This is a genomic window from Peribacillus sp. NPDC094092, from assembly GCF_050279365.1.
Classification (GTDB): Bacteria; Bacillota; Bacilli; order Bacillales; family DSM-1321; genus Peribacillus.
On the sequence record NZ_JBNNUC010000001.1, the window covers coordinates 1,384,117 to 1,614,802 of the forward strand.

Consider the following 230,686-nt stretch of genomic DNA (forward strand, 5'->3'; position numbering starts at 1 on the left):
TGCAGGCCCTGTCACATATATTCCGCGCACAGCATCCGGATAGTCGAATTTCAACCCCGAATCAAAAACAAAACGCGGTACGCTCACAGGCAATTCTTTATTTTCTAATGCCACCTGCCTGGTTTCGTTCATGCCTTGCGCATGAACTGGCTGTTGAATCAGGAATAGGCACATACCTGTCATCAACCATTTACACATTGGTTTCATTTTCTCCACCTCATTCGCCATCAGTCATCAATATTCAACAAATATAATAAACCCCTTTCTTTAATACCACAAACAATTAACTTTACTCCTATATATGATAAATAATTAAAAAAACTGCCTTACAAAGTTTCAGCCTTAAGAATACATTCACAATCCTGTATTCCCTTGTGAGTATCCTTCCCTAAAATGCTCTGCTCATTGTTATATATGTTAAACGGTTGGATTTTCCTCGAACCCTTCATTTCTTCCATGTCAAAAAAAAGAAACGGAAAATCCGTTCTATTGGCTTGATTGCCGTTTCGATTATACATTTAATATGAATAAATGCTAAAATACAGTATAGTGGACATTTCGTATTCTCAGAATGGCATCGATACAGGACAAAACGGCCCTCCACAAGATTTAAATGAGCGTTTTTCCCCATCACAGGAGCACGCACATTTCTTTCAAAGAAAGTGGATTCATTTTCTATTTATCCTTACAATAATGAAGAGCGAATATCCATTTATCAATAAACGCATTTAGAGGAGTGACTAGCAGTTGAAAAGGATTTTCTCCGGCATTCAGCCATCCGGTTCCGTTACTTTAGGAAATTACATCGGAGCCATGAAACAATTCGTTAACTTACAAAATGAATATGAATGTTTCTTTTGTATTGTTGACCAGCATGCAATTACAGTTCCACAAGATCGCATTAAGTTAAGGAAAAACATTAAAACATTGGCCGCTTTATATTTGGCCATTGGTCTGGATCCTGAAAAGAATACCATCTTCATTCAATCAGAAGTACCTGCGCATGCTCAGGCAGGCTGGATTTTACAAAGTATATCCTATATTGGGGAACTTGAGAGAATGACTCAATTTAAGGACAAATCCGCAGGCAAAGAAGGGGTATCCGCAGCACTGCTTACATACCCGCCGCTGATGGCTGCCGATATTCTCCTTTATGGTACAGATGTGGTTCCTGTCGGCGAAGATCAAAGACAGCATCTTGAATTGACACGCGATTTGGCTGAACGGTTCAATAAAAAGCATAATGACATTTTTAAAATCCCGGAAATCAGCCTCCCTACAGAAGGGGCGCGTATCATGTCCCTTCAGGAACCAACCAAGAAAATGAGCAAATCTGATCCTAATAAAAAGGCGACGATTGCATTATTGGATGATCCGAAGCAAATCGAAAAAAACATCAAGAGCGCAGTTACCGATTCTGAAGGAATTGTCCGTTATGATAAGGAAAACAAAGCGGGTGTTTCCAACTTGATGTCCATATACTCTATTTTCAGTGGAAAGTCCTATTCAGAAATTGAAGAGATGTATGAGGGCAAAGGTTATGGTGACTTTAAAAGTGATTTGGCTGAGGTGGTCCTTGGAGAAATCCTGCCAATCCAGGAACGCTATCATGAATTGATCGATTCGCCTGAATTGGATGCAATTCTGGACCGCGGTGCAGAAAAGGCGAATATTGAAGCCAATAAAATGATCAGAAAAATGTATAATGGCATGGGACTTGGCAGAAAGAGATAAAAAAAGACGATCCTCATCGGATCGTCTTTTTTGTTCATAATATTGATGGGCTATCGCCAGCCTCCACTTGCCAAAGCTTTTCAAAAAAAGGCTGCCCCTTCACAAGGTTTTCACAAAGTTGAAGGTGCTTCTCTGACCAGCCTTCCTTCATTTCTTCATATAACTCAAGCCAAGCTATCTGAAAATCCATTTCTTGAATGCTTTCATATTTCTCAGGGGACCATTCTGTATACCAATAGCGGATTTCAGCAGTGTTTTTCGCAGTGAATAATTGATCCATGGCCATGAATAGCAATTGCTTAAGCTGTCTTTCTTTTCTTGTCAAACCGTTCATGAATAAGGGAGACGGCGACAAAATATGATATTCTTTCTCAGATGTAGGTTTTTCAGTAAAGGTGTAATCCATCTCTTCATGGTTCTCTATCATGTCATAAACAATTTGTTCCTGCCGGGGAATTATTCTGCTTTTCCGAATCGGAATATGATAACCAATCGTATCAACAGCTAAAATTCCATTTCCGTCAGTCACGATAAAACAATAGTCAAGCTGAATTCTTTCATGATTTTTCCTTGCATATGCTTTTTGATAAACGTCATTGAGCAATGGCTTAGGTAATTCTGACAAGTCGTTCTCTATGTAGTGGAACAATGTTGATGACACTTTCAACAAAGGAACTTGATCTAGTAGTTCGATCCCGTCATCCTTCCTCCATTCATGAAAATGACAAATATTATAGCCGTTTTCTTCTCCTTCAAACCAGTTAACCCATACATCATGAAGATATAGCATCATTCATCCCTCACTTAAACAAATTTCTGTTTGTCAATCAGTATAGGCAGGAACCATACAATTTATTCCTATTCTAGAAAACAGATTAAGAAAAAAAGAACGTATATATTAACTCTTTTTTGATAAGAATTCTTCAGATTGGATCATAAATGATTTTTTCACAGAGAGTTTTTCAAAATTTTTCACCAGGTAATAGCCACTACAATATCCAAGCATATATGGATACCCTTTCGTCCCAAGGAGGAGTACATCATGAAGGGGATCTGTACGTTTTATCATGTGCTTTTCCTCTAAATGCTTATTCCAAAATTCCCGTAGTTTATCTTCCTGATATAACTTAGTCCATTTCGCTAAAAATTTTGTTCCTAAATATTTTTCCACCGTTCTTTCCGCCAGTCCTTCCATGATCATCGTATCCAGGAGAGTGTATTCTTTTTGGTCCTTTTTCAAATGATGCAGGCGGCATACATGATGATATTCATGAATCAGCAGAGCTTCCATTTCCTTTTCGGCCATCCCCTTGCCATAAAAAAGGAATAGTTTATCTCTAAATGCCAAACCTGACTTCGTTTCAACTTTTTTATTCCATATCCCTGAAGACATGAGCGGAAAAATATATATGGGAACATCAGGCCCTCCCCAAAGCTTCTTATAAGCTGTAAACAAGCTTTCTGTTTTTTCCCATGCATTATTTTCTTTTAAGTCTTCCCATGTGAGTTTTGTTTTTTGATTAGGCGAATACATGCCATGCTTTGATAAATGATGATAAATCATGTCCGCATCAACGATATTGTTGAATGTACTTTTAAGTCTTTCCATCATCTGGATCGGGCGGTTGAAATCCTTCATCATCCATTCATCGGTTGAAATGACTCCCATTTCCCATACACCTCCGCTTCTATTGACTATCGTATGATTTCAAGAAGGCGGTTGACACATTTTTATCCCTTTCATTTGCAGGTTCCCTTCAAAATGAAAAGAGCAGATCCCAAAAGATCTGCCCTTCCTTCATAACTTATTGATACTTCTTGAAAAGAATGGTTGCGTTATGTCCACCGAATCCAAGTGAATTGCTGATGGCTGCATTGATTTCGCCCTTCCTTGCTTGATTCGGAACATAGTCCAAATCACACTCAGGGTCTGGTGTTTCAATATTGATGGTTGGAGGCAAAATGCTGTCCCTTATTGCCTGGATCGTGAATATTGCTTCCACACCGCCAGCTGCCCCTAACATGTGGCCTGTCATCGATTTAGTGGAACTTATTGCAAGTTTATTAGCATGGTCGCCAAAGACTTCTTTGACTGCCATCGTTTCGTATTTGTCATTGTAAGGCGTACTCGTTCCGTGGGCATTCACATATTGGATGTCTTCCGGCTTCATACCGGCATCCTCAATTGCAATTTTCATCGCTCTTGCCCCGCCTTCTCCACCTGGTGCCGGAGCGGTAATATGGAAGGCATCTCCAGTTGATCCATAACCAGCTATTTCAGCATAAATCTTGGCTCCTCTATTCAATGCATGTTCTAGATCTTCCAGAACGATAATTCCAGCTCCTTCGCCAATTACGAAACCATCACGATTAAGATCAAAAGGACGGCTAGCCGTTTGTGGATCAGGGTTGGTCGATAAAGCCGTATTTGCACAGAAACCTGCAACCGACATTTTTGTGATTGGTGCTTCGGCCCCGCCTGTGATCATGACATCGGCATCGCCCCGCTGAATGGCTTTAAACGCATCACCAATTGAATTTGTTCCTGTTGCACAGGCTGTTACCGTACATGAATTGATGCCTTTTGCACCCAGTAAGATAGAAACCTGGCCAGCTGCCATGTCCGGAATCATCATTGGAACGAAAAATGGGCTCACCCGTTTATATCCCCTGTTTAAAAAGTTTTCATGCTGTGTTTCAAGTGTCTCCAGCCCGCCGATTCCCGAACCGATCCAGACCCCGACACGTGCAGCATTTTCATCGGTGATTTCCAGTTTGCTATCATTATATGCCATAACGGAAGCTGCAATTGCATAATGGGTAAAACGGTCCATTTTGCGCGCTTCTTTACGGTTTATATATGTCTCTATATCAAATTCCTTGATTTCAGCAGCCACTTTAACGGGGAATTCTTCAGCATTCAAACGAGTTAAAGGTCCTATTCCCGATTTCCCCTCGATTATATTCTTCCATCCAGTTTCTGCATCATTACCCACTGGAGAGATTGCTCCAATACCTGTTACAACTACACGGCGTTTAGTCATTAAAAATGGCTCCTTCCTATTTTTCAAGCACTTACGTTTTGCTTCTTCTTTTATTTACCCCACCTAAGAGCGATCGCTCCCCATGTAAGGCCACCACCAAAACCGACCATGACGATTAAGTCATTTTCCTTGATTCTTCCCGCTTCCATTTCTTCCACAAGGGCCATTGGAATGGAAGCTGATGAAGTATTTCCATATTTATGAATCGTTTTCGTCATTTTTTCAAGCGGGAGATCCAATCGTTCCCTTGAAGCTTCCATAATGCGTATGTTTGCTTGATGCGGGACAAGCAGATCCACATCTTCTTTTGTCAAACCAGCTTTGTCCAATACACCCAGGCTTGATTCCCCCATCTGACGGACAGCAAATTTAAATACTTCACGTCCATTCATATGAATGAAATCTCCTTCCTGCAATAAGTGCTTCCCACCAGTTCCATCTGCACCTAATTCAAAGGAAAGGACTCCTTTTCCTTCAGATACAGGTCCAAGTACAACCGCACCCGCTCCGTCACCAAAAAGTACAGCCGTGTTACGGTCTTCCCAATTCGTTACTTTCGAAAGTTTTTCAACACCGACAATCAACACATGCTTATATGCACCAGTCTTAATGAATTGCTGTGCCGTGATCATTGCATACATAAAACCGGCACATGCAGCACTTACATCCATTGCAGCTGCCTTCATCGCTCCCAATTTCTCTTGAATCATGCAAGCGACAGAAGGAAACGACTGATCAGGTGTAACAGTGGCTACAAGAATCATATCTATATCTTCAGCAGAAATTTCCGCATTTTTCAATGCAGCTTTTGCGGCTTCATAAGCCATATCCGATGTATCAATATCATCATTTGCAATTCTTCTTTCCTCAATACCTGTCCTGGTCCGGATCCACTCGTCGGAAGTGTCCATCATTTTTTCTAAATCCGCATTTGTAACGATTTTGTCGGGTAAGTAGCGGCCAAGCCCTAGTATTCCAGCATTCATCTTGCCATCCCCTTATATTTTAATGAGTTATTATAATCATCTATTATTACCTGGTACTAATTTTATATAAAAAAAGACATCCTTGCAAGGGTTAACGGTTTGAAAAGCTAAAGAAATCTCTTTCAGACGCCGGTCAAGCGCCTATGCCAAGGGGAATTTAGGACATACATTATAAATAAAAGGAGTATAGGAGGAATTCATTGTGGACATTTTCAATCGCAACCGCGAAAGAAACCCGGATGATCATTTTTCGAATTTGATGTTTGGCAGGAAAGCTGAACCGGAGCAAGAGGAAACGAAGGTTGATTACATGCAATTGATGGCGAGCGTAGAAACATTGATGGGTTTATACAGTCAATACAAACCGACCATTGATAAAATTAACCTGAACCCATTGATTGCCAAGTTCTTGAAAAAAGAATAAATAAATCAAGGCTGCCCTTTAACCGGACAGCCTGCCTTTAATTAACGCTGAGCATCTTGTTTACCAAGCTCATAAGCTTCTTGCATTACGCTTTTAAAGAGCTCCATGAATGGCTCTGCCATCTCCATTGAAAATGGAATCCCGCTTGCTTCAAGCTTCGCTTTAGCCTCTGGGAAGTATTTCATGGCAATTCCCATAAATTCAAGAGTTTTATCTGAACTCATTCGCGTTTCCCCCCTATCTTTTGAATACTCATCCAATTGATCATTGTGATGTCGAATAAAGCTCAATATTATCATAATTCCACAACACCCTTTCGTAAAGGGCGCACATATAAAATCATGAATATCTTTTGATGTGAATTCCTATCCTTGAACATTATAGTACAAGACATATAGATTAGAGGCAAATATACAGTTTTGCCCTTCCCTAATATCGAAAGCTATCGAATTCATATTTTCCCGATCATTCGCTTCGCCTTCATATTTGGTTATCGCTCTCCCGAGTCAGTCTCGCTTTCTCCACTTTTTAAGTAAGTTTAATCGTTTATTATGTTTTCTTTGTAATGCAATGCCTTCTTCAGGTTCCATTTTGCATGGCACTTCAAATATTGATCCTTTATTGATATTGGTTGTTGATTGGGATTGGGAAGTGAATAAATCCATACTTTCACCAAATATCAATTTGGCACATTTATTCCAATGGTCATCTATACTGCTGCACAATTGGATTTCCCTATCGGAAGAGGAAGTAAGCACTGCTTCCAAAGCATTAACAAAGTCTGTGATATAAAGAGCATCCCCGGAATATTCGGCAGCAATTGCCGCTTTGATTTCAGACTGTCCAAGCTGATTGATTCCAGCTTCAAAGCTCATGCCTTCCGATTGCCAAGGTCCATAAATCGTAGGCAAATAAATGATTTTCGCAGAGTCTATTTCACGAATCGAATTTAAAATGGGCTGAAATATACTGACATCTTTTTCAATGGGCATGAAAAGAACGAAATTTGGCATTTCATCCTTGCCATTTTTGAATTTCTCAATGAAGAAAACGATTTCGCCTATCAGAAAATCAATTTTGTCCAATTTTCCGCTTTGAAAATCGTAAAGAGATATGAACACCGTGTCCTGCTGTGAAATATCCAATAATTTAAGTTTATTTATCGGAAAATATATATAATTTGCATTCCTGCCTATTTCAAGTTCCTTTTCTTCCATAATATATTGACTTGCTTCGGAATCATCCCAATCAATTCCGATTACTTCCTTCCCTTGGTTCAAAAAATGTTGAGTCATATAGAATCCCACAAATCGATAAGTGCCAATGACAATGTTCGTTTGCATAAATACAGCCTCCTCGTATGCCATCAAGCCCACTTCACCCGGCACGTCTAGTTTTTTTAGATGCTGTATCGTATGCAAACTATTGTAAAAATATATCACTTCTCATAAAATCTCTTCATTCTCATTGAAAAACTTTTGTATTTGATAGGGGATTTTATAACGTTTTTCGGGCAATATATACGTCAGTTGCAAATCTGCTTTTCTAGCCAGCTGGATTTGCCGATAAAGGGAGGCTTGCTCTTTCCGTAAGCTTCCAAAAACCTGAATCACTTTCACGGGGATATTCTCTGCGATAGCTGAATCCTCATTGTCCAGGATATGCTGTTCACATTTTGCCGGATCGAGCTCATATGCAGCGGCAACCTCTGACAGCCACTTTTTAAAGAAGAACTTGTTTTCCTTTTCTTTCTCCAGTTGTGCTTTCAATGAAAAGACCGGATCAATCAATACGACAGACCGGATTTTATTTCCAAGTTCATTCATTAACTTCAGGGCAAGTAGTGCGCCTGTCCCCTCTGCCAATATATGAACCCTTTGATTGACTATTTCTTTTTTCATGAAAAGAATATATAGGTTTAGGGAAAGTTCCAGTGCTTTAGGACTGCCCCAGTTGGCGCCGTGGAAATTGGAGGAAAATAACGTGTATCCATATTCCTTCAAATATTCCAGTATCTGCATCCTGCCAGGATGCTGCAGCCAAAAGCTGCTGTCTTTTTCGACAAAATGACTACGATCTCCAATTACCATAACGGAAAAACCACTGGGCCGCTCTGGATAATAGATGATATTCCATTGGTCATCAATTTGAAAAGTTCGTTGTTCCATCGTTCAAACTCCTTTAAGGAATATTACTACTACTATATTAATTTATGAAGAAATATAGAAAGGGTCAGTGGAAACGCCTAACTTCTTATCTTAAATTAACCAAGCATGGACGATTCTTGTTATTATTTTCCCCTAAGAGTTCCCAATTGAAGTTTGGTACCAACTTGTCTGCCAGAAAAAGTTCTCTTATGATTTAATGTATTGAATTATTTAAAGGTTATTATTAAAAACTCGTTTTAACTGTATATTAATTATGGTAAGATAAAAATGAATGTAGTGGAATGAGGTGAAATTCGATGCGTTATGCTTGGGCAATTTTTTGGACATTCTTATTAGTGCATATGACTGTATATGTTGTTTCTTCCATGATCGGAGTTTCATACGATGCTGCACAGGGAACGATTTTAGGATTAGCTGCTGCTATCCTGATTCTTATCGTCCCTGCTATCTTGCCTGCCGGGCCAGCTAAAGACTCTCATCAACATTAAGAAGCAAAAGAGGACATCCTTTTTAGGATGTCCTTTTTGTTATACCGTACTTTGCTTACGTGTAAACTATATTTCAACGTTTTTATATGAGGACCAATTCATCATGGTCATGATCAATCGTTATTCCTTCTTTAAGATCAACAGCCCCAGCTATGATTTTACGGGCGATTTTCGTTTCCAGATGCTTTTGGATGAATCGCTTCAGCGGTCTTGCTCCATAAACCGGATCATATCCTTGGTCCGCAATGAATTCCTTAGCCGCTTCTGTGACGTTCAAAACAATATTTTGTTCAGTTAACCTCACCTGTAATTGATGAACCATCTTATCCACGATTTCAACGATTTCTTGTTTCGTCAGCGGTTTGAATAAAACAATGTCATCAACGCGATTTAAAAATTCGGGACGGAAATGGCCTCTTAATTCTTTAAAGACCTGATCTTTTATTTCTTCTTCAATGCCACCATCCTCACGGTTCGCCTGCAATAAGAAATGGGAACCGATATTGGAAGTCATGATGATCACCGTATTTTTACAGTTGATTGTTCTGCCTTGGGAGTCCGTTATTCTTCCATCATCCAACATTTGCAGCAAAATATTGAAGACTTCCGGATGTGCCTTTTCAATTTCGTCTAATAATATGACTGAGTATGGGTTTCTCCTGACTGCCTCCGTAAGTTGGCCTCCTTCCTCAAATCCAACATATCCAGGAGGTGCACCAACAAGGCGGGACACGGAATGTTTCTCCATATATTCCGACATATCGATTCTTATCATATGTTCCTCACTATCGAATAACGTTTCTGCCAAAGCTTTTACCAATTCGGTTTTACCGACACCGGTCGGCCCAAGAAAAATGAATGAACCGATTGGTCTGTTTGGATCTTTAATTCCCGCCCTTGCTCTCAGGACGGCATCGGATACGAGTTCCACCGCTTCTCCTTGACCTATTACGCGTTCATGCAGGATATCAGATAGGCGAAGCAGCTTCTCCCTTTCACTTTCCACGAGCTTGCTGACCGGAATTCCCGTCCACCTTGCAACAATCGAGGCAATTTCCTCTTCCGTCACTTCCTGGCGAAGCAATCGGGATTCCTGTTTTTCCTTTTCCAATTCGTCTTCCATTGTTTCCAATTCTTTTTGGAGCTGCGGAATCCTTCCATGCCGAAGTTCAGCAGCCCGGTTAAGGTCATAATCAGTTTCTGCCTGTTCCAGTTCATGACGCAATTTCTCAAGCTCTTCACGTTTATCCTGCACCTTCTGAAGCGCTGATTTCTCCATTTGCCACTTGGATTTCATGCTATTCGCCTGATCCTGAAGTTCTGATAGTTCTTTTTGAAGCACTTCCAGCCTTGCCTTGCTTTGAGGGTCCTCCTCATTTTTCAGGGCCGCTTCTTCAATTTCAAGTTGCATGACTTTTCTCGTGATTTCATCGAGCTCGGATGGCATTGAATCGATTTCCATTCGGATCATCGCACATGCTTCATCCACAAGATCTATCGCTTTATCCGGTAAAAACCGCTCCGTTATATATCGGTTCGAAAGGACAGAGGCAGCAACGATTGCCCGATCATGTATCCTGACGCCATGGTGAATCTCAAACCGTTCCTTTAATCCCCGCAAAATTGAAATCGTATCTTCCACATCCGGTTCAGGAACCAGAACCTGTTGGAAACGGCGCTCCAGAGCCGGATCCTTTTCAATATATTGCCGATATTCATCTAGGGTCGTTGCACCAATACAATGCAGCTCACCGCGTGCAAGCATCGGCTTTAACATATTCCCGGCATCAAGTGCGCCATCCGTTCTTCCTGCACCGACAATTGTGTGTAATTCATCAATGAATAAAAGAATTTTACCGTCACTCTTCTTGATCTCACTCAACACCGCTTTTAAGCGTTCCTCAAATTCACCGCGGAATTTGGCCCCTGCGACAAGTGCACTCATATCCAGTGAAAAAACGGTCTTATCCTTTAAACCTTCCGGCACATCCTTCCTGACGATCCTTTGTGCCAACCCCTCGACAATCGCTGTTTTACCTACTCCGGGTTCTCCTATTAAAACAGGATTATTTTTTGTTTTACGTGAAAGGATCCTGATGACGTTACGGATTTCCGTATCTCGGCCGATTACTGGATCGACCTTCCCCGACTTAACCTCAGCAACGAGATCCCTGCCGTATTTTTTCAGTACTTCATAAGTGCTTTCAGGATTTTGACTAGTCACTCGCTGATTCCCCCTTATATCGTTTATAACCTGTTTTGCTTTATCATAATCCATCCCATATGATGAAAAAAGCCTGTTTACATTCGTTTTGTTGACTTGTAACGACGCAAGAAGGATATGTTCGACAGATAAATATTCATCCTCCCACATTCGCATTTCCTTTTCGGCAGCCGACAAAATTTGCTGTAGGGATGTTGACATATAAACCTGGGAAACACTCCCGCTCACTTCCGGTAATCGATCGAGTTCCTTATTTAGCTCTATATCAAATAGATTCATCGGTTTACCAGATTCCGATAAAATCCTTATTAATAAACTTTCATCCTGTTCCATTAAGGCCTTTAATAAATGCAACTCCGTCAACTCGGGATTCCCTCTATCTTTGGCTAGTTCCTGGCCGCCAATGAACGCCTGTTGGGTTCTCTCCGTCATATTATTAATATCCATCTTAAACCCTCCCATTCATCTATATCATGAACGAATTACCACTCGATTTGACCAAATTTGACCTTTACATTTTCATTATACTTCTAATTTTCCCCATGTAAAGGAAAGTTATAAAAAATGCAGAAGGCATGGAGGATAAACGGAAAAAAACCTTTCTTCATATAGAAGAAAGGTACAAACTGTAGACAAACTCGTTGGAAATCGAGTTTGTCTACAGTTTGTTTTAGGGTTTATACATTTGAACGTTGAATTCCACTCCAGGCAATCGCTTTCCGCGGGCGGTCCGGGAGCCTCGTACCTTCCGTTCCAATCAACTTTATTTTAGCTTTTAGATAGAACCCTTTTGCCAAAGAATTAATAAAACTTGAGTTGATGAGGGTGTTTTCTAAACATAAATCTATTGAGCGAGATTAACAGGTGCCCGCGAAACCATTTGGTTCGTTAAAATGGCGACTGCCATTGACTTCTCTTTCATTTCTACACATGTGAAAGCCATGAGAATAAGCAGAGATTTGAAAAGAAAATCGTCCGTAGGGAACACGCCCAGTTTCAATGACGCCTTCTAGTTGAAATAAATCAAGATCGTACAAAACAGTTTGCCTATTCATTCCACGCCCCGCAAATGCAGCTTATAAAAAACACAAGCGATAGAAGAAAGGCAGACCCATTTGTAAAATGCATAAAACTCCTGATTTGGATGAAACAAAACGGCTTATGCTTTTACGGCCGTTTTATTATAACCATGAAATTCATCGACGAATTGGAAATCTTTATCCGTGCGAGCTGCAAGGATCGTATCTCTGAGCAGAATGCCCGCATCGGTCGTATTGTGGATGATTTCCCCCCACATTCTTGCACTCGTTTGAACTTGAGCTGTGCGCGGAATGCGTTCCTCTTGATATTCCAAGAATGCCTGTTCAATGTCCTTCCCGTGCTTATGAAGCATATCCGACAAATAAGCTGCATCTTCTAAAGCCTGGCAAGCCCCCTGTGCCAAGTATTGAAGCATCGGATGTGCCGCATCACCCGTAAGTGTAATCCTTCCTTTACTCCAATTATCAATTGGCAACCGGTCATACATCGGCCAGCGGCGTTGCCTTTGAATGAATGAAATCGCATTCTGAACAAGCTCACAAGTTCCGGCAAATACACTGTCCATTTCTTCCGGGGTTCCCCATTGATCTGTTTTTTCGTTTTCTTCCGTGTATTGAGAACTTTTGAACACCACTACTTGGTTGTATAGTTCTCCCCTTCTTACCGGGTATTGAACAAGATGAAGGTTTGGCCCAATCCACATATATACATCATCTAAATCTCCATGGCTCGTAACCTCTTCCATCGGAATCGCTCCCCTGTATGCAACATATTGAGAGCAGATCGGTTGATCTTCCACAAATAGTTTCCGCGCCTTGGACCATAATCCATCGGCTCCAATGACAGCAGTTCCTGAATGTTTAGACCCGTTGGCAGAAGTAACCGTAACCTCACCTTCATTTTCTACAGTTTCAATAATGGTTTGGTTCGTAACCAGTTCAATATACGGGTTATTTTCACAGGCTTCAGCCAGTACTTTATGCAAATCGGAACGATGCAAGACAACATACGGCGCTCCATATCTTTCTTTATAAACATCACCTAAATCCAAAGCGGAAAGCTCTTTGCCGGAAAAGGCATCCATCAGCACCAATCTTTTTGGAAATACTGCAATTTCATTGATTTTATCCATGACGCCTAAACGCTGCAACACGTTTGTGGCATTTGCTGCAAGCTGAATCCCTGCACCAATTTCTCCAAATTCGGGAGCTTGTTCAAGGACCTTTACATACTGTTTAGTTTCCGCGATTCCTAAAGCAGTTGCCAATCCGCCAATTCCCCCACCGATAACTATGAATGGTTTTTTTTCTGTGCTCATCATCAATTCCCCCTATATTAGTTGCTTATAGCCAATGTTGCGGACCAATGCCACGGTAAGCGTTTTCATTCGGCTGGCATTCCTTATATACATTAGGATAAAGCTGAAAGTTCCAAACATATTACTTTTAAACCAAAACAGGCTTGAATTCACTTTCAACCTTTTGGTGACCATTATTTACGTCTAATGCCTGTTGCTGTTCCAAATCGAATCTCTCCATTATTGGTAGGTCGTTTACCGAGAATAAGTAAGAATCCGCTTCTGCAACGTGTTCATGCCAAGCCCAATTCGGGACGACGAAATAATCTCCTTTGGACCAGTCAAAACGCACTCCATTAATAACTGTATAGCCTGATCCTTGGTGCACTTGATAAATTGTGGAATGGGTATGGCGATGTGCTTTCGTATGGAATCCTTTAGGAAGTTTCTGCATCCATGCCCCCATCGTCGGATTGGCCGTTTGGCCATTTGATGGATTGATATATTCCACGGCGAAACCTTCATATGGGTCCGGTTCGAAGTTCATTAATCCTTCTATCGCTGCTTTTGTCCCTTTCCACTTGTAATTGGCAAGCGGTGCCACTTGTGAATAACGGTCGGATACCGGACGAACCATTCCGCCTTGATAACGGAGCTCTGAAAAATTATCCGGACGTTTAGGCGTTTCAATCCGATCTGGATATGGTTCAAAGAAAGTGCCGCCTATGGAATAGATGGTTGGAATATCGAGGGCATCCATCCAAATCATTGGTTTTTCACCAACATGTCCATGACCATGCCATAAGTTTTTAGGCGTGATCAAGAAATCCCCTTCTTCCATGAATATCCTTTCTCCCTGCACGATGGAGTAGGCACCTTCACCATTCGTAATGAAACGAAGTGCACTTTGGGAGTGACGGTGGGAAGGGGCCACTTCACCTGGCAACAATAGCTGTACTGCTGCATAGAGCGTTTGGGTCGTCGAAGCCCATCCCCAAGGCTGGCGATAAGTGAGGCCAGGGTTTTGAAAATAAATGGCCCTGCGCTCCCCTCCCCGGTCAGGTGTGAAGATTTCAGCCGCTTCCATCAATTTTTTTGTCAAAAGCTCTTCTTTCCATAAATAAGCATGTGCATGAGGTTTCGGTTCATGGTCCATCAAAGCGGGAATGGCTTCCCACAGCGGCCCAAGGTTATACTGCTGAATATCCTTTGTAAAATCTTTTACGATTGTACTGTTCATGTATTCCGATTTTTCAGCCATGTTAATCCCTGCTTTCTTTTTTATCTTTCCTCACTGGATTTTAGAAAGGTTTCGCTTAATTTGATCGTAGTGCCCTGAAACATGCTCATCGATGAAGTGATCGACTATATAAGAAACTGGTTTGTTTCCGAATTTAGCGAAATTCCGGTGTGGCGATTCTTTGGATAGTGTTTCTTCATCTAAATTCCCGAGACTGCTCTCCACTTTATATTTAAGCTCCTCCACTTGCTTCATGACACCATCAACCGCAATTTTGTCAGTATCGGTAACCGCTGCCAATCGGGCTGGATCTTGTAATCCACGACCCCATTCGGCTCCTGGCATCGCTATTACGGTTTCCACTTCACCTAACCAATAAGGAATGGCTTCGGCTAAATGGGAAAGTATCTGCATGATTGACCACTCATCATCTGCCGGCTTAAATCTGATTGTTTCTTCCGGCAGGTTTGCCGCTGTCTCAAGAATGTGGTCGATTGATTGTTGAACCGATTGGATTGATGTCCCGATCTCCTGATAAGCCATTTTATTCTCCCTCCCCGACACGTCGCACACGGTTTTCAAGATAACCAATTTTGTCGATTTCGATTTTGACAACATCACCATCTTTTAAGAACACTTGTGGGTCCCGGGCCACCCCTACCCCACCAGGTGTTCCTGTGAGTACGACGTCACCTGGTTCAAGAGTCATTAAATTCGATAAGAATTCAACTAAATATTTCACATCGAATACGAAGTTGGATGTATTCGTTTTTTGGCGTTCTTCACCATTTACCGTTAATCGGACATTTAAGCCAGATGGATCGGAAAGTTCATCGGAAGTGACTAACCAAGGCCCCATCGGAGCACTTCCTTCAACCGTTTTCCCTTGAAGCCACTCAAGTGTACGCCGTTGGATATCGCGGTACGTTACATCATTCGCAATTGTATAACCTGCCACATAATCAAGAGCATCTTCTTTTGATACATTACGCGCCCTTTGTCCGACTACAAAAGCGAATTCAGCTTCATAGTCCAGTTGTTCAGAGATTGGGAAAAACGGTATATCATCCTCTGGACCGATTACTGTGTTGGCGAATTTTGCGAATACCACAGGGAATGGCGGCAGTTCACGACCCATTTCAGCAATGTGCTCGCGGTAGTTATGTCCGACACAAATAATTTTGCCTGGCTTTTGGACAGGTGCCTCAAGCTTTATATTTTCAATTTCATGCACCAATTTATGTTTGAAGGAATCACGATGGTTAATAGCGTAATCTGCTGCCTTTTTCGCGATGGAAAGGCTTTCATTCCCTCCCTGTAAAAACTCTTCCATTGTTGCAGGGACATACGCTTCAGCGATTTGTTCACTGCGAAGTTTCCCTTCGCTTTCAAGTAACGCTTGATAAGCATAGTTCAAGTCAACTATTACATCATTCGGGTAAATTGCACCAATACGTTTAAATCCTTGACTGCTGAAAGTTACTAATTTCATATTTCATTCTCCTTTATTCATCACGATTTTTTAAAACCAATTTTTGATGCGATCATCCTACTTCTTCGGATTCCCTTCACAAACAAGAATTTGAATGGCTATACAATTCATTCTTTTCACTTATAGATAACATTGTTCACTATTTATATAAATAATAACTCAATTTTCGGAATATTGTCAAGAAAGTATTGCAAATTTTTGTGCAAATGTTATCATCTACACCATTATGAGTACTTCGGAATCCATTTTAAAAATTTGCTGAACTTACTTATTTAATAGGAAAGTATATTGATAGCTTCAAGTGGCGGTTTTCGTGCTAAATTCCATTTATATTTTACAGATTCTGATATACTAGACCTAAATTAAAACAGACTAGGGAGATTGACTTATGGAAATCGTAAAATCTGGTTCGACGATTCAATCATTACAAATAGGGATGAGCATCATAGATTTACTTGCTTCCCAAAGGACTCCTTTAAGATTCTCTGATATTCAAGAATTAACGGAAATAACGAAAAGTAACCTCTATAAGTATTTGAATACTTTGACTCAGCTTGAGTTGCTATATCGCGATAAGACAACCGGCATGTATCATCTTGGGAGCAAACTGATTCAATACGGCATGGCAGCGATAGGAAATGAGGATGTTACGAGCAGAATAACTCCTTATTTACAGGAAATCAGTCACCATACTTCTTGCACAGTCCTTTTTTCCGTTTGGACATACGATGGGCCAATCACGGCGAAAATCTGGAATTCCAACCAAAACCTAAACATCGGGGCACAGCTAGGTACGCGTCTTCCTCCATCATCCTCATCAGGAAAGGTATTCACTGTTTTTCAGGATCCTTCCTTGACAGCCGAATGGATTGAAAAAGATCGTAATGTTACAGGCTCGTTCCTAAAGGAAACAGATGAATATCATGAAATTCGGAAATTCAAAATAGCTTTTGCCAAAGAGCCTCTTGTACCTTCTGTTTCCTCCATGTCCATTCCGGTTTTTAATTATAATTCGGAATTATTGGGAGCGATCACTGCCGTTGGGTTCACCGAAAGCATTCCAGATCATTATGAAGATCTCTTAAGCGACTATTTAAGAAAGAGCTGTTTGGAAATCTCGAAAATATTCGGTTATTCCGCTGAATAGAAAAAAGCAGGAAAAGGATGGCGACCATCCCTTTTCCTGCTTTTAGATGTTTCATGGCTTCCGCTTATATGTCCAGATCCGGTTATGATTGGATGTTTCAGGAAAAGAATCCCCTGCATCAAGCTTTACCATTTTCGGATTCACTACCGTGCTGCCCGTTTCACCGATTTCTACGTAGGTCCCATTATTAGGTGCCTTCTGACCTGGCTTAAATTGGCGATTTTGCCCCATAGATTTCACCCCTTTTTACATGCTTTCCCCGTTATTATTACCAGTATCCTTTCATTCATGTCAGAAAAATTAAGAACATACAGGAAAGCGGCTTGAATCAAAAAGCGCCTGCTCAAGGAGCAGGCGCTTTTTTTGTTATGACATTAAGTCCACCAGGACCGCCTTTTGGGCATGCAGACGATTTCCGGCTTGGTGGAAAACGACGGAATTAGGTCCATCGATGACCTCAGCCGTTACCTCTTCTTCCCTGTGGGCAGGCAGGCAATGCATGAATAAATAATCTTCTTTAGCAAGTTTTACAAGTTCACCATTGATTTGATAATCTTTAAAAGCTTCTAAGCGGATACTATTCTCGATTTCCTGCCCCATGGAGGTCCATACATCGGAATAGACGATATCCGCATCTTTTATGGCTTCCGAAGCTGAGGTTGTCACCACAATTTCACTGCCAGTCTCTTCTGCCACTTTTTGGGCATAGGCGACGACCTTTTCATCAGGTTTGTATGCATCAGGACAACCGATGGAAAAATCCATTCCCATTTTCGCACAGCCTACCATCAATGAATTGGCAACATTATTGCCATCACCTATATAACTCATCTTCAAACCTTTTAGCTGCCCTTTTATCTCGATGATCGTCAAGAAGTCAGCAAGCACCTGGCAAGGATGTGCAAGATCTGTTAACCCATTGATGACTGGAATAGAAGCATTTCCTGACAATTCCAGGATTTTTTCATGTTCGAAGGTACGAATCATGATGCCATCAATGTATTCAGAAAGGACTTTTGCCGTATCGGAAATGGTTTCACCACGTCCAATTTGCAAGTCATTGCCACTTAGGAACAATGCGTGTCCACCAAGCTGCATCATGCCGACTTCAAAAGAAACACGGGTACGGGTAGACGATTTTTCAAAAATCATCCCCAGCGTTTTACCTTTTAAAGGCGTATATTCTTCACCAGCTTGCAATTTGCCTTTAATGGTCTGCGCCAGTTTTAACAAATCTGCAATTGCTGTTGGTGTAGACTCTTTCATGGTCAAAAAATCTTTTCCATTTAAAATCTTCGCTTGTATCGGTGCCGTCATTGAACTCATACGTGTGACACTCCTTTCGAATATGGTACAAGCCATTCCTGAAGCGAGGTAACCCCTGGATCAGCATTTTCCACCGATTGTAGATAGGCTTTGAAAGTCTCCTCTTCCGTAAATGCAAGCAGTCGGTATTTGGCTGCAAGTAACCTTAGCTTCTTATCTTCTTCCGTTGTTCCATATGCCAAAACGACTGCCGCATTTCCTTCATTTAACCATTTATCAAAATCTGAATTCCCCAATGCCAAACCAGCTTCTTTGATTTGCATTAACAAACCTTCACTTAATTGTACTGATCCCGATTGATAAACACCTGAAGTATGTTTAGCTTTTTGAGCATGGAATACTTTTGACAATGCTTCATTTACCGTTTCTCCAATGGCGATTCCTTCACCTGTTGATTTCATTTCCGGACCTACCTTCGAATCAAGTCCGCTTAGTGCAAATGTAGAGAATACCGGATATTTCACGACAGCGTATGGAATTTCTTCCATTAAGCCCGTTTTTTCGAACACATTCGACAATGAATATTTCCCGAGCAATATTTTTGTCGCTATTTGCACCAAGGATACATCGGTCACTTTACTGATGATTGGGATTGTCCGGCTGGCGCGTGGATTCACTTCCAATACATATACACTGCTTCCCTTAATCACGAATTGGATATTCATGAGTCCTTTATAACCAAGTTCCCTAACTAGTTTTTTTGCATAAAGGGTCATTTTATCTTTGATATCATCCGTTAAGGATTGAGCTGGCAATAATGCCATGCTATCCCCTGAATGGACGCCTGCTTTCTCTATATGTTCTGCAATGATGGGAATGTAGACATCGTTTCCATCCGCAATCAAGTCGATTTCGGCTTCCTTCCCTGGAATATAGGAATCGATCAATACGGGATATACCAGTGCCGATCCATTTGCGATTCTATTCAATAAGCTTTCCTTGGAGCGGATGATTTCCATTCCCTGGCCGCCAATTACATAGGATGGGCGTAAGAGCACTGGAAAACCTATTGCCTCTGCACTGGCAATTAATTGTTCTTCACCATTAGCCATTGAACCCGGTACATGAGGAATATCCAGTTTTTGAAGAAGCTGATAAAAACGATCACGGTCCTCTAATTGATCAAGTGTATCGAATGAAGTCCCCAATAAATTGACACCGTATTCTTCCAGGCCTTTTGCCAGGTTTATCGCAGTCTGTCCACCGAATTGGACGATAACATCTTCAATATCTTCCGCTTCTATTACATTCAGAACATATTCAAGAGTTAAAGGTTCGAAATATAGACGGTCTGCCGTCGCAAAATCCGTGCTTACCGTTTCCGGGTTATTATTGATCATGATCGTTTCGACGTTTTCATCCTGGAGTGCATAAACACCGTGAACCGAACAGTAATCAAATTCTATTCCCTGTCCGATGCGGATCGGGCCGCTGCCAATCATCAACACTTTCTTTTTAGCCGTTTTCTTCTGTTCGTTCTCACCAAAGTATGTTGAATAATGATAGTTCGTATGTGATTCGAACTCGGCTGCACATGTATCAACTGTTTTGTAGACAGCAGTTATGCCCAGTGATTTCCGGTGTGCTCTCACTTCCATTTCATTTACTTTCCATACGGAAGCAAGATAGCGATCTGAAAAGCCCTTTTCCTTGTAAGACTGAAGTTCTTCCCTTGTCACCTGATCGATTTCCTTCGCTTCAATTTCCAATTCGTTTTGGATCAATGAAGCAAAGGATTTAAGGAAGAAATAATCTATGGCTGTCGCTTCATGGATTTCTTCAATCGTCACACCTTTTCTAAGCATTTCAAAAATGACAAAGATGCGTTCATCAGATTTTTCGGCAAGCTTTCCCCAAAGTTCAGGAACCGTTTTATTTTTAAGCGATGATAGCTGCAGCCCAATCGTTTTCAATTCCAAAGAATCGACGGCCTTTTGGACTCCCCCTTCAAAGCTGCGGTGTAAAGCCATCACTTCACCAGTCGCCTTCATCTGTGTGCCCAATTTGCGGTTGGCGGTGGTGAATTTATCGAATGGCCACCTCGGGAACTTCACAGCTACATAGTCAAGAGCAGGTTCGAAGCTTGAATATGTGCTTTTCGTTACTGGATTGATGAGCTCCGATAAATTGTAGCCGACAGCGAGCTTTGCAGCTATGCGGGCTATGGGATAACCTGTTGCTTTGGAAGCTAGTGCCGATGAACGGCTGACGCGCGGGTTTACTTCTATTAAATAATATTGTTTGCTATTCGGATCAAGTGCAAATTGAATGTTACAGCCGCCAATGATACCTAAAGCAGAAATGATTTTAATGGAAGCGGCACGCAGCATCTGAAACTCATCGTCCGATAAAGTCTGTGATGGTGCCACGACGATCGAATCACCTGTATGAATCCCAACCGGATCGATGTTTTCCATATTACAAATGGTGATGCACGTATTGTTGCCATCTCGCATAACTTCATATTCTACTTCCTTATAACCAGCTATGCTTCTTTCAATCAAGCATTGTGTTATCGGACTTTCTTGCAGTCCGCCCCGTACAAGTTCCTTAAAGGTGTCAAGGGAATCAGCAATCCCACCGCCTGTTCCGCCGAGTGTATAAGCGGGACGAACGATGATGGGGAAACCGATTTTGTCGGCAAATGCCAGCGCTTCTTCAAGTGTATGGACAATTGTACTGTCGGGAACAGGTTCACCTATTTCAAACATCAACTCACGGAACAGTTCACGATCCTCCCCTTTTTTGATGGAGTCGATCGGAGTTCCCAATAATTTGACTTTATATTTTTCAAGTACTCCAGCATCATCCAATTGATAAGCAAGATTCAATCCTGTTTGACCGCCTAATGTAGCGAGCAGGCCATCCGGCTTTTCTTTGGCAATGATCTTTTCCAATACATCAACTGTTAAAGGTTCGAAATAGACAGCATCCGCATTCATATCATCAGTCATGATCGTTGCAGGATTGTTGTTGACCAGTATGACTTTATATCCTTCTTCCTTTAAAGCAAGACAGGCCTGTGTACCTGCATAATCGAATTCGGCGGCCTGCCCAATGACAATCGGCCCCGAACCAATCACTAAAATGGTCTGTATCGTGTTGTCCTTAGGCATAAGCTTTTTCTCTCCCGCTATAATCATTTATCATTTGTAAAAAGTCGTTGAATAGTAATGAACTCTCGATGGGTCCTGGATTTGCCTCTGGGTGGTACTGGGTAGTGAAGATTGGCAAGTCCTCATGCATGAGCCCCTCAACCGTGTTATCATTCACGTTTCTGAATCTCACTTGCAGGGATGTTCCTCGTAAGCTCGGTTCATCAACCTCATAACTATGGTTCTGCGAACTCATATACACCTTTTTCGTTTTCAAATCGACCACGGGCTGATTCGCACCTCGATGCCCAAACAGCATTTTTTTTGTATTTCCACCTAAGGCAAGGGCCGTTAATTGATGACCGAGACAAATGCCCATCGTTGGAAAATTCGTAATGATCTTTTTTATGTTTCCTAAAAGGTATTCAAGCTGTTTTGGATCCCCAGGCCCATTTGAAAGCAAAATACCATCTGGCTTCAAGTCCTTGATTTGTTCGAATTCAGTGTCGAATGGTACGACAGAGACTCGGCAGCCTTGCTCGACCAATGAATCCAATATGGATTTTTTATAGCCGAAATCCATCATTACCACGTGCTTGTCGCCTTCCCCAAAGCACTCGACAACCTTTGTGGATACCTCAGCAACGTGGGCTGATAAGCCATTCAGGGTGGGTGAGACAGTGTATTTTTCTTCCGCTGTGATGACTGCCTGCATGGAACCTTCCTGTCTTATATTCTTAACGACCGCTCTTGTGTCAACATGGCTTAAAAGAGGAATGTTCCACTTGTCTAAATATTCCCCAAGTGAATATTTAGCTTGATAATGAGAATGGCTCATATTTCCTTCATATACAATCACACCGGCAACATGCGGCTTCTTACTTTCAAAATCATGTTCATTGATTCCATAATTTCCGATCAGCGGGTATGTGAAGATGACAATCTGGTCCTTATATGAAGGATCTGTCAACACTTCTTGATATCCGGTCATTCCTGTGAAAAAGACAATCTCTCCAGTGATTGTTTTTTCAGTCAATTTCGTCAGCAGTTCCCCTTCAAAGACGGAACCATTCTCTAAATATAGATAGCTTTTCATGATCTTCACCTCTTTAGATGATGTATATTTATATATACGATAGCATAATTATTCATTTTGTTCCATAAAAAATTCAATAAATTTAGATAGTTTGTTTTATTGCCAATACTTTTTTAATTTTGTTTATCGCCATATCGATCTCCGATTCGGTAACTGTCAGGGATGGGAGTAAACGAATCACTTTAGGACCTGCGCTCAATACAAGTAAACCCTCTTCTTGCAGTTCCATTAAAAACACCTGAACATCCTGTTTACATTCAATTCCGACCATCATCCCCAGACCGCGAATCTCATTCACTTCTTCCATGTCCTTCAATGCTTTTGCCAATTCGCTTTCAAGGTATTCAGCCTTTTTAACGGTTCCTTGTAAAAACCCTGATTGGAAAATTTCCTTTAACACGGCTTCGGCTGCCGAGACACTAACGGGATTACCTCCAAAAGTGGATCCATGACTTCCAGGGTTAAAGAACTCAGAAAGTGCTTCCTTCCCAATCATCGCCCCGATTGGCAGGCCATTTCCCAGCCCCTTTGCTGAAGTGATGATGTCCGGTTGGATATTGAAATGCTGGAATGCAAATGGTTTCCCTGTACGTCCTATTCCAGTCTGGATTTCATCTATGATAAGGAGAGCTCCATGTTCTTGGCATTGTTTTTGAATCGTGTCCAGATATGATTGCTGTACGACATGGATGCCGCCTTCTCCTTGAACTATTTCAATCATTACAGCTGCCGTATTTTCATCGATGGCTGCTGTCATGGCGTCATTATCATTAAATGGAACATAGTCGAACGAAGCTAACATCGGTCCGAAACCAGTCTTGATTTTTTCCTGTCCCGTTGCAGCCATCGTTGCAAACGTGCGGCCATGGAAAGACTGCTGACATGTGACAATTTTACTTTTCCCGGTAGCTTTACGTGCTAGTTTGATAGCTGCCTCATTTGCCTCGGCCCCGCTGTTGGCAAAGAACACCTGACTTAAACCAGAGGCATCAGCCAGCATTTTTGCTGTCCGTTCCTGTATGGAACTTTGAAACATGTTCGATACATGCCAATATTTATCTAGCTGTTCGGTGACAGCCATTTTTACCAACTCATGACAATGCCCAAGATTCAAAACCCCGATTCCGGATGTGAAATCCAGATACTCTTTACCTGCTGCACTCGTAATCTTCAAACCTGACGCTTTTTTTGGCTCAATGTTCCACCTTGCATATGTTGGAAATAAATTACTCACTGAAATACCCCTTCTTCCTGAAGAAATTTCGTACCGATGAATTGTCCGCCTTGATAAAAATGATCTTTCCCACTAACGATCATCACTTCTTCAACCCCTTTATTCAGCACCGACAACGCTGTGGTGACTTTCGGGATCATTCCCCCATGGATGTTTCCATCCTTTATTAAATTCTTCGTTTCCGTTTCATTCAATCTCTCAATGATCTGCCCATTTTTCAAGACCCCTTTAACATCGGTCACAAATAAACACATATCGGCCGATAGTGCCTTCGCTACAGACCCTGCAGCCATATCGGCATTCACATTTAATTTAGTGCCTTCTTCGGTAGTTGAAATGGGCGTCAAAACCGGACAATAACCCTTTTCGAATAAAAGTCCGAATAATTCCGTATTGACTCGTTGTATCTCACCAACAGCTCCAAGTTTCTTTTCATCGATATAATCACCAGTGAGAATTCCACCGTCAGAGCCATTTAAACCGATTGCCTTGATGCCGTGGGATTCCAATTTATGAACGAGGCTGCGGTTCGATTTGCCTGCCAGCATAAGTTCCACAATTTCCAGCACTTCTGTGGTCGTTTTTCTTAAACCATCTTCAAATACTGGTTCAATTTCAAATTTTTCAAGCATTGAATTTATATCAGGGCCGCCTCCATGCACGAAGACAATATGATACCCGCGGTTTTGTAACTCTTTAACACTATTGAAAAACGAATCCGATAACTCATTAATGATGCTGCCGCCGCACTTTATGACTAATATGTCCATACTTTCCACCTCTTACGAACGATAGCTTCCGTTTATTTTCACATAATCATAGGTTAAATCGCAGCCCCATGCCGTTCCTGATTCATTACCATCTTTCAAATAAACATTAATGATGATATTTTCATTTTCCAAGTAGGCTTTGGCCTCTTCCTCAGAAAACATTATCGGCTCACCATCATTAAGTACGACGATATCTCCAAAAACGATCGTTGTTTGATCCGGATTGAATTCCACTCCGCTTCTTCCCATTGCAGCAATGATTCGTCCCCAGTTTGCATCCGCTCCAAAAGCTGCGGTTTTCACTAGATTCGACCCAACGATCGTCTTCGCCATCATCTGTGAATCTTGCTTCGTAGGCATGCCATGAACATTCACTTCTATCAGTTTTGTCGCACCTTCCCCGTCTTTCGCAATTTGTTTGGCGAGATTTTCAGAAGTTTGTTTTAATAATTCCAGGAAATTGGACCATTCGGGATGGTCAGGTGTCAAAGGTTCATTGTTCGCTTCTCCATTCGCGAGCACTAATACCATGTCGTTCGTTGAACAGTCGCCATCAACCGTGATTTGATTGAATGTATCATTTGTAATGGAGGAGAGAGCTTGCTGTAGATCATCCGGTTCAATTACAGCATCCGTCGTAATGAAACCAAGCATTGTGGCCATATTTGGATGAATCATTCCCGAACCCTTCGCAGCACCGCCCATTTTTACGGTCTTTCCGTCAATAATCGTTTCATAACCACAGCTCTTCGTTACAATGTCCGTTGTTAAAATGGCTGTACCAAAAGCTTCAGCAGCTTCAGGTGTATTTTCTGGCTGTAATGACTCTATGCCTTTTTTCACTTTTTCCATTTCCATGAATTCACCTATGACTCCTGTTGAAGCCACTGCAAATGAATGGTCCTCCAAACCGAATTTTTGAGCCGCAAGCTTCCTCATTTCATTTGCATCTTTTAATCCTTGTTCACCTGTACAAGCATTCGCACAAGCACTATTCACTACAATGCCATGAAGTTTTCCATTAACGGCTATGCTATCTTTCGTTACATTGATCGGAGCGGCTTGAACTACATTTTGTGTATAAACAGCCGCAGCTGATGCTGGGACATCGGTAAAAATGATGCCAACGTCCTTTTTAGAATAGCGCAATCCTGCATGGACACCTGACGCTTTGAACCCTTGGGGCATTAGAATGTTTCCATCTTGAATTTGTTTGATTTCTTCAACTGCCTGTAATGTTTTCATTATTTTCCTCCAAAGTTTACGGATATAGCGGACTGTTCCATAGTCCTGCCGTTTCTTCTAGTCCCATTAATATATTTGCATTTTGAATGGCCTGCCCTGCAGCACCCTTCACTAAATTATCAATAACTGAAACCACCGTTACTTTACCTGTTCTTTCATCATAATCAACGCCTATGTCGCAAAAGTTCGATCCATATACTTGTTTCGTGGATGGAAAGCGATCAAGCGGCTGTACGCGGACAAATGGGTGGTTCTCATAAACGGTTTCGTATAAATCGTTTAATTCAACATTTGAGGTTTCCCGATTTACCTTTATATACATCGTTGCCATTATCCCTCTTGTCATTGGAACAAGATGGGTATTGAAGGTAATAGACTGTAAACCTGTTGACCATCTTCCAAGCTGCTGTTCGATTTCCGGTATGTGTTGATGGTGATTTACCTTATATATCTTAAAGTTCTCATTCATTTCACTATAATGGGTGACCGCCGAAAGTGATTTACCCGCCCCTGAAACCCCGGATTTTGCATCGATGATCACATCGGCAGCCGCTCCGGCCAATCCTTCAGTGAATAAAGGGGCAAGACCTAATAATGATGCGGTTGGGTAGCACCCAGGATTTGCAATAATCCTTGCTTTTTTTATTGCTTCGGCATTCCATTCAGACAATCCGTATACGGCTTCTTCAATAATGTGCTGAGGCGCTGCCGGTTTTTTATACCACTGTTCATATTCACCTGGAGTTTGAAGCCTGAGGTCTCCTGATAGGTCGATTACTTTAATGTCAAGATCAGAAAATTCCGAAATCAACTGCGAGGAAACACCAGAAGGAGTTGCAAGAAATACTATATCGGATTTTTTTGCAATCGCTTCAGGGTCAATTTCTTCTAATTTGTCTTTCATATGCATTAAATGTGCATTTTCTTCAGATAAACTTCGGCCAAATTGGGAAGAAGTATGCAATGATTTTATTTTAAATTGCGGATGATTATTCAAAAATCTTATTAGTTCCATTCCTCCATAACCCGTTGCACCTACTATTGATACGTTCATAAAACCATCTCCTATAATTTCAGGTCCCTGTCATTCTTTGATTCTATTATTATAAGACTGAATAAAAATAAAATCAAATGTATTTTTATAAAATTCTAAACTAATATTTTAAATGAAAAATTATCCATCTAAATTCCTAGAATTATCCAAAGTTGTTGACTACTAGTGTTTTTTTCGTTTAAATCAAAGGTAGTGATTGAGTTTTAACGGTATTTGGAAAGGTGGTCATTTGCATGAATGAATTATCGTTATCTAATCGGATGCATTCGATATTAGATAATAAACAGCAAGTTAAACATATGGAAAAAGGGCGCTACCTTTTTCAGGAGAGCACCCCAGCAAGTGATTTGTATTACATTTTAAAAGGAAAAGTAGAAGTGAGTAAGGTTGTTCCTGACGGTCGGGAATTAACTATACGCATTAGTTCGGAGAATGATTTGGTTGGGGAAACAGTCTTATTTTCTCCAAATCCTAAATATATGCTAAATGCAAAGATGATGGAAGATGGATCTGTTGCGGTAATTTCCAAAGAAGCATTAGAAGAGAAAATCGCCTCAGATAGCCATCTTGCAGTCGAGATGATGACATGGTTATCGGCTCAAAACCGTAAAAATCAGGCTAAATTCCGCGATATGCTCCTGCATGGCAAGAAAGGCGCCTTTTACTCCACCCTTATCCGTTTATCAAATAGTTATGGCATTGAAGCAGAAGACGGTAGAGTTATCAATCTTCCCTTTACAAACCAAGAACTCGCCAATTTTTGCGGCACATCCCGCGAGGTAGTCAATAGAATGCTCGCTCAATTAAGGAAAAACAATGTCATCTCCATTAAAAAGGGACGCATTACGATTCTTGACTTTGACTTTTTGAAACAGGAAATCGACTGTGAAAACTGTCCAATAGAAATCTGTACCATCGATTAAACCCACATAAAAAGCAATAAATACATAAACCTTAAAATGATCTTCGTTATTTTCAGGGCTGAATTTTCCCTAGGACCATTTAATTATTTTCATTTCCATGGATTCTTATAAAAAATATAAATATGCATAAAAAAAGCATAAAAATCGATTTTCCATTGATTGGCATCAGAAGTTCCTAATAACTATAAAAAAATGAAGGGATGGCGTAATTGCCGTCCCTTCATTTTTTTATTCATTCGGAGGGAGTATTGGTATATTACCCGCCAATGAATGACATTTCTATTTTTTCCTGTTTCTTGGCCGTTCCCGCTGCCCGCTCATCCGAATAGCGATCGTCTCTAAGATTCCAAAGCGAAATGATGAACCCGGTCAATTCTTCATCCGACATGCCGGAACGGAGCAATGACTTCAAGTCATGTCCCTTTCCATTAAACAGGCATGTATATAAACTTCCATTAGCAGAAAGACGTGCACGTGTACAACTTGAACAAAAAGACTCGGATACCGAGGTTATGAAGCCCACTTCTGCAGTAGTGCCCTTATAACGGAAGCGTTTTGCCACCTCTCCAAAATAATCTTCCTCCACCGGTTCTAGATCGAATTCGGTTTGGAGCATTGCAAGCAGTTCTTTTTTCGTAATGACATTCTTCAGCTGCCAACCATTTGTATGTCCGACATCCATGAATTCTATATAGCGTAATTGAATGCCCTCATCTTTACAAAATCGGGCCATCGGCAGGATTTGAGATTCATTGGTTTCTTTTTTCACTACCATGTTCACTTTAACGCCAAGCCCAGCTTCTTTGGCAGCTGCGATGCCTTCAATAACAGGCTTTATGCCGATATTCCTGCCGTTCATCTTCTTGAAAAGTTCATCATCGAGGCTGTCTAGGCTGATATTCACCCTCTGCAAACCAGCTTCTCTCAAATTCACGGCATGCTTTTTCAAGAAGACACCATTCGTAGTCAGTCCAATATCTTCAATGCCTTCAATTTTAACGAGATTTGAAATCAGAGTGGTGAGATCTCTCCGAAGTAATGGTTCACCGCCTGTCAACCTTAGTTTTTTTACCCCTAAGCTAGCAAATATTTTAGAAAGCCTTACAATTTCCTCATAAGATAATAGTTCACTTTTAGGCAGGAACTGAAAATTCTCATGAAAAATTTCAGCAGGCATGCAATACTGGCAGCGAAAGTTACAGCGATCTATGACTGAAATCCTTAAATCCCTTAGTGGCCTGTCCAATGAATCTTTAATTTGATTGTTCATTTAACCACTCCTAGCCGAAAGTATTAGAAAAAAACCAGACCATAAAAAGTGACTCGATTGAATGGATTCACTGTTTTTTGACTGGCTTTTCATTTCTATATAGAGTTATTATTTGATTCCCAATGCAATTTTAGCATATCTGGACATTTTGTCCTTCGTCCATGGCGGACTCCAGACAATCTTCACATCCGTTTCCTTTACCTCCGGAATATCTTCCAGAACCAATTTTACTTGATCGACAATCGTGCCAGCTAGCGGACAGCCCATGGCAGTCAACGTCATCGTCACGGTAGTCAGACCTTCCTCATCCATATCCACATCATATACCAAGCCTAAATTAACGATATCTATGCCAAGCTCAGGGTCAATGACCTGCTCCAAAGCTCCAAATATAATGTCTTTTGTATCTTGATCCACTTCGATCACTCCTTTTATGGAAAATCTTTTCCTTTTGTCGGTTTCATCATTATGTCCATTTTAGACTTTATTTTATGTCCGTATTAGAATCATAACAGATTTTGAGTGAGTACTTAAGCATTTTGCACAGTTGACAGTAAATGTTTCGCGAACCAATCTGCAGTCATAAGTACCCCTTCCCTACTCACTTTATGTCCCGCCTTAGGGTCAAGGATAAAATCAATTTTTTCATCTGCCTCATTATACCCTGCTTTGACCTCTTCATAAAAACGATATGCATGTTGATAAGGCACAACCGGATCTTTGGCACCATGCCAAAAAAGAAGCGGACGGTTGGATAGTTTATCCCGATTCAGACTCAAATCAAATGGCTTGAGCTGTTCAATCACCTTGGCAACTTCCTCATCAGTAGCTGGGAAATTAACTTTCCTTTTCTTAATCTCCTCCATTTGGAGCTCTGCATACGCGACATATGATGGGTTTCCCATTAAGCTGACTCCGGCGGATATCCAATCATAAGCTGCCATTGCCCCATTGGTCACTATCCCCCCCATAGAGGTACCAGCTACGCCAATTTTGTCAGGATCAATTAATTTTCGGGATAATAAATCATCCTTCAAAAAAGATAAATCCTGGATTGTCTGTAAAACCATTTCCCAAAAACGGGGCATCATTTGAGAATCACTTAAACCAGCCTCCCTTTCACCATGAAGGATCACATCTGGAAGAAGCACACGAAAACCCTTTTCTGCCAATAAATAAGCATAGTGAAGATTGTGTTCTTTTGCACTTTGAAAACCATGTATAAAAATAATAATCGGCAATTCCTGATTGAAAGTGGTTTCTTCCCCAAGGTGCAATACAGGAATATGTCCAATTAGTTCTTTTTTAATTATTATCAAGTTAACCCCTCCGAATAATTTGTTCCGGCTTTTCAATCAATACCATTTAAATGGCATTCATCATTCCACTCTTTAATTCATCATGATCCTGGATATAGTAATATCATACAGGAATGCATAAAGAATGAAAAAGATTTACATTTACTTTAAAATAGGCTTAACAATATTTGCATATAATGAAATCAAAAAGAACAGAAGGTGTGTACATGGCAGAGAAACATTTAATCGTATTGGATCTTGATGGTACTTTACTTACAGATAACAAAACAATTTCTTCAAGGACTAAAAAAACACTCCTGAAATTAAAAGAAGATGGACACGAAGTTATGATCGCTACCGGGCGTCCCTTTCGTTCAAGTGAACTTTATTACCGGGAATTGGGGTTGACTACACCCATCGTTAATTTCAATGGCGCTTTCGTCCATCACCCATTACATACAAGCTGGGGGGTATACCACTCTCCACTGGATATAAGTGTTGCCAAAGATATTGTTGAAGCGTGTGATAATTTTAAATTTCACAACATCATCGCAGAAGTCCGGGATGATGTTTATGTTCATTATCATGATGAAAAGTTGATGAACATGTTCAATGTAGGAAATCCGATCATGAAGACAGGTGACTTGCGCAATTACCTTCAGGATTCCCCAACTTCGATGCTAATTCACACAGATAGTGAATTCGTTGGACAGATCCGTCAGCATTTATCCGATGTTCATGCAGAATTGGTCGATCATCGCCGCTGGGCAGAGCCTTTTCATATCATCGAAATAATAAAAAGCGGGTTAAGTAAAGCCGTAGGTTTAAAACGTGTATCCAACTATCTGGAAATTCCCCAAAACAGGATAATCGCTTTCGGTGATGAAGATAATGATTTGGAAATGCTTGATTACGCGGGAACCGGTGTGGCCATGGGAAATGCGATTTCACCGGTAAAAACGGTAGCAAATACGACTACATTGACGAATGAAGAAGATGGCATAGCGGTCTTCCTCGAAGAAAAATTCAATATAAAAGCCTAATACGTCATTTTTTACCTTCATAATATCTCCCTTTTAAGCCAAACTAATATGGACAACAGCTTCCATTCCGTTGTCGACAACGCTCAGAATCGGAGGAGATAAGAATGGGTAAAAGCAGTAAATCTAAACGATTTGTACAGCAAGGCAAAGAAAGTGTTGCCAGGCATGCCGAAAAAATCCCTTATCACACTACGTTTGAAGAGGCTGAAAAAGACAGGTTAAGAATTATGTCAGAACAAAGCTATGGTGGCTTCTAATGGGAAACAATTTATTCCAGAAGGCAAGGGAATTTGTTGAAGAAGCTCTCCACTCTGAGCATGACGGTGACCAGCATAAGACCGAGGAAATTGCTAAAAATGCTCTTCACTCAGAGCATGGCGGTGACCAGCAAAAGATAGAGGAAATCGCTAAGAATGCTCTTTCGTCAGCCTTTGCCAATACGAGCGAGGCCGAAAAAGAACAACTGCGAGAACTCCAGGAAGAGCTGGAAAACCACTCTAAATAACGTAAAAGCCTCCAGGGATTCCTGGAGGCTTTTACGTTGTTTTCATCCATTGTCATTTCGTGCCTTACCGCCTTTTTCACCAATTTCTTTATAAAAATCTTTACCATGGGAATTAGCAGTGGCTTTTCCACCCTTTTGTCCAATCTCTTGATAGAATTCCTTTTCATGATTATCCGATGTGGCTTCTCCGCCCTTTTGCCCAATTTCCCGGTAAAAATCCTTGTCGTGATTTTTAGAAGTGGCATCCCCGCCTTTACGGCCTGCTTCCTGTCTGCTCATTTTTTCGTCGTTAGCCATTTTTATTACTCCTTCATGATTTTAAATTGGCGCTACTATATAAGAATTAGCCGTTTGATACAGGCAATAAACTTAAAACGCCTAAATACTGACTTTTGTAATAGAAGTGTAATGGCCTTAATCTTTTGTTGACATCATTCCCTGCGGAAAGTTCCAACTATTCCTGAAGTTTCCATGATGTTTGTGAAAGCATGCGGATCGACTTCCTTGATGATCTTTTCAAGGTCATACAGTTCATACCTTGTAATGACAATCAATAACATTTCCTTAGTTTCGTTGGTGAATGCCCCTTTTGCAGGAACCCTTGTAATTCCGCGAACTAACTTAGCATGGATTGCCTGTTTAAGTTCTTCGCTTTTCTTTGTAATGATCATGGCCGTAAGCTTTTCATGACGCGTATGAATCGCGTCAACGACACGGGTCGATGTGTAAAGGGTAACAAGTGTGTACAAAGCTTTTTCCGGTCCATAAACAGCACCTGCCGTTACGATGATCACGCCATTCAGCAGAAATAAATAAGTACCCACTGGTTTGTCTTTCTTCCGCGACAGAAGCATGGCAATAATATCCATTCCACCGGTCGATGCACCGTATTTCAAAGTGATCCCCACACCTACTGCTGCTATGACTCCGCCGAATACCGCATTTAATAATATGTCAGGTGACCAGCGTGTAATCGGAATGATTTCCATAAAGAAGGACATCAAGACAACGCTGAGGAAACTATAAAAAGTGAAAGACTTTCCAACCTTTCGCCAAGCAATGATCGTTACTGGAATGTTCAATATAAACAATAGAATACCTGTCGATACATTAAAAGGAGCAAAAGAGCCAATCATCCTTGATAGTAGCTGGGCCACTCCTGTAAAGCCGCTTGCATATACGTTTGCCGGTATTAGAAAAAAGTTCATTGCGATTGCATTCAGTAATGCTCCGACCACAACTATGATAATTTTCTTCATTTCACCACTGTACATCCTAAAAACCTCCATTTCACCCTTATTCTATTATCTTTTTACCCTTAATTATTTATTCTATTTACGTAGAGATTGAATTTTTACCGTTACGTGCTACACTAAAATGTAGAGTGACCACTCATTTTCTAAAAATTGTAAAAAGAAAGCAGGTGTATTATGGCTATCACAATTCTTGCAGATAGTGCATGTGATTTGCCGTTGTCTTTCTATAAGGAAAACAATGTTTCATTAATTCCTTTACAAGTCCATCTTGACGGGAAAAATTACGAAGACTTACTTACCATTAATTCTCACGAAGTCTATCAGGCGATGATTGAGGGAAAAGCCCCGAAAACATCGCAAGCTTCTCCAGAATGCTTTATAGAACTTTTCACACAGTTTGCCAAAGAGAAAAAACAAGGGATTTATATAGCCTTTTCCTCTGGATTATCAGGAACCTATCAAACGGCAGTGATGATTCTTGATCAGGTAAAGGAAGAGTACCCCGACCTTGACATCGAAATCGTCAATACGAAATGTGCTTCGATGGGCGTCGGTTTAATTGTAAAGAAAGCAGCCGATCTCGCAGCAAACGGTGCCACTAAAGAAGAAATCCTAGCTGACATAGAATTCCAAACCCGGCATATGGAGCATCTATTCACTGTAGATAACCTTGAGTATTTGGCCCGCGGCGGCCGCATCTCCAAGACATCTGCCCTTGTTGGCGGGTTATTAAACATTAAACCGTTATTGCATGTAGAAGATGGTAAGCTTGTTCCGCTTGAAAAGTTACGCGGCAAAAAGAAATTGATCAAACGTGTAATCGAATTGATGCACGAAAGAGGAAAAAATTTAAAAAACCAAACGATTGCCATCAGTCATGGTGATGATGAAGCGACGGCCCTGGAATGGAAGGAAGCCATTCAAAATGAATTCGGGGCAACCGATTTCATGATCCATACAATCGGCTCCGTCATTGGCGCACATGCCGGTCCTGGTACAATTGCCCTCTTCTTCTTAAACGATACCCCTGGGAAATCATAAACATACATACTCCCTTCCATAATTGTGAACAATATATATTGATCAGATAATGGAAGGGAGTTTTCTCTATGTCAAAAACAACCGATGACAACAAAAGGCCAAAAGATAACCAGGCGAGAAATGCTGAAAAAAATGTCGCCTATCAGGAAAACCTTGCTGCAGGTAAGCACTCCTATTCGAAGAAAACAGACCATAAATGACGCGAGGGGCTTGTCCCCTCGCTTTTTTAATATGGTTTAGATAGTTGTCTTCCTATCACACATTCTCTATAATAAAGGAAATAAAACCTGCTGGAGGTAAGTGATGGCAAAGGAAAATTCATTTGATATTGTTTCGAAAGTAGACTTTTCAGAGGTAACGAATGCAGTTACCATGGCTATGAAGGAAATACAAACACGTTATGATTTTAAAGGGAGCATAAGCAGCATCACCATTGAAAAAGAAGACCTGGTTTTAGTGTCTGACGATGAATATAAGCTCGAACAGCTGAAGGATGTCCTCATTAGTAAACTCATTAAACGTGACGTACCAGTCAAGAACCTGGACTATGGCAAATTAGAAGGGGCTTCCGGCGGAACCGTTCGCCAACGCGCCAAGCTGATTCAAGGCATCGATAAGGAACAAGCAAAAAAAATCAATACCATCATTAAAAACAGCGGTCTTAAAGTGAAAAGCCAGATCCAAGATGATCAAATCCGTGTTACCGGTAAGAACCGGGACGATTTGCAAGGGATCATTTCCGCAATCCGGGGCGCTGATCTGTCCATCGATGTACAATTCTTAAATTACCGCTAAGTATGAAGACCTTACCTTTGGGTGGGTCTTTTTTTATTTGCAGCTTTGCCTCGATAGCCGTCACCCCCCTTCTTCTTCAAATGAATCTCCTTCATGTAACATGGAAAGACTAGTCATGTTCCGTTAGTTATATAGATAATTGCCCACGATCAACTTGGTCATTTTTTCCATGTTTTATTTTTCTAAAAAAAGGAATAGAAAAAGCATAGATAATTAAACAGGAGGCGTTTTAATCTTGACTACCCAAAACCAAAATCAGAACAAACAAGGATTTCCACCTCAACATCAACAGCATCAACCTGGATTGGAAACAAAAATGGAGCCGAACCCAGATTCGGTAAAAGCTGCCTACAAAGGAAGCGGCAAACTAAAAGGTAAAACGGCAATCATAACAGGGGGAGACAGCGGAATCGGTAAATCTGTTGCCATTTATTACGCTAAAGAAGGAGCGAATGTGACAGTTGCATACTTGGATGAACACGAGGATGCCAAAGCGACAAAAGAAATGATCGAAAAAGAAGGCCAGAAATGTTTACTCATTTCCGGAGATATCGGTGATGAAGCCTTCTGCCAAGATGTCGTCAAAAAAACGGTTGATGAGTTTGGCGGTTTGGACATTCTAGTCAACAACGCGGGTGAACAGCATGTACAAACAAGTATCCTTGACATTTCAGCTGAACAATTGGAAAAAACGTTCCGCACGAATATTTTCTCGATGTTCCACTTAACCAAGGCTGCATTGAAGCACCTTAAAAAAGGAAGCAGCATCATTAATACAACCTCCATCACAGCCTATCAAGGCAACCCAAAACTAATCGATTACTCTTCAACAAAAGGTGCAATACTGGCATTTACAAGGGCCTTGTCGAACTCCATTTCAAAAGATGGGATCAGGGTGAACGGCGTTGCGCCAGGCCCGATCTGGACACCGTTGATTCCTGCCTCATTCGGGGAAGAAGATGTCGCCAAATTCGGACAGGATACCCCAATGGGCCGCGCCGGACAGCCAGAGGAATTAGCACCGGCTTATGTATATTTGGCTAGTGATGATTCATCCTATGTCAGCGGACAAGTCATCCATGTAAACGGAGGGACCGTGGTAAACGGATAAGCCTTACCCTTTCAAAAGCAGGATATTTCGGTTATAGAGGAGTATATGCGGAGTCATTATATTGCAGATCCATGGTTCACCGTTCGGGAATAGGAAAAGGCATTGCTTTTATGCAATGCCCTTTTTCGTTCAATAAGTCATGGCCATTGCACCCTGCTTGATTGATCTGCAGGAATGCCTCTCCACGAAATGATGTGGAATGATGGTCCCAGCAGGTGCATCTCCAGTCTGCAGCATTTGAATGATGCCCTTAGCGGCCTGATATCCCAAATCAAAAATATTGATATCAACGGAAGTCAGGGCTGGTAATGACAGTTCAGAGAAAAGAACATTATTGAAGCTGACGATTGAAATTTCTTCAGGAGTGCGCACGCCCATCTCGCGAAGTGAATGCACGATGCCAAGTGCCATAAGGTCATCACTGACGACCAAAGCGGTTGGTGGTTCATCGATGGATAGTAACCTTTCTGCAGCTGCTTGTCCCCCTTCATGCAAAAAATCTTCATGCAGGGTATATTCCCTCCTTCGATCGATTCCAGCCCTCTTCAATGCCCGTTCATAACCTGACAAGCGATCAAGGGTCATCATAAGGGTTACGTCACCTCCGATGAATCCAATCCTTTCATGTCCTAGCTGTATGAGGTAATCCGTTGCCTGTTCGGCAGCCAAGACATTATCATTATCGACATATGTTATCTCCTCGATAAAATCATAGGGTTTCCCAATGATCACGAATGGAAAAGACCTCGCTCTCAAATAGGTCAGAATGTGATCGTTCATCCTTGAATACATCAGGATAATTCCATCAACCATCCCCCCCTGCACCATATTCACTACTCCTTCGTAGATTTCTTCTTCTGTTTTTCCCGTGCTTAGCAACAGGGAATAATGATTTTCCTGAGCTCCCTCACTTAGACCCTGAAGGATCGTCGGAAAAAACGGATTTTGATAATAATCATTTGACGAACTTGGCATTACCAAGCCAATGATCCTGGTCGATTGATTGGCAAGACTACGTGCAATGAAGTTTGGATGGTATCCTAATTTACTCATCGCCTTACGTACCCGTATCTTTGTTTTTTCACTTATCCGAGGATTGTTCGCAATCACTCGAGAAACTGTTGAAGGAGCAACATTCGCTAACTGTGCCACATCTTTTATTGTTATGGCCATGCATTTCCCCTCTCCCCTCTTAGCCTTTATTGACTTCATTTAATACAAGGTGAATACCAATAAACACTTCTCTAATATTCATTTTATATTTATACATTTTGTATGTATTCATAATACACTCAGTTCGATAGTTATATCCATACTTTTTTTCATGTTTGTTCAATTTTTCAGAAAATACTCACTTTTCCGTTTTTTTCTTTCTGTTTTAAAATTCAAAAAGAAGCTGATGTATGATCAGCTTCTAAAAAAACGGCATGGCTATTGAAGATCAAGAAGTCAGACGACTAACTACATAGGTTTTAAGCTGATTTCCAATCAGGACCATAGAGGTGATTCACCTATTAAAAACGATAAACCCTCGTTTCATATGGACGTAAATCTATAAGGGATACCTCAGGACAATCCTCATAATTTGCTAGCAAAAGTTCCATTTTACCCCAGTATGAAAGGTCGATTCGGTGGTGATTCATACTAAAATTACATACTACCATAACTGAATTATCATTCATGTTTCTTGTATAAATATAAAGTTCGGGATGATCTTCCCATAATAATTCATATTCCCCATAAACGAGGACCTGATGTTTTTTTCGTAGATCAATCATCTTTTTATAAAAGTGATAAATGGATGATGGGTCATTTTTCTGCTGTTCTACATTAATGGCGCGATAATTGGGATTAACCCTCATCCAAGGTGTTCCATGCGTGAAACCGCCATTTTCAATATCACTCCATTGCATCGGTGTTCGTGAATTATCACGGCCACTATGCCAAATAATGTTCATGATTTCATCATGCGGACGACCTTTGGAGGTCTCTATCCGGTAAAAGTTTTTCATTCCTACATCATCATAATCATCAATCGAATCAAATTGGACATTCGTCATGCCAATTTCCTGACCTTGATAAATAAAAGGTGTACCTTGCATGAAAAAGTATAGGGCCCCAATCATTTTTGCGCTTTCCAACCAGTATTGATGATCATTTCCCCAGGTGGATACACTTCTTGGCTGGTCATGATTTTCAAAAAACAAAGCATTCCATCCTTTGTTTTTCAGCCCCTTTTGCCATTTGGTCATTGTGCGCTTTAACCCCTGAACATCAACGTCGTGATTCTGTCCCCTATTCCAAAGCCCAAGGTGTTCAAATTGAAATATCATATTGAACTTCCCATTCGATTCCCCGACCCATTCTTCCGCCTGCTCAATCCTGACGCCATTGGCCTCACCGACCGTCATGATATCATACTTAGAGAAAGTCTCTTCTTTCAACTCCTGAAGGTAATCCAGAATCCCGTCCTGATTAGTGTGCATTTCAAACGCTGGTACGTACTGATGCCAATAAGGGTTGGGCATATCCGGAAGGCCATCACGCTTATGAATATGCGTGATCGCATCGATCCGGAAGCCATCGATCCCCTTATCGAGCCACCAATTGACCATTTCATATAATGCCTTTCGTACATCAGTATTTTTCCAGTTTAAGTCTGGCTGCTTTTCGGCAAACAAATGTAAATAGTATTGATTGGTCCTTTCATCGAATTTCCAGGCACTTCCGGAAAAGATGCTTTCCCAATTATTAGGCTCACGACCGTCCTGCCCATCCCTCCATATATACCAATCCCGTTTCGGATTATCGCGGGACGAACGTGACTCTACGAACCAGGGATGCTCATCACTTGTATGATTCAAAACAAGATCGAGTATCACCTTCATCCCACGTCCGTGAACATCTTTCAATAACAGATCAATATCTTCGATTGAACCGAATTCATCGGAAACTGCTTGATAATCACTAATATCATAGCCATTATCCGCATTAGGCGATTTATAAAACGGACAAATCCAAATAACATCAATCCCTAATTCCTGCAAATAGTCAAGCTTTGAAATCAAACCTTTTATATCACCGACGCCATCACCATTACTATCCATGAAACTGCGCGGGTATATTTGATAGCAGACCGCTTCTTTCCACCAGGTCTTATTCATGCTGTAACCTCCCGATCCTGTTTTCCACAAAGCCTTAGGGACAATGTTTGGCGGCTACCGACAATCGAGAGGCATATGATTATTTTGGTTGGTTCCGTTTTGAACGCTTAATAACCAAAGCAATGAATATACCAAAAATAAGAAGAACCAATCCTATGACTAACAGGTAAGGAATATTAATAATCGATTTAGGTGACAGCGTGTAGACTTCTGTCGTCTCCCTGTCGATTACGATAGAGTAACTGTTGTCCTTACTGCGGACCAGATCCCCATTCAGCATACCTCTCAACTCTTTATTGCTTTCAAGTTCCTTATCAGTAAGATTTATCGTTTGAGTTTCAGTCGTATTGTTCATGGCGACTACAATCGTTTCATCTCCATATACACGCTTGAATACCGAAGCTCCACCTTTTTCATATAAAAGCTCCATATCCCCCTTTACCAACGCTGGGTACATGTCTCTGAGATCAGAAAGCTTTGTTATATATTCCACCAATTCCTGTTCTGTTTTAAAATTCATCAACTTGTGATTATCGGGGGCAATATTCCCATTCAAGGCAATTTCCGATCCATAAAATACGATTGGCACCCCTGGCATCGTATATAGGTACGACAGCGCCATTCTCCATCTGGAACCTGGATTTTCATTATGGTCGGCAGCATCCTTTGTAAAACGGGGCATTCCCTGTGTATCCATGAATAATGCCTGCTCGGCATTGCCACCTAATTCATCTTCGCTTTTCTCAAATGCATTAAAAACAGGTTTCAATTCTTTATCGGGTGCAGCAAAAGCTTCCCGTAGCTCAGCATTTTGTGGATAAGCCATAAAAGCATCGATACCCGTCTTTTTGTAGCTTGATATCAAATCGGCATCACCTTGTACATCGCCGATTGTATAGAAATTTGATTTTTCAGATTTGACTGCATCCACAAATTCCTTCCAAAAATCTTTTGCTACGTATTGGACTTTATTTATACGGTAACCATCGATATCGGTTTCCGTTATCCACCATTTGGCAGCATCAAGTAAATATTTCCTTGTTTCCATATTATCTTGATTCAAATCGGGAAGATCATCGACCCAGCCTGTTTCCAAATCTTTTTGGCTACTGTCCTGGGAAATCCTTTTTTCTTCATGGAACCAATCTTGTTTTTTTGGATCGGCCAGCCACGTGGAGTCAGGCCCAACATTATTTGCTTGAAAATCAATGATTACCTTCATATCGCGTTTATGTGCCTCATTCACGAGTTTTTTAAACTCTTTCAATGTCCCATAATGTTTATCCGTTTTATAAAAATCTGCCACCCAATCGCCATGATAGCCATTTTCATCATTAGCGAAAATCGGTGAAAGGATGATAGCGGTATAACCCATATCTTTTAAATAATTCAGTTTCTTCGTGACACCTTCGAAATCCCCACCATTAAACGTGGAAGGGTCATTCACGTTCGCATCTCCATTATTTTGAGTATTCCCATCGAAAAATCTGTCGATCAATAATGAATATACGATTTCATCCTTCCAAGTTCGTTGTTCTTTTTCAGCTGCTCCTACTGGAATGGCGTAAAAAAGAAGCAACGGAATTAAAGCGAGTGATAACACTCTTTTTCTCATATCCGCTCTCCTCCTAGCTATCTCTTTACGCCTTTAAGATTAGCCTTTTGCCCCCTTAACGTCAAATCCAATTTATAAAAAACTTTACACTAAAGGAACAAATTGGTGATACTGATTATAGTTACTGAATCGTAAAAAGGCAGAACACGATTAACGTTCTTTTTTTATCGTCTTAACCGCTTTATCCAAGGCCCTTTTTGGTTTTGCGTTTTGAGTGCTTATTTCATCCATGGCTGCATTCATCGGTCCCCATACCCTATTCATTTCCGGTATATTCGGCACTGGTTCAGCGTATTGTAATTGTATGCTCATGGCTTGTGCCCTTTCATTTTCTTTGATTGCGGCATTGTGTTTGATTGATTTATTAGGAGGGATTTCCCCTGTTAAATCATAACGCAGCATTGCATGATCATCATTTGTCAAATATTCAACTAACTTAGTAGACCAATAAGGATGTTTTGTGAATGCTGTTACATGCCAGCCTTTGATTTCCATCAACGTTTTCATTGGCTGGCCATTGGGCAATTCGGGCATGGGCGCGATTCCTGTATCCTTTCTCCCGGTAAATGAATCACCGTCGCTCATGATAGAAGCCAAATTCCCTTGTATGAACAACTCTTCGATCGCTGCTTTGTCGCCTTTAGGAATCAAGCCCGCCTTATACCATTTTTGGATGTATGCAGCCCCTTTTATGGCATCCTTATTATTCAAACCAATGTCGGAAGGCTCCAGTTTTCCATTCTTATCTTTAAAAATATAACCTCCCATCCCAGCGATCACTCCATATGAATCATGGAAATCATTCCATTTGGCATAGTAACCATGCACGTTACCCTTTCTTAATTTCTTCGCCATTTTATAAAGGTCATTCATCGTCTCAGGAGCCTTAGACATCAATTTTTTGTTATAAATGAAAACGGATGTGTTTACTGATTTCGGCAATCCAAATACCTTATCCTGATACATCTCCCCACTAATTGAAGGTTCAATGAAGGCATTCAATACTTCATCTTTCACCTTCACTTCCTGAATTAAGCCTTCCTTCACGATTTGCCCGACTTTTTCATGAGAAAAAGTTACAACATCCGGGGCCTTTCCGTTTCCGATTGGCCCATCACTTCGAAGCCGCTCATACATCTCGGTAGCTAGTTCAAGCTCTTCATGCTCAACTTTGATTCCATATTCTTTTTCAAAAGCTTCAATCACCGGCTTTAGCGCCTCTGCTTTACCCTTTTCCTCCCAAATGATCAATTTTTCCGGCTTCGCTTCATTGCTGGCTTCGTCTTCTTTTTTCTTATTTTCTTTCACTACTTCATTTTCCAAATCTGAACTGGTACCACAGGCACTTATACTAATAATCAAAAACATGGACATGAACAAATGAAAAATCAGCTTCTTCACTTTCATTCTCCTTTTTAAAATGTTTATTCTATCATGTCCAAAAGCACCAAATAATACTGTTTTTCAGTTCATTCATTCAAACAAAGCCACTTAATGAAAACGGTGCCAAAGCTATTGTTATCATTATATGAACGGCTTTGGTTTTTACAACATTTTCCTCAGTGTATTTATTTTCTTGTAGTGATGAACACTTTTTGTTATTTTTTAGTTAATAAGTGCTTCTTTCAATTGTAATCGGGTATATAACCATATTGAAAAACACTTAACCTGGCTTAGTGCAACTTCATGGTGCCCCTCCAACTCATAAACAGCCGGAAAGTTTCCTTTTTCACATCCCCAAATACCTATAGAATTGGAGTGGTTTTGTAATGGAATATTCATCCATCCACCATAGACCTAATGACAATTACGGCTATACCATCAACACCGAAACCCTACATATCCGCCTACGTACGAAAAAACAGGATATCTCCTCAGCTGGATTGATTTTTGGGGATCCATACATTTCTGATCATGATGGGCAGTGGCAGTACGAAGAACTTCCCATGAGTTTATCAGGCAGCGATAACCGTTATGATTATTGGCATATCTATGTCAATCCTCCCTACCGGAGAATTCGGTATGGGTTCAAGGTATCCTCAGAAGATGAAAGTGCCATTTACACGGAAAAGGGATTCTTTACAGACCCCCCCCGAGATCCGGGAAGCTATTTCGCGATACCCTATCTACATCAAAATGAAGTTTTCGGGGCACCGGAATGGGTCAAAGATACAATTTGGTATCAAATTTTCCCTGAACGATTCGCGAACGGAAACCCCGACAATGACCCGGAAGGCGTGCTACCTTGGGGAAGTGAAGATCCGGCCGTGGATAATTTTTTTGGCGGTGACTTCGAAGGTATCATTGAACATTTGGATTACCTTGAAAATCTTGGCATCAACGGAATTTATTTCACTCCAATCTTCCATGCCTACTCCAATCATAAATACGATACGATTGATTATCGGAGTATCGATCCGCAATTCGGAACGAAGGAAACATTGAAAAAACTAATAACCGAATGCCACAAACGGAATATCCGGGTCATGCTGGATGCCGTTTTTAACCATAGCGGCTACTATTTCCCCCCTTTTCAGGATTTACTCGAAAAAGGGGAGAAATCGAAATATAAGGATTGGTTCCACCCACACAGCTTCCCTCTTAAGGGAGGGGACAGGCCCAATTATGAAACATTCGGTTTTTTTGAATCGATGCCAAAATTGAATACTGCGAATCCGGAGGTGAAAGAATACCTGCTTGAGGTGTCGGCTTATTGGATCAAGGAGTTCGATATAGACGCCTGGAGGCTCGATGTGGCAAATGAAGTCGACCAGCCATTCTGGCGTGAATTTCGAACAACGGTGAAAAATATAAAGCCTGACCTATATATTCTTGGAGAAATTTGGCATGACTCGATGCCATGGCTACGCGGCGATCAGTTCGATGCGGTCATGAATTACCCGTTTACCAATCAAGTTTTTCGCTTGGTCGCTTCACAAACCATCAATGCACGCGAGTTCACGGAAGAAATGACAGCCATTTATCACAGTTATCCTGCCAATGTTTTTGACGTGACATTCAATCTTCTTGGAAGCCATGATACACCGCGGATTTTCACGGATTGCGGGGAAGATCTAGCCCGGGCCAAGCTCATCCACGCAATCCTTTTGACATTCAATGGCAGCCCTTGTATTTACTATGGAGATGAAATCGGCTTAACCGGGGGCATGGATCCAGGGTGCCGAAAATGCATGGTCTGGGAAGAAGAAAAACAAAATACCGAGCTTTTCAATGAAATTAAGACATTGATCCTCTTGCGAAAAGAAGAACGATTACTTGCCAATGATGGAAAGTTCAAATTCCTTGATACAGCCGGAAATGAACATATCGTGGCCTACCAAAAGTATAATGGGGAACGTTCTGTCGTGATCCTCATCAATCCGACGGATGTCCAGCAATCCTTTACTCTCCCATTTGACCTGAAAGGACGTACACTAACTGATTTAAGAACAAAAGAAACCACACAGGAAGGTGAATTTGAATTGGCTGGTTATGAATATAAAATTCTCGCATTCAATCATTGAGGCAATGAAAACGGGGCAATGAAAATCATCCGCCCCGTTTTTTTCAATCGATTATTTGGATATCATATTCTTTGAACCATACATGGGTTTGTGCCAGGTGCGCGAGCAACTGTGGACCTGACATCAATTGCCCGAACCAAGGCACTTTAAAAGCGGCACCCTTGGAATCTACTATATCGGTTAGCTTCTGTTTATCGAAAAACTCATGCAGGACCGAACTTTTATCCATAAGTAAGTCTTTCAACCATGCCTGCACACGGTCCGTATATATAGGGTTATGGGTTTTTGGATATGGACTTTTTTTACGATACAATACCTCATCAGGTAACAGCCCCTCCAACGCTTTCCTTAAAATGCCCTTTTCACGGTTGCCTTCCATTTTCATTTCCCAAGGAATGTTCCATGCATATTCAACAAGGCGATGGTCGGCAAATGGCACGCGCACCTCTAAACTTGCACCCATACTCATCCTATCCTTCCGGTCAAGGAGCGTCGTCATGAACCATAATAAGTTCATATAGAAAAGCTCTCTCCGCTTTGCTGCCACACCGCTTTCCCCTTCCAATTTAGGCGTTTCAGCAAGGGTGGCCAAATAAGCTTCCTGCGCATATTCCTCCAGCTTCAATTTCTCGCGCCATTCCGTTTTTAATAAAGATACCCGCTCCCCGGTCGATCTCATCCATGGAAAACCAGCACGATTCAAATCATCCTCACGATGAAACCAAGGGTAACCTCCAAAAATTTCGTCCGCACATTCGCCGGATAGGCCAACGACAAAATCCCGCTTGATTTCCTTACAAAACCAAAGTAAAGAAGAATCGACATCCGCCATGCCCGGGAGGTCCCTTACAAGGACAGCTTCCGTTAAATACTCCGTCAACTGTTCTTGAGTGATGATCGACGAATGGTGAACCGTGTTAAAGGTATCCGACATCTTTTTAATCCAATATCCATCAGAATTAGGCTGAAAATCATTTGCCTTAAAATAGCGCTCATTATCTTCATAATCGATGGAATACGTATGAAGCTGGCCTTTTCCTTCTTTTTGATAGGCGTTTGCCGCAATGGCTGTTATCGCGCTTGAATCAAGCCCTCCCGATAAAAAGGTACAAAGCGGAACATCTGATACAAGTTGCCGTGTGACTGCATCTTCGACAAGGTAGCGAACCTTCTCGGCCGTCTCATCAAGAGTATCCCGGTGTTCTTCACTTTTCACATTCCAATATCTCCAAATCCGGAGGCCTTTCCTTGATAAGGTAAGCGCATGGGCAGGCCTTAATTCCTGGATATTATGAAATACGCCTGAACCTGGCTTTCGGGATGGACCAACACCAAAAACTTCAGACAACCCTTCACGATCAATCTCCGTTTTAACATCCGGATGGGCCAGAATCGCCTTAAGCTCCGATCCGAAAATGAACCCGCCATCCCTTTCCGCGTAAAAGAATGGTTTTACCCCCATACGATCTCTTCCAACGAATAATTTCTGTTCTTTTTCATCCCAAATCGCAAATGCAAAAATCCCATTGAACAAGTCAATGCATTTTTCTTTCCATTCTATATAAGAAGTTAGTAAAACTTCTGTATCAGAATGACCGTTAAAGGAATATCCTTTTAATAATAGCTGTTTACGAATATCCTCGGTGTTATATAGCTCACCATTATAACAAAGTGTATATCTGCCGTTTTCGTGATTTTTCGTCATCGGCTGTTTTCCGCCTTCCGCATCGACAACCGTTAACCGTTTATGACCAAAGGCAACATGGGCTTCGCTCCAAACATTTTCTTCGTCTGGCCCCCGCTTTGCCAACGTTTTTGTCATGTTTTCCAGTGTTTTCGTTTTTGTCCGTAAATCTTTTTGAAAATGCACCCAGCCTGTTATCCCACACATTCACACTTCATCCTTTCTATCCGGACTATCAAAAATATATTGGCTCCCTGTCTTAAAAAAGATTTACATCCCCTAAGTATCGATCAGCAATTCCGTAGGACTGCCCTGCCCACATCGCCCGGCGTTGTTAATGAATTGTTGAGCAAAGCATCCCGTGTTTAAACATAGCCTATGCAAAGACGGAAAGATGGTTATTTGTCCATAATATTTTAAAATATACAGTTATATTTTCATTGGATTTTGACTAAAAAGTAGGTGAGGATTCCACTATTGGAGGTATATGTATGAGTCAGCAACAACGAACCAAGTTAATGAACAGGCAAACAAGAGCTTTTACCGAAGGAACAGTGGAAAATATCAATCAACAATGGATCTTTTTCGATGATGAAACAGATGAGGCCTGCTCCATTGAAGACCACGTTGATAGCATCATTGAAGTGTACAGGGGTGGGCGCTGGCAGCAAGGAGTAGTAGAAGAAGAGGGAAAAATCCTGCTTCATCGGGAAATCACCTTCTTAAGGGAAAATGAGCCCATTCGGATACGCAAAAAACTGCTCTATTCTTTTGAACGCCTATTGGAAGAATTGAACGATGATTCCTTTTTCCAATTTGTAACGACATTGAATTCACTTGATTTTTCTATTTATGATTGTATATATAGTTATAACCAGCTCACCTTTTTAAGGGCCGTCCCTAACCAGTCCGGCGTTAATTTCTTCACCTTTGATAACGAGAGCCAAATATGCCTCGTCCAGCACCACTTTTCTTACGGGAAAAAGGATCATGATCGTTTTGAATTCACCCTGAACACTGGAAAAAGGATCGTCATTGAGAAAGTGAATTCACAATAATGGGTAAAAGAAAACGGGTAAATGAGGTTTCCTCATTTACCCGTCTTCAATTCTGCATTAAAAAAAGTCCATTCCTTGTGGCAGCGAAAGCCCTAAATAAAGGACGAATACAAACGCTACGATGAACAATATCCACATGGCACCCGTGCTTTTCCCTTTTTTCGTACGGACCAGCACCATCTCCATCGCCGCAATCACGATGATTCCAACAATCATTTTTACTGCATAAGCACCAAAATCAGTGATCAGCATACCGCCAGTCAGGAAAATCAATAAATAGAACAACCGTGTTATCATATGTAGCATTTTCGCTTTCGGATTTCCACCTTTAAGCATCGAATATGTAACAAAGAAAAGAATGATTCCGATAACCCAAGCCGTAATATGCATATGTGTCATTTTTATGCCCCCTCGTTCAGTTTCCATTTCATCATATCATAGGCATTTACAAAAAAACAAAACTAAGGATCTAACTGAATGGGTAAAAACCAACAATTTAATGAACTTCATTTACATTTAATCTTAATAGGTCCCTACCTGCGCATAAACGGCTTTTTGCCATATGTAACCCATCGCCACATATATTCAACCGGTCCGTATTTAAACAGCCCCATCCACAATAAGGAAAGCAGAATTTGCAGGCAAAACAGGGCTATTAAATAAACAAATCCCTTCGAGTAAGAGACTGATCCATATAAACCAAGGCCATATGAGTAAAAAATGGCCGTACATACCATCGATTGGAACAAGTAATTGCTCATCGACATCCTTCCGATATACGAAAGCGGATGTAAGAGGCGGAAAGCCCCTGCCTGTTCCGCCAAAAGTACGATAGCCGTAATATAAAAAATCGTAAGTAACGGGCCTCCCAAATAATCCTGCACGAATATCGTACCAAAATGGTAAACCGTCACATATGGCAGAATCTTAAATGATATGCCCAATAGCAAGCTTACAATCGAAAGCATTTTCAATTGTCGTTTATATTGGGCTGGATTTTGGAGAATGCCTTGTTTTGCAACGCCTGCTCCAATTAAAAAAAACGGAAAAATCGATAGAAAAAGGATTATGGCATTAAAAGGGTTGTTCACCATATACCAATCCAGTGCCCTTTGACTCATTATGTCCGTAAATGTACCAGATTGATAAACTTCCAAAGACTGTTTCATCATCGCCGAATCAGTCGTTATTGCCATCCCTTCCCTATCAAAAAAGCCCAATATAAGAAATAGCGAACCCAATATCGCAAAAGGCAGGACATAACAAACCGAGCCTAGCAGGATTAAATTCCTGCCCTTCATTTTATAAAAAAATAAAAACGCAAACCCAAATACAGCATAATTGATGAGGATGTCCCCATGCCAGATGAAAAAAGCATGAATGCACCCAAGTATCAGCAGGAAACTTAGCCTTTTCATATATAGTATAGGAAATGAAATACCCTTTTCTTCAGTCCTTATAGCTAGTATGATTGCCCCGAAACCGAACAGAAAGGCGAATAAAGGATAAAAGCTGGCCTGTGCGACAATATCACTGAATCTGTACAAAATCCTGTCCCATCCACCGGACCACCGCTCGGCACCATCTATGTACAAGAGCGGAGAGTGGAAAGAAGGCATATTCACTAAAAAAATGCCTAAAATGGCGAATCCCCGTAAAACATCGATACTTACGATCCGTTTACTTTCCTGTAATGGTGCTATTGTGCCCTTCATAAGGTCACCCTCTTTCATCCATACAGATTTATAACTCCATTGCATCATCCTTAACTTTTGTGACCGCTTTTTGCTTTTTTATCAGTATGACAAACAAGCTGCCCAATAAGCAAAAGATTCCTGCAAGGAAGAATGCCCATGTATAGGAATTGAATATTTTGAAGATAAGCCCTCCACCGTACGCCGCCACTGCTGCGCCCACCTGATGGGCAGCGAATATCCACCCATATACAATCCCGCTCTTCTCTATGCCAAAGACTTGCCTTGAAATGCTTATGGTCGGAGGAACGGTGGCTATCCAATCCAAGCCATAAAAAATGGAGAAGATGATCAATAGGCCGATTGAGCCTTCATTTAACGCAAAAGGAAGCAATACGAGGGAGGCACCCCTTAGAGCGTAATACCAAAACAACAGCCAGCGGTTATCAAAACGATCTGATAACCACCCGGATACAGTCGTACCGATCAAATCAAAAATTCCCATGAAAGATAACAGTGATGCTGCCGTCACAACCGGTAAGCCAAAACTAATGCAGTAAGAAATGAAATGTGTGCCGATCAACCCGCTCGTTGAAAGTCCGCATATAAAAAAGCTCCCCGCCAATAACCAGAATTCCTTCACTCTCACCGCTTCAATCAATGACTGAAAAGCCATGGCGATTGGGTTCTTCCTTTGGACTATAACAGTCTCCAAATTTTCCTCTTCTAATCCATATGGAAGAGTGCCAACTTCCCTCGGATTGTTTTTCATGAATAATAGGATGATTACCAGCATGATCAAGCTAAGGATCAATATTAATCCAATCGCCCATCTCCATGAAAAATCCTCAATGATGATGGCTAAAACCGGCAGTAAAATGAGCTGGCCTGTGGCTGTACTTGCCGTCAGTATCCCGACCGCCAGCCCTCGCCGCTTCTCGAACCAACGATTTGCCACATATGGGCTCAATACCGTTAAAAACACTCCAGACCCCAATCCAATGATAATTCCCCAAATTAAAATGAGCTGCCACTCATGCTCCATGAAAAAAGTGAGGAAGATCCCTGCCAATAAAGTGGACATGGCCAATACCATCATTTTTTTCAATCCAAGCACTTCAATTAGAGCTGCCATGAATGGACCCGATAATCCATAAAGAAAAAGACTTATGGCGAAAGCTAAAGATATGACGGACCTATCCCACCCGAACTCCCTTTCAAATGGTACGATGAAGACTCCCGATGATGACCTGACGATTCCCGCTACAATAATCGAGAAGAAGGTTATGATTAAGATAACCCAGCTATAATGAATACGTTTCAATGCTCTCCCCCACAATCCAAAACTCTTAGAATCAACAAGACGAAAAAGAAAAATCATAATAATTTGAAATATTTTATAATAGTAACACTTTATCGTTAAACAGGAAGCTTTTTATCGAAACAAATTCCATTGCTCCTAAAATGATCGTCCTTATCCACCAATGGCATGAGTTACTCTTCATAGTTTAATATGAAACCGAATTTAAAGGGAAACAGAAAAAAACGCTGATCATTTCTGAACAGCGTTAGCGAGTCATCAATTAACGAATCTGCCTGTTTTCCCCTTAGATTCCCAGTAATCATTACGGAGATGGATTTTTTGTATTTTTCCTGATGCCGTTTTTGGAAGCTCATCGACGAACGATACACTGGTGACGGATTTGAAGTGAGCTAGTTTTTCGCGTGTGAAGGCTTTTATATCAGACTCCGTTAATTCCACGCCCCTTTTTGGCACAATGAAGGCATGCGGCGTCTCTCCCCACTTTTCATGGGGAACGGCAATGACTGCCGCTTCAAGAATGTCCGGATGTTCGTATAGTACTCCTTCCACTTCTATGGAAGAGATATTTTCTCCGCCGCTAATGATGATATCCTTTTTACGGTCAACGATATCAACATTGCCATTTTCATCGATCGTGGCCATATCCCCTGTATGCAGCCACCCATTTCTCAAAGTCTGGCTTGTCGCTTCATCATTTTTCCAATAACCTAACATCACTCCATGACTGCGGACGATTAGCTCCCCGATATCCATGCCATCATGGGCCACTTCCTCACCATTGTCATGGATGACCTTTACCTCACTGCCAATGATCGGATATCCTGCTTTCGCCTTCATTCTGTATTTTTCTTTTTCCGAAAGATCATCGAATTCAGAACGAATCAGCGATATCAGACTAACCGGTGTTGATTCAGTCATTCCGTAAATTTGAATGAATTCCCAGCCTAACTCTTTTTCCACCCTTGTAACGAATGCAGGAGGCGGTGCGGACCCCGCAACGACGATTCGGATATCCTGCTCAATATTCGGAACATTCCGTTCATGATATTGAAAAAGAGAATTCAGAACCGTTGGTGCCATATGCATAATGGAAACCTTATGTTTTTGCAGGGCATCAAATATCATTTTGGGGCTGGTTTTCCTCAAACAAACTTGAGTGGCACCATTTGCCGTATAATAAAATGGGGCACCCCACCCATTCACATGGAACATCGGCAGTACGTGCAAATATGTATCGCGGTCATTGACCCTGAAATGATGCATCGCACCCAGGGCGTGTAAATAGTTGTTGCGGTGAGTCAGCATCACCCCTTTGGGATTTCCTGTTGTCCCGCTAGTATAAAGGAGGCTGGAAACATCATTTTCATCCACGGACTCCCGGTTGAAGCACTTGTTATCATAACGTTCCAGCCAATGGTTGTAATCGGTTGCATTTATCTCTTCGTTTTTATAATGAACGATTATGTGCTCCACCGATTCAAGTTCATCCTTGACAGGGGAAATTAGATGATACAATTCCTGATCTACGAAAAGGACCTTTGACTCGCTATGGTTCAAAATGAATACATAATCGGCAGGCTTCAAACGGATATTCAATGGAACGATTACTGCCCCAAGCTGAAATACCCCATAAAAGCCTTCAAGCATTTCAATTGAGTTAGGTGCCAGATATGCCACCTTGTCACCCTTTTTGACTCCAAGGTCCCTTAAACCATTGGAAAGCTGGTTTACACGACCGTTCAGCTCTAAATATGTTAAAACCTTGTCATCTCCAATGATGGCTTTCTTATCGCCATATAGTAAGGCTGCTCGATCCAAGAAATGCGATAATACTAATGGTACATTCATTTCCTCACCTCTTATTTTATTTCAATATTCTGAATTAACATTATATTACCATATCTGTTATCAAACTTTCAATAACATTCAACATTGTTATATAACAATATATTGATAGGCAGATGAATCACATCAATCATCAGTCAACATACAATACATTGAAACTCCCTTCAGTGATAGGCTCATGGCCTGAGATTCAGGGGAAAAACCAGAATAAAAAAAGGGTGATTTTCTTGCCGGCCATCGTAGGAGTCGTTCAAGTCATCAACGTCGGTAGCAGTGGGATTGTCCATATCGGTGACGTCTTTAAAATAAGTCCATTCTCCACCTCAAAAACGTTTGCAGGTGCTGGCTCTTTTAATACAGGTGAATCCATATCCCTCTATAATGCCTACAGCACCACAAATACAAATGATACAGATGGTGTCGATCAGCCACTGGTCTTAAATCTCTGATGGTTTTTAGAAAGGAGTCAGCATGATCTTCAATATTCACCAGACCATACAAATCAATATGATAAAAATTGAAAGCATCGCCAATTCATCCGTTTTTCAAATAGGAAGCGCCGGGGTGATTAAACCATATTCCACATTAGCCAATACCGGTGGATTCACTGAGCCTGCTCCGGAAATTGAAACTGATGTAATCCCATTAACCAGTTTCGTCCCGTTTACACCTTCCTAGTTCATAGGCATTCACCTACCTCCGACTTTTTCATATACTGTCTTATATGAAATTAACTTATTGTGAGGGTGGGGTGTTGAATCGTGAATCAGGATCTTTATTCGTATTCCATACAAATGCAGCGTTTTCTTGAAGCCCAGGATAAACGGATCATGAAACTTGAACACGAACTCAAACGCCTGACAGATGAACTAGCCGAGCTGAAAAATAAACCGCCAATCCATGTTGATAAAATTGAATATAAATTCGATCAGTTAAAGGTCGAATCTCTAGATGGAACATTGAATATCGGATTAAATCCAACTGATCTTAACAACATTGATGAATTTGCCGTCAACAACCAGCCCGTTCAACCTGCCCCAAACCTATTTCCAGGCAGGGAGATCGTCGTCCAGGAAATTCACAACGATATACTTTCAGACTTGGAGAATATGATTCACGATGCGGAAAACCAGCTGAAAACATCATTGGAACCCTCTTATCATGACTTCATTAAGCAGGACGTCCAACGCCAGCTGCATCAACGAATCAATATGTATTTCGATAATCTTTCGTACGCGGAACGTGCTCCGCAGCAAAGGGATAATATCAAGGAAAAGATCAGGGAAAGGGTGAAATCCGATATTCAAACCGCACTATTTCAATTCATTACCCATTCACAAGCCGAGACAGGAGGAAATCCAAATGGAGTTTAATGTAACCAATCACCAGCTTTGCGTAGGAGATATTAAAATTACCGGTGTAGCAAGTTCTGCTTTATTTCTCATAGGGGATGTACAAACGGTCCAGCTATCCTCAGCATTCGATACCCCACCGGAGTCCCTTATTATCGGGCCACTCGTGCCGCTTACTCCCGAAGGATAAATAACATGTTTTCTAGAATATCAAAAGTAAAATCTTTAGTATCCGACACGACATCATTCAGCTCCACTCTGCAAATCGGGGATACCTCATATATAGATGGTAATTCCCAGGCTTTAGCCGTCCAAAAGAGAAGTGAAACTTTCCAGTCAGTCGATATTCATTTCGAAGATTATGAAATTTTCAAGAGACCATTTTATATTCCGAGATTGAATGAACCAGTCATTTCAAGTTTTTCAAATCCGAATCCCTTTATACGGGTCGGCAATATCAATATTATCGGGATATCAGCCTCATCTGTAGTTGGTGTGGGGAATGTAGGCCATGCACGTATGGAGTCAAGGGTGAAACATATTCGGGAGGTTCCTAAAAAAAACGAAGAGACGCCAGTCGTGGATTCAACCAACTACACTTAAACTTTTAAAGGAGGTGTTCATATGCCAGCCATTATCGGCCCAGTTCAAGTATTTAATGTCGCGGAAGGAAACCTGCTATTCGGTGATTGCGCCGTCATTTCCCCTAAGTCTTCCTCCAAATCGGTTGCCGGATCCGGTTCAGCGAACACAGCTGCAATCGTGTTTACTGCAAATGGCCTGAACGGCAGCAATGTCCTTGATGTCAATGGGGTCGACCAGCCCATTACAGGGAATAACTAGTCAAAGAAAAAGCCTCCCATCTCCAGGGAGGCTTTTAAATTCGGCCTATTCTTCTAACATGTTAAATACTTGCTCGACATCTTTGTCTCCCCTGCCTGATAAATTGACGATCAGCAGATCATCTCTTGTTAACTCCTTTGCGAGCTTGATGGCGTGAGCTAGGGCATGTGAGCTTTCGAGAGCTGGAATGATCCCCTCTGTTTGGGATAATACCTGAAAAGCCTCAAGAGCTTCTTCCCCTTTAACCGTTACATACTCCGCCCGTCCGCTATCTTTCAAAAAACTGTGCTCGGGTCCTACGCTTGGATAATCCAATCCGGCTGCTATGGAAAATGTCGGTTTAGGTTCCCCTTGTTCGTCCACTAACGTCAAACTTCTGAATCCGTGCAATACTGCCGGGACACCTTGCGAAATACTTGGTGCTTCACTTGGCTCTACACCAATTAAACGGACATTTTCTTCATCGATATAATGGGCAAAGGCACCAATCGCATTACTTCCCCCTCCTGCACAAGCAATGACGGCAGTTGGCAGCTTTCCTTCCTTTTCAAGGATCTGGCGCTTTGATTCTTCACTTATGATTGATTGAAAATGCTTAACGATCGTTGGATATGGGTGTGGTCCCACTGCTGAACCAAGCAAGTAAAAAGTATTTTCATAGTTTTGCACCAAATCATTCAAAGCCTCATCAACGGCATCCTTCAATCGACCCTGTCCCTTTTCGACCGCTACGACCTTTGCCCCCAACAATTCCATCCGAAAAACATTCAATGCCTGCCTCTCCGTATCCAGCTTACCCATATAGATCACACACTCCATGCCAAACATCGCACATGCTGTCGCAGTCGCCACACCATGCTGCCCAGCGCCCGTTTCTGCGATGATGCGTTTAGCACCCATCCGTTTAGCGAGCAGGATTTGTCCGATCGCATTATTAATTTTGTGAGCACCTGTATGATTCAGATCCTCACGCTTCAAATATATTTTTGCCCCGCCAACCTTTTTCGTTAAATTCTTCGCATGTGTTAACGGATTTTCGCGTCCGACATATTCTCTCAGATAATATTGAAACTCCTCAATGAATTCCGGGTCATCCTTATATTTCAGGAATTCCGTTTCCAAAATATCCATAACTTCCTGTAGTTCACCCGGTACGAAGCTTCCACCAAACTCACCAAAGTATCCCTTGCTCTTGATCTCACTCGTCATACTCTTCTCTACTCCTTTAAAAAGGTATTTTTCTCCACTAGTATATAGGAAGCATTTACACATTTTCAAACTATTCTGTTTATTCGACCAAAAAGAAGCGTCCCACATCAATGGGACACTCCTCTCTCTTATACTTCCAATAAATGCGAGCCATCAAAGAAAAACAAGTAACGGCCGGTTACCTTCTTATTCATGATCCCTTCAACAGCCCTCGTATACAGCTGAAGCTGCATCCGGTATCTATCGGCAAGAATCTCTTTAGCCCCTTCATACCCGCTAGCAAAACGGCCGGTTATGGTATCCGTTTTATAATCGAGGAGCACAAGACCTTGTTCATCCTCAAAGATACAATCAATCACACCTTGAATAAGGATTTCTTCATCTCCCGCTGCCCAATCGCTGTAAGCTTCCTTTGCAGGCAACGACATCGTAAATGGCACTTCACGGCGAATGCTTCCGGCCCTCTGCATTCTTTGCCCGATTTCACTGTCAAAGAAATCGAGGATCGTCTCAGGTTCCACAGCTGCTTTCTGTTCCTCCGTCAACAACTCACGTTGAATCAAGTCAACGATCAGTTCCTGAATCGATTGAATGGTAATCTCTTTAGATAGATCGATATGCTGCATGACTAAATGAGTAATCGTACCCCTTTCGGCAGGAGTCAGTGACTTTTCTTGCATGAAAGTCGGCCGCTTCGTGATAGGTCGCTTAAATTTACGCAACAACTCTGTGGAGCTTTGCTCGTCCTTGAGTTCATATTGACGTTTTAGTTCAGAAACGGATTGCTTGGAACGGTACACCGTCGCATCATGCTCTGGGTACTCCCATTCCAGCTGTTCCTTGATATCATCATAAAACTCGGAAACGATACCGACCTTCTCCGATTTCTGGACATGATCAAGCATTTGCTCTTGAACCAGTGCCTCTTCCTCATCAAGAACAGCAAGCTCTTCACTTGGAATGACGGAAATGGACCAATTCGATGGATGCGACTCCATTTCCAAGCCAAGACCAGCATCACCAAGAGAATCCCGATGTCGGACAAGGGATGGACCAATCCAATCAAGATAACTTTTTGCACCTGCCCGTACATAGTCCTTCAATAGCCACTCTCCATGTGCAGCATTACTTTCCCAGTTCTGCTGCGTTTTTTCAGCATCATTGATACTGGCAATCAAATAAAGCTTCTCCTTAGCCCTTGTAAGCGCTACGTAGAGGACACGCATTTCCTCGGCAATTAATTCAAGCTGCTTTTTTTTCTTGAAAGCCATTTGGGGGAGGGATGGATAAGTTATCCGTAATTCGGAATTCACATACTTTGCCGCAAAGCCATAATCCTTATCCAGTAAATAGGGCTTGCGTAAATCCATCATATTGAATTGCTTGGAAAGACCGGCAATGAACACAATCGGGAACTCAAGCCCCTTTGAGGAATGAATCGTCATCAGCCGGACTACATCTTCCTGTTCCCCTAAAGCCCGAGCTGCCCCTAAATCATCCCCACGTTCTTGCATTCTTTCTATAAAACGCAAGAAACGGAACAGTCCGCGGAAAGAACTTGCTTCATATTGCCTTGCCCTGTCATACAGAGCTCTTAAATTGGCCTGACGCTGTTTGCCACCCGGCATCCCACCTGCAAAATCATAAAACTGCGTTTCTCGGTACAGGAGCCAAATCAAATCCGATAATGCTTCCTGCCTGGCAAGCTTCCTCCACTTCACGAGTTTTTTATAAAAAGCAGAGGCTTTTTCATAAAGCCCCGGATGTTCTTCCGGGTCACTCTTTCTGTAAAAATCAGCTAGCGCTTCGTAATAGCTTCCTTTATGGAACAAACGCACCTGTGACATCTCTTCTTCATCCAGACCGACGATAGGTGAACGGAGAACGGATGCCAATGGGATATCCTGTTGCGGGTTATCTATCACCTTCAATAAGGAAATCATGATGGCCACTTCGGTCGCTTCAAAATAACCAGTCGATAAATTAGCATATACTGGAATTCCCTGCTTTTTAAATTCCTCCATGATTTGCGGTGCCCATGGCATCGAACGAAGAAGAATGACCATGTCTCGATAAGTGGCAGATCGGTACTTTTTGGTTTTCGTATCATATATCCGATGCTTTTCACTTATAGCCTTTTTAATGAGCTTGGCCATCTGTCTTGCTTCGAGCTGTGCTTTTTCAAGCTCCTCGGCTTCAAACCCGCCATCCGATCCTTCCGTTTCCGAATGAGCTTCCGGATCAGCTGTTCCATCGATTAAATGGAGTTCGATCGGATTTGGATCTTCTTCGGGATATGGGGCACCTTTTTTCAATTGGGCATCTTCATCATATACAATCTCACCGACTGTAACGCCCATCAACTGTTGAAACAAGAAATTGGTCCCATCGAGAACTTCCTTACGGCTCCGGAAATTGCGGTTTAAATCTATTTTCAGTCCGGAATCGACACCATCATGAGTAAAACGTGTGTATTTCCCAAGGAAGAGATTCGGTTCCGCAAGCCTGAACCGGTAAATGGACTGCTTGACATCGCCAACCATGAAAAGATTCCCATTATATTCGCCGTCAGCCGTCACAAGTTTTAAGATGGATTCCTGAACCAGGTTCGTATCCTGATACTCATCTACGAGTACCTCTTTGAACTGGTTCCTGTATTCTACGGCCGCGGCTGATGGTTTTCGTTCACCGTCCACAGTTTCCCCCGTCAAAATTTGAAGACAATAATGTTCCAAATCGGCGAAATCCACCAAGTTCTTTTCTGCTTTTGCAGCAAAAAATCGATCATCAAACTGCTTAACAAGCATTACAAGTGTATCGACATAGCCCTTGAGCTCCCTTATATCCCGCAGATAGCTTTCCGGTTTACGGGAAAATAACTCTTCCTGTAACGATTTGATGATCTTCTTCGCCTTATCACGACACTTAGTAGCCTCATCCGTAACTTCTTTGATGAAATCTCCACCAGTAAGGCGTTTTGCCGTACCAAATTTCACATTTTGGATTTCTTCATAAAGAGCATTCCAGGATTGATCTTTCACTTCCGATAGTTTAGCAACCAGGGCAAGATCAGCTATATAGTTTTCAGCCCTTGGCGCCGGACCCCCAGGGATTTTCGTCAATGCAAGCGAGCGTTCCAATAAGTCCCTGGCAGTGTCCAATTGCAAGCCAACATCGAACTTCAATGAATCGATAAATGAAAGATCATCAATCCCTTCATCATCTGCCAACTCATACATGCTAGCTGCACCATCGAGCCATCGGGCCGGCTCTGGATTCGATTGCGAAAAATCATGCAGCGATCGAACGATATTCTGAAGCGCATCATCGTTACGATCGCTTGTGAAAGCATCAACCAAATTAAAGAACTCTTCATTATCACTTTGGCCATACTGCTCCTCGAAAAGCTCTTCCATCACTTCATCACGGAGCAGCTGGATCTCCGTAGAATCTGCAATCCGGAAGCCCGGGTCGATATCCGTCAGATAATAATACTTCCTGATCACCTCTAAACAAAAGGAATGAAGTGTGGAAATCGAGGCACGATTAATCAAGCTCAACTGCTTACGCAGATGCTGTGAATGCGGATTATCATTGATCGCTTTTTCCAATGCCTCACTTATCCGATGGCGCATCTCGGCAGCCGAGGCATTGGTGAATGTAACGACGAGCAGTTCATCAACATCGATTGGTTCTTCTTCGGAAATGACTTTTTGAATGATCCGATTGACCAGCACCGCTGTTTTCCCTGAACCTGCGGCGGCCGCAACCAGAATGTCCTGATCTTTAGCCCATATCGCTTTCCATTGATCTTCCGTCCAAGTCACATCTTTTGGCAGTGCAGGAATTTTTGTTTTACTCATCGTTCTCTCCCTCCCCCCTTAATAGCTCAAGAACATCATTTTGTTTCTTCTGTGCCAAATTCCTGAATTGGTTTTCCTCCAGTGATTGGTCGAATTGGCATACAGATTTAAAGGAACAGAAAGTACACGGCGTTTTCTCCTTTAATTTATATGGGGTTATATCCACATCACCATCGACCATTCGATCACCAGCCTCCTGATAAATGCGGCGCACATGATGATTCAGAAGCGAAAACTCTTCCCTACTGGCAACTTTGGAAGCCGCAAGGAGCGATCCGTCCTTTTTAAATCCAGCTGGGATGATATCCGACTTACCCGAATTATCAATATCAAGCGTAGTATCCATCATCTGAATGACATTTGAATGATCCAGTACAAGTCCATTCATTTTAAAACTTTTATAAATTTCTTCCTCAATTTTATCCAAACTGAGCATTCCCTTTGATTTGACAACGGGATTATGCACATGAAAATACAAAACGCCAGCTGGAATCGCTTCTTTTCCTATAAGCGACTTGGAATGGGTGACAACGATATCTAGGTATGTCAACATTTGCAGCGCGAGTCCATAATACACTTCACTCATGTTCAGTTCCTTTTCACTCGACTTATAATCGAGCACACGCAAATAGACACCCTCATCTTCTTCCGCTTTATCCACGCGGTCAATCCGCCCGATCAATTCCATCTTCGTACCGTTTTTCAATGTGAAAGAAAGTGGAGGAAGCTCGCCATTTTTTCCGAATCCAAGTTCTAATCCGACTGGGGCAAAACCGCTTACCTTTGCATGTTCACTCAATACGATCGAGGCCCGGCCAATCACATTTTCCAGTTTCCTGCGTAAATAGTGATGGCGGTTCGTACTTAACAAAATCTGATTTTGGAGTTTAGGAGCAAGTCTCTCCACAGCCATCCTGGCCAGCTCCAAGCATTGTTCCGGGGTCAATGCAGACCAAGGAATATCATGGTCCTTTAAATAATCCGAAATCATTTTCAACGCGCCATGGAACATCTCGCCTATATCCGGGGCATCCAAACGGAAAATTTGCCGTTCCCGCAATTTCAAGCCATGAGCGGCATAATGGGAAAACGGGCAGCTATTGAACATTTCCATCCGGGATACACTCGTAAGAATGCTCTCACCGTATAATTGCTTACTTGTTTCCTCAGATAATTTCTTTGTCCTATTTTGATAAAAAAGGCTCGATAAAACCTTAGTTGCTGAAGGACCGGCCATTTCATCATCCAAAATGGCATTATATACATCCCACCATAGTGAATGGATTGGATAGTTCCTTTTTTTCAGCTGCAATTGGGCAGCCAGGTACGAAAGGGCCACATCATGATTTGCAGCATATTTCACCTGTTCTTCAGCAGGCAAATCGGATGGATCGTTCATATAATGCACATCAGACACGTTGGGCAATACGTCCCTTACCCGTTTCAAATACGATGAGGGTAAAAGTGCCTTTCCTTCCTCATCGGCAAGAGGATATGATAAATAAAGGGCCTCAGCCGGCGTAGTAAATGCTTTGTACGCTGTAAATTCTTCATCCAGGAGGCGCACTTTTGAACTTGGGGCAACATCAAGTCCACCAGCCAGCAGCACCTCACGATCACTATCTGAAAATATCCCGTCAGATACAGCTTTTCCTGGCACGACCCCTTCGTTCAGGCCGATAACAAAAGCTGTCTTCACATCATCCAGGCGTGATAAATCTAGATTGGCAACCAATACTTGGTCAATTGCAGGCGGTACCAAAGAAAATTCAAGAGACTCCAGACCAGCTTCAATGATAACTGCAAACTGTTTCAGGGAAAGCTCTTCCCCGCTCAGCAGTTCGACGAATTGGTCCAATAGGTCGACAACTGCATTCCATGTTTGCTCATGCTCTCTTGCCGATACCAGATCACCTGCTTCTTCTGCCTCTTGTTTCAGCTTTTCCAATTTTTCCGGTACATGCAATTCTTCAAGATATAGATATAGGGCTTCACACAATTCCCTTCCATTAATAGCCTTTTTAACACGTTTTGAAAGCTTCAAGATGGGCTCGGTAAATAATTGCTTCAGCTCATTCAACTCTTGTTCAAGCTGCATTTCCTTATCCGTTTGATTCCGGTCCTCGAGTTCCAGTCCGCGGAAGCGCCGGTATGTCCAACGATCTTTGGACGTCCACCTGCTTCCTTTAATGCCACGGGCCAGCACATAGTTTTCCAGCTTATCCACCTGTTCGCGCATTCTATCAAAGTTATTTTGGAGCGGAAATAGAAGCTCCGTCTTGATTGCACGAAATACCGGCTCATAGCGCCAATAGCCATTGATGATCTCCAAAGTGGAACGAATCAGTTCAATCAGAGGATGATTCAGCATCGTCCTTTTGGAATCGACGAACAAGGGAATTTGATAATCCCGAAAAACGGTTTGTAAAATATCTGCGTACGCTTCTCCATTCCTGACTAAAATCGCAATATCGCTGAAACGGTGCTGTTTCTGCCTGACCAGCGACAAGATGTCCCGGGCAACTCCTTCAATCTCGGCTCTGCGGTTAACTGCCTGGGCGATCGTTACATCAGGCGACTGCCCAAACGCTTTGGCAGGCCGAATGGCAAAATAAGTTTCCAGATGATTCAGTCCCGGGCTCTTTCCAAACCTTTCCGTTCCTTTTAAGATTCGATCTTCTGAAATCGGTATGCCATTCCTCAATCCAGCCTGATAAAGGTGATGATATAGATTTCCCGTTTGCCTGAACAACTGCAAATCATCCGGAGCATATTGTCTGTAGGGCTGATCTAACGTCAGTGAAATCGTTACACTTCTGCACAGCTTGATCATTTCTTCCACAATAAGCAGTTCCTGTGGAGTCAAACTATAAAAACCATCGATATATATATCCGCATCCCTTATATAGAAAGAATCTGCCATTTTCTCGATCAGCAAAGTGAAGTAGTCTTCGGAATCTAAATATTTGTTAACCATTTCATCCTCAAAAGCCTGATAGACCAATTCCAGATCATGCAGTTTATCCTGAATGCCGCTGCCGGCCTGTGAGGTTTTGGCCAAATGGTTTTGAATGTCATCAGGTTGGATGCAATACTGCTTGAACTCAGCCAGCATTAGCTCCATCTGTGCAATGAACCCCTGCTTATCAGCAGAACGACGGAACATCTTTAACTCGTCCTTTTTATCATCCATGATCTTCCGAATCAACATATTAACGCCAACGCTGTCCAAATGCAGCCTGCTCATCCCCCCGGTCTCCTGAAGAACGCGCCAAGCAAGCCTGCTAAAACTAAAAACCTGTGTCCGGATCATTCCGGCAAGGCCTGGTGTTTTAATTAATTTATATTCAGATAGAAACGTCATCTGATCAGGAACGAGGTAGATAATTGGATTTCCTTCGGGATCTTCTGCCAATTTAGATCGAATTTCGTCCAATATATTCGAAGTTTTCCCTGCACCCGATCTTCCCAGTAAAAAACGGAGTGACATCTCTTTTTCCCCCTTACAACATAATATCTAGATTCATCATACCAGAAATACATTAGTCACCATGACTAGGTTTCTGTTTCCAATTAGATTTACTTTCTATTATTTTACCGTTTCACTTTAAAAAACACCAATCGTACGTTCGTGTTTTTCCCCAAAAGAAAAAGCCCACATAATTTGGGGCTTCCACGATCATTCACCTGTAAATTTATAATTGAATTCTTTGACCGGCCAATATCGAACATCCACTTTACCGACAACATTTTCAACCGGTATATAACCAAAGTGACGGCTGTCAGCACTTTCAAGACGATTATCACCCATGACAAAAAGCTTGCCCTCAGGGACTTTGGTCACATCCGTCAATTCTTTTAATGTAAAATCACCTGTAAAGTCCTGTCCCGGGAAACCTTCCTTGAATTTCTCAAGATAAGGCTCATCCACTTTCTCACCATTTACGTAAAGCCAATCATCTTTATAACGAATTTGGTCACCTGCAATCCCTATAACTCGCTTAACATAATCTTCTTGTGAATTCGCATGAAAAACAATAATGTCAAAACGGTTGATATCATGCATCTGGTAATTGATTTTATTCACGACAAGTTTATTTCCATCTTCTAGGGTCGGCTGCATCGACTCCCCTTCAACATCATAGCTTGAAAAGAAAAATGTACGGATTAAGATGTAAATAACAAAAGCTATCATCGCTGGTTTTATCCAATCGGATAAAGAATTCTTGTTTGTTTTTTCCATCCAGTTCAACCCCTACTGCATTTATATACTAATTTATTGTCCTTCTTCCCTCTTCATGCTTTTATTTAACCGGAGTTCAAGTCTTTTCCCCACATACCATAGGATAAAGATGACAATCCCCATAATGATCGTACGCACAGGTTTATGAATTAAGGATACTAAATCGTAGCCTACGAAGCTGATCGTAAAGATCATCACCGCTTTCCCTCCCACTACTGCAAGTCCATATTGCAAGGGACTGACTTTTGAAAGTCCTGCCACGATATTAACGATGGCCGAGGGTGTAAAAGGGAAGCAGAGCAATATGAACAAAGGACCGAATCCATGGCTTTCCACCCATACCATCAACCTCTGCACCTGTTTATGCTTTTGCAAAAATCGGAAAAACCTCATTTGACCATATCTTCTTATAATCCAAAAGAGCAAAAAAGAACCCGCTACCGCACCAATCCAAGAAAATAAAAAGCCCCACCAGAGACCAAAAGCCGTTGCGTTAGCAAGCACGAACACCACCAAAGGCAAAAAGGGCAAAAAAGCTTCCAGCATCGGCAGTAAGATCCCTGGAATTGGACCGAATGAGCGATATTGCTGAATAAGTGCAGATATATGATCAAGTGTAAACCACTCACGTATAGTATCCAAATCCATAATTATCTCCCTCGACATGCTGCTAGCAAAGCAGCATAAACTTATTAAAAACTGTTTATTTTAGATATATCACTTTCCCCTGAAATTGCAAGAATTATTACCCATATACCTTCATACTTTCCCTAACTCCGGAAAACATAATCTTGTTAACGAATATTTCTGGATTTATCAAAACCGCTTGCATATACACTTAAAATACATTAGGATAAAAAACAGAACAAATGTTCTTTTTCTTGCATGATATACATACTAATATTAAAAACCGTGCTAGTAGAAAGGAGCGGTCAAGATGACCCGCATTCCAGAAGATGACCGAAATATGATTGAAAAAGCCATCTACCTCCCTATGGTTATAACAGTCTTAAACCGGGATCTCAAGGTCATCGAAATTAGTCCGTTTAAATTAAAAAGGCCCTATTCTGAGCTAGTCGAACATATTTTAAAAGTGGTTCAAGACGAACTTGCCGAGGTAAGGCGATATTTACGCAAGGAGAATATTAAGGTTAGTGAAATCAAACGCGATGAATCCTTCACGATGTATTGTTTTTTATATAAAGGGTACGAGGAACATCATAATTATTTCAACCCCCGCCTTCGCAACAAAACCGAAGACTTGTTATGTTATTACTTTTTCGAAAAGAAACACCGTTCAAGGAATTAGCGGGTTACAGGCATCCCCACTATAATGTTTGTGAAATATGGGTGTTTGGAGCCTTTCGGGAAGGATGCAGATGCCCTTCGTGTAAAAATGTATGGCCATTAACAACGCATTTCACCTTCCCTGCATCATAAAGATACGGGAGGTCAATTTTGGAAGCTCGATATCGATAAGACTCACTTACCTCCATTCACCTGTCCATAACCATCATATAATTGGCTTTTTCAAACATGGATTTAGCGCAATGAAAAATCACTTTTCGATCAAGGCATAACCTATGTAATCCAGAGTGCATATTGAATATCCTTAACCATTTTAGTTTTGAGATTCTTTAAATCAAGGTTATTTACATGTTCCTTGGCAAAGGTTGGGGTGACACCCGCCCTCACCAAACCAACAGCACCCAGCCCATTGATGAGAAAATCAGAAAACAGTTACCTTGAAAGAGGTGCTTCGACAAATGCTAAAGTAAACCAATGTCATTCCCCGTCGAAGAATGTCTCAACGATTCAAGGACACAGTCGTTAGCGAATGATAGGCCGGGCTCGTATATTCATAATTGGTTTTTAATCACAAATCATCTTTTATAACCATTATCCAACACTATCATTTTAGAATCGGTTTCATGTTTTTGTGAAATATTGTTAATTGCATATCCATACCTACCAAACCATCAATTAATATGAAAAGTATTATCGCGGAACGTTTGTGAAACACTGAACAAAAATATTGATACATCGTGGGTGTCCATAATATTCTGCATTTTGAAGTGACATTAACAAACTTATTCCCTATTATTTGATCAATGAAAAATTTTCCCAATCCTTCTTTCTTATGAAAAACCATGCAAATGTTTTATTTGCATGGTTTTCTTTTTCGAATAATTAATTCAAATGTGCAAGACATTTCCGATATGGTATCAATTGCCTTTGAAAGCTATCTTGTATATATCCATGATAAGTTTTATATCTATTCAGCTCTATTTGCTAATATCATCCGATCGAACTCCATTATATTCATCTATTATTCTTAAGCAGTAAACAAATTCTCTATAGCTGGTAGACCTAACTTTCTATTACCATCTGTACTTTCAACTGCAGATACGTAGCCTGCTCTTTCAATACCAAGTATGTCAACCCCATATTTACTCTTCTGGGAGAAATAGATTTTCTATCGGTTTTCACCTGTAAATTAATAGCTTTGTTAATTAAACATAAATACCCAGGTTTATTTTGCCTAACCACGGTTCAGTTGCTCGGATTCCTTTTTTATCGTAAAGAAAATCATGTCCAAATCCCCATTTTTCCGGTTACACATGGTAAATTATTATTTGGAGGGAAAAAGATGAAGAAAATAAATATTCTACTGGTTGCTGTTCTTGTATTGTCTTTATTCACTGGACTTAAAACAACCGAGGCAGCCTCAAATGTGAAGGTGCATTTCATCAACGTAGGACAAGGAGATTCAATCCTTATTCAAACCGGTAACGAAAACGTTTTGATCGATGGCGGCGGTAAAGGAAAGGGCGATGAAGTTGTAGCCTACCTAAAAAAACAAAAGGTAAAAACACTTAATGCCTTAGTATCCACCCACCCAGATGCGGATCATGTGGGCGGTCTGGCTTATGTGATTAAATCGCTTAATGTGAAATCTGTGTATGCCCCTAAAGTTTCTCATACTACCCAAGCATACAAAGACTTTTTAACGGCTGTTAAGAAGAAGAAGCTTACAATAAAAAAGGCGCAGACTGGCGTGGACATCAACACAAAGGCTAAGGATAATTCCCTTAAATTCATTGCACCTGTTAAAGAATATGCTAAGTCTGACTTAAATAATTGGAGTGCAGTCCTTTTACTTAAACACGGCAAAAAGACATTCTTGTTTACAGGTGACGCTGAAGTAAAAGCAGAGTCAGATATGCTGGCTAAAAAACTGATACCAGCTGTGGATGTACTTAAAGTTGGCCATCATGGTGCAAAAACATCAACAAGTTCAGCTTTCATTAACAAAGCAAAACCGAAATACGCCGTAATCAGTGTAGGGAAAAATGGATATGGGCACCCTACTTCTACTGTTGTAAAACGGTTGAATTCAGTGAAAGCCAAAACTTACCGCACAGATAAATCAGGTAACATTATTTTTACTTCTACAGGTCAGAAAATTACTGTAAAGACGGTGAAATAAATGGTACAAGGAATTATCGATCGCTTCGAGGGAAAGATCGCTGTCGTTGAAATCGAAGGTGGCGACATGAAGGATTTTCCTAAGAGCGCTCTTCCCAAGGGAGCAAAAGTGGGAGATATGCTGATTATCGATGGTGATACCATCACCATTTCCAAAGAAGGCACTGAGACGTTAAGAAAAGAGATTGACGATTTAATGGATGAATTATTTGAGGATTAATTCCGGGGCCCTTCTTTAGTAAGAAGGGCTTGCTTTAATTTTGAATGAATCCCATTTGCTTCCTCGATGATTATCCCTGAATCCCCCCTAACGCGGTATATACTTTGACATAACCTCTGAAGCCTTTGCCCCATTTGCATCGGAAAACAGATAGAAGGATTTTATCTTTGTCTCCTCAATCCTCTGGATCAATTTCGTTTTTAAAAAAGATGTCCGGTGCAGCTGGTTTTCGAAAGAACTGCATGATACTGCTATATCGATGGTTTGTCTATTCCTGAATGTGATGGTTGTATGTTTGGAATCCAGGCGATCATAGGATGCCACATGCTCATGTGATAGCCAGATGCATTGAGGACGCAACGGAGATGTAGTCGGAAAGAAGAAAATCGAACTGGTCGGATCGATCGCGATCGGTGCTTTATGTGTGATATTTATGAGCTGTTTCGTGCCTTGCTTGCGTCCCTCATAACTCGATCCGAAGAACTCGCAGCTTTTCTTTATTATTTCCATGGGTTTAAACGGGGAGATGAACTCGTCCTCCATTTCAACGATACGGGAATATATTTTACTGCCGTAATTGATTGGCGAAACCATTAGTGTATGCGGCGTGATTTCATATTCCTCTATGATTCCCTGATTGTTTTCCTTCATTTTCAATCCACCTCTTCCTCATTGCTAAAACACCGCTTTCACTTTACCGAAGCTTATACTCTTAGATTGCTTGTACTTCGATGTCCAAGAAGAGTGAAGGGGTATAGCAAATGTATGTTAAATTACTCACTATAATAGCACAACCTTTACACATGAAAAGGGAGTTCACAAAAAATTAAGAATTCTTTTATATAGTGGCTTTTTCGTCATCTAAACGACATATTCTCTATTAATATTTAAATTTTTAAAATTTTCAGTTGATTTTATCCACTCAAATCCATATAATAATAAAAAGGGTCAGGGGTGGTAACTTTGAAAAATGAAAAATCTTATTCAGAGTCAGTGAAGTCCTTATCAATGAGCCAAATGAAAAACGATGCCGTGGTTCAGGAAATGTTGATTGATATGATTATTCAGGAAGCCGTCCTTACTACCAAAAAGAATATCCTTGCAAAAAAGATCGATGAAGCCTTGGATATGAAAAACAAACCTTTATTTTTAAAACTAAGTTCTGAAATGAACGTTTTACTAAAACAGTTCGGCAATTAAAATGCATAAAGCCTAATGATCAAAAAAGCCTCCCATAATGTTGGGAGGCTTTTCTAATTATCACTCTTTATGAAACATCCCCATGACCTCGGCTGTTTCGGTTATATTGACAAAAGCATTCGGATCCACTTCTTTTATCATCGTTTTTACATCGGTTAACTGATAACGCGTGATGACTGTCATCATTACTTTACTCTTTTCACCTGAATATGCACCTTCACCATCCATGACTGTAATTCCACGGTAAAAGTTGGTCAGGAGCTTGGTTTTCATTTCGTCACTCTTTTTGGTAACGATCATCAATGTTAATTTAATGTGATTGGAATGGATCGTATCGATCACCTTCCCTGCTGCATAAATGGAAATCAGTGTATATAATGCGGCATCCCAACCAAAGATGAATCCTGAAATAACCACCACAACTGCATTCATCACCGAAAGCAATGTACCAAGTGGAAAGTCGCTCTTCTTAGCCAATAGCATGGCAATGATATCAAAACCGCCTGAAGAACCTGAAGCACGAAAGATGATGCCTATACCGAATCCTGATATGATTCCGCCAAATAAAGAAGACAAGATCGGGTCAGTGGATATTCCGTGAACTGGAATGAGGTATAAACTGACGGATATCACGACAACTGATAATATCGTATAGGTGATAAAGCGTCTCCCTAATTTCAAGTATCCAAGAATCAGCAACGGCAGGTTCAACAGAAAATTCAATATCCCTGTGTTGACCGGGGTGATGATTCCGAACATAATCGCAAGTCCACTAAGTCCGCTGCTTAAAATTAAATGAGGTATCAAAAATAAGTTATAGGCTACTGCAACAAGCACTGAGCCCATAGTGATCAAAAGTACATTATACATATCCGATCTCCTTAAAACGAACTGGGAATTTAATTTATTATAGTTGAGAACCTTAGGTTTTTAAAAATAATAGTTTTTTCTGAAAACAACTTGCAAACATACATATTCCGATATAGAGGAAAAAAGCCAGCTGGTTTTCAGCTGGCTTTCAATCACCCTTTGTATCTGTTTTTTCTACCGTTGAAATCCGCTCGAGCATGGTTGGATGGGAATACCGCAGCCATTTAACCAGGAATGGTGGGTTGACTTGACTCAAACCCGACCTCGTGAGTTCCTGGAACGTCGTGATTGCTGATTCTTTATCCCCGGTCATTTCAATGGCATAACGGTCAGCCCTTGTTTCCTGATACCTGGAAACATAATTGGACAGCGGACTCGAAGCAAAGAGCAGCACAGACGTTATCAAGAGAAATAAAGGAAGAGAAGAAATGCTGTCAATAGAACGAACCTTTAACAGATGGCCCCAGCGTCTAATGATAAAATGCATGATTTTCGATGTCAGCCACAAACCGATTAAAGTCAGTCCTAAATAACCTGCAATCCCTATATAAATATGCTTTTCCACATAATGAGCCATTTCATGTGCCATGATAAAAAGGATTTCATCTTCCTTCAGTTTGTTCAGGGTCGTATCCCAAAGGACTATTCTTGAGTTGGAACCTATGCCGGTGACGTATGCATTCAAGGCATTTGTCTTTTCCGCCATATTTACTTCATACACGTGTTCAGCAGGAATTTCAGCCTGTGAGGCTAGTTCCAATATTTCCGTTTCCAGCTCTTTATTTTTGAGCGGATAGAATTCATTATATAGCGGATCAATCAATACAGGCTGTACAAACATCAGGAACAAGGTAAATGGAATGGACAACATCCAGGCATAGAGCCACCACTTCCTCGCACTTTTCTTCATTAACCAATACAAAACGGACACGATGATGAACATCATCCCGAAATTCACCCAGAATTCAATGACTCCATCCTTCATCCACGAGGTGAAACTTTGTGTACTTATATGGTAACTCCTGCTCATCCGATATCCAATGAAACTGATTGGAAACAGTGCCAGGTAAGAAATGACGGAAAGCCAGAATAAGTAGATGCCCGTTCTGACCGCTTTCCATTTCGAGACAGCCATTGACGACTTTTCAAATGCTTTTGAAAAACCGAATAATAATATGAAGAAATACAGCAGCCATTCATATGGCGTGGATACGAAAAAAATAAAATTCCGCAGTTCTGAATACTCTTCGCTAAGCTTCAGTTCCCTTGCATTCAGGAATGTTGCAGGATCTGCTGCAGTTCCACGCAATGCTTCGGGAATCGAGGTATCAGCTCCATAAAAAAGATACCAATATATCGCCGCTGCATAAAGGATATATAACAGAATCGCTCTTCCAGCCCATTTTCTAACCATGATGCCCCTCCCTTAAACGGAATCTCCCTCTTAATAGTTTAATCCAAAATGGACAGGTTAGAACCGCATTTCCCTTCTATATTATTTATTCCTTTCAAACTCCATCATTTTGTCGATTTTCTTTATTATCAACCTTAAGATTTCAACAGAATGCACCTTCAGTCAAAAATGCACTTCCGGAATAAAATGGGCATACGAGAGATGATATGATGAATATGCAGAAAAGACGGAGGGCTGGGATGATTAAGGCAACGATGGATTTATCCCTTTGCCGCCACCTAATTGCTTTGTTGTAGATCGTTTCATCAAATTTTTTGGAATGTGATTTCGATAAAAAGCCGACCAACCGAACGAAGGTCATGAGTAGTCATCCCTTCATCCCGCTTTGTTGAAAACCATACAAAAGTGCCATAAGCTCCGGCCGAGTATTAACATTCAGTTTTCTGTAAATACGGCTTATATAGTTTTTTACCGTACCGATGGTTAGAAAAAGTTTTTTTGAGATTTACTGATTTGTTTCGCCTTGGGTCAGCAGGATAAGCAGTTCATACTCACCCTTGGAAAAGACCCCCAATTTCTCGATTGCCTTATCCAACGTTACTGGCGATCTTTCAGCGTCCTGCTGCAGCTTCTTCATTAAAATTGATTTAACTGAGGCAGGATGAACTATCTGGCCTTTGGCGCATTGACGGATTGCCGACAGCACTTGTTCCATTCCGCCATCCTGTAAGACATAACCTGCTGCACCATGGCATATCGCTTCGATAAGATAATGATCTTCTGAATTGGCAGGAAAAATAAGGAAAGGAGTGGATGGATGGATTACCTTTAGGAGTGGCATGACTTCCTGTCCATACTTTCCTGATGACCGGGCATCAATAAGGATGACATCCGGCACGACTGATGATGTGTCATTAAAATCACGAAGGACCATTTCTTTTCCAGTCACCCCTATGGCATTAATGTCTTCTGCTTTTTCGATGAATTCCTCAAGCCCTCCCTGACCACCATATATCAATAGCTTAATCGACTTCATAACTTCACCTGTTACTTTCATTATTTGTTATTAATCCGATATTTTTTATAATTGCCCGAGCCGCGAATAGTGCTATTGGTCTATATTTAACATGATTAATTCACCTGATAACAAATTTAAACTGTAAACTGCTAAAAAAGTGTACCTCCTGAAAGTAAAAAGGCTATCACCCGTTTACCTTCAGGATGATAGCCTTTTTCTTTGTTCCTCATCTATGAGCGTATCAAGTTTCATGATGCTCTCCTTTGCCCGGGGAAAATCAATTTTGCGATAATGGTGTTTTCCACCTTCTTCTTCATCTTTTTCATCGGCCCATTTGACGACTTGCTGAAGCGGGGTACGAATAATATCATTTGAAGGTAAGAACGAATCGGTATGAAATAAGATGGCAAGGGAAATGGTCTTTGCCTTTATCGGGTTTTCCCCCAAGCGGATTAACAGTTTATGTGCTCGTTCTGCACCTTTGATGGGGTGAATATCATTTTGTTTGTACATATCATAATCCCATTTACCATTGCGATACCAAGTGAAATGTCCCATATCATGCAAAAGTCCAGCTTTAGCAGCAATATCAGGGTCGACATTATATTCGTTTGCTAAGTGGAACGCATGGTATGCTACTGCAATTGCATGTGCCAGACCTGAACGGTTCAAGTATTTTTGAGCAATGGGATGTGTAAAAATATCCAAAAGCTTTACATCTCTCATCTAATCCCTCCTTACAATTATGTGGAAATTTTTAATGACAATCATAACTCTTTTCGAAACAAGAATCAAGGTTTTAAGATTCTCCCATATATTTTATGCAGTACGATACATTTTGGTTGTACAAAAAAGGACCATGCCTGCTTTAGGCAATGATCCCTGATGATCAATGGATATTCAGTTTTGCAGTACATGGTTTTTCAAGGAGCGACGTAATATTTTACCAGTCGCGTTTTTAGGAAGTTCATCCAAAAACTCGATTTTTGCCGGTACCTTATATTTGGCTAAGTGTTCCATGCAATAGGCAAGCAGTTCTTCTTCCATCAAGGCATTGTTTTTCTTTACCACAAAGCATTTAACCGCTTCTCCTTGATTGGGATCGGGAACGCCGATGGCTGCTGCCTCAACTACTTCAGGATGAGCATACAGAACCTCCTCCACTTCACGTGGATAAACATTATAGCCACCGACGATGATAAGCTCCTTTTTACGATCTACAATGAAAAAATAGCCTTCATCATCCATCCTGGCTAGATCGCCTGTATATAACCAGCCATTTTTCAAGACAGCGGCTGATTCTTCAGGCATTTTATAATAACCCTTCATTACATTCGGACCTCTGACAACCAATTCTCCTACCTCATTGATCGGCACTTCTTCTCCAAGCTCATTGAACACTTTGTTTTCCACCCTAAGGATGGAGGTTCCGATGGAACCCGCCTTCCTTGGACGATCCAAAGGATTGAAGCAGGTAACAGGCGATGCTTCGGATAAGCCATATCCTTCTGAAACCCTGACATTAAATTTTCGCTCGAATGATTCAAGCAGGGACACTGGCATAGCGGATCCGCCGGATATGCATATCCGCAACGAATTCAAAGCATCTTCTTCTGCATCTGGGTATTGGAAGAGAAAGTTATACATCGTAGGCACTCCAGCAAAAACGGTTGCATCATATTTTTTGATTTGCCTGAATATTTCCCTTGGACTGAATTGCGGGACAATTAAAAGCGTACCTCCGCTTATCAATGGGGCATTCACAACTACCGTTAAACTGAAAACATGGAACATTGGCAATGTCGTAATGACACGGTCACTTTCCGAGATTTTTAAATATTCACCAATATCATGTGCATTTGAAAATATATTGGTATGTGTAAGCATGGCCCCCTTTGGTTTCCCTGTTGTTCCGGAAGTATAGAGTATGATTGCCGTATCTTCGGGATTCAGTCCTGGCCCTTTAAAGCTGGCATCCCCCGTTTCGATCATTTTTGTAAACGATTTCATTTTTGGGTAGATGTTAAATTCGCTAATATCCCCATTATCCTGCTGCGTTTCACAAATAACATATTGTTCTACGCTTGAGAGGATTGGATTCATCTTCTCTAGTAAGGGTAAAAGCTTATCTAATGCCACAACCACCTTTACATCGCCATTATTCAGGATATAACCAATCTCGTCAGGTGTGTAAATTGGATTGACGGGAATTACGGTAGCCCCTGCACGCATGGCTCCATACAACGAAATGATGAAATGTGGAGAGTTGCCCAATAACAGCGCAATGTTATCACCTTTTGAAACACCAAGCCTATGTAATTCGTCTGCAAACTTCGTAACGGCTTTATCCAATTCCCCATATGAAGTGGATTGATCCATAAAGTAATAGGCTGGCTTATCCGCCTTTTTTAAAGCCATTTGATGAAGCTGTTCAGATAAATTCATCTTTCTCCCTCCCCTGCAAATAGCATGAATGAATGGTCATTCATTTTTATAGTGAACAAAATACATTTTTATTATATTAAAAGAAAGCTATTACAGCAACAATTTTATCCATATTCAAGCAATTACTGTCATTATTAGCCACAAAAAGCCGTCCTATTAAGTCGGGACGGCTTTTGTGGCTTAATATATTAATGACAATATCTCTTCTTTCGTTACATTGCCAAAATAATGACGAACATCGATCTCATCTAGTACCCTGCTGATCGCTTCCTTTTCATAACGTGTTCCTGTAAGCTTTTGTTCAATATCCGCAACTTCTCCGACCCCGAAGAAATCGCCGTAGATTTTACAATTTTCAATGATTCCCCTGTTCACTTCAAGGCGGATATCAACAGATCCTACAGGGAATCTATGTGAGTTTTGCAAGTTGAATTTAGGCGATTTTCCGTAATTCCATTCCCAGTTTTGATATCTTTCTTCAGAGATTTTGTGAATTTTCTCCCAATCTGTCTCCGTTAAAATATACTCTGTAACCTTTCCGCTTTCTTTGAAAATATTTTGCAGAAGGAATGAACGGAATTCTTCAACAGACATCGGTTCTTTTAAGAAATCAGCGATATTACCGACACGGCTTCTTATTGATTTTATCCCTTTGGACTGGATTTTATCTTTTTTCACTTTTAAAGCGGATACAATGTGATCCATTTCTGATTGAAACAGCAATGTCCCATGACTGAACATTCTGCCCTTCGTTGAAAACATCGCGTTTCCCGAGATTTTCTTTCCTTCAGCCAGAATATCGTTACGACCGCTCAATTCAGCATGTATTCCAAGTTTCTCAAGCGTTTCCACGACAGGCTGAGTGAATTTCTTGAAATTATGGAAACTATCCCCATCATCCCTCGTAATGAAACTGAAATTGAGATTTCCCAGGTCATGATAAACCGCTCCACCCCCGGAAAGGCGTCGAACAACTGTAATGCCATTTCCATCTACATAATCGGCATTGATTTCTTCAATCGTATTTTGATTTCTTCCTATGATGATTGATGGACGATTAATGTAAAAAAGGAGATAGGTTTCATCTATATTTAAATGTTTAAGCGCATATTCTTCGATGGCCAGGTTAATTCTTGGATCTGTAATTCCCTTATTATCAATAAAAAGCACAGTTGTTCCTCCTTGTAGACTTCATATCACTGATGTTTCATTTATAGTTGGAATTCGAGATTGGTTTTCGCTACAGCTATTTCCCTTTTGAATACCTCGGATGCTTCTTTTTTCAGTTGATCAAGATTCCCATAATGAGGGAGATGAGTTAACAGCAAAAGCTGGACGTCGGCCTTTTCCGCTAGTATGCCCGCTTCTCTTGCCGTCATATGCCCCGCCTTTGAACCATCCATATCACTGTAAAAGTTACTTTCACATAATAAAACATTTGCGCCTTTAGCGAAATCTGCAAGCTCATCCATATATGAACTATCCCCTGTGTATACTATCGAATGATTTTCAGCTTCAATCCTCATTGCAAAACAAGGGACTGGATGATTTGTTTTCATGAACGTAAATTTACACGGTCCAATGGTTAAGGGTTGATCAGCAGTGAAGGCTATCCCCTTTGTCACGTCTTTATACGTTAACTTACCAAACTCGACTTCGTCCAAATCATGGCCATAAATGGGAATTGTTCTTTTTTCGCTGCCCAATAACTGCTGAATGAACGCAGCGTGCTGCAGGACACCAATATCCGCTACATGATCCGGATGGTAGTGGGATAATACAACAGCACCCAGATCCTCCGGCTTCATATGGTTTTGCAGCTGTGATAGTACACCGCTGCCACAATCAAGCAGAATGCGAAAATCTTCATATTCAAGCAAATAGCCGGAACTTGCCTCATTTTTAGCTGGATAACCGCCCCAGCAGCCAATTACGGTGATTTTCATGCTTAGGCACTCCTTTTTTTCTCTCAATGACTTCCCCATTAATATAAACTATTCTTGCCCTCATTTCACCTTTTTTACTTATGTTATAAAACATCCATTGACATATCAAATCTGTTATAATACAATAAAGCCATAGAAAAGCGATTAATAAAACAATTCAGGAGATGATGTTCATGATTCAAAGTAGCGTTGAGTTCTTTAAAAACCTGCCTCCGAAACAATGCACGGAATGCGGAAAAAAAATCGAAGAACAGCACGAATGTTATGGAAACCACTGTGATCATTGCCTTTCTGGAGAGTAGTAGTCTCGTGTTTCACCATCCGCTTCCCAAATAGCAGGATGATTTAATATAAGCTTCAGTTTCGCAGTTGAAAAACATCCCCAATAAAAAGAAGAGATACCACTTATCGGTATCTCTTCTTTTTATTGAAATTCATTGCGATTCAGCAAAAAAATAGAATTATCACTTTACGGATAATCCTTTGAACAAATATATTTTAAATAGTTCTGCAATTTCCTCTTTCTCTAATGGGGCATGGTTCCTTTCCCAATCAAAAATCAGGGCAAGGTACATCTTTAGCATCAGGAAAGCTGTTATCTCTGGATCGCAAGGCTGTATATAGCCCTTATCAATCGCTATTTTTAGTTTTTCCTTTATGTAGGATACAATGGCTTCTTCCATTTCATTAACCATTTCCTGAACGGCCGGCGTACCAATTTCCCGCTCTTCCTGGAGAAGTTTTAAAGATAATTGATGTTCCTGCCTGAACTCCAGAATTCGATAAACGGCCCGATGCAGGTTTTCAAAAAAGGAGAGTTGGTCATCCAAAGATTGTTCCGCTTCATATTTCATTTCCTCTATCATCCGCTGAACGATTTCTTTAAACAGCTCTTCTTTATTTTTATAAAAGGTATAAATGGTCCCTTTTCCCACATTGGCAATTTTAGCGACTTGATCCATCGTCGTTGCCTTATATCCAAAAAGTGAAAACGACTTTGTCGCGGCTTCTAAAATTAATTTTTTACGATCAACAGACATTTCCCACCTCAATCCTGACCAAACGGACAAAACAGTCATTGTGTTCAACGATATCATACCAAAAGTATTCAGTCTTTTCAATTAAATTTTCAATCTTTTAGAGAAAAATGGCCATCCTCATTAATGGACAGCCACTTTTTCAAAAGGGTATTTATTTGAATCTATAACTTCATCTGAAAATATGTACCTCTATTAATTGATCACGATTCCTGTAATTTGTTTAAAATGATTGTGGCTAAAGCATCGATGAATTCAGGTTTAACATTGGGCATGTCCGGTCTATAGTAACCTGCACCAATCTCTTCCGTCACAACCTTACATTCATAATCGTTATCATAAAGGACTTCAAGGTGCTCGGCAACAAAGCCAACAGGAATATAAATGAAAGCTTTATACCCTTTTGTTTCATGAAGATCTCTGGTTAAATCCTGTACATCCGGTCCCAACCATGGTTCAGGTGTTTGTCCAGCGCTTTGCCAGCCTACTGCATAATTGGTAACCCCTGCCCCTTCAGCAATCATGTCAGCTGTTTCTTTCAGTTGATTTGGATATGGATCTCCTGATTGCAGGATTTTTTCAGGAAGGCTATGTGCCGACACAATCAAAGCGAAGTTATCGCGTTCTTCCGGGGTCATTTTCCCGATTACTTCTTTTACTTGGTCTACCCAATATTGAATGAATTTCGGCTCATCATACCAGCTTTCAACCGAAGTGATGGTGAGGCCCCCCAATTTAGCGGCTTCATCCTGGGCACGTCCATTATAAGACTTCACGCTGAATGTTGAAAAGTGCGGTGCCAATACTATACTGACCGCTTCCTCGATTCCATCTTCATGCATTTGTTTCACTGCGTCTTCAACAAAAGGTTCAATATGTTTCAGTCCAAGATATGCCTTGAATTCAACTTCTTCCTGAACGGAGTTCAATTTCTTTTCAAGGGCTACAGCTTGTCCTTCCGTTATTTTTGCAAGCGGGGATAAACCACCGATCGCTTCATATCTGCCTTTTAGGTCGGCAATCAATTCATCGCTTGGACGTCTCCCATGACGAATATGTGTATAATACCTTTCTATATCCTCTTCAGTGTATGGAGTTCCATAAGCCATGACTAAAAGGCCCATTTTTTTTCTTGACATGAAATTACACCTCATTTAAAGATTTCGTTCTTTTATTGTGCATCCAATTAAGGATTTTTAGCAAATGGTTCGCTCACCTTATTTCATTTTTGATGAATATTCATGAATGAAAGCGGTCAGCCTCTTCAGTGTTTCCGGATTTACGGAAGGGAAAACCCCATGTCCCAAATTAAAGATGTAGCCGTCCTGTTCCATGCCCTGATCCAGGATTCTCTTCGCCCGTTCTTCTATAACATCCCATGATGATAAAAGAAGGGCTGGATCAAGATTTCCTTGAACCGTTTTTTGTATTCCCATTTGTCTTGCTTCTGTAATCGGCAATCTCCAATCGAGCCCGACTACATCAATAGGAAGATCATTCCACTCAAGTGCCAAGTGACTTGCGCCGACCCCGAACATGATTAGCGGTACATTTTCTTCACGCAATGAAGAAAAGATACGAGTCATGATCGGCTTGATGAACACGCGGTAATCTTCAACGTTCAAAGCACCTACCCATGAATCAAAGATTTGGATGGCACTAACGCCGGCTTTAATTTGTGACTTGACGTATACGATGATCATATCCGCTAGCTTATCCATTAATGCAAACCAGGCTTTTGGTTCGGAATACATGAAAGCTTTCGTCTTATTGTAGTTTTTGGATGGGCCGCCTTCAATCATGTATGAAGCAATGGTGAAAGGTGCACCGGAGAAACCGATCAAAGGAACGGACAATTGCTCCGTGGTCAATAATTTAATCGTGTCCAGCACATATGGAATATCTTTCTCTGGGTTCAATTCACCCAATTTTTCAACATCCGTCACCGATTGGATCGGATTGGATATGACTGGACCGATTCCGGACTTAATCTCAACATCCACACCAATGGCTGGCAGCGGTGTCATTATATCTTTATATAAAATCGCAGCGTCTACGTCATATTGCTCAACTGGCAATCTAGTCACATAAGCGCATAATTCCGGCTGATGAGTAATCTCAAAAAGGGAGTATTTCTCTTTCAACTTACGGTATTCCGGCTGTGAACGGCCAGCCTGACGCATATACCAAACAGGCACATGATCCGCTTTCTCTCCTCTTGCAGCTTTTAAAAATGTATCATTCGTAATTTCCTTAGACATTAATATCCACCTTTCAAGCAATCACGTTTCTATTTTTATTCATTCCCTACATAGAATATCAGAAGGATGTTGAATTTCAAATCGAATCTCCTTAAACTATAGCTTTTTCTATAATAGAAGTATAGCCAACCTATTTATTTGTCAGAAAATCGACTTTTTTATAAGCAAAGACCATTGATTAGATTGGAAATGGTAAAATCACTATTCATTGGGTAAAATGGGTATACAGGTACTATATAGATATTGGAGGGGAATTTATGAATGTATTCATCACATCAGGCAGCTTCAATTTTTTGAAAAGCAAAAAAGATAAGCATCCGAATGAAAATATCTTACTTATGCAAAACTCTGACACTACAGTACTTTTACATGAAACTGAAGGTAAAACGGTCTTCAGCTCCCCACGTAAGTTTGAAGTGGTTGATGGAAAAGGAAACCTTCAGGACCATGGGTATGTAGTCATGAACAATATACCTGTCAGTGAAGAAGGAAGACCAGTATTCGAACATCGATTTAAAAACAGGGCAGGATTCATTGAGAAGGAACCAGGTTTCGTCGCACTTCGTGTACTGCGGCCAATCAACTCTGAAACTTATGTAATTTTAACGATTTGGGAGAAACAAACCGATTTCCTGAACTGGAAGAAATCCAGTTCCTTTCAGAAGGCGCATAACAGCGACTCCAAAGCTCCCGTTACGAATTCAAGCCAGAAAATGTTTTCAGGTGATGCCTATGTAACGCAGTATACTTTGGTGAAAGATTCAGAAGAATAATCCATTTTTGCTCAAAAAGAGGCCCATCTCTCAAAAATGGGCCTCTTTGAATTCATATATAGGGCGTTATGTTTGGGATAGCCCAAAAACATATGGACCTCTAACAATCCGACAAATTCCTTCTTTATTTCCAGGGAAATGCAACGGGCATTTACAATTATTTTATCTGAATCCTTTTTTCAAAGTACTTTAGGCCCGAGGAATTTATACAATTTAAACAAGGTTAAAATATAGGCCGCCCCTAATGCAAAACCTGCCAAGATATCAGTCGGAAAATGAACTTTCATAGCGATCCTGCTGACCCCGATTAGCAGAACCAGACATACGAAACCGATACCCACTGCCCATTTCAAATAGTTTCCTTTCATTTCTTTCATGATTATATAAGCAACCATACTAAAGAAAATCAGGCCCACCATTGCGTGACCACTTGGAAAACTGAAGCCGGCGGTCTCCACCAAATGATTTTCAGGACGCACTCTTTTAATATGGTTTTTTATCCACCCATTTAAAACATCACCGCCGCCCATCCCGATAGAGAAAATGGCCATGGTCCAATAATCCTTCTTAATTATCCACAAATAAAGAACACACAATAAGCTTCCAAAACCAATGAACTTGGATTTCCCAAGATAGGTAATGGACTTGAAGAAAGTGAACGAAAAAGTATTCTCACCTACGGAAAAAAGTTTCGCAATGTATGTATCGAATGCTAGAGGCTTCCCAATCTGGACTTCTTGCATCAAAAAAAAGAATACCAACAAGCAAATGAAAACCATAGCAACCCAGTGATATTTGATCATTATATATATCTCCTCAAGGTATTTAATTCACTTTGGATTATTCAGAATATGATATACTATTTACAATTAATCCAATCATTAGGAGGCGCAAAATGATACAGCGATTACACGATCTTCTAGAAGGTTCATATGAAGAAATGGTTTCCATCAGACGTTATCTTCATCAACATCCCGAGCTTTCTTTTCAAGAAACCCAAACGGCGGCCTTCATCGCTGGATATTATGAAAAACTTGGAATCGAACACCGGACGAATGTAGGCGGTAATGGTGTTATTGCCAAGATCACAGGCAATAAGCCTGGTAAAACCGTAGCTTTGCGCGCTGATTTCGACGCCTTACCCATTCAGGATGAAAAAGAAGTTCCCTATAAATCTTCCAAACCCGGGGTAATGCACGCGTGTGGGCACGATGGCCATACAGCGACACTCCTTGTCCTTGCAAAAAATCTGAATGAACTGAAAGACGGGCTCGAAGGTGAATATATATTTATCCATCAGCATGCTGAAGAATATGCTCCAGGAGGTGCCAAACCGATGATTGAGGCTGGCTGCCTTGATGGGGTGGATGTAATTTTCGGCACCCATTTATGGGCTACGGCCCCTACTGGAACAGTCCAATACGCTTATGGCCCCCTTATGGCCGCTGCTGACCGTTTTGAAATCACCATTCAAGGGCAGGGCGGACATGGAGCCCAGCCGCATAAAACCCGTGATGCAATCGTAGTCGGCTCACAGCTAGTCATGGCCCTGCAGCAAATCGTAAGCCGCCGCCTTAATCCCATAGATTCTGCAGTCATAACCGTCGGTTCGTTTGTAGCGGATAATGCCTTTAACGTCATTGCTGATAAGGCAAGAATAATCGGGACAGTCCGCACTTTCAAGGAAGATGTCCGTTCATTCATATGCGAAGAAATGGAGAGGGTTGTTAAAGGAACCTGCCTGGCTGCGGACTGCACTTATGAATATCAATACTTTCAAGGGTATCCAGCTGTTATTCCACATGTAGAGGAAACTAAATTCCTCATCGAAAGCACGGAATCCGTCAAGGAAGTTTTAATTACAGAGGAAATTGACCCGGATATGACAGGTGAAGATTTTTCTTATTATTTACAAAATGTGAAAGGTACATTCTTCTTTACAGGGGCCAAGCCAAAAAATGAACATACATATCCGCATCATCATCCTTTGTTTGACATCGATGAAAAAGCGATGCTCATTGCAGCCAAAATATTAGGCACTGCAGCTGTAACCTATCACAATAAGAAACAATCATCGCAAAAGGTGAATGAATCTTTATTACGGTAACGATAAAAGGACGGGTTTTCCCCGTCCCTCACTCTTTCAGAAGTCTGATCCGATAACAATTGACAGCCGTCTCCCCAAGTTGATCCAACAAATGATGGTTGGCATATGCCCCCACAGCCGCCCCAAACCCTGGGACTAGCTGGAACATCTTTATGATATCGATGTGATCGCGATATTCCTGCTGAAATTCTTGCCAGTCTATTTCCGGCCATTTCCCTGAATCCCATTCTTCTATTACCCGTAATGTTTCCCGTTTTTTTTCCTCGCTAGAAAATGCCATCTGAAAGACATGGAGTATGAAAAGGCGTTCCTCATATTCATTTGGATCAAATCCATATATACGGGATATTTCGAATAATAACTTCATCTTGATGCTAAGCAGTAATGGGAAATCGGCCAATCCAATTAAAAGCCCTGCCGCTCCGGTTCCCACACCTTCTATTACGGCCGTTTTCCGATAGGCCGATACAGTTTCCGCAACCCATTCTTCTTTTTGCTGCAAGGAAAGAAGCACGACATTTTTTTCTTTAGACATATATTTCGAACCAGATAATACGGCCTCTATCATCCCTTTAATACTATCAGTAATCATTTTGTGCACTCGGTCTGGAATATAGCTATTCATTTTGATTTGCGCCTTTTTGGACATCCGCTCAAGCCTGCCGGATTTCTTGGCTACTTTCTTTTTCCATGATATTAGTTCCGATAATGCCTTTTGTCCATACTCATCCATCATTTAACACCTCCGTTAAATATGTATATACCCCCTAGGAGGCTTTTAGTTTCAATTTTCATTTCTTAAAAGAAAAAGCTGATTTTATGAAAAATCAGCTTCTGATCAAAAGTTTTTAATTTTCTTTGCTGCATAAACTTTAAAACCGAACAAGAAAACAAGCCCCATTGCAAAGGCGGCTAAGGCGGACATCCATTCCCCTCTCACTAGCAGGACCAAACCGAAGACAAGGTCCTCAAATAATAAGAAATAAGAAATTAGCTTTATGACTGCAGATTCCCTCATTTTTGCTGGCAATGGATACAATGAGACCCATACCTTCCATTCATGAGCCTTCCAAACCGGCAGCAATTGCAGGGCTGTCATGAATAGGAACATGAATGTTACAATCAAATGTGCCCATATGTTAGTGAATACACTTAAAATCACTGCCCCAATGATGGTCAAGCGCAAACAAAGTCCCACATAATCATTCGATCGCAAAAGGGTGCGGGCGTAAAGATAGGTATACGTCGATTTTTCACCATAAGGTATGAATGATAAAAGCCAGTCCATCCATTTCCTTCTTGCTACCTTTCCTTTCAAATGGGGAACATCGGTAAACATGTTCGCTATTCGATAAAAAGAATTCATCCTCTTGTTTTCCAGATCCACCAGCCGCTCCCACTTAAGCACAAACCCTTTAGTTGCGCTTCGGTAATACATGTAAAGTCCTGACAATAATAAAAATGTTATAAGTGCAAACAGTATATTTGCCCTTGAACAGATGAAATAAAGAATCACACCATTAAGTAAAAAGCGGATGAGGGAGTCCCAATGGCCCACTGATGTATCCTGATATTTCAACACCTGCCAGCGCATGGTTAAATTCATGAACTTCAAAATAAGCAAAACGGCCAGGATGATCCCAAGGTCCGTACCTCCTGCACCCGTAACCTTAGAATACATCGGTATAAATGCAATGAGGACAACCAGAAGAATAAACCCCTGCATGACCCAACTTAATATAAGTGAATTCTTGAAATAGCTCCTCAACTTCGTTTCAAGCGGAAGCAGGAATACCGTATCAGGTTCTTTCAAAAAGGTATTAATCGGGCTTCTGGTCACAATGATCGATAAAACAAAGGCCATGATCAATTCAGCTGGGAAATCACTGTCCAACGTCTTTACCCAATCACTGTAATAATAGGCCAAGCCGCCAAGAACCAATACCATGACAAAAACAAGATGACCATTAAAAATATAACGCAGATATTTTTGCGTTTCATTTATATAGCCTAAATATCTTTCCTTCCAGAGATTTTGACTATTCATGACCGATTTCTTCTTTCGTCAATTGAATATATAAATCATCAAGGGTTGCCCCCGGCATGGAAAATTGTTCCCGAAGCTGATCAAGATTTCCTTTTGCCCGGATTTCCCCATTATGCAGTATGATGAAAGAATCACAATACCTCTCGGCCGTCGCAAGTATGTGTGTAGACATTAAAATTCCCGCTCCGCTCTCTTTCATTTTCCTCATCAAATCGAGCAGGGATTGAATGCCTAATGGATCAAGGCCTACGAACGGTTCGTCGACGATATATAATGACGGCTGTACTAAAAAGGCGCACATTATCATGACCTTTTGCTTCATTCCTTTTGAGAAATGGGCCGGAAACCATTTAAGCCTTTTTTCCATATGGAATTCCTTTAATAGGACGTCCATCCTTTCTTTATATGTGTCTTCCGCCAAACCATGTGCCATGGCCGTAAGCTTTAAATGCTCCTCAAGTGTAAGCTCATCATACAAGATTGGCGTTTCTGGAACATAAGTGAATTGTTTCCGATATGTATCCGGGTCCTGGGCAAGAGTTTTACCATGAATCGCCACACTTCCGCCTTTCGGCTCCATGAGTCCGATGATATGTTTAATCGTCGTACTTTTCCCAGCCCCATTGAGCCCAATTAACCCCACTAGCTCATTTGGCTGAATGTCAAAACTTATTCCCTTTAAAACGGGCGTTTTCGTATATCCGCCCACCAATTGCTTTATTTCCAATAAGGACATATAAACGATCCTTTCTATATAGAGGTTCTTATTTCCATTTTATCAAATTCTCCTGCTTTAATATAGTCGAGTGTCCCCGTAACTAAATTTCCATAAATAACTAATTATATTTTTCCTGCTTGGTGGCTATCATAAATAAGGAAGAAGGGGTTAGTCATTACGTGTGATTCACATCATATTGTAAATGAGGTGTCAGTTAAAGACGTATAACTGAATTAAACCAGAAGCTTCATTAAAAAAATCGTTTCGAGCAAGGAGATGGTTCTCTTGCACGTAATAGCAGAAAAATCATTCAATAATTATCAATTATGCTTTGAAAGTTGATGAAACTTTAAAGATATAGGAGATGGTTGCTTTGAATGGAAAATCTCTACTCAGATAATAACCATATTTTACTAAATTGTAGATGAGGTGTTTGTCGCAGAGAATTTATGCTAATGCGAATTTTGAAGCAAAACCCCCTTTTTCAAACAGGCAGGGTGCAACTTATGTTGCATCCTGTTTTTATGATTTTTCCTTTTCTCAAGGATTCAAGCTATGGTACGATTAACCAAATACATTAATTTCTAAAGGGGCGTTTTTAATGAGTGATTGCATTTTTTGCAAAATAATCAATGGGGAAATCCCAAGTTCCAAAGTTTTCGAAAATGAACATGTATTGGCTTTTCTCGATATCAGTCAAGTAACAAAGGGCCATACACTGGTCATACCTAAAGTACATAAGGAAAATCTTTATGAGTTGACACCTGAGATTGCCAAGAACCTTTTTGAAGTGGTGCCGGAAATTGCCCGAGCCATGAAGCAGGAATTCCAACCTGTAGGCCTGAACCTTTTAAATAATAACGGTGAAGCCGCAGGACAGTCCGTTTTCCATTTTCATATGCATTTAATTCCTCGGCATGGTGAAGGAGACGGCTTTGGGGCTGTTTGGAAAACGAATACGAGCGACTATACACCAGATGACCTGAAACAAATCGCCGACTCCATTGCTCAGCATTTAAAATGAGAACTTGATGGCAAGTGAACGTTAGCTAACGCTGGTTGCATGAAAAAACAATGATCCCGATTTGGTCCTCACTCAAAGTGGAGGACCTTTTTGCATTAGATCACGAAATGTCACCTAAAATTCTAAATTTTCCTCCTATTGATTTTAGTTTTCTGGTAGGATATATGAATAGTCTCAAATACTTTATCACATAGTCGCATAGGAGGAAAAAAATTGAAACGTGCACGCAATTTTAACGCTGGGCCAGCCGCCCTTCCCTTAGAAGTTTTACAAAGAGCCCAAAAAGAATGGTTGAATATTGAAGATTCCGGTATGTCGGTCATGGAATTAAGCCATAGAAGTTCGGAATTCGAAAAAATTCATAACCATGCCATTCAATCATTAAAAGACCTCTTGGAAATCCCTGAAAATTATGAAGTTCTCCTGCTTCAAGGAGGAGCAAGCCTACAATTTTCCATGATTCCCATGAACATTTTGAATGATGGAAAAAGGGCAGATTATGTCCTAACTGGTTCTTGGTCGGAAAAGGCATTAAAAGAAGCCAAAAAGGTTGGTGAAACGGCTGTTGTCGCTTCATCCAAAGATGAAAAATATACGTTCATCCCTAAAGTCGAAGAAATCCAATTGAATGAAGATGCTGCATATCTTCATATCACAAGCAATAATACGATTTACGGAACGCAATGGAAGGACTTCCCGGAAACAGGTGGCATTCCTTTAGTAGCTGATATGTCAAGTGATATTCTCAGCAAAAAAATCGATGTTAGTAAATTCGGCATCATCTATGCAGGTGCACAAAAGAATCTGGGCCCATCTGGAATCACGGTCGTTATCATCCGTAAAGATTTAATTACGGATAATGACAAAATCCCATCCATGATGAACTATTCTATCTATTCGAAAAATAACTCTTTATACAATACGCCTCCGACATTGGCCATTTACTTATTGTCCCTTGTGTTGGATTGGGCAAAAGATCGGGGCGGCGTGGAAAAGATCGCTGAAGCCAATGAAGAAAAAGCAAAAGTCATTTATGATGCCATCGACGGCAGCGATGGTTTTTATAAAGGCCATGCCCTGCCTGACAGCCGTTCATTAATGAATGTGACGTTCACGCTTCCATCCGAAGAAGCTGAAGTACAATTCCTTAAAGAGGCAAAGCAAGCCGGATTCGTAGGACTGAACGGTCACCGTTCGATCGGTGGCTGCAGGGCATCCATCTATAATGCTGTCCCTCTATCCCATTGCCAGGACCTTGCGGATTTCATGAAGAAATTCCAGGAATCGTTTAAAGCGAAGGAAGCTCAAATCCTTTAATTCAAACAAATATAACTTCTAAAAAAATAGGTCTTATGATATACTATTTTAAACTTCTTGCAACAGGCAATAGTGCATTGTTGAAGATGAGATATTAGTTGAGATGAGAATAGGAGAGATGAGTAAATGAAAACGAAAACCCTTGTGTCACTGTCCCTATTAATCGGGATTGGGGCTGCCCTGCATTTTATCGTACCTGGATTCTTCCTTGGAATGAAACCGGATATGATGCTGTTGATGATGTTTTTGGCGATTACCCTGTTTCCCGCTAAGAAGAATGTTTTCATTGTCGCCCTGGCTGCTGGAGCCATCTCTGCCATGACAACTACATTTCCTGGTGGACAGATTCCAAATATCATAGACAAATTGGCAACAGCCTTTCTGTTTTACCTTTTATTCATCAGTCTTAAGAAGTTTTCAACATCCGTTGTCACCGTTAGTATCTTGACTGCCGTAGGAACGATGATTTCCGGCGCTGTCTTCCTTGGTTCGGCTTATTATATCGTTTCCCTTCCAGGGCCTTTCGTTGCACTTTTCGGCGCTGTTGTACTTCCTGCCGTACTGTTAAATACAGTTGCGATGGTCATCATTTATCCAATTGTGAACGGCATCGTAAGAAAATCAAATATACCTATTAATGCTTAAGCAGCAGGATCATCATACCTAAAAAAGCACCGGAATATCCGGTGCTTTTTTTCCAATCTTATGAATCTGGAAATCTAGTCAGAGCCATCCTTCGTCGATCATCGAATCAATATCCACATAAACCAAATGAATAGCAGTAAAACCCCGGGGAGGCCCATAGCGAAGGCTCTAGCCTGGAGCACCCTCTTAGGCGGATAGATGCCAGGAGTTTTAGCTTGCCTTAGAAAATACCCCATTCCGCACACGCATGCCAGACCTAATAAAAAAATGATTTTCATTCTTTAACCACCAGTGCCATCCATGTTCCGACAGCTTGTTTTTATTATCTATATGCTGCTCTTCCCTTTATATGAAGCATTATTAATAAAGCTTCAAGTTATTTTTAAATATTATATTTTCACTCTCTAAGTTTAAAAAAATATTTTTGTGATATAAAGATAAAATGGTCGATACTCTTCCATAAGGATGAAAATTATGGTATTTTGATATCAATAGTATTTCTCTCCCTATTTATCATAATTTCCATTTGGTGCTTTTTTCAGCAGGGATTCAGACCATGGAAAGCGAAAACATACTATAAAATGAGGTGATCCTAATGAAAGCAAAATCATTACTAATTGGCTTTTTGACCGGAACAGTAGTAGCTGGTGCGGCAACCTTACTTTCAACACCAAGTTCAGGTAAAGACCTAAGGACCCGCATCAAAACGAATACCGAAGAAATTAAGAATACAATTGAAGAGTTAAAGCTAAAAATGCTAAATATTAAAGATGACACGATGGAAGCTTCACAAATAAGCAAAGAAACGGTAAAAACGTTCATTTCGGATGTTCAGGTCGTCATCGAGAACTGGAAGCGGGAAATCGAACCCAATAAAAATGAATTATTGAAGAACGTTCAAGAAATTGAAAATTCTTTAAAAGAATTGGAAGCGGCCACCCCTTCTTCTAAAAATTAATAGCCGATAATCGTCACCCAAACTCGATTCTCCATTTTTCCCAATAAATTACATGGTTTATTGGAGAAGAATGGAGAATTCATTAAAAAACTAAAATTTTCTAAAAATTTTGCAAATATTTTTCTTTATTAATTTTTATTTTATTGTCATAATAAATATATAGAATCTTATAAGTAGGTGAGCCGATAATATGCAGAATAAAAATTATTCTATGAAAGAAGCAATGATTTTTAGTCAACGAATTGCACAATTAAGCAAAGCATTATGGAAATCGATTGAAAAAGATTGGCAGCAATGGATCAAGCCCTATGATTTAAATATCAATGAGCATCATATTCTTTGGATTGCCTACCATCTTAATGGCTCTTCCATTTCTGATGTTGCAAAATTTGGGGTCATGCATGTTTCTACGGCATTTAACTTTTCAAAAAAATTAGAGGAACGCGGATACTTAACATTTTCCAAAAAAGAAAATGACAAAAGGAATACGTATATAGAGATCACGGCGGAAGGTGAAAAAATTCTTCTTGATTTAATGGAGACATACGACCCAGGCAAGAACTCTGCTTTCTCAGGTGCACTTCCTCTACGTGAGCTTTATGGCAAGTTTCCGGATATGATTGAAATGATGGCCATCATCCGTAATATTTACGGTGAAGATTTCATGCAAATCTTTGAACGATCGTTCGAGAACATTGATCAGGAGTTTACTGACGTGGAGGGTAAAATCACAAAAAAAAAGATAGAGAAAGAAACTGAGCCAGTTTAATCTCATACTCTATCCATTTCCTTCATGAATGATACATATAAACCTTGTGAGAGGCATGCATCAATGCATTCCTTTATGGTTATTTTTGGATTAACAATCCTTTCAAATTGATTAAAAAGCGGTCGAAAGTTCATATACCCTTCCGCTTTTTCTATTTCATAACGTTTGCTCAAGTTATCACATGTATCCAATAATTCCTCCGCTTCCTTCTTCGTGAAATTTTTTTCCACAAATAGGTAGTCCAACTTGGCCTCAGGATTATGTATCAGGTTTAATAAAAGCCGTTGATGAAAACGGAGTATTTCTATTTCTTCATTTATATTTTTCATACATCACTTATCCCCAATCGATCATTCAATTTATCATTAAAGGCATATAACCAATTTTTGATCTTTCACGCTCAGCAACCAGTCAGAGCCCTGGTTAAAAACCCGGCCTTAAAAGCCTTTAGCTCGCCTACACACCATAGTGATTTTATCTTTAAGTTAATCCAAGAATTTCATTGCTTTTTCCACCCATTCATCGTAATGTATGTAAGTATATTAAAACAGCTTTGGAGGGCTGATTTCGAAATGAATTCGTGGAAAACAATCGACGTGGCTAAACAATATGGCAGTTGCCGTCTGATCTTTTTTGCAGTTTTTACTATATTGTTGTCTTTTGTTCTGATCTATACATTATTAAGTGTCTTTTTAACTCATGTTATTTTGTATGGTGATCAAACAATGGTATTTTTTAGCCTACTGCTCTTATTATATCCTGTTCACAAACTATTACACTATTTACCTTTACGATTATTATGTAAAAAAGTAAAAACTTCTTGGTCCTTGAAGTGGAACCTTGTGCTTACATGCAGAGTCAATGTACATGTTCCGATTCGAAAACATCTTTATCTGTTGACCCTTATGCTGCCTTTCTTCATTATGTCTGTCATATTGATTGGTTGTGCGCTTAGTTTTCCACATTACATTCATTATTTCACTATTTTATTATCCCTGCACACCGGATTATGCGTATCGGATTTTATTTATATAAAGAACATGATTGGTTCCCCAAGGCATTCTTTTATCGAGGAACATCACGAAGGATACGATATACTTATTCAAAAGTGATTTCTTATTCATTCATAAAGATGTCCAATAAGATTTTTAGGTATCTTTTTTCATTATTATTTGGTATCGTATTTATACATGATGTTTTGCAAGGAGGGATTTTAGGTTTTGATCTCGTTCTGGTTTATTATTTTTGCCATTTTGATCCTTTATAATATTAATAGAATGACAAACTCTTTATGCATTCAAAAGGAAATTGCTGAAGACCGGCAACCTAAAGTATTCAGGACCATTAATGTATTAATTACTATTATGTTATTATCCTCCTATATTGAAATTTTGTATACGTAGAGATGAGCAACAAATGATGGCCATCATTTGTTACATACATTGGTGATACCCGGGGCATTATCCACAAAAAGAAAAAGGGCGAAGCAGCAGCTTCGCCTTTTGTTTATGAGCTTAGCACCAAGAAGCTCCAATGATGATTAACAGGATGAAAAGAACGACAATTAGAGCAAAGCCTCCACCTATTCCTCCAGACATTGATCTTCCTCCTTTCCATTCTTAAGTAATTGTAATTTCATGCACACCCTTAAATCCGCCAAAAGGAATCCATTCCTTTCCTGGCTTGATATTCACTTCGTCTTTTTGTTGAGCGGCTACCCTATCCTATTCAACTCCATGACAAAAGGAGTGGGCTCTTTCCATTATTAATTTTGCAGCCGATTAGAAACAGGCTGATCCTACAATTATTAATAATATGAATAACACCACTAACAAGGCGAAACCTCCGTTAAATCCATTACTCATTTTCCTACCCCCTTTTGTTGTCCTCGATTTATCATATGTAATAGTTTATTATCTGGGTAGGCGTACACCCATTTTTCAAAAAAATCTTATTCATGCACCAATATATTATTTTTTGTAAAGTAACCAGAATATGTTATAGTTAATTTTGTGGAAATACGAAAAATAGCAAACCAGAAACTTAAAACTAGGAGTTGTTTTTATGAAGAAGTGGGCATTATCGATTGCTGTTACTGCAGGGCTGATCGGACTTACAGCATGCAACAGCGACAAGGAAGCAGTCGTGGAAACTAAAGCGGGGGACATAACTAAAGAAGAATTTTACAATGTAATGAAAGACCGTTATGGTGAAACCGTTCTTCAGGAACTTGTTTATGAAAAAGTTCTTTCAGAAAAATATACAGTAACTGATAAAGAAGTCAAAGCTAAAACGGACGAACTTAAAGAGCAAATGGGTGAAAATTTCGAAACGGCCCTGGCCTCTTCCGGATATAAGAGCGAAGATGACCTTAAACGTGCACTTAAAATCGGCATGCTTCAAGAAAAAGCAGCAGTCGCCGATATAAAAGTTAAAGAAGCTGATGTGAAAAAAGCTTATGAAGACTATAAACCACAAATCAAAGCGAGACATATTCTAGTGGAAGACCAAAAAACAGCCAACGAAGTTAAAGCTAAATTGGACAAAGGCGAAGATTTCGCTAAACTTGCAAAAGAATATTCAACAGACACAGGCACAGCTGAAAAAGGCGGCGAGCTAGGCTGGTTCGGACAAGGTGAAATGGTTCCAGCATTTGAAGAACAAGCTTACAAAATGAAGAAAAATGAAATCAGCAAGCCGATTAAATCCGATTATGGCTACCATATCATCCAGCTTCTTGATACAAAAGAAAAGAAATCATACAAAGATATGAAAAAAGATCTTGAATATGATTTGAAAGTCGCTCAAATTGACCAAACTAAAGTTCAGGATATTTTGAATTCAGAAGTCAAAAAAGCGGACGTGAAGATTAAAGATAAAGATCTAAAAGATGCCATCACTTCTGGTGACACAACCAAGGCTGAAAAATAATTGAATAGAAAAAAGCGACAGGATATCCCTGTCGCTTTTTTTCATCATTCGGGTCATGCACCCGGATTTATATCCTTTTTACGCCTCTCGCGCTCTTCTTCCATGCGTTCAATGTACTTCTGACCTTCCTTCTCAATCCAAGCATCATCTATTAGTCGTTCCTGCCTAGCTGTCCAAATTGACATGACTGCACTGACAATTATCCCAATAAACACGAACCAGATCCAAATTGGCATGTCCATTCCCTCCCAAAAAATCTACTATTCATTTACTAGAGAATATGCGCGAACAAAAAAAATATGCTTCTTTCTCCATCGAGAAAGAAACATATTTCATTAAAATGTTGGTTTATAGAATGAACGATTATCGAGCGCGAAGACTCTTTCCGTAAATTCACCCGGTTTCACTTTTTCCAATGCCCGGTCCATCATATTTATCTTGGCATCCATATTATCAATATAATGCAGCACTTCCGCTTCCTTAACCATTGGCGGCTTTGGACTGCCCCACTCAGCTTTACCATGGTGGCTTAATATCAAGTGCTTGAGGATCATGATTTCTTCCGCTTCAATGCCTAATTCCTCTGCAGCTTTGCCGACTTCATTTACCATGATGGTGATATGCCCCAACAAGTTCCCTTCCACTGTATAAACAGTCGAAACAGGCCCAGATAGCTCATGTACCTTTCCAAGGTCATGGAGAATGACTCCTGCATACAAAAGATCCTTATTGAGGGAAGGATATAGTGTTGAAATGGCCTTAGCCAGCCCTAGCATCGATACAACGTGATAAGCCAGACCCGACATATACTCATGATGGTTCTTGGTTGCAGCAGGAAACGTCAGGAATTCATTCTGATATTTTTTTATGAGGTGCCTAGTCACCCTTTGGATATTCGGATTCCTCATTTCAAAAATGAATTGAGTGATGGTTTCCATCATTTCTTCCTGACTTATAGGGGCCGTTTGAATTAAATCTGCTTTCGTTACCCCATCAGTATCTGAAGTGATTCTGATATTACGGATTTTCAATTGGCTGCGCCCTCGATAATTCTGGACTTCCCCTTGAACTCTCACCGTTGCTTCCGCACTGTATGTTTTCTCATCAGCCTCGGAAACATCCCATAGCTTTGCTTCGATCTCCCCGGTTTTATCACACAAAATCAATGTTAGAAACGGCTTTCCATTACTTGCCACCGCTTTTGTACTCGTTTTAATATACATATATATATCTACTACTTCACCAATTCCGTAGTGTATGATCCCATTTCCCATGCGACTGCCTCCGTTCAATTAAATATCAACATTATAACATACCAATCTCGTTAGTGCTTTTAGTTTTCGTTAATAAGTGATAGACAATGGACAAGAAAAGGCCCAAGCTGAACGTCACTTATCACTCCACAAGAAAGCCAGGCTTGACCCCAAGCCTGGCTCCCCTATAATATCTATTTCAACAGTTTCTGTTCGGACAATACGCGCATTTTTCCTGCGCCTCAATTCGGTAATATAAACAGCATGTCACCCGTTTATAAGGATTCATGGACGCCGGGACACTTTTTTCCCCAATGAATCGTTTAAAGGGCGAATGCGTTTCAATATTAAGCCATACGTCATCTTCAAGCAGCATTTCAATGTCCTTTTCAACCCGCTTCTTTATATCTTCCTGCTTCAATAACTCACTATACATCCATATCGTATAACTCCAAATATTTTCCCAGAGCACCAGTTTCGATATTTTTGCAGTTCCGGAAAAGAAGCGAATGGCTTCAGCACCAAAGCTGCTTAATATGGAATGGAGGGCAAATGTGCTTTCCTTTTCCGTGACATTGCTCCACCGGTTAGTTTTCAGCAAAAAATTCGGGAGCCAATGTTCATCTCCTGGTTCATCCAAAATGCCAATTTCCTGAAGTTTGCCTTCCCAGATAAGCCGATGTTTACTGAACATGTAAAATTGTGCCGTAACAAAAAAAGCATAGCGTCTGAACCACATTGAAATGGCTATCCTTGACGTTTCAGCACCAGTCCGTGATTGTGCATACTGAATAAGCTCAACAGCGTGATCGAAGGTCTTCGAAACTTTGGCTTCATCCCGAAAGGCAATGCGATATCCCTGCAGCTCTTTTTCAATAGCTGGTGATAGGCTATGCATTGGCCAGCGCTTTTACGTGACTTTGGGCGTAGCGGCCTTTACCAAACGGGACGCACATAGGACTGCCAAAAATCGGATCAAAGGAAATTTGACATTCCATGCTGAATACATGCCGTACCAATTCTGGCGTGATGATATCCTCTGGCCTGCCTTGAGCATGTATCGCCCCATCTTTAAGTGCCACCAGATTATCCGCATAACGGCAAGCTAAATTCAAATCATGAAGCACCATCACGATCGTTCGGTTCTCAAACTCATTCAAGTCGAACAATAAGTCCAAAATCTCGATCTGATGGGTCATATCAAGATATGTAGTCGGTTCATCCAACAAAATGACGTCCGTATCCTGAGCCAGGGTCATTGCTATCCATGCCCTTTGCTTCTGGCCTCCCGATAATTCATCGACCGCCTGATCCTTTAAAGCGGTCAGGTTCGTTGCTTCAATCGCCTTTTGAACTTTTTCTTCATCCACGGAACTCCACTGTTTCAACCAACTTTGATAAGGATACCTTCCTTGTTTAACAAGTTGATAGACTGTAAGTCCTTCAGGAGCAACCGGGGATTGCGGAAGAATCGCCATCTTTCTTGCTACATCCTTCGATGACATGGTCGAAATCGCTTTGCCTTCGAGCAAAACGGAGCCGGATTGAGGTTTTAACAATCGGGCAACCGACCTTAGCAGTGTTGATTTTCCACATCCATTAGCACCGATGAATACGGTGATCTCCCCTTTGGGTATTTCTATATTCATATCATTTATAATTAATTTTTCACCATAACCGAGCGATAAAGACTGTGTATTAATAGCTGGTCGCATTAAAATACTCCCCTTTTAGTCTAATAATACTAGTTTAATGAAAATGATTCTCACTGTCAATCTTTTAAAAAATATAAACAAAAAAATCTATGTCCCATTCCTCTTAAATGTTTCATTAAAGTGAATACACCTTTAAAGATATGAAGTTTCATTTGGAAACATTAATGTAATTAAAGTAGCACATTAAATTAAATTGCCATATATCATTTACCAATTCCTGTAGCTTTCGAACGATTCAATGGTCCATTCTCCCCCTCGGCGCCAAATCTATCGAAATTTCCATTTAGCGGAAAGTAAAAAAAGCCCTCCATACGGAGAGCCTTTTAACCGACCAGCAGGCGATTTGTACAATGTTCCAGGGATTCATCTCTAATGAAGGTAAATAAATCCTGAAAGGTGAAAGGAATTAATCCTTCTGCAATATTCCATGCATTGACCTCTATTTGATAAAGGATTTCTGATTTCCCTGTATTGTATAGCTCCTCACTAAGCACAGCAAGATCGGGATCCAATGCGTGGCCCAACTCATGTGTGAGGATCACCCATGAATATTCCTCAAGCCTTGCAAGCGAGCCTAGCGAGCGTTCACACTGAATTTCGATATCTCTTTCATATAAAGTGATGCTATGTCCTTTGGCAGAATATTTTCCCCCAACACATCGTTCACCAGGAAACTCCTTTTCGATTATCAGCTCCAAAGAAGAATCATGGTGGCTTACAAACTCATTCATTTTCAATGACTTCACTCTCTTTATTTATAGTTTATAACCCATTATATTTCTGGATGATCAAATCATTCATATCTTGGCGCAATCCGGGGCTGGATAGACGAATCACTTGGTTTTCGCTAAAGTACTCCATAATATATCGGTGACAAGTAAAAAATAAAATCTGCCGTTTTTCCGAAACTTTTTCCAATAACTCGAGCATCCGTTTTGTCCTTTCCGCATCAAAATTGACGAAACTATCATCAATGATAAGTGGGAATGAATCATTTTCAAAAGTATGATCAGCAAGTGCGAGCCTTAGGGAAACATAAATTTGCTCTGCTGTCCCGCGGCTGACCTCTTCAACCCTAAAACTCAAACCATCACTGCGCTGTACCCAAATGCCTTCCCCGGACTGATCAAGGATGATTTTATGATACCTTCCATTCGTTAAAAAGGAAAAATGCCGCTCCGCATCAGCGATGACCTTCGGTAGGCGTTCCCTTTTATATCGGTCCAGGGTTTTATTCAATAAGCTTTTTGCTATTGCCAATTTCGCCCATTCTTTCGCCTCTTCGTTAAAAGCAGCTTTTTCTTCATAAAAACGATGAAGTAAGTCATCATAAATCCCTGAAACTTCAAGCTGTTTTATCTTATGCTTCGCATCCGCCTGTTTCTCTAACAAAAGTGATTTCACCTTTACAGAATCCTTACGTTTCCGTTCTAAATTTTCAAATGTATACGTGTTGATCCCCTGTTTTAGGTAAGTTTGGATTAGTTCAGGCAGCATTCTGGATTGCCCAATTTGAATGGTAATCAAATCAAGCTGTTTTTGTAAAGCCATTTTCTTTTCGGACAATGCAGCGTTTTGCCTGAACGCTTCCTCGTCCTTGACCTTCGCTAACTTAAAAAGCATTTCCATTTCTGCATCAAGATAGTCCTTTTCCATCACCAACTGCTCGATTTCGTTTGTCAAATGGCTCCGTTCCTGCATCCATTGTTTTAGTTGAACGGAGAATTCCACCGCTTTATTCAATTCCCGTTTCAATAGGCCAATCGCTTCCCGCCATGTGGACGGTTCAATATCAAGGATGTGTGCAAAATGAAATAAAGCCTTCGATTTACCCTCAAATTCCGCATGCAGAAAATTGTACATCTTGATTGCTTCATATTTCCTATCAACGGCTTCCTTCCATTTCTCAAGAAGTTCAAATACAGATTCAAGATTGACTTCCATTCCGGGATAAGACAAGCCCCAACCGCTCAAGATGCTCCTCACTTCCTTATCCAATCGATCCCTGCCAGCTTCCCAAGTAGCATATTCCTGAATGGTCGATTCAAACGCTTCCTCCCTTTCTTCATATTTAAACATTTCACTTTCAAACCGCCTTTGAAGACGTTGGTCCATTTCAAGCAACCGACCCATCGACTCTCCATCACTCACCCGATTGGTTTCACTGCCAATTGCAGCCCTTTTCCTTTTCAATTCATCCAATTGCCTGATATATCCGGACAATATATCATCACCTTTAAAGAGATGCCTGGAAACCGCGAACAGAACAGCCATGGCTAGAAGTATAATCCCCAACAAAATCTGTTCACTGAAATAACTTCCGATCGCACCTAGACAAAGAAGTACGATTAAACTGCCATTCATGATAAGTGAACGTTTGCGATTATGCGCTTCCTTCTTCCTCTGTAAAGCCAATTGCTTTTCAAGCCCTAGTATTTGTTCATCAAGAATAAGGGATTGTGCCGCTTCAAATTCGATGTTATTCTGCTTGTTATATAAGGACTCCAGCTCGATCCTTTTATCATCTGGAAGTAACTGGGCCTCCATCTCCTTCAAGCGGGATTCTGTAGTTTCCAGACTATCCTTTTGCAGTCCATATTTCTCATCAAGCTGTTTTTTATCATTTTGGAGCTGGTGCTTTTCCCTCTCGGCCCTTTTCACCTTTTCCTTCATGAATGTACTGATATCCAGTTTTCTTATTACATCATCAGAAACATCCAAGAATAATTCCTGCTTCACCTTTTCAATATTCTTTTCTTCCAACAGCCTTTCTTGTTCCGCTTTTCTTATATCAAGCTCGAGCTTCTCAAGCAATGTTCCTTGATCGATAGCATGTTCAATCTGCTCTTTATGCTCCTTGATGAACGGATTGATTTCGATTTCCGTGAGTTTCACCTTAAGTTTTTCCATTTTCTCAGTCAATGCCGCAAGTTGGGCTTTCATGGGCATTCCAACTGCCTGAAACTGTTCAAGCCTTTTTAAACCATCAACTGGAAAACTTACATCCGGAATTTCACTTATTTCTGTTTCAAGCTCCCGCTGTTCTTCAACCAAGGGTTTAATTCGCAAAAAAGTGCTCACGTTAACAAGGGTTTCTTCAATTTCTTGAATATCTATCGTGACTTTAGAGAGCTCCTCCTTAAGTCTTGCCTTTTCATGAAGTAATGCCGTATATGACTCCTGTTCCTCTTCTGATGCTTTCACCTTTTTCTGCAATTCCTTAAGTTCTTTCAATCTCACATTCAGTAAAGGTTTTTGGCCTGATGGCTTGAACCTTAAATCGAGCTCTTTTTGTAATTTCGTCTCGGCTTCAAGAAGTTTATCATTCCCAATCAGCCCAGCTGAAAGCAGATATTTACTCATGGTCCCTTCACTTAGTGTATGTAATCCTTGCAGACCTTGAAGGTCGAAAGAAAAAATGGCTTGGTAATAGTTTTTATCAATGCCATGGAGAATCTCATTCAAATCTTCCTCGCCGCCGACCCTTCCATCCTCGAAGGTCAATTTTACATCACCAGTAGCCTTACCCTTCACACGTTCAATGACGATTTCCCCATCTTTTTTTGTTATGAGACTGAGCCTTCCCCCATATTTGGCATGCATTTTGGGCTCATAACGCGGTTCGTTTTGAACCTTTGTCGGAAAACCAAACAGCATACTATGAATGAAGGACATGATGGTCGACTTGCCCGATTCATTTTCCCCAAAGAAAACCTGCAGCTGTCCCAATTCAGGAAAACGCTGATTTTCCAGTTTGCCGTAACCATAAACATGGAGGTTTTTAATAATCAAATCCGTTCCTCCTCCCTATATTCATTTATTCGCTTCAAAAACGTGCAAAAGCCATCTTTCCGCTTCATCCAAAAGTTCCTTCTGCTCTTCCGGCTCTATTGAATCAAGAAACCTTCTTGCACCGGGATGAATATAAAGCGGGGCCAGAGCCGCATCCGTATCATCAAATTCAGATGCAATCATCGATACCTCAGCCATAAAGGGCGATATTCTCTCATTTGACCTGTTTGTCGGGATGGACTGGATGACTTTAATTTTATACACCCAGATGAATGGTTCCCCTTGGTCCTCTTCCTGTAAGATCCGGGTCAAATCTTCAAGAAATTCCCCGGAAGCGCCTGCTGCGTCACCTGCATCCAGCTTCAATTCCAAAAGAAAGCTCCTCCCATCGAAGCCCTTCTGTTCAATTACTTCCTTGCATTGCTTGAACAGGGCATCAAATCCATCTTCCGCGTATATTTCAATGGTTTCGCTTTCCCATATCACCTCAGAGGTTTCAATAAAAGAATGACGCTTCATGTCCCCGTCGAATTCGACAAGCAAGCACCCTTTAATGCCAGACTCCTTTCTGTTCCTGCCTTGAATATTTCCTGGGTATATCACTAGCGGATCTTCTGAAACGACCTGATGCTTATGAATATGGCCTAATGCCCAGTAATCGAAATCTTTAGCTGCTAGTTCCTTCAATGAAAAAGGTGCGTATGGGCTATGTTCGGAATTACCTTCCAAATTCCCATGAAGCAGACCTATATGATAATCGGCCCCTTCCGCTTTTATGTAGGTTTCAACCATTCTCTCCCTTACGTGACGGCGCGGATAACTGAATCCATAAAGGTGGACAGTCGTCCCATCGAATTTTTCAAACCGTTTCACTTCGGTTTTCCCTGAAAATACGTGGACATTATCAGGCAGCTCCACAGTAATCCATGAGCCGCCGAGATGATCATGGTTACCATGAATGATATAAGCAGGGATCTGATGCTGCTGGAGTTTTTCCATTTCGGTCCGAAAGCGGACCTGCGTCCGGAGACTCCGATTTTCCCCATCAAATAGATCCCCCGATAACACGATAAAGTCAACCTGACGGGAAATTGCTTCATTAATGATCGTTTTAAAAGCTTTAAACGGACTGTCCCTTAATTTCTTTAATATAGATGACGGCATATCCTTCAACCCTGAAAAGGGACTATCCAAATGGAGATCCGCCGCATGAATGAATTTCACACCGCTCAAAAGTATCACCTCGATTTCTTACAACTTTTCATATTTAATATTAACACGGGCAGAACATACTTTCCCGTAATAATTATTTTAATCAGGCATAACCTGGTTATCCAGTATGGGCAAATTCAACAGGAAAAAGACCGAATGGCGTGAACATTGTTTCATGCACGGCATTCGGCCTTTTTCATCATTTAAAAATATCCATACTTAAATATCGTTCACCATTATCCGGGGCAATGCATAATACTCGTTTTCCACTTCCAAGACGACGGGCTTCCTGCAGGGCAGTCCAGACAGAGGCACCTCCTGAAGGTCCAATCAATATGCCTTCCTTCGAAGCCATATCCATCATGGTGGATATCGCATCTTCATCTGCCGCTTGAACGATTTCATCAAATACTTCTGTATTTAAGATGCTGGGGATAAAACCAGGGCTCGTACCCACCAACTTATGGGGACCAGGCTGTCCGCCGGAAAGAACCGGGGATCCCTTAGGCTCGACAACGACAACCCTTAAATCCGGCAGATGTTCTTTTAAGGCTTCGCCTGTACCGGTTATCGTTCCTCCCGTTCCAGCAGTGGCGACAAACACATCCAGGTTCCCATCCATCTGATCCAGAATCTCGACTGCTGTAGTCACTCTGTGTATATCTGGGTTTGCTTGGTTTTCGAATTGCTGCGGAATAAAGCTATTAGGAATCTCTGCGGCAAGTTCCTCAGCTTTACGAATGGCTCCCGGCATCCGCTCTGATGCAGGGGTGAGGACAACTTCCGCCCCGTACGCTTTTAAGATATTGATTCTTTCTTTCGACATATTATCCGGCATGACCATAATCGCCCGATACCCCTTTGCCGCGGCATTCATAGCAAGCCCAATACCTGTATTCCCTGATGTTGGTTCTATGATCGTGGCCCCGGATTGAATGATACCATCCAATTCAGCCTGCCTAATTAAGTTGAAGGCAGCCCGATCTTTTACACTGCGGCTCGGATTGAAATATTCAAGTTTCACAAATACTTCAGCGTCACCCTCCGCTGTTAAATGATTAATCCTTACAACAGGTGTATCTCCTATCAATTCAGTGATATTATTAACGATTTTTACCGTCATTCAAAAAATCCCCCTTCGATCCATACACTTCCTACCTTTTACTCAGGTTTATTATATCATTTATGATTTTTCATTTTAAAGAGAGAATTCCTCTCGTATAAATAGGTTTTATTTTCATTGTTACCAATCTTAAGGGAAGAAACCATAAAATTAGTTCGATTTATTTATTTTCCATCATTTTTCAAGGTATTCAGCTACTTATCAATATGTCCTGTCTTAATATATCCCTTACATAACAATAGTCAAAATTGACAGATAATGATAAAATTTTTATAACAGTACCTATCTAAAAGACAGCATAATTATAGACAAGGGAGTTTTTGAAAATGAGCAAAATATACAAATTAACCGTTTTTGAACCGTCAGGGGAAAAACTATTGGATGAATCATTTACAGCGGAGAATGATCAGCAAGCAAAAGAATTGGGGCAAAATCTATTAAAGGAAAAAAACTATCAAGATCAAACACATCGCTGTACATCCCCTTCAGGCGCTTTATTGCTTTTTCATCGCTGATTGGAAATGAAAGCGCAATCACTGAAAATATGATTAAGTTTCACACATCTTCTATTTAATCCAAAAAAAGGCCGTCACAATAACATGATGGCCTTTTGCAGATAAGCTCGATGAAACTCGGTTTGCCTGCAGCTTTATATTTAAAAAACGTTGATTTCAGAAATCCTCTCCCTTTCCGGCGATTGTCTAGCCTCTTCTTAGTAAATGTCTCCTGGTCTCGTCTAGCCAGTTATTCGGCAGGAGTGTCGCAAATTTCTTCAAGCCAATGAGGACAGTAAAAAAACATAAAGACCGGAGTACTTTATTCGACCGTTCATGAAAATTTTACGACCTTCAACTCGCTATTTCGGACTTCGAACCCCTTTTTTTCTAAAACAAAGGCCGTCACCTTTACGTGACGGCCTTTCACATTCATTTTCCGATGAAGTTCGGTTTTCTTTTTTCCACGAAAGCTTTTATTCCCTCTTGGTGGTCCGCTGTTTGGCGCATTTTCATCTGAGCGGCTTTTTCAATTTCAAGAATCTTAATTAATAATGGGCGATTTTTTTCACTAAGGATCTTTTTCGTTTTAATCATGGCCTGAACCGGGCTTTGCAGCCATGATTGCACTTTCTTCTCTACCGCATGCTCCAAGGTTCCTTCTGCCACTTCATGAATGAGGCCCTTTTCTTTTGCTTCAAGCGCTGTAAGCACTTTACCTTCCCAGATCAATTCTTTCGCTCCCACTTCACCAAGACGGCGTTCAAGGAAAAAGTGTCCGCCGCCATCAGGGATTAATCCAATCCCAATAAAATTCATCGCAATCTTACTGTCCGGATCGGCAATAAGGTGATCGGTTGCAAGCGCTATGCTCAACCCAAGCCCTGCAGCTGCACCATGAATGGCACTGATGGTCAATTTAGGCATGAAGTATAGAGTGGTCACCAATTCACTGATTCCATCCATCAGTTCATCGAAAGCGTTTTCTTTTCCAGGCGCGAGCATCATCTTAATGTCACCACCTGCGGAAAATGCATTCCCATTCCCTTTGATAATGACGACGTCCACTTCATCATTCTCACTTACTTCCTTAAGGGCATTAATGAAATCATGCAGCATTTTCGGATTTAAGGCATTCATGGCCTCTGGACGGTTCATTGCAACAATAGCCGTCCTGTCCGAATATGTGATTAAAACAGTGCCAGCAGGTGATGTCGATTCAATACTCAATTTATTTCCTCCTCTTTCATCTTTCATTCTATTACTCTATTATATATTTTTATTCCATTAACAAAATAGGTAGAAAAGTTATAATTAAACAAATATGGCATTATTTATTGATATATTTATCCTGAAGCTGATCACGCAATGCCCTTTTCAAGAACTTCCCTACACCCGTTTTAGGGATTTCACTTAAAAAGACCACTTCATCCGGCAGCCACCATTTTGCAAATTGCGGCTTTAAAAATTCGATGATGTCCTCCTGGGACACTTGATCCTTGTATGCGTCCTTCAAAACAACACAGGCAATCGGCCGTTCCTGCCATTTTTCGTGAGGCACTGCAATTACCGCCGCCTCAAAGATTGCTTCATGGGCCATTAATGCATTCTCTATATCTACGGAAGAAATCCACTCACCGCCGCTTTTTATCAAGTCCTTGGTCCTATCGACGATTTTCACGAATCCTTCTTCATCAATCGTGACGACATCCCCCGTATACAGCCAGCCATCTTTAAACGTATCCTCTGACCGCTCGTCCTTAAAGTACTCATTCGCTATCCAAGGACCCCTGATCAGCAATTCGCCCATTTCTTTTCCATCAGGTTTCACTTCGCCATCCTGACCGAGCACTTTGATTTCTATCATTGGTGAAACAAGTCCCTGCTTGGACTTCAAATCATAAAGTTCTTCATCAGGGAGATCCTCCTGATAGCTTTTTGGTTTGGATACAAATACGAGCGGGCTTGTCTCAGTCATTCCATAGGCATGCAGGAATGGTATCCCATACTTTTGTTCAAAGGTTTTAATCATGCTTTTCGGAGCAGCCGACCCTCCGCATAAAACAGCACGAATGCTGCTCGTATCATGACTGCCTTCTTCCAGCTCCTTCAATAAGCCCAGCCATATCGTCGGAACCCCTGCTGCGATTGTAACCTTCTCCGTTTCTATAAGCTCAGCCAAAATCTTTGGGGTGAAATAAGGCCCCGGCAAAACCATCTTCGTTCCAAACCAAACACTGGCAAAAGGCATGCCCCAGGCATTCACATGAAACATGGGCACGACAGGAAGCGCCACATCACGTTCGCTCAATGCTGTAGAATCGGCAAGCCCCAGTGCAATCGCATGCAACAAAATTCCGCGGTGTGAATAAACCACACCTTTCGGATTACCGGTCGTTGCGGAAGTATAGCATATTCCTGCAGGGGCATTTTCATCCAAGGTTTGAATGAATGGCTGTTTCGGATTCCCTTCGGCTAATAATTTTTCATAATGATAAATAGGTGAAAGGGTCGTTTCGGGCAGCTCATCTTTATCCGTCATTATGATATAACCTTCCACTGTCGTTAACTCATCTTTAATAGCTTCCAAAAGGGGGATGACATCCGGGTCTATCAATAATAATCGATCCTCCGCACTATTGACGATATACGAAACATGTTGAGGAGACAGACGGATATTGATTGTATGCAGAACAGCACCATGACAAGGAATCGCAAAATATGCTTCTAAATGCCGATGATGGTTCCAGGCAAGTGTTCCAATACGGTCACCTGTCTGAATACCGAATTTTTCAAGATTGCTGGTCAGCCTTCTTGTTCGCTCAGCAATCTCAGCATATGTAAATGTGTGAATTCCACCATCCGTACGCGAAACCACCTCTTTTTTCGGAAAATATTTTTCAGCTCTCTCAATGATCTGAGTCATGATCAATGGAGTATCCATCATTACAATCTCCCCCTTTTATAAAAAGCATGCCCATTATATATTCGACCAGAAAAAAAATAATCCTTTTTCCCTAGGTGCCGTTTACGATTTTTTTGAATCCTGCTTTACCTAGAGAAAACCAATTTGACGATTTCGGAAAGAAAGCGGATTTCTGAAAACAATTGGAACGTGTTTTTTAAGCAGAACCTTCTTTGAGTTGTAAGGATCTAACCCGTTTTACCGGAACCATTTATTAGGAACGGAATTAGAAATGTTATTTTTAAACCATCCAAAATTAGAGGTGCTGTTCGATGATATATTTTTTATGTTTCTTTCAATAAAAAAGAGGAAATAGTAAAGATACAATTATATTTAGAGGGAGCTCATTTATGGTAAACAAAATAAACGAAGAACTGGAAGCTTATTGCGCGAGTGAATATTCAAAGCTATCACGGGTAATCGTCTGTGAACCACGTTATATGGAAATCCGGGATATCATTAACGAAACTCAAAAAGAGTTCCAAGAAGAAAATATCGATCAGGCACTTGCCTTGAAGCAGCACGCCCAATTTACTAAGTCTCTTGAGCACGAAGGGATTGAAGTCATAAAACTTCCGCCACAATTTACATATCCAGAACAAGTTTTCACGAGGGATATCGGTTTTACTCTTGGAAATATCGTATACGTTGCTGAATTGGCAACAGGTATCAGGCAGGGTGAAGAACAAATATTGAAATCCTGGCTCGAAACGAATGGTATTTCATATTTCAACCTCCTCAAAAATCATATTGAGGGCGGGGATGTCCTTATTGACGGAAAGACCATCTATATTGGAATCAGTGAAAGAACGAATGAAACATCCGTCAAGCACCTTCAAACCCTATTGCCGGAATACGAGGTCATCGCGGTTCCTTTCATAGAAACATTCCTTCATTTAGATTGTGTCTTCAATATCATATCACCGAAAGAGGCGCTTTTTTTTCCGGAGTCCTTTACAAAAAAAGAGATGGATTTATTATCTTCACGTTATGACCTGATAGAAGTGACAAAAGAAGAACAATTCACATTAGGAACCAACGTGCTTTCGATTGGAAATAAAAAATTATTCAGTCTTCCATGCAATAAACAGGTCAATAGTCAGCTCCGTGAACGCGGATACGAAGTCATTGAAGTCGATATAAGCGAAATCATCAAGTCCGGTGGCTCTTTCCGTTGTTGCACCATGCCGCTATTGAGGACAACGAAAAAGACTGATTCAGCCTGAGCAGATGAAACCGGACTTGTACGGGAGTCCGGTTTCTTTCGCCTTTTTAAACAAGGTGTTATCAAAGAGATTAGGGGTTCAGTTCTTTTTTAATGCCTCGATTCCATCCATTACACTTTTTAAATATTCAACATCATTCAAGCCGTTTCTTGCATGCAGCAAAACCTGTCTAACTGATTCCACCGAACGAAAATAATAAATATTTTCTATCCCTGATACTTTCCTTTGGGCTTTTCTAATCTTGGTTAAACTTTTCTGGTTCATTTTAATTCATCAAAACACTTAATATTGAGCATGAAAATATTCATATTTGTCTATTACACCACCCCTGCTTCAAATTCCCCACTTGATTCCCCATTATAAAAAAATGCTTGTCTGGAGGTTTTAGAAAATACAGGTCTTGCCTTTCTCCCCCCTTTTCATTAATGCAGAAATCTTAATATAGTTTCAGAATCCTTTCTATTTAACTGTACATACTGGCTATGTTCATCTTTCGTCAATTCTACAATATTTTCATCAGTATTAACCCAAACATAATATACAGCTATTTTACGTTCGCTTTTTTCATCATTAAAATAAAAGATGAAGTCCGCCTTAGGATGATCCTTCTCCAATGCGAAATCTTCCCAATCAGCATTCTTTACTATTTCTTTTGTTTTTTCTGTTTTCCCCATTTCTATCTTTTCTTTATATGCTTCGAATTTGTAGTTTTTACCTTCATATGTTTGGACGGAAATATGTTCTTGCTTTGTTGTACAACCTGAAGCTAACGTTATTGATAATAGGCCAAGTGCAACAAGCAGCTGTTTCCTTTTCATCATATGTCATCTCCTAACACCCTAATGGATTATTTATCCAATATATTTCATTATACTAGTCTACACAAAAGAGGAATAGCAATGTTTGCCCATTAATTAACAGCAAAAAAACCTCAAGTTTTTGGCCTAAGAGTTCATGGATCCTGTATCCCTCGGGCATATACCGGCATTCAATCAATCCAAACGGAGCTACTCGCTTCAATTGCATTCATTCCGATTATTAACTGACAATTACAACCCTTAAAAGAAATTAAGAATTGATAATCCTTTCCTTTGTGAAAATACTTATCTAATATTTGATAATATTGATTTATCCTTGCTATAATTTCATGAGATAGCGATTAGGTAAACAAGATTGAAAGGGGAATGTTAAATGAATTATATAAAAAATCAGCTAACGGTCATGCGCAGCAATCTTTTAAAAGAAATCGAGGGAATCAATCCAGAGTTCATGGATGTACAGCCTGAAGGTTTTAATAATACAATCCATTGGCACCTTGGGCATGTTCTTACTGCAGCCGAAAACTTTTTATTGAAATCCGACAGTGAATTGCCTGCGAATTACAGCCAACTATTCGGATATGGTTCAAAACCAGCGGACTGGACCGGGGACGTACCAACCGTTGAATTATTAAAGCAACAGCTTCATGAGCAACTTGATCGACTTATTGAAATTCCGGAAGAACGATTGACAGAAAAAACAGCACAGCCTTTCAACGGAATGGAAACAGTGGGGGAATTCATAAATTTTGTAGTGCTCCACGAAGCCAATCATATTGGACAAATTCACGCAATGAAACTCCTTATACAATCCAATAACTGATCAAGCAATAACTGTCACTCTGTTTTCCTGAAAAAATGAGTGGCAGTTTTTTAATTTTCCAGCCAAATATGCTGTTTTAACACTAATGGCTTCTGCCATGTAAGTATGAGTGCGTTTACACGTTAGTTTGGAGCAAATACTCGTGAATTTCGTGCTTTACTCGTGAGTTTCGAGCATTTACTCGTGAATTCAAAGCCTAAATATTATCAAAAGCGCCCCCGCTTTTTAAGCGAGGGCTTTCATCTGTTCATTCTCTTTCCATAAAGCGAAGTATCGCCTTTTCAAGTCATCTGGTCCTGGTTATTCATATAATCACTGTATGCCTTTTCCGCTGCGGCTTCCGAAGTGAACAAAGCATCATCATCCTCAATCGTATGAAATGTATCGTTCAGGAATAAGGCAACTGCATTGGGATTTTTGGGATGCGGAACAATTTCCGCTGCCCTTATATTCGAAACGGTCGGAACATGGGGATTATTATAAATCACAAACACCTCATCACCGACTTGCACTTCTTTTGCATTGATTACACCCATTGAATTCTTCCTTTCCATTACTGATTTTCCTTTAGTTTATGGAAAGAAGCTTGTAATTATTTAAGAAATAAAACAGGTCTCGCCAAGTGGCATTATCTGAAAGGGGACTCCTTCTATATGAAGGAGCCCCGCCATTCACTTAAGCATATTCATCTTTTGTAAAAATTCGATTGGATGCTGTTTCCGGAAAAATTCCCTCAACATATAGGCAACACCGTCTTGATCATTGGAGCGCGTCACCCATTTTGCCACTTTCCTTACTTCTTCATCCGCATTGCCCATGGCAACTCCCAGACCTGAACCGGCAATCATCTCCATATCATCCAATCCATCACCAATCGATACGATTTCCGTTCTTCTCACCTCTAAATGGTCGGCTAAATACAATACACCACTCCATTTAGAAACCCCCTTCGGAACGATTGTCATTTTATGCCCCGGATGTAACATTGCATCCACTTCAGGGAACATTTTCTTTATCAATTTCAATATCTCATTTCGATCACTTTTTTCTGAAAATATTACGTCCATCTTTGTCGGGGCCATTGGCTGGTCAATTAGCTCTTCACTAATATCATCCACATAATTTTGAGCATAAATATTTTGATCATTCAAATACATAACCGATTTACCTAGCAAATTCTCCGGAAGGTTCACCCGATTGCCCAGCGAGTATTTTTCATTAATGAGCAATATTTGGCATGTGGTCTTTTCTAACAATTGCACGAGCTCTACAGTCAGTTCTTCCGAGATTCTTTTTACCATTATCGGCTTTTCTATGGAAGCTCCGACAAAGGCTCCTTGCTGAGCAACGATCATCGGATTTATTTTTAGGGCTTTGGCCACTTTTTTTGCTGAGTGATAGTTTCTTGACGTCACAAGTGCAACATGGACACCTTTTTGGTGAACATAATCTATTGCTTCTTTAGTCGATTTATTTAAACGGCCATTCGACTGGAGCAATGTCCCGTCGATATTGACCGCAAGTAGTCGATATACCATGCTGATCTCCCCCATCTGTAATATCCTCTTTCAAATTTATGACTAAAATTTCGGGAATAGAACAAATAGTGGTTCACGATCCTTGCCCTGGTGCATTCAGGGAACAAAAAAACCCCCAACCATATATAGAAGGGGGGCTCCAACTGCTTATTGCTGTTGATCAGGCAAGCCGTATAAATCTTCAAGCGGCTTCATGATAATTTTATTGAGGTCTGCAATGACCATGCTCATCCGTTGTTCGGCTTCCATCAATTGTGAAATGGTTGGGTTTTGTTGGACAAGCTGTACCGTCTTTTGTGCTTGCTCAACTTCTTCCGGTGCAATCTCCTGTCCCATCATTTGCTTTTGCTGCAATGTCATCTGCAGATTACGGAAGTTTTCAAACATTCCTTTTGTTGCTTCATCAGAATTGACAAGATCATATAAGCGTTGTAAATCTGCATATTCATTACTTGCCCTAATCGCCTTTTCCATTTCATACGCTGCATCATATACGTTACTCATTTATTTCCCCTCCCGGTAATCATTGTATTCATACACCTTTTCCACTATAACAAATCCGATTGAGAATTACACGTCATCCTATTAAAACAGTTACGAAAACCTTGTAATAATCCGATGATTTCCCCCATTTCCTCAAGTCGGGACACCGACAATGGCGAAACCTGATTTCCCAGGATAACTCCACATGCAGATTTTGGAATAGAGGCTGAAAATGAGTGATTAAGCACTCGGCACCTTTAACCACGAAGGTCTTGAGCCCTTTTCGATAATGGTGTCCGGGAAATTGGCGTCAATTCTCGAACGGCCCACTTGAGCAGTACTTTTTTCCGTGGACAATGCTTTCTTTACTTCTGCCCTTACGAGTATTTTCATATTCTGTATAAAGGCATCATTAACAATATGCCTAACTCATCCTGACGCTTCGGAATCAACCCTGGTGTCAACGGCAGCTGTTCCTTAAAAGAATAGATTGGTTTATAAGTCTGACAGCATTCTGATAGCTAATAAATTAGTGAAGCACCCATTCCAGCACATACAAAGACCCTATATAGTATCTTAACCTAAAAACTACCCTTGAAATTTCTCCTTTTATTGCTTGAAATAAAGGCTTGATGACACCTTCTAATAAAAGAAACATAGAATGTGTTATCCACATTTGCCCATCATTTATTTATAAAAGGATATCAAACTTAGTGCAAACGGGGAATTATTATGAACCTTAACCATCAGAAAGTTTTCATTACGGTAAATTCCGCGGAGACTAGAAAGAAGGCGCTACTGTTTATCGAAGAAAAACTATTTGAGGAATGGGGCCTTCAATTTGGAGAACCCTTAACAATCATGGCTGGATGCCGTTCCGTCCCGGTACTTGTCCAGCCATTCCCGTCATCCCAGCCTACATTGAAACTTTCATATGATATGAACCAAATTTTGTCCTTACCCGTTTTTTCCGATCCAATCTCCGTCTCATACCATGCGGAAGGAAGGTCAATTAAAATAGGCCCATTCTTCGCTTCACTCATGAACCAGACCCCGTTGCCAGACGGGACATTCGGGGAGATGGAAAAATTTTATCAGGAAATGAAATCATATTGTAATCAGCAGGGCATCCCCTTCTATTTAGTAAGACTGCAGTCTCTTCAAGATGGAGTTGTGGAAGGCTACCTGTCTGGGCAAGATGGCTGGCAAACCTTTTCCCTTCCCATTCCTGATGTATTTTATAACCGGATACATTCGCGCAAACTTGAGGAATCTCATTCTTTCAAGCTCTTTAAAACTGAACTGGAGGAACGGTCGATACCGATGTTCAATGGAAGGTTCCTCTCCAAACATCATGTACATGAGCTGCTGATCTTAGAAGATGAACTGTTGCCAAATTTGCCAGAGACGATCCTTTTTAACGAAAAGGAATCTTTCCTGGCTTTTATAGAAAGACATTCGGTAATCTATTTTAAACCTTCAGCAGGCAGCCAAGGCAGGAATATTTGCAGATTAACGCAGGTAGCTGGAAATTGGAAAATCGAGCAATCCGGACATCTCCAGAATGTACATTTTGTTGATACGGATGAAAAGTTATATGAAACGTTAAAAAGATTTTCCAGAAAACGATCCTTCATTCTTCAAAAAGGAATTTCCCTATTCGAAATCGATCAGAGAAAAGTTGATTTCCGCATACTTCTTCACCGGAACGATCAGCTTGAATGGAAAGTTTCATCAATGGTTGCCCGGATAGGGGACCCTGGTACAATCGTTTCCAATCTTGCACAAGGCGGATTGATGAAAAACGGGCCGGATTTCCTAAAGGAAGCATTTGACCTTCAGGACGCCAGCCGCATATATCAAAAGCTCGTACGGCTGGCTAAAAATACTGCCCAGGCCTTGGTCGAAAACCATGACGATTCATTCGGTGAGCTAGGGATCGATTTAGCACTGGATACCGATACACATCCATGGATCATCGAAGTGAATTCAAAACCTTCGAAGAAATTTCAGGGCAACTATGAAACCTTTCGTCCATCAGTAAAATCCATCATAGATTTCATGCTTGCCCTTAACCGAGGAAACCATCCATAAAAGGAGTTGCTAGCACGTGTTAATAGGATTAATGGCCGCGTCGGATACACATGAAAACAACTACTTCACCGAAATAGCCAAAACAGCTAAATCATTTAATATGAAAGTTTGTAAATTCTCTCCCGAAAATATTGATATGGACCTGAAAAAAGTGCGTGGCGAGCGTTTTGATGCCGAGAATGAAACTTGGATCGCCACATCTTGTGATTTACCTGATTTTGTATATGATCGCTGTTTTCACGGATTAATCCGTGAGTCAACGGAAACGCGGCACAAAATCGATTGGTTAAAGGAAAACTCGAATTTCTTAGGGCTCGGCCTTCCTGGTAAGTGGGAAGTGTACCAAATCCTAAAAAACCATCCACACCTGCAGGCATTTTTCCCTGAGACCGTACAAGTGACGACACCTGAAGATATTATCGGTCATTTGGAACGTATGGATAAAATCATCATCAAACCTGAATTTGGTGCAGCCGGTACAGGAATCTATCTCCTTTCCAAAACCGAAGACGGCACTTTGGTATCGATGACGAAAAAGGGAACCAAATATGACCGCCCATTCTCCTCCACATCTCAGCTTAACAAATGGCTGCAGCATTTATTAAATCGATACCGTTACCTTTGCCAGCCATATTTGGAACTTTGCAACCAAAATAACGAGCATTTCGATTTACGGATTTTCCTTCAAAAAAACGAGAAGAATCAATGGATGGAACGAGGCCGTGGAATTCGTACAGGACAAAAAGACGGAATTACTTCAAATCTTGCCACAGGCGGGGAAGCCATTTCATTGGAAACTTTCAACAAAAGAAACCCGGAAACGATTTCGATTGCTGTCGAACAAAAGATTCAGCATATCCTTCGCACCCTGCCCGTAGAAACCGAAGCTGTCTTTGAAAGATTATTCGAATTGGGGATTGATCTAGGCATCGATAAAAAAGGCCAGTTATGGATCATGGACATTAACTCGAAGCCCGGAAGGAAAATCATTCAGGCACTACAGCCGGAGACCATGAAAGATATTCATCGCGCACCATTTCAATATAGCCAGTATTTAGCCGAACATCTTCAGAAAGCAGGTGAATAGAAAGTGAGAAAGACTTATCCTGCCGAAATTGCCGCGATCCCTGGCAATATTCTCTACTACCCTTCAGAGCTTGGAGATTTGGCAGAGATTGAATTAATTTATTTCGGACGGCATTCATGTCCTGCCATCGTCAAACAAAACCCAGCCGTCAATCAGTCTATCGTCCTATCGGAAAGTCTTGCGGAATCTCTAATATTCGATCATACCGATATTCCCCTTCATTTATTCATTTACGGAAAGAGCATCCATATCGGACCGCTTGTCGGAATATTTTCCTCAGGCTTCACCGGCCTTTCAAACAAACCATTAGGGGAGAGATCGGAATTTTTCGCCAAGCTCCTATCGCTTAGCAGGACCACAGGCTGTATCCCCTTTGTTTTTGGTGAGAATGTAATCGATTGGGATGAGGAGACAATCAAAGGCTATGTGTTTGATAACGGTCACTGGCACATTGATGAATTTCCTTTTCCTAATGTCATCTATGACCGTCTCCCAAATCGGTTGACGGAAAACCGCGATGGACCTAAAGAAGTGAAGCAGAAATTTCAAAAAAAATATACCATACCATGGTATAATCCTGGATTTTTCAATAAATGGGATGTAAATGAAAGGCTATGCGCAGATGAGCGGGCACTTCCTTATTTGCCTGAAACTTATCCATTTCAATCCATGTCCGTGGTGGAGACCCTTCTTTCCCATTACCGGCAAGTTTATATAAAGCCCATTCACGGCAGCCTCGGTCTAGGGATTCACCAAATTCTTTATGATAAGCATGAGAATGTTTACTATTGTCGCTATACAAATGAAGCAAAAGAAAATAAACTGCAAAAGTTTCCCACATTGGAATCCATCGTCAAACATATTTTTCACGACCGACCGCTTGAGAATCTTATCGTGCAGCAGGGCATCCCCTTAATTCGATATGAAAAACGTCCAGTGGATTTCCGGGTCCATACGAACAAGGACAGTAATGGAAAATGGCAGGTAACCGCGATCGCCGCAAAAATTGCCGGCGCCGGCAGCGTCACGACCCATATTAAAAGCGGGGGTGTCATCAAAACGGTTGCCGAACTGTTTGAAGATGACGATGAGGCGAAAGAAGTCGAACGAAAGCTATCTGAAGCCGCTCTGATTTTAAGTGACAGTATAGAAAAGAATTTGGACGGCATCATTGCAGAAATAGGATTTGATTTTGGATTGGATAAAAAAGGGCAGGTTTGGATGTTTGAAGCCAATTCCAAACCTGGACGCTCCATATTCGCACACCCAAAACTCAAGGATTTCGAATTGCTGACCAGAAAGCTAAGCCTTGATTATGCCATTTATCTTACGGAACAAACGATCACGAAATCAATCAGTGTGCCGCGATGAACATTTTTTACGATATCCCCACTGAAAATTGGCACCACAATCATGAGAATGCTGAACTTTTCGCCGGCTCTGCCGAAGAGGAAATCAGCTATAAAAAGGACCATTCGAATCAACCCCTAATTCCAATCACAATATTTCCGGGTAACCGGATGCTCGCCGTCGGGATTTTAACTGTTTCCAATCCCAAAAAGGACTCAGGTTTGGGTGGAAACCTGACCCTTTTTCGGGACCTTTCATTATATTTATTAAAACATGGAATATTGACGTATGTATTCACAGGAAAAGCCCTTCATTCCGATTCGTTGAGAGGTTATGTTTTTTCCTCTATTTCAAATAAGTGGATTGAATGTAATGTGCCCTACCCTGACATCGTATATAACCGTATCCCTTCGAGGGGCTATGAGGCGTCAGATGAATTCCAACAGCTTATCACACACTTTAAAGATTACCGAATGAATCTATTCAACCCCTGTTTTATAGATAAGTATGTGATGTTCGAGGCATTAAATGAAGATGGATTCCTCACAAATCACCTTCCATCCACAATGTTCTTACGGAACAGTGATTGCCTTTTTTCATTCCTGGAGACCTACAGGCATATATACCTTAAACCCTGCAAAGGAAGCCAAGGGAGGGGCATTTATACCATAATCAAAAATGATGATGGCACACTATTGTTCCATAGCTTGAAGCATAGTGAATCCTTCCCGGATTTCGCAACATTCTGGGAAACAAAAAAAAGGGATTTATTAAAAAGGAGCTATCTTGCTCAACAGGCGATCAGGCCAAAAAAACTTTTTGGACATCGTTATGATTACCGGATTCTCGTCCATTACGAAAAAGGTTTTTATAAAGTGACCGGCAAAGCGGTAAGGATGTCACAAACTCAGGAAATCACCACCCACACTCCCCGAGGGGGTAAGCTTTTTCCTTATCAAGACCTGCAATCAAGAAGCCTGAATCTACAATTAGCGAATATCGCCCAAAAATGCGGCGAGATACTATCGAAAAAAATCGGGTTTCTCGGAGAGTTTTCCATAGATATAGGGGAAGACGAATCAGGCTCGCTCTTCATTTATGAAGTGAACTCAAAGCCCATGCAATTCGATGAGGTGGAAATTGAAACAAACCGGCTTTTGCATTTAAAAAACCTTTTCATTGAATTAACTTTTCCCAACCTGACAATAAAATAACACCTCCAGCTGCCGTTTTCCATTATAATTAAATGAGAAACTGTATATATGGAGGTAATACATATGATCACTCATTTTCAATGGGCACCATTACATAAGAATCTGCCAGGATGGAGAATTTCCTTTTATTTCAACAAACAGGCAGTCCAAGCCTTGTATCATAAAGATGGATCCATCGAGTGGACAGCCAACCCGCCCTCCGAAACAGATGAAACCAAGCTCAAAAGCATGATACATGATTTAATGATCTTCCATGTATATGAATGAACCCTCTTTACATTCATGAAATCCTTAAACGGAATAAAAATAACTCCTTTGCCTAAACTAAAGAAAAGGCTAGGAGGGATTAATTTTGGATAAAGAAAAAATGACATTTTTGAAGGATACCGAATATGACGGCAAGGACTCCGTTTACCTGGATATCGACCGTATCATCAATGAAGGAATGGCGGGCGGAAATGTGTATGAAGTCGCTAACCTTCAGAACATCGAAGAAGCACATGATTTTTATGATGAAACAGATCCCAATGAGAATAAATAAATAAATAAATAAATAAATAAATAAATAAATATTTGGGCTCTCTTACGGAGAGCTCTCCTTTATTTATTACTTCCCGCTTGCACTGCGTTCCCCCTATAAAAGTCCGTCTTTTATAAGTAATCAATTAAAAACAACTTCCTGGGTGGAGGTTGTTCTAGTGACAAATAGAAAACATCCAGCCAGACAGTTAAACGGATAACATTCAAATCCCTCCATTCCCCCTAGCATTTAACATATTTTCGTTTAATATCGATGTAATGATATGCTCTGAATCCCATTCATGCCCAGATATCTCGATCAGGGGATAGCGATTCGGTAAAACGACCTGCTGTATTTCATGAACGGTCAGCCCTTGAGAATGCAAACGTAAAATTTCTCCTTGGAGGTTTTCCAAATAATCAAGCTTTTTCCGAAACAAGTCCTTCCCATCAGGGACATGCCCAGCATGGCAGCAAAATACTTCACCGAAGTCATATTGTAGTAATCTTTTTATGGAATCGATGATGACCGGGACAGACTCTTCCCGTAAGACAAGCTTTGTTTTTGGTGTTACGAAAAGGTCACCTGAAAAGAGCATGCCATTATTGTGATTCAGATACACCATATGGTCCTTTGCATGACCAGGGGTAAAAATCGGCTCCCACGTTTGGGTACGGGAATGAATGGCCTTCCCTACCGGCTGAGCATTAAAGGCGTCTCTCCTTCCCCAGAAAATTTTCCGGTATTCAGGGTATACAGCATCCTTTGCACAAACTTCAACCGACATCGGGTGAATGAATAGCGGGACCTTTTTATGTTCCTGTATCCATGCGGCGCCACCTGTATGGTCTTCATGATAGTGAGTCAGGGCAACTGAGTCGAAGTCTTCGGACTCATAGAATGGAATAAGCTCCTCCAATAAAATCTGTGCGCCAGTATCTATCAATAGACCATCCGTTAAAAAGACATAAACATTCATCCCCGATTTATTCCCGCCAGGAGTCCCGTTCACACAAACCACATCATTTATCGTGTTAATCTCTATCATTCGATTGCCTCCCCATCATTACACAAAAATAGTTTTTATCTTCCTTTTTTTAACTTTATTATAATAAATGTATTACCACTTCTTCTTTTTGACAAGGAAATTTTGGAATAATTGACCTGGACGTAAATGCTGGATTATTGCTTAATAGTCCTTTTTTCCGAATCATTTTAATGGACCGCACTAAATTTCATTAATAAAATTCATTCCAAAATGACGGAAACGATTGACATTGTCGAATTTTACAAATAATATAGATTATATTAAAAAACTCTAAATATTCTAAAATAATAATTTGCTTATCAAGAGTGACGGAGGGATCAGGCCCTGTGATGTCCGGCAACCGCCCTTAGGGAACGGTGCCACTTCCTGCAGAATGATGATTGCATTCTGAAAGATAAGACGAGATATAATTTCGCTGCCTCTTTCTGAATGATAGGGGCAGTTTTTTAATGTTTAAGGGGGAAAGCTCATGATTGAAATCCGTTCAGTCCGAAAGGAATACGTCTCGAAGAAAAACCGAGTTATCGGAGTGGATAACGTATCTTTGACCATTCAAACTGGCGAAGTGTATGGAATTGTCGGCTACAGTGGAGCTGGAAAAAGCTCATTACTCCGCTGCTTAAATTTGCTTGAACGTCCGACAGGTGGAAATATCATCATCGACGGCATTGATTTAACCTCTTTATCAAGTAAAGAGCTTCGTAAACAACGCCAAAAAATCGGAATGATATTCCAACACTTTTCACTGGTCAGTTCAAAAACCGTATATGAAAATGTGGCTTTCGCCTTAAAGGCCGCGCATAGGTCGAAGGATGCCATCAGGTCACGTGTATTGGAATTGTTGGAAATCGTAGGGCTCAGCGATAAGAAAGACGTGTATCCGGCGCAGCTTAGCGGTGGACAGAAGCAACGGGTAGGCATAGCCCGTGCCTTAGCAAATGACCCCACTGTACTATTATGTGATGAAGCGACTTCAGCCCTTGATCCAACAACTACAAAAGCGATTTTACAATTATTGAAAAAGATAAGCAGTAAGCTTGGCATCACCATCGTGTTAATTACACATGAAATGGAAGTGGTCAAAGAACTATGCCACCGTGTCGCCGTCATGCAGGATGGCCGTGTGATTGAAGAAGGTCCCGTTTATGAAATATTTTCACAGCCTAAGCAGGAGTTAACGAAGCAATTCATTAGCAGTGTTCTGGATTTCGAACTCCCTCCGCACTTGATTGAAGAAAGTATCGGTACGATCATTAAAATTCAATTCGAAGGGAAAACCGCCGGTGAGTCGATCCTCTCGGATACTCTCCAAACCCATTCAGTAAAGGGGAATATCTTACACGGTAAAATTGAGTATATCCAGGATGTCCCCTTAGGCGTTTTAATCATCGAGTTAATAGGCGATGCCGCTCACATTCACTCGGCATTGCAATATATAAAAAATCGTTCCAGTTCTGTGGAGGTGTTAAAACATGTCACTGCTTGATTCCATCGTCAATATTTTACCTGACCTTAATAAAGCCTTTCTTGAAACGATTTATATGGTCGGCGTTTCCCTTGCAGTAGCCCTGCTGATCGGTTTACCGCTTGGAGTATTGCTGTTTACGACAACAAGGAATTTATTTTTTGAAAATAGTATCGTGAATCGTTCTCTAGGATTTGCAGTCAATATTGTCCGTTCAATCCCTTTCATCATTCTCTTGGTAGCCCTCCTTCCTTTAACGGATCTTCTAACAGGATCGACAATAGGGCCGAGAGCGGCTTCTGTATCCCTGTCGGTGTCTGCCATACCTTTTTTTGCAAGAATCGTTGAAACGGCATTACGTGAAATAGACAGAGGAGTGATTGAGGCTGCAATTGCCGTAGGTGCCACTCCATGGATGATCATTAAGGATGTACTTCTTCCTGAGGCAAAGCCGGGAATCATTCAAGGACTGACATTAACGACCATTTCGCTTATCGGTTACTCAGCAATGGCAGGGACCATCGGCGGAGGCGGAATTGGCGACCTGGCCATCCGGTACGGTTATTACCGTTATGACAACACAGTCATGATCACGACGATCGTCGTCTTGATCTGCCTTGTGCAAATCATTCAAATGGTTGGTGACAAAGCCTCATACATAGTTAACAAACGTTAGGAATCAATCATTTTTCAATGATTCAATACATTTCATTACACAGGAGGAGTTTCAAATGAAGAAAATAGCTTCGTTATTATCAGTCTGTGCACTTGCCCTTGGCTTGACAGCATGCGGGAGCGATGATGCATCCCCAAAACCTGAAGATAAAAAAGAATTGAAGATCGGGGCGACTACCGGGCCTTATGCCGATATGGTTAAAGAGGCCATCAAACCAGGCCTGGAAGACCTCGGTTACAAAATAGAGATCGTCGAATTCACCGACTATATCCAGCCGAATAAGTCACTTGGCAACCATTCGATCGACGCCAACCTCTTCCAGCATAAAGTGTATATGGATAACTTCGCTAAAGAAAATGATTTAAAGCTTTCCGACCTTATCATAGTTCCTACAGCACCAATGGGCATATATTCGAACAAGTATAAATCATTGAAAGAAATTAAAGACGGTACATCCCTTGCAGTGCCCAATGATCCTGTTAACCTCGCACGTGCACTTAAAGTGCTGGTTGATGAAGGGTTGATTGAAGTCGATTCAGATGTCGATCCTTTAAAAATATCTGAAAAGGATGTAACGAAAAATCCAAAAAACATCCAAATCAAACCATTGGAATCCGCTCAATTGCCCCGGGCAACAGACAGTGTTGACCTATCTGCGGTCCCTGGCAACTTCGCTCTTGCAGCGAAAATGGACCTCCAGGATGCCCTTGTTTTAGAAAAAATGCCGGATATGTATCGAAACGTTGTTACAGTAAATACAGAAGATGTAGACTCTAAATTTGCAAAGGATATTAAATCAGTAGTGGAATCCGACCAGTTCGAAAAAGTCATCGATGACAAATTTGCCGGATTCGGAAAACCAGACTGGATGAATTGATCAAATAATCGAGGCCTGCTTCCCTTTTATTGGGAGCAGGCCTTTCATTAAGGACTAAGGGGCGGCCGTTATGGAAAACCTTAAAATCCTTACGAAACCGCAAGCATATCCATGGACTAAAAAAGCGATGGGGTTTTTAGTCCATCGCTTTTTTTAATTCCTTTAAGTTGTTCGTTTAAATCTCCTTTTCGCCAAGCACGCTTATGTGCCATCAATCCTTCAGTATAGTAAAAATGAAGGTTCAACCAACTGTCTGCTTCCATAAATCAAGGAGATCACTTTCATGTTGTCTGTGGATACCTGCTTTTCTATCGGCAGATTCCGAACGGCCCTTTTCCCAATTCCATATATCTTCGAGAGTTTCTGAAATGGGACGGAATATCAGTCCGTTATTGATGGCTTTATTGTTATCGACAGCCAAAAACCCATTCAAAGGTTCCTTAGCTCCCGGTAAAGGGAATTCTTCTGGTATCCATAGAGGCATCTCTCTCCAGGGCTCTACTTTATTGTCATTTAAAAACTTTTCAGATACCCATGTAAAATCAGCATTACTTCCTGTTACCTTTTTACAGCCTTCAAGTAATTGCCCCATAGTAAGTGTGTAATCCGGCCCAACGGCGTTATATGTACCTGTCATATTATTTTCTATCATTTGAATGATCCATTGAGCCAAGTCCCTTGCATCAATAACTTGGATTGGACGTCCAGGGCGTCCAGGAGTTAAAGTTTCTCCCCCTTCCGCTATTCTTTTAAACCAGTACGGCAATCGGTCAGTGTAATCATATGGACCTACTATTTGCCCAGCACGAATGGACAAGACTTTCCCCGGCAGTTCTTTTTCAGCTGCTTTTTCACTTAATGATTTTAACGGTCCATAATATTCACCGTATATCGGTCCAGCAGTTCCGCGGGTGAGCTCTTCTGCTTTATCTTCATTTAGTGTATGAACCTTTCCATTTTCATCAATGCCTGGTTCAATTAGATCACTATAAACTGAGATGCTTGAAATATATGTATAATGTTTAACTTGATTAAGCAATCTGCAAGATTTCGATACAGTTCGGGGGATAAAGCCCGATGTGTCAATGACTGCATCCCATTTTCTTCCTTTCAACATTTCAAGATTCCCGTCCCGGTCTCCTCTTAACTGTTCTATTTCGGGGAAAACATAAGGATCGGTTCCACGATTAAAAAGTGTAACTTCATGCCTTTTCTCTATCGCAGCTTGTGCTAAATACCTGCCTAAAAACCGTGTACCACCCAATATTAAAATGTTCATAAGATTCCCTCCTTTTTAACGATATCCATAAATCATACGCAATACCCTTTCCTAAAATTAATAACTTGCAATTTTTCTTTGATTGTCCCTTCTCGGAAAAACTAGCAATCTCTATTCTTTTGAACTTTATTCTTTTTCGCTATAATGATATGGAAAGGAAGAAAGAAGGTGGAAACGATGCTTGAAAGACTTAAACAAAAATTCCCGAACGCCATTACCAATAAAATGGATACTGATGAAATTTCTGATTATGTTTGGTTCGAAGACTCAAGAAGTTCACTTGGCATTCCCCGTTCAGAAATCACAGCCGAAGAAATCCGTTTATTGGAACTGCTTTTTGCTCCTTCCATAAACCCAAATAACCTCAATGCACATCCAGACCCATCATGGAAAACTTTTTTATCCGAACCGAATGCACCATTGCCTTTAACGAGCTGGGAGAATGTTCGATTTCTTCATTTCAAGCTGACCCATGCTGATTTTTCCAACTCCGATTTTGAAGATGCCTTCCTCTCTTTCGTTCCATCTGACGCAACAATTGTCTGGGAAAATGAAACGGCAGGGGTCTTAATTGAGTCGGACGAGGATGAGCCCTTATCAACTAAAGCACTAATCGCCATTTCTTCCACGCTTGAAAGTGACTTTTATGTAAAGACCCGTATGTTCAACGGACGCTTCCACCCTATAAATCAAGACCTTCACCAGCACTGGACTCAAGAGAAAAAGTGTTTTGATTTGGCACAGGTGCATCTGCCCGATCGAAAGGTGGCTGATTTGGCAGACATCATCCCTCACTCATTAATAAATGATCCATCCATCAGGGATGCTAAATGGTATATCAATGAGATTCTTGGCAAGACCAAGCAGGATACTGAACTGATCAAAACGATTAAAATGTATATCGAATGTAATTCAAATGCCACCTATGCTGCCAAACAGCTTTATATACATCGGAACAGCTTACAATACCGGATCGATAAATTCTCTGAAAGAACTGGTCTGGATATTAAAAACTTCCGTCATGCCCTTACTGCCTATTTGATACTTTTACTGAATGATTAATCCCCAACACCAACAGGTAATATCACCCTTTTTTGTGCAATGTGCCCATACTTTTTCCAAACCCGATAGCTTAGACTATAGTTAATCGGTACAAGTAATCAGGAATGTAAAAGGGGGATTATTCATGGCAGAGTTAGTGTTGGATCATATATTCAAGATTTATGATAAAAAGGTGACGGCTGTTAAAGACTTCAACCTTCGTGTTGCCGATAAGGAATTCATAGTTTTCGTGGGACCTTCGGGTTGCGGCAAATCGACGACATTAAGGATGATTGCCGGACTTGAAGACATTTCCCAAGGGGATTTATATATAGACGGCAAGCGAGTCAATGATGTCCCCCCTAAAGATCGCGATATTGCGATGGTTTTCCAGAACTATGCCTTATATCCCCATATGTCCGTATATGACAATATGGCATTCGGATTAAAGCTCAGGAAAACGCCAAAAGCGGAAATCAAGCAAAGAGTCAATGAAGCGGCAAGGATTCTCGGACTGGAAGAATTGCTAAATAGGAAACCTAAAGCCCTTTCAGGTGGTCAGCGCCAGCGTGTAGCACTTGGCCGGGCAATTGTAAGGGATGCAAAAGTATTCTTGATGGATGAGCCATTATCCAATCTCGACGCAAAGCTACGGGTTCAAATGCGTGCGGAAATCGCGAAACTACATAAAAGGCTCGACACCACAACGATATATGTCACGCATGACCAAACAGAGGCAATGACCATGGCGACACGTCTTGTTGTAATGAAGGATGGTATTATCCAACAGGTCGGTTCACCAAAGGACGTTTATGAGAAACCGATAAACGTTTTCGTAGGCGGCTTTATCGGATCGCCTGCCATGAACTTCTTTACTGGAACATTAAAAGAAGGCACAATTAAAATAGGCGAACAAACATTTGAAATACCTGAATTGAAGATGAAAATGCTGCGTGATCAAGGGTATGTCGGAAAAGATATCATCCTTGGCATCCGTCCGGAGGATTTCCATAATGAAGGTGCTTACTTCACGAACTCCCCTAACACCGCATTTACAACCCAAATTGATGTAGCCGAACTGATGGGTGCGGAAATCATGCTTTACTCCACATTAGAGGGGCAGGACTTCGTCGCACGCGTCGATGCCAAGAATATCATCCAGGCAGGCGAAAACATCGAACTTGCCCTCGACATGAATAAAGTACACTTTTTTGACAAAGGAACTGAACATCGCATTTTAGTTGAAGAAGATGAACAGATGCAGGAAAACATGAAGTTATCTGCCAATTAAACGTAAAAAGACCCATTCATACTGGGTCTTGGACTGTAGATAACCTCGATGAAAATCTAGTTTGTCTACAGTCTTTTTAGGGTTTGTGCAATTTGAACGCTGATTTCCACTTTCAGGCACTCTGCGGGTTCTCCCCTGGACTAGCTTTTCCCGCAGGAGTCTCCCACCTCACGCCCCATCCTCCCTTTTTTAAAAATTTATTCAAATAAGAGGGTAATTTATTCCTGGACCAATACCACTTCATCATGTCCGCATTCAGGGCATTTCATGAGATGAGGGCATTGGCCTTTTTTAAGGGATTGAGGGTATCCGTCATTTTCTTTTAGTATGTCGATATCCATATAAGCACTGTAATCATCAGCATAGTCCATGAATTTTCCTTTATCATCAAGATCACTGCCGCATTTCGGGCAATTCACATGAATTTTTCTTAGACCGTTGCAAAGCGGGCATAAAGACATTGTTTTTCCTCCTGTTCCCGATACTTATGATTTCAGTATTTGTTGATTCCATTATTTTAACACATGGAAACACCCTCCCTAATACAAAGGGAGGGCACTTCCTTTTGATTATTTATTAACCATGTTAGCAGGATCGACCCATGCTTTGAATTCATCTTCCGTCAGGAAATCCAATTTCAACGCAGCTTCTTTCAATGTTGAGTTGTCCTTGAATGCAGTTTTGGCGATTTTGGCTGCTTTTTCATAACCGATATGCGGGTTCAATGCTGTTACCAACATTAGGGAACGCTCCACATTTTCTTTGATTTTCTCTTCATTTGCAGTGATGCCAACCGCACAATTATCGTTGAATGAATGAATGCCTTCCGTCAATAATTTTACCGTTTGCAGGAAGTTATAGATGATCACTGGCTTGAATACATTCAATTCAAAATTACCCTGGCTTGCTGCAAAGCCAATTGTAGCATCGTTCCCTACGATTTGTGTGGCAATCATGGTAAGCGCTTCACTTTGTGTTGGATTGACTTTACCTGGCATGATGGAGCTGCCTGGCTCGTTTTCTGGAATGGCTATTTCGCCGATTCCGCTTCTTGGACCACTTGCCAGCCATCTGACATCGTTTGCAATTTTCATTAAATCCGCCGCCAATGCTTTTAAAGCACCGTGTGCATAGACGATTTCGTTATGGCTTGTCAATGCATGGAACTTATTATCAGATGTGACAAAAGGATATCCTGTATCAGCTGCTATTTGCTTGGCGGAAAGTCCCGGGAATTCTTTTTTTGTATTGATTCCGGTTCCTACAGCCGTTCCGCCTAGTGCAAGGTTCAATAATTTTTGGCTGCTTTCCTCAATCATCGCTAGGTCTTTGTCGAGCATCGCTTTCCAACCGGAAATTTCTTGTCCCAATGTTAATGGTGTAGCATCTTGAAGATGTGTCCGGCCGATTTTCACCACATCCCAAAATTCTTTTTCTTTTGTATCGAATGTATCACGAAGAGTTTTAATGGCAGGAACCAATTTTTCAGCGACTTCCATAAAGGCAGCAATATGCATCGCTGTCGGGAAAGTATCATTGGAGCTCTGTGCCTTGTTAACATCATCATTCGGATGAAGGGTTTCCGATTCACCATTTTCTTTTAACCATTCATTTCCTTTGTTAGCTACCACTTCATTCACGTTCATATTACTTTGCGTGCCGCTTCCCGTTTGCCAAACTACCAGCGGGAAATGTTCATCTAGCGTACCTTCAAGGATTTCTCCGCAAATCTTGACGATGGCATTCTTTTTAACCTCCGAAAGATCACCAAGATCATAGTTCACCTTTGCCGCAGCTTGTTTAACGTATGCAAATGCACGAACTAATTCAATCGGCATTTTTTCGTTACCGATTTTGAAATTGTTACGGCTTCTCTCGGTTTGTGCTCCCCAATATTTATCGGCAGGAACTTTCACTTCACCCATCGTATCTCTTTCGATTCTGTATTCCATGTGTTCTCCTCCTATGTTTGCACTATTCATTGAAGACCCATTTGCATATGAAATGAATAATGTCGTATTATTCTTTCTCTCCATACATTGTACAAACTTTATTATTTTAAAGCAAAAATATCCGCTGACCTTTCACTTTTCCTAAAAAATTCATGACGTTTCGTGTCTATATGAAGAATCGGATTTTCTTTTTTTTGACACTAAAGTGTTGACGCACTAGGCTCCAATTGACCTGGTCATGAACATCCAAGCATAATCCATCCAAAATGTTCTTGACAGTATTTTGTATATATAGTAAATTCAAAAGAAATTGAATAATCTAAACTCTTATCGAGAGAGGTAGAGGGAATGGCCCGATGACACCTCAGCAACCTTCATTTGTTTCAAACCAATGAAAAGGTGCTAATTCCACAAGTTTGTGAACTTGGAAGATAAGAAGAATGACTCGTCCTCACTTAATCAAAGTCTTCTTCTTAAAGAAGACTTTTTTTTATTTTATTTAACTCAAAGGAGCAGTGAAAACCATGTACAAAACTGAAACATATCTTGCTCAATTAGGAAATCGCAGCGAAACGGCGACAGGAACAGTCAATCCGCCGGTATACTTTTCTACAGCTTTTCGCCATGAAGGAATTGGCCAATCGACGGGATTCGACTATACAAGGACAGGTAATCCCACACGCCAATTATTGGAGCGTTCCATCGCCGATCTTGAAAAAGGCGACCAAGGTTATGCCTGCAGTTCAGGAATGGCCGCCATTTCCACTATCCTTGCCCTTTTTAAATCAGGTGATGCATGGATTGTCAGCGAAGATCTTTATGGCGGTACATATCGTCTGTTAGAACAAGGTTTTAAAAAATGGGGATTGCAGTGTGACTATGTAGACACTTGTTGTTTGGAGGATATCGAAAAAGCCATCACTCCTCAAACGAAAGCCATCTTTATCGAAACTCCCACTAACCCTCTTATGCAGCAAACGGACATTGGCGCTGTTGCCGCATTGGCCAAACAATATAATTTATTGTTGATCGTTGATAATACTTTTTACACGCCTCTTATTCAACAACCCATCCTGCTTGGAGCGGATATCGTGATTCACAGTGCAACCAAGTATCTCGGTGGTCATAATGATGTGCTCGCCGGACTGATCGTTGCTAGCGGCGCTGAATTATGTGATGCACTTGCCTTCCATCATAATGGTACCGGAGCTGTCTTGAGCCCCTTTGATTCTTGGCTGTTGATGCGAGGAATGAAAACATTGGCATTGCGGATGGAGCGTCATGAAAAGAATGCCAAAATACTTGTAGATTACTTGTCGGAACATGATTGTGTCACGGACGTATTGTATCCCGGCAGAGGCGGCATGATTTCATTCCGTATCATTGATGAATCGGCAGTCAACCCATTTTTACAATCACTCTCATTAATTTCGTTTGCAGAAAGCCTTGGAGGGGTTGAAAGCTTCATCACCTATCCTGCTACACAAACGCATGCCGATATACCGCTTGAAGTCAGAACGGCAAATGGAGTTTGTAATCGCCTGCTCCGCTTCTCTGTTGGCATCGAGGACAGCGATGATTTGATCCAGGACTTACAGCAAGCATTCGCATATGTAAAAAGGGAGGCACTACGATGACAGATCATGATTTTAGTTTTGAAACCAAATTACTTCATAATCAACATAAATTCGATACGGCAACGGGAGGTGTGAGCGTTCCCATTCAGCACGCATCCACTTTCCATCAAACCGATATCGATCAATTCGGCAAATATGATTACAGCAGAAGCGGGAACCCAACTCGTGAGGCGCTGGAAGATATCATTGCCGAACTTGAGGAAGGCACACACGGATTTGCCTTTTCTTCAGGTATGGCTGCCATTTCAACAGCTTTCCTGCTGTTGTCTGCCGGAGACCATATCGTCATTTCCGAAGATGTGTACGGCGGAACGTTCAGGATGGTCACTAGTGTATTGACGCGTTTCAATATTGAGCATACCTTCGTTGACATGACGGACCTAGAAAGCGTCAAAGCGGCCGTTCAGCCAAATACAAGGGCCATATACATCGAGACGCCTTCAAATCCGTTACTTAAAGTGACCGATATTCAAGCCGTATGTGATATTGCAAAAAAAGCAGGTGCCTTAAGTTTTGTTGATAACACATTCCTGACGCCGGCATTACAAAAACCACTGAACCTTGGTGCCGACATTGTCCTTCATAGCGCGACTAAGTTTTTATCCGGACATAGTGATGTGGTCGCTGGGCTTGCAGTAGTGAAGGATCCGGAATTGGCAGCAAGACTGGGTTCCCTCCAAAACTCATTTGGGGCGGTTCTTGGTGTCCAGGACGCCTGGCTAGTAATGAGAGGTTTGAAAACCTTGTCAGTTAGAATGGAGCACTCCCAAAAAGGTGCAGAAAAGATCGCAGCCTACTTAAAGGAGCAGCCCTTGGTGAAAAAAGTGTATTATCCCGGCCTTTCCGATCATCCCCAGCACGCCATCCAGAAAGGCCAGTCACTTGGAGCGGGGGCGGTCCTATCATTTGAATTGGAAAGTGAGGAAGTCTTCCGTTCTTTCGTGAACACTGTCGAGCTCCCAGTTTTTGCCGTAAGCCTTGGAGCGGTCGAATCCATACTATCCTACCCGGCCAAAATGTCCCATGCTGCCATGCCTGATGATGAAAGGGAAAAGCGAGGCATCACGAACAGCTTGCTCCGCCTTTCTGTCGGACTTGAAAATCCGGACGATATCATCAAGGACTTCGATGCGGCCCTCGTAAAAATTGCCAAAGGGGAAGCAATTGCTGCAAAATGATTTCAGGATGGGTGCCTCATAATTTATAGGCACCCTTTTTCTTAGCACCATAATTAACTCTTTTTCAACCCAGTCATAAAAAAGACCATCGATTTCCCGATGGCCTGACTCTCATTTCTTCATATTATATTTATCCAGGAAGCGATCCACCCGTCCGCCTTTTTCAGCAAACTTCTGCTTTCCTGTATAATAAGGGTGCGTATCCGAGCTGATTTCCACTTTTAATAATGGATATGTTTGGCCGTCTTCCCAAACGATCGTTTCATTGGACGTCTTCGTGGAGCCTGTCAAAAATTTATACCCACTGTTGGTATCCATGAATACCACTTGTTGATAATCGGGATGAATTTCTTGTTTCACTATTATCACCTCATCGTCAATATAGGTATATCTTAAACGTAATGATTACTATTATCAATAATTATGCTTGAAGGTACCAAAAGTCGGTACCTCCATTATAGTTTTATCTCGATTATCCATCCTTATTCTGTGTTCAGCCAGTCATGCCTTTATGCGTACCAGCCTGCAGTTCATACATTTGATAATACTTCCCTTTTAACTCCATTAATTCCTCATGTGTACCTTGCTCAGCAATCCGCCCTTTATCCAGGACAAGAATTTGGTCGGCATTTTTTATCGTAGAAAGTCTATGGGCAATGATGAAGGTCGTTCTCCCTTTTTTCAGCACTTCCATTCCCTCCTGGATAATTGCCTCGGTTTCAGTATCGATGCTTGCTGTCGCTTCATCCAGAATCAATATAGCCGGATTGAATGCAAGAGCACGTGCAAAAGAGATTAGCTGGCGCTGTCCGGAAGACAACGTCCCCCCTTTTTCGATCACGGGTTCATCCAGCCCTAAGGGAAGATGCTTCAGCACTTTGTCCCCCCCTACATCTCTTAATGATTTTTCAACCATTTCCCTTGTGATGCCTTTATGATCCAGGCTGATATTGGAGGCGATGGTGCCAGTAAATAAATAGGGATCCTGAAGGACGATTCCCATATGCTCCCTAAGCGTCTGATGGGGGATATCCAATATACTCGTTCCATCGATTTTGATTTGACCTTCACTACTGTCATAAAAACGGAATAATAAATTCATTATGGAACTTTTTCCTGACCCCGTATGGCCAACTAAAGCGACCGTTTCCCCTTGTTTAGCGGAGAAGGAAATGTTCCTTAACACATATTCATTATCTTTATAACCAAAAGAAACATTTTCGAATTGCACGTTTCCTTTGTATCTGGACATGTTTTCATCACTGACTGCCAATCCCTGCTCATCCAATAAATTGAATGCCCGCTCCCCTGCAACAAGTGCCTGTTCAAGATTGGCGAACTGATTGACGATTCCGTGAAGCGGATGAAGCAGGCGGCTGATCAAATCAACAATTGCATACATCATCCCTAAAGAAATGGCTGAACTCGCTGTAAGGGAAATCCCGCCGAAATACCAGACGAATGCCACGAGCGCCACAACCTTAATAACACCGATCAAGTTTCCGCCCGTCAACGAATTCAAATGGAGCATTTTATTTTGATAGGAATAATGCTCCCGGTTCAGGTTTTCAAAAGATTGCTTTGTCTCCTTCTCACGCCCAAATGCCTGGATGATGCTCATTCCAGAAATGGATTCATTGATCATCCCATTAATATCGCTGACCCGTTCCCGAATGATGTGATTATATTTCGAGGCGAATTTACGGTATACCATCGTCCAGATGACGATGATCGGAATAAGTAAAGTGCCAATGGTACCGACTCGTGGATCCAGAATATACAAAGCAATTAGAACGCCGAAGATATTAATTGTACTCGAGAAAAAGTTGGCGAGCACGGTTACATATAATTCCCTGATCGCTTCCGAATCATTCGTAACCCTTGCCACAACTTTACCCGCCGGCATATTATCGAAATAACGTATCGGCAGACGGGAAATATGCGTAAATATATCATTTCGCATCTTCTGTATGATTCGGTTCGCCGCTTTCTGTAAATAAAAACTCTGCCCATATTGAAAAATGGAGGAAAGGATGACGAGACTAAAATAAAAAGCCACAAGCTTAATGATCCGCGGGATTTCCGGTTGGTAAAAACCCATCACTTCCTGACTCGTCAATTTCACCGCTTGCGCACGTTGCTCTTTCCCTTCTTTCTTGATGATCAATGTTTGGTCCTCCAAGGTTCTGCTCCCATCGATAGGGACAGCTTCATTTACGAAGACAAATTGATTGCCAACCTGCAAAACAAGGACTTCCCTGCCTTTCTTTTCACCTTTTGCAAAGTAATCGGCCCGTTTATACCAATTTCCATCATACTTAACAGCATCTTTTCCTTTAACCGTTCCATACCAGGAAGATTCGATGCCTAGTATATGTGAATCGATGATTTTCTTGGCAACGAAAGGGCCCGTTAAATCGGCCGCTACCGAAAGTGCCAGCATGACCAGGGCGCCAATGATCAATTTTTTATAAAGTGTAGCATAATTAAACAGTTTCTTTACGACCTTCATGCCTTCACCTCCGTCCCTTCGTCGACCTGCTGTCGCTCATATTGCTCCCTATACCAGCCATCCTTAAGCAGCAAATCCTCATGAGTTCCCTCTTCGATGATCTCCCCACTGTCCAACACGATAATCCTGTCCGCGTGCTGAACGGCTGATAAGCGATGGGTAGTGATGATCGTCGTTTTCCCTGCCCGTTCATTTTGGATATTATTGATAATCGTCGTTTCCGTTTTTGCATCTACAGCGGATAAGGAATCATCCAATATAAGGATTTCCGGAATTTTGATCAGTGCCCTGGCAATCGAGATCCTCTGCTTTTGCCCTCCGGATAGGGCGACACCCTTCTCACCGACGAGTGTCTCTAGACGGTTAGGCAGCATCATTAAGTCCTTCTCAAAATCCGCAAGCCGGATAGCTTCAGCCAGTTCATCTTCCGTTGCATCCATTTTACCGAATAAGATATTTTCCCTAACAGACTTCGAGAATAAAAAGTGGTCCTGTGGAACGTAGCCGATCCATTTACGAATATCTTCAAGGTTCAGGTGCTCCAGCGGCATGCCTGCAAAAGCGATTTCACCTGTTCCTAAAGGATATTCCCGCAGCAATTGCTTCACGAACGTCGTTTTTCCACTTCCTGTTTTCCCCACTATCCCCAATGTTTGACCCCTTTCAAGCTGAACGGAAATATTGGATAGATTGACAACCGTTGAGGAAGGGTATGTAAAATGCACTGAATTATATTGGATATTTCCCGGATTCGGAATACTCTTCAGATCCAATGAATTCTTCACATCCGCTTCATACGAAAGGGTATCCTGAACACGGTCTAGCGAAGCATTTCCCCTTTGCATGACATTGATCAGTTCACCCACCGCGATCATCGGCCAGATTAACATGCCTAGGTACACATTGAACGAAACAAGTCCGCCAAGCGTTATGGCCTGTTGAAACACAAGATAAGCCCCATAGCCCAACCCTATTAAATAACTGATGCCGATGATAATGCTGATCGTCGGATCGAAGAGGGCGTCGATTCTTGCCACGGCTAGATTTTTGCGATATACATCCTCGGTCATTTCCTCAAACCGCTTTTCATCTTCCCGTTCCTGGACATAGGCCCGGATAACACGGACACCTGAAATGGATTCCAGGACCTTGTCATTTAAAGTACCAAAGGCAGCTTGTGCATCCGTAAAACGTTTGTAAATCTTCTTCACGTATATTTGCATCATCACTGCCATGATCGGAAGCGGCAACACCGCAGCAATCGTCAACTGCCAGCTTATCGTGGCTCCCATCATGACTACTACCGTGATGGTGAACAGGACCGCATCAACGAGGGTCAATATCCCGAAACCAGCTGTGAGGGATATTGCTTTCAAATCATTGGTTGCCCTTGCCATCAAATCCCCTGTACGGTTTTTTTCATAAAAGCTCGGCGTCATTTTCAGCAAATGGCCCATAAATCCGGACCTTAGTTTTCGTTCGACCAAGTTTCCGCCGCCGAATAACAGATAACTCCATAAGTAACCAAATAGGTAACTGCCAAACAGTACCATGAGCAAATAAATAACGTATTTCATGACCCCTTCCTGTGTCATGCTGCCATTGTTCATATCATCGATGGCATTCCCGACAAGTTTTGGCGGGATAACCTCCAAAATATTCACTAGACATAGAAATAAAATCGCCAAGGTGTATCGCTGCCACTGTTCTTTAAAGAACCAGGACAGCTTTTTAAAAATTGCAAACATGAATTTCCCTCCCTTTTGGTCAAACCTTTCACCCGCTAACCGCTTTCTGGATCCCCCGGCTGCAATAAGATTTCAAATGTCTTTCGTCTCATTTTAAATTCCTCCTATCTACTATATGGAAAGGATGCTGATGCACCTGTATCCCAAATGCCAAAAAGCCCCCGCCGATCAGCGGAAGCTTTTTTAAATGCGTTATTAACACATATAAAAGCGCAGGCCGCGAAAACTCCACAACCTGCGCTTGTAAATGATCTATGAACACGTCGGATCCCTTGTCTAGAAAGACAAGGTCTCAGGGCAGGCGGAAGTATGATATTTGATTATGACATCACTGTGCTTAACTGATTTAGTCATGTCGTTCGCCTCCTTTTTCATTAATTAATGGTAATATTTAACTTGTGTTTAAAGATTACTACGTCTGCATATTTTTGTCAATTACGACTTTTCTAGATTATTGAAGGATATTCCTATATTCTTATAAGAATGACATAACCAAAGGAGGTTCAGCATATGCAATGGAGAAAATATATACTCCTGGCGGTTCCCTTTTTATTATCAGCCATTTTCATCTTATTTGCCGTACCGATACAATATAGATTTTTATCCTTCATTCCTGTGTTTCTTTTTTGGATAGTTTATTACATTTTATTGTACCGGGAAAAGAAGAAAAAAAGATGACATCACCTTGGGGCGCTGCAAATGCAACGCCCCTTTCTTGGCGGCCCTGCATATAATGATCGAAAAACATTCGTGGTGATCGCATGCTCTCCCAATATTTTCAAAAGTTGATGGGTAAACACCCTGCCAAAACAAAACCAATCATCGATGCTGAAAGATTTTACACGCTAAAATCCCGTTTACAAAAAGAGCTCCTTCAGCCTTTTGATGAGTCAAAAGCATTTTTTCCTGAAGAAACCGCCCTTATAAAAAGCATTCGCACCGAGACGGCTGCCTTGAACCGGAACAATATTACAAGAACACAAGCATATCTTACCTTTTACAATCATAATCCAGAGATCCATTGGGCCTTTTTAGCACATATGGTTTCGAGGAATGGGGGATACCATATGACTGACCTGAAAAGTTCAACCATGACCCATCTCCTTGACAGTGCTGAACGGCAGAAATTTTTCCTGTTCCTTGAGCGCGCCAATTCAGCCATATTTGCAGATGCCTTCCCCCAACTTCTTTTATATGAACATGCTAAACAAAAAGAACTTCCGCTAAGAAAGTATTTACCAGTATTCCGCATTTCAAGATTCATGGCCCCGATTTGGGAATCTTTCATCGAAGATCCCCATTCACCTCTTTTGACAACGGCGCTCATCATTAATGAACAAAGAATGCTTCAGGAAAGGATCTTAAAGCGCACCCGTCATGGTGAAATCCTCCGCAGGCTTGATTTTCAGCTTCAAGAATACTTAGGCTTCATGAAAGTGATCTTTCCTTATGCAAAAAAGCAAAAAGGACTTCATAACTTGACAGGCTTTACCGTCGGGCGCTTTGCCGACCCAAAGCAGCGTATTGAAACGGGGAAATCATTATATGGACTTCTTTTTCAGCATCCGGCGGTTTTTCACGGTGTTGGCCAATTTACAGAAGAGATCCCCCACACTGGTTCCAGAGAGGATTACTGGGAAAGCATATATACCTCTGATGCATCCACGTCAAAGGATGCTAAAGTATACAGCCCTACTCTTCATGATGCATGGGAAGATCAATTATTCTTTCCTCCCCATTCCTTTGACTGGTTCACGAATGAAAGCTTCATTGACGATTTACAAAGCATATCGATCATTAAGAAGGCAGACCTGACCAACGAGGTGCTCGAAAATGTCAAGCAGCTCAAAACCCTTAACGGGATGAAAGCCATTTTCTAGTATGAAGCCTCTTACATTGAATAACCCATCCCCCATTTGGCAAGAATGGTTAGCAAAAAGAATGAGTGATTCAAATGAGAGGCATTGTACTATTAAATCCACATTACAAAATCGGGGATTTACATACGGATGAAAGCTTTGCAATCCAAAAGATTATGACGGACAAGTATATAGAAGGAAAGAATATTTCCCCGGTCATACTGAATCCATATCAACTCCACCCTTATTACACCATCCCACATGATCTTCTACTCCATTTACAAAATAAAAAAACGGGTCAAATCGATTGCCTGGTGCTTCACTCTCCAGAAACGATTGAACGCTTCATCTATATATACCCTGAAAAATGGCATGAACTTTGCGGATATTTCAAAGAGATTATCAGCGTCGCGACTCAAACTCCCGTTAAGAAATATGAAGCAAATTAATGCTTAGATCAAAAAATCATGGTACTAAAGTCATTTTGAATGGATTCCAAAGGTTTAAGTCACTCATTGTTCATTCATTTACTTTGTGAGCTCCCCTTTTTCACAGAATCGACTCATATATACATCTCTCCCATGATTGTCGCTATGCCGATTCGCCCTCTCTTTATCTATTAAAACCCCTTTGGACTCATTCGCCTTCATATCAATTTTCCCAATTATAAGATTACTAGGGATTATATAACTTCCAAACAATCTTCTGGAAATATAGATAAATTTACGGATAAAGCATAGAAAAATAAGTTAATTTTATATATCATTGGAGATAGGAATTTTCTTATTTTTTACTTTTACTAGAAAGGAATGTTACTGATGGCCAAAGAAAAAAAGAAAAAAACCCCAATTCCTTTCCGACTGAACTTTATGTTCTTTTTAATATTCATTTTATTTTCAAGCTTAATCATCCGGCTTGGCATCGTCCAAATCGTGTATGGGGATGATTACCTTCGAGAAGTGGACCGAACGGAAAACGATGTGGCCAATACCCCCGTTCCCCGTGGCAAGATGTATGATCGCAACTTGAATCCAGTCGTTGATAATGAGCCACGTAATGCCATCACTTATACGAAATACCCGAATACGAAAACGGCCGATATGGTGAAGACGGCAGAGGTCCTTGCTACCTTGATAGAAAAAGATACCAAAAAGGTGACCCTGCCGGATAAAAAGGATTTTTGGATTTTAAAACATCCGAAAGAAGCCGATGCCTTGATCACCAAGGCCGAAAAGAAGAAAGTAATCGAAAAGAAACTGGAACAAAAAGATTTATACAAACTTCAAATGGAACGGGTGACCGATGAGAATATCAAGGAATTCACGAAGGATGAATTGGAAGTGATCGCCATCTTCCGGGAATTCAACAGTGGCTATGCCCTCACACCGTCCATCGTGAAGAATAAAGATGTCACCACTAAGGAATTCGCCAGGGTCAGTGAACATTTGGATGAGATGCCAGGCGTGGATGTAACGACGGATTGGGAAAGGACCTATAAGTATGATGAGACCCTCCGCTCGGTTCTTGGCAAGGTCTCTTCTTCCGAAGAAGGCATTCCCAGTGAAAATATAGACTACTATCTTGCACGCGACTATACCAGGAATGACCGGGTCGGAAAAAGTTATATCGAAAAACAATATGAAGATGTCCTGCGCGGTCAAAAGACGCGGATTGAAAATGTGCTGAGCAAAGGGGAAGTCATCAATACGAATACCCTGACTGAAGGGCAAAGCGGAAAAGACTTGGTCCTGACAATTGATATGGAGCTGCAGCAACAGGTTGAAAAAATCATCGAGAGCGAATTGCGTAAAACTAAGGCTAGGGGAAATACCTACTTATTGGATCGTGCCTTCGTCGTTTTAATGGACCCGAATACAGGTGAGGTCCTTACGATGGCCGGCAGGCAATACGGCCGTAACAGTGAAACCGGCTTGACCGAAATGAATGATTTTGCACTTGGAAACATTACGACCTCCTATACGATGGGGTCATCTGTAAAAGGGGCTACGGTCTACACCGGCTTTCAGACTGGAGCCATCGCACCAGGGTCAGCTTTTTTTGACAGAAAACTCCTTTTAGCAGGGGCCCCTATGAAAGGATCTTATAGTGATTTGGGTTATGTAACCGATGTCTCTGCGTTAAAGAAATCGTCGAATGTCTATATGTTCATGACGGCAATCAAAATTGCCGGCGGTCATTATATCCCTCATCGTCCGTTAGGAATCAACAGGGAAGCTTATTCAATCATGCGGAATCATTATGCCCAATTTGGATTGGGTGTCCGCACAGGCATCGACCTGCCAAATGAATCCGTAGGGTTTAAAGGAGTCGATATGTCAACAGACGGATTGCTGCTGGATTTATCGATTGGCCAGTATGATACATATACTCCTATGCAATTGGCACAGTATGTTTCGACGATTGCAAATGGCGGAAAAAGGCTTGAGCCCCATATGGTCAGGGAAATCAGGAATCCATCCAACGAACACAATGAATTGGGCAGCGTCTTTAAAACAATGAGTCCCAAAGTGTTAAACGATTTAGGCGGGAAAGACGTTTGGATGCAGCGTGTCCAGGAAGGATTCAGGCAGGTTGCCCAGGAGCCAGGAGGGACGGCATATAAATATTTCGGCGGGAAGTCCTACCATGCGGCAGCAAAAACGGGTACTGCCGAGGCCTTTTACGACGGACCGCGGAGGAATCAATATAGCGCGCCAGTCCCGACTATCAATTTGACACTTGTAGGTTATGCACCTCACAATAATCCGGAAGTGGCATTCTCTGTCGTCGTGCCATGGGTGTATCAAGGCAAGCCCTCTGATGATATTAACAAACGGATCGGGCGGGACGTAATGGACGCCTACTTTAAATTGAAGGAAAAAAGAGCAAAAGGTGAAGCTGATGCAGATAAGTCAGTAGAAAGTACTCAATGATGTTTATCAAGAAAGGCCCGCTCAATTACGAGCAGGCCTTTTTTGATGTGCTTCATTTATTCCAGCTTTTGAACGAATTCCTTATATAGAGCCCTAAGCGCATCTCCCCTGCTGATGATGCCGACGACTTTATCATTTTTGTCCACGACGGGGATTTTCTTGAAATGATGCTTGGAAAGGACTTTTATCAATTCATCTAACGGATCTTCGGGGGATAGCTTTGTAATCCTTTTATTTTTAATGATTTGTGAGACATTATCGTTCATTTTGGATGTAACCTTTTCATCCAATTCTTCACCTGGAAGAACGGTAATGTAGGTGAAATATCCCATGATGGCTTCTTCTGCCGGTGTCAAATAGCGAAGGATATCCCCGTCCGTGACCATTCCCAATAGCTTATCATGCTCATCGACGACCGGTACCCCGCCCACTTTATTTTCAATTAAGATTCGCAGAATTTCCTTTAATGTAAAATCAGGACGGGCTACATAGACTTCCCTTATCATGAAATCCTTGACTAACATCTTACCACCCCTTATTTTATGTTTGGACGTTCTGTATTCATCTCTCTCCTCTATTAATAATACCCTTACTTACTCTATTTAAAAACCGTTGCCGCCTGAACTGCCTTTTTCCAGCCAGCATATAAATCTTTCCGTTCCTGTTCTTCCATACCGGGTTCGAATTTCTTATCGGCTGCCCATATCTTTGAAATCTCTTCCTGATCTTCCCAATACCCCACAGCGAGTCCAGCCAAATACGCTGCGCCTAACGCTGTCGTTTCAGTAATAACAGGTCTTTCGACGGGGACGTTCAGGAGACCGCTTTGAAATTCCATCAAGAAGTTGTTTTTGACAACCCCGCCATCGACCCTCAATGCCTTTAGGTTAATCCCTGAATCGGCTTCCATGGCGCTAAGGACATCTTTTGTCTGGTAAGCCAACGCTTCCAATGTTGCGCGGACGAAATGCTCCTTCGTGGTCCCCCTTGTCAGTCCGAATACGGCTCCCCTGACATCACTATCCCAATATGGGGTACCTAACCCAACAAATGCGGGGACTACATAGACACCATCGGCTGAAGTGACCCGCAAAGCATACTTTTCACTGTCTTTCGGATCTTGCAAGAGTTTCAGCCCATCCCTTAACCATTGTATGGCTGAACCTGCAACAAAAATACTGCCTTCCAAGGCATATTCGACTTTTCCATTCAACCCCCATGCAATCGTGGTCAATAGGCCATGTTCTGATTTCACTGCCTTTTCTCCTGTATTCATCAGCATAAAGCATCCGGTGCCATACGTATTCTTTGCCATCCCTTTTTCAAAGCATTCTTGGCCAAACAAAGCGGCCTGTTGATCACCTGCTGCACCTGCAATCGGGATTTCGTGTCCAAAGAAATGGTGTGGCGCTGTTTTCCCATATATCGCTGATGAAGAGCGAACATCCGGGAGCATCGATTGCGGCACTTGCAGGATTTCCAGCAGCTCTTCATCCCACTTCAGGTCATGAATGTTATACATCAGCGTCCTCGAAGCATTCGAATAATCCGTTACATGTGCTTTACCACCCGAAAGTTTCCATATCAGCCAAGTATCGATCGTACCAAACAATAAGTCTCCATTTTCAGCCTTTTCCCTTGCCCCATCTACATGGTCGAGAATCCATTTCACCTTTGTACCGGAAAAATAAGCATCAATCAGCAAACCGGTTTTCTGCAAAAATAAGTTATCGAGACCCTCAACCTTCAATTGCGCACAAATTTCGCTTGTCTGCCGGGATTGCCAGACGATGGCATGATGAATCGGCTGACCTGTTTCTTTTTCCCATACCACGGTCGTCTCCCGTTGATTCGTTATGCCAATTCCAGCGATCTGTTCAGGCTTTACATTCATTTCCGATAGACAGGACGCGATTACCGATAGGATGGAACCCCAAATTTCATTGGCGTTATGCTCCACCCATCCAGGATTCGGGAAATATTGGGTGAATTCCTTTTGCGCACTATGCAAGACTTCCCCGCTTTTATTAAATAAAATGGCCCGCGAACTTGTCGTTCCCTGGTCCAATGATAATATGTAAGTCTCCATGGCTGTCTCCCCCTACACTTAAGATTACATTTCATTTCAGCTTAAGTGCCATGCTGTTTTTCTTTCTTCATTTTACTAGATATACCCTTGAAAACAAAAAATATATAAATTACGGCGGAAAACTGAAAAATATTGGCAGGTTAAGAGTTTATCTTTTACAATGAAAATAAGGCGATAGGAGGAATGGAAAATGAATAACCATGAAATAGATTTTAAAATATATGGAGATGACATGCAGTTTGTTGAAGTGGAATTGGATCCCCAGGAAACGGTGATTGCCGAAGCTGGAAGCTTAATGATTATGGAAGATCGAATCAAGATGGAAACCATCTTTGGCGACGGATCTTCGAATGGTGACAGCGGAATGATGGGTAAGCTATTTGGTGCGGGGAAACGGCTCCTTACTGGTGAGAGTCTTTTCATGACGGCTTTTACGAATGAAGGACGAGATAAAAAACACGTTTCATTCGCCTCGCCCTATCCAGGTAAAATCATCCCGATGGATTTAAGCGCACTAGGCGGGAAAATCATATGTCAAAAAGACGCTTTCCTGGCGGCAGCAAAAGGCGTTTCGGTCGGAATTGAGTTTCAGAGAAAAATAGGGGCTGGCTTCTTTGGCGGTGAAGGGTTCATCATGCAAAAACTTGAAGGAGATGGAATGACCTTCGTTCATGCCGGCGGTACGATCCATAAAAAGGAATTGGCAGCAGGAGAGGTTTTACGCGTCGATACAGGATGTTTAGTGGCAATGACTAGCGGGGTAGATTATAATATTGAAACTGTAAAAGGCGTGAAAACCGCTTTATTCGGAGGCGAAGGTTTATTCTTTGCAACATTAAAAGGGCCCGGAACCGTATGGGTGCAATCATTGCCATTCAGCCGGCTTGCCAGCCGTGTATTTGCTGCAGCCCCGCAAAATGGAGGCTCATCCGAAGAAGGCAGCATAGCTAGAGGCTTATTCAATTTATTCAACGATAAATAAGAACTGACCAATGGCTGCCATCCTGGCAGTCATTGATCTCTTTTGAAAAGGATGGGTAGCTACATGCAGCTAGTTAAGTGGTCCTACATGAGACGCTATAATATCAGGGCAATTTTTGATCAATTCCCGAATTCTCCTGTTATTTTCCGGAAAATAAGAGATTACTATTTTGTTTATACCGTTCACTGGACAGCTGCCGATGCCCCCATCGGCATAAAAGAGCTTGAAGAAATGGAACAGCTGCTCAACCGTGAGCTCGGAACTGAACTGCAATATCTCTATCGGAAAAAATGAGTCACTCCTCGTACATCATTTTTCTTGTCATGCCTCCATCGACGATGAGATCCGCACCCGTAACGAAATCATTTTCCGTTGCCGTCAAATAAAGACAGGCCCTTGCAATGTCTTCCGGTTTGCCAACCCGATTGGAAAAATGCTGCTGATGATCTTTATCCCTCAGCGATTCATAATCTCCCGTTTCAATCCAGCCCGGAGAAATCGAATTGACCGTAATTTTCTCTTTGCCTAAAGAAGCGGCAAGTGCATGTGTCAGTGCTTTGATCCCTCCTTTTGTCGCTGCATAGGATTCCGAATCCGGCTCAGACATTATCGCTCTGGTTGATGCTATATTGATGATTGCACCTCCCTTTCCATTTTTCCGCATCGATTCTGCCGCTGCTCGAGAACAAAGGAAAACACTGCGCAAATTCGTATTCATCATATCGTCCCATTCCTCAATGGTCAGATCATAAAGCGATTTGAATAATCCCTTTCCTGCATTATTGATTAATATATCAATGGTCTTATATGTTTTTAAAGTTACATCCATCAAATGTTGGATGTCAGCCTCCTTGCGTACATCCGTTTTAACGAATATGGCTTCATGACCGTTAATTTTAAGCTCCTCCGCATACAGAGCACCTTCCCGCTCGTCCAAATCTGCCAGAATGACTGAAGCGCCGCTTTCTGCATATCCCTTTGCCACGCCTCTCCCTATACCATTCGAAGCGCCTGTTACAATCACCGTTTTATTTACGAATCCCATTAATCCATCCTCACTTTCACAGATTTGTCCCTATCATAATATCCAATTCGCTTCACTTCAAACATTTCCTTGACCGATCAACTAATCCTTTTCCTTATGACGCTTATATTTTTGTAGCGGCACTAAAGTGATGTATGATAGATAGTAACAACAAGAATGACTTCGGTGAAAGGCATCAGCCATTATCTTTCTTACAGTGTGAAAATTGATATTGGAGGAATGTAAAAATGGACTTATTAAAAAATGTATTTTCTTTAGGATTAGGTGCTGCCGCTGCTACAAAAGAGCAAATTGAAAAAGCAGTGGATTCTCTTGTGAAAAAAGGCGATATCTCAAAAGAAGACTCCAAGGTTCTTATTAAGCAATGGGTCGAAAAAGGGGAACAAACCCAAAAGCAGCTGGATGATTCGGTCAAGGCCAAAGTCAGCCAAGCGCTCAATGGCCTAAACTTGGCAACTAAAGAAGAAGTTCAGGAATTGGAGCGCCGTATCGCAATTTTGGAAAAACAGAACCAAAACATACAATCCTGATCAGGAGGTACTTGAATGTTTCGCAAGCGACTAAAACACGCACACCGTTACCAAGAAATCATTAATGCCTTCTTGAAAAATGGTTTCGGTTACTTCATCTATCGTCTGGGATTATCCGAGAGCAAAGCTGCATCGAAACTCCAACCTGATGAAAACCTGAACCTCCGCTCAATCGGAGAACGACTGCATACGATATTACAAAGCTTGGGACCTACATTCATTAAACTTGGTCAGATTGCAAGTACGAGGCGTGATTTCGTTCCTGACGAAATCGTCCGCGAACTTGAAAAGCTGCAGGACCAGGTCACCCCCTTTCCATTTGATAGGGTTCGTAAAATTGTCGAAGCCGAATTGGGTGATTCTTTGGAAAACATCTTTCTTGAATTTCAAGAAACCCCACTGGCAACCGCTTCGATTGGGCAGGTCCATAAGGCACGGCTTCCATCCCAGGAAGTCGTAGCAATCAAAGTGCAGCGGCCCGATATCTTGCCGACTGTGGAAACGGATTTGGAAATTCTCGATGATTTGGCAAGACTGATGGAAGCACGCATATCATGGGCAAGACGCTACCAAATCAGAAAAATGATTGATGAATTCGCCAAATCACTCCGTGCAGAACTTGATTATAACTCCGAGGGCCGGAACGGGGAAAGAATAGCCAAGCAATTCATCGATGATCAAGGGTTTAAGGTACCAAGGATCCATTGGGAGTATTCCACAAAAAGGGTCCTGACGATGGATTTCATTCAAGGAATAAAGATCAATCATTATAAACAGCTTGATGATGAAGGGTATGATCGCCGGCAAATCGCCGAAAGATTAGCGAATTCCATGCTTCAGCAAATATTGATCGATGGCTTTTACCACGGCGATCCCCACCCTGGCAATATCATCATTTTGCCAGGGAATGTCGTCGCACTCATGGATTTCGGAATGGTGGGAAGGCTGGAGGAAGAAACGAAGTTTCAGTTCGCCTCGCTTGTCATCAATCTGAAACGCGGCAGCACCAATGGATTGATCAAGACGCTTTCAGAGATGGGCCTCCTGACGGACGAAATCGACATGGCCCCATTAAGAGGGGATATCGATGAACTGCGAAATAAATATTATGATATCCCTTTGAGCCAAATCAGCTTAGGCGGAGCTGTCAATGACCTGTTCACGGTTGCCAATCGGCATCAAGTCCAAATCCCTCCCGAATTCACGATGCTCGGCAAGGCTTTGCTTACCATGGAAGCCATTGTCGAGGGATTAGATCCGAATTTCAGCATCATGAAGGCAGCTGAACCTTTTGGGGAAAGGCTTTTTAAAGAACGCTACAACCCAAAAAACATTGCGAAGAACGCATGGAATCAATTCATCGAGTCTGCTGAAGCCATTGCCGAATTGCCCAAGGATATCAGGGAAGTGACAGGTATCATTAAAAAAGGAAAATTGCGGCTCGATATCAACATTCCCGAACTCCAAGTGTTTTTACATAAGCTTGATCAAATCTCGAACAGGCTGTCTTTCAGTATTATCCTGCTAGCATTCAGCATAATCATGGTCGGTCTCATTATCGGCTCTGCAATAGGCGGGGAAACCTTGATCCTATGGAAGATCCCGGTCATCGAGATTGGATTTGTCGTTGCAACCCTGATGTTCTTACTTATGCTCTACACCATTTTCAGATCCGGAAAAATGTAAACTTACAAAAATGGGGTTCGGATTGATCTCCGAACCATGATTTTGAAGCTGTACTAGGTTATCCATCATATTTTTTACTATTATATAAATGAACCCCTCGTTAAAATGAAGAGACCCACAGGTGCTTGCACTGAGGAGGCTTCGCTCATTTCATAAAGCTGCAACAGACTGAAGGGAACCCTTATAGTAAGGGAATTCCCTTTTTTCTTGATGTCATTCATTCGTTGTTTATCCGACGTTCATAAGAGACGGCATACGCACTATGGCGAAAATGCAAGATTCGGTCCTCCGAGCATTCGATTCCTTCAGGAATATCGGTTGGATCAAACATTAAAGTATCTTTAAACACTGCCAATTTTCTAGAAATCATTAAATGCCCTATCGTGATTACCTGTTTATCTTCCGGCCAAGCCGTGGTTGGATCGTCAGTCGGGTCATTTTCCCCTCCTATTTGGATGTTCAATTTAAAGCCCACCGGACCTTGCTTGAGCCTATCTTCCATTTCTTCATCCAGATACTCCGGCGAATGCTTGGCCACCTCCGTTTTGTCTAGCATACTAAGGCCGGCATCAGGTACCCACTCGTACTTGATGGCCTGCCGCCTTCCTTCCGCGTTAATAAAATAGAATGCATGGATGGAGTAATATTGACACGTTGAGAAACTGGCTGGAGAACGCATTTCTTTAAGCATTTGCAGGCTTGCCTTGCTTTCAGGGTATTTCCACAGGATTTTTGCAAACTCTTTCAGATTGGGGAAACCTTCTTTGGCAGACTTGAAAAAGTCAGCAATTTCAACAAACGCTTCCGGTGTTTTCGCAAAGAATAACGGAATGGTCACAGTAATAAGATCTGATTCCTCTCCATTCGGCAATTGAAACTTTACGGCCATGCCCTTTACAGGGGAAATGGCATCAGGATGGCTTGGAATCGGCGAGCTATTTGAAAACCGAATGATCACCGGCACAGCTTCATCCTGAAGATGCGGGGCCACCGTTAAAGGGGACGCTTTTCCGTTTGGGGTAAAAACCCCCTCATAAACATATCCCCTTGCATGCGCACGCCGATAACCAGGATGTGTTCCAGCTACATTTTCAATCACATTAACTGCTTCTCTGGCTAGTTCAGGTTTAAAGTCGTCCGTTCCCTCCATGATACATCACCCCACCTTTTCAGATTCGAATCCATTATTACATGTACCCCTTATTCCAATAGCTTATTCTTATTGAATCACCGAAAGCATCGATCGCCTAAAAACACCCAGAAATATCCAGACACTGCACAAATCATGCTAGAAAGAAACACTTATTCCAGTTCCCGCTCCACCTGTGAAAGGATCACATGGGTAACGGTTGCCGCAAACGGAATGGTCCGATTGATGAATTCCTCCACTTCTTCAAGGCTCTCACTATGGATTTTCAGCATAAAGCAAGCCTGCCCGGCAATTCGATAACAAAAGTCAACATTCGGCACCTTGGAGATATACTTTTTGAATTTCTCATATTCCCCATTTTTTATCGTTGCTTCCACGATACACTCAATTGGAAAACCGATCTTTTTATGATCAATCTCGGCAACATACCCTTTAATGATCCCGAACGACTCCATTTGCCGTACCCGTTCGGTAACGGTGGGAGCGGAGAGGTTTACTTTCTTTGCCAATTCCCTCATGGAAATTCGGCTATTCAACGTTAATTCAGCAAGGATGTCCTGATCTTTTTCATCAATTTTCATTCTGCAAATATTCCCCTTCTTTTCTTTACATTTATTCATCATTAAACCACATTACTTTACAAACGGAATTAAAATTCCTGGATTTTTATAGTAGGATTATCTCAAAGGAGAGATGTTCATGACAAGAATAAAAAAATCACCGCAGGGATCCAGTCCATTTCAAAGATTATTTCATTCTGAAGAGATTTCGCATAAATGGTCAGACCTCTCAGATTGCATATCTGCAGATGGGAAACTTTCAAAGAAGTTAAAGGAAAACGTCAGAAGGGTCCTGGCATACGGTAATGGCTGCTCATATTGTCAGGCAAAAGGGATTCCACTAAAGCCGGAAGATATGAAAGAAAGCTATGCAATTGCCTTTGCGGAAGTATTCCTCTTACAACGTGAAAAAACGGAGGAAAAGTTTTTCCAAGTATTGAAGGAGACATTCAGTGATGAAGAGATTTCTGAACTATTGGCATTCATTTGTTTTACAACGGCCCAGCAATATTTCGGGGCTTTGATGGATTTATAATAACACCCAAAAAAAGGAACAGGCACCGTGCCCCGTTCCTTTCTGTACACCTTCATTGGTATCCGTACAAACCCATTTACAAGGATCGGTTGAAATTCCTCCTAGGATTTAGCACCATGATCCTCCATTTCATCGATTCTAGGAAGGATGGAGCGGGAAGGTACCGGGGATGTCAAAACCACAGATGTATTCAGATGTCCATAGGGGATTAATCGATCTATCAGTAATCTCATGCAGTCCATATCAGCCAAAGCCGCTTTCAAAAAATATCCGACGGTTCCTGTTACACGATGGCACTCGATAATGTCTAAATCATTTTTCACCAATTGCTCAAAATCGGAAACTGGAACCTTGAGTTCACTCACCTGAATGAACACAAGTACACCCCTTCCTATTGCAAGAGGTGAAACCCTTGCGCTGAACCCCTCAATGATTCCCTTTTCTTGCAGGCGATACATACGTTCAGAGATGCTAGGCCGACTGAGAGCCAATTTCTTCGATAGTTCACTAATCGTAATGCGTCCATCTTTTTGTAAAAGTTCCAATAAACTGACATCTATTTCATCCATGAAGCAACCGCCTTTCATAATGAAGGAATATAAGGCTATATTTCTTTAAAATGTGGTATGGATAGTGAAAAATACATTCTTTTTTGTATGTAATTTTATCAGTTAATATTCTATCATTAAAATAATTCAATAGAAAAAGAAAATTCAGAATTTATCAAAGGGAGGAACCTGCAGTGACCTTTACGAAAATCCCGGTTCGACAAAACATCGAAAGCATTAGCCCATATGTTTCCGGCAAGCCAATTGAAGAAGTGCAACGTGAACTTGGTCTTGAAACGATCGTTAAATTGGCATCCAATGAGAATCCATTCGGTTGCTCAACTCTAGCAAAAGAAGCCATGATTACCGAAATGGAGCAAACCTCCTTTTATCCTGAAGGCATGGCCCCTGCATTAGCTGAAAAGTTGGCAAGGAAATTGAATATCAATAAAGATCATATTATTTTAGGCAATGGATCCGATGAAGTGATTCGTTTGTTAACACGAACCTATATCCAACAAAATGATGAAGTCATCATGGCTGATGTGACATTTCCACGCTATGAAACGAATGTATTGATTGACGGCGGCACACCTGTAAAGATACCCCTTATTAATGGTATACATGACCTGACGGGTATGTATGATGCCATAACAGAAAAAACAAGAATGATATTTGTCTGCAATCCCAATAATCCGACAGGAACGATCGTTCAAAAAGAAAAGTTACGCTCTTTTATCGAGAAGGTGCCGAAACATATTTTACTGATCGTTGATGAAGCATACTATGAATATGTCGATGATGCAGAATATCTAGAAACCTTGCCGCTTTTAAATATGCATTCAAACCTGGTCATCTTACGCACTTTTTCAAAGATTTATGGACTGGCTGCATTAAGGATTGGATATGGTTTAATGGATGCTTCCATCATACAAGAGCTAGTTAAGGTGAAGGAACCCTTCAACACCAATCGTTTAGCGCAGGCTGCAGCATTCGCTTCCCTCGACGACCATCCATTTGTTGAGAAATGTGTCCGTAAGAATGGAGAAGGAAGAAGATATTTAGAAAACGAACTAAGCAAGATGGGATTAACATTCTTCCCTTCACATGCCAACTTCTTGATGGTTAAACTGAACCAGCCTGGCAGGGACATTTTTGAGAAGTTATTACTTCAAGGTGTCATCATCCGTTCCGGTCATTTGCTAGGCTATGAAAATACTATCCGCGTGACCATCGGCACTCCGCTTGAAAACGAGAGGTTCATATCCTCCTTACAGCATATAATCAATGAAACGTCAGGTACATGAACGATCGATGAATATTAATGAAAGATACGACATGGAAGCCTTTGCCCATGTCGTATCTTTTCCGTGAATTTATTTAGCAATGTCCTTTTCTATCATCGTTGTTTCCTGTTCATCCCCACTTTTAAATTTAATAATCGAAATCGAGATTAAGGCAGCCAACACAATCAGGCAAGCAATGATACTGATCCGATTCTGTTCACTGAACACGAACGTTACACAAATGATGCTTAACGTGATTACGGCAAACAAGGTTACATACGGAAATCCCCACAATTTAAAACTCGGGGCTTTGGGATATGAATTGCGAAGTTTTAGCTGTGCTAAACAGATGCTGATCCACACAAGGGATACTACAAAACCTGGAAACGCCATTAATAGAGTAAATGCCTTGTCCTGTGCAACGAAAGTAACCATGGAGCCGGCGACCAATACCAATGCACTTAATATCAAACTATACAAAGGAACGCCATTTTTGGATACATAAGAGAACGACTTGGGAGCTTCCCCTTCTGCAGCCAAAGAATGCAGCATACGGGTACACCCATATATTCCAGAGTTAGCGGCAGATAAGACGGCCGTAATCAAAATGAAATTCATGATATGTGCAGATCCCTGAAAACCGGACATTGATAAGACTTGTACAAACGGACTTGCCTGGTCGCTGATTTCGTTCCAAGGAATCAAACCGCAGATTACAAGTATCGGTAATGTGAAAAATAATACGACTCTCCAAATATAGTTTTTAATGACCTTGGGTAAAATGCGTTCGGCATCCTTTGCTTCTGTTACCGTCACCCCTATTAACTCTGAACCGCCATAGGAGAACATGACGATCAGTAATGCCGAAAAGATGGACATCCACCCATTTGGGAAAAACCCTCCATGCCCGGTGAAGTTTTGTAGATAATTATCTCCCCCGCTTGGGATGACTCCAAATAAAATACAGGCTCCCAATATGATGAATACGATGATCATCGTAATTTTAATTCCAGCAAACCAAAATTCGAATTCACCATAATTTTTGACATTCATCATGTTAATCCCAATGATGAAAGCCGCACACCCTAAACTTAATATCCATAGCGGGATTGCCGGGAGCCAATACTGCAAGAAGCTTCCTGCCACCACTACCTCAATGACACATACGGACAGCCACATGAAACAATACATCCAGCCTATGATGAATGAAAAGCGGTTACCGAATGCTTTCCGAACGAAACCTTTCATATTCGTATTTGGATAGACAATTGCCATTTCCGCTATGGCACCCATGACTACAAGCAGTAATAGACCTGCAAAAATATAAGTGAATATGACTCCTGGCCCTGCTAACGATATGGTTTCGGCACTTCCTTTAAAAATGCCAGTACCTATTGCCCCTCCCATTGCCATCATGCTAATATGCCGCGGCAATAATTTCTTTTGCAGTGACCCACCATTTGATTCCATTACATCTGCCTCCTTCTTTCCATAATTTTTTCGTATAAAAAATTAAACCCATTTCAATCGTTGAATGGCGAATAGATAAGTTATCTCAGCAACCGTTTTGGTTTAGGAGAGGAAGGATGCAAAGCCTTCTTGAAAAATCTTTTCATACTTCACCAAAGTAAAAATGATATCAATATGTTGTTAGTTTTACAAGAGGAATCGCAGGTTATTACGGATCCTATCTGGTCAAACGCCGGATCAAATTTTGGAAATGGCGTGAATTTTCTAATATCCTTGCCTTTTGGGGACCAATGACAGGTTTCTGACTCCATCAAAATAAAACACTCTAATCGGGGACTACTTTGGTAATCCCCATGACTTTTCCTATTTATTTACGATGTGAATCGCATGTCCCAAAACTGCCTCAGCCGCTTCCATCCACCCCTCCGTCAAAGTTGGATGCGGATGCATGACCAGGGCTATATCTTCGACCCTGGCCGCCAGCTCAAGGGCAAGGACCCCTTCACCTATAAGGTTGGAAGCATCAGCCCCTACCATATGCATTCCGAGCAATATGTGGCTATCAGCATCCACGATCACTTCTGCAAATCCTTCTGTTTCATCCGTTGCAAGCGCCCTTCCATTGGCACTGAACGGAAATTTGCCGATTTTGACGCTGTACCCCTGTTGTTCAGCTTCTTCACGGCTTAAACCAACACCAGCTATTTGTGGGTCCGAGAAGATTACATAGGGAACATTAGGCGAGTCAACGGCACTTGGCAGCCCCCCAATCACTTCAGCTGCCACTATTCCCTGTTTGGACGCTCGATGCGCAAGAGCTGGACCAGGTGTAGTGTCACCGATGGCAAAGATGTGCGGCACATTTGTACGACATTCCATATCCACTGCTATATGACCTTTTTCACTAACTGTAACTCCAGCCCGATTCAGGCCAATATTTTCAGTGTTAGGTAGCCTGCCAATTGTAACCAGGGCCTTTTCACTCACGAGCACTTCCATCCCCTGCTCCTCTGAGGAAACATGTAGATGTACATGGCCATCCACTACACTCGCCTTTTCTACCCTCATGGATGTTTTGATATTCACCCCAAGCTTCTTGGCATTCCGGGTGACTTCCTTTACCAGGTTTTCAGCAATTTGGGGGAGTATGCGATTGGCCATTTCAATGATGGTCACTTTAGTACCCAGCTTTGCAAATGCCATGCCCAATTCGATTCCGATATATCCACCGCCAATGATCGACAAGCTTGAAGGAACCTCCTGCAGCTGCAAAGATGAAGTTGAATCCAATATATATTCTCCATCGACTTTAATGAAGGATGGAATGAAAGGTCTGGACCCCGTGGCAATAATTGCCTGTTCAAACTTGTAAGTTTCAAAATCGCCATCCGTTTCAACCCCAATACGGTCATCAGATAAAAAGGCCGCATGACCTTTTACCACCGTCACTCCATTTTCCTTACACAAATGGGCAATACCTTGCCTCAATTGAGATGTGATGCCCGCTTTCCAATCCTGCCAAACTCCCAAGTCCATAGTGGTTCTTTCCTGGGATAGCCGGATTCCCATTTTTCCTAAATCGTTAAGCCTTTGGTATTGATCGGCTGTGTGAATTAATGCCTTTGAAGGTATACAGCCCCGATTAAGGCAAACCCCGCCAAGCTTATCCTTTTCAACCAGCACGACAGATTTTCCTAACTGGCCGAGACGGATAGCCGCAGCATATCCTCCCGGACCTCCTCCAATGATGATAACATCCGTCTCTACAGCAACTTCCCCAACTACCATTTATCTCATCTCCACAACTAAACGAATTGGATTCTCCAGCAATTCCTTGATTCTATTTGTAAAATGCACCGCTGTTACCCCATCAATCAAACGATGATCGAAAGAAAGAGACATATTCATCATTAAACGGATAACACCTTCCAAATCGCGAACGACCATGCGATGTTCCATTTTATGCAAAGCTAGTATGGCCGCTTCCGGATAGTTAATGATCGGGGTCGCGTGCATCCCTCCGATCGGTCCTACATTGCTGATGGTGAATGTACTGCCTGTGATTTGATCAATGCTCAACTTCCCTTCACGGGCTTGGGCTGCCAATTGCCTGATTTCATCAGCCAGTTCGAAAATGGTCTTTTGATCGGCATGTTTTATGACTGGAACTATGAGACCCTCTTTTGTATTCGTCGCAATCCCAATATGATAATAATTCTTCAGGATGATTTCATTGGTCTTTTCATCAATTGAAGCGTTTAATGTTTTGAACTCCTTTAAGGCGATGACAATGGCTTTAACGAAAAATGGCAAAAAGGTCAACTTTATATCCTTATCATCGGAGTACTCTTTCAATTGATTTTTAAATTCCTTCAATCGGTCCATTTCCAATTCATCTACATGGGTTACATGAGGAATGGTCGAGACCGACTTTACCATATGTTCAGCGATTTTTTTTCGAATGCCTTTAAGCGGAATCCGCTCTTCCCACTCATTTTCCACTCCTTTTGCCTGGATGGCATCATTCATCAGGGCCATCTCTTGAACAACCTTGTTATCATGAAGTTTGGCATCTTCCAGTGTAATCGGGTTATTTTCTTTATCTTTAAACTTCTTCAGGTCACTTTCAGTAATTCGCCCAGCAGGCCCGGAGCCTTTAACCTTCTCGATATTAACCTTCATCTCCCTCGCCAATTGACGAACGAATGGCGTTGCCAACGCACGCACTACCTCTTGATTCTGTTTAGTCTTAATATGTTCTCCATTTACTTTTACATCGCCAGATTGCGCGACTTGGACTTCTTCGTCAATCATGCCTTTATCCGGAACTGACGATTCGTTCTCTTCCTGAATGGTGAATATAGTGGTTCCCACTTCCACGATATCCCCTTCGGAAAAAAATATTTTCTTGACCACTCCCGCTGCAGGGGCGGTCAATTCCGCATTGACTTTATCCGTTTGCACCTCAACAATGGGTTGGTCCTGTTTTACCGCCTCCCCTTCTTTGATGAGCCATTGGATAATTTCCCCTTCATGCATCCCTTCCCCTACATCAGGAAGTTTAAATTCCATCATGCGTCATCCTCCTTCTCCCTTAATCACCATTAAAATGATAACGTTTCGACAATTCCTTGTTTTACACGGTCAACAGTCGGTAAATAATGATCTTCTATTGTAAAAGGCGGAACCGGTACATCAAATCCTGTTACACGCTTAATCGGCGCTTTCAGGTAAATAAGAGCTTCATCATTAATGATGGAGATAATCTCCGCACCTAATCCTGCAGTCTTATGGGCTTCATGTACGATTAATGCACGACCTGTCTTTTTAATGGATTGCACGATCGTATCCCTATCCAAAGGGTATAATGTTCGAAGATCGACCACTTCACACTTCCAGCCTTTTTCTGCTTCAATCTTTTTCGCGGCATTCAATGCCTCCCTTAACATGGCCCCCCATGCATAAATGGTCAGATCGCTTCCCTCCTGGACCACTTTTGCCTGCCCGATTGGTATTCGGTACATTTCGTCGGGAACTTCTTCCTTGAAAGCCCGGTACAATTTCGTCGGTTCCAAAAAAATCACCGGATCTGGATCTTCGAGGGCTGAAATGAGCAGCCCTTTTGCGTCATAGGGATTACTGGGTGCAACCACCTTTAAACCCGGAGTATGGGCAAAGAAGGTTTCGACACTTTCGGAATGAAGTTCCGGACCCCTGATTCCGGCACCATATGGAGTACGGATTAAAAGGGGTACCCCAAATTGCCCACGCGTACGATACCTCATACGGGCAGCATGGGAAACGAGTTGTTCGAATCCTGGATAAATAAAGGCGAGAAACTGTATCTCCACAATGGGCAGCATTCCGTTAAGGGCTAAACCAATGGCAGTGCCGATGATCCCGGATTCAGCTAAGGGCGTATCAACGACTCGATCTTTTCCATACTTCTCATAAAGTCCTTCCGTCGATCGAAAAACCCCGCCATTCACTCCAATATCCTCACCCATGATCATCACGCGATCATCATGACCCAGCATTTGGTCCATCGCTTCCGTAATAGCCTGGAGCATCGTTAAATTTTTGCCCATTATTTCTTCCCGCCTTTCCTAAGGATTTGGTTCAATTCCTGCTTCTGTTCCTTTAAATGCCATGACTCTTCGGCATATACATGGTTAAACATTTCGAGCGGGTTGGATTTTGGATACCCTTCTGCTTTTTGAAGGTGAGCATCAATCAGTTCGTTGAATTGTCTTATCGTCAATTCCTCTTGCTCTTCATTCCAGTGGCCCTCTTTATTCAAATACTTTCTAAGACGTGTAATGGGATCCCGGTTTTCCCTCCAGAACGTTGAAATTTCGTCCTGATCGCGATATATGTTCGGATTGTCTGCAGTAGTATGCGCGCCATAACGAAAGGTAATGGCCTCGATTAATGTAGGTCCTTCCCCTTTAAGCGCTCTTTCGACAGCCTGCTTTACTGTCAGCCATACTGCGAAAATATCATTTCCATCCACTCGCACCCCATGGATGTCATAAGCGGCAGCCCGCTGGGATATTGTTTTGGATGCCGATTGCTTTTCAAAGGGGACACTGATCGCGTAGCCATTATTTTGGCAGAAAAAGATTGTTGGGGTTTTATAAACGCCAGCAAAATTCAGTGCCTCATGAAAGTCCCCTTCAGAAGTGGCTCCATCACCAAAATAAGCAATGCTGACATTTTTTTCGCCTCTAATCTTACTTGCCCAAGCCGTGCCAACAGCATGAACCATTTGAGTGGCAATTGGAACACTTGGGGGCAATATCCTTTTTCCTTCAGGACAAATCGAGCCATCAAAATGAGCCATCCAGTATAGGAAAACACGGTATAATTCCTGCCCATGAATGATTGCCGCTCCATGATCACGGTATGTGGGAAACATCCAATCCCCTGCCGACAACGCTAAAGCGCTTCCTACCTGGGATGCTTCCTGTCCTTCAAAAGGTGCATAAGTTCCAATCCTGCCTTGGCGCTGGAGATTAATGGATTTTCGGTCAAATGTTCTGAGCAAGAGCATGCTCTCATACATCTTTAGCATAAGTGATCTATCGATTCTCCCATCAATCGCTTCAATGATTTCGCCATCAGGAGTCAATACACGAAACATTTCCGGTTCAGCATCATTTGAATACGCTTTCATTATTGGGTCTCCCGTCTTTTCCATTTCATTTCTCCCCTTAAGATAGATTTGTTTCGCAAACTTACCAAGGTTTTGAACAGTCATGAAATAACAGCCCAAAATGTATTTATTGGTCTTTATGTCTGTGATTAAATGCTGTTTCATAAACTACATTTCCTTATATAAAAGGATAATACATCCATGTTTTTAATAATATGTTAAATAGAATGAATTTTTCTCACTTTACCTTTATTTAGAATATGTTTTCCAATACCTCACCTTCATTTTGAAAATAAGAACCATTAATGGGGAAATTTCATATCGATTACCTACAAATTGTTGATATGCTCGAACGATTCAAGACCTATCCAAAAAAGTATCCAGCACAAAAAAAGACCCATTAAATAACAAATGGGTCGTAGACTGTAGACAAACTCGTAGAAAAGCCAGTTGTCTGCCGTTTTTTTCTTTAAAAATGTTATAGTTGATTTCGGAAATCCGCTCCCTTTCCGCCGACTGTCTGCCAAGCATCAAAGCGAGCGCCTGTGGCCAGTTATTCGGCAGGAGTGTCGCAAACTTTCAATCCAATGAGGGTTCCATCCAAATCCAAGTATACTTTTAAAATAATGGTTTGGGATCGGATCAATCGAACCCCTTTGGCGTTTCAGGATTGCTGGAAGTATCACAAGGAAATCGCTACTGCCATAATCGCATTCCATTCGCGATACCTTACCAACAAAATAAGATTTATCTTTCAAATGTTCCTTTCACGACCGCTTGACCATCTTTGACCATGATCTGCCCCATCGCGATAACACTATTCATTTCTAAAGTTTTTTTCTTCATCATGATGATATCGGCATCCTTACCTACCGCAAGCTGCCCCTTTGTAGAAAGCTTTAAAATGTTTGCCGGATTTTCCGTCACAACTCGTAGGGCATTGGGAATTGTAACCCCATCCTCGAGGATAGCATCGACAACACAATCATATAAGGACTTGCATGTACCAATGTTCAAACCGCGCAGGTTACCGCTGTCATCGAAGTCAGGCAGGCTGGCTTGTCCATCAGAAGTTATGGTGATCTGCCCGATTTCAACGCCTTTTTCCAGTGCCATTTTTATTGCTGTACTTGCTTTGACCTCGCCTTCTTCAAGGAACTTCTGGATCGTACTTGTCGTAAAATCGATATATCCCCCTTTTTTTGCATATTCCACACCTGCATTGAATAAATGCGGATTTCGATTTATATGTGTAGGGTAGAACTGAGTGATCGGTATTTCCGTTGTCTCGACAACTTCTTCAATTACACGCAAATGATCTAGACTGTCGCCGACATGAATGTTGACGATACCGCTTTTCCCGGACAACAGACCTCCATTACGCGCCTGTGAGGCCAGTTTAGCCAGTTCAGCTGCAGTCGGCTGTGAAGAACGATGATCAGCAATGGCTATTTCGCCAACACCGATAATTTTATCCACAAGAATCAAATCATCTTCGATTTTACCGGTTAACGTCTTGACTGGAACTTGATAGGAACCAGTTTGAACGAAGCAGCTAATTCCTTCTTCTTCAAGCGCTCTCGCTTTAGCAAGCAGTGCCGGCATGGTCCTTGTCGTTCCATCTGTTCCAATGACCCCTATCAATGTTGTTATACCCGCTAAAGTGGCATCTGTTAATTGGATTTCTGGTGTCCTCGTTTTATAGCCCCCTTCCCCGCCTCCGCCGATGATATGTACGTGAGCATCTATAAAACCCGGAACAACAATTTGACCACTCGCATCAATTACATTTATTTCAACGAAATTGGCAGGTACATCAATCTTGTCCTCAATGAAGCCAATTTGCTTTCCAACCAAGAGGATATCTTTTTGGCCCATATATTCCGGACCAAAAAGCTCCCCATTTTTAATAAGTGTGAGCATGGTTCGTTCCCCCTCAAAAAATCGAAAGTTTCAAATAGGTTTCAAAATCTTTCACTCGGGTAAATATACAACATGACCCGCTAACAATTACATAAAAAGACAAACATACTTGTTCATTTAAAAAATTGTAGCTGAATTGACATCTTGATTATGCTTTTCCAAAAGTATAAAAACAAAAGGAGTAAACGACATGAATAAAGTGATTTCTTCTGATATTAAAACAAATAAAAGATTATCCATGCGACAAATCATGAACTTATATCAAGTTACAAAAGAATTTAAAGGGAATATATATTTTATCTGCAACCATAAATTGGTCGATGCCAAGAAGCTTTCGACTTTCGTATCCTTTGTGCTCATTCTTCAAGAGTGTGCAACCATGAAAGTCATACTTGAAGGCGAGAATGTACATGCCATGCTAGAAAAAGTACAGGCTATTTGTAAAGAAAATGATGAAAGTGCATTTCGTTTCCAATCGAACCAAACCGTTAATATTTAAATGATTTCAACTACTTCATGAAGAGGGTGTATAGATATGAGAACCATTTTAATGGTGATAGGCGCAATCGTCGTAATCGGCATAATAGCAAATCTCATTTTTTAAGAACGATGAAAGACTGTCAATCATTGACAGTCTTTTTTGTTGATTGAATTAAGCAAAAGCTTGTTCACCCTGTACCCTTTCCTGAGAATCACCACGGCAACTCCCAGTCCCTCCATTTATTCAAACCCTCGCGAATTTCATTTCCTTTATCAATCCAATATTGTCTCCTTTGCTCCTCTTCTTCTTTTGCCTTTTGCTCAGCTATAATTGCCTGCTGTTCAGCTATAAGAGGACCGATATCTTGAGCTTTAAAGGATTGAGCAGCTTGATTCTGTAATGCTTGCGACATTATTTTTTGAAAGATGATTGCACTTCCCTCACTGCTGTGTGTCGTTAGATAATGCTTTTCGTCCGTCTTATCATATCCAGCCCATACAGCACCGACCAGTGTAGGTGAATAACCGATGAACCATTGATCTTTAACCCCTGATATTCCTTCGATGGGAACTTGGGTGGACCCCGTTTTACCTGCTATTTCATAACCGGAAACAGCCGCGTTTTTCGCTGTGCCATATTCAACTGTTCCAAGCAGCATGGCATTCATTTTGTCGACGGCGCCTTCAGAAGTCACTTTGGTGCTTTTCTCTTTCCAGGCTGCCACCTCTTTCCCATCGGCATTTTCTATTCTTACAATGGCATGGGTTTCCATCCTTTCCCCATCGTTGGCGAAAGCTGAAAAGGCTCCCGCCATCTGCAGCGGGGACACACCTTTTTTCATCCCCCCCAAAGCTATCGATAGGTTTCGATCATCCTTTTCATATGGAATCCCAAACCGATCAAGTGAATCAAGCCCCTTATCGATGCCAATCTCATTCAATAGCCAAACCGTTGGTACATTCAAGGAATTCATCACCGCTTCATACATGGGCACTTCTCCTTTATATACACCACTAAGGTTTGTTGGCTCATATTCACCGAAGCTCATTTTTTCATCCTTTAAAGGGTCAGTGATATCGTATCCCTCTTCAACCGCTGGCAAGTATACGACAAGCGGTTTAATCGATGAACCAGGAGATCTTGTCAGCTGGGTTGCCCGGTTATATCCCATGAATTGATGCTTACCTCTCCCACCGACAAGCGCCTTTATGCCCCCCGTTTCAGGATCAAGGAGGATAGACCCGCTTTGAACCAGTTCATCTGCACTTGTTCCCACTGGAAAATTGGCATCATTCGCATACACGGTTTCTGTCGCCTGCTGCATGGACTGGTCCAGTGTCGTGTAAATCTTGTATCCCTTTGAAAGCAGCTCCTCAAGCTTAATTCCATATTTACTTGATGCTTCCGATAAAACATGATCGACAAAATAAGGATATTTACCTCTTAATGGATCGGTTTCCTTCTCCCCCATAAGAAGTGTCACCGAATCTTTTTTTGCAGCTGCTTCTTCATCTTTGGTCAAATAACCATGTTCCGCCATTCTCGAAAGAACCAAATCACGCCTCTTGACCGCCCCGTCTAAATTCTTGTATGGATCAAGTTTGGATGGCAAGTTAATGACACCCGCCAGCAAAGCTCCCTCGGCAACGGTCAATTCAGAGACCTCTTTGGAAAAATAAATATTTGCGGCCTTTTTGATTCCCCATGCCCCATGGCCAAAATAAACTTGATTCAAGTACATTTCCAGAATTTCATCTTTTGTATATTGATTTTCAACTTCCTGGGCTAGAAAAAACTCTTCTATCTTCCTCTTCAATGTTCGATTCGATTCCAGCATCGTGATTTTCACAAGCTGCTGGGTGAGAGTGCTCCCGCCTTCAACAACACTTCCAGCCTTCGCATTTTTAACCAAAGCCCGCATAATCCCTTGATAATCTATGCCGTGATGTTCATAAAAACGGTGATCCTCAATGGAAACCACCGCTTGTTTCATATGTTCCGGTATTTCCTCTATCGCAACCCCTTCGGATTTATTTGCCGTGATCGTACTGGCAAGGTTCCCATCCAGATCATAAATTCCTGTAGGTTGCTGAAGACTATTTTCAAGATGACTTATATCTGCACCCTGCCTGAAATACAATAGTGAACCTGCGCCTAAAACCACAATCGCCAATATTATAATTAGACCTAATTTCACTAACCCTTTCATTTGTACCCCCATTTTTCCATCTGAGACATGTTTCATTAAAAATATTTTACCCTTTTTATTAAAGAAAACTCGCCGATTGAATAAAAGGCATCCTTTTCTTGTAGCACTTACTCGCGAATCGGCACCTTGCCGATGATATCCTTTCATCGCCTGAAAATGCCAGCTAAATGAAGGACCAGATTTCATCCTACCATTTTAACTATGCTCGTATCTATGCTTTACCCGTAAAAGGCAATCTATATACAGATCAAAGGCGTGAAGCCATTTAAAATTGGGTATAACGATTATAAGGTCTTATAAAGGGGAGAGATGATATTAATGAAAGACTTAAAACATATTGTCGTCGCTTTTGATGGAAATGAAGAGAGTAAACGGGCCGTGGAATATGGAGCCACATTGAAAAAGGCCTTTCCAAAAGCCGAGTTGACAGTAGTTCATGTCCTGAATGATAAGGTTGAACAGCGTATCATGGGAGACGCCTCGGCACCGGGGTTCGTACCTGCTGCCGGATTCTATGTGGATCCAGTCCAGACACATCCCGTTATTGAAGTCGATCAGCCAGGACCTCAAAAGGTAAATGACACCCCTTCCCCCGTCGAGAATAGTATTCGGAACGCAGAAAGTAATACGTTGAGATTGTTAAGTGAATGTCAAGTCAAGGGAAAATTCGAACTATTGGAAGGATATGCGCCAGATAGCGTATGTGACTTTGCAGCAAGAACTTCAGCCGACCTTATCGTTGTCGGCAATAGCGCTAAAAGCGGTTTGGAAAAATTCTTCCTTGGCAGCACAAGTAGTTCCATTGCGAAAAACGCACCCTGTTCGGTATTCATTGCAAAATGAAGATCGAGCGGGTTCGCCCTGTGGATTGAATAGAGCATTCTCCGAAAAAGGCCGGATCCTTATAGGATCCGGCCTTTTGAAGAGCCGAAAAAACACCGGGGCGCTGATCGCTGCCCAAAACCACATCCTGCAGCGTGCTAACATCAGGTTCAAAGTGTCCGAACCAGACCCCTCTCTCTAAGCCTTTTTGGCTCCCCTTGCGGAAGTATTTAATTTTCGATCATCGGTTAGAATATACTATTAGTTTCTATAAATGACAATTAAAGAAATTGTACTTGTGGTGATATTCTTTTGTTGGCTATATAAGGCAATTTTCTATAGACCCACTAAGGTATGATAGTAAGCCAATTTACATAGGGGAGGGAATGGACATGGATAAACATTCGATTTCAGCTGAAAAAGGCGCCTACATAAGCATTGCCGCTTACATATTCTTGTCTGCTCTTAAATTGTCATTTGGTTATTTCGGTGATTCTAAAGGGCTTTGGGCTGATGGTTTAAATAATACGACCGACATCATCGCTTCCTTAGCCGTTTTGATCGGTTTGAAAATATCAAAGAGACCTCCTGATGATAATCATTCATATGGTCACTTACGGGCGGAAACCGTAGCCTCGTTGGTAGCTGCCTTCATCATGATCACCGTTGGCCTTCAGGTGGTATTCAGTGCCATTGAATCCTTCTTTCACCAAGATTCAACAACCGTTCCCAGTATGCTGACCGGTTATGTCGCTCTATTCTCTGCATTTTTCATGTATGGAATCTACCGTTATAACTTATCATTAAGTAAAAAGATCAACAGCTCTTCCATCTATGCTGTTGCACAGGATAATCGTTCCGATGCCCTAGTCAGTGTTGGTGCTTTCATTGGAATAATCGGTACTAAGATGGGAATCCCTTGGCTGGATGCCATAGCTGCAGCAGTCGTGGGGGTCATTATATGCAAAACTGCATGGGACATCTTTCGTGATGCCTCCATCTCTTTAACTGATGGTTTCGACGAGCAGCTCCTGCAAAAGATCGGACAAACCATTATATTGACAGAGGGTGTTAAAGACATGAGTGAAATTAAAGCCCGGATGCACGGAAGTGAAATCCTGCTCGAAACCACCGTTCATGTTAACCCTCTTTTGACCGTCATTCAAGGTCATGATATAACGGTTAAAATCGAAGAAAATCTTTTGAAGGAATATAATATCCAGCATGCGATCGTTCACATCGAACCATATGCATTCCATAAAAAAGGTAACCGTCATTAACTTTACGGATACCTTTTTTTGTTACTAATCCCTGTAATTACTGTAATAAAACTGTGTCAAAAAAAGGGATTTATTGAATGATTGCCGAATATTTATCCAATTGACACATGTTAAAAGAACATATATCTGTTATCATGAAAACAAGATGTAATTATTTTGATATTTTGTAATTTTATTCAAATAAAGCGATTTCTGGATCAAAAGTAAATTCATTTTCCTACAGTATGGAGGGCAAAATGGTATCTAATCGAGAAATGACCATTCACTTTTTATCTTCTCAAAAAGGCAGTATCATTTCTAAATGGAAAGATGAGTTACTGCATTTACCGGACGGATATCTGGGGTATTTTAAAGGAGAAGTGGAAAATATTTTCAATCTGCTAATGGATCAGCTTGGAAAATCGGATACTGAAATAGACGATGTACTGAAGGTCGTGGGGGAAAAAATTGCGTCTGATCGAGTTAATAAGCAATTGGATATGGAAAATTTCTTGTCCACTGCAACCATCGGGAGATCCATCATCATTGAGCATGTTTTGAATTCCGAATCATCCAAAGAAGAAATATCGGATTTAATTAAGCAAGTAAACGTTTACTTCGATAAACTCATTCATTTTGCATTATCCCATTATACCGAATTGAAAACGATGGAACTTGAAGAACGCTATCAATTCATAAGCCCAAACCATAAAGACCGGCTGACTCTCCTTGGCCAAATGACCTCAAGCTTTGTTCATGAATTCAGAAATCCACTGACTTCCATCATGGGATTCATACAACTGTTACAGGCAGAACAACCTGAGATAAAATACCTTGATATCATTTCGAAGGAATTGGATCAGCTCAATTACCGGATCACACAATTTCTTAATATTTCCAAAAAAGAAACTTCAACATCACCACCTGATCTATTTTCCATTTCTCAGCTTGTGAATGAGGTGATCGAATTTTTATATCCAAGCATTTTGGAAGTTAATGCTTCCATTACATGTAATATTGCCGAGGATGCCGTAATTTCCGGTTCTAAAGAAGAATTCCGTCAAGTATTGCTTAATATTATCTTAAATGCTCTTGATGTGGTTGCAGGGATGCCTTCCCCATCCATTTACATTTCAGGGTCTGAATCACCACCAGGCATTCTTACTTTAAATATATCGAACAATGGGCCGAAGATACCTGATGACGTCCTGCCGAATATTTTTGAACCATTCATCACCACAAAAAAAAGAGGAACGGGATTGGGGTTATTTGTCTGTAAAGAAATCGTTTTAAAGCATCAAGGAACCTTATCCTGTCACTCTACCGATTTCCTTACGACATTTTCCATACAATTAAAAACTAAATAATGGATAAATATCCTTTTTTCCTTAGGTTTTTAGTGTGAAATTTTTGACTGATTGAGGTCCAGTTACTTATACTAATATGTAGGTTCCACTACTAATCGAGGTGAATGATCCTATAGATTGAAAATAAAAACCAGAGAAATTTTCATACGAGATAGACGAGACTTATTTTTCATCTAACATTTTATATACTAATATCATTTCATTCATTTGGTTTTGGGAGGTGACTGGGATAATTAAATCGTTTTCAACATCTGGCGATTCAATTAAGTCCCACACTAATTGGACATATTAAGTTTTTTATTTGTCATTATTTTAATTGCTTTAACAGCCTTTTTTGTAGCTTCGGAATTTTCGATAATAAGGGTTCGCAGTTCTAGGATCGATCAATTGATTGAAGAGGGAAACAAAAAAGCCATTGCTGCAAAGAAGGTTACATCCGATCTTGATGAGTACCTATCCGCGACACAGCTTGGAATTACCGTAACTGCCCTTGGATTGGGGTGGCTAGGACAACCGACCGTCCTTAAATTGGTTGGGCCTTTATTCAAGGCATTGAACATCCCTCAAGAAGTCACAAGCATTTTGACATTCGTTATTTCATTTTCCCTGATTACGTTCTTGAATGTGGTTGTAGGTGAATTGGCACCAAAGACGGTTGCCATCCAAAAGGCTGAGCAAGTAGCCTTGGCAATTGCTGGCCCGCTGATTTTTTTCCATAAGATAGCTTTTCCCTTCATATGGGCATTGAATCATTCTTCCCGATTCGTTGTCGGATTATTTGGCTTCAAGCCAGCATCGGAAAGCGAAATAGCCCATACGGAAGAAGAATTACGTTTCATCCTATCAGATAGCTATAAAAGCGGCGAAATTAACCAGTCGGAATTTAAATATGTAAATAACATCTTTGAGTTCGATGATCGTGTTGCCAAGGAAATCATGGTTCCGAGAACAGAAATCATGACCATATCCAAAGATGAAACGGTACAGGAATTCGTCGATGTGGCCAAATTGGAAAAATACACTCGATATCCTGTTGTCGAAGGTGATAAAGACCATGTCATCGGCTTAGTTAACTTAAAGGAAGTTTTCTCGGATCTTATTAAGAACCGGGAAATCCATATCAAAGCGATTGAAAATTACGCTCGTCCGATCATTCGGGTGATGGAGAACATACCAATTCACGATTTGCTGTTAAAAATGCAAAAAGAACGCATTCATATGGCCATTTTGATGGATGAATACGGCGGAACTTCTGGACTTGTCACAGTCGAGGATATCCTCGAGGAAATCGTTGGGGAAATTCGTGATGAATTCGATATCGATGAAGTCGCCTCGATCAGGAAAATTAAAGATGGGCATTATATTTTAGATTCTAAACTTCTTGTAAAAGAAGTGAATGATCTACTTGGCATTCACTTAGAAGAAGATGATGTCGATACTATAGGCGGATGGGTCCTTACTGAAAATTATGATGTGAAGGTAGGGGACATCATGGAAAAAGACGGATTCTGCTTTAAAGTGATTGAAATGGAAGATCACGCCATTCGTTCTATTGAGGTCACAAAAAAGGTCGTACAGCTTCCTCTGGAAGAAGACCTTCCTCAAGGCAATGATTAAAAACAGCCACGTAAAAGGTGATTTTTACGTGGCTGTTTTTTCGATTTGTTCATTTATCGGGAAACCGTCCCATTTTTTTGACCGTTACGATTGGAGGAGTGCTCTTCTTTTTCCATAAGATATACAGCATGATAAAGATTAAGGAAAAACCAGCAGCCGGTATAAGATAAGGTTCAGTTATTTCCCGGATTTGCTGCCAATTCTCGCCGAGGATCCTTCCTAAAGTCAGGAACAATATGGTCCAAGGTATGACAGCGGCAACCGTATAAAATATAAACTTCCATACGGACATCCTCGCAATTCCGGCAGGGATGGAAATAGCATGGCGAACCACTGGAATGAATCGTGCCGTAAAAATGACGCCTACGCCATACCTTTGAAACCACTCTTCAGCATTTACAATATGATTTTCTTTGATTAAAATATATTTTCCATACTTCAAGAGAAAGGGCCGTCCTCCATAATAACCAGCCCAATAGAGAAATAGTTGTGCCATCGTCCCGCCTGCCACACCTGCGAGAACAGCTCCCCAAAAATTCATTTTCCCCAGCCCGACCACATAACCACCGTATCCTAATACAAGCTCACTTGGGATGATTTCAACCATTAGCCCCAATAAAATCCCCATATATCCCATTTCCGCAAACCAATTCAATATCGTCATTATAAGCTGTGATATCATGCTATCGGACTCCCCTTACCGCTAATTTCAAATTGTTTGTCCTTCTATCCTATTTCAGCTCATAACGTTCTATTCGTTTTTCATATCCAGTTTCAGAATGCATCACATATACGAATGCACAAAAAAAGACCAGCTGATATGTACTCCGGTCTCATTGCATCAATATTCTTTTAGCTCCCGTTTTGGGGAAAATGGAGAAAAAACAGCTGTGGTGAGTAAGGATGAATCATTTTGCGAAACATTAGTGAAAATCTCCTGGCGTGATTTCGTTTTTTCAATATGAATCCCAAGATCTTTATACTTGTTGATTATTTGATTGTTCATGCTTACCCTCCCTTTCTGCTGCACCGTTATCCTTTAACTTCCCATTTAACGAAAAAATAAAACCTGTTTAAACAATTCGCTCCAAAAAACGATCAATTGACTTGAATGGTTTGCAGTTGGTGTTCATGCACTTCGTCTTTTTCAACATGCACCTGTACCTTATAGGTTCCCGATTCCTCGAAAGATACCTTATTTAGATATGTTCCATCTCCATCTTCTTCAGCTTTGGTGAAATGACTCTCTTCGCTGCCTTCCTTCCACACCTCGAAATTCACATCTGCATTTGTCAGTGGCTTCCCATTCAATTCAACGGTCGCTTCAAAGTCCGAACTGTTTCCTGCCTTTACAGGTTTACTTTGAAACTCGATGGATACATCCGTACTAGGATGAACCGATGCGCCTTCACTTTCATGTTCCGGAACGACAACTTCTTTTTCAGGCATCACATGAAGGCCTTTGGCCGTTACATGGGAGACTACAATATATTTGCCTTGTTCTTCAAAAGTATGCATCACTTGATACATGCCACTTCCAGTATTCTTTGCTTCAAGCATTTCCCGTTTATCCTGCCCTGACTTTCTCACTTCAAACAGTACCTCATCTGCTTCATTCACCAATTGGCTTCCCTGTTTCACTGCCGTTTCAAGAATGACTTCTTTTCCAGGCTCCAATTTCCCTTTAATGACAATTGATGCATCCATAGATTCTGGTACAGCACTGTTGACTTCCTTATCCTCTGGCATTTCAGACTCTTGACACCCTGCCAGCATAACTAACAACGCAGTAAACATATAAAGTTTTTTCATATGAACTTTCCTTTACTATTTATTAGACTAAAAATCTGTCCTTTTCATATTGCCCATCCTTTCCTTTTTTCAGATTTTTATACATGATTCATCATCAAATAGTTCGCATCACGGTGACTGAGGTCAGCATGGCTACCGCGATGATCGTTAAAAATGAATATAAAAAGATTGAAGTCCCCACAACACTCAATCCGCAAAGAAGTACGCATCCATCAATGATAAAAATCAGCAAACCTACATTGAATCCGCTCTTCTTGGATAGGATCTGTGCCAGCATATCCGTTCCGCCTGTTGATGTCCCATACCGAAGCATCAAGCCGATTCCTAATCCAATCAAACCTCCCCCGATCATCGCACTAACATAAATGGGAAGATTCCATCCGGTGACAGCGTCGGAAAAAATATCGATGCATAAAGAGGAAAAAAGCAGACCATGCAAGCTGTTCAGGAATAATTTCTTTTCAAAGTACCAAGCATATATATATAATGGAATGCTGCTCAAAATCACACCCAGGCCTGTCGGAAGTCCAATATAGTAATGAAAAATCAGCCCAATCCCTATCATGCCTCCATCCAATAAATGATAAGGTATCAGGAAAAAATTGATTCCCACTCCTACAAGCATGCTTCCGGCAATGATCGCTGCCATCCTTTCCATGATTTTCATGGCTGCCACCCCCTTCGATCCTGCGTTTAAAACTTGTCTTGGACTCTATAGAATATGTATGAGCCATCGAAAAAATAATGAAACTGTCCAATTTTTTTATGAAACCGCCTGTAGTTCTCTGAATATTCTATAATATTATACAATAAAGTAAAGAAAACAGTCAAAAACAGCTAATTTTTGGCTCAAACTGATACTTTACAAGCAATTTACCGGATTTAAGGTGCCTGAAGCTATTTGACTGAATGAATAACTCTTTCTATAATGAAAGTATTTAAATTAATTAGATTGAGGTGATTTGATGGGGCATTAAAGAATATTCGTTTTGACAGGCGGACGCTGATTTGCGTAATGGATATGTGCATCCTATTGAAAAATGACTGCACTCCTTCAGACAGAAATTCTTCTATTTCCCGTCTGCGCATCGCCAATCGGCATATACTATTATTCTCTTCATCACTTAAAGAAATGGGAGTTCAACCGGCTGGACATCAATTATCACAGCCATTTTGAATGATTCCCGATCATATTCGGCACGGCAAAAAAAATATACTTGTATATTTTAAAAATGTAGGAGGTGTACTCCTTATTCGTCTCGAAGGCGAGTTAAGGGAGACTATTTGGACATAATAAACTTGGTTCTTATTGCCATTTTAATTGCTTTAACAGCATTTTTTGTAGCTACGGAGTTTGCGATTGTTAAAGTGAGAAGCACGAGAGTCGATCAATTAATTGAAGAAGGAAAGCCGAATGCTCTTTCAGCAAAGAAAGTCATATCCAACCTGGATGAATATCTTTCAACATGCCAGCTCGGAATTACCGTTACCGCCCTAGGGCTTGGGGTGCTTGGGGAACCGACAGTTGAAAAGATTTTGCACCCACTCTTGAATCAATTGAATCTTCCAAATTCAGCTTCACATGCGCTCTCGGTTGCAATTGCCTTTTCTTTAATTACCTTCATCCATGTGGTTGTTGGGGAATTGGCACCAAAAACATTGGCGATTCAAAAAGCAGAGCGAGTAACTTTATTGGTTTCCAAACCTTTAATTGGTTTTAACAAAATCATGTATCCATTCATCTGGGTACTGAATGGCTCTGCAAGGACGCTTACAAGAATGCTAGGATTAAAAGCAGTTTCCGAACATGATTTGGCTCATACAGAAGAAGAGCTTCGTATCATTGTTTCCGAAAGCTACAAAAGTGGCGAAATTAACCAATCAGAGTTTAAATATGTGAATAAAATTTTTGAATTCGATGATCGGATTGCAAAAGAAATCATGGTTCCACGTACAGAAATTGCAACGGTATCCAAAGATGATACGATCCAACAGTTTTTCACCGTCATGGCGGAAGAGAACTTTACACGATATCCTGTCATTGACGGTGATAAAGACCATGTCATCGGAATGGTCAATATAAAAGAGCTATTCACTGAAATGATAGACAGGAATAATCAGGCAGCATCAACGATCCAACGATATGTTCGTCCGATCATCCGTGTCATTGACAGTATTCCAATTCACGATTTACTTTTAAAAATGCAGAAGGAGCGCATCCACATGGCTATCCTAATGGATGAATACGGCGGTACGTCAGGACTGGTGACCGTTGAAGATATCCTTGAAGAAATCGTTGGCGATATCCGCGATGAGTTCGACCTGGATGAAGTTCCGGATGTCCGCAAATTAAAAGAAGATCACTACATCATCGATGCCAAGGTATTAGTCAGTGAAGTGAATGATTTACTTGGATTGGATATCAATGATGAGGATATCGATACGATGGGCGGATGGATCCTTACCGAGAATTACGAGGCCAAACAAGGTGATATCCTGACTTATGGTCCCTATAACTTTAGGATAAAAGAAATGGAAGATCACCATATTCGTTATATTGAAATATACAAACAAGCAAAATTCGTAAGCGAAGTAAAAGAATTCCCGATGATATCACAAACTGAAATCGTTTCATGATAATACCCCCCGTTCCTAATCGACAATAGGAGCGGGGGTTATTTTTTTCCGACTGGTACATGAAATGAAATAAATACATATTATATAAAACCTGCTTCATTTAACATTGAATGATTACATGAAGTATAGTTCTACCTTAATTGTTTCATACTGTTAGAAAAGCGATACTTTTTGAAGGAGTGAGGAATCATGAAACTCATAACCATTTGCCAACACTGCAAAGGGAAAGGGAAAACCCGTTATCTGCAATTCTTTTCCCGGGACTGCAATCATTGCAACGGTCAAGGTAAAGCTGTAAAAGATATGTCAAATTTAAGAAATCAGGCAAAAAACATCTAATACTCTTTCATATTTTGAAATTGGGTTTGATGACACCTGCCCTCTTTAACGTATCATAAACAATCAATATCGAAGGCCCAAGGAAAAGCCCGATGAAACCAAGCATTTTAAACCCTAAATAAAGGCTGACCAGAGAGGCCAATGGGCTCAATCCCATATTCGCTGAATAGATTTTCGGTTCGATGGTCCTTCTAATGATGGTAATGACCAGGAATAGGATGACGAGGCCAACACCTAGATGATGGTTTCCTTGAGCCCAAACAATCACTGCCCAAGGAACCAGTACAGATCCCGTCCCCAAGATGGGAAGAATGTCCACAACTACGATTAACAGTGCCAATGGAATCGTATACTTCACATTTAATAACCATAGTCCTCCATAAGCCATGATGAACGTTATAAAACTCAATAGGATTTGTGCCTTGATGAAGCCTATGGCTGCCATACTTAAATCTTGGTAAACTAGCGAAATCTTTTGATACGTGGATGTCTTTAAATAGAGGACCGCCTTTTTTCTTAACTTAGGCAATTCAAGACTAAATAAGAATAATGCGATTAAATAAATTAAAAAGTCAATGAAAAATCCGGGAATGAGTGTAACGAACTGAACCATATCCTGAACAAAGCCCTCCGTGAACCCCTCTAAAGCCCTGACTCCCTTTTCCATCGTTTGTTCTATGGACTGTATGAGATTTGGCGGCAGCGTTTGGGAATACCGTTCCCATTGCCTAATGACTGGCAATATAGCCGTCAAATACACTTCACGTATGAAACCAGGAAATTCTTCCGAATAGATAATGACTTTCTTGATTAATACCGAAAAGGAAAAATAAGTGATGCTCATTAGCCCTCCTACATATAGAGCAAATGAAATCAATACTGCCCATAACCGATGCAGCTTTGCCGTTTCACCAATCATGCGGACCAATCCATCCAAAAGAATGGCGGTGAGCAATGCTAAAATCAAAGCCCATGAATAGGGAATGACGATTAATATGCATAAAAGGAGAATACCTCTCCAAAACCAACGGAAAAAGACGGCGACATTCACTGAACAAACCCTCCTTGCACTTTCCTGTTCTCCTTATATTTATGAAACGGGGTCACATATATTTCGCATATACGTTTTATTTTCTCAATAAGGGGAAAAAGAAATACAAAGAGATGGAGGGATTGAATTGGATAATAAAGATAAAGAAAAGTATCTTGATGAGCGTAATGATAAATCCAAGGCATTCAAGAAAGATCAGGAAAAGCAGCTGGAACGTGATCAAGTGGTCATGCCCATTGATGATTTGCCGATTGATGAAATTAAATATGAACGACAAGAAGAACGAAATAAAAAAGAAACAAAACACCGCTCAACAAGCGAAAGGGTTTAACCAAAAACCAGCCACTTTTAAGGCTGGTTTTTGGTTGCAGGATATAATAGCATTCAGCTTCAAGGTGATGTGTCGTCTTGAATTCTCGGCGGCACTTCGGTACTTGCTAATCGAACATTTGAAGGCAAAAATATATTTTTGCCTTCAAAAAGGTTCCTCTTTTCATTTTTTCGAAAATTCAGTACAATCGGACTCCCCCATAATTCATTCACACTGCCGGAATTCCCCCTCGCCTGCTTCACTTCCAAAAATAAACATTGACTGAAAAAAATGATTCTTTACAATAGACTTTTAAGAATTAAAGAATATAATGGACTGGTCGACCATTATAAAGGAGAATCATATGACGAACCCTACTCAATTATTTCATCAATATTTACAAGTATCGAGATCATTAGTCAGCAAAATGAATGAACAAATTACAGCCCTTGAAATTTACCATAATCAGTGGACAATCCTAAATTATTTAAAGAACTGTGGATATTCCACAATCCCCGATATTTGCAGTTACCTGGATGTTGATAGTGTTATCATCACACGCTCGGTCAACAGCATGGAACAGAATAATATGATCAAACAAGTTCCTGGAAAAGATGAACAGGAACAACGAATCGAACTGACGCCACGAGGAAAAGAGGTACATACAAAGTGTCTTAAGATTGCAGAAAAAATCGAAGGAAAAGCCCTGGAAGGCATTACAGAGGAAGAACAGGAAATATTCTTCCAGACGGTCCTTAAAATCCTCAATAATATAAGAAACTAAACTGGGTACCTTATATCTTTGTTGAAATAGTGTGAATCAAGGCCTTTTCCTTATTTTTTCGCACCTAGTTATAGCCATGCCATTTTTAAAAGTCGGATTCCTGCTTCGATTTCCCTTTCGGTTAAACCACCGTACCCAATCAAAACTGTCGAATCCTTCATATTCTTAGAATGATAAATCGAAGTTGGGTGGACTTTAACCCCGACACTGGCCGCCTTTTGAATGAGATCTGCCTCATTGCTGCCGTTTTTCACTTTTAATAGAACATGCAATCCTGACTTTTCACCGATTACGGCTACACGATCGTGGAAGCTCTCTTCGATTGCATTCAGCAGCACCTTATTCTTTTTACGATAAATCGTTCGCATTTTATTCAGATGGCGTTCCCAATGTCCATTTTTCATAAAAAGACAGAGCGTTTCCTGAATCATTCTGGAAACGGTCTGTTTATATCCAATTAACTTCTCCTGATAGCGGCAAACAAGCTCCATGGGTAACACCATGAATCCCACCCTGATTGATGGGATGAGCGACTTTGAAAACGTGCCTAGGTAAATGACCTTTCCCTTTGTGTCCAACCCCTGCAGGGACGGAATCGGTTTACCTGAATGTCGGAATTCCCCGTCATAATCATCTTCAATGATATAACCCTTTTTTTCCTCTGCCCAATTCAGCAATTCCACTCTTCTAGTTATCGGCATGATCATCCCCGAAGGAAATTGATGGGAAGGAGTGACATAGGCAACATTAGCGGCACTCTCTTTCAAGGAGTCCACTCTCATCCCACTTTCATCCAAGGGTATGTATTCCATATCCGCTCCCTCCAACCTCAGTACCTCCCTTACTCGATGGAAGCCAGGGTCTTCCAGCCCAAATACCCTCTCATTTCCAAGAAGTAACCTCAGCAGATGGATGAAATACTGGGTACCTGCCCCAATGATGATTTGATCAGCCCCGCAGCGAACTCCTCTCGATTGAAATAGATAGGATGAGATCTCAGACCTGAGCCCCCATTCCCCTTGAGCATCACCGCTCATGAACATTTGCCTTTCCTGTAGATACAATGTATTGTTCAAGCACTTTTTCCACACGGCATGCGGGAAAGAATCCACGTCCACCCTTCCATGATTGAAATCTATCTCATTCCTTTCATTCGAAGGGCACATCATCCCTTCTGTTACAGGCAAAGGCTCATTCAAAGGAGAGATCGGTTCTAAATCGGCTACGTAATAACCTTTCCTTAATTGACTTTCCACATATCCTTCTGCCATCAACTGCTGATAAGCCGTATCCACTGTATTCAGGCCTATCCCTAAATGTACAGCTAGTTTTCGTTTAGATGGCAGTTTCATTCCGGCCTTTATTTGTCCATTCTGGATTTCCTTTATAAAGCATTTATACAACTGGACATATAAAGCTTCTTTATTCGTTTTATCTAGGTTTAGAGTGATTTCAAACATTTGGTCCTCCTTCAAACTGGTTCCATAAATTATATCAGCTTTGGTCCTTATAGCAGGACCAGAATATTTTTATAATGAAGATATCAATCAAGAGGAGGATACTATGGAATATATCGAATTATTCGGGAAACACGTGATACTCACACCAATGATGGATCATCATATCGAACCGCTTTACGCCGCTTCCCTTCCAACTGAAATATGGGAATGGAGCGCAACAAAGATTTTGTCATTTGAAGAGGCGATTTCCTATGTAAAGGATGGCATACGAGCAAGGGAACAGGAACTACATTATCCATTTGTCGTTATCGACCAGACTGATGATTCGATAGTTGGCAGCACGAGCTTAAGAAATATTCAATTTCATAATGAATCCCTGGAAATCGGTGCGACTTGGTATCATCCCGACAAATGGCGGACAGCCATTAACACAGAATGTAAGTACCTGCTATTGCAGCATGCTTTTGAAAAGTGGAAAATGAACCGGGTTGAATTCAGGACGGACGAATGCAATAAAAGATCGCGGGCAGCAATAACCAGGCTCGGCGCCATAGAAGAAGGCATTTTGAGAATGGAGAAAAAGCTGCAGGATGGAAGGATAAGGAACACGGTGGTCTACAGTATCCTCGAGAATGAATGGCCCAGTATAAAAAGGAGTTTGGAAGCCTTTTTGAAAAGGTGAATATATGAAAAAGAGTGCCTTTGTTTAGCACTCTTTTTCTCTAGCTGCTATCTTACATGTGAGTCTTTATTTTCCGGTAAAAAATCCTTTTGCCTTTTCGTTGATCGAATGAATATGAAAACGCCAATCGCAAATAAAAACGGCATTAGTAAAGCAAAAAGAAGATAAATCATATCTCCAAAGAACAAGTTCATTCCCCCTAAGCAATGTGACGCGCACTTTTGTCCGTAAAGCTTTACCGTCAAACTTGGATGATCATTGCTTAGTCTAAACCTTGGGACAAGCGAATCATATCCTGGCATTGAATCCCATTTTCATAAATGGCCTCGGAATAGTTTCTATTAAAAAAATCCCGATCGACCCCAGTTATTCTAAAACCGCATTTTTGGTAAAGAGCTAGCTGCCCTATCCCCGAATTTCCAGTGCCGATTTCAATCGTTTTATATCCCTGATCCCTTGAATGGCCTATGGCGTGTTCAATCAATTGCCTGCCGATCCCTCTACCATGATGTCGTTCATCCACCGCGATATTCATTATCTCTATCAGTTTTGGGCCTTTTTCCAATAGAACATAAACACCGATCATCCGCTCATCAGTCACGGCAACAAAGCATGTTCCGCTTCCCAAGTAATCATCGACCATTTCCCTTGAAGGATCTGCCAAAAGCAATAAATGCATCGGCGGTGGCTCATCCATGAATAATTCCCTTATCTCTATCTCCATCTCCATCCAAACCCTTCTCATTTTAGTTCTTCTACAAGAAGTTCAACCAATTCCGATGCGGGCAGTTCCCTGCTCAACCTATACCCTTGTCCTGCCCACAAAGCCATCAGTTCAGGAATGTTTTTTTGTCCAGCCGCTTTTCGCATGTGCTTTGTCATGTGATGGACATGGGGATAGGCGGCTGGTGCAACGCCATCAAATTCGGTTATAAAGTGATTCACCAGCCCGCGTGCCCTTCGGCCGCTGAAGGCTCGGGTAATAGAGGTCTTGGTAAACCGGGGGTTCCCCAGAGCCTCCTTATGGACGGGACTTGCCCCGCTTTCTGGACAGCGAAGGAAAGCTGTTCCCAATTGTGCCGCTGTTGCTCCCGCTTTGAGTACAGCCGCAATATCCTTTCCATGCATCAGTCCGCCCGCCGCAATGATCGGCAAGTTCAGCTCACCTTGTATCAATCGTATCAAAACTAAGAGGCCGTAATCATCTTCTGTGCGGTTCTCAAAGCTGGCCCGGTGACCACCTGCTTCAAACCCCTGTACACATAGTGCATCCGCACCTGCACCCACAGCCCTTTTTGCTTCCTGAAGGTTGGTTACCGTCACGGCTATAAGGGAACCGGCATCTTGAAGCTCCCTTATAACATCCTCCGTTGGACATCCAAACGTAAAACTGACGACAGCGACCCCAGCCTCCTTCAAAGCCGTTATTTTATTTCCCCAATCATCGTCATCGGTATCTGCATTTCCAATCTCAGCCCCAACGCTCTCGGCCTCTTTTTTGATCTTTTCACGATAGGCAGATAATATATATTCTTCCACCGCCTCGTTGCCTGGCACAAAAACATTCACGCCAAAAGGGTGCTCAGTCAACTGACGGGTCTGCCCTATCTCGTCCTTCATCTCTTCTGCAGTCTTATAGCCAGCTGCGAGAAAGCCCAACCCTCCTGCATTGGATACTGAAGCCGCAAGCTCCGGGTTGGAAGCTCCTCCTGCCATCGGTGCTTGAATGATTGGATATCTCATTAACTCTTTCAACATTCCATACAGCTCCTTTTGATTTTTCTTCATGCCCTTATCATTTTTACGTTTTCTTGGTATAATGATTATCTGTAAGAGAAAAGTGTCTAAATGATCACCCTTTATATCTTGCAAATATAAAACATAGGTGGTAAATAGAAATGGAAACAAAACCATATAGAGTATTACTTTATTATTTGTATGTACCCATCGAGAATCACGAAGAATTCGCAGCCGAGCATCTTGCGGCATGTAAAGCGCTTGAATTGAAAGGCCGTATCTTGGTTGCTGCAGAAGGTATCAACGGAACAGTTTCTGGTACGATCGAACAAACCAACAAATATATGGACATGATGAAAAGCGATCCCCGCTTTGCCGATATCGTGTTTAAAATAGATGAAGCTGAAGGCCATGCTTTCAAAAAAATGCATGTTCGTCCACGAAATGAACTTGTAACGCTTCGTTTGGAAGAAGACATCAACCCGAACCGGACGACAGGCAAATACTTGAGCCCGAAGGAGTTCTTCGAGCAAATGCAAGATGAAAATACCATCGTCCTTGATGCCAGAAATGACTATGAATTCGATTTGGGACATTTCAGGGGTGCAATCAAGCCAGAAATCACGAATTTCCGTGAACTTCCGGATTGGGTCCAGGAAAATAGAGAAATGTTCGAAGGCAAAAAAATCCTAACGTATTGCACCGGCGGTATCCGCTGTGAGAAATTCTCCGGCTGGCTTGTCGAAGAAGGCTTTGAAGATGTAAGCCAACTGCACGGCGGCATCGCAACATACGGAAAAGATCCCGAAGTCCAAGGTGAGCTTTGGGATGGCCAAATGTATGTATTCGATGAAAGGATTGCCGTACCTATCAATCAAAAGGAACATGTCATTGTCGGGCGCGATATTTATTCCGGCGAACCTTGTGAACGATACGTTAATTGTGCTAACCCTGAATGCAACAAGAAAATCCTTTGCAGTGAAGAGAACGAGCACAAACATATGCGCAGCTGTACTCATGAATGCCGAGTGCATCCCCGTAACCGCTATGTAGTCGAGCATAACCTTTCTGAAGAAGAAGTGGCTGAGAGATTACAGCAAATCGAAGAAACCAGTACCGCTAAATGATAAAGCAAACCCGAATCAGTGGACATGATCCCTATTCGGGTTTTTTCCATTTAAACCAAATCTTTCTTTCTATACTAAAACACTGCAAAGTTAACTACGATCTTTTCATACCATCTGCTTCCAATACAATATTACTTCCACTCTTACTTCTATATCACAATAGAAAAAACCTTCTTAATACGTAAAAAGAATGAATTCACCCTTAAGATTTTAGCGGTCAGCGGTTTTATCTTCAATGAAAAGAGCGATCCCCTCTTTAGAGGGATCGCTCTTTTCATTGATGTTATTTTTCCTCTGCACTTACAACAATCCCACAAGCTTGCCTATCGCCTGCATCACCGGTTTTCAAGGTATCAACATCCGGTCCTTTTTTTCCATTGGCTTCATAACGGTCAGGAATATTGGCAAAATTGTCAGGATTCGCATGGACGATTACAGCCAACTCTTCTTTCTTCAGCTGATCTATCGTCATGTTATCCAATGTTGCCGTATATTTGGCTGTCCCATCCTCTTTTACATATAATGGGGGCATATCCCCTGCATGTTTAGAGTGCTTTTCATCAGTTGGATTAAAGTGTCCTCCCGCTGTAGTGAAAGGACCTTCCTTAGCATCCGGCTCACATACTGCGTTTTCGTGGACATGGAATCCATGATAGCCTGGCTCAAGGCCTTCCAAAGCAGTCTCGATCACCACAGTATTCTCTTCGGCGGCAAAGTTAACCGTCCCAAGTGTTTTACCTTCTACATCTTTAACTTCCGCTTTCACCTGCGGGTCAACCCCTGTTTCTGTTCCTTGTCCCACTGTAGTCATGTCCTCGGCTTCATTGTCGGACTGATTTGAATCATCCGCTGAATTACATCCATACAGGAAAAGGGCAGCACACATAGGCAGCATAAGTTTTTGTTTATAGTTCATATAAAATCCCTCACTCTCTTATATGTATCTTCCTCTTATTACTTTCCACCATCATGGAATAATAAACAATAAGGGGAATAAATAGGAAAATAGATTATATCGTGAGGGCGGACCCCTTACTAAATTCACAGACATGAATTTTGGATTATAGCTTAATGGGCTCACTTTTTACAAAGTGATGACCCCGAAAGTAATGGCTGCAATCGTCATGATGATGGTTGTCCCAAATGCCCATTTAAACAGGAATTTTTGGTGATCCCCAAAATCCACGCCTACAAGACCAATCAATATGAATGTTGCAGGCACCAACGGCGATAATGGGAACCCTGCAGTCGAATGGCCTAATAATGCCGCCCTTCCGATTTCTACAGGGGAAATGCCGAAATTCGATGCCGTTTCACTTATTATTGGCAGGATGCCAAAGTAATAGGCATCAGGTGAAAAAATGAACCCCATCGGAATGCTCGTCAGCGCTACCACCAGTGGTAAATGTGCCCCGAGCCAATCCGGAATGACGGTTACGATTGAATCGGCCATCGAGTCCATCATCTTCGTTTCTGTGAATACACCCGTAAAAATCCCTGCTGCAAAAATGAGTGTACAGATCATCACGAAACTATTGGCATGACTTAAAATCCTTTCCTGCTGTTCTTTTGGGTTCGGAAAGTTAACAAATAATGCAATCGCAAAAGCAGCGGCAAATAAGATTTGGATCGGCAGCACTTCCATCACAAGCAATATCATCAATAGGATCGTCAAGAACCAGTTAAACCAAAAAAGCTTAGTGGTCCCTTTTGGTGCGGTTTCAACAGCTGCAGCCTGTTCGCCCATGCCTTTTGGAATGGGAGTCTCCATCGTGCTGACTCCCAATCTCGCCCTTTCCTTTTTGCCGAGTACATATGCCGAAAAAAGTGTCCATATCAGACCGCAAATCATCACCGGAATGAGCGGAATGAATAACTCCGATACTTCGACTTGAAGGCTCGCGGCTGCCCTTACCAAAGGACCTCCCCAAGGAATCATATTCATGACGCCAGCGGCTAAACCAACGACACAGGCCAATATTAGCCTGTTCATCCCTAGTTTGATATAAAGCGGCAGCATGGCTGAAACGGTGATCATGAATGTGGAAGAACCGTCTCCGTCCAAACCTACCAACATGGTTATAATGGCTGTTGCCATGACGACCTTTAACGGATCTCCTTTAACAAAACTGAGTATTTTAGCGATCATGGGTTCAAATAAACCAACGTCAATCATTAAACCAAAGTATAGAATGGCAAAAACGATCATGACTGCTGTCGGTGTCACCTTTAAAATACCCGCAACCATCATATCTCCCATTTCCGAGGCAAAGCCACCAATCAGGCCAAAAGCTATTGCCGTAAAGATAAAGGCGACAACCACTGATAAGCGTTTTGTGATGACTAAGACCAGAAACGTTAAAATCATGCAAAATCCTAAAATCGTCAACATGTTAAAAACTCCTTTAAATGAAAAAGTGAATACCTTTGTTTGATTGATTTTTCTGAAAAATCAATATTTTCACATTATACCATTTGGATATTCATTAAAAAACCAGTAAAACAAATTCGTTTAATAAATTAGTTAAATTATGTATACTATTATTTAGGAACCCGAAGTTTTTTCGGAGGAAAGAAGTGTTGAATGTAAAATGAATGCTCATAAAATAGCAAAACGGAATCTTTTCATCATGTGGTTCGCCAATTTCTTCATAGGCGGGAGCATGACGATGGTTCTTCCATTCATATCTTTATACATTGGTACATTCGGAGATTATTCGACTCAATATATCCAGCACTGGTCCGGTTGGACATTTGGAATCACTTTTGTTACTGCCTTTTTATTTTCTCCCATTTGGGGACGAATTGGCGATCGGTATGGCAGAAAGAAAATTTTGATTGCCTGTGCCTTTGGGATGGGGCTGTCCATTTTCTTGATGGGGTTCGTTGAAAATGTTTGGCAGCTATTCGTCTTAAGGATGTTCACAGGAATATTCACTGGCTTCATTTCCATGTCACAAGCCTTCATTTCAACACAGACTCCTAAAGAAATTGCCGGACGCGTACTGGGAACATTGCAAACAGGAAATATAACCGGTTCCCTTTTCGGACCAATGCTTGGCGGCCTGCTTGCAGACACACTCGGCTATTCAACCGCCTTTAAATTCACGTCCATCACCATTTTCATCTCTGGACTTCTTGTTTTTGCAACCAAGGAGTATCGAATGGAACGGCAGAAGGGTACAAAGTCGAGTTATACTAGCAGGGAGGTCCTATCGCATATCTTGAGGAATCCCATCCTAGTCAATGTCATGCTCATTTCGACACTTGTTCAAGTTGCCCACTTCAGCATTCAGCCCATTCTTTCTTTATACGTTGGCGAGCTGCATGGAACTTCCAATCTTGGACTTTATTCAGGTATCGCCTTTTCTGCAGCAGGCCTGGGGAATTTATTGATGGCCCGTCACTGGGGCAAGATAGGTGATCGTCATGGACATGTGAAGATTCTTGTGCTGCTTCTTTTTCTAACTGCTACAGTCTACTTGCCCGGTGCCTTCATCAATCATTTTTGGCAGCTTGTTTTGGTACGTTTCATACTTGGCATGGCAATAGGCGGCATCATCCCTGTAAGGATTGCCTACATTCGCCAGGAAGCTCCTGTCGCAATGCAGGGGGAAGTACTTGGGTACAATACGAGCCTGCGCTTTTTAGGCAATATCATTGGACCCGCGATGGGCGGGATGGTTGCTGGCTTCTACGGATTCTCCGCCGTTTTCATCACGACCAGCACGTTACTCCTCATAGCAGGACTTGTCCTCTATTTCGCGATGCACCGCAATCCGGAGTTAGCCAGATCACATTAATCACACTTTGGCAAGAAAGCCTGCTTCCAGATGGAAGCGGGCTTTCTCATGTTTAACACTCATACAGCTGCAGTACTGGTTAATTCTGGAACCGGATTTCATTTCGGCCTTATTCCGATACAGGCAGTGAAGTCAAATACGAACAAGAGTCCTGCACACATGAAAAAGGAATATTGGAAACCGGCTGCTGCACATGGGTTCCAAACTATCGGTACATAGCGTATTAAAAGAGTCTCTTTCATTTGCGCTTTTTGTACGAATCCAAGAAACCATTTTATATACCTAGCAACAAAAAAGTGACCGGTCCAAACCTTTCTTCTCTAGTTTCCTTCTATATTTGGACAATCCCGCTGATTGCTGTTGATACTTAATAAAAGGATAAGGCCTGCCTCAGCCATAACACTTCATAACGCATCAAATTTTATGTTAAGATTATTTTAGGCAAATTTTATGAAAGTAAAAGACGCAAAGCCACGGGCCTAACACAACATCTTAGTTGTCATGGCAGCCGGGCTGCCAAGATTTTTCTTGAATGGATCACTTTATTATCAATTGCCCCTTTTTAATTTGCCTAAAATTAAAAATTGGAGGGTTATATATGTTTTTTCCAACCATTTATTCACCTACAACAGATGAGAGACACATAGTTAAAGATAAAAATACCTGTGCATGCGGCACAAGGTATAATGTATTCGCAATGTTGACCAGAAGCGACCTTCGAAAGATCAGGTTCAAGCATTATAAAGAAGTGACATGTCCTAAATGTAAATCAAGTATCATTGATAAGGAATAGCCTCTTGACACCGGGAGGGTTCCTACTCCAAAAACTTTGATGGAGCTGGCCTTTTCTCCCTCACCACTTCCATGTATGTTGAAAAGGGAAGTTATTGTTTCGGTAACAATTTCCATCATTTTCATGCCTCCTTACCCAGAACACAAAAAAAATCAATCACGACCATGTAAAGTGAATGTGCGGCGGAATATAACTTGCTCGATTCATATAAATCATCAGGTTATAAGCACTACTCCTCTTCCCTTTGATATTCCATCAAATGGGCCCAATATTTCTTAAGTAATAACTCGGCAAGTCCAGGTCTTTCCAAATTATTCAAAAGCGCACAAGAGCCTAATTCGTCAAAAATGGCCAAGCTATTTTTCGGAATTGCATTTCGACTGACATTATAGGCATGATGGCCTGTTTGTAAGCTTAGTAATAATCCTCCAGATTATTGCTGGTTCCGCCACCCCATATGTATCGTCAACAAAAGCTTCATCGGCGCATCACCAATATATAATGATAGATCCCCTCCCAGTATGAGACTGCGAATTTATTTTCCTTTTCCACCGGTATCATTAAAAATCATCATATCATCAGTCACGATGATTTCTTCATGGTCCCATTCCGGGGCTTTTTCCGCTTCTCGTTCGGTCGGATTCGAATGGGCGGTAATTTAGCGCTTTCCTGAAGTCCATCGTCATTTCAAAGAACTCCCCCTTTAGGCATTTTACCTTCTTTCGATTATGATAAGACATGAATAGCCCTCTGTTTGTCGTTAATATTATCCATATAGATAGAAAGAGGGACTCATGCTATAATTTAATGCGTTAAAAAAGAATTGAATACACACATATATATAGAAAGAAGGAGTGTTTCTTTGAATACATCTGGATATAAACAGGAATGGTTCGGCAACGTTAGAGGAGATGTTCTATCAGGAATTGTCGTTGCCTTGGCATTGATTCCGGAGGCGATTGCCTTTTCGATCATTGCTGGCGTTGACCCAATGGTTGGTCTATATGCCTCATTCTGCATTGCCATCGTCATCTCTTTTGTCGGCGGCAGGCCGGGAATGATATCGGCAGCCACTGGCGCAATGGCACTCGTCATGGTCGACCTTGTGAAAGATCACGGCTTGGACTATTTACTTGCTGCAACAATATTGACTGGTTTGCTGCAAATTTTACTAGGGGTTTTAAAAATCGGGAAATTAATGAAATTCATACCGAAGCCCGTCATGACTGGTTTTGTGAATTCATTAGCCATCTTGATATTCACGGCACAGCTCACCCATTTCGTGGGCGAAACATGGATCATGTATGTCATGACAGCCGTTTCTTTAGCTATCATTTATCTTTTTCCGCTGATCACGAAAGTCATACCTTCACCACTTGTCGCCATCATATTCATGACGATCGTTGCAGTTACCACGGGGGCTACGGTGCGAACGGTTGGGGATATGGGGCAATTGACCGAAGCGCTACCGATGTTCATGCTTCCAGATATCCCTTTGACCTTCGAAACTTTGGCGATCATTTTCCCTTATTCCATAGCCCTTGCATTTGTCGGGCTGCTTGAATCATTATTGACAGCTCAAATAGTCGATGAGATGACAGACACGGACAGTAATAAAAATAAGGAAGCCAAAGGCCAAGGGATTTCGAATATCATTGCCGGGTGCTTTGGCGGCATGGCGGGATGTGCGATGATCGGCCAATCCGGTATCAATATTAAATCGGGAGGAAGGGGCCGGCTCTCCACTTTTGTAGCTGGCGCATTCCTTATGGTATTAATCGTGGTATTGAATGATGTCCTTATTAAAATCCCGATGGCTGCACTTGTCGCAGTCATGATCATGGTTTCAATCGGGACCTTTGACTGGTCTTCCCTAAAGAGGCTCACTAAAGCTCCAAAGTCGGATGCAGCCGTGATGATCGTGACGGTACTCATTGTCCTTTATACACATGATTTATCAAAAGGGGTATTTGCCGGAGTGCTCTTGAGCATGATCTTCTTCTCGGCCAAAATTTCTAAAGTGGCTGTAGTGAAAACGGAAGATATCCAGGCTAAGAAAACCATTTACCATATCAGCGGGCAAGTATTTTTCGCTTCTGTCCAGGACTTTGTTTCGAAGTTCGATTTCAAGGAAAAAGCCGATTCAATCGTCATCGACTTTTCCCATTCTAAAATATGGGATGCTTCAGCAGTCGGTGCTGTTGATACGGTTGTCATTAAATATCAGCTTCTGGGAATACCTGTCCAAGTGCAAGGACTCGATGAAGAAAGTTCGTTATTGCTTGAAAAACTCGCCACCTCAGAAAGTAAAATTTCTTGAAGAGTAAAATTTTGCTGAATAGAAACTTTTCAAAGCGACAAAATAGATAACATGAATTATTTCCTTTTGAAAGGAGCGAAAAGCATGACACCCGAGCAGGATTATACGGCAGCAAATCTGTCACCGGATTTATTGAATGAATTGAAAAGCTTTGAAAGCAGACTTGGCGAGGAAGCCAATAAAGAACTGATTGTCATTGCCTATGAAAAAGAAAAGGAAGCTCTGAATTAAGTAAAAAGACTCAAGCACCGTTAATGGTGCTTGAGTCTTTTTTTGCATGTGCAGAAAAAGGATGCCCATGTTTTTAATGAGCACCCCTGTTCCTTTATTATTTGCTGAATACGTCCGTTAAGACCGGCACGATTTGTTTTTTACGCGATACAACGCCTTCCAAAACGGCGATGTTATTGTTTAATGAAACGTCGTATGCTTTTTCCACTGCATAAGCTGCTTTACCAAGAGCCAAGGCAGCAGAATCATTAGTCAAGATATCCGTTACGACAAAAAGGAACAAGTCCAATTCCTTCTCAGCGATGACCGCTTCAATCGCCGCTTCCAATTCTGCTTGCTTAGCAAGGACTTCGTTCGGATCTACAGCATTGACCTGTGCTATCTCCACTTTAGCCATTCCCATGGAAAATTCCTTTGCATCAAGGGTAATAAGCTGGGCAATCGTTTTGTCGCTCAAGTCAGCTCCGGCTTTCAACAATTCCAAGCCGTATGTTTCAGCGTCGACTCCCGCAATGGCAGCCAGTTCCATTGCTGCTGCAACGTCTTGCTCCGTGCATGTAGGAGATTTGAACAATAACGAATCGGAAATGATGGCAGATAACATAAGACCTGCGATTGCTTTAGGGACTTCAATTCCGTTTTCTTTATAAATTTTATTTAAAATGGTTGCCGTACAGCCAACTGGTTCCGCACGGTAATATAGTGGATCGCTTGTTTCAAAGTTAGCGATACGGTGATGGTCGATAACTTCCAACACACGGACTTGGTCAATATCTTCAGCACTTTGCTGGCGTTCGTTATGATCGACCAGGATTACGCCTTCAGCTTCCCCTGCAACTTTTTCCACGAGACGGGGAGCTTCGAATTTGAATTGGTCCAATGCATATTGAGTTTCACCATTCACTTCACCCAGACGAACTGGTTCAGCGTTGATACCTAACTGCTTTTTCAGGTCTGCATAAGCGATTGCTGAACAGATTGTGTCTGTATCCGGGTTTTTATGTCCAAAAACTAATACTTTTTCCAAGATTTTATCCCCTTTTTCTTAAAAATTTTTCCGCGAATCCCCTCAATCAATAAGGGAGAGCCACCTTTACTAGACAATTTATTTTAACACAAAATCGCGTAAAATCAGCGCTTGAATTACCCAATCCCCAATAAAATCTTTCATTCCTTCACACTCTGCAATCAATTTGTCAATAGATAAGGGTTGGTTTTTTTCAAATATATTAGTTGAATTATCATCGTATATGGCTTACGATAATATAAGCAGAAATACTAGATATTGATTACATAAACATTATTAATAACTATATATAGAATTTTTTATAATCCAAGGTGCCAGTGATGGCTGAAAAGGGAATCCGGTGTAAACCCGGAACTGTCCCCGCAACTGTAAATGTGACGAAATGAGAAACCCACTGTATAGCTCTCTATACGGGAAGGACTCAAAGTAGGATGATCATGAGTCAGGAGACCTGCCTTGAATTTTTCACGTTTCTTATTCTTCGGGGATTGAGATGATGAAACGATAGTTTAACGGCTATTTTTTCATGGCTTTTTTATTCTATCGTTTGATCCGCTCAATTCATTGGGCGGTTTTTTTATTTTAGCGGAAGTTAACAAGGAGGATTATTAATGACTCAAACATATAACTCTACCATAAGTGAAAGTGACACAGAAACGAAATCCATCCAGCTCGAGATGTTATCAAAGGAATTCGAAGGCCATCTCGATATGGAAAAGTTCAAAAAGCGTTTTACAAAATGGCTAGATCGCAAAAGCGACTCAACCGAAGAACAATCATCAAAAAAACTGATTCAGCTCGCTCTTGAAAGTGTGGATATCGATGCTCCGGATTGGACGTTCGTTGCTGCAGCAGAACTGTTGAATACAATGTATAGGGATGCACAAGCCAATCGAGGTTATGAAGGCAAGAGATATGGCTCATTCTATGAGCTGATCGCGGAACTCTCCCAGCTTTCAGAAGGTCAGCGTTATCCCATTTATAAATCAGAACTGCTATCTTCATATACGAAAGCGGAAATTGAGGAATTGGGTTCGGTGATCGACCCGGAAAAAGATAAATTATTCTCGTACATAGGCATCTACTTATTGAACGACCGCTATCTGGCCCGCCCTCGAAAGGACAAGGTCTACGAACTGCCACAAGAACGTTTCATGATCATTGCGATGGAAATCATGCGATTGGAAAAAACGGAGCACCGCCTGCAACTTATTAAAGAAGCATACTGGGCCATGTCCAATCTTTATATGACCGTTGCGACTCCTACACTCTCCAATGCAGGTAAAACACATGGACAGTTAAGCTCTTGCTTTATCGACGCAATTGAAGATTCCATTGACGGAATCTACCTATCAAACTACGATGCAGCAAAAGTATCTAAATTTGGCGGCGGTGTCGGCCTTTACGTCGGTAAGGTTCGCTCGCTTGGTTCAGATATCCGGGGTTTTTCTGGAAACAGTTCTGGCACGACTCCCTGGATTCGACTATTCAACCAGACAGCTGTAAGTGTTGATCAATTGGGTCAACGTAAAGGTGCCATCGCGATTTACTTGGATGCCTGGCATAAAGATATCATGAGCTTCCTCGATTTAAAAACACAAAACGGAGATGACAGATTAAAAGCCCATGATATTTTTACAGGTGTATGCATACCCGATTTATTCATGGAAGCTGTACGCGACAGAAAAGAATGGTATCTTTTCGATCCGCATACCGTTAAGCAAACCCTTGGATTTTCACTTGAAGATCTTTATGACGAGAAGAAAGGCGAAGGAAGCTTCAGGAATCATTATGCACTTGCTGTCGAGGCCGCAGAAAATGGCACGCTTCCAAACTATGGCTTTGAAAAAATCAAGGCGATGGACATCATGAAAAGCATCATGATTTCTCAATTAGAAGAAGGCGTACCTTATATGTTCTACCGCGATGAAGTGAATCGGAAGAATCCCAATAAACATAAAGGGATGATTTATTGTTCTAACCTTTGCACAGAGATTGCCCAAAATCTTAGCCCTTCGACGATCACGGATGAATATGAAACAGAAGATGGAAATGTTGTTGTGGTTCGTAAAAGCGGCGATTTCGTAGTCTGCAACCTTTCATCCATTAACTTGCCCAGGGCGGTGGGCAGCGATGTTTTGGAAAGATTGATTCCCATTCAGATCCGCATGCTGGATAATGTCATCGATGTGAATAATCTTCCTGTCAAACAAGCATCCATCTCGAACAAACGTTACCGGGCAATTGGTTTAGGAACGTTTGGATGGCATCATTTACTTGCCACACAGAATATTTATTGGGAATCCGATGAGGCTGTACACTATGCAGATGCTTTATACGAAAAGATCGCTTACTTAACAATCAAGGCATCCAACGAATTGGCCAAGGAAAAAGGATCATACCCATATTTTGAAGGATCGGATTGGCATACAGGCGACTATTTCGAGCTTCGTAAGTATACAGATCAAAAATGGATGGATTTAAAAGCGGACGTTCAGGAACACGGGACCCGTAATGGATATTTAATGGCCATTGCCCCCAATTCTTCGACAGCTAAAATCGGTAATTCCACTGATGGAATCGATCCTTTGTATGAAATTGAATTTTACGAAGAAAAGAAAAACTTCAAATTCAAGGTGACCGCGCCCGGCTTGACGCCAAATACGTATGAATATTATAAAAAGACGAGATTCAATTTGGACCAACTGGAAAGCATCAGGCAAAATGCAGCCCGCCAACGCCATATTGACCAAGCAATCAGCTTTAATCTGTATGTACACAATACAATCAAAGCGAAGGTCCTATTGGATATCCATTTAACGGCATGGGAAAGCGGATTGAAATCAACGTATTATGTTCGTTCGACTTCTTCCGAATATGAAAATGCCTGCGAAAGCTGTTCAAGTTAACGACAATCATAACCCAGTAATCTTTTCTTAAAGGAGTTTTCACGAATGACCAATCATATCAAAAAGATTCGGATGCTCGAGCCTACGCATCCAACCAAAGCAACCGGTGTTTTCAAAGGAGAAGCTTCAGGCTTCCTCCTTTGGAACGATATTCAGTATGAGAAATTCTATGATACCTATACACAGCTCATCAATAACTTTTGGAAGCCTTCGAGCGTGAACATGATCCAGGATAAAAAGCAGTGGGGCGAATTGGACGAAGATATTCAGGACGCTTTTCTCGATATCCTTACGATGATTGCTGGAATGGACAGTCTTCAAACGCCAACTTTAGTAGAAATCCTTCGGTACATCAAAGATCCGGCGGCAAAAGCCATCCTGGCCAACATGGCCCAGCAGGAATCGATCCATAATGAATCTTATTCCTATATCCTTGCTTCCTTGATTCCCGTAGGCAAGCAAAAACAGCTTTTCGACCGCATTAAAGAACACCCTGAAGTGATAAAGCGTAACCAACCGATCGTTGATGCTTATCAAACGTTCGTGGACGATCCCAGCCCTCAGCATTTATTCGAGGCACTGATCCATTCAACGAACCTTGAAGGGATATATTTCTATCTGGCATTCGCCTTTTATTATAATTTAGGAAGACAAAATTTAATGACTGGTTCAGCTACGATGATATCCTATATTCATCGCGATGAAATGGTCCATTTCGATTTCATTGGAATGCTCGTTCAAATCTTGATGTATGAATATCCTGAGTTAAATAATGAGGAAAACACGAAGTTCATCTATACTACGATTGAAAACGCAGTCGAACTCGAAAAAGAATGGTCTGAATATATGCTCGAAGATATCCAAACCAAAGCCGATCTCGATTTGGAAGAATTCAATGAGTACATCGAATATATCGCCAACAAACGATTACGAATGCTGGGCCTTGAAAATTTGTATAAAGAGTATGGCGAGAATCCGATGCCATGGATCAAAACGTTCGATGATGAATCGATCGGACTTACCAAAACCGATTTCTTCGAACAGAAGTCAAGGACATACAGTCAAGTAAATGCCAGCAATGGGTTCGATGAGCTGTAAAGTTGCCATTGTCTATCATTCTGCCGGCGGCAATACAAAAGCGCTTGCTGAAGCCCTCGCTTCCCTTTTACCTGATGCTGGACTATATCGAATGAATGAATTTGACTTACGTACATTGCCTGATTACGATGCTTTGATCATCGGCACCTATACATGGGGCAATGGGGAGCTTCCTGCTAAATCAGCAGCCTTTTATAAAGAACTGGAACAGTTGCCTATTGCTCATCTGAAAACGGGAGTCTTCGGCACTGGTGAAACCAACTATCATCATTTTTGTGGGGCCGTCGATCATTTCCGGGACATGTTATTTGCCAAGAGCCAGTTATTGGTGACATTGAAAATAGAACAGATGTATCAAGAATCGGACTTGCCCAGACTTCAAAAGTTCGCCTGGCTTTTCCAGGACTGATTGAAAGGGGATATGCGTTTTCACATATCCCCTTTCAGCGTTTTTTAAAAAACTTGCCTCCCCCTATCATGGCAGCGGTAAGCATGAAGTATAATGGAAGAAAAAAGGAGATAATATCCAATGACTGAAAATATAACCCAGTTCCTTCCTATCCTTTTTATGCTTGTGCTTGTCGGATTCGTTATATTCATCGTGTTTTCCCTGGCAGGGCATTTTAATCGTTCTAAACGGATTGAAGAAAAATTGGACAAAGTATTAAAGGGAATGGCCGAAAAAAAGGAAAAATAAAAAGACTCCAAAAATGGAGTCTTTTTTTATATGCGTTCAATTATTTTTGAACGTTAGCTGCTTGTGGTCCACGAGCGCCTTGCTCGATTTCGAAAGAAACTTCTTGGCCTTCTTCAAGCGTTTTGAAGCCTTCACCTTGGATAGCTGAGAAATGTACGAATACATCGTCTTGGCCTTCAACTTCGATGAAACCGAAACCTTTTTCTGCGTTAAACCATTTTACTTTACCTTGTACCATGATAGTTCCTCCTGTGTTTGGAAAAATCCATTTTATTACTATTTTTGGTTCTGGATAATGTTTCAAGAGGAATCCTATTACAGTAAATCCTTCTATCAAACTTATTCCGAACAAAAATAATTACTTATATTATATCATGGGAATTCCTAAAAAAACAAGATTATCGCAGTAAATCAACCGACAAATTATCCTAAAATTCTACATATTCCTCTTCTTGCTTTGTCGGAAGCCTTCGTCCAATAAGTAGCGCTCCGCCTCAACTGGACTCTCGAAACACTCCTCAAGGTTCGATCCTGAGTACACATTCCAAAGCAGGTCCTCCCTTTCAAGTGTAAGCTCTTGCTTTTCAGGGCCAATCCATGTCCCTTCCAACCTAGCGAACTCGTTTTCCCCTTCTTCGAATTCAACCGGAGGCTCAGATAGGTAATCGACGCTTTTCTGGATCAATTCTTTTAATTCCGCTTCATTATAGTCACGAATATTGATGAAACCTTTACGGTCAGTGTCTTTTTTTCTCATATGCCCTGCGTAAACGAATCCATTTCCATTGGGATGCAAGTGCTGAACGACAATCTTTTTCTCCTGGACGCTATCTGGATAATGAAAGTTCACACGGCCCAATGAAACATCTTTTCTCTGTAATTCCGGAAAAGTTTCAATGATGCTCAATTTTTCTTCAAATGTTAACAAATTTCTTCCTCATTTCATTAGTTCATATTGTTTGTCGATTATAACACAGACTGATTAGAAACAATAATCTCCTTTTCCATTATTATGTACTACGGAAATGGAGAAACAGCATTCATTTTATGTATGTCACGATAAAAAGCATAAGAAATGAAATGACAATGATTACGGCAACCCATAGCCAGGCTAATGTCATATTCCCGGAGTCCATGGCGATATAAATCGCAGTCGGTATGGTTTGTGTCTGTCCGGGAATGTTTCCGGCAAACATGAGTGTGGCTCCGAATTCCCCCAACGCACGAGCAGAACTCAAAATGGCACCTGTGACGATGGATTTTACCGCCAATGGAAGGGATACATTCAGGAACAACCTCCACTCGCCGGCCCCGTCAACCCTTGCCGCATTTTCTATTTCTTCATCTATACCTTCAAAGCCAGTTTTAGCGGATTGATACATAAGCGGAAACGCTACAACGGTAGATGCAATGACCGCCGCCCACCACGTGAACATCAAGGGCTGATCAAAAACCCTTTCAATGAATTGTCCCGGCACTCCACTCTTGCCAAAAATCACAATCAATAAAAACCCAACGACGGAAGGCGGCAAAACTAGCGGCAATAAAAATGCTGTTTCCAACAGGACCCTTCCCCTGAATTGCTTTTTAGCCATCATTCGCGCCAGGATAATTCCTAAAATGAAAACAAGGATACCCGAGAGTCCCGCTACTTGTATCGATAGCCTGACCGGTGACCAAAAATCCCCTGTCATGATACTATCCGCACATCACTGTTAAATAGCGGACTATAAAGGTCCTGGTTCGGCATCATACCCCAAACGGCTTCTTTTTCATTAAAGGCAGATTTCATTTCATATTCTCCCTTTCTTTTTTAAATAACATTTAAGTTTATTTTTCTTGACATCTTGCTGACACAAAGAAACGTTAAAGTAAGAGTATCACAAATATAAAAATAATTTCATTCCAATAAACTTGAAAACTTTGAAGGAGTCGATTTTAATGGTAACAATTTATACTACTCCAAGCAGTTTAGCCTGTCGTAAAGCAAAAGCTTGGCTTAAGAAGAACGAAATTTCCTTTAATGAACGCAACCTATATTCCCAGCCTCTTTCTATAGAAGAAATAAAAGAGATTTTACGTAAAACGGAAGGCGGGACAGATGAAATCATCTCAACCCGTTCCAAAAAATTCAAAAGCCTGAATATCGATATAAATAATACACCACTTAATGATCTTTGCAAGCTTATCCAAGATAACCCGGATTTACTTCGCCGGCCAATCATTTTCGACCATAAGAACTTGCATGCAGGATATAATGAAGAAGAAATGGGACGCTTCCTTCCAAGGAAGGTCCGTCATGTACAATTATGGCGTGCAATCAGCCAATTGGCTTAAAAGTTAGCATCAAGCATAATAAGAGGGTTGTCCATTACATCGGACAACCCTTTTTTATACCCGATCCGCCTTCTCTATGACAATCGTGAAGGTGGTGCCTTGTTCATCGCTATCCTTAAGCACTAAATCACCCTTTTGGGCTTTTGCGAGCATCTTACTGAATGGCAGTCCCAAACCTAAACCACGAACCTTCAACTTTTTGTTTTCACCACGATAAAATGGTTCGAATACAAATTGTTGTTCATGTTTTGGGATCCCCCGGCCACTGTCCAGTACATCAATGCAGATTCGCTCTTCATCCTTTTCATAAAGGTGAATCGCTATTTTCCCTTTGCCATCAAGTGCATGCCTGGCATTATTCAAAAGGTTTATGACGATTTGCTGCATCCGCAATGAATCAATTTGACCAAAGACCGGTTCATCAGGTACTTTTATCTCAAGAGCGAACGCTTGATCATCATCCTGGGTCACCTGCCAGCGATAGGCGATTTCCTTGATGAATATATTGATATTCTCTTTTTGCAGCCGAATTTTAAAAGCACCTGCAGATATAGCATTATAATTGAGTAAATCCTCTATCATACCTTGTAAACGTTGAGTTTCCTTTAAGGAAATATCGAGGAATTCCTTACTTTGCTCTCCCTTGACGACATCATCCTTAACCGCTTGTATCAGTCCGCTAATGGAAGTGACTGGCGTTTTCAAATCATGGGTTACACCTGCAAGCAATTCCGCCCGCAATTTCTCCATGACCTTCAATCGATTGGTCATTTCCTTAAATGATTCTATCAGTTCGTAAATTTCTTCTTCCTTGATTTCCTCTTCCTCTTTGAAATGGATATCGTAGTTGCCTTCACGAACCTGGACAGCGGCGTTAGCTACATCTTGGATGGGGCGTGAAATCTGCCTGGAAAGAAAATATATGACTCCCGTTCCCAGAATCAGCAGGCCTCCAATCATGATCGCCAATAATCCATGATCTTGGTTGATTTCCTTCAATGCCCCTTCTTCCTGTGCAATGACCACCCAGCCTCTCGTCTCATCATTAAACGTAATGGGGGATTTGACGACATATACTTTGTTGTCGGAAATCTTGACCTTCTGGATTAACTCCGTATTTTTCATGATGACGTCCGGGAGTTTATTTTCATCCGGATCTATATACAATTGTGGCATCGTATATATGATGGTGGCATCGGGATCCACGATATAGATGATTGGCTGTTGGTTCAGATGAAGGATTTTCTCCCTTTCCTCTACAATTTCCGAAAGGATCGGGCCAACGACAATCTGACCATTTTCCTTAATCGCCCGATCGGATGTTTCATCAGCTAAGTATTTAAGAAGGCTAAGCCTATATTCCAAAGCCGTTTTTTCCATCCACCATAAGGAAAAAACGGATAGTAAGATCAAACCGGAAATCAAGGTCAATACGTACCTCTTAGTCCAATAGCGTTGTAATGTGGTTCTTTTTTTAGTTTTCATAGACACTCAATTGATACCCCAATCCACGCAACGTTTTTATTTCCCCCTCGGTTACAGGCCATGCATCTATCGCCTTCCTGATCCGTTTGATCGCAAGGTCCACCGCACGGTCACTGCCGTCATAATCCATGCCCCACACTTGGTCGAGCAGCTGTTCTCTCGTGAAAATTTGATTAGGATGCTTAGCAAAAAAAACGAGCAGCGACAAATCACGCGGCGTCAAGTTTATCTCTTCCCCATTCAAATGCACCATATATGACAGATCATCGATGGTTAAACTCCCAAACTCATGTACATGGCCATCTTCCGCAACCGCCGATGAGGATCTTCTTAAAACGGCATGCACCCGGGCCACGACTTCTTCGGCAACGAAGGGTTTGGAGATGTAATCATCCGCACCTGACTTAAATCCCGATAATCTGTAATCGACTTCTGTCAGGGCAGTCAACATGATAACCGGACATGTATCGTTCTCCCGAATTTCCTTCAATATATCCCAGCCTTCCTTACCCGGCAGCATGACATCAAGCAGGACAAGGTCTGGCTTACTTTCTTCGAACACAGGAATGGCGTTTAGCCCATCGTAAACCTGGACTACATCAAAACCTTCCCGCTCCAAATATGCTTTCAATACCATCGATATGGCGATTTCATCTTCTACTACAAGAATTTTCTTCATTTATGGATTCCTCCTTCCTGAATTATAGTGGAATCATTTTGTATATGCTAACCATTGAAAACAACAAGCATTTTCCCTCAATCTTACCCTTTTTATGTGTCAGGATTATGTTCGCAGTACAATTAACCGAGGTTTTCACTTAGTAATGATGTGCAAAAGTGATCTCGATTCATTTTAACAGGAAAGCTTCTGCATGGTCGTATAAATCATACAGGAAAAAACTATGAATTTCTTATTAAACTTTTAAGAGGCTGGCTCTTACTGAGCCAGCCCTTTTCAATTACAAGTCTCGTGTGGATTGGGACAGCCCGCTTCCTGTCTTTCCACTTGGATCGTGCTATGTTCGATCCCAAACCGATCGTGAAGTAGTTTTTGCGCTTCTGCCAAAACTGAATCGTGATTACCGCTCGCATCTATGACAACATGGCAGCTCATTGTCAAAAAACCAGAAGTGATCGTCCAGATATGGAGATCATGGACATCGGATACACCGGCCAATCCCATCAAGGATTCTTTCACTTCATCCATATCAACTTGGTCCGGTGTGCCCTCCATCAAGATATGAAAAGAATCCCTCACTACCCTAAAACCGCTGATAATAATTAAAATCGCTACTATGACGCTCGCAATCGGATCTGCAATTCCCCAATCGAAAAAATAAATCAAGAGGGCGGCCGCAATGGCACCCACAGATCCAAGCATATCACCAATAACATGTAAAAAAGCACTCCGTACATTCAGATTGTCTTCCTTATCTCCGCTCATTAAAATCCAGGCCGCAATGATATTAACAAGTAAGCCGATGATCGAAATCATCAGCATTCCCAAGCTTTGCACCTCAGGGGGATCCAGGAACCTCTTTATTGCCTCTACGAAAATGAATACGGATATGACGATCAAGGTCAAACCATTCAAACAAGCAGCAATGATTTCAAACCGTTTATATCCAAACGATTTGGAAGATGTCGCTTTTCTTTCCCCTAACCTTATCGCTGTATAACTAAGTCCTAAAGCTGCCGCATCGCTAAGCATGTGACCCGCATCCGACAGTAAAGCCAGACTATTTGTCAAGAAACCACCAATGACCTCGACTATCATAAAAGTGGAGATTAATAAGAAAGAAGCCAACAATGCTTTTTTATTATTAGAATGGTGGTGGTGTCCGTGCCCATGATCATGGGCGTGACCATGATGATGTCCCATGCCATCCCTCCTCTCGGATTTTGAAACTTATATATAGTATGGGATAAATCCAGAATGGTTTCAAATGATTCATTTCCGGGATTAACTGGAAGAAAAAGGTGATGAAAACAAGCAGGACGAGAACTTGTGCGAAAAACCAGAAATCTGCCATCAACCATTCCAAATTAAAATAAACGCTACAGGCATTTCCTGCAGCGTTTTTCTCGTCTATCTATCCTCTTGCATCGTATCATCGACAATGGCATGCAAATCCTTATTAAACAATTCATCATTACAGACAAGGCTATGCCGTTCCATCTCTTCCTGCTCTTGACTTACCTGTTCCAGTTCCTTTTCCTTCATAACGTACCTCCAGCATCATGATGTTTGCCTATTATCGTATCCACAGGCATGTACCTTTATGCTCAACATTTTCCCATACTTCATCATTTATAAACGTATTAGGCCTGCTGCCCGCCATGGAAGGCACGTATAATGAATTCATGCTCTGGAACTTGTAAACTTTGATACGATAACAGGAACGATGTATTATCATAAGCGACTTTTTCAAGATTTACCTGTATACCGGTATTTTCAATCGTAACAATGGCATAAGGAGCAACCGGTTCACCATTGCAGCCAAGAGATCCAGGGTTCAGGAATATCGTTCGGTCATTTTTAAAGAGGTGGATAGGATGGTGATGCCCAAATCCGATTAAATCGTGATGCTGATCTTTAAAAAGCATTTCTAAATTATTTAAATTCGGTTCAACTATTTTACTAAATGGATTTTGGCTTATGTGCTCATCCAATTTCTTCGATTCCATGTGATAATGGGTGAAATAAACGGAGTGATCATTAATGATATGATGTATGGTTCGAGGCAATTTTTTCAATTCATTTATGAATTCCCCCTCCATCCTTTCAGCTATCCATTCATGATGCTCCTTTACATGAATATGACCGTCCGGATGCGGCTCCCCGTTAATGATTGCCAGGACAGCTTCATCATGATTTCCAGTTATCATCGATAAATCATTTCTTGAAAATAAAAGTTCAAGGACTTCATTTGTATCAGGGCCAATCCCGACCATATCTCCCAAACAATAGAGACGATCTATATCTTCCCTTTGATCAATATCCCTAAGAAAAGCTTTTAACGCTGAAGCATTTCCATGCACATCCGTTATAATGGCAACTTTCATGACTTAGTTCAGCTCCCTTCCCCCACAATCCACATGGTATATTATAACATTTAAAAGGAAATCAAAAAAATATTCGGGCTTATTTCCCCTCTATTGCCCATGCCCATTTTTTATGAATAAGCAAACACTTCGGCCTAGAATACATAGTATGAAGTATTCCCGGTAAAGATGTTTTGCTAGGTATGAAATTCATAATATGTATTGAGGAGGAAATCAAATGGGTGGAAATTGTAACGATTGTTGCGACGGCGGCTTTGGCGGTTTCGATAACGGATTTGCATTGCTGATCGTATTATTCATCTTGTTGATCATCATCGGATGCAGTTGGGGATTCGGCGGATGCTGCTAATAATGACATAAATCAAAAAGGCGCCTGATCAAGGCGCCTTCTTTGTTATGAATTGGCTTTCAGTCTTTGTCTTTGCTTTTGTTTTTGAGTCTTCATAATGAGCCAAATGATTATAAGTGCGATGGGGATAAGCAAGAAATTCGCATATTGTGAAAAGATGGCTCCTGCCTGTTCCCATCTAGGTCCTAACTTGTACCCTAGATAAACATAAACGCTTGTAACAGGAAGCATTGCCAAATAGGTATATAAAATGAATTTCCAAATGCTCATTTTCAATATTCCGCATGGCAGCGAAACGGCGGTGCGAATTCCTGGTACAAATCGTCCAAAGAAGGCAATCCCCCCCCCAAACCTTTCAAAGAATCGGTCAGCCTTATTCAACTGCTCATCTTTGACCAAAAAGTATTTCCCGAACTTTAAAACAAGCGGTCTCCCGCCATACTTGCCTAATGCATAAAGCGTCAATGGGCCCGTCACCCCACCAAACGAACCGGCAAGGATAGTCAAGTATAAATTCATATCACCTTGATAAACCCAGTATCCAGCCAGTGGCAAAACTATTTCAGCAGGAACGAATTCAAAAGTCAAAGCTAGCAACACACCGAAATAGGATAAAGATTTAAACGCTTCAATCATATCCATTATTAAAGTTTCCATAAAGCCTTCCCCTTTTCTAACTTTTATTACATATAAAGGAGTGCACCCTGATTGATTCTGGGCGCCCCTTGATTTCAAAAAGAACATTTTCCATTGTATCACAAGTTCAATCACATTTTTCCAAAATGTTATCCTAAAACAATGTATCGGGCCATTCACATAAGATTTCAGATTGCATGAAGGATGATCATATACTTCCAGATGGTCCAGAAATGAAAAAAACTTGAGGATGAATTGACCTCAAGCTTTCGATAGTTTACAAAGGAAAGATTGGCTCCCTCCGCCCTCAAATCATAAAAGGGGCAGAGAGCCTGCTCAATCCATCCTCCATTTGTTTTTTCGCATCTTTCATTATGCCATCAAGTAATTCCTTAACAGTGGGTATATCGTCAATCAATCCGGCAACCTGGCCGCTGTTCATGAATCCATTGTTAACATCCCCGTTCATCGCACCATTAATATGATGGACTTCAGAGGTCATTTCACGATAATTCACAGGAGACAGTCCCTGTTTTTCCAAATCCAGGACCTTCTCGGTATATGGGTCCTTCAATACTCTTCTGACCTGGCCAAATGTTCTGCCCAAAATTACCGTATCATTTCCCATCGCTTCGATTAGTTTCTGCTTATATGATGGATGGAACGGTGCTTCTTGTGTAGCGATCAGCCTGGTTCCTAATTGGACTCCTGAAGCCCCCAGCATCAATGCAGCGGCCAAGCCCTGTCCATTGCCTATTCCGCCAGCGGCCAAAACTGGAAGGGTCACATGCTTGCTGATTTGCGGAATGAGTGTAAAGGTCGTCATTTCCAGGTTCGAATTGATGCCGGCAGCCTCAAACCCTTCTGCGACCAACACATCAGCCCCAGCAGCTTGCGCTTTTTCGGCGTGCTTGACCGACGCAACGATGGCGATCACTTTTACATTCTTTTTTTGTAAAAGTGGAATGAAAGGGGCAGGATTTCCTGCTGATAAGGAAACTACAGGTATATCATGCTTCAGGACAAGATTCACTAACTCATCAGTATATGGACTAACGTTTATTGGAATGTTCAACGCAAAATTGTTATTGGTTTTATCTTTGGTTTCAAGAATGATGGCTTCTACCTGTTCAGGATTCATGGTACCGCACCCTATTGTCCCTAGTCCCCCTGCATTGGATACTGCAGCCGCAAGACTTGCATTGCTTATATTCCCCATGCCGCCTTGTATAATAGGATATTTTATCGCAAAAAGTTCACAAATATATTTCACTTTCATCCCTCCCTGTCAATTTAATGTTATACTATATTCATTAGAAAAACAATTCTGACTTTTTCAAAAGGGGCGAGACTATGATTATTCCGTATAATAATAAAAAACCATCCATTGATGATACTGTTTTCGTGGCACCTGGCGCTCATTTAATCGGTGATATTTCGATTGGGAAAGACTCTACCATTTGGTTTAATGCCGTATTGCGCGGTGATGAAGATTCAATTACAATAGGAGAAAAATGCAGTATACAAGATAACTCCACCATTCATTTATTTGAAGGGTGCCCAGTTGTCATTGAAGACGAAGTGACGGTTGGTCACAATGTTATCCTGCATGGTTGTAAAATCGGCAAACGATCCATTATTGGAATGGGTTCAACGATATTGGATAATGTAGAGATCGGCGAAGAATGCATCATCGGAGCGAACACATTGATTTCCTCTGGCAAAATCATACCTCCACGTTCACTTGTTATCGGTTCCCCGGGGAAAGTGGTTCGCAGATTGAATAATAAGGACCTTGAATTGATCCAACTTTCTATCGATACATATGTTCAAAAAGGGAAAGACTTCAAAGGGATACTTGATTAATTATTGCTGAACGAAAATGATAATGTGAAAAGAGCTTCTGCAAGTCGTCATTGGCGACTGGCTGAAGCTCTTTTTCACTTAATGATAAGTGGATGATCCTTGGCATCATAGGTTTCGTCTTTCCGGCATAAATCATTGTTTTCCTGAAATACGCTTTCAAAGAAACGGCTTGCTGGTTCAGCCAAGACTTGATAATACTGGCTAAACAAAAGAGCAGCATGATTCCCGTTCCACTTTGAAGGCAGAAGTTCCTTTGGCAGGCCAGGATCGATAAATAAAAATTTCCGGTATTCATGCACCAAGTTCGTTCGTTCCACAAAACAATCGGCATCGGACATTTCGCCCCTGTTAATGATGCTTTGATGAACGATGAATTGTTTGCTGTATTTCTCGATGAATTCTTCATATTTATTTTCAATCTCTTCCAAATGCCAGCTTTTCTCTACAAGCGATTGGTTTTCTTTCGGACCTTTGTACTCAGAAATGAAAAAATCAACATATTCTTTAATGTCATATTTCTCGATCAAACGATTGATCTGTTTCTCCAAATCATTAGGGGAAATCCAGCAACCACTTGAAAAACTGCCAAACCCGCTCCATAATAATTCTTTACGGAGATCATCCCGTAATTGCCGCTTATCTTCAGGGATCGTGTACATTAAGATACGCCATTTACCGTCCCATTCATTCGGTTTCATCTTATATATGCGATTGGCCGCTTCATCCATTCTCTGTACACCACGATCAGTCAAAAAGTAATAGCTTTTATTTCCCTGCTTCTCTGACTGAATCCATCCTTGCTTGACCATTCGCGAAACGGCTACACGTACGCCCTGCTCATTATGACCGAACTCCTTCAATAAGCGAATTAAACTGCCTATCCAGATTTTATTTCCATAGTTACGGATATAATCGCCGTATATCGTAAAAATCATGGATTGAGTGTTAGTACCTATCTTTCTCACCTCGCCCTTACATTGTTACTATTTTCACACGGAAGACATAATAATTATTATATCTTTTTTAAACGAAAGCGCAATATTATTCACCAGTAAATCGGGCTTTTCTCCGTTCACTAAATGCCTGGAGCGCTTCCACTCTGTCCTGAGTCGGGATGGTCAATTCATAGGCCTTTCCCTCTATGGCCATTCCGGTTTGCAAGTCCGTATTCATTCCTTGGTCAATCGCATATTTGGCTTGTTTAATGGCAATCGGCCCATTTTTCATGATATTTGCTGCCAATTCCTCACAGGCTGACATAAGTTGATCCCATGGCACGACCCTCAAAAGAATCCCTAATTGACATGCCTCTTCTGCAGTCAGTTTTTTAGCGGTGAAAATCAATTCCTTCGCTTTCATTTCCCCAATCAACCTCGGCAGCCGCTGTGTACCGCCTGCCCCAGGAATAATGGCCCAGCTAGTTTCAGTGAGCCCCAAAGAAACACCTTCGGCAGCAATTGCAAAGTCACATGAAAGCAGCCATTCAAATCCTCCCCCCAATGCATATCCATTGACGGCAGCTATCGTTGGCTGCGGCAGCCCTGCGATACTATTAAAAACATCGCGAATCGCTTTAACGTTCCTTCTTACTTCCGCAACACTCAAAGACTTCCTTTCTTTCAAATCCGCGCCCGCACTGAAGGCCTTTTCCCCTGCACCAGTGAAGATGACCACACGGATATCGCCGTCATAATAAACTGCATCGATGACTTCCTGCAGTTCACAAAGTGTCTCATAGTCGAAGCAGTTCAATACGTCGGGCCGATTCACTGTTACATAGGCGATTTGATTTATCACTTTATATATAACCTTGGACATGAGTCTCCTCCCCTTTTAAAAAATGATCCTTATACAGGTAAAACTGATATGGGCCCACCCCATCTTCAATCTTTTTCAATATTTTCGATAATGGCGGAAATGCCTTGGCCAACACCTACACACATGGTCGCAAGACCATAGCGGACATTCCGCTTTTTCATTTCGTGTACGAGCGTTGTTAAAATACGCGCCCCGCTTGCACCGAGCGGATGGCCAAACGCTATTGCCCCGCCGTTGACATTCACTTTCTCCTGATCCAAATTCAATTGCCGGATGCACTCCAAGGATTGGGAAGCGAATGCTTCATTCAATTCCACCAGCCCGATGTCTTCAATCGTCAAGTTTGCCCTCTCCAATGCTTTTTTGGTGGCATGAATCGGGCCAAGGCCCATAATAGACGGTTCTAATCCCGCTACCGCCCCAACAACATATTTGGCCAGGGGTTTCAATCCAAGCTCCCTTGCTTTTTCTGCACTCATCAAAAGTAATGCCGAGGCTCCATCATTTACGCCTGAAGCATTACCGGCCGTTATAGTGCCGTCCTTAAAGATTGGTTTGAGTTTTTCCAACTTTTCGATGGTCGTGTCAGGACGAGGGTGTTCATCTTTCTCCACAATGACTTCATTCCCTTTACGATCCGTATATCGAACGGGTACGATTTCATTAATGAAACGCTCATTTTCCACAGCTTTTTTCGCTTTTTGCTGGCTTTGATACGCGAATTGATCTTGGTCCTCCCTTGAAACCGAAAAACGCCGGGCGACGTTTTCAGCCGTTTGAGGCATCGAATCCGTGCCATACATTTCTTTAAGTTTCTCATTCGTGAAGCGCCATCCGATCGTAGTATCCTGAAGCTCCATTGACCCCCGCGGAAATTCACTCTCAGGTTTGGCCATGACATACGGCGCCCTTGTCATGCTTTCGGTACCGCCTGCGATATAAATATCGCCTTCTCCTACAGCAATGGAGCGTGCAGCATACATGACGGCATCCAGCCCGGATCCACACAAACGATTTATTGTCGTTCCAGCCACATTTACTGGAAGACCAGCTAAGAGGGCGGACATCCTGGCCACATCGCGATTATCCTCTCCTGCTTGATTTGCATTCCCGAAGATGACATCTTCAATTTGATCTTGCGGCAGTTCTGGATTGCGATCGGTCAGCGCCTTGATTACAATTGCACCGAGGTCATCCGGTCGAACGCTTTTCAAAGCTCCTTTATATTTTCCGATCGGTGTTCTCACGGCATCAATAATCACAACATCCTTCATTTCTTCACCAGCTCGCCATCTTTTGTATAATCATACACACCCTTACCTGTCTTACGGCCGAGCCTTCCAGCTTTAACATACTGTTCAAGAAGAGGGGCCGGGCGATATTTCTCACCAAGTTTACTATGTAAATATTTTAAATTATTCAAACGGGCATCCAATCCCACCAAATCACCTAGCTCGAATGGCCCCATTGGGTAATTCAGCCCTAACTTTATTGCCTTATCGATTTCTTCCGGTGTACCTAAACCTTCTTGAAGCATAAAGAACGCTTCATTCCCAACCAAACAGCTGATCCTGCTGGTTACAAACCCAGGGAATTCATTTATGACCACGGTTTCTTTTCCCATCTTTCCGGCTACCTCTTTTATTATGGCTGCCGTTTCATCACTGGTTTCAAGACCACGTACAATTTCAACGAGCGGCATCTTTTGTACAGGATTGAAAAAATGCATGGCAATCGTTTTTTCAGGACGCTTTCCATAAGAACCAATTTCTGTCGGGCTCATCGTGGAAGTATTGGTTGCAAAGTAACAATCTTCTTTTGCATGGACTTCAATCGTTTCGAAGACTGCCCTCTTAATTTCCGCCTTTTCCGGAACTGCCTCTATGATCAAGTCGGCATATGCTGCTGATTCTTCTAAATTGGAAGAATAGGAAAATCTGCTTTTCGCAGCTGCCGCTTCTTCCTGGGTGATTTTTTGGTAGCGTACACCCTTCTCAAAAATTTCATCGATTTCTTTTCTTGCACTTTCCAAAGCCTCCTGATTCACATCCACCAGTACTACATTAAAGCCTCCTGTTGCACCTACATAGGCTATTCCCCTGCCCATGACACCAGATCCGACAATCACTAGATTTCTAACCATTCGTTCATTCCTCCTTCAAAAATAAATAGGGCTGGCTACGATGAATCAGATCAGCATTCATCCATTCCTGAATTACTTTTCCGACATACCGATCAGCCAGCCACCTATTTTATGTTTTATTGAATTCCAAAGGGATTTAAGGGACGGCTGCCATGATAGGAAATGATGCTTTTCGTTTCTGTATAAAGATCTAGTGTCTCAATACAAAGTTCCCGGCCGAATCCTGATTGTTTATATCCTCCGAAAGGCGTTCCAGGAAATGCGGAGAATGGGCAATTCACCATGACGATTCCCGCTTCTATTTGATTGGCCACTCTAGTCGCACGTCCGCCATCTTTTGTCCAAAGGGCTGAACCCAAACCGAATTCCGTATCATTTGCGAGTCTCACGGCTTCTTTTTCATCTTTGAATTTCATTATGACAACGACCGGCCCGAATATTTCCTCTTTCACTACATCCATTTCATGATTGACATTCGCTATGACCGTGGGCTCATACCAATAACCTTTTTCGAATCCTTCAATGACAGCTGGCTTTCCTCCTGTCAGGATTTTCGCTCCGTCAGTAATGGCAGATTGCACATAATTGTCGATGACATCCAATTGCCCTTGATCTATGACTGCACCGACGTGTGTTTCTTTGTCGAGTGGATTGCCCAATTTCAATTTTTTCGTTTTTTCCACGAATCTGGCAACGAATTCATCGTATATGTCTTCATGTACGTATAAACGAGATCTAGCTTCGCAAGATTGTCCAGTATTGTAGAATATGCCATATAATGATCCATCGATAGCTGCTTCAAGGTCCGCATCTTCAAAGACAATATTAGGGGACTTCCCGCCGAGCTCCAATGTCACCCTTTTTAATGTTTGTGAAGCTTTGCCCATGAGGTCCCTGCCGATTGGCGTAGAACCCGTGAAGGCGACCTTATTCACTTTCGGATGCTCGACAAGGTAATTCCCTACGTCCGATCCAGGACCTGGAATGATATTGACCACGCCGGAAGGAACACCAGCTTCTAAACAGATTTCCCCTAATACGATTGCCGTCAATGGCGTTAACGAAGCTGGCTTAACAATGACCGAACAGCCAACTGCAATTGCAGGCGCAATTTTCCACGCTGCCATCATCATAGGGTAATTCCAAGGGATGATTTGAGCACAGACACCTACTGGCTCTTTTTCCGTATAGTTATGGAATTGACCAGGTACATTATTGACAGATCCGCGGTGTGCAACTAAGGCGCCTGCATAAAACTCGAAATCTTCAATTGCCTGCATGACTTGGCCTTGCGCTGCAGAAATGGATTTGCCGCTGTTCAGAACTTCCAATTCAACCAATTCATTAAAGCGTGAACGCATGATTGCTGCAATTTTGTTCAATACACGAGAACGTTTATTAATCGGAGTCCTCTTCCATTTCCCATTATCAAATGCATCACGTGCAGCTTGAACGGCTTTTTCCGCATCTTCCTTTGTTGCCTTTGCTACCTTTGCAATGATTTCACCAGTTGCAGGATTGTACGCATCAATCGTGGAACCATCAGAGCTTTCCACTCTTTCTCCATTAATGATCAGATGATAATAATCACGCTTCATTTCCGCTTTTTCAAATGCCGCCTCTTGAACTCTTACCATGTAATCCCACTCCCTTTTCTCTATTACTTGCCTATGAATTGAGCCTTCCTTTTTTCAATGAATGCCGCCACACCTTCTGCATAATCCTTCGTTAAGCCAGCAATTCGCTGACCCTCCGCTTCTTCTTTTAAGTATTCTTCCAATGAAAGGTGATAGGACGCCTCTAAGTATCTTTTAATTAACCCGATTGCTTTCGTTGGCTTGTTCGCGATATTCTCTGCAAAGGCTTTCAATTGCTCGTTCCATTCTTCCACACCGATCACTTTTGTAGCGAGCCCGATATTTTTCGCCTCGCTAGCCGTAACCTTTTCCCCCAATAAAGATAATTCCAAGGCTTTCGCATGACCAACGATCCGCGAAAGGTAATATAGATTCCCCGAATCAGGTATCAATCCGATATTGACAAAAGCATTTACAAAACTGGCTTCTTCAGAAACAAGCCGGAAATCGCATGCCAGTGCCAGGCTGAAGCCAGCACCTGCAGCCACCCCATTGACTGCTGCAATGATCGGTTTTTCACAGTTTGCTATTTGCTCCATCATCGGACCGTAGTCTTCGCGCAGTATCTGGCCTAAATTCACGCCCTCATCAACATCCGATAAATCCTGTCCTGAACAAAAGGCCCTGCCTTCCCCTGTAATGACAATGGCCCGCACTTCATCTGATCCCGCAGATATTTTGATCGCTTTCTGTATTTCCTTATTCATTTGGGACGTAAAGGCATTAAGTTTATCGGGACGGTTCAAAGTAAGCCAAGCCACTCCATTTCCAACCCCATATTTGATCGTTTCGTACATAGAGCACCCCTTATCCGCCTGTAAATTTCGGCTCCCTTTTTTCAACAAATGCTTTCATTCCTTCTTTTTGGTCCTCTGATGCAAAGAGAATATAGAAGTTCTTACGTTCAAATTGCATGCCCTCATTTAAGGGATAATCAACCGCCTTATTGACGGATTCTTTGATCAGCCTTACTGCTAACGGGGGTTGCTTCGCTATCTTTCTTGCAAAATCAACCGTTTCCTCCATTAACAATTCAGGTGCCACGATCTTATTAATGAAACCATATTGCAGGGCTGTCTTTGCCTTTATCCTTTCAGCCGTCAGCATCCATTCAAGTGCCTTTGTCTTGCCTACCAATTTCGTCAACCTTTGGGTTCCACCTGCACCAGGCATGACCCCTAGTGTCACTTCCGGAAAGGAAAACTGGGTATCGCTGGCGGCAATCAGGAAATCGCAGGATAAAGCAAGTTCGAAACCGCCGCCGAATACAAAACTTTTTACCGCACCAATCACAGGCTTCTTGACCAGGCTTATTCGGTCCCAATCGGCAAATTGGTTCGTTAGCTCCATACTGATTGGATTGTCGTTCACCATCTCGTCAATATCAGCACCAGCGGAAAATGCTTTTCCATTGCCCGAAAACAGGATCACCTTCACTCGTGGATCCCGGTCGAATTCTTCCATGCTTGAAACTATTTCCCTCACCATTTTCCTGTTAAGGGCATTCAGTTGCTTCGGACGATTTAAGGAGATATAACCAATGCCTTCCGCGATTGACGTTTCAATGAATTGAAGCGCATTCATTTTATTTCTTCGCCGATCATCATCGTTACAAGTTTCCCTGCGAAGCCCATTAGGTCCTTCCCTGATGCCTTTCCTTCCGGCGAACGCATTCCTTGCTGCAATGCTTCGTGGTCTTCATAATACATTTCACAGAGAATGTAATACTCGGAGTCTTTGCCCATTGGGGTCCCTACAATTTTAGTGACCTCCATTTTTTGAAGACCTGGAATTTTTTCCGTTATCGGACCATGTACATTGAAATAGTGCTCATCGAATTCTTCCTTGTTTTCAGGTTGTTTGTATAGGGCGATTAACTTTACCATTTTATAGATCCTCCAATATATTAAATTATTTTTATCATCGGTTTCATCGCTTCGAACGGATTTTTACATGATTTACAATATAAAATGCTGCGGCAGGCCGTTGGGCCGAAAATATTTTCCATCGTGACATATGTCGATTCACAATATGGGCAATCCACATGCCATGATCCATCACTTTTCATTTGTCGAGGAGGAGGGGCGATTCCGAAAACCTTTAATCCTGCTTTCCCTTTTTCCGTAATTCGATCGGATGTCCACGAAGGGGAACGTAAAAATTCCACATTTACGTTTCTTACGGCAGGCAGCTTTCGAAGGGCTGTTTCCACATTTTTTTGGATGATCGACAATGCCGGGCACCCCAGAAAAGTTGGCAGCATTTTTACCGAAACGTCCTGGCCCGAAATCGTCACGTCTTCAACCATCCCCAAATCCAGGATACTTACTGTATCGATTTCGGGATCTTTAACGTCTTCCAGGAGCTTATAAATTTCTTCTGTGTTTAACTGTATGGTCGACATGGTACCCCTCCCCTTTCCATTGATTCACCATGAAGCTGCTTTATCGGTTGCGTACACTTCACTTAGCGTTTCTAGCGCCTTTTCCAAATCTTCCGTATGCTGGCCATTACGACCATCACCTCTTGCCATGCCTATCTCAATGGTTGTTGCTAAACCTACACTTTCAAAAATTGGCGTGATTGCCTCGATCCATTTTTTCTGTAAGTCAGCTTCACCTTCTATCAAGCCAAGCTCCACCATTTCCTCTCCATATTGCCCAAGTGAAAATACACCGGCAAAATCCGGCATCGTTTTCCCAATCGCCGCTTTCATTCTCGAAACCGCTTCCAAATGGCCAGATCCCAGCAATTGGACGAACCATGTTTTCCAGTGCATCAAATGATAGTAAAGTTCCATCTGTACCTTTTGTGCCACTTCAGCAAGCGGTTCATATGAACATGAATGAAGGGATTGAACCTTAATCGCTTTGGCTTGGGTATAAAAATAATTCCGCACCACCGCAAACGCCCAATCATATTCCGGATCTTTCATATAGTAACCAGGACCATTGACCAATTCGAGAATGATCGCATTGCGCCGTTCCTTTGCGGGACGGTCGTGAGCCAATTTATCTGCATCGCCTTCACCGAGTTCATCCAGCAATTTATAATAAATGGCTGCATGCCCCATCGTGTCTTGGGATATCGAAGCGGATGCAACATCTTCTTCGATATGCGGTGCGAGGCCAAGCCATTCTGCACCACGGTATGAATGGATGAAGTCATCGTCCGCCAGTTGAAGCAGCAATTCCTTGATTGCCATGTCCTTCAATGATTCATTCTTCATTTTTTACACCTCCAGCCCAAGACATTATCTCTTTTTCATCAAGCATTCCTTGCTCATACTTCCGCCATTTTTTCTTTAAATACCCGTACCCTTTTGTGGTCCTGTAATCTTTATTATCAATACGTTGAAGCGTTTTCTTTTCCTCGACCGTCATTTTCCGTATATTCTGCCTTTTAACTACCCAGATATCATCAACCGCTTCACGTCTCATGAAGTTTTCTTGTGCCATCATGATGGCGATATCCTCATTTGGTGCCAGCAGGCTGAAGTGGTATTGAACGGGTGATGATTGCGTTTTACGGCTGAATACTTCAAATTCTTCAAAGTAATTTCCTTGTCTAGTTTCCATATCGTCCTTCCCCCCTCCATTAGATGACCTTTGGCGCCAGCGCCTCACGTACCCATTTATTATTTTCATAGGAAATTCTCCGAAGGCTTAAGCGATCCTGCGAACGGGGGCCTTCATTCCTTGCGAGCACCTTCAATTTCCCCCAATCGGGTTGTTTGTAAATCCAGGTTTCGGAGGCTTTATCAAACCTAAGCGTTTCATCGGGAATGCTAAAACCGAGTGAAAGGATCCGCTTCACATATTTAGAAAAAAAGGCTTGTCGAAGCTCTTCATTCGTACTTGTTCTGATTCTGTACTTAATCGTTATATCCTGTTTGGATGTGCCCACTTCATTCTTGCTGGGAGGTCCAAAGAAAAGTAATAAGGATTCCCACCAATAATCGATGGAGTCTTGAACCAATTTCCTTTGTTCTTCCGTCCCTTCAGCCAAAGCCATGATGATCGCTTCACCATGTTGGGCGTGAAAAACTTCTTCCGCGCAAATCCTTTGTAGTGCCCGGGCATAAGGTCCGTATGAGGCGCCAAGCATGTTCGTCTGTGAAATGATGGCTGCACCATCAACCAGCCATCCAATCAATCCGGCATCGCCCCAGGATTTGGCTTCCATATGGAAAACATTATGAAACTTTAAATCTCCTTTAAACAAATCTTGCATGAGGTCATCCCGTTTTTTTCCGTACGGCTTTAGCAAATCCTCGGCTACCCGAAGCAATAATTGCCCATGCCCCATTTCATCCTGCACCTTTGCCATGATTCCAAGTTTTCTATTTAATGTCGGGGCTTTAGGCACCCATTCCTTTTCTGGAAGCGCCCCCATGATTTCACTGATCCCATGCATCGATATTAACTTGATTAAAGTGCCCCGGTATTCTTCCGGCATCCAATCATCCGCTTCTATCTTTTCCCCTGCTTCGATTCTGGCAATGAATTGATTTAGCTTTTCTTCTCCTGCCATATCATTTAGAAGAACGTTCATCCAAATCACCTCTATTTATAATATAACGTTTATATAACGTTATTATATTTTATTGTTATATTCAATGCAAGACTATTCTGTCTTTTTTATGATAAAAGGAATTTACTAGTGGATTCCACAACTCTTTTAATCCACTAAAACCTTAAAGGGCGAGGTTTCCACTTTAATTGAATCTGTTGGGCAGCCTTCCAGTGCATCATCCAGATCATCAAATAAATCCTCCGTGACCTCTGCAGTTCCTTCATTTTCATCCAGGATGACAAATGCCATCCCCTCATCATTGTAATCAAAGATTTCCGGGGCAGCGGCACCGCATGCACCGCATGCAATGCAAGTTTCTTGATCAACAACTGTATATTTAGCCAAGATGCCCTCCTCCTTTCTATTTCATGATAGGTTCCAGCTCCGCTTCCATAGATAAACCCATGGTTAACCACTAATGCATCCGCTTTATGTATCGCGTTTTCGCACCACTTGTTCGAGTTCTTTTGCTTCCCGTATTTCAATCGGTACATAAGCAGCCATAATGAACGTCAATCATGTTCATGAACACGGAACTTATAAACTAATGACTTCATCCTTCCGCTTATCAACGACGCGAATGGCTTTCCCTTCTGAACGGGGGATGCTTTTTGGAATGTTAACAATAACATCCATCGTTACAAGGCATGTGGATTTCAAATGATGCTGTATCGTTTTCCTTAATATCTCCACATTCCCATGCGTTAGGTCCTCTTCAATCTCCCTATAGAAACCGCTTTCAATTTCAATGTGCAGTTCAACACCGTCCATTTTCCCCTTCTTAACGAGATGAATCTGATAATGAGGTACAATTCCCTTCATTTGGAATAATACACGCTCAATTTCAGAAGGAAATACATTCACTCCCCTGACTATGATCATATCATCCGTCCTGCCTTTGACACGGGACATTCTAGTTGTGGTACGCCCGCATTTACAAGGTTCATGGGTAATTGAGGCGATATCACCCGTCCGATAACGAATGATTGGCAGCGCTTCCTTTGTAAGGCTTGTAAAGACAAGTTCCCCATCTTCGCCGTCCTCCACTGGTTCAAGCGTGTCCGGATTAATGACCTCGACTAGAAAATGGTCTTCTGCGATATGCAGCCCATCCTGTGCTTCATGGCATTCTATCGCAACGCCGGGCCCCATGATTTCACTTAGTCCGTAAATATCGATAGCTTTCAAATTCAATTTTCTCTCAAGAGTTGCCCTCATTTCCTCTGACCATGGCTCAGCTCCGAAAATTCCATACTCGAGCCCATTATCTGCAGGATCGATCCCCATCTCTTCCATCTTTTCGGCAATATTCAATATATAAGTAGGGGTTCCGCAAATACCGCGCGGTTTAAAATCATTGATGATCGTAATCTGCCGATCGGTATTTCCCCCTGAAATGGGCACTGTCGCAACTCCTAGCTTTTCTGCACCGCAATGCAAACCAAGGCCCCCGGTGAACAGACCATATCCATATGCATTATGGAAAATATCTGACTTACGTCCTCCTGCTGCCACAATTCCACGTGCGACGATTGTTGCCCAATTTTCCAAATCATTTTTCGTATATCCGACAATTGTAGGCTTTCCGCTTGTTCCGGATGAACCATGAATGCGTGTGACATCCTCCATCGGAACGGCGAATAAACCGAATGGATACTGATCACGGAGAGTCTGCTTTTTTGTAAAGGGAAGCTTTATCACATCATTTAGGGTTTGTATATTTTCTGGTTCAAGACCCATCTCCTTAAATTTTTCTCTGTAATAAGGCACATTTTCATATACATGGCTTATCGTTTTTTTTAAGCGAGCCAATTGTAAACTTTCCATTTCAGCACGCGAAGCCGTTTCAATTTCCGGATTGTACATTGTTTAAGTCCCCCTCAATTTTACTATTGTCCCATCTGACATACATAACGTTAATAAAACGGAGATTAAATTATTGTTATGATTTATTTTTAGATTAATACGTCATTTCTACGTTGTCAATAATGTTTTATAAATTCAGAAAATGACCGAACAAACAAAAATATTAATTTACTAAATTTTCAGACTATGTTAATTTTAACAATGATATATCATTTTATCAAATCTTCGTTTTAAAAACGTACTATACCAAAAAGGGGGATTACTATGGAATCACCAGCTAAAACTGGGCATTCATCATCAGGTCATGACAGCGGAAACAAGTATCGTCAATTAATTGAAACGGAAGAATTCAAGTATTTGCTTCAAAAGAAAAAGGCTTTCATCGTACCTGTCACTCTCTTCTTTCTTGCTTTTTATTTTATTCTGCCTATTTTAGCTGCTTATAGCGAAATATTGAAAGGTGAAGCTTTTTTCAATATTACTTGGGCATGGGTATATGCACTTCTCCAATTTGCCGTCGTATGGTTAGGAGGAATTGTCTATATCAAAAAAGCAGTGAAGTACGACAAGCTGGCTAAAAATATCTTGAAAAAATATGAGAAGGAGCTTGGCGAATGAGCATTTTATCCCTCACACTTTTCTTGGGCATCATTTTGTTAACGCTTACAATAACTTATTACTCTTCTAAAAAAACGAAAAATGCCAGTGATTTTTATACTGCCGGCGGCGGATTGACAGCATGGCAAAATGGATTGGCCGTAGCAGGTGACTTTATGTCAGCCGCTTCTTTCCTCGGAATTACAGGTGCAATCGCACTGATTGGATTCGATGGCTTTTACATGAGCATCGGGAACCTAGTTGCCTTTCTTGTCTTATTGTACCTTGTGTCGGAACCACTTCGCAATCTAGGTAAGTTTACGCTGGCAGACATGATTTCAGCACGCTTCAAATCAAAAAAAGTGCGAGGGATAGCTGCTGCCAATACACTTGTCATTTCAATCTTTTACATGATTGCACAACTTGTTGGTGCAGGGGGACTAATTAAACTGCTGCTCGGCATCGATTATTGGCTATCCGTCCTACTTGTCGGTGTGCTGATGACGATTTATGTAATTTTCGGCGGGATGAGGGCGACAAGCTGGGTGCAGATCACCAAAGCGGTTCTCTTACTAGGCGGTTCCGCTGTGCTGACGTTCATCGTCTTTTCCCGTTTTAATTTCAACATTTCAGAGATGTTCCATCATGTCCAAACTGCAACACCACTCGGAAAGGAATTTTTGAATCCTGGAAATAAATACACAGATGGACTCGACATGATTTCATTTAATATGTCGCTTGTCCTTGGAGCAGCAGGCCTTCCGCATTTACTCGTCCGTTTCTTTACAGTAAAGGACGCAGCTACTGCAAGGAAATCCGTCGTATATTCCACATGGTTTATAGGGATATTTTTCATCATGACGATTTTCCTTGGTTTCGGTGCTGCATCTTTCGTCGGTTTTGAGCGGATCGTCGCAGCAAACTCGGCTGGAAACATGGCCGCTCCCCTTCTTGCATTAACCATGGGCGGTGAATTTTTATTCGCATTTGTTTCTGCTGTGGCATTTGCAACGATTTTAGCGGTTGTATCCGGTCTTGTTTTAACTTCGGCATCCGCTTTTGCACATGACATATACGGTGAAATCATCAAGGAAGGAAAGATTACGGAAAAACAGCAAATACTCGTCGCCCGAATGGCCTCTGTCGGCGTAGCTGTCATTTCGATTTTACTTGCTTTATTTGCACAGTCAATGAATGTCGCCTTTCTTTCAGTCCTTGCGCTTGGAATTGCTGCAAGTGCCAATTTACCAATCATCCTTTGCACAATCTATTGGAAACGCTTCAACGCAACCGGAGCGATCACAGGAATGTTATTCGGGTTACTCAGTTCCATCATACTGGTCATGCTCAGTCCCAATGTATGGAATCCGGAACCTGGGATGGGTATTTTCACGGGCAATCCCCTCTTCACGATGAGCAACCCGACCATTTTCACCGTACCGCTTGGCTTTATCGGAGCCTACTTAGGTACAATCTTGTCAAAAGCAAATGATGAGGAAAACAGTTTTCCTGAAGTACTGTTCAAATCCAACACCGGATATGGGATAAGTTCGGCAAAAGACCATTAAAAAAAGGGGGATTTCCATGACCACACATTTAGATCAAGATGTTCACGAATTGCATTATGACCAAATCAAACAAGTACTGGTCGATGAACCATATGCTTCTTTCCTCGGGATGAGATTGACGAAACTCGGTCCCGGCACAGCGGAAGCAGAATTGATTCCAAATGACCATATGCTTAATGCACATGGAACGGTTCACGGTGCCATTATCTTTTCACTTGCTGATTATGTGTTCGCAGCAGCCAGCAATTCATATGGCAAAATAGCGGTTGGCGTTTCAAATAACATCAACTTCTTATCAGCTGGCAAACGGGGGGAGACTTTAACCGCTAGAGCGGAAGAGATAAAGAAAAACCATAAACTGGCATGGTATAAAATAGAGGTGTTAAATGAAAGGGAATTGATCGCAACCATGGAAGCCATGGTATTCAGGAAAAATCAATATTTCGTCGACCAAGTTGAATGAGTAACGTTTGAACCCGGACAAGCAAACAATCCACTTGTCCGGGCCCTTTCTTGCCGTTGATACATACACAAAGCTGATAAAAAAGGGGGGATTACCGTTTCGGTATCCCCCCCTCCATTATAATGATTTCAATTGCCCCGAACCTTATTTGCAAAGCCTTCTCCCTAGTTATTGACCGCAATACTGGAATCTATCACTTTTAACCACTCCCCACGCTCCCCTTCTCTTATTACATCAGTCTGATAAACTATTTTCCCTTTATTAATGGTACCCGTGATATGGCAAGGAAAGGTATGGCCCATATAAACGCTATGCTTGTGTTTCGCAAAAAAATTCGATTCCGAAACTTCATGCGTACCATTAAGGGAAACGATAGCAAGGTCTGCATTCATCCCCTCCTTAATTTGTCCTTTCCTAGAAGAGAGACCGAACCTTTTTGCCGGGGCTGAAGCTGTCCACTCAGCGACTTTATGAAGCGGGATACCGTGTAAAACTGCCAATTCTATCATCGACATCAGCGAAAATTGCCCCCCGCTTATTCCCCCCCACGCTTCAAAAATATTATGTATGGCAGGATCTTTCAGCTCATAAGGGCATGGTGAATGGTCGGAAGAAATCATATCGAATTTCCCCTCCATTAAATAGGTAATCAATCTTCCTTGTTCTTCTCTTCCCCTTAGTGGGGGAGCACATTTTGCAACCGCGCCTTTTTCTATTAAATCATCCTGATTGAATAATAAATAATGCGGACACGTCTCAACCGTCACATCCAGTCCCCTTTGTTTGGCCGATTGAATTTTTTCGATGGCCAAACTACTGCTAATATGGACAAAGTGCAGCGGACAGCCTGTTAACTCTGCATATGTAATGGCACGTCCCACTGCCTCCGCTTCCGCTTGCACAGGTCTTGTAGCTGCATAATCATTCGCACTGGATAGTCCATTCTTCTCTTTTTCCTGCTTTAACCACTGAGTGATATGATCACTTTCCGCATGAAGTGCCAAGACCTTGCCCAATTCTGCAATTTTCTTCATTCCATGTAAAAGGGTGAAATCATCCGCTCGCTCAAACTCCTCATTCCCTGTCGCTGAGAGAAAGGCTTTAAATCCAATGACTCCTGATTTGGCGAGATCCTCTAAATCATCGATATTTCCCGGGACCAATCCCCCCCATAATCCAAAGTCTATAACTGACTTCATCTCACCGAGCCTGCCCTTTTCAAGAAGAGCCTTTCGATCGATGGTTGAAGGGATTCCGTTCAATGGCATATCGAAATATGTGGTGCAGCCTCCCGCCGCCATCATTTGCGATCCTGTTTCAAAGCCTTCCCAATGTGCGCGGCCAGGTTCGCTAAAATGCACATGGACATCAATCATACCCGGAAAGATATGCTGGCCACCCGCCTCATATTCTACATCCGCTTTATCATCCAGAAGATCCCCGACCTTGGCAATCACCCCATCTTGGATGGCAAGATCAGCTTTCTTCACTTCATCAGGAAAAACTACATATCCATTGCGGATAATAAGATCATATCTAGACACACGGACCACTCCTCCAAAATATTTTTATAATCAAAGAGATTCCCTTGATGCAAGCACTTTCTCCGTCTTTCCCACATACACATCCAGTGCAGCCTGCAAAGCCTCTCCCCGATTAACCTGGAACCCCTGACGCAAAAGGACAGCTTCCAAGGAAGCCAATACAAAGAGGACGTTTTCTTTTCTGCAACTGAAACCCATCGTCCCAATCCTCCAAATTTTTCCGTGAAGTGGACCAAATGAGGACGCGATCTCGATACTGAATTCATTCAACAGCATGGCTCTTACAGCTTCACCGTCGATTCCTTTTGGAATTTCGATGCAGGTTACACATGGAAGTTTGTTTTTTCCATCCCCGAATAACGTTAACCCCATCGCCTTGATCCCTTCAACGAGAGCAGCTTCATGAAGTTCATGACGGGCAAAGCGCGTTTCCAGACCTTCTTCAAGCACCAGGCGCAATCCTTCACGTAACGCATAAATCATGGAAGTCGCTTCTGTATGGTGATTCAAACGGCGCGGGCCCCAATAATCCTGCAGCATGCTTAAATCGAAATAATTACTGGTGATCGGACGGCGGACCGAAACCTTTTGGTTATCTTCATCCGTCGCAATGCCACGTTCCACCTTTTTGCGGGACTGGATGATTTCTTCTATTCGCTCGTTATACGTAATGGGTGCCATACCCGAAGGAACGGACAAGCACTTTTGTGTACCGCCTATCAATCCATCAATGTACCATTCATCCACCTTTACATCGGTGCCCCCGATGGAAGCAACCGCATCCACCACAAGCAGGACACCCAATTCACGGCATGCCAACCCGATTTCCTTCAAAGGCTGCATACAACCAGTGGAAGTTTCCCCATGGACGATTGCTGTTATTTTAGGGGAGACCTTCTTGATTTCCTCAATGACAGCTTTCGGTTCGAACACCTCTCCCCAAGGACATTCCATCGTATGGACTTCAGCTCCGTATCGCTCACAAATTTCCACCAACAGGTGACCGAATCTTCCGAATATAGGAACCAGAACCTTATCCCCTGGCTCAATGATGCTGCATAGAAGCGCTTCATTGCCCGATCTTGAGGTGCCATCTATCGGGAACGCCCATTTATTTTTCGTTTGAAAAACCAAACGCAGCATTTCCATCACTTCATTCATGATAGTAGTGAATGCAGGATCGAATTGCCCTAGTATCGGTGTGCTCATCGCCCTTAAGACACGCGGGTCCACCTCGACCGGGCCTGGTGTCATGATCGTTCTCATCGGTGCATTCAATTCTGAATATGCCATTTTAACCAACTCCTTTTAATAGGCTAATTTATATAGTATTTCACTTAAAACGTCGATTCCCATTTCCATATCCGCAACACTCGTAAACTCCTTAGGCGAATGGCTGATCCCCCCCTTACTTGGAACGAACAGCAGGCAAGTCGGACAATACGAACCAAACACCTGTGCATCATGCCCGGCTCCGCTGACCATATCTTGGTAAGGTATATTTTTATCTTCAGCTATCTTTCGGACAAGGCGATTCATCTCCCGATCCATGGCGACAGGTTTGACATCCATCCATTGTGAAACCTCCAGCTTCATTTCACCTTCTTTTGCCAAGGAATCGAAAGTCGAAAAGATTTCCTGACAAAACCTTTCAAGAACCACTTCCTCGTAGTGCCTGATATCGAGACTGAACTCCACTTCACCAGCAATGACATTCGGGACATTAGGTTTAACATCCATTCTGCCGACCGTCGCAACTAAACTCGGGTCCATGTCCTTCGCTTTTTTCGTTAAAAAGGAAATGAATTCAGAAGCAAAACCGACTGCATCCTTCCTATAGGACATGGGAGTGGTTCCCGCATGATCACTCTCACCAATGATTTTCACCGTATAACGGCGCTGGCCGACAATATGGCTGACGACCCCAACCGTATTCTTATTCTTTTCAAGCACCATTCCCTGTTCTATATGGATTTCAACAAACCGTTCGATGTCATCGCGGACCGGGGGAATATAGGCTTCAGGTTCAAATCCTGATTTTTTCATGGCTTCCAAAAAAGGAATTCCTTCAGTATCCTTTAAATCCCTGACATGCTCAAGACCATAGACTCCTTTAATATTCCTCGATCCCCAAAACGTTAAAGGAAATCTGCTTCCTTCCTCCTCACAAAAGGAAACGACTTCAATCGTCTTCCGTGGCTGCCCATAGGTTTTATACAATCTCTTAACTGCCAGGAAACTAGCGACGACCCCATATGCACCGTCATATTTCCCTCCATCCTTGACCGTGTCTATATGGGAGCCGGTCAGAATGGTTTCATCGGAGGGGTCCGTTCCCACAAGCCTGCCAAACAAGTTGCCTACACTATCAAAATATGTAATAAGGTTTTCTTTTTCCATCTCAGCTTTCAATGCTTGCTGAGCGCTCATCCATTCCTCGGAATATAATAACCGGGTCACCCCATCACTCTCCGTTGCCCCGAAAGATGCTAACCATTCAATCATTGTAGCAACTTCGTCCTTTTGATTTATGGACTTTTCGATTTGAATGCCCATCCCATCGCCGCCCTTCCAATATCCATTCATGTTATGAATATTCACAAATATATGTTATCTATTATTTTACTTGCTTTCATCTATAACTTCATTGACATTATTGTTAGTATTTCGGTGTTTCTTTGTGCAAAATGACCAACGAAAACGAAACAATACTTCCCGCAATAGAAGAGGGTGCCCTTGTAACAGGGACACCCTCTTTTCCTCAACTTGTATAATTCGCGCCTAAGCCCCATTTGACGATAAGCGCATCGACGTCTTATCTGCCGCGATATGTGCTTCCGCTTGCAGATCGAGAGTAAGCTCCTCCTGCTTTTGATTTTCCACCATTCCCCTTTTCCGCATTACATCCCAAACTATGCAATTTGTACGATATGCCAAAGGATTTGTATGATATGATAATGGAATCCGCAAAGCATGGTAATGAACATCAGTAATCGCACTAAATAATTCTTTGGATTCATACACAACTTTATAAAATCACTCTCAATACTCTACTTTTCCAAAATGAGGTGTTTCAGATGAAAGTTAGCGAACTTTTAACATTGCCTGCTTTAACCGGCATGCATGTAATAGCCGGAGGAACAGGAATCGAACGGGAAGTCCAAACAGTCAATATGATGGATGCTCCGGATATCATCAACTTTTTAAAACCAAATGAATTCCTTGTAACAACGGCTTATCACGTAAAGGACAAGCCCCACCACTTATCATCACTCGTCGAAGCGATGGCAAATCAAGGCTGCGCCGCCCTAGGGATAAAGACAAGAAGATACCTAAAAGAGATACCTGAGGATGTACTGGTTCTTGCCAATGATTTATCCTTTCCAATCATTGAACTCCCTGCAGAATTGTCACTCGGGGAGATCATCAACCATACATTACGGGGGATTTTGGATCAACGTGCAGCGGAATTGACTTTTGCCATGGAAACACACAAACAATTCACAAACTTAATCATGCGGGGGAAAGGAATTCAAAAGCTGCTTGATCATTTATCGAATATGATCGGATACCCCATCTTATTAGTTGATCAGTACCTAAAACCGATATTCCATCCCATCTCAACATCCGGAATTATTCCAATAATCAAAAAAATGAACGAAGAGGGATTCCGATTCCATAAAACCAAAACATCATTCTTTTCGTTTTCATCCCTTTCAAATAAACAACCCTATACCGTATTCCCCATCTATTTGAATGAAGAAAAATTTGGTTATTTGACGATATCGGGAGAAATCAAGACTAGCGATAACCTCATAACATTGACGATAGAACAGGCAACTAATGTCATATCTTTTGCCTTGTTGAAGGAACATGCCCTTAAACAGCATGACCGGAATATCCGAAATGATTTCTTCCTTCATTTTCTTGATGGCAGTTTCTCCTCCCAAGAGGAAATCATAAATCGAGCAAAAGAGTTTTCCTTACACAATGAACAAACCTTTATATGCGCAGTCGGAAAGATCGACGAACCCGAATCGGACATAAGTTACACACAGCTGCAACGAAGGGCTGATTCGATATACGAGTTTTTGGAAGATGAACTTTGCCTATCGAATGATCCGATTCACCTCTTTACAAAAGGCAAGAAATGCATTCTGTTATACGAAGTGAACGAAGTCTCTGCCGATGTACTCCAAACTGTCGAAACTTCGCTAAAATCATTGCAAATGATAACAGCCAGCCAGTTCGGCTGCACGATTTCTTTCGGGGTGAGCCATATGAGCCCGAGTTTTTTACAGACCAAGAACGCTTACAAAGAAGCGAACGACTCTCTTCTCGAAGGCGGTCTTTCGAAAAGGACCGAATACATCCAAATATTCCGGACGAAGGATATTATGGAATTATTGAGAGTCATCCCAGAAGAAGACCTCATGAATTTTTACCATTTTGCACTACAGGGATTTTCAAAGGTTTTCTCCGAGGAGGAGCAATCCTTATTACAGACATTATCTGTCTATCTCGAAACGCATTGCCAAATATCCGAAACTGCCAAAAGATTATTCGTACATCGGAACACCGTTGTATACAGACTCGAGAAATGCGAAGAGCTGCTCGGCAAAAGCCTAAAAGATTCAGAGGCCACACTCCAGATCAGGCTTGCCCTTCGCATTAAATCCTTACTTGATTTATAAAACACAAGCCTCTCCTCACTTTATGCAAGTTGTCTATATCCATAACCTAAAATTATTTAATCGAATTACCGCTATCCATTCGAAAAATAACCGGCAAGGAAATGAGTGGAAAAGATATAGTCAAAGGCTACCGGGCAGAACGCCTGTATTCACTTTAAGCGGGATTTTCAATGCTTTGGGTTACAGTCGCTTCCGGAATCAAAAGGCCGACCGGCCTAAAACGTGATGATTGAATTATCCTTTTACAAATCATCGACGTCTGACTGGGGCAGCTTCTCCAGTCAGACGGTCACAAATACAGACGGGAGGCTCGATGCTCAGCTGGTGGTCATAGAAAACACTAAAATGGGCAACTACGAAATCGCTTTTTTCCTCATGGGGGAAGTTAAAAACTGCCGGAGAAGATCTTCTCCGACAGTTTCTGTTTGATCGCTTCTATTTGTTTTTCTCATCATCATCCTGACGAAACAATGATTCATATCAAGCTATTATTTTCGCAAACCGTTTGATGTATTTTCTTACGTAAAAACCCCCAAAGTGGCTTAAAAATCTTTCTATAATGGAATAGCGCCTGTAAGTAAAGCAATAATGATCATGACTACAGATGTTCCCACTGCCCATTTTAAGATGAATTTTTGATGTTTACCAAAATCCACCTTTGCCATCCCAACCAATAAATGGGTCGAAGCAATTAATGGACTCATCGCGTGTATCGGTTGCCCAAGTACTGAAGCCCGCGCTATTTCAACTGGATCCACTCCATATGCCGCTGCAGTTTTAGCGATAATAGGCACTACTCCAAAATAATAAGGATCATTTGCCATTACGTATGTTAGAGGAAGACTTGTAATTGCTGTTATGAGCGCAAAAGACGAACCCAGCTGCTCAGGAATTATTGAAATGAGGCTGTTAGCCATTTCATCAACCATGTGTGTTCCCGAAAGAATCCCTGTAAAAACACCAGAAGCAAAAATTAAAGCCACAACAATTACAACACTGTCAGCGTGAGATGAAAGCACTTTCTTTTGCACTTCCAAATTAGGGTAATTAGCCAATAAAGCCAGTGAGAATGCCATGATAAACAATACTGGTAGAGCTAGGATGCCTAGGACAAGAGCAACAATGAGTGAAAGCGTTAACAATAAATTGAACCATATTAATTTTGGCCGTTTTAAATCTATTTCTACCGTTGAGGCTTGCTCTTGATTTGCTAAAAAATGATGGGCCAAATCAAGATCAAGAACCCCTAATCTTTTACGTTCTTTTTTGCCCAGGATATATGCTGTAAATAATACCCATAGCAAACCACCTACCATTACTGGTACAAGAGGAAGAAAAACTTCATTGGGATCAAGTTTAAGTGCACTAATCGCTCTTGCAGTAGGTCCTCCCCATGGAAGAATGTTCATTACCCCAAAGGCCATCATTGATACACATGTTAAGATGAGCGGGTTAATGCCCAAACGGATATAAAGAGGTAACATCGCTGAAACTGTTATGATGTAGGTTGTCGTACCATCTCCATCTAAAGCAACTAGACTTGATAGAACCGCCGTTCCAATCACTACTTTTAAAGGATCTCCTTTAACAATATAAAGAATTTTGGATATTAGTGGATCAAACAATCCAGCTTCAATCATTATTCCAAAATACATGACTGCAAACATTAGCATGATTCCTGTAGGAGCAACACCCATTAATCCTTCTAACACCATAGGCCCCAAGTCTTTTCCAAATCCACCGACTATAGCAAAGAGTAGTGGAATAACAATCAATGCAGTCAAAGCAGACATCCTTCTTGTCACGATAAAAAAGATAAAACATATCATCATTAAAAAGCCTAATATAGCAATCACCAAATCCCCCCAATCAGTTGAAATCGCTTACAATCCAATTCATCTACAATTAATAAAAAAACATTTATTATAGAAATGGGAAATTCAAGACTAATTGACTTCCCGAATCTCCATTAAAAAATAAACCCCATAATTATTTTTGGAAGACTTCTGCCGCTAAACTGCCATCTTCCTTTTTAACCAGTTGGCGTATAACAGTTTGCATAATACCCCCATTATAGTAGTAATCAATATCCACCGAACTATCAAGACGAACTATAACTTCAAATTCAAAGGAACTGCTATCTTCACGAATCACTTTTAATTTTATCAATTGACCTGGTTTAATGCCATTACTCAAGCCGACGGTCTCAAACGTTTCATTTCCATTAATATTAAGTGATGAAGCATTTTGCCCTTCTAAAAATTGAAGAGGAAGAACACCCATTCCAACTAAGTTATTCCGATGAATTCGCTCAAAACTTTCGGCAATGACTGCTTTTACCCCAAGAAGAAATGGTCCTTTTGCAGCCCAGTCTCGAGAACTTCCAGTACCGTATTCTTTACCGGCAATAATAAATAATGGTGTACCATTTTCCTGATACTTTAAGGAAGCTTCGTGGATGGACATGATTTCATTCGTTGGAAAGTACCTAGTAACGCCTCCTTCAGATCCAGGGACTAATTGATTACGAATTCTTATATTAGCTAATGCAGCTCGAATCATAACCTCATGATTCCCACGACGTGATGGATAAGAGTTGAAATCTTTAACCTTTACCCCTTTCCGTTGTAAATAGATTCCTGATGAACTATCCGGCTTTATTGCTCCAGAAGGAGATAGATGATCAGTAGTTACTGAATCACCAAGCTTTGCAATTAGACGGCCACCTTTAATTTCCTTTATATCTGCAGGCTGTACAGGAAGATCTTTAAAGAAAGGTGGCTCTTGAATGTATGTTGAAGATGGATCCCACTCATATAAATTCCCTTCAGGAATTTTAATCGAGTTCCACTTTACATTTCCATCGTATACGCTTTTATATCTTTCTTTGTATAATTCAGGACGAACAGCATTATTTAACAATTCCCCAATTTCTATTGAAGATGGCCAAATGTCTCGCAAATAAACAGGCTGGTCGGCATGATCATAACCAATGGGTTGACTTGTGAAATCTATATCAACCGTGCCTGCAAGTGCATATGCAATAACCAATGGCGGTGATGCCAAATAATTTGCTTTAATCTGAGGGTGGACACGGCCTTCAAAGTTTCTATTACCTGATAGTACACCAGCTACAACTAAATCGTGATCCACGATTGCTTTGCTGACTTCAGGAAGAAGCGGTCCTGAATTGCCTATACATGTTGCACAACCGTACCCTGCTATATGGAAGCCAAGTGTTTCAAGATGTCCTAAAAGTCCCGATTCTTTTAGGTAGTCTGTTACAACACGTGATCCCGGCGTCAACGAGGTTTTCACATAAGCGGGTATTTGCAGACCCTTTTCCACAGCTTTTCGGGCCACAAGACCTGCCATGATTAATACAGACGGATTTGATGTATTTGTACAGCTTGTAATGGCAGCCAGAACGACCGATCCATTTTTAATTACAGATTTTTCATCAACAGCCTGTTCCATTTGGACCTCTTTTGTTAAATCAAGTTCATCCAATCCATAGCCGCCTTTTTCAATCGGTGAACGGGCAACCTCATTAAAGTTTTGTTTCATCTCAGTCAATTCAACTTTATCCTGAGGGCGTTTAGGACCTGCAAGGCATGGTTTTATCGTAGATAAATCGAGTACAGCTAAATCAGAATAAACGGGTTCAAAGTCATTTTTGTCCATAAACATACCCTGGGCTTTATAATAAGCCTCAACTAACGCTATTTGCTCTTCACTGCGGCCGATTAACCTCAAGTAGTTCAATGTTTCCCGATCTACAGGAAAAAAGCCCATTGTCGCACCATACTCTGGTGCCATGTTGGCAACAGTTGCTCGGTCGGCAATGCTCATTCCCCCTACTCCAGGACCAAAAAATTCCACGAACTTACCTACAACCCCTTTTCTTCTAAGGAGACTTGTAATAGTCAGTGCCACATCTGTTGCAGTTGCACCTTCCGGGAGTGATCCCGTTAATTTGAACCCAACTACTTCAGGAATAACAAAATAGACTGGCTGACCTAACATCGCCGCTTCTGCTTCAATTCCGCCAACTCCCCAAGCCACTACACCTAGTCCATTTACCATTGTTGTATGTGAATCTGTTCCTACAAGTGAATCGGGATACACGACTGTTGTACCGCAATCTTCCTTTGTCGCCACAACCGAAGATAGATACTCCATATTAATTTGATGCATGATCCCCGTTGCTGGGGGAACTACAGAAAAATTAGTAAAAGATCCTTGAGCCCAGCGGAGAAAACGAAAACGTTCCATGTTTCTCTCAAAATTAAGCTTTTCATTTAACTGCATCGCATCCTGTCTGCCGAAATAGTCAACAGTTACGGAGTGGTCAACTACAAGGTCCACCGGTATTAATGGATTAATATCCGTTATGTTTCCACCGATGCGATTCATTGTTTCACGCATCGCAGCTAAATCAACGATTGCTGGTAATCCAGTTGTATCATGAAGAAGAACACGTGCTGGTTTAAATGGTACCTCCTGATTTCGGTCCCGTTTGACTGTCCAATTTGCTAATGTACGCACATGCTCTTCCGTTACACTTACACCATCATAATTTCTGATGGCAGCCTCTAATAACACCTTTATCGAGTAAGGTAATTGAGAAATATTCCCTAATCCATTTTCCTCTAATGTTTTAATTCGATAATACCTATAGACCCTTTCATTAATGTAAATCTCTGACCGAACATTAAATCGTTCTTCAATTCCACTATTCAAGTTTCGTTCGACCCCTTTGCTAAGTTCTTATTAATTTCATTTTATTTCAAATTTCCTCATGCGAATAATATTGATATTTCATAGGGTACTATGAAACTTTTATATATTAAATCATCGGCCATTTTTCAAATTCCACTGTTTATGTTATTGTTCTAGTGTAATTGCATGAATAGTTACATTATTTGAAAATGAAGATAATTGTAAGGGAGTTAAAGCTAATGGATGATCGTGACTGGCTTATATTACATACATTATTTAATGAGAAAAGCATTACAAAAGCTGGACAAAGCCTTTTCATTGCCCAACCAACGCTTACAAAACGCCTTAAGCAAATTGAAACAGAATTTGGGGTTAAAATTGTTGATAGGGGAATAAAAGGAGTGCGGTTCACTCCAGAAGGGGAATATTTAGCTAAGCGTGCCGAAGAAATGCTCCATTACTTCCGCGAAATTAAAGAAGATCTAGAAAATTTCAACCATAGTGTATCTGGAACTTTAAGATTGGGTGTTTCCAATTTTATTAGTAAATATAAGTTACCACTTTTATTAAAATTGTTTAAAGAACGATATCCAGATGTTGAGTTCCAAGTGGACACAGGCTATAGCAAAGATATTTTCAATTTAGTTTATAATCAGGTTTCTCATGTCGGATTTATCCGCGGAGATTATAGTTGGCCGGATGAAAAGCATTTACTATTCGAAGAAGAGCTTTGTATTGTATCTAGAAATGAAATAAACCTGTCCGACCTTCCCAACCTCCCTAGAATCGACTACCGGACAGATCAACTCTATAAGCAGATCATAGAAAATTGGTGGGCAGAACATTATTCTCAGCCTCCATACATCGCGATGTCCGTTGACCAAGGTGATACTTGTAAGGAAATGGTTTTGAACGGATTGGGCTATGCTATTATGCCTTCTCTTTTTTTAGATGGCATTAAAGATATTCATAAAATGGACTTAAAAGATAAGAAAGGAAATAGCTTAACCCAAAAAACTTGGATGTTTTATTATAAAGAATCAGTAGATATGAATGTTGTCAGGGCATTTGTGGATTTTGTAAAAACCTTGAATGTTTATTCACTTTAAATTTCATTAAAAAAACATTTGAAAGGATAGAGTTTTACCTTCTATTCCTTCAAATGTTTATTTTTAAATGAAGACTATTTATTTAATAAACTCATCCAGATATTTTCGAATTTCTTCTCGATTACCTGAAACTTTCTCTGCTCGCTTATTATCCTGTTCTAATTTTTCCAATGATTGATCTAAAACTTTTTCTTCTACCTGTTTAGGAATTACGACTACACCATCAATATCACCAACAATAATATCTCCCGGATGTATCGTTGTCCCGCCGCAGGAAATAGGGACATTCATTTCACCCATACCCGCTTTTCCACTTGCAGCAATAGTCGTTCCCTTGCAAAATACTGGATAGTTCAAGTCCTTAATGCCTTCAAGGTCGCGAACTACTCCATCGACGATGATTCCCTTAATCCCCAATGTTTGCGCCATACCAACAATAAAATCTCCTGCTATCGCTCGATACGTATCTCCTTTTGCATCAATAACCAAAACATCACCTTGTTTGGCCTCACGAATTGCTTTTAAGACAACAAGATTATCACCAACAGGCATTTTTACCGTAAAAGCTCTCCCTGCAACTCGATAACCATCTTTAACTGGCTTAATGGTGGGGGATAAGTTATTAAGTCCTTTCATGGTATCTGATATGCATGTTGTAGGAATTTCAGAAAACCTTTCAATAATACTCAATAGAAACACACCTCTCTATTAACTTTAATGACTTAATTTCATTATATTAATAAAAAGGGATAAATAAATAATTCCAATTTTTCATATCAATCTATATAAAATTCGAATGGTATGACGTGTATCTATATGAAAAGAGCCTCTTAAAACACATGACAAAACCCCACCTGTTCCCAATAGCAACTGGTGGGGTTTCTAACTGGCTTCTACATCTACATCAACCGGGAGGTCCATCTTTTGCAATCACGTCCTTTCATTTAAACGGCTAATTTACTGTATTCATCCAATTGATCTTTGGTTAAATTTTTGATGAAGCGATCGAAGTTTATTGACTCGATTTCATACCTTTCACAAATCTTTAAATAACTTTCATAGGCTTTATCCTGAATGTTCATCATCTTGACTCCTCCTTCTGTTATATAACAATAAATTTAACTTATTAATAATATATAACAACTGCATTTTCCCGTCAATGTATTTTTCTGAAAATTCGGTAACATTTTCATTCTCTTAGTATTTCCCATATTGTTCTTCCCTAACCGTCTCACTCAACAAAAAGAAGTACGTTAGGTGTCAAATACCCCCTCTTTTTAATTAGTGCTTTTCGCTCAAAAAAAAGAAGCTGCTGATCAGCTTCTGGTAATGAATTTCGTTATGGATTTACCTAAATATTAAAAGCTATAAATGTTTCCACTTTTTAATAAAAAGTTAACTAACTATATGCTTAACTATTATATCTTGAGCAAATAAAAATATAAGCCAGCCTATTAATCCTAGACCAATTGAAACAAATAAGTGAAACGAATGTCTTAGTGCTATTCCTATAATCAATAACATAACAACTGTTGCCGGTATGCCCCAAGCCACACCTAAAGCAAATTTACTTAATGTTTCCTTATGCTCCCCCTGTATATATAGCCAGAAGATACTTAAAACGCTAACTATTGGTAAAGCTGCAATTATTCCGCCTTGTTGAGGATATCTTCGTGATATTTCTGTAATAATGCCAATTATAATAGCTGAAACAATGATTTTAGCTGTTGTGAACATCTTCTGCCCTCTCCTTTAATAAGGTAAATGCTTCTAAGATCAGGTTCCTTTCCTCATTACTCATTTTTTCGAATAGAAGTTGTTTAAGCTTTTCTTCATCTAGACTGGAATGACGGTGCAATATGTCGCTTCCCAAGTCAGTAAGCTTTAAAATTACCTTTCGCTCATCCTTGATGCTGCGGGTTTTAAATACATACTTTTTTTCTAATAACCGTTTAATATGCTCTGAAGCTGTGTTGTGAGACACATGAATTGTGTTAGCAATTTCTTTTATGCCTACTTCATTTTCTTTTTGAATAACTTGCAAAATCCTTATGCTTTGGTGAGTAATTTTTTCTTGGTGTTTATAACGTAATTGATAGTAAATATCTGTCCATAGTTGATTTAACTGTACAATTTCTTTTAACATATTATCCCTCATTATATCGTATTTTACGAATATATCTTATAATACGATATAAATGGATGATAAGCAACTTCTTCAACTAACCTGCCACGATAGTTACATATATAAGCGCTGCCTTAAAAGACAGCTCCTATCTTTAGCTAAAGCACCTGTTAATACAAAAGATTTTTAAATGATCAAATATTAAGAGTGTGTAAATTAATTGCTGGAATTAGAAACTAAATATTTATAACTTGTATACTTCCATATAGATAATCGTTTTTGGTCTTTGGATGTTCAAAGAACTAAAAAGACATGGATAAACCGTCAATTCAGGTACTTTAAATTCTTTTCTCACACATGGAATCTAAATACGAAACGTCCATGGGAATATTAATTTAATTCGACCACTGAAAAAGGAAAAAATTTTTTTATGAAAGCCCAGAAAGCTTATGAACTTAAATCAATAGGAGGAATACTTTAGTGGATCAAAACAAAACAAACAGAAGTTTTAAGTCACTGATTGAAATACTATTAGTTTCAACAAGGCTTGGTTTAACATCGTTTGGTGGCCCAATAGCACATTTAGGATACTTTCATGACGAGTATGTTAAGCGAAGAAAATGGATGGATGAAAAAAGCTATGCTGATTTAGTTGCTTTGTGTCAATTCTTGCCTGGTCCAGCTAGCAGTCAGGTTGGAATCGGAGTTGGAGTTATGCGGGGAGGTTTCATCGGTGGAATTTTAGCTTTTCTTGGTTTTACCCTGCCTTCGGTGATAGCATTAGTAATATTAGCTTTATTTTTCAAAGGAATGGATGTTTCAAATGCAGGCTGGGTCCACGGATTAAAACTAGTGGCAGTAGCCGTAGTTGCACAAGCCATTTTGGGGATGTCAAAAAATTTAACCCCAGATATAAAGAGAAAGACAATTGCATTAATAGCCTTGGTTGGGACCTTGCTTTGGCAGACTGCCTATGTGCAAGTTTGTATTATTATACTGGCCGCATTGATTGGTTTTCTAATTTATAAACGACAAGACGAAAATTTTGGATCTAAAATCCATTTTCCGATTTCGCGCGGTTTCGGATTTGTTAGTTTAGCTTTATTTTTCGGATTACTGTTTCTACTTCCAATTTTACGGGAAGTTACTTCATCAAATTGGATTGCCCTGTTTGATAGCTTTTACCGGTCTGGTTCTTTAGTGTTTGGTGGTGGACACGTAGTCTTGCCATTGCTTGAACGTGAATTTGTCCCTACTGGATGGCTGGACAAAGAGGCATTTCTTGTTGGATATGGTGCAACACAAGCTGTTCCGGGTCCATTATTTACGTTTGCAGCCTACATAGGTGCCGTGATAAATGGATGGCAAGGTGGCTTAATAGCAACAATTGCTATTTTCTTGCCTGCATTTCTTCTTATTTTAGGGACATTGCCATTTTGGGATACATTACGCCGTAATACTAAAGTAAAAGGGGCATTAATGGGAGTAAATGCAGCAGTTGTAGGCATCTTGATTGCGGCTTTTTATAATCCCATATGGAACAGCTCCATTTTAGCTCCTATAGATTTTGCTTTTGCTGCCATCTTATTTAGTATGCTTGTGTACTGGAAATTGCCTGCTTGGTTTATAGTGATAACCGGTGCTGTTGGCGGTTCACTTATGACGTTAATATGAACCGATTTATCGTTTCACCTTTTATTGACACATTTTTATCTTATTCATCCTATCTTTCCTATGGAACTAACCTGCACCGTTAGTTCCATAACAAAAGACTGTCCCTAGTCCAACCTTATTGTTGAAATAAACTTAGAAAAAGCTGCGATAATGAAAGCTACATTCTTCATTTAAAGCTACAACCGAACAAAATAACCGCCCCTTAAAAGAGCGGTCTTCGAAAATTGTGCGATATGAAATTTTTCTATAAACGCAATAAATGACTTTCAGATGCCTAAATTGACATAAAAAGATGCAGTGTAATGAAACAGAGCACCAGGCCAGATTTCAAGCTATGCTGCAGATTTGGAATCAGTTTGATAATTTCTTCCTGTTCGAGCAACTTTATTCCAGTCTTTGTTAAAGAAATAAGCAATGCTTCCATACATAACAATATACAAAGTTACAAATCGATAGACGAATATATCAAAAATAATTGTAATAATTAAGCGATATCTATCCTTCTTTTGAAACGTAAACCCGTAATGCTTACCCATTCCAATTGCCACCAAGTCATACGTTAAACTAAATAAAAAAATGTAAGACAAATAGGTAAATATATAATAACCAGAGAAAGTAGGAGGGTTTAATGTGCTATTTATCACAAAAATACTTGTCGTAACATAAGTACCGATGGTCCCTACTAGAAAAGATTCGGCTATGTAGAAAAAGGAAACCGGCTTAG

At 41.4% G+C, this 230,686-nt stretch carries 228 protein-coding genes, 1 pseudogene and 4 riboswitches (2 of these 233 running past the window's edge); of the genes and pseudogenes, 87 read left to right on the forward strand and 142 right to left on the reverse strand.

The genetic code is table 11. The features are described 5' to 3' along the window. Nucleotides 1-174: the start of a putative glycoside hydrolase gene (locus ACQKNS_RS06630; protein WP_427642157.1), read on the reverse strand. The gene continues 972 nt to the left of window position 1, outside the view; the window shows 174 of its 1,146 coding nt (coding positions 1-174); its start codon is at nucleotides 172-174; its stop codon lies beyond the left edge, outside the window. Nucleotides 175-747: 573 nt separating this feature from the next. Here ACQKNS_RS06630 and trpS point away from each other — a divergent pair. Then, nucleotides 748-1,734, forward strand: coding sequence for a tryptophan--tRNA ligase (gene trpS, locus ACQKNS_RS06635; protein WP_427641713.1), 987 nt, complete (start codon nucleotides 748-750; stop codon nucleotides 1,732-1,734). A 34-nt stretch (nucleotides 1,735-1,768) separates the two neighbouring features. Here the strand turns inward: trpS and ACQKNS_RS06640 are convergent, their stop codons facing one another. The 4 genes from ACQKNS_RS06640 to ACQKNS_RS06655 all read right to left on the reverse strand — a co-directional run bounded on the left by ACQKNS_RS06640 (nucleotide 1,769) and on the right by ACQKNS_RS06655 (nucleotide 5,764). After that, on the reverse strand, nucleotides 1,769-2,524 hold the full coding sequence (locus tag ACQKNS_RS06640) for a YjbA family protein (protein ID WP_427641714.1): 756 nt from the start codon (nucleotides 2,522-2,524) through the stop codon (nucleotides 1,769-1,771). A gap of 108 nt (nucleotides 2,525-2,632) precedes the next feature. Next, the gene (locus ACQKNS_RS06645; RefSeq protein WP_427641715.1) at nucleotides 2,633-3,403 is read right to left on the reverse strand and encodes a DUF2268 domain-containing protein; all 771 of its coding nucleotides are present in this window, start codon (nucleotides 3,401-3,403) and stop codon (nucleotides 2,633-2,635) included. 136 nt (nucleotides 3,404-3,539) lie between these two features. After that, a complete protein-coding gene (gene fabF / locus ACQKNS_RS06650) occupies nucleotides 3,540-4,778 on the reverse strand; it encodes a beta-ketoacyl-ACP synthase II (protein ID WP_427641716.1) in 1,239 nt (412 codons plus the stop codon). 50 nt (nucleotides 4,779-4,828) lie between these two features. Then, nucleotides 4,829-5,764 (reverse strand): beta-ketoacyl-ACP synthase III, encoded by a 936-nt coding sequence (locus tag ACQKNS_RS06655; protein WP_427641717.1) that lies wholly within the window; start codon nucleotides 5,762-5,764, stop codon nucleotides 4,829-4,831. 202 nt (nucleotides 5,765-5,966) lie between these two features. On the opposite strand from ACQKNS_RS06655, the gene ACQKNS_RS06660 reads away from it, so the two are divergent. Then, a complete protein-coding gene (locus ACQKNS_RS06660) occupies nucleotides 5,967-6,188 on the forward strand; it encodes a hypothetical protein (RefSeq protein WP_427641718.1) in 222 nt (73 codons plus the stop codon). 41 nt (nucleotides 6,189-6,229) lie between these two features. Here ACQKNS_RS06660 and ACQKNS_RS06665 read toward each other — a convergent pair whose 3' ends face one another. The 3 genes from ACQKNS_RS06665 to ACQKNS_RS06675 form a co-directional block, all read right to left on the reverse strand. Continuing rightward, nucleotides 6,230-6,412, reverse strand: a complete 183-nt coding sequence (locus ACQKNS_RS06665) for a ComZ family protein (RefSeq protein WP_034314525.1) — start codon at nucleotides 6,410-6,412, stop codon at nucleotides 6,230-6,232. 282 nt (nucleotides 6,413-6,694) lie between these two features. Next, a complete protein-coding gene (locus tag ACQKNS_RS06670) occupies nucleotides 6,695-7,531 on the reverse strand; it encodes a hypothetical protein (protein WP_427641719.1) in 837 nt (278 codons plus the stop codon). 102 nt (nucleotides 7,532-7,633) lie between these two features. Further along, nucleotides 7,634-8,356: a hydrolase gene (locus tag ACQKNS_RS06675; protein ID WP_427641720.1), complete on the reverse strand. Its 723-nt coding sequence runs from the start codon at nucleotides 8,354-8,356 to the stop codon at nucleotides 7,634-7,636. Between the two features lie 296 nt (nucleotides 8,357-8,652). Between ACQKNS_RS06675 and ACQKNS_RS06680 the strand changes: the two genes are divergently transcribed. Beyond that, entirely contained in the window at nucleotides 8,653-8,844 is a 192-nt protein-coding gene (locus ACQKNS_RS06680) for a YjzD family protein (RefSeq protein WP_427641721.1), read from the forward strand. A gap of 82 nt (nucleotides 8,845-8,926) precedes the next feature. Here the strand turns inward: ACQKNS_RS06680 and clpB are convergent, their stop codons facing one another. From clpB to ACQKNS_RS06710, 6 genes are all read right to left on the reverse strand, one after another. Further along, nucleotides 8,927-11,515 (reverse strand): ATP-dependent chaperone ClpB, encoded by a 2,589-nt coding sequence (gene clpB / locus ACQKNS_RS06685; RefSeq protein WP_427641722.1) that lies wholly within the window; start codon nucleotides 11,513-11,515, stop codon nucleotides 8,927-8,929. Between the two features lie 397 nt (nucleotides 11,516-11,912). After that, on the reverse strand, nucleotides 11,913-12,068 hold the full coding sequence (locus tag ACQKNS_RS06690; protein ID WP_427641723.1) for a hypothetical protein: 156 nt from the start codon (nucleotides 12,066-12,068) through the stop codon (nucleotides 11,913-11,915). A 159-nt stretch (nucleotides 12,069-12,227) separates the two neighbouring features. Further along, nucleotides 12,228-13,427, reverse strand: a complete 1,200-nt coding sequence (locus tag ACQKNS_RS06695) for an FAD-dependent monooxygenase (RefSeq protein ID WP_427641724.1) — start codon at nucleotides 13,425-13,427, stop codon at nucleotides 12,228-12,230. A gap of 127 nt (nucleotides 13,428-13,554) precedes the next feature. Next, nucleotides 13,555-14,667, reverse strand: coding sequence for a cupin domain-containing protein (locus ACQKNS_RS06700; RefSeq protein WP_427641725.1), 1,113 nt, complete (start codon nucleotides 14,665-14,667; stop codon nucleotides 13,555-13,557). 30 nt (nucleotides 14,668-14,697) lie between these two features. Continuing rightward, entirely contained in the window at nucleotides 14,698-15,189 is a 492-nt protein-coding gene (locus ACQKNS_RS06705; protein WP_427641726.1) for a DinB family protein, read from the reverse strand. A gap of 1 nt (nucleotide 15,190) precedes the next feature. After that, entirely contained in the window at nucleotides 15,191-16,138 is a 948-nt protein-coding gene (locus tag ACQKNS_RS06710) for a fumarylacetoacetate hydrolase family protein (RefSeq protein WP_427641727.1), read from the reverse strand. Nucleotides 16,139-16,526: 388 nt separating this feature from the next. Here ACQKNS_RS06710 and ACQKNS_RS06715 point away from each other — a divergent pair, with 388 nt between their 5' ends. Further along, complete coding sequence (locus ACQKNS_RS06715) at nucleotides 16,527-17,285, forward strand: IclR family transcriptional regulator (RefSeq protein ID WP_427641728.1); 759 nt, start codon at nucleotides 16,527-16,529, stop codon at nucleotides 17,283-17,285. Nucleotides 17,286-17,336: 51 nt separating this feature from the next. On the opposite strand, the gene ACQKNS_RS06720 is transcribed toward ACQKNS_RS06715, so the two are convergent. The 8 genes from ACQKNS_RS06720 to argC form a co-directional block, all read right to left on the reverse strand. Further along, a complete protein-coding gene (locus ACQKNS_RS06720) occupies nucleotides 17,337-17,516 on the reverse strand; it encodes a YjzC family protein (protein WP_034314546.1) in 180 nt (59 codons plus the stop codon). Between the two features lie 135 nt (nucleotides 17,517-17,651). Continuing rightward, nucleotides 17,652-18,611 (reverse strand): ornithine carbamoyltransferase, encoded by a 960-nt coding sequence (argF, locus tag ACQKNS_RS06725; RefSeq protein WP_427641729.1) that lies wholly within the window; start codon nucleotides 18,609-18,611, stop codon nucleotides 17,652-17,654. After that, nucleotides 18,608-21,727 (reverse strand): carbamoyl phosphate synthase large subunit, encoded by a 3,120-nt coding sequence (locus ACQKNS_RS06730; protein WP_427641730.1) that lies wholly within the window; start codon nucleotides 21,725-21,727, stop codon nucleotides 18,608-18,610. Before ACQKNS_RS06730 ends, argF begins: the two co-directional genes overlap by 4 nt. After that, a complete protein-coding gene (locus ACQKNS_RS06735; protein ID WP_427641731.1) occupies nucleotides 21,720-22,802 on the reverse strand; it encodes a carbamoyl phosphate synthase small subunit in 1,083 nt (360 codons plus the stop codon). The genes ACQKNS_RS06730 and ACQKNS_RS06735 overlap by 8 nt, the downstream gene beginning before the upstream one ends. Nucleotides 22,803-22,884: 82 nt before the next feature. Further along, nucleotides 22,885-24,036 (reverse strand): acetylornithine transaminase, encoded by a 1,152-nt coding sequence (locus tag ACQKNS_RS06740; protein ID WP_427641732.1) that lies wholly within the window; start codon nucleotides 24,034-24,036, stop codon nucleotides 22,885-22,887. Next, entirely contained in the window at nucleotides 24,033-24,806 is a 774-nt protein-coding gene (argB, locus tag ACQKNS_RS06745; protein WP_427641733.1) for an acetylglutamate kinase, read from the reverse strand. Before argB ends, ACQKNS_RS06740 begins: the two co-directional genes overlap by 4 nt. Nucleotides 24,807-24,818: 12 nt before the next feature. Further along, complete coding sequence (gene argJ, locus ACQKNS_RS06750; protein ID WP_427641734.1) at nucleotides 24,819-26,051, reverse strand: bifunctional ornithine acetyltransferase/N-acetylglutamate synthase; 1,233 nt, start codon at nucleotides 26,049-26,051, stop codon at nucleotides 24,819-24,821. Nucleotides 26,052-26,067: 16 nt separating this feature from the next. After that, a complete protein-coding gene (gene argC, locus ACQKNS_RS06755) occupies nucleotides 26,068-27,105 on the reverse strand; it encodes an N-acetyl-gamma-glutamyl-phosphate reductase (protein ID WP_427641735.1) in 1,038 nt (345 codons plus the stop codon). A 233-nt stretch (nucleotides 27,106-27,338) separates the two neighbouring features. On the opposite strand from argC, the gene ACQKNS_RS06760 reads away from it, so the two are divergent. After that, nucleotides 27,339-28,028: a Crp/Fnr family transcriptional regulator gene (locus ACQKNS_RS06760; RefSeq protein ID WP_427641736.1), complete on the forward strand. Its 690-nt coding sequence runs from the start codon at nucleotides 27,339-27,341 to the stop codon at nucleotides 28,026-28,028. 256 nt (nucleotides 28,029-28,284) lie between these two features. Here ACQKNS_RS06760 and moaA read toward each other — a convergent pair whose 3' ends face one another. The 3 genes from moaA to ACQKNS_RS06775 all read right to left on the reverse strand — a co-directional run bounded on the left by moaA (nucleotide 28,285) and on the right by ACQKNS_RS06775 (nucleotide 30,617). Continuing rightward, a complete protein-coding gene (gene moaA, locus ACQKNS_RS06765) occupies nucleotides 28,285-29,298 on the reverse strand; it encodes a GTP 3',8-cyclase MoaA (RefSeq protein ID WP_427641737.1) in 1,014 nt (337 codons plus the stop codon). Between the two features lie 108 nt (nucleotides 29,299-29,406). Then, entirely contained in the window at nucleotides 29,407-29,715 is a 309-nt protein-coding gene (locus ACQKNS_RS06770) for a metal-sulfur cluster assembly factor (RefSeq protein ID WP_192203688.1), read from the reverse strand. 113 nt (nucleotides 29,716-29,828) lie between these two features. Further along, on the reverse strand, nucleotides 29,829-30,617 hold the full coding sequence (locus tag ACQKNS_RS06775; protein WP_427641738.1) for a prolyl oligopeptidase family serine peptidase: 789 nt from the start codon (nucleotides 30,615-30,617) through the stop codon (nucleotides 29,829-29,831). Between the two features lie 206 nt (nucleotides 30,618-30,823). On the opposite strand from ACQKNS_RS06775, the gene ACQKNS_RS06780 reads away from it, so the two are divergent. From ACQKNS_RS06780 to ACQKNS_RS06790, 3 genes are all read left to right on the forward strand, one after another. Then, nucleotides 30,824-31,639 (forward strand): Cof-type HAD-IIB family hydrolase, encoded by an 816-nt coding sequence (locus tag ACQKNS_RS06780; RefSeq protein ID WP_427641739.1) that lies wholly within the window; start codon nucleotides 30,824-30,826, stop codon nucleotides 31,637-31,639. A 104-nt stretch (nucleotides 31,640-31,743) separates the two neighbouring features. Further along, nucleotides 31,744-31,896: a hypothetical protein gene (locus ACQKNS_RS06785; protein ID WP_164468789.1), complete on the forward strand. Its 153-nt coding sequence runs from the start codon at nucleotides 31,744-31,746 to the stop codon at nucleotides 31,894-31,896. Next, nucleotides 31,896-32,144 (forward strand): DUF3813 domain-containing protein, encoded by a 249-nt coding sequence (locus ACQKNS_RS06790; RefSeq protein ID WP_427641740.1) that lies wholly within the window; start codon nucleotides 31,896-31,898, stop codon nucleotides 32,142-32,144. Before ACQKNS_RS06785 ends, ACQKNS_RS06790 begins: the two co-directional genes overlap by 1 nt. A 48-nt stretch (nucleotides 32,145-32,192) precedes the next feature. On the opposite strand, the pseudogene ACQKNS_RS06795 reads toward ACQKNS_RS06790, so the two are convergent. Together ACQKNS_RS06795 and ACQKNS_RS06800 are read right to left on the reverse strand one after the other, a co-directional pair. After that, nucleotides 32,193-32,441 (reverse strand): annotated as a pseudogene (locus tag ACQKNS_RS06795) (KGG domain-containing protein); the annotation flags it as partial. Between the two features lie 134 nt (nucleotides 32,442-32,575). Then, entirely contained in the window at nucleotides 32,576-33,418 is an 843-nt protein-coding gene (locus ACQKNS_RS06800) for a YitT family protein (protein WP_427641741.1), read from the reverse strand. 156 nt (nucleotides 33,419-33,574) lie between these two features. Here ACQKNS_RS06800 and ACQKNS_RS06805 point away from each other — a divergent pair, with 156 nt between their 5' ends. The 4 genes from ACQKNS_RS06805 to ACQKNS_RS06820 all read left to right on the forward strand — a co-directional run bounded on the left by ACQKNS_RS06805 (nucleotide 33,575) and on the right by ACQKNS_RS06820 (nucleotide 36,347). Continuing rightward, nucleotides 33,575-34,441 carry a DegV family protein gene (locus ACQKNS_RS06805; RefSeq protein WP_427641742.1) on the forward strand — a complete coding sequence of 289 codons (867 nt, stop codon included), beginning with the start codon at nucleotides 33,575-33,577 and terminating at the stop codon, nucleotides 34,439-34,441. Between the two features lie 68 nt (nucleotides 34,442-34,509). Beyond that, nucleotides 34,510-34,641: a DUF3941 domain-containing protein gene (locus ACQKNS_RS06810; protein WP_076367185.1), complete on the forward strand. Its 132-nt coding sequence runs from the start codon at nucleotides 34,510-34,512 to the stop codon at nucleotides 34,639-34,641. A gap of 103 nt (nucleotides 34,642-34,744) precedes the next feature. Further along, entirely contained in the window at nucleotides 34,745-35,236 is a 492-nt protein-coding gene (locus ACQKNS_RS06815) for a YajQ family cyclic di-GMP-binding protein (RefSeq protein ID WP_063232211.1), read from the forward strand. A 235-nt stretch (nucleotides 35,237-35,471) separates the two neighbouring features. Beyond that, nucleotides 35,472-36,347, forward strand: coding sequence for an SDR family oxidoreductase (locus ACQKNS_RS06820; protein WP_427641743.1), 876 nt, complete (start codon nucleotides 35,472-35,474; stop codon nucleotides 36,345-36,347). 129 nt (nucleotides 36,348-36,476) lie between these two features. On the opposite strand, the gene ACQKNS_RS06825 is transcribed toward ACQKNS_RS06820, so the two are convergent. From ACQKNS_RS06825 to ACQKNS_RS06840, 4 genes are all read right to left on the reverse strand, one after another. Then, complete coding sequence (locus ACQKNS_RS06825) at nucleotides 36,477-37,520, reverse strand: LacI family DNA-binding transcriptional regulator (protein ID WP_427641744.1); 1,044 nt, start codon at nucleotides 37,518-37,520, stop codon at nucleotides 36,477-36,479. 341 nt (nucleotides 37,521-37,861) lie between these two features. Then, a complete protein-coding gene (locus tag ACQKNS_RS06830) occupies nucleotides 37,862-39,511 on the reverse strand; it encodes a glycoside hydrolase family 13 protein (protein ID WP_427641745.1) in 1,650 nt (549 codons plus the stop codon). Nucleotides 39,512-39,590: 79 nt separating this feature from the next. Next, entirely contained in the window at nucleotides 39,591-41,126 is a 1,536-nt protein-coding gene (locus ACQKNS_RS06835; RefSeq protein ID WP_427641746.1) for an alpha-amylase family glycosyl hydrolase, read from the reverse strand. Nucleotides 41,127-41,276: 150 nt separating this feature from the next. Next, on the reverse strand, nucleotides 41,277-42,527 hold the full coding sequence (locus ACQKNS_RS06840) for an extracellular solute-binding protein (protein ID WP_427641747.1): 1,251 nt from the start codon (nucleotides 42,525-42,527) through the stop codon (nucleotides 41,277-41,279). A gap of 368 nt (nucleotides 42,528-42,895) precedes the next feature. Here ACQKNS_RS06840 and ACQKNS_RS06845 point away from each other — a divergent pair, with 368 nt between their 5' ends. Next, entirely contained in the window at nucleotides 42,896-44,650 is a 1,755-nt protein-coding gene (locus tag ACQKNS_RS06845; RefSeq protein ID WP_427641748.1) for a glycoside hydrolase family 13 protein, read from the forward strand. 43 nt (nucleotides 44,651-44,693) lie between these two features. Here the strand turns inward: ACQKNS_RS06845 and asnB are convergent, their stop codons facing one another. Further along, nucleotides 44,694-46,541, reverse strand: coding sequence for an asparagine synthase (glutamine-hydrolyzing) (gene asnB / locus ACQKNS_RS06850; RefSeq protein ID WP_427641749.1), 1,848 nt, complete (start codon nucleotides 46,539-46,541; stop codon nucleotides 44,694-44,696). Nucleotides 46,542-46,825: 284 nt separating this feature from the next. On the opposite strand from asnB, the gene ACQKNS_RS06855 reads away from it, so the two are divergent. Next, nucleotides 46,826-47,392, forward strand: coding sequence for a DUF2777 domain-containing protein (locus ACQKNS_RS06855; RefSeq protein ID WP_063232220.1), 567 nt, complete (start codon nucleotides 46,826-46,828; stop codon nucleotides 47,390-47,392). A gap of 57 nt (nucleotides 47,393-47,449) precedes the next feature. Here the strand turns inward: ACQKNS_RS06855 and ACQKNS_RS06860 are convergent, their stop codons facing one another. The 4 genes from ACQKNS_RS06860 to ACQKNS_RS06875 form a co-directional block, all read right to left on the reverse strand. Beyond that, on the reverse strand, nucleotides 47,450-47,791 hold the full coding sequence (locus ACQKNS_RS06860; protein WP_427641750.1) for a YisL family protein: 342 nt from the start codon (nucleotides 47,789-47,791) through the stop codon (nucleotides 47,450-47,452). A gap of 134 nt (nucleotides 47,792-47,925) precedes the next feature. Continuing rightward, nucleotides 47,926-49,107 (reverse strand): DUF418 domain-containing protein, encoded by a 1,182-nt coding sequence (locus ACQKNS_RS06865; protein ID WP_427641751.1) that lies wholly within the window; start codon nucleotides 49,105-49,107, stop codon nucleotides 47,926-47,928. A 28-nt stretch (nucleotides 49,108-49,135) separates the two neighbouring features. Continuing rightward, a complete protein-coding gene (locus tag ACQKNS_RS06870; protein WP_427641752.1) occupies nucleotides 49,136-50,410 on the reverse strand; it encodes an MFS transporter in 1,275 nt (424 codons plus the stop codon). A 255-nt stretch (nucleotides 50,411-50,665) separates the two neighbouring features. Next, entirely contained in the window at nucleotides 50,666-52,258 is a 1,593-nt protein-coding gene (locus ACQKNS_RS06875) for a long-chain-fatty-acid--CoA ligase (protein ID WP_427641753.1), read from the reverse strand. Between the two features lie 224 nt (nucleotides 52,259-52,482). On the opposite strand from ACQKNS_RS06875, the gene ACQKNS_RS06880 reads away from it, so the two are divergent. From ACQKNS_RS06880 to ACQKNS_RS06905, 6 genes are all read left to right on the forward strand, one after another. After that, the gene (locus tag ACQKNS_RS06880) at nucleotides 52,483-52,704 is read left to right on the forward strand and encodes a spore germination protein (protein WP_241590647.1); all 222 of its coding nucleotides are present in this window, start codon (nucleotides 52,483-52,485) and stop codon (nucleotides 52,702-52,704) included. Nucleotides 52,705-52,726: 22 nt separating this feature from the next. Next, nucleotides 52,727-52,933 carry a spore germination protein GerPB gene (locus ACQKNS_RS06885; protein WP_427641754.1) on the forward strand — a complete coding sequence of 69 codons (207 nt, stop codon included), beginning with the start codon at nucleotides 52,727-52,729 and terminating at the stop codon, nucleotides 52,931-52,933. Between the two features lie 83 nt (nucleotides 52,934-53,016). Next, complete coding sequence (gene gerPC / locus ACQKNS_RS06890; protein ID WP_427641755.1) at nucleotides 53,017-53,628, forward strand: spore germination protein GerPC; 612 nt, start codon at nucleotides 53,017-53,019, stop codon at nucleotides 53,626-53,628. Further along, nucleotides 53,618-53,797, forward strand: a complete 180-nt coding sequence (locus ACQKNS_RS06895) for a spore gernimation protein GerPD (RefSeq protein WP_076367219.1) — start codon at nucleotides 53,618-53,620, stop codon at nucleotides 53,795-53,797. The genes gerPC and ACQKNS_RS06895 overlap by 11 nt, the downstream gene beginning before the upstream one ends. Before the next feature lie 5 nt (nucleotides 53,798-53,802). Then, nucleotides 53,803-54,210 carry a spore germination protein GerPE gene (locus ACQKNS_RS06900; RefSeq protein ID WP_427641756.1) on the forward strand — a complete coding sequence of 136 codons (408 nt, stop codon included), beginning with the start codon at nucleotides 53,803-53,805 and terminating at the stop codon, nucleotides 54,208-54,210. Nucleotides 54,211-54,231: 21 nt separating this feature from the next. After that, nucleotides 54,232-54,450 (forward strand): spore germination protein, encoded by a 219-nt coding sequence (locus ACQKNS_RS06905; RefSeq protein WP_427641757.1) that lies wholly within the window; start codon nucleotides 54,232-54,234, stop codon nucleotides 54,448-54,450. Nucleotides 54,451-54,495: 45 nt separating this feature from the next. Here the strand turns inward: ACQKNS_RS06905 and trpB are convergent, their stop codons facing one another. From trpB to ACQKNS_RS06930, 5 genes are all read right to left on the reverse strand, one after another. Continuing rightward, complete coding sequence (gene trpB / locus ACQKNS_RS06910) at nucleotides 54,496-55,659, reverse strand: tryptophan synthase subunit beta (RefSeq protein WP_427641758.1); 1,164 nt, start codon at nucleotides 55,657-55,659, stop codon at nucleotides 54,496-54,498. Nucleotides 55,660-55,787: 128 nt separating this feature from the next. Beyond that, a complete protein-coding gene (gene addA, locus ACQKNS_RS06915; protein ID WP_427641759.1) occupies nucleotides 55,788-59,522 on the reverse strand; it encodes a helicase-exonuclease AddAB subunit AddA in 3,735 nt (1,244 codons plus the stop codon). Next, nucleotides 59,515-63,012, reverse strand: a complete 3,498-nt coding sequence (gene addB, locus ACQKNS_RS06920) for a helicase-exonuclease AddAB subunit AddB (protein WP_427641760.1) — start codon at nucleotides 63,010-63,012, stop codon at nucleotides 59,515-59,517. The genes addA and addB overlap by 8 nt, the downstream gene beginning before the upstream one ends. Nucleotides 63,013-63,201: 189 nt before the next feature. Next, a complete protein-coding gene (gene lepB / locus ACQKNS_RS06925; RefSeq protein WP_427641761.1) occupies nucleotides 63,202-63,765 on the reverse strand; it encodes a signal peptidase I in 564 nt (187 codons plus the stop codon). 33 nt (nucleotides 63,766-63,798) lie between these two features. Then, entirely contained in the window at nucleotides 63,799-64,413 is a 615-nt protein-coding gene (locus tag ACQKNS_RS06930) for a TVP38/TMEM64 family protein (protein ID WP_427641762.1), read from the reverse strand. 289 nt (nucleotides 64,414-64,702) lie between these two features. On the opposite strand from ACQKNS_RS06930, the gene ACQKNS_RS06935 reads away from it, so the two are divergent. The 3 genes from ACQKNS_RS06935 to ACQKNS_RS06945 all read left to right on the forward strand — a co-directional run bounded on the left by ACQKNS_RS06935 (nucleotide 64,703) and on the right by ACQKNS_RS06945 (nucleotide 67,474). Continuing rightward, nucleotides 64,703-65,074 carry a hypothetical protein gene (locus tag ACQKNS_RS06935; protein WP_230300926.1) on the forward strand — a complete coding sequence of 124 codons (372 nt, stop codon included), beginning with the start codon at nucleotides 64,703-64,705 and terminating at the stop codon, nucleotides 65,072-65,074. 1,341 nt (nucleotides 65,075-66,415) lie between these two features. Then, nucleotides 66,416-67,255, forward strand: a complete 840-nt coding sequence (locus tag ACQKNS_RS06940; RefSeq protein ID WP_427641763.1) for a ComEC/Rec2 family competence protein — start codon at nucleotides 66,416-66,418, stop codon at nucleotides 67,253-67,255. Then, nucleotides 67,256-67,474: a DUF3006 domain-containing protein gene (locus ACQKNS_RS06945; protein WP_427641764.1), complete on the forward strand. Its 219-nt coding sequence runs from the start codon at nucleotides 67,256-67,258 to the stop codon at nucleotides 67,472-67,474. 87 nt (nucleotides 67,475-67,561) lie between these two features. On the opposite strand, the gene ACQKNS_RS06950 is transcribed toward ACQKNS_RS06945, so the two are convergent. Next, nucleotides 67,562-68,125, reverse strand: coding sequence for a competence protein ComK (locus ACQKNS_RS06950; protein WP_427641765.1), 564 nt, complete (start codon nucleotides 68,123-68,125; stop codon nucleotides 67,562-67,564). A 312-nt stretch (nucleotides 68,126-68,437) separates the two neighbouring features. On the opposite strand from ACQKNS_RS06950, the gene ACQKNS_RS06955 reads away from it, so the two are divergent. Continuing rightward, on the forward strand, nucleotides 68,438-68,674 hold the full coding sequence (locus tag ACQKNS_RS06955) for an IDEAL domain-containing protein (RefSeq protein WP_427641766.1): 237 nt from the start codon (nucleotides 68,438-68,440) through the stop codon (nucleotides 68,672-68,674). Between the two features lie 60 nt (nucleotides 68,675-68,734). Here ACQKNS_RS06955 and ACQKNS_RS06960 read toward each other — a convergent pair whose 3' ends face one another. From ACQKNS_RS06960 to ACQKNS_RS06995, 8 genes are all read right to left on the reverse strand, one after another. Further along, a complete protein-coding gene (locus ACQKNS_RS06960) occupies nucleotides 68,735-69,544 on the reverse strand; it encodes a YitT family protein (RefSeq protein WP_427641767.1) in 810 nt (269 codons plus the stop codon). 148 nt (nucleotides 69,545-69,692) lie between these two features. Next, nucleotides 69,693-70,958 (reverse strand): M48 family metallopeptidase, encoded by a 1,266-nt coding sequence (locus tag ACQKNS_RS06965; RefSeq protein ID WP_427641768.1) that lies wholly within the window; start codon nucleotides 70,956-70,958, stop codon nucleotides 69,693-69,695. Between the two features lie 367 nt (nucleotides 70,959-71,325). Further along, nucleotides 71,326-71,463 (reverse strand): LuxR C-terminal-related transcriptional regulator, encoded by a 138-nt coding sequence (locus ACQKNS_RS06970; protein ID WP_427642159.1) that lies wholly within the window; start codon nucleotides 71,461-71,463, stop codon nucleotides 71,326-71,328. Continuing rightward, nucleotides 71,464-71,994 (reverse strand): hypothetical protein, encoded by a 531-nt coding sequence (locus ACQKNS_RS06975; protein WP_427641769.1) that lies wholly within the window; start codon nucleotides 71,992-71,994, stop codon nucleotides 71,464-71,466. 180 nt (nucleotides 71,995-72,174) lie between these two features. Beyond that, entirely contained in the window at nucleotides 72,175-72,702 is a 528-nt protein-coding gene (locus tag ACQKNS_RS06980; protein ID WP_230300936.1) for an HD domain-containing protein, read from the reverse strand. Between the two features lie 174 nt (nucleotides 72,703-72,876). Beyond that, nucleotides 72,877-74,421 (reverse strand): fatty acid--CoA ligase family protein, encoded by a 1,545-nt coding sequence (locus tag ACQKNS_RS06985; protein ID WP_427641770.1) that lies wholly within the window; start codon nucleotides 74,419-74,421, stop codon nucleotides 72,877-72,879. Nucleotides 74,422-74,601: 180 nt separating this feature from the next. Continuing rightward, on the reverse strand, nucleotides 74,602-75,591 hold the full coding sequence (locus ACQKNS_RS06990) for a lipoate--protein ligase (RefSeq protein ID WP_427641771.1): 990 nt from the start codon (nucleotides 75,589-75,591) through the stop codon (nucleotides 74,602-74,604). A gap of 41 nt (nucleotides 75,592-75,632) precedes the next feature. Beyond that, nucleotides 75,633-76,367 (reverse strand): MBL fold metallo-hydrolase, encoded by a 735-nt coding sequence (locus ACQKNS_RS06995; protein WP_427641772.1) that lies wholly within the window; start codon nucleotides 76,365-76,367, stop codon nucleotides 75,633-75,635. A gap of 173 nt (nucleotides 76,368-76,540) precedes the next feature. On the opposite strand from ACQKNS_RS06995, the gene yhfH reads away from it, so the two are divergent. After that, on the forward strand, nucleotides 76,541-76,669 hold the full coding sequence (gene yhfH, locus ACQKNS_RS07000) for a protein YhfH (RefSeq protein WP_065310849.1): 129 nt from the start codon (nucleotides 76,541-76,543) through the stop codon (nucleotides 76,667-76,669). 162 nt (nucleotides 76,670-76,831) lie between these two features. On the opposite strand, the gene ACQKNS_RS07005 is transcribed toward yhfH, so the two are convergent. From ACQKNS_RS07005 to hemE, 3 genes are all read right to left on the reverse strand, one after another. Further along, nucleotides 76,832-77,407 (reverse strand): TetR/AcrR family transcriptional regulator, encoded by a 576-nt coding sequence (locus tag ACQKNS_RS07005; RefSeq protein ID WP_076367257.1) that lies wholly within the window; start codon nucleotides 77,405-77,407, stop codon nucleotides 76,832-76,834. A 200-nt stretch (nucleotides 77,408-77,607) separates the two neighbouring features. Continuing rightward, nucleotides 77,608-78,543: a ferrochelatase gene (gene hemH, locus ACQKNS_RS07010; protein ID WP_427641773.1), complete on the reverse strand. Its 936-nt coding sequence runs from the start codon at nucleotides 78,541-78,543 to the stop codon at nucleotides 77,608-77,610. A 78-nt stretch (nucleotides 78,544-78,621) separates the two neighbouring features. Continuing rightward, nucleotides 78,622-79,665, reverse strand: coding sequence for a uroporphyrinogen decarboxylase (gene hemE, locus ACQKNS_RS07015; protein WP_427641774.1), 1,044 nt, complete (start codon nucleotides 79,663-79,665; stop codon nucleotides 78,622-78,624). Between the two features lie 257 nt (nucleotides 79,666-79,922). Between hemE and ACQKNS_RS07020 the strand changes: the two genes are divergently transcribed. After that, nucleotides 79,923-80,438 (forward strand): antibiotic biosynthesis monooxygenase family protein, encoded by a 516-nt coding sequence (locus tag ACQKNS_RS07020; protein WP_427641775.1) that lies wholly within the window; start codon nucleotides 79,923-79,925, stop codon nucleotides 80,436-80,438. Between the two features lie 179 nt (nucleotides 80,439-80,617). Here ACQKNS_RS07020 and ACQKNS_RS07025 read toward each other — a convergent pair whose 3' ends face one another. Then, complete coding sequence (locus ACQKNS_RS07025; RefSeq protein ID WP_427641776.1) at nucleotides 80,618-81,241, reverse strand: phosphatase PAP2 family protein; 624 nt, start codon at nucleotides 81,239-81,241, stop codon at nucleotides 80,618-80,620. A 92-nt stretch (nucleotides 81,242-81,333) separates the two neighbouring features. Between ACQKNS_RS07025 and ACQKNS_RS07030 the strand changes: the two genes are divergently transcribed. Beyond that, nucleotides 81,334-82,545, forward strand: a complete 1,212-nt coding sequence (locus ACQKNS_RS07030; protein WP_427641777.1) for a M20 family metallopeptidase — start codon at nucleotides 81,334-81,336, stop codon at nucleotides 82,543-82,545. Nucleotides 82,546-82,573: 28 nt separating this feature from the next. Here the strand turns inward: ACQKNS_RS07030 and ACQKNS_RS07035 are convergent, their stop codons facing one another. The 3 genes from ACQKNS_RS07035 to ACQKNS_RS07045 all read right to left on the reverse strand — a co-directional run bounded on the left by ACQKNS_RS07035 (nucleotide 82,574) and on the right by ACQKNS_RS07045 (nucleotide 85,328). Then, the gene (locus ACQKNS_RS07035) at nucleotides 82,574-83,281 is read right to left on the reverse strand and encodes an EcsC family protein (protein WP_427641778.1); all 708 of its coding nucleotides are present in this window, start codon (nucleotides 83,279-83,281) and stop codon (nucleotides 82,574-82,576) included. A gap of 102 nt (nucleotides 83,282-83,383) precedes the next feature. Continuing rightward, nucleotides 83,384-84,592: an ABC transporter permease gene (locus ACQKNS_RS07040; protein WP_427641779.1), complete on the reverse strand. Its 1,209-nt coding sequence runs from the start codon at nucleotides 84,590-84,592 to the stop codon at nucleotides 83,384-83,386. After that, nucleotides 84,585-85,328 carry an ABC transporter ATP-binding protein gene (locus tag ACQKNS_RS07045; protein WP_427641780.1) on the reverse strand — a complete coding sequence of 248 codons (744 nt, stop codon included), beginning with the start codon at nucleotides 85,326-85,328 and terminating at the stop codon, nucleotides 84,585-84,587. Before ACQKNS_RS07045 ends, ACQKNS_RS07040 begins: the two co-directional genes overlap by 8 nt. Nucleotides 85,329-85,911: 583 nt before the next feature. On the opposite strand from ACQKNS_RS07045, the gene ACQKNS_RS07050 reads away from it, so the two are divergent. The 5 genes from ACQKNS_RS07050 to ACQKNS_RS07070 all read left to right on the forward strand — a co-directional run bounded on the left by ACQKNS_RS07050 (nucleotide 85,912) and on the right by ACQKNS_RS07070 (nucleotide 90,023). Further along, on the forward strand, nucleotides 85,912-86,334 hold the full coding sequence (locus tag ACQKNS_RS07050) for an HIT family protein (RefSeq protein ID WP_076367272.1): 423 nt from the start codon (nucleotides 85,912-85,914) through the stop codon (nucleotides 86,332-86,334). 213 nt (nucleotides 86,335-86,547) lie between these two features. Then, nucleotides 86,548-87,651: a 3-phosphoserine/phosphohydroxythreonine transaminase gene (gene serC, locus ACQKNS_RS07055; protein ID WP_427641781.1), complete on the forward strand. Its 1,104-nt coding sequence runs from the start codon at nucleotides 86,548-86,550 to the stop codon at nucleotides 87,649-87,651. Nucleotides 87,652-87,777: 126 nt separating this feature from the next. Beyond that, nucleotides 87,778-88,296: a tryptophan transporter gene (locus ACQKNS_RS07060; protein ID WP_076367276.1), complete on the forward strand. Its 519-nt coding sequence runs from the start codon at nucleotides 87,778-87,780 to the stop codon at nucleotides 88,294-88,296. A gap of 595 nt (nucleotides 88,297-88,891) precedes the next feature. Next, nucleotides 88,892-89,254, forward strand: a complete 363-nt coding sequence (locus tag ACQKNS_RS07065) for a YtxH domain-containing protein (RefSeq protein WP_427641782.1) — start codon at nucleotides 88,892-88,894, stop codon at nucleotides 89,252-89,254. 190 nt (nucleotides 89,255-89,444) lie between these two features. Next, a complete protein-coding gene (locus ACQKNS_RS07070) occupies nucleotides 89,445-90,023 on the forward strand; it encodes an HTH-type transcriptional regulator Hpr (RefSeq protein ID WP_427641783.1) in 579 nt (192 codons plus the stop codon). A 2-nt stretch (nucleotides 90,024-90,025) separates the two neighbouring features. Here ACQKNS_RS07070 and ACQKNS_RS07075 read toward each other — a convergent pair whose 3' ends face one another. Further along, the gene (locus tag ACQKNS_RS07075; protein ID WP_427641784.1) at nucleotides 90,026-90,352 is read right to left on the reverse strand and encodes a DUF1878 family protein; all 327 of its coding nucleotides are present in this window, start codon (nucleotides 90,350-90,352) and stop codon (nucleotides 90,026-90,028) included. Between the two features lie 396 nt (nucleotides 90,353-90,748). Between ACQKNS_RS07075 and ACQKNS_RS07080 the strand changes: the two genes are divergently transcribed. Continuing rightward, on the forward strand, nucleotides 90,749-91,135 hold the full coding sequence (locus ACQKNS_RS07080) for a DUF3267 domain-containing protein (RefSeq protein WP_427642161.1): 387 nt from the start codon (nucleotides 90,749-90,751) through the stop codon (nucleotides 91,133-91,135). 108 nt (nucleotides 91,136-91,243) lie between these two features. Next, the gene (locus ACQKNS_RS07085) at nucleotides 91,244-91,426 is read left to right on the forward strand and encodes a hypothetical protein (RefSeq protein WP_034314696.1); all 183 of its coding nucleotides are present in this window, start codon (nucleotides 91,244-91,246) and stop codon (nucleotides 91,424-91,426) included. 111 nt (nucleotides 91,427-91,537) lie between these two features. On the opposite strand, the gene ACQKNS_RS07090 is transcribed toward ACQKNS_RS07085, so the two are convergent. Further along, nucleotides 91,538-91,621 (reverse strand): YjcZ family sporulation protein, encoded by an 84-nt coding sequence (locus tag ACQKNS_RS07090; protein ID WP_076367288.1) that lies wholly within the window; start codon nucleotides 91,619-91,621, stop codon nucleotides 91,538-91,540. Between the two features lie 183 nt (nucleotides 91,622-91,804). Continuing rightward, nucleotides 91,805-91,888, reverse strand: coding sequence for a YjcZ family sporulation protein (locus ACQKNS_RS07095; RefSeq protein ID WP_076367290.1), 84 nt, complete (start codon nucleotides 91,886-91,888; stop codon nucleotides 91,805-91,807). 199 nt (nucleotides 91,889-92,087) lie between these two features. Between ACQKNS_RS07095 and ACQKNS_RS07100 the strand changes: the two genes are divergently transcribed. Beyond that, the gene (locus ACQKNS_RS07100; RefSeq protein WP_427641785.1) at nucleotides 92,088-92,954 is read left to right on the forward strand and encodes a peptidylprolyl isomerase; all 867 of its coding nucleotides are present in this window, start codon (nucleotides 92,088-92,090) and stop codon (nucleotides 92,952-92,954) included. A 53-nt stretch (nucleotides 92,955-93,007) separates the two neighbouring features. Here the strand turns inward: ACQKNS_RS07100 and ACQKNS_RS07105 are convergent, their stop codons facing one another. From ACQKNS_RS07105 to cysK, 8 genes are all read right to left on the reverse strand, one after another. Next, nucleotides 93,008-93,190: a sporulation YhaL family protein gene (locus tag ACQKNS_RS07105; RefSeq protein ID WP_427641786.1), complete on the reverse strand. Its 183-nt coding sequence runs from the start codon at nucleotides 93,188-93,190 to the stop codon at nucleotides 93,008-93,010. 99 nt (nucleotides 93,191-93,289) lie between these two features. Beyond that, on the reverse strand, nucleotides 93,290-94,228 hold the full coding sequence (yhaM, locus tag ACQKNS_RS07110) for a 3'-5' exoribonuclease YhaM (RefSeq protein WP_427641787.1): 939 nt from the start codon (nucleotides 94,226-94,228) through the stop codon (nucleotides 93,290-93,292). A gap of 178 nt (nucleotides 94,229-94,406) precedes the next feature. Beyond that, nucleotides 94,407-95,105: a (2Fe-2S)-binding protein gene (locus ACQKNS_RS07115; protein ID WP_427641788.1), complete on the reverse strand. Its 699-nt coding sequence runs from the start codon at nucleotides 95,103-95,105 to the stop codon at nucleotides 94,407-94,409. Further along, on the reverse strand, nucleotides 95,098-95,922 hold the full coding sequence (locus tag ACQKNS_RS07120; RefSeq protein ID WP_427641789.1) for an ABC transporter ATP-binding protein: 825 nt from the start codon (nucleotides 95,920-95,922) through the stop codon (nucleotides 95,098-95,100). Before ACQKNS_RS07120 ends, ACQKNS_RS07115 begins: the two co-directional genes overlap by 8 nt. A gap of 323 nt (nucleotides 95,923-96,245) precedes the next feature. Further along, nucleotides 96,246-96,653, reverse strand: coding sequence for a hypothetical protein (locus tag ACQKNS_RS07125; RefSeq protein WP_427641790.1), 408 nt, complete (start codon nucleotides 96,651-96,653; stop codon nucleotides 96,246-96,248). Between the two features lie 31 nt (nucleotides 96,654-96,684). Then, nucleotides 96,685-99,714 carry an AAA family ATPase gene (locus ACQKNS_RS07130; RefSeq protein WP_427641791.1) on the reverse strand — a complete coding sequence of 1,010 codons (3,030 nt, stop codon included), beginning with the start codon at nucleotides 99,712-99,714 and terminating at the stop codon, nucleotides 96,685-96,687. A gap of 21 nt (nucleotides 99,715-99,735) precedes the next feature. Further along, nucleotides 99,736-100,938 carry a metallophosphoesterase family protein gene (locus tag ACQKNS_RS07135; RefSeq protein ID WP_427642163.1) on the reverse strand — a complete coding sequence of 401 codons (1,203 nt, stop codon included), beginning with the start codon at nucleotides 100,936-100,938 and terminating at the stop codon, nucleotides 99,736-99,738. A gap of 187 nt (nucleotides 100,939-101,125) precedes the next feature. Next, nucleotides 101,126-102,049 carry a cysteine synthase A gene (gene cysK, locus ACQKNS_RS07140; protein ID WP_427641792.1) on the reverse strand — a complete coding sequence of 308 codons (924 nt, stop codon included), beginning with the start codon at nucleotides 102,047-102,049 and terminating at the stop codon, nucleotides 101,126-101,128. A 326-nt stretch (nucleotides 102,050-102,375) separates the two neighbouring features. Between cysK and ACQKNS_RS07145 the strand changes: the two genes are divergently transcribed. Beyond that, nucleotides 102,376-102,564 carry a YhzD family protein gene (locus tag ACQKNS_RS07145; protein WP_427641793.1) on the forward strand — a complete coding sequence of 63 codons (189 nt, stop codon included), beginning with the start codon at nucleotides 102,376-102,378 and terminating at the stop codon, nucleotides 102,562-102,564. Between the two features lie 411 nt (nucleotides 102,565-102,975). On the opposite strand, the gene ACQKNS_RS07150 is transcribed toward ACQKNS_RS07145, so the two are convergent. After that, a complete protein-coding gene (locus tag ACQKNS_RS07150) occupies nucleotides 102,976-103,767 on the reverse strand; it encodes an enoyl-CoA hydratase (protein WP_427642165.1) in 792 nt (263 codons plus the stop codon). Between the two features lie 106 nt (nucleotides 103,768-103,873). Then, nucleotides 103,874-105,490 (reverse strand): long-chain fatty acid--CoA ligase, encoded by a 1,617-nt coding sequence (locus tag ACQKNS_RS07155; protein ID WP_427641794.1) that lies wholly within the window; start codon nucleotides 105,488-105,490, stop codon nucleotides 103,874-103,876. 368 nt (nucleotides 105,491-105,858) lie between these two features. On the opposite strand from ACQKNS_RS07155, the gene ACQKNS_RS07160 reads away from it, so the two are divergent. Then, nucleotides 105,859-106,734, forward strand: coding sequence for a dimethylarginine dimethylaminohydrolase family protein (locus ACQKNS_RS07160; protein ID WP_427641795.1), 876 nt, complete (start codon nucleotides 105,859-105,861; stop codon nucleotides 106,732-106,734). 78 nt (nucleotides 106,735-106,812) lie between these two features. Here ACQKNS_RS07160 and ACQKNS_RS07165 read toward each other — a convergent pair whose 3' ends face one another. Both ACQKNS_RS07165 and ACQKNS_RS07170 read right to left on the reverse strand, forming a co-directional pair. Continuing rightward, complete coding sequence (locus ACQKNS_RS07165) at nucleotides 106,813-106,998, reverse strand: hypothetical protein (RefSeq protein ID WP_427641796.1); 186 nt, start codon at nucleotides 106,996-106,998, stop codon at nucleotides 106,813-106,815. A gap of 158 nt (nucleotides 106,999-107,156) precedes the next feature. After that, nucleotides 107,157-107,555: a hypothetical protein gene (locus ACQKNS_RS07170; RefSeq protein WP_427641797.1), complete on the reverse strand. Its 399-nt coding sequence runs from the start codon at nucleotides 107,553-107,555 to the stop codon at nucleotides 107,157-107,159. Between the two features lie 370 nt (nucleotides 107,556-107,925). Between ACQKNS_RS07170 and ACQKNS_RS07175 the strand changes: the two genes are divergently transcribed. Beyond that, nucleotides 107,926-108,375, forward strand: coding sequence for a DinB family protein (locus ACQKNS_RS07175; RefSeq protein ID WP_427641798.1), 450 nt, complete (start codon nucleotides 107,926-107,928; stop codon nucleotides 108,373-108,375). A gap of 281 nt (nucleotides 108,376-108,656) precedes the next feature. Here the strand turns inward: ACQKNS_RS07175 and ACQKNS_RS07180 are convergent, their stop codons facing one another. The 3 genes from ACQKNS_RS07180 to ACQKNS_RS07190 all read right to left on the reverse strand — a co-directional run bounded on the left by ACQKNS_RS07180 (nucleotide 108,657) and on the right by ACQKNS_RS07190 (nucleotide 110,417). Then, nucleotides 108,657-108,929 carry a transcriptional regulator SplA domain-containing protein gene (locus ACQKNS_RS07180; protein WP_427641799.1) on the reverse strand — a complete coding sequence of 91 codons (273 nt, stop codon included), beginning with the start codon at nucleotides 108,927-108,929 and terminating at the stop codon, nucleotides 108,657-108,659. A 117-nt stretch (nucleotides 108,930-109,046) separates the two neighbouring features. Beyond that, nucleotides 109,047-109,913, reverse strand: a complete 867-nt coding sequence (locus tag ACQKNS_RS07185; protein WP_427641800.1) for a Cof-type HAD-IIB family hydrolase — start codon at nucleotides 109,911-109,913, stop codon at nucleotides 109,047-109,049. Nucleotides 109,914-110,060: 147 nt separating this feature from the next. Further along, nucleotides 110,061-110,417: a YlbF family regulator gene (locus ACQKNS_RS07190; protein WP_241590688.1), complete on the reverse strand. Its 357-nt coding sequence runs from the start codon at nucleotides 110,415-110,417 to the stop codon at nucleotides 110,061-110,063. Nucleotides 110,418-111,128: 711 nt separating this feature from the next. Here ACQKNS_RS07190 and ACQKNS_RS07195 point away from each other — a divergent pair. From ACQKNS_RS07195 to ACQKNS_RS07220, 6 genes are all read left to right on the forward strand, one after another. Then, the gene (locus ACQKNS_RS07195) at nucleotides 111,129-112,490 is read left to right on the forward strand and encodes a YheC/YheD family protein (protein WP_427641801.1); all 1,362 of its coding nucleotides are present in this window, start codon (nucleotides 111,129-111,131) and stop codon (nucleotides 112,488-112,490) included. A gap of 16 nt (nucleotides 112,491-112,506) precedes the next feature. Continuing rightward, nucleotides 112,507-113,577 (forward strand): YheC/YheD family protein, encoded by a 1,071-nt coding sequence (locus tag ACQKNS_RS07200; protein WP_427641802.1) that lies wholly within the window; start codon nucleotides 112,507-112,509, stop codon nucleotides 113,575-113,577. A 3-nt stretch (nucleotides 113,578-113,580) separates the two neighbouring features. Beyond that, entirely contained in the window at nucleotides 113,581-114,948 is a 1,368-nt protein-coding gene (locus tag ACQKNS_RS07205) for a YheC/YheD family protein (RefSeq protein ID WP_427641803.1), read from the forward strand. Then, on the forward strand, nucleotides 114,945-116,141 hold the full coding sequence (locus tag ACQKNS_RS07210; RefSeq protein WP_427641804.1) for a YheC/YheD family protein: 1,197 nt from the start codon (nucleotides 114,945-114,947) through the stop codon (nucleotides 116,139-116,141). Before ACQKNS_RS07205 ends, ACQKNS_RS07210 begins: the two co-directional genes overlap by 4 nt. A 63-nt stretch (nucleotides 116,142-116,204) precedes the next feature. Further along, on the forward strand, nucleotides 116,205-116,408 hold the full coding sequence (locus ACQKNS_RS07215) for a YheE family protein (RefSeq protein ID WP_076367323.1): 204 nt from the start codon (nucleotides 116,205-116,207) through the stop codon (nucleotides 116,406-116,408). A gap of 85 nt (nucleotides 116,409-116,493) precedes the next feature. Beyond that, a complete protein-coding gene (locus ACQKNS_RS07220) occupies nucleotides 116,494-116,682 on the forward strand; it encodes a hypothetical protein (RefSeq protein ID WP_076367325.1) in 189 nt (62 codons plus the stop codon). Nucleotides 116,683-116,884: 202 nt separating this feature from the next. Here ACQKNS_RS07220 and ACQKNS_RS07225 read toward each other — a convergent pair whose 3' ends face one another. Next, a complete protein-coding gene (locus ACQKNS_RS07225; protein WP_427641805.1) occupies nucleotides 116,885-117,709 on the reverse strand; it encodes an MBL fold metallo-hydrolase in 825 nt (274 codons plus the stop codon). Between the two features lie 293 nt (nucleotides 117,710-118,002). After that, nucleotides 118,003-118,110, forward strand: a riboswitch (SAM riboswitch). A 68-nt stretch (nucleotides 118,111-118,178) separates the two neighbouring features. Between ACQKNS_RS07225 and ACQKNS_RS07230 the strand changes: the two genes are divergently transcribed. The 3 genes from ACQKNS_RS07230 to ACQKNS_RS07240 are packed head-to-tail and all read left to right on the forward strand — an operon-like array spanning nucleotide 118,179 to nucleotide 120,727. Further along, on the forward strand, nucleotides 118,179-119,195 hold the full coding sequence (locus ACQKNS_RS07230; RefSeq protein ID WP_427641806.1) for a methionine ABC transporter ATP-binding protein: 1,017 nt from the start codon (nucleotides 118,179-118,181) through the stop codon (nucleotides 119,193-119,195). Then, a complete protein-coding gene (locus tag ACQKNS_RS07235) occupies nucleotides 119,182-119,850 on the forward strand; it encodes a methionine ABC transporter permease (RefSeq protein ID WP_098372520.1) in 669 nt (222 codons plus the stop codon). Before ACQKNS_RS07230 ends, ACQKNS_RS07235 begins: the two co-directional genes overlap by 14 nt. Nucleotides 119,851-119,905: 55 nt before the next feature. After that, the gene (locus tag ACQKNS_RS07240; RefSeq protein ID WP_427641807.1) at nucleotides 119,906-120,727 is read left to right on the forward strand and encodes a MetQ/NlpA family ABC transporter substrate-binding protein; all 822 of its coding nucleotides are present in this window, start codon (nucleotides 119,906-119,908) and stop codon (nucleotides 120,725-120,727) included. A gap of 241 nt (nucleotides 120,728-120,968) precedes the next feature. Here the strand turns inward: ACQKNS_RS07240 and ACQKNS_RS07245 are convergent, their stop codons facing one another. Next, complete coding sequence (locus ACQKNS_RS07245; protein ID WP_427641808.1) at nucleotides 120,969-122,006, reverse strand: NAD-dependent dehydratase; 1,038 nt, start codon at nucleotides 122,004-122,006, stop codon at nucleotides 120,969-120,971. A gap of 177 nt (nucleotides 122,007-122,183) precedes the next feature. Here ACQKNS_RS07245 and ACQKNS_RS07250 point away from each other — a divergent pair, with 177 nt between their 5' ends. Together ACQKNS_RS07250 and ACQKNS_RS07255 are read left to right on the forward strand one after the other, a co-directional pair. Then, nucleotides 122,184-123,068 (forward strand): PucR family transcriptional regulator, encoded by an 885-nt coding sequence (locus ACQKNS_RS07250; protein WP_427641809.1) that lies wholly within the window; start codon nucleotides 122,184-122,186, stop codon nucleotides 123,066-123,068. A gap of 124 nt (nucleotides 123,069-123,192) precedes the next feature. After that, nucleotides 123,193-124,338: an ABC transporter ATP-binding protein gene (locus ACQKNS_RS07255; RefSeq protein ID WP_427641810.1), complete on the forward strand. Its 1,146-nt coding sequence runs from the start codon at nucleotides 123,193-123,195 to the stop codon at nucleotides 124,336-124,338. A 218-nt stretch (nucleotides 124,339-124,556) separates the two neighbouring features. Here the strand turns inward: ACQKNS_RS07255 and ACQKNS_RS07260 are convergent, their stop codons facing one another. Together ACQKNS_RS07260 and fumC are read right to left on the reverse strand one after the other, a co-directional pair. Beyond that, on the reverse strand, nucleotides 124,557-124,799 hold the full coding sequence (locus ACQKNS_RS07260) for a hypothetical protein (protein ID WP_427641811.1): 243 nt from the start codon (nucleotides 124,797-124,799) through the stop codon (nucleotides 124,557-124,559). Between the two features lie 108 nt (nucleotides 124,800-124,907). Then, the gene (gene fumC, locus ACQKNS_RS07265; RefSeq protein WP_427641812.1) at nucleotides 124,908-126,290 is read right to left on the reverse strand and encodes a class II fumarate hydratase; all 1,383 of its coding nucleotides are present in this window, start codon (nucleotides 126,288-126,290) and stop codon (nucleotides 124,908-124,910) included. Between the two features lie 324 nt (nucleotides 126,291-126,614). Next, a riboswitch (SAM riboswitch) is annotated at nucleotides 126,615-126,728 on the forward strand. A gap of 86 nt (nucleotides 126,729-126,814) precedes the next feature. Between fumC and ACQKNS_RS07270 the strand changes: the two genes are divergently transcribed. Further along, nucleotides 126,815-127,927, forward strand: a complete 1,113-nt coding sequence (locus ACQKNS_RS07270; protein ID WP_427641813.1) for a methionine biosynthesis PLP-dependent protein — start codon at nucleotides 126,815-126,817, stop codon at nucleotides 127,925-127,927. Beyond that, nucleotides 127,924-129,105 (forward strand): cystathionine beta-lyase, encoded by a 1,182-nt coding sequence (metC, locus tag ACQKNS_RS07275; RefSeq protein ID WP_427641814.1) that lies wholly within the window; start codon nucleotides 127,924-127,926, stop codon nucleotides 129,103-129,105. The genes ACQKNS_RS07270 and metC overlap by 4 nt, the downstream gene beginning before the upstream one ends. 111 nt (nucleotides 129,106-129,216) lie before the next feature. Here the strand turns inward: metC and ACQKNS_RS07280 are convergent, their stop codons facing one another. From ACQKNS_RS07280 to ACQKNS_RS07290, 3 genes are all read right to left on the reverse strand, one after another. Next, complete coding sequence (locus ACQKNS_RS07280) at nucleotides 129,217-129,465, reverse strand: type B 50S ribosomal protein L31 (RefSeq protein WP_034314776.1); 249 nt, start codon at nucleotides 129,463-129,465, stop codon at nucleotides 129,217-129,219. Nucleotides 129,466-129,598: 133 nt separating this feature from the next. Next, complete coding sequence (locus ACQKNS_RS07285) at nucleotides 129,599-131,617, reverse strand: ABC transporter ATP-binding protein (RefSeq protein ID WP_427641815.1); 2,019 nt, start codon at nucleotides 131,615-131,617, stop codon at nucleotides 129,599-129,601. Further along, nucleotides 131,614-133,365, reverse strand: coding sequence for an ABC transporter ATP-binding protein (locus tag ACQKNS_RS07290; RefSeq protein ID WP_427641816.1), 1,752 nt, complete (start codon nucleotides 133,363-133,365; stop codon nucleotides 131,614-131,616). The genes ACQKNS_RS07285 and ACQKNS_RS07290 overlap by 4 nt, the downstream gene beginning before the upstream one ends. 761 nt (nucleotides 133,366-134,126) lie before the next feature. Between ACQKNS_RS07290 and ACQKNS_RS07295 the strand changes: the two genes are divergently transcribed. From ACQKNS_RS07295 to ACQKNS_RS07305, 3 genes are all read left to right on the forward strand, one after another. Further along, nucleotides 134,127-135,245: a DUF2515 family protein gene (locus ACQKNS_RS07295; protein ID WP_427641817.1), complete on the forward strand. Its 1,119-nt coding sequence runs from the start codon at nucleotides 134,127-134,129 to the stop codon at nucleotides 135,243-135,245. Nucleotides 135,246-135,319: 74 nt separating this feature from the next. Next, entirely contained in the window at nucleotides 135,320-135,673 is a 354-nt protein-coding gene (locus ACQKNS_RS07300; RefSeq protein ID WP_427641818.1) for a hypothetical protein, read from the forward strand. Nucleotides 135,674-136,042: 369 nt separating this feature from the next. Beyond that, nucleotides 136,043-138,157: a peptidoglycan D,D-transpeptidase FtsI family protein gene (locus ACQKNS_RS07305; protein ID WP_427641819.1), complete on the forward strand. Its 2,115-nt coding sequence runs from the start codon at nucleotides 136,043-136,045 to the stop codon at nucleotides 138,155-138,157. Between the two features lie 56 nt (nucleotides 138,158-138,213). Here ACQKNS_RS07305 and ACQKNS_RS07310 read toward each other — a convergent pair whose 3' ends face one another. After that, nucleotides 138,214-138,681: a CBS domain-containing protein gene (locus ACQKNS_RS07310; RefSeq protein ID WP_427641820.1), complete on the reverse strand. Its 468-nt coding sequence runs from the start codon at nucleotides 138,679-138,681 to the stop codon at nucleotides 138,214-138,216. Between the two features lie 74 nt (nucleotides 138,682-138,755). Continuing rightward, nucleotides 138,756-140,246: a glycerol kinase GlpK gene (gene glpK, locus ACQKNS_RS07315; RefSeq protein WP_427641821.1), complete on the reverse strand. Its 1,491-nt coding sequence runs from the start codon at nucleotides 140,244-140,246 to the stop codon at nucleotides 138,756-138,758. 190 nt (nucleotides 140,247-140,436) lie between these two features. On the opposite strand from glpK, the gene ACQKNS_RS07320 reads away from it, so the two are divergent. Then, entirely contained in the window at nucleotides 140,437-141,228 is a 792-nt protein-coding gene (locus tag ACQKNS_RS07320) for a TIGR00266 family protein (RefSeq protein ID WP_427641822.1), read from the forward strand. 63 nt (nucleotides 141,229-141,291) lie between these two features. Continuing rightward, nucleotides 141,292-141,522 carry a hypothetical protein gene (locus ACQKNS_RS07325; protein ID WP_054397303.1) on the forward strand — a complete coding sequence of 77 codons (231 nt, stop codon included), beginning with the start codon at nucleotides 141,292-141,294 and terminating at the stop codon, nucleotides 141,520-141,522. A 1-nt stretch (nucleotide 141,523) separates the two neighbouring features. Here ACQKNS_RS07325 and ACQKNS_RS07330 read toward each other — a convergent pair whose 3' ends face one another. Then, nucleotides 141,524-142,273 (reverse strand): SDR family NAD(P)-dependent oxidoreductase, encoded by a 750-nt coding sequence (locus ACQKNS_RS07330; protein ID WP_427641823.1) that lies wholly within the window; start codon nucleotides 142,271-142,273, stop codon nucleotides 141,524-141,526. A gap of 227 nt (nucleotides 142,274-142,500) precedes the next feature. Between ACQKNS_RS07330 and ACQKNS_RS07335 the strand changes: the two genes are divergently transcribed. Both ACQKNS_RS07335 and ACQKNS_RS07340 read left to right on the forward strand, forming a co-directional pair. Beyond that, entirely contained in the window at nucleotides 142,501-142,803 is a 303-nt protein-coding gene (locus ACQKNS_RS07335) for a phasin family protein (protein WP_427641824.1), read from the forward strand. Between the two features lie 15 nt (nucleotides 142,804-142,818). After that, a complete protein-coding gene (locus ACQKNS_RS07340; RefSeq protein ID WP_427641825.1) occupies nucleotides 142,819-144,489 on the forward strand; it encodes an ABC1 kinase family protein in 1,671 nt (556 codons plus the stop codon). A 217-nt stretch (nucleotides 144,490-144,706) separates the two neighbouring features. On the opposite strand, the gene ACQKNS_RS07345 is transcribed toward ACQKNS_RS07340, so the two are convergent. Both ACQKNS_RS07345 and ACQKNS_RS07350 read right to left on the reverse strand, forming a co-directional pair. Then, on the reverse strand, nucleotides 144,707-145,639 hold the full coding sequence (locus ACQKNS_RS07345) for a catalase family peroxidase (protein ID WP_427641826.1): 933 nt from the start codon (nucleotides 145,637-145,639) through the stop codon (nucleotides 144,707-144,709). Between the two features lie 152 nt (nucleotides 145,640-145,791). Continuing rightward, on the reverse strand, nucleotides 145,792-146,220 hold the full coding sequence (locus tag ACQKNS_RS07350; protein ID WP_427641827.1) for an Lrp/AsnC family transcriptional regulator: 429 nt from the start codon (nucleotides 146,218-146,220) through the stop codon (nucleotides 145,792-145,794). A 118-nt stretch (nucleotides 146,221-146,338) separates the two neighbouring features. Between ACQKNS_RS07350 and ACQKNS_RS07355 the strand changes: the two genes are divergently transcribed. Then, the gene (locus tag ACQKNS_RS07355) at nucleotides 146,339-146,734 is read left to right on the forward strand and encodes a carboxymuconolactone decarboxylase family protein (RefSeq protein WP_427641828.1); all 396 of its coding nucleotides are present in this window, start codon (nucleotides 146,339-146,341) and stop codon (nucleotides 146,732-146,734) included. Between the two features lie 101 nt (nucleotides 146,735-146,835). Here ACQKNS_RS07355 and ACQKNS_RS07360 read toward each other — a convergent pair whose 3' ends face one another. After that, a complete protein-coding gene (locus ACQKNS_RS07360; protein WP_427641829.1) occupies nucleotides 146,836-147,303 on the reverse strand; it encodes an Lrp/AsnC family transcriptional regulator in 468 nt (155 codons plus the stop codon). A 173-nt stretch (nucleotides 147,304-147,476) separates the two neighbouring features. Here ACQKNS_RS07360 and hisC point away from each other — a divergent pair, with 173 nt between their 5' ends. Next, complete coding sequence (hisC, locus tag ACQKNS_RS07365; protein WP_427641830.1) at nucleotides 147,477-148,589, forward strand: histidinol-phosphate transaminase; 1,113 nt, start codon at nucleotides 147,477-147,479, stop codon at nucleotides 148,587-148,589. Nucleotides 148,590-148,658: 69 nt separating this feature from the next. Here hisC and ACQKNS_RS07370 read toward each other — a convergent pair whose 3' ends face one another. From ACQKNS_RS07370 to iadA, 6 genes are all read right to left on the reverse strand, one after another. After that, entirely contained in the window at nucleotides 148,659-150,038 is a 1,380-nt protein-coding gene (locus ACQKNS_RS07370) for an amino acid permease (RefSeq protein WP_427641831.1), read from the reverse strand. Nucleotides 150,039-150,401: 363 nt separating this feature from the next. Continuing rightward, complete coding sequence (gene lpdA / locus ACQKNS_RS07375; RefSeq protein ID WP_427641832.1) at nucleotides 150,402-151,826, reverse strand: dihydrolipoyl dehydrogenase; 1,425 nt, start codon at nucleotides 151,824-151,826, stop codon at nucleotides 150,402-150,404. After that, entirely contained in the window at nucleotides 151,827-153,113 is a 1,287-nt protein-coding gene (locus ACQKNS_RS07380; protein WP_427641833.1) for a dihydrolipoamide acetyltransferase family protein, read from the reverse strand. It abuts the gene before it with no gap. A 29-nt stretch (nucleotides 153,114-153,142) separates the two neighbouring features. After that, a complete protein-coding gene (locus ACQKNS_RS07385; protein WP_427641834.1) occupies nucleotides 153,143-154,126 on the reverse strand; it encodes an alpha-ketoacid dehydrogenase subunit beta in 984 nt (327 codons plus the stop codon). Beyond that, a complete protein-coding gene (pdhA, locus tag ACQKNS_RS07390; protein WP_427642166.1) occupies nucleotides 154,126-155,214 on the reverse strand; it encodes a pyruvate dehydrogenase (acetyl-transferring) E1 component subunit alpha in 1,089 nt (362 codons plus the stop codon). Before pdhA ends, ACQKNS_RS07385 begins: the two co-directional genes overlap by 1 nt. Before the next feature lie 726 nt (nucleotides 155,215-155,940). Beyond that, complete coding sequence (gene iadA / locus ACQKNS_RS07395) at nucleotides 155,941-157,116, reverse strand: beta-aspartyl-peptidase (protein ID WP_427641835.1); 1,176 nt, start codon at nucleotides 157,114-157,116, stop codon at nucleotides 155,941-155,943. A 190-nt stretch (nucleotides 157,117-157,306) separates the two neighbouring features. Here iadA and ACQKNS_RS07400 point away from each other — a divergent pair, with 190 nt between their 5' ends. Further along, nucleotides 157,307-157,615, forward strand: a complete 309-nt coding sequence (locus ACQKNS_RS07400) for a hypothetical protein (RefSeq protein WP_133348951.1) — start codon at nucleotides 157,307-157,309, stop codon at nucleotides 157,613-157,615. A gap of 193 nt (nucleotides 157,616-157,808) precedes the next feature. On the opposite strand, the gene ACQKNS_RS07405 is transcribed toward ACQKNS_RS07400, so the two are convergent. Then, entirely contained in the window at nucleotides 157,809-159,806 is a 1,998-nt protein-coding gene (locus tag ACQKNS_RS07405; protein ID WP_427641836.1) for a transglycosylase domain-containing protein, read from the reverse strand. A 318-nt stretch (nucleotides 159,807-160,124) separates the two neighbouring features. Between ACQKNS_RS07405 and ACQKNS_RS07410 the strand changes: the two genes are divergently transcribed. From ACQKNS_RS07410 to ACQKNS_RS07425, 4 genes are all read left to right on the forward strand, one after another. Then, nucleotides 160,125-160,649 carry a universal stress protein gene (locus tag ACQKNS_RS07410; RefSeq protein ID WP_427641837.1) on the forward strand — a complete coding sequence of 175 codons (525 nt, stop codon included), beginning with the start codon at nucleotides 160,125-160,127 and terminating at the stop codon, nucleotides 160,647-160,649. Nucleotides 160,650-161,020: 371 nt separating this feature from the next. Next, entirely contained in the window at nucleotides 161,021-161,908 is an 888-nt protein-coding gene (locus ACQKNS_RS07415) for a cation diffusion facilitator family transporter (RefSeq protein ID WP_427641838.1), read from the forward strand. 236 nt (nucleotides 161,909-162,144) lie between these two features. Next, on the forward strand, nucleotides 162,145-163,254 hold the full coding sequence (locus tag ACQKNS_RS07420; protein WP_427641839.1) for a histidine kinase N-terminal domain-containing protein: 1,110 nt from the start codon (nucleotides 162,145-162,147) through the stop codon (nucleotides 163,252-163,254). A gap of 279 nt (nucleotides 163,255-163,533) precedes the next feature. Beyond that, nucleotides 163,534-164,871: a hemolysin family protein gene (locus tag ACQKNS_RS07425; RefSeq protein ID WP_427641840.1), complete on the forward strand. Its 1,338-nt coding sequence runs from the start codon at nucleotides 163,534-163,536 to the stop codon at nucleotides 164,869-164,871. Nucleotides 164,872-164,920: 49 nt separating this feature from the next. Here the strand turns inward: ACQKNS_RS07425 and ACQKNS_RS07430 are convergent, their stop codons facing one another. The 4 genes from ACQKNS_RS07430 to ACQKNS_RS07445 all read right to left on the reverse strand — a co-directional run bounded on the left by ACQKNS_RS07430 (nucleotide 164,921) and on the right by ACQKNS_RS07445 (nucleotide 167,350). Beyond that, nucleotides 164,921-165,550 (reverse strand): DedA family protein, encoded by a 630-nt coding sequence (locus ACQKNS_RS07430; RefSeq protein ID WP_427642167.1) that lies wholly within the window; start codon nucleotides 165,548-165,550, stop codon nucleotides 164,921-164,923. A gap of 162 nt (nucleotides 165,551-165,712) precedes the next feature. Beyond that, nucleotides 165,713-165,877, reverse strand: coding sequence for a hypothetical protein (locus ACQKNS_RS07435; protein WP_427641841.1), 165 nt, complete (start codon nucleotides 165,875-165,877; stop codon nucleotides 165,713-165,715). 92 nt (nucleotides 165,878-165,969) lie between these two features. Then, entirely contained in the window at nucleotides 165,970-166,683 is a 714-nt protein-coding gene (locus tag ACQKNS_RS07440; protein WP_427641842.1) for a FixH family protein, read from the reverse strand. A gap of 94 nt (nucleotides 166,684-166,777) precedes the next feature. Further along, entirely contained in the window at nucleotides 166,778-167,350 is a 573-nt protein-coding gene (locus ACQKNS_RS07445) for a YitT family protein (protein WP_427641843.1), read from the reverse strand. A gap of 617 nt (nucleotides 167,351-167,967) precedes the next feature. On the opposite strand from ACQKNS_RS07445, the gene ACQKNS_RS07450 reads away from it, so the two are divergent. Next, nucleotides 167,968-169,320, forward strand: a complete 1,353-nt coding sequence (locus tag ACQKNS_RS07450; protein WP_427641844.1) for a hemolysin family protein — start codon at nucleotides 167,968-167,970, stop codon at nucleotides 169,318-169,320. Nucleotides 169,321-169,666: 346 nt separating this feature from the next. On the opposite strand, the gene ytvI is transcribed toward ACQKNS_RS07450, so the two are convergent. Beyond that, nucleotides 169,667-170,710 carry a sporulation integral membrane protein YtvI gene (ytvI, locus tag ACQKNS_RS07455; RefSeq protein WP_427641845.1) on the reverse strand — a complete coding sequence of 348 codons (1,044 nt, stop codon included), beginning with the start codon at nucleotides 170,708-170,710 and terminating at the stop codon, nucleotides 169,667-169,669. A 127-nt stretch (nucleotides 170,711-170,837) separates the two neighbouring features. On the opposite strand from ytvI, the gene ACQKNS_RS07460 reads away from it, so the two are divergent. Both ACQKNS_RS07460 and ACQKNS_RS07465 read left to right on the forward strand, forming a co-directional pair. Then, nucleotides 170,838-171,041 (forward strand): hypothetical protein, encoded by a 204-nt coding sequence (locus ACQKNS_RS07460; protein ID WP_427641846.1) that lies wholly within the window; start codon nucleotides 170,838-170,840, stop codon nucleotides 171,039-171,041. A 343-nt stretch (nucleotides 171,042-171,384) separates the two neighbouring features. Next, on the forward strand, nucleotides 171,385-171,804 hold the full coding sequence (locus ACQKNS_RS07465) for a MarR family winged helix-turn-helix transcriptional regulator (protein ID WP_427641847.1): 420 nt from the start codon (nucleotides 171,385-171,387) through the stop codon (nucleotides 171,802-171,804). 68 nt (nucleotides 171,805-171,872) lie between these two features. Here ACQKNS_RS07465 and ACQKNS_RS07470 read toward each other — a convergent pair whose 3' ends face one another. Next, nucleotides 171,873-173,264, reverse strand: coding sequence for a PLP-dependent aminotransferase family protein (locus ACQKNS_RS07470; protein ID WP_427641848.1), 1,392 nt, complete (start codon nucleotides 173,262-173,264; stop codon nucleotides 171,873-171,875). A 103-nt stretch (nucleotides 173,265-173,367) separates the two neighbouring features. Here ACQKNS_RS07470 and ACQKNS_RS07475 point away from each other — a divergent pair, with 103 nt between their 5' ends. Further along, nucleotides 173,368-173,946 carry a GNAT family N-acetyltransferase gene (locus ACQKNS_RS07475; RefSeq protein WP_427641849.1) on the forward strand — a complete coding sequence of 193 codons (579 nt, stop codon included), beginning with the start codon at nucleotides 173,368-173,370 and terminating at the stop codon, nucleotides 173,944-173,946. 47 nt (nucleotides 173,947-173,993) lie between these two features. Here ACQKNS_RS07475 and ACQKNS_RS07480 read toward each other — a convergent pair whose 3' ends face one another. From ACQKNS_RS07480 to ACQKNS_RS07490, 3 genes are all read right to left on the reverse strand, one after another. Next, a complete protein-coding gene (locus tag ACQKNS_RS07480; protein WP_427641850.1) occupies nucleotides 173,994-174,134 on the reverse strand; it encodes a hypothetical protein in 141 nt (46 codons plus the stop codon). A gap of 74 nt (nucleotides 174,135-174,208) precedes the next feature. After that, nucleotides 174,209-174,664, reverse strand: a complete 456-nt coding sequence (locus ACQKNS_RS07485) for a GNAT family N-acetyltransferase (protein WP_427642168.1) — start codon at nucleotides 174,662-174,664, stop codon at nucleotides 174,209-174,211. A gap of 23 nt (nucleotides 174,665-174,687) precedes the next feature. Continuing rightward, the gene (locus tag ACQKNS_RS07490) at nucleotides 174,688-175,704 is read right to left on the reverse strand and encodes a nitronate monooxygenase (protein ID WP_427641851.1); all 1,017 of its coding nucleotides are present in this window, start codon (nucleotides 175,702-175,704) and stop codon (nucleotides 174,688-174,690) included. 140 nt (nucleotides 175,705-175,844) lie between these two features. Here ACQKNS_RS07490 and ACQKNS_RS07495 point away from each other — a divergent pair, with 140 nt between their 5' ends. Next, entirely contained in the window at nucleotides 175,845-176,810 is a 966-nt protein-coding gene (locus ACQKNS_RS07495) for a rhodanese-related sulfurtransferase (RefSeq protein ID WP_427641852.1), read from the forward strand. A gap of 283 nt (nucleotides 176,811-177,093) precedes the next feature. Here ACQKNS_RS07495 and ACQKNS_RS07500 read toward each other — a convergent pair whose 3' ends face one another. Both ACQKNS_RS07500 and ACQKNS_RS07505 read right to left on the reverse strand, forming a co-directional pair. Beyond that, a complete protein-coding gene (locus ACQKNS_RS07500) occupies nucleotides 177,094-177,726 on the reverse strand; it encodes a superoxide dismutase family protein (protein ID WP_427641853.1) in 633 nt (210 codons plus the stop codon). Nucleotides 177,727-177,894: 168 nt separating this feature from the next. Further along, nucleotides 177,895-179,202 carry a CitMHS family transporter gene (locus ACQKNS_RS07505; RefSeq protein ID WP_427641854.1) on the reverse strand — a complete coding sequence of 436 codons (1,308 nt, stop codon included), beginning with the start codon at nucleotides 179,200-179,202 and terminating at the stop codon, nucleotides 177,895-177,897. Between the two features lie 199 nt (nucleotides 179,203-179,401). Here ACQKNS_RS07505 and ACQKNS_RS07510 point away from each other — a divergent pair, with 199 nt between their 5' ends. Beyond that, the gene (locus ACQKNS_RS07510) at nucleotides 179,402-180,613 is read left to right on the forward strand and encodes an MFS transporter (RefSeq protein WP_427641855.1); all 1,212 of its coding nucleotides are present in this window, start codon (nucleotides 179,402-179,404) and stop codon (nucleotides 180,611-180,613) included. A gap of 48 nt (nucleotides 180,614-180,661) precedes the next feature. Beyond that, nucleotides 180,662-180,832, forward strand: a complete 171-nt coding sequence (locus ACQKNS_RS07515) for a hypothetical protein (RefSeq protein ID WP_427641856.1) — start codon at nucleotides 180,662-180,664, stop codon at nucleotides 180,830-180,832. Nucleotides 180,833-181,043: 211 nt separating this feature from the next. After that, nucleotides 181,044-181,134, forward strand: a riboswitch (cyclic di-GMP riboswitch). A 217-nt stretch (nucleotides 181,135-181,351) separates the two neighbouring features. On the opposite strand, the gene ACQKNS_RS07520 is transcribed toward ACQKNS_RS07515, so the two are convergent. Then, entirely contained in the window at nucleotides 181,352-181,525 is a 174-nt protein-coding gene (locus ACQKNS_RS07520) for a hypothetical protein (protein ID WP_427641857.1), read from the reverse strand. 743 nt (nucleotides 181,526-182,268) lie between these two features. Here ACQKNS_RS07520 and ACQKNS_RS07525 point away from each other — a divergent pair. Next, nucleotides 182,269-183,726: a SulP family inorganic anion transporter gene (locus ACQKNS_RS07525; RefSeq protein WP_427641858.1), complete on the forward strand. Its 1,458-nt coding sequence runs from the start codon at nucleotides 182,269-182,271 to the stop codon at nucleotides 183,724-183,726. Nucleotides 183,727-183,810: 84 nt separating this feature from the next. Then, nucleotides 183,811-183,957, forward strand: coding sequence for a hypothetical protein (locus ACQKNS_RS07530; protein ID WP_179891129.1), 147 nt, complete (start codon nucleotides 183,811-183,813; stop codon nucleotides 183,955-183,957). Nucleotides 183,958-184,054: 97 nt separating this feature from the next. On the opposite strand, the gene ACQKNS_RS07535 is transcribed toward ACQKNS_RS07530, so the two are convergent. Then, nucleotides 184,055-184,984, reverse strand: a complete 930-nt coding sequence (locus tag ACQKNS_RS07535; protein WP_427641859.1) for a manganese-dependent inorganic pyrophosphatase — start codon at nucleotides 184,982-184,984, stop codon at nucleotides 184,055-184,057. 292 nt (nucleotides 184,985-185,276) lie between these two features. After that, a riboswitch (cobalamin riboswitch) is annotated at nucleotides 185,277-185,457 on the forward strand. A gap of 138 nt (nucleotides 185,458-185,595) precedes the next feature. Here ACQKNS_RS07535 and ACQKNS_RS07540 point away from each other — a divergent pair. The 4 genes from ACQKNS_RS07540 to ACQKNS_RS07555 all read left to right on the forward strand — a co-directional run bounded on the left by ACQKNS_RS07540 (nucleotide 185,596) and on the right by ACQKNS_RS07555 (nucleotide 189,688). Next, the gene (locus ACQKNS_RS07540) at nucleotides 185,596-187,893 is read left to right on the forward strand and encodes a ribonucleoside-diphosphate reductase subunit alpha (RefSeq protein WP_427641860.1); all 2,298 of its coding nucleotides are present in this window, start codon (nucleotides 185,596-185,598) and stop codon (nucleotides 187,891-187,893) included. A 45-nt stretch (nucleotides 187,894-187,938) separates the two neighbouring features. Next, nucleotides 187,939-188,991 carry a ribonucleotide-diphosphate reductase subunit beta gene (locus ACQKNS_RS07545; RefSeq protein WP_427641861.1) on the forward strand — a complete coding sequence of 351 codons (1,053 nt, stop codon included), beginning with the start codon at nucleotides 187,939-187,941 and terminating at the stop codon, nucleotides 188,989-188,991. Next, nucleotides 188,963-189,400, forward strand: a complete 438-nt coding sequence (locus tag ACQKNS_RS07550; RefSeq protein WP_427641862.1) for a flavodoxin domain-containing protein — start codon at nucleotides 188,963-188,965, stop codon at nucleotides 189,398-189,400. The genes ACQKNS_RS07545 and ACQKNS_RS07550 overlap by 29 nt, the downstream gene beginning before the upstream one ends. Before the next feature lie 120 nt (nucleotides 189,401-189,520). After that, the gene (locus tag ACQKNS_RS07555) at nucleotides 189,521-189,688 is read left to right on the forward strand and encodes a hypothetical protein (protein WP_427641863.1); all 168 of its coding nucleotides are present in this window, start codon (nucleotides 189,521-189,523) and stop codon (nucleotides 189,686-189,688) included. A 40-nt stretch (nucleotides 189,689-189,728) separates the two neighbouring features. On the opposite strand, the gene ACQKNS_RS07560 is transcribed toward ACQKNS_RS07555, so the two are convergent. The 3 genes from ACQKNS_RS07560 to modB all read right to left on the reverse strand — a co-directional run bounded on the left by ACQKNS_RS07560 (nucleotide 189,729) and on the right by modB (nucleotide 191,382). After that, nucleotides 189,729-189,926 (reverse strand): cold-shock protein, encoded by a 198-nt coding sequence (locus tag ACQKNS_RS07560; RefSeq protein ID WP_028393295.1) that lies wholly within the window; start codon nucleotides 189,924-189,926, stop codon nucleotides 189,729-189,731. Between the two features lie 198 nt (nucleotides 189,927-190,124). Then, nucleotides 190,125-190,616 carry a hypothetical protein gene (locus tag ACQKNS_RS07565; protein WP_427641864.1) on the reverse strand — a complete coding sequence of 164 codons (492 nt, stop codon included), beginning with the start codon at nucleotides 190,614-190,616 and terminating at the stop codon, nucleotides 190,125-190,127. A 112-nt stretch (nucleotides 190,617-190,728) separates the two neighbouring features. Beyond that, nucleotides 190,729-191,382: a molybdate ABC transporter permease subunit gene (gene modB / locus ACQKNS_RS07570; RefSeq protein ID WP_427641865.1), complete on the reverse strand. Its 654-nt coding sequence runs from the start codon at nucleotides 191,380-191,382 to the stop codon at nucleotides 190,729-190,731. Nucleotides 191,383-191,629: 247 nt separating this feature from the next. Here modB and spx point away from each other — a divergent pair, with 247 nt between their 5' ends. Continuing rightward, nucleotides 191,630-192,025 carry a transcriptional regulator Spx gene (spx, locus tag ACQKNS_RS07575; protein WP_034314875.1) on the forward strand — a complete coding sequence of 132 codons (396 nt, stop codon included), beginning with the start codon at nucleotides 191,630-191,632 and terminating at the stop codon, nucleotides 192,023-192,025. Between the two features lie 54 nt (nucleotides 192,026-192,079). Here spx and ACQKNS_RS07580 read toward each other — a convergent pair whose 3' ends face one another. The 5 genes from ACQKNS_RS07580 to ACQKNS_RS07600 all read right to left on the reverse strand — a co-directional run bounded on the left by ACQKNS_RS07580 (nucleotide 192,080) and on the right by ACQKNS_RS07600 (nucleotide 196,576). Beyond that, a complete protein-coding gene (locus ACQKNS_RS07580) occupies nucleotides 192,080-193,510 on the reverse strand; it encodes a HAMP domain-containing sensor histidine kinase (RefSeq protein ID WP_427642169.1) in 1,431 nt (476 codons plus the stop codon). After that, nucleotides 193,500-194,189, reverse strand: a complete 690-nt coding sequence (locus tag ACQKNS_RS07585) for a response regulator transcription factor (RefSeq protein WP_427641866.1) — start codon at nucleotides 194,187-194,189, stop codon at nucleotides 193,500-193,502. Before ACQKNS_RS07585 ends, ACQKNS_RS07580 begins: the two co-directional genes overlap by 11 nt. A gap of 276 nt (nucleotides 194,190-194,465) precedes the next feature. Next, on the reverse strand, nucleotides 194,466-195,392 hold the full coding sequence (locus ACQKNS_RS07590; protein ID WP_427641867.1) for a cation diffusion facilitator family transporter: 927 nt from the start codon (nucleotides 195,390-195,392) through the stop codon (nucleotides 194,466-194,468). Nucleotides 195,393-195,599: 207 nt separating this feature from the next. Then, complete coding sequence (locus tag ACQKNS_RS07595) at nucleotides 195,600-195,734, reverse strand: hypothetical protein (RefSeq protein WP_377453511.1); 135 nt, start codon at nucleotides 195,732-195,734, stop codon at nucleotides 195,600-195,602. 98 nt (nucleotides 195,735-195,832) lie between these two features. After that, the gene (locus tag ACQKNS_RS07600) at nucleotides 195,833-196,576 is read right to left on the reverse strand and encodes a metallophosphoesterase family protein (RefSeq protein ID WP_427641868.1); all 744 of its coding nucleotides are present in this window, start codon (nucleotides 196,574-196,576) and stop codon (nucleotides 195,833-195,835) included. Nucleotides 196,577-196,793: 217 nt separating this feature from the next. Here ACQKNS_RS07600 and ACQKNS_RS07605 point away from each other — a divergent pair, with 217 nt between their 5' ends. After that, nucleotides 196,794-196,925: a YjcZ family sporulation protein gene (locus ACQKNS_RS07605; protein ID WP_427641869.1), complete on the forward strand. Its 132-nt coding sequence runs from the start codon at nucleotides 196,794-196,796 to the stop codon at nucleotides 196,923-196,925. A gap of 45 nt (nucleotides 196,926-196,970) precedes the next feature. Here ACQKNS_RS07605 and ACQKNS_RS07610 read toward each other — a convergent pair whose 3' ends face one another. Continuing rightward, a complete protein-coding gene (locus ACQKNS_RS07610; protein WP_427641870.1) occupies nucleotides 196,971-197,582 on the reverse strand; it encodes a DedA family protein in 612 nt (203 codons plus the stop codon). A gap of 286 nt (nucleotides 197,583-197,868) precedes the next feature. Next, complete coding sequence (locus ACQKNS_RS07615) at nucleotides 197,869-198,834, reverse strand: NAD(P)H-dependent flavin oxidoreductase (RefSeq protein ID WP_427641871.1); 966 nt, start codon at nucleotides 198,832-198,834, stop codon at nucleotides 197,869-197,871. An 80-nt stretch (nucleotides 198,835-198,914) separates the two neighbouring features. On the opposite strand from ACQKNS_RS07615, the gene ACQKNS_RS07620 reads away from it, so the two are divergent. Beyond that, nucleotides 198,915-199,427, forward strand: a complete 513-nt coding sequence (locus ACQKNS_RS07620; protein ID WP_076367452.1) for a gamma carbonic anhydrase family protein — start codon at nucleotides 198,915-198,917, stop codon at nucleotides 199,425-199,427. A 74-nt stretch (nucleotides 199,428-199,501) separates the two neighbouring features. Here the strand turns inward: ACQKNS_RS07620 and paaX are convergent, their stop codons facing one another. The 14 genes from paaX to ACQKNS_RS07690 form a co-directional block, all read right to left on the reverse strand. After that, a complete protein-coding gene (gene paaX, locus ACQKNS_RS07625) occupies nucleotides 199,502-200,383 on the reverse strand; it encodes a phenylacetic acid degradation operon negative regulatory protein PaaX (RefSeq protein ID WP_142244574.1) in 882 nt (293 codons plus the stop codon). Between the two features lie 85 nt (nucleotides 200,384-200,468). Beyond that, nucleotides 200,469-201,245 (reverse strand): enoyl-CoA hydratase-related protein, encoded by a 777-nt coding sequence (locus ACQKNS_RS07630; protein ID WP_427641872.1) that lies wholly within the window; start codon nucleotides 201,243-201,245, stop codon nucleotides 200,469-200,471. A 65-nt stretch (nucleotides 201,246-201,310) separates the two neighbouring features. Further along, a complete protein-coding gene (locus tag ACQKNS_RS07635) occupies nucleotides 201,311-202,519 on the reverse strand; it encodes an acetyl-CoA C-acyltransferase (RefSeq protein WP_427641873.1) in 1,209 nt (402 codons plus the stop codon). Further along, complete coding sequence (locus ACQKNS_RS07640; RefSeq protein WP_427641874.1) at nucleotides 202,516-203,388, reverse strand: 3-hydroxyacyl-CoA dehydrogenase; 873 nt, start codon at nucleotides 203,386-203,388, stop codon at nucleotides 202,516-202,518. The genes ACQKNS_RS07635 and ACQKNS_RS07640 overlap by 4 nt, the downstream gene beginning before the upstream one ends. A 116-nt stretch (nucleotides 203,389-203,504) precedes the next feature. Beyond that, entirely contained in the window at nucleotides 203,505-205,025 is a 1,521-nt protein-coding gene (locus tag ACQKNS_RS07645) for an aldehyde dehydrogenase family protein (protein ID WP_427641875.1), read from the reverse strand. Nucleotides 205,026-205,048: 23 nt separating this feature from the next. Further along, nucleotides 205,049-205,822: an enoyl-CoA hydratase-related protein gene (locus tag ACQKNS_RS07650; RefSeq protein WP_427641876.1), complete on the reverse strand. Its 774-nt coding sequence runs from the start codon at nucleotides 205,820-205,822 to the stop codon at nucleotides 205,049-205,051. Between the two features lie 10 nt (nucleotides 205,823-205,832). Next, a complete protein-coding gene (locus ACQKNS_RS07655; RefSeq protein WP_427641877.1) occupies nucleotides 205,833-206,609 on the reverse strand; it encodes an enoyl-CoA hydratase/isomerase family protein in 777 nt (258 codons plus the stop codon). Then, nucleotides 206,606-206,911, reverse strand: coding sequence for an EthD family reductase (locus tag ACQKNS_RS07660; protein WP_230302802.1), 306 nt, complete (start codon nucleotides 206,909-206,911; stop codon nucleotides 206,606-206,608). Before ACQKNS_RS07660 ends, ACQKNS_RS07655 begins: the two co-directional genes overlap by 4 nt. 20 nt (nucleotides 206,912-206,931) lie before the next feature. Beyond that, on the reverse strand, nucleotides 206,932-207,429 hold the full coding sequence (paaD, locus tag ACQKNS_RS07665) for a 1,2-phenylacetyl-CoA epoxidase subunit PaaD (RefSeq protein ID WP_427641878.1): 498 nt from the start codon (nucleotides 207,427-207,429) through the stop codon (nucleotides 206,932-206,934). A 24-nt stretch (nucleotides 207,430-207,453) separates the two neighbouring features. Then, nucleotides 207,454-208,254 carry a 1,2-phenylacetyl-CoA epoxidase subunit PaaC gene (gene paaC, locus ACQKNS_RS07670; RefSeq protein ID WP_427641879.1) on the reverse strand — a complete coding sequence of 267 codons (801 nt, stop codon included), beginning with the start codon at nucleotides 208,252-208,254 and terminating at the stop codon, nucleotides 207,454-207,456. Next, entirely contained in the window at nucleotides 208,244-208,603 is a 360-nt protein-coding gene (gene paaB / locus ACQKNS_RS07675; protein ID WP_076367474.1) for a 1,2-phenylacetyl-CoA epoxidase subunit PaaB, read from the reverse strand. The genes paaC and paaB overlap by 11 nt, the downstream gene beginning before the upstream one ends. Nucleotides 208,604-208,622: 19 nt before the next feature. Further along, a complete protein-coding gene (gene paaA / locus ACQKNS_RS07680) occupies nucleotides 208,623-209,579 on the reverse strand; it encodes a 1,2-phenylacetyl-CoA epoxidase subunit PaaA (RefSeq protein ID WP_427641880.1) in 957 nt (318 codons plus the stop codon). Nucleotides 209,580-209,705: 126 nt separating this feature from the next. Then, nucleotides 209,706-209,945, reverse strand: a complete 240-nt coding sequence (locus ACQKNS_RS07685) for a ferredoxin (RefSeq protein ID WP_427641881.1) — start codon at nucleotides 209,943-209,945, stop codon at nucleotides 209,706-209,708. A gap of 192 nt (nucleotides 209,946-210,137) precedes the next feature. Next, complete coding sequence (locus tag ACQKNS_RS07690; RefSeq protein ID WP_427641882.1) at nucleotides 210,138-211,466, reverse strand: phenylacetate--CoA ligase family protein; 1,329 nt, start codon at nucleotides 211,464-211,466, stop codon at nucleotides 210,138-210,140. Between the two features lie 264 nt (nucleotides 211,467-211,730). Between ACQKNS_RS07690 and ACQKNS_RS07695 the strand changes: the two genes are divergently transcribed. The 3 genes from ACQKNS_RS07695 to ACQKNS_RS07705 are packed head-to-tail and all read left to right on the forward strand — an operon-like array spanning nucleotide 211,731 to nucleotide 214,094. After that, nucleotides 211,731-212,084 carry a DUF485 domain-containing protein gene (locus tag ACQKNS_RS07695; RefSeq protein ID WP_427641883.1) on the forward strand — a complete coding sequence of 118 codons (354 nt, stop codon included), beginning with the start codon at nucleotides 211,731-211,733 and terminating at the stop codon, nucleotides 212,082-212,084. Next, nucleotides 212,081-213,631: a solute symporter family protein gene (locus ACQKNS_RS07700; protein ID WP_427641884.1), complete on the forward strand. Its 1,551-nt coding sequence runs from the start codon at nucleotides 212,081-212,083 to the stop codon at nucleotides 213,629-213,631. Before ACQKNS_RS07695 ends, ACQKNS_RS07700 begins: the two co-directional genes overlap by 4 nt. Nucleotides 213,632-213,647: 16 nt before the next feature. Then, nucleotides 213,648-214,094, forward strand: coding sequence for a PaaI family thioesterase (locus ACQKNS_RS07705; protein ID WP_427641885.1), 447 nt, complete (start codon nucleotides 213,648-213,650; stop codon nucleotides 214,092-214,094). A gap of 164 nt (nucleotides 214,095-214,258) precedes the next feature. Here the strand turns inward: ACQKNS_RS07705 and ACQKNS_RS07710 are convergent, their stop codons facing one another. The 3 genes from ACQKNS_RS07710 to allC are packed head-to-tail and all read right to left on the reverse strand — an operon-like array spanning nucleotide 214,259 to nucleotide 218,194. Then, nucleotides 214,259-215,638: an allantoinase gene (locus ACQKNS_RS07710; protein WP_427641886.1), complete on the reverse strand. Its 1,380-nt coding sequence runs from the start codon at nucleotides 215,636-215,638 to the stop codon at nucleotides 214,259-214,261. Between the two features lie 30 nt (nucleotides 215,639-215,668). Continuing rightward, the gene (locus tag ACQKNS_RS07715; RefSeq protein WP_427641887.1) at nucleotides 215,669-216,931 is read right to left on the reverse strand and encodes a pyridoxal-phosphate-dependent aminotransferase family protein; all 1,263 of its coding nucleotides are present in this window, start codon (nucleotides 216,929-216,931) and stop codon (nucleotides 215,669-215,671) included. Between the two features lie 15 nt (nucleotides 216,932-216,946). Beyond that, nucleotides 216,947-218,194, reverse strand: a complete 1,248-nt coding sequence (gene allC, locus ACQKNS_RS07720) for an allantoate deiminase (protein WP_427641888.1) — start codon at nucleotides 218,192-218,194, stop codon at nucleotides 216,947-216,949. A gap of 521 nt (nucleotides 218,195-218,715) precedes the next feature. On the opposite strand from allC, the gene ACQKNS_RS07725 reads away from it, so the two are divergent. Continuing rightward, entirely contained in the window at nucleotides 218,716-220,332 is a 1,617-nt protein-coding gene (locus ACQKNS_RS07725; RefSeq protein ID WP_427641889.1) for a PucR family transcriptional regulator, read from the forward strand. A gap of 554 nt (nucleotides 220,333-220,886) precedes the next feature. Here the strand turns inward: ACQKNS_RS07725 and ACQKNS_RS07730 are convergent. Both ACQKNS_RS07730 and acnA read right to left on the reverse strand, forming a co-directional pair. Continuing rightward, nucleotides 220,887-222,188, reverse strand: a complete 1,302-nt coding sequence (locus ACQKNS_RS07730) for a CitMHS family transporter (RefSeq protein WP_427641890.1) — start codon at nucleotides 222,186-222,188, stop codon at nucleotides 220,887-220,889. Nucleotides 222,189-222,321: 133 nt separating this feature from the next. Next, a complete protein-coding gene (acnA, locus tag ACQKNS_RS07735; RefSeq protein ID WP_427641891.1) occupies nucleotides 222,322-225,075 on the reverse strand; it encodes an aconitate hydratase AcnA in 2,754 nt (917 codons plus the stop codon). Between the two features lie 218 nt (nucleotides 225,076-225,293). Here acnA and ACQKNS_RS07740 point away from each other — a divergent pair, with 218 nt between their 5' ends. Continuing rightward, the gene (locus ACQKNS_RS07740; protein WP_427641892.1) at nucleotides 225,294-226,163 is read left to right on the forward strand and encodes a LysR family transcriptional regulator; all 870 of its coding nucleotides are present in this window, start codon (nucleotides 225,294-225,296) and stop codon (nucleotides 226,161-226,163) included. Between the two features lie 78 nt (nucleotides 226,164-226,241). Here ACQKNS_RS07740 and ACQKNS_RS07745 read toward each other — a convergent pair whose 3' ends face one another. The 4 genes from ACQKNS_RS07745 to ACQKNS_RS07760 form a co-directional block, all read right to left on the reverse strand. Then, nucleotides 226,242-226,853, reverse strand: coding sequence for an RraA family protein (locus ACQKNS_RS07745; protein WP_427641893.1), 612 nt, complete (start codon nucleotides 226,851-226,853; stop codon nucleotides 226,242-226,244). Between the two features lie 254 nt (nucleotides 226,854-227,107). Continuing rightward, the gene (locus ACQKNS_RS07750) at nucleotides 227,108-227,248 is read right to left on the reverse strand and encodes a hypothetical protein (RefSeq protein ID WP_157831099.1); all 141 of its coding nucleotides are present in this window, start codon (nucleotides 227,246-227,248) and stop codon (nucleotides 227,108-227,110) included. A 310-nt stretch (nucleotides 227,249-227,558) separates the two neighbouring features. After that, nucleotides 227,559-227,900, reverse strand: a complete 342-nt coding sequence (locus ACQKNS_RS07755) for a DUF3147 family protein (RefSeq protein ID WP_427641894.1) — start codon at nucleotides 227,898-227,900, stop codon at nucleotides 227,559-227,561. Beyond that, nucleotides 227,884-228,309 carry a MarR family winged helix-turn-helix transcriptional regulator gene (locus tag ACQKNS_RS07760; RefSeq protein WP_427641895.1) on the reverse strand — a complete coding sequence of 142 codons (426 nt, stop codon included), beginning with the start codon at nucleotides 228,307-228,309 and terminating at the stop codon, nucleotides 227,884-227,886. Before ACQKNS_RS07760 ends, ACQKNS_RS07755 begins: the two co-directional genes overlap by 17 nt. A gap of 459 nt (nucleotides 228,310-228,768) precedes the next feature. On the opposite strand from ACQKNS_RS07760, the gene ACQKNS_RS07765 reads away from it, so the two are divergent. Next, nucleotides 228,769-229,962, forward strand: a complete 1,194-nt coding sequence (locus ACQKNS_RS07765; RefSeq protein WP_427641896.1) for a chromate transporter — start codon at nucleotides 228,769-228,771, stop codon at nucleotides 229,960-229,962. 332 nt (nucleotides 229,963-230,294) lie between these two features. Here ACQKNS_RS07765 and ACQKNS_RS07770 read toward each other — a convergent pair whose 3' ends face one another. Next, on the reverse strand, nucleotides 230,295-230,686 hold the 3' end of the coding sequence (locus tag ACQKNS_RS07770) for a glycosyltransferase family 2 protein (protein WP_427641897.1). It continues 967 nt past the right edge of the window; the window shows 392 of its 1,359 coding nt (coding positions 968-1,359); its start codon lies off the right edge, out of view — the gene reads right to left on this strand; its stop codon occupies nucleotides 230,295-230,297.

Excerpts from the sequence above, each read along its gene's own strand:
- trpB (WP_427641758.1), bottom strand. The coding sequence starts at position 55,659 with ATGACGAGTGAGATCAAGAGCAAGGGATACTTTGGTGAGTTTGGTGGA.
- pdhA (WP_427642166.1), bottom strand. The coding sequence starts at position 155,214 with ATGAAAGCGTATTCAAATGATGCTGAACCGGAAATGTTTCGTGTATTG.
- ACQKNS_RS07650 (WP_427641876.1), bottom strand. The coding sequence starts at position 205,822 with ATGTACGAAACGATCAAATATGGGGTTGGAAATGGAGTGGCTTGGCTT.
- ACQKNS_RS06905 (WP_427641757.1), top strand. The coding sequence starts at position 54,232 with ATGCCAGCCATTATCGGCCCAGTTCAAGTATTTAATGTCGCGGAAGGA.
- ACQKNS_RS06855 (WP_063232220.1), top strand. The coding sequence starts at position 46,826 with ATGAGTCAGCAACAACGAACCAAGTTAATGAACAGGCAAACAAGAGCT.
- ACQKNS_RS06730 (WP_427641730.1), bottom strand. The coding sequence starts at position 21,727 with ATGCCTAAGGACAACACGATACAGACCATTTTAGTGATTGGTTCGGGG.
- ACQKNS_RS06790 (WP_427641740.1), top strand. The coding sequence starts at position 31,896 with ATGGGAAACAATTTATTCCAGAAGGCAAGGGAATTTGTTGAAGAAGCT.
- ACQKNS_RS07640 (WP_427641874.1), bottom strand. The coding sequence starts at position 203,388 with ATGGTTAGAAATCTAGTGATTGTCGGATCTGGTGTCATGGGCAGGGGA.
- ACQKNS_RS07250 (WP_427641809.1), top strand. The coding sequence starts at position 122,184 with ATGCTTGAAAGACTTAAACAAAAATTCCCGAACGCCATTACCAATAAA.
- ACQKNS_RS06860 (WP_427641750.1), bottom strand. The coding sequence starts at position 47,791 with ATGACACATATGCATATTACGGCTTGGGTTATCGGAATCATTCTTTTC.
- argC (WP_427641735.1), bottom strand. The coding sequence starts at position 27,105 with ATGAACGTATCAATAGTAGGTGCAACGGGTTATGGAGGAATGGAACTA.
- ACQKNS_RS07305 (WP_427641819.1), top strand. The coding sequence starts at position 136,043 with ATGGCCAAAGAAAAAAAGAAAAAAACCCCAATTCCTTTCCGACTGAAC.
- ACQKNS_RS06825 (WP_427641744.1), bottom strand. The coding sequence starts at position 37,520 with ATGGCCATAACAATAAAAGATGTGGCACAGTTAGCGAATGTTGCTCCT.
- asnB (WP_427641749.1), bottom strand. The coding sequence starts at position 46,541 with ATGTGTGGGATAACAGGCTGGGTGCATTTTCAAAAAGATTTACGGACA.
- ACQKNS_RS07145 (WP_427641793.1), top strand. The coding sequence starts at position 102,376 with ATGAGCAAAATATACAAATTAACCGTTTTTGAACCGTCAGGGGAAAAA.
- ACQKNS_RS06705 (WP_427641726.1), bottom strand. The coding sequence starts at position 15,189 with ATGGCTTATCAGGAGATCGGGACATCAATCCAATCGGTTCAACAATCA.
- ACQKNS_RS07750 (WP_157831099.1), bottom strand. The coding sequence starts at position 227,248 with ATGATGAACATTCAGGATAAAGCCTATGAAAGTTATTTAAAGATTTGT.
- ACQKNS_RS07645 (WP_427641875.1), bottom strand. The coding sequence starts at position 205,025 with ATGGTAAGAGTTCAAGAGGCGGCATTTGAAAAAGCGGAAATGAAGCGT.
- paaB (WP_076367474.1), bottom strand. The coding sequence starts at position 208,603 with ATGGAAACTAGACAAGGAAATTACTTTGAAGAATTTGAAGTATTCAGC.
- ACQKNS_RS07465 (WP_427641847.1), top strand. The coding sequence starts at position 171,385 with ATGACGAACCCTACTCAATTATTTCATCAATATTTACAAGTATCGAGA.
- ACQKNS_RS07160 (WP_427641795.1), top strand. The coding sequence starts at position 105,859 with ATGGTAAACAAAATAAACGAAGAACTGGAAGCTTATTGCGCGAGTGAA.
- ACQKNS_RS07590 (WP_427641867.1), bottom strand. The coding sequence starts at position 195,392 with ATGGGACATCATCATGGTCACGCCCATGATCATGGGCACGGACACCAC.
- ACQKNS_RS06710 (WP_427641727.1), bottom strand. The coding sequence starts at position 16,138 with ATGAAATTAGTAACTTTCAGCAGTCAAGGATTTAAACGTATTGGTGCA.
- ACQKNS_RS06640 (WP_427641714.1), bottom strand. The coding sequence starts at position 2,524 with ATGCTATATCTTCATGATGTATGGGTTAACTGGTTTGAAGGAGAAGAA.
- ACQKNS_RS07170 (WP_427641797.1), bottom strand. The coding sequence starts at position 107,555 with ATGATGAAAAGGAAACAGCTGCTTGTTGCACTTGGCCTATTATCAATA.
- ACQKNS_RS06695 (WP_427641724.1), bottom strand. The coding sequence starts at position 13,427 with ATGAGCACAGAAAAAAAACCATTCATAGTTATCGGTGGGGGAATTGGC.
- ACQKNS_RS07040 (WP_427641779.1), bottom strand. The coding sequence starts at position 84,592 with ATGAATAGTCAAAATCTCTGGAAGGAAAGATATTTAGGCTATATAAAT.
- ACQKNS_RS07155 (WP_427641794.1), bottom strand. The coding sequence starts at position 105,490 with ATGATGGATACTCCATTGATCATGACTCAGATCATTGAGAGAGCTGAA.
- ACQKNS_RS07440 (WP_427641842.1), bottom strand. The coding sequence starts at position 166,683 with ATGAAAAAACTTTATATGTTTACTGCGTTGTTAGTTATGCTGGCAGGG.
- ACQKNS_RS07510 (WP_427641855.1), top strand. The coding sequence starts at position 179,402 with ATGAATGCTCATAAAATAGCAAAACGGAATCTTTTCATCATGTGGTTC.
- ACQKNS_RS07560 (WP_028393295.1), bottom strand. The coding sequence starts at position 189,926 with ATGGTACAAGGTAAAGTAAAATGGTTTAACGCAGAAAAAGGTTTCGGT.
- ACQKNS_RS07610 (WP_427641870.1), bottom strand. The coding sequence starts at position 197,582 with ATGGAAACTTTAATAATGGATATGATTGAAGCGTTTAAATCTTTATCC.
- paaD (WP_427641878.1), bottom strand. The coding sequence starts at position 207,429 with ATGTCGACCATACAGTTAAACACAGAAGAAATTTATAAGCTCCTGGAA.
- lpdA (WP_427641832.1), bottom strand. The coding sequence starts at position 151,826 with ATGGTAGTTGGGGAAGTTGCTGTAGAGACGGATGTTATCATCATTGGA.
- ACQKNS_RS07415 (WP_427641838.1), top strand. The coding sequence starts at position 161,021 with ATGGATAAACATTCGATTTCAGCTGAAAAAGGCGCCTACATAAGCATT.
- lepB (WP_427641761.1), bottom strand. The coding sequence starts at position 63,765 with ATGGAAAAAACAAACAAGAATTCTTTATCCGATTGGATAAAACCAGCG.
- ACQKNS_RS07215 (WP_076367323.1), top strand. The coding sequence starts at position 116,205 with ATGATCACTCATTTTCAATGGGCACCATTACATAAGAATCTGCCAGGA.
- ACQKNS_RS07405 (WP_427641836.1), bottom strand. The coding sequence starts at position 159,806 with ATGAAAGGGTTAGTGAAATTAGGTCTAATTATAATATTGGCGATTGTG.
- ACQKNS_RS07125 (WP_427641790.1), bottom strand. The coding sequence starts at position 96,653 with ATGAATGAGTTTGTAAGCCACCATGATTCTTCTTTGGAGCTGATAATC.
- ACQKNS_RS06900 (WP_427641756.1), top strand. The coding sequence starts at position 53,803 with ATGTTTTCTAGAATATCAAAAGTAAAATCTTTAGTATCCGACACGACA.
- ACQKNS_RS07225 (WP_427641805.1), bottom strand. The coding sequence starts at position 117,709 with ATGATAGAGATTAACACGATAAATGATGTGGTTTGTGTGAACGGGACT.
- ACQKNS_RS07345 (WP_427641826.1), bottom strand. The coding sequence starts at position 145,639 with ATGGAGGGAACGGACGACTTTAAACCTGAACTAGCCAGAGAAGCAGTT.
- ACQKNS_RS07505 (WP_427641854.1), bottom strand. The coding sequence starts at position 179,202 with ATGTTGACGATTTTAGGATTTTGCATGATTTTAACGTTTCTGGTCTTA.
- ACQKNS_RS07175 (WP_427641798.1), top strand. The coding sequence starts at position 107,926 with ATGAATTATATAAAAAATCAGCTAACGGTCATGCGCAGCAATCTTTTA.
- ACQKNS_RS07740 (WP_427641892.1), top strand. The coding sequence starts at position 225,294 with ATGGATGATCGTGACTGGCTTATATTACATACATTATTTAATGAGAAA.
- ACQKNS_RS07165 (WP_427641796.1), bottom strand. The coding sequence starts at position 106,998 with ATGAACCAGAAAAGTTTAACCAAGATTAGAAAAGCCCAAAGGAAAGTA.
- ACQKNS_RS07445 (WP_427641843.1), bottom strand. The coding sequence starts at position 167,350 with ATGAAAATCATGGAAAGGATGGCAGCGATCATTGCCGGAAGCATGCTT.
- ACQKNS_RS07500 (WP_427641853.1), bottom strand. The coding sequence starts at position 177,726 with ATGAACTATAAACAAAAACTTATGCTGCCTATGTGTGCTGCCCTTTTC.
- ACQKNS_RS07065 (WP_427641782.1), top strand. The coding sequence starts at position 88,892 with ATGAAAGCAAAATCATTACTAATTGGCTTTTTGACCGGAACAGTAGTA.
- ACQKNS_RS07550 (WP_427641862.1), top strand. The coding sequence starts at position 188,963 with ATGCCAGCAATGGGTTCGATGAGCTGTAAAGTTGCCATTGTCTATCAT.
- ACQKNS_RS06760 (WP_427641736.1), top strand. The coding sequence starts at position 27,339 with ATGAATGAATTATCGTTATCTAATCGGATGCATTCGATATTAGATAAT.
- ACQKNS_RS06845 (WP_427641748.1), top strand. The coding sequence starts at position 42,896 with ATGGAATATTCATCCATCCACCATAGACCTAATGACAATTACGGCTAT.
- ACQKNS_RS07545 (WP_427641861.1), top strand. The coding sequence starts at position 187,939 with ATGACCAATCATATCAAAAAGATTCGGATGCTCGAGCCTACGCATCCA.
- ACQKNS_RS06800 (WP_427641741.1), bottom strand. The coding sequence starts at position 33,418 with ATGTACAGTGGTGAAATGAAGAAAATTATCATAGTTGTGGTCGGAGCA.
- ACQKNS_RS07690 (WP_427641882.1), bottom strand. The coding sequence starts at position 211,466 with ATGTACAATCCGGAAATTGAAACGGCTTCGCGTGCTGAAATGGAAAGT.
- ACQKNS_RS06815 (WP_063232211.1), top strand. The coding sequence starts at position 34,745 with ATGGCAAAGGAAAATTCATTTGATATTGTTTCGAAAGTAGACTTTTCA.
- ACQKNS_RS07320 (WP_427641822.1), top strand. The coding sequence starts at position 140,437 with ATGAATAACCATGAAATAGATTTTAAAATATATGGAGATGACATGCAG.
- ACQKNS_RS07340 (WP_427641825.1), top strand. The coding sequence starts at position 142,819 with ATGTTTCGCAAGCGACTAAAACACGCACACCGTTACCAAGAAATCATT.
- yhfH (WP_065310849.1), top strand. The coding sequence starts at position 76,541 with ATGATTCAAAGTAGCGTTGAGTTCTTTAAAAACCTGCCTCCGAAACAA.
- ACQKNS_RS07115 (WP_427641788.1), bottom strand. The coding sequence starts at position 95,105 with ATGCATAGCCTATCACCAGCTATTGAAAAAGAGCTGCAGGGATATCGC.
- addA (WP_427641759.1), bottom strand. The coding sequence starts at position 59,522 with ATGAGTAAAACAAAAATTCCTGCACTGCCAAAAGATGTGACTTGGACG.
- ACQKNS_RS07410 (WP_427641837.1), top strand. The coding sequence starts at position 160,125 with ATGAAAGACTTAAAACATATTGTCGTCGCTTTTGATGGAAATGAAGAG.
- ACQKNS_RS06785 (WP_164468789.1), top strand. The coding sequence starts at position 31,744 with ATGGGTAAAAGCAGTAAATCTAAACGATTTGTACAGCAAGGCAAAGAA.
- iadA (WP_427641835.1), bottom strand. The coding sequence starts at position 157,116 with ATGCTCACACTTATTAAAAATGGGGAGCTTTTTGGTCCGGAATATATG.
- ACQKNS_RS06675 (WP_427641720.1), bottom strand. The coding sequence starts at position 8,356 with ATGGAACAACGAACTTTTCAAATTGATGACCAATGGAATATCATCTAT.
- ACQKNS_RS07580 (WP_427642169.1), bottom strand. The coding sequence starts at position 193,510 with ATGAAAACTAAAAAAAGAACCACATTACAACGCTATTGGACTAAGAGG.
- ACQKNS_RS07030 (WP_427641777.1), top strand. The coding sequence starts at position 81,334 with ATGATACAGCGATTACACGATCTTCTAGAAGGTTCATATGAAGAAATG.
- hemE (WP_427641774.1), bottom strand. The coding sequence starts at position 79,665 with ATGTCTAAGGAAATTACGAATGATACATTTTTAAAAGCTGCAAGAGGA.
- ACQKNS_RS06875 (WP_427641753.1), bottom strand. The coding sequence starts at position 52,258 with ATGAATGTACCATTAGTATTATCGCATTTCTTGGATCGAGCAGCCTTA.
- clpB (WP_427641722.1), bottom strand. The coding sequence starts at position 11,515 with ATGGATATTAATAATATGACGGAGAGAACCCAACAGGCGTTCATTGGC.
- ACQKNS_RS07080 (WP_427642161.1), top strand. The coding sequence starts at position 90,749 with ATGGTATTTTTTAGCCTACTGCTCTTATTATATCCTGTTCACAAACTA.
- ACQKNS_RS07490 (WP_427641851.1), bottom strand. The coding sequence starts at position 175,704 with ATGTTGAAAGAGTTAATGAGATATCCAATCATTCAAGCACCGATGGCA.
- ACQKNS_RS07035 (WP_427641778.1), bottom strand. The coding sequence starts at position 83,281 with ATGATGGATGAGTATGGACAAAAGGCATTATCGGAACTAATATCATGG.
- ACQKNS_RS07555 (WP_427641863.1), top strand. The coding sequence starts at position 189,521 with ATGACTGAAAATATAACCCAGTTCCTTCCTATCCTTTTTATGCTTGTG.
- ACQKNS_RS07755 (WP_427641894.1), bottom strand. The coding sequence starts at position 227,900 with ATGTTCACAACAGCTAAAATCATTGTTTCAGCTATTATAATTGGCATT.
- ACQKNS_RS07630 (WP_427641872.1), bottom strand. The coding sequence starts at position 201,245 with ATGTCCAAGGTTATATATAAAGTGATAAATCAAATCGCCTATGTAACA.
- ACQKNS_RS07120 (WP_427641789.1), bottom strand. The coding sequence starts at position 95,922 with ATGCGACCAGCTATTAATACACAGTCTTTATCGCTCGGTTATGGTGAA.
- ACQKNS_RS06665 (WP_034314525.1), bottom strand. The coding sequence starts at position 6,412 with ATGAGTTCAGATAAAACTCTTGAATTTATGGGAATTGCCATGAAATAC.
- ACQKNS_RS06980 (WP_230300936.1), bottom strand. The coding sequence starts at position 72,702 with ATGAGAGATGTAAAGCTTTTGGATATTTTTACACATCCCATTGCTCAA.
- ACQKNS_RS07290 (WP_427641816.1), bottom strand. The coding sequence starts at position 133,365 with ATGTTTGCAATTTTTAAAAAGCTGTCCTGGTTCTTTAAAGAACAGTGG.
- ACQKNS_RS07260 (WP_427641811.1), bottom strand. The coding sequence starts at position 124,799 with ATGTCTTTATGCCCGCTTTGCAACGGTCTAAGAAAAATTCATGTGAAT.
- ACQKNS_RS07295 (WP_427641817.1), top strand. The coding sequence starts at position 134,127 with ATGCTCTCCCAATATTTTCAAAAGTTGATGGGTAAACACCCTGCCAAA.
- paaA (WP_427641880.1), bottom strand. The coding sequence starts at position 209,579 with ATGAACGTTCTTCTAAATGATATGGCAGGAGAAGAAAAGCTAAATCAA.
- ACQKNS_RS06645 (WP_427641715.1), bottom strand. The coding sequence starts at position 3,403 with ATGGGAGTCATTTCAACCGATGAATGGATGATGAAGGATTTCAACCGC.
- ACQKNS_RS07180 (WP_427641799.1), bottom strand. The coding sequence starts at position 108,929 with ATGGAAAGGAAGAATTCAATGGGTGTAATCAATGCAAAAGAAGTGCAA.
- cysK (WP_427641792.1), bottom strand. The coding sequence starts at position 102,049 with ATGACGGTAAAAATCGTTAATAATATCACTGAATTGATAGGAGATACA.
- modB (WP_427641865.1), bottom strand. The coding sequence starts at position 191,382 with ATGACAGGGGATTTTTGGTCACCGGTCAGGCTATCGATACAAGTAGCG.
- ACQKNS_RS06715 (WP_427641728.1), top strand. The coding sequence starts at position 16,527 with ATGGAAATCGTAAAATCTGGTTCGACGATTCAATCATTACAAATAGGG.
- ACQKNS_RS07385 (WP_427641834.1), bottom strand. The coding sequence starts at position 154,126 with ATGGGCAAAAATTTAACGATGCTCCAGGCTATTACGGAAGCGATGGAC.
- ACQKNS_RS07190 (WP_241590688.1), bottom strand. The coding sequence starts at position 110,417 with ATGAGTAACGTATATGATGCAGCGTATGAAATGGAAAAGGCGATTAGG.
- ACQKNS_RS07360 (WP_427641829.1), bottom strand. The coding sequence starts at position 147,303 with ATGGATGAAATAGATGTCAGTTTATTGGAACTTTTACAAAAAGATGGA.
- ACQKNS_RS07210 (WP_427641804.1), top strand. The coding sequence starts at position 114,945 with ATGAACATTTTTTACGATATCCCCACTGAAAATTGGCACCACAATCAT.
- ACQKNS_RS07635 (WP_427641873.1), bottom strand. The coding sequence starts at position 202,519 with ATGAAGGATGTTGTGATTATTGATGCCGTGAGAACACCGATCGGAAAA.
- ACQKNS_RS07330 (WP_427641823.1), bottom strand. The coding sequence starts at position 142,273 with ATGGGATTCGTAAATAAAACGGTGATTGTAACAGGCGCTTCGAATGGT.
- allC (WP_427641888.1), bottom strand. The coding sequence starts at position 218,194 with ATGGGCATTCAAATCGAAAAGTCCATAAATCAAAAGGACGAAGTTGCT.
- glpK (WP_427641821.1), bottom strand. The coding sequence starts at position 140,246 with ATGGAGACTTACATATTATCATTGGACCAGGGAACGACAAGTTCGCGG.
- ACQKNS_RS06655 (WP_427641717.1), bottom strand. The coding sequence starts at position 5,764 with ATGAATGCTGGAATACTAGGGCTTGGCCGCTACTTACCCGACAAAATC.
- ACQKNS_RS07715 (WP_427641887.1), bottom strand. The coding sequence starts at position 216,931 with ATGGCATATTCAGAATTGAATGCACCGATGAGAACGATCATGACACCA.
- fumC (WP_427641812.1), bottom strand. The coding sequence starts at position 126,290 with ATGGAATACAGAATCGAAAGAGATACGATGGGTGAAGTGAAAGTTCCT.
- ACQKNS_RS07420 (WP_427641839.1), top strand. The coding sequence starts at position 162,145 with ATGGTATCTAATCGAGAAATGACCATTCACTTTTTATCTTCTCAAAAA.
- argJ (WP_427641734.1), bottom strand. The coding sequence starts at position 26,051 with ATGAAAACATTACAGGCAGTTGAAGAAATCAAACAAATTCAAGATGGA.
- ACQKNS_RS06965 (WP_427641768.1), bottom strand. The coding sequence starts at position 70,958 with ATGGTTAGAAAATGGGCTGGAAGAGCGATTCTGTTATATATCCTTTAT.
- ACQKNS_RS07435 (WP_427641841.1), bottom strand. The coding sequence starts at position 165,877 with ATGAACAATCAAATAATCAACAAGTATAAAGATCTTGGGATTCATATT.
- ACQKNS_RS07495 (WP_427641852.1), top strand. The coding sequence starts at position 175,845 with ATGGAAACAAAACCATATAGAGTATTACTTTATTATTTGTATGTACCC.
- argF (WP_427641729.1), bottom strand. The coding sequence starts at position 18,611 with ATGAGTTCAATGACGGCACCGATACAAGCGAAGATTTTAAATGGAAAA.
- ACQKNS_RS07255 (WP_427641810.1), top strand. The coding sequence starts at position 123,193 with ATGGCAGAGTTAGTGTTGGATCATATATTCAAGATTTATGATAAAAAG.
- ACQKNS_RS07585 (WP_427641866.1), bottom strand. The coding sequence starts at position 194,189 with ATGAAGAAAATTCTTGTAGTAGAAGATGAAATCGCCATATCGATGGTA.
- ACQKNS_RS07240 (WP_427641807.1), top strand. The coding sequence starts at position 119,906 with ATGAAGAAAATAGCTTCGTTATTATCAGTCTGTGCACTTGCCCTTGGC.
- ACQKNS_RS07075 (WP_427641784.1), bottom strand. The coding sequence starts at position 90,352 with ATGAAAAATATAAATGAAGAAATAGAAATACTCCGTTTTCATCAACGG.
- ACQKNS_RS06670 (WP_427641719.1), bottom strand. The coding sequence starts at position 7,531 with ATGCAAACGAACATTGTCATTGGCACTTATCGATTTGTGGGATTCTAT.
- ACQKNS_RS07620 (WP_076367452.1), top strand. The coding sequence starts at position 198,915 with ATGATTATTCCGTATAATAATAAAAAACCATCCATTGATGATACTGTT.
- ACQKNS_RS07350 (WP_427641827.1), bottom strand. The coding sequence starts at position 146,220 with ATGAAAATTGATGAAAAAGATCAGGACATCCTTGCTGAATTAACGTTG.
- ACQKNS_RS07300 (WP_427641818.1), top strand. The coding sequence starts at position 135,320 with ATGAGAGGCATTGTACTATTAAATCCACATTACAAAATCGGGGATTTA.
- ACQKNS_RS07045 (WP_427641780.1), bottom strand. The coding sequence starts at position 85,328 with ATGTCCTTATTGGAAATAAAGCAATTGGTGGGCGGATATACGAAAACG.
- yhaM (WP_427641787.1), bottom strand. The coding sequence starts at position 94,228 with ATGGGAAATGGGATCATACACTACGGAATTGGTGAAGTAGTAGATATA.
- ACQKNS_RS07310 (WP_427641820.1), bottom strand. The coding sequence starts at position 138,681 with ATGTTAGTCAAGGATTTCATGATAAGGGAAGTCTATGTAGCCCGTCCT.
- ACQKNS_RS06780 (WP_427641739.1), top strand. The coding sequence starts at position 30,824 with ATGGCAGAGAAACATTTAATCGTATTGGATCTTGATGGTACTTTACTT.
- ACQKNS_RS07725 (WP_427641889.1), top strand. The coding sequence starts at position 218,716 with ATGAAAGTTAGCGAACTTTTAACATTGCCTGCTTTAACCGGCATGCAT.
- argB (WP_427641733.1), bottom strand. The coding sequence starts at position 24,806 with ATGGACATATTAGTCATAAAGTGCGGCGGCAGCATCATTAATGAGTTA.
- ACQKNS_RS07105 (WP_427641786.1), bottom strand. The coding sequence starts at position 93,190 with ATGCCAATTTGGATCTGGTTCGTGTTTATTGGGATAATTGTCAGTGCA.
- ACQKNS_RS06885 (WP_427641754.1), top strand. The coding sequence starts at position 52,727 with ATGATCTTCAATATTCACCAGACCATACAAATCAATATGATAAAAATT.
- ACQKNS_RS07470 (WP_427641848.1), bottom strand. The coding sequence starts at position 173,264 with ATGTTTGAAATCACTCTAAACCTAGATAAAACGAATAAAGAAGCTTTA.
- ACQKNS_RS06985 (WP_427641770.1), bottom strand. The coding sequence starts at position 74,421 with ATGAATTTATCTGAACAGCTTCATCAAATGGCTTTAAAAAAGGCGGAT.
- ACQKNS_RS06930 (WP_427641762.1), bottom strand. The coding sequence starts at position 64,413 with ATGGATTTGGATACTATACGTGAGTGGTTTACACTTGATCATATATCT.
- ACQKNS_RS06960 (WP_427641767.1), bottom strand. The coding sequence starts at position 69,544 with ATGTATAATGTACTTTTGATCACTATGGGCTCAGTGCTTGTTGCAGTA.
- ACQKNS_RS06810 (WP_076367185.1), top strand. The coding sequence starts at position 34,510 with ATGTCAAAAACAACCGATGACAACAAAAGGCCAAAAGATAACCAGGCG.
- ACQKNS_RS07660 (WP_230302802.1), bottom strand. The coding sequence starts at position 206,911 with ATGGTAAAGTTAATCGCCCTATACAAACAACCTGAAAACAAGGAAGAA.
- ACQKNS_RS07705 (WP_427641885.1), top strand. The coding sequence starts at position 213,648 with ATGACCACACATTTAGATCAAGATGTTCACGAATTGCATTATGACCAA.
- ACQKNS_RS07195 (WP_427641801.1), top strand. The coding sequence starts at position 111,129 with ATGAACCTTAACCATCAGAAAGTTTTCATTACGGTAAATTCCGCGGAG.
- hemH (WP_427641773.1), bottom strand. The coding sequence starts at position 78,543 with ATGTCAAGAAAAAAAATGGGCCTTTTAGTCATGGCTTATGGAACTCCA.
- addB (WP_427641760.1), bottom strand. The coding sequence starts at position 63,012 with ATGTCACTCCGTTTTTTACTGGGAAGATCGGGTGCAGGGAAAACTTCG.
- ACQKNS_RS07380 (WP_427641833.1), bottom strand. The coding sequence starts at position 153,113 with ATGATGGAATTTAAACTTCCTGATGTAGGGGAAGGGATGCATGAAGGG.
- ACQKNS_RS06805 (WP_427641742.1), top strand. The coding sequence starts at position 33,575 with ATGGCTATCACAATTCTTGCAGATAGTGCATGTGATTTGCCGTTGTCT.
- ACQKNS_RS07515 (WP_427641856.1), top strand. The coding sequence starts at position 180,662 with ATGTTTAACACTCATACAGCTGCAGTACTGGTTAATTCTGGAACCGGA.
- ACQKNS_RS07185 (WP_427641800.1), bottom strand. The coding sequence starts at position 109,913 with ATGGTATATCGACTACTTGCGGTCAATATCGACGGGACATTGCTCCAG.
- ACQKNS_RS06945 (WP_427641764.1), top strand. The coding sequence starts at position 67,256 with ATGGTACAAGGAATTATCGATCGCTTCGAGGGAAAGATCGCTGTCGTT.
- ACQKNS_RS06995 (WP_427641772.1), bottom strand. The coding sequence starts at position 76,367 with ATGAAAATCACCGTAATTGGCTGCTGGGGCGGTTATCCAGCTAAAAAT.
- ACQKNS_RS07095 (WP_076367290.1), bottom strand. The coding sequence starts at position 91,888 with ATGAGTAATGGATTTAACGGAGGTTTCGCCTTGTTAGTGGTGTTATTC.
- ACQKNS_RS07595 (WP_377453511.1), bottom strand. The coding sequence starts at position 195,734 with ATGAAGGAAAAGGAACTGGAACAGGTAAGTCAAGAGCAGGAAGAGATG.
- ACQKNS_RS07325 (WP_054397303.1), top strand. The coding sequence starts at position 141,292 with ATGCAGCTAGTTAAGTGGTCCTACATGAGACGCTATAATATCAGGGCA.
- ACQKNS_RS07400 (WP_133348951.1), top strand. The coding sequence starts at position 157,307 with ATGAATAAAGTGATTTCTTCTGATATTAAAACAAATAAAAGATTATCC.
- ACQKNS_RS07025 (WP_427641776.1), bottom strand. The coding sequence starts at position 81,241 with ATGATCAAATATCACTGGGTTGCTATGGTTTTCATTTGCTTGTTGGTA.
- ACQKNS_RS07270 (WP_427641813.1), top strand. The coding sequence starts at position 126,815 with ATGTACAAAACTGAAACATATCTTGCTCAATTAGGAAATCGCAGCGAA.
- ACQKNS_RS07100 (WP_427641785.1), top strand. The coding sequence starts at position 92,088 with ATGAAGAAGTGGGCATTATCGATTGCTGTTACTGCAGGGCTGATCGGA.
- paaC (WP_427641879.1), bottom strand. The coding sequence starts at position 208,254 with ATGAAGAATGAATCATTGAAGGACATGGCAATCAAGGAATTGCTGCTT.
- fabF (WP_427641716.1), bottom strand. The coding sequence starts at position 4,778 with ATGACTAAACGCCGTGTAGTTGTAACAGGTATTGGAGCAATCTCTCCA.
- ACQKNS_RS07285 (WP_427641815.1), bottom strand. The coding sequence starts at position 131,617 with ATGAAGGTCGTAAAGAAACTGTTTAATTATGCTACACTTTATAAAAAA.
- ACQKNS_RS07020 (WP_427641775.1), top strand. The coding sequence starts at position 79,923 with ATGAATGTATTCATCACATCAGGCAGCTTCAATTTTTTGAAAAGCAAA.
- ACQKNS_RS07475 (WP_427641849.1), top strand. The coding sequence starts at position 173,368 with ATGGAATATATCGAATTATTCGGGAAACACGTGATACTCACACCAATG.
- ACQKNS_RS07520 (WP_427641857.1), bottom strand. The coding sequence starts at position 181,525 with ATGATGGAAATTGTTACCGAAACAATAACTTCCCTTTTCAACATACAT.
- ACQKNS_RS07530 (WP_179891129.1), top strand. The coding sequence starts at position 183,811 with ATGACACCCGAGCAGGATTATACGGCAGCAAATCTGTCACCGGATTTA.
- ACQKNS_RS06700 (WP_427641725.1), bottom strand. The coding sequence starts at position 14,667 with ATGGCTGAAAAATCGGAATACATGAACAGTACAATCGTAAAAGATTTT.
- spx (WP_034314875.1), top strand. The coding sequence starts at position 191,630 with ATGGTAACAATTTATACTACTCCAAGCAGTTTAGCCTGTCGTAAAGCA.
- ACQKNS_RS07245 (WP_427641808.1), bottom strand. The coding sequence starts at position 122,006 with ATGAACATTTTAATATTGGGTGGTACACGGTTTTTAGGCAGGTATTTA.
- ACQKNS_RS07235 (WP_098372520.1), top strand. The coding sequence starts at position 119,182 with ATGTCACTGCTTGATTCCATCGTCAATATTTTACCTGACCTTAATAAA.
- ACQKNS_RS07760 (WP_427641895.1), bottom strand. The coding sequence starts at position 228,309 with ATGTTAAAAGAAATTGTACAGTTAAATCAACTATGGACAGATATTTAC.
- ACQKNS_RS06835 (WP_427641746.1), bottom strand. The coding sequence starts at position 41,126 with ATGAGAAAAAGAGTGTTATCACTCGCTTTAATTCCGTTGCTTCTTTTT.
- ACQKNS_RS06935 (WP_230300926.1), top strand. The coding sequence starts at position 64,703 with ATGACCCGCATTCCAGAAGATGACCGAAATATGATTGAAAAAGCCATC.
- ACQKNS_RS07605 (WP_427641869.1), top strand. The coding sequence starts at position 196,794 with ATGGGTGGAAATTGTAACGATTGTTGCGACGGCGGCTTTGGCGGTTTC.
- ACQKNS_RS07005 (WP_076367257.1), bottom strand. The coding sequence starts at position 77,407 with ATGTCTGTTGATCGTAAAAAATTAATTTTAGAAGCCGCGACAAAGTCG.
- ACQKNS_RS07600 (WP_427641868.1), bottom strand. The coding sequence starts at position 196,576 with ATGAAAGTTGCCATTATAACGGATGTGCATGGAAATGCTTCAGCGTTA.
- ACQKNS_RS07695 (WP_427641883.1), top strand. The coding sequence starts at position 211,731 with ATGGAATCACCAGCTAAAACTGGGCATTCATCATCAGGTCATGACAGC.
- ACQKNS_RS07050 (WP_076367272.1), top strand. The coding sequence starts at position 85,912 with ATGAGTGATTGCATTTTTTGCAAAATAATCAATGGGGAAATCCCAAGT.
- ACQKNS_RS06720 (WP_034314546.1), bottom strand. The coding sequence starts at position 17,516 with ATGGGGCAAAATCGCCAATTTAAGCCAGGTCAGAAGGCACCTAATAAT.
- ACQKNS_RS07655 (WP_427641877.1), bottom strand. The coding sequence starts at position 206,609 with ATGAATGCGCTTCAATTCATTGAAACGTCAATCGCGGAAGGCATTGGT.
- metC (WP_427641814.1), top strand. The coding sequence starts at position 127,924 with ATGACAGATCATGATTTTAGTTTTGAAACCAAATTACTTCATAATCAA.
- ACQKNS_RS06830 (WP_427641745.1), bottom strand. The coding sequence starts at position 39,511 with ATGAATAAGACCTGGTGGAAAGAAGCGGTCTGCTATCAAATATACCCG.
- ACQKNS_RS07355 (WP_427641828.1), top strand. The coding sequence starts at position 146,339 with ATGACAAGAATAAAAAAATCACCGCAGGGATCCAGTCCATTTCAAAGA.
- ACQKNS_RS06895 (WP_076367219.1), top strand. The coding sequence starts at position 53,618 with ATGGAGTTTAATGTAACCAATCACCAGCTTTGCGTAGGAGATATTAAA.
- ACQKNS_RS06940 (WP_427641763.1), top strand. The coding sequence starts at position 66,416 with ATGAAGAAAATAAATATTCTACTGGTTGCTGTTCTTGTATTGTCTTTA.
- ACQKNS_RS07335 (WP_427641824.1), top strand. The coding sequence starts at position 142,501 with ATGGACTTATTAAAAAATGTATTTTCTTTAGGATTAGGTGCTGCCGCT.
- ACQKNS_RS07370 (WP_427641831.1), bottom strand. The coding sequence starts at position 150,038 with ATGGAATCAAATGGTGGGTCACTGCAAAAGAAATTATTGCCGCGGCAT.
- moaA (WP_427641737.1), bottom strand. The coding sequence starts at position 29,298 with ATGAACAATCAAATTAAAGATTCATTGGACAGGCCACTAAGGGATTTA.
- ACQKNS_RS06975 (WP_427641769.1), bottom strand. The coding sequence starts at position 71,994 with ATGAAGTCGATTAAGCTATTGATATATGGTGGTCAGGGAGGGCTTGAG.
- ACQKNS_RS07060 (WP_076367276.1), top strand. The coding sequence starts at position 87,778 with ATGAAAACGAAAACCCTTGTGTCACTGTCCCTATTAATCGGGATTGGG.
- ACQKNS_RS06680 (WP_427641721.1), top strand. The coding sequence starts at position 8,653 with ATGCGTTATGCTTGGGCAATTTTTTGGACATTCTTATTAGTGCATATG.
- ACQKNS_RS07070 (WP_427641783.1), top strand. The coding sequence starts at position 89,445 with ATGCAGAATAAAAATTATTCTATGAAAGAAGCAATGATTTTTAGTCAA.
- ACQKNS_RS06950 (WP_427641765.1), bottom strand. The coding sequence starts at position 68,125 with ATGAAGGAAAACAATCAGGGAATCATAGAGGAATATGAAATCACGCCG.
- ACQKNS_RS07230 (WP_427641806.1), top strand. The coding sequence starts at position 118,179 with ATGATTGAAATCCGTTCAGTCCGAAAGGAATACGTCTCGAAGAAAAAC.
- ACQKNS_RS07700 (WP_427641884.1), top strand. The coding sequence starts at position 212,081 with ATGAGCATTTTATCCCTCACACTTTTCTTGGGCATCATTTTGTTAACG.
- ACQKNS_RS06735 (WP_427641731.1), bottom strand. The coding sequence starts at position 22,802 with ATGAAAAGCTATCTATATTTAGAGAATGGTTCCGTCTTTGAAGGGGAA.
- ACQKNS_RS07090 (WP_076367288.1), bottom strand. The coding sequence starts at position 91,621 with ATGTCTGGAGGAATAGGTGGAGGCTTTGCTCTAATTGTCGTTCTTTTC.
- ACQKNS_RS07540 (WP_427641860.1), top strand. The coding sequence starts at position 185,596 with ATGACTCAAACATATAACTCTACCATAAGTGAAAGTGACACAGAAACG.
- ACQKNS_RS06865 (WP_427641751.1), bottom strand. The coding sequence starts at position 49,107 with ATGAAGGGCACAATAGCACCATTACAGGAAAGTAAACGGATCGTAAGT.